Below are 230686 nucleotides of genomic sequence, written 5' to 3' on the forward strand. Positions count from 1 at the left end.
GTTGATATCCACAGTATAAGTACTTGGATCAAGCATGGTTTCATTAGTTCCGTTGGTGTTGGTTAGAAAGTTAACAGGATATACTTTAACAGAACCTAGAACTAATTCCTGCGAGTCATCAAAATAATCTGTTATCTTTCCATCAGCCTGCAAAACTGCTGTTTCATTATAATTATACTTAATCTCCCAATGGGTAATCCCGCTGGCTGAATCTGAGCCGGGAGAAGTTTTTTTAAGGAATCCCCCCCGATCGATCTGAACCGTGGCAGATGAGTTTACCGGATTGATCTCATCACCATCAAAAACAGCTGTGTTAGTAAAGCTCTTTTTTTGTTCATCAATAATATTGGTGGTATACGCTATTCTGTATGCTCCGGTGATAGGAGAATTACTAAATAAAATTTTTAGTACACCGTTCTCCATACTCACCACATACTCACTGCCTGCCACCTCGTTGCCGACGGCTACTGTACCGTTCAGCTTAACTTCAAGCATATATAGCTTAACATTCAATAGATCACTCAATGCCAAACCGCTAGGAATGGAATCCGTGACTACTGCATGGCTGACAGTATCTTGAGTCTTATTTACGTCAACAGTCCAATTGATTTGGTTAGCGTTAAATCCATTTTTATTCAGGCTAATAGGCTCTCCCTTTTTTTCTATAGTTGAAGGAACATCTGGTTTAAATTGAACAGTAAAAGTTTGATTTCCTCCGTTAATGGGAAACAGAATATCTTGGACTATGGTCTCCTCTAATTTTTGTTTATCGAACTTAGTATTAATTGAAAGAGACCCATGCACACTAAAGTGCTCTTTAATCTGATCATTAAAAGTCATAACTACCTTGTTAGGGTTGCCCTGAATAACATCGAAAAACCCCAAAGTATCTCCATCAAAAATGAGTGGTTTACCCTCAATATTACTGGCTAGCACAAACTTATCTGGCAAATCAAAGCTATATGTATCTCCTCCATTATAGGCACCGTCCGGTATGGACCAGTTATAATTCAACTTCACCGCAGCAGTTTGCCCGTATACACTGCTCGTTACTGTATTGCCTGAGTCATCATACACTGCCATAGTTACACTAGTAATTATATTGTCCTGAATTTCCGCAGCATCAGCTTTATTCATGGAGCCAAAACCATAACTCAATTGTGTAATTAGCATTAGAAAAATGATTATCATGTTTATACGTTTTTTATGTATTTGATTTCTGTTCATTCGTTCAACACGTCTCCTCTATATTTTCTATACTCTCTTTCATATCTGATGATAAGTATCATCACTCCTCTCGCTGTGCGATTTATCATAGCATAATATGACATAAAAATATTAACAATAATGAAACTACATAGACATTTTCTGCACAAAAAAAGCCATCCCTCAGCAAAATTCACTGCGGAACGGCTATTCTTGTCTAATATTAATACAAGTTACAGACTCGCATGGTCACGTTTCGTGAACGTCCGCCGTTTTTCCAAAAGTTTATTAAGTGCATTAAGATAGGCTCTGGCACTTGCTTCGAGAATATCCGTGCTTAAACCTCGACCCTGCGCGGCAACATCACCCTGTGTGAGAACAACATGAACTTCACCCTGTGCATCTTTACCCCGGCTTACGGATTTGATGGAATAATCACCCAGGGTGACTTCCTCTCCTGTTGCCCTATCAATAGCATTATATATGGCATCAACGGAGCCGTTGCCCTCTGCTATAGCTGTGATCAGTTGTTCATCAGGACCGCTAATAATAACCTTTGCATTAGGAGTAGCTTCATTGCCGTAAGTAACGTAAATCGTCTTCAGACTAAAAATTTCCGGTGTATCAATCCATTTCTCTTCAATTAACGCCAGGATATCTTCATCAGATACCTCTTTCTTCTTATCCGCTAAATCCTTGAATTTGGCAAAGGTAGCATTTAGCTCTGCTTCCGGTAGATCATATCCCAGATCGTTCAGCTTATCCCTAAAAGCATGGCGGCCCGAATGTTTGCCTAGAACCAGCTTACTCTCCTTAAGACCAATCGTTTCCGGCGTCATGATTTCGTAGGTTGTTTTCTCCTTCAACATCCCATCCTGATGGATACCGGATTCATGGGCAAATGCATTGGCACCAACGATTGCCTTGTTCCCCGGAACTACCATACCCGTCAACTTACTCACGAGACGGCTGGTACGGGAAATTTCCGAGAGCAGCAGGGAGGTCTTCGCACCGAAAAATTCGCTGCGTGTTTCCAGAGCCATCGCTATCTCTTCAATAGCTGTGTTACCGGCTCTTTCACCGATTCCGTTGATGGTTCCTTCGATTTGATCCGCTCCGTTCTGAATCGCGGCGAGCGTATTAGCCGTTGCCATCCCTAGGTCATTATGACAGTGGGCGCTAAGTTGAACTCGTTCAATATCCGGCACATTTTCCTTAAGGTATTTGAAGATCGCTCCGTATTCCGAAGGATTCAAATAGCCTACAGTATCCGGGATATTGACCACATTCGCACCCTCACGAATTGCCATTTCAACGACTTCAGCCATAAAATCAAGCTCCGTACGCCCCGCATCTTCCAATGAAAACTCAAGCTTGGAAAAATGTTTTTTGGCATAGCGTATGGCTGATTGGGCTGTTTCCAGCACCTGAGTCTTACTCATACGCAGCTTATGCAAGCGATGAATGGGTGAGGTGGCCAGAAAAATATGAATGCAAGGGTCTTGAGCTCCCTGCAGAGCCTCCTTAACCGCATCAATGTCAGTCTCGCGTGAACGAGAGAGGCCAATGACTGTCACGTTCTTGACGGCTCTGGCTACCGCATTCACAGCAGCCAGGTCACCTGGTGAAGCTGCAGGGAATCCTGCCTCCATGCGGTCAATCCCCAGTTTCTCCAACTGGTAGGCAATCTCTACTTTCTCACGCGTATTCAAGTTCACACCCGGCGACTGCTCTCCGTCACGAAGCGTCGTATCGAAAACATATATTTTCCGCATGCTAGGCACCCCCTAAATAGAAATGGTATCAGAAAACCTTCAAATGCGGCTCGCAAAGTGTACGGCCGCATCGAAGTATTACATTATATGTCCTTACAGTCTCTTAAGTATAAAGATTATTTCTTGATCCAATGCATCATTTCACGAAGTTGAGCTCCAACAACCTCTACAGGGTGATTTGCTTCGTTGCGACGGGTAGCCGTCAGGAATGCACGGCCTGATTGGTTCTCCAAGATGAAATCGCGAGCAAATTTACCTTGTTGAATATCGGTAAGTACAGCTTTCATTGCTTTTTTCGTATCTGCAGTTACGATACGCGGTCCTGTTACATAGTCACCGTATTCAGCTGTGTTACTGATGGAATCGCGCATAGATGCCAATCCGCCTTCGTAAATCATGTCAACGATCAGTTTCAACTCATGCAGACATTCAAAGTAGGCCATTTCAGGAGCATATCCAGCTTCTGTCAATGTTTCAAAACCTGCTTTGATCAGTTCAGATACACCGCCGCACAATACAGCTTGCTCACCGAACAGGTCTGTTTCTGTTTCTTCACGGAAAGAAGTTTCGATGACTCCGGCACGAGTACATCCGATTCCTTTTGCATAGGCTAGGCCTACTTCTTTTGCTTTGCCAGTTGCATCTTGTTCAATAGCAATGAGTCCAGGAACGCCAAAGCCTTCTACATAAGTACGACGAACCATGTGGCCTGGTGATTTTGGTGCTACAAGCAATACATCCGCATCTTTAGGAGCAACAATTTGTCCAAAGTGTACGTTAAACCCGTGGGAGAACATCAGAGCCGCACCTTTTTTAAGATTCGGTTCGATATCATTCTTATATACAGATGCCTGTGTTTCATCCGGCAAGAGAATTTGTACTACATCTGCACGAGATACCGCTTCTGCTACTGGAAGTACTTCAAATCCGTCATTTTGAGCGGTTTCAAAAGACTTACCTTCACGCAAACCGATAACTACCTGCAAACCGCTGTCACGTAGATTTTGAGCTTGGGCATGGCCTTGGCTTCCGTAACCGATTACCGCAATTGTCTTGCCTTTCAATACGCTAAGTTCTGCATCCTGTTCATAGTACGTTGTCACTGCCATTGTCAAAATCCTCCTTTTAATTGGGACCCATCTAAAGAGCGGGTACTTCAAGAGAGCTGGCTGCTGATTGTAAATAAAAGCTCCTCTTCAAGCTCCCGCTCTTTAGCGGGAAAGCCGTTCATGATCACCTATTAATGCCTAAAAGCATCAATTCGTTAAAGCCTTAAAATATACTCTTTTTTATGCATTGCCACGAATCATCGCTGTAACACCCGTACGTGACAGTTCCTTAATACCGTAAGGCTTCAAGAGCTCAATCATAGCATCAATCTTTTGTGTATCTCCTACTACCTGAACCAGCATGCTGGTGCTTCCAATATCGACAACCGAGGCGCGGAAGGTTTCAACAACACCCATAATTTCTGGACGCTCTGCAGGTTCGGATTTCACTTTAATAAGTGCTAATTCGCGGGCAACCATTGGCTTGGAGCCTAAATCAACTACCTTAATGACATCGATCAGCTTATAGAGCTGTTTCTCTATTTGTTCTAAGGTATTTTGGTCTCCAAGAGTCACAATGACCATCCTGGACAGTCCAACCTCTTCAGACTGCCCTACTGTGATACTCTCAATATTAAACCCTCGGCGTCCAAACAGTCCAGACACCCTTTGCAATACACCTGGCTGGTCATTTACCAGAACGGCAATCGTATGTTTCATCACTATTCTTCATCCCCCATCAGCATTTGATCGATGGTTGCGCCTTGTACGACCATCGGGTAGACGTTCTCGTTTTTAGGAACAAGGAACTCTACCAATACTGGACCCGGTGTTTCCAAAGCTTCCTTCCAAGCCGCACTTGCTTCTTCTTTGTTCGTTGCACGTAAGCCTTTTACCCCGTATGCTTCGGCGAGCTTTACAAAATCCGGGCTTCCTGCCAAATCTGTATAGCTGTACCGTTTGTTATAAATCAAAGTTTGCCACTGACGAACCATACCGAGCACTTCATTGTTAATAACTACGATCTTAACCGGTATGTTGTTAATGGCGCAAATAGCTAACTCTTGGGAACACATTTGCATTCCGCCATCACCATTAATGGATACTACCAACCGTTCAGGATAGGCCATTTGTGCTCCGATCGCTGCCGGGAATCCAAAACCCATCGTTCCCAGTCCGCCAGAGGTAATCCATGAACGCGGGTGATTAAATTTGTAATATTGTGCCGCCCACATTTGATGCTGCCCTACATCCGTAGTAACAATGGCCTCACCTTTTGTCGTCTCATTGATCATTTCAATAACCCATTGCGGCTTAAGCTCTGACTCCGAATCATTATAACGAAGAGGTTTGTCCATCTTCCACTGAGCAATTTGAGTTCTCCATGCATCGGCCTTAGCTGTACGGCTAACATCAGGGTTCAGCATCTCAAGTACGGTCTTTACATCTCCAACAATCGGAATGTCGGGTTTTACGTTCTTGCCGATCTCCGCCGGGTCTATGTCGATATGAACAATCTTAGCCTTTGGTGCGAAACCATTAAGTTTGCCGGTAACACGGTCATCAAACCGAGCACCGATATTAATGAGCAAATCACACTCTTGAATAGCATTATTGGCTGTATATGTGCCGTGCATGCCCGGCATACCCATCCACAGATCATCGGCACTTGGAACGGCTCCCAGACCCAACAAAGTTGTTGTAATCGGAATCTGTGTCCGCTTCACGAATTCGTACATAGCTTCATGGGCACCAGAGTAGATAACTCCGCCTCCTGCAATGATAACAGGGCGTTCCGCAACCGCGATAGCGCGAACCAGCTTCTCAAGCTGAAGTTTATTAGGAACCAACCGAGGATTATATCCACGAAGATTAACAGTATTCACAGGTGCGAACAAAGTCTTCGCTGCCGATACATCCTTTGGAATATCGATAAGCACCGGACCCTTGCGCCCTGTATTCGCAATATGGAACGCTTCATGGATCACACGAGGCAGATCCTCTACATCTCGAACAAGATAGCTATGCTTAGTGATCGGCATCGTTATTCCCGTAATATCCGCTTCCTGAAAAGCATCGGTTCCAATCAAGCTGGAGAATACATTTCCTGTAATCACTACAAGAGGTACAGAGTCCATAAATGCTGTAGCAATTCCTGTTACCAAGTTCGTTGCCCCAGGACCTGAGGTCGCTATACAGACACCCGCTTTACCGCTTGCTCTCGCGTAACCATCAGCCGCATGAATAGCACCTTGCTCATGGCGTGTAAGGATGTGCTTGAATTCCTTAAAGTTGTGCAAAGCATCATAGATATAGAGTACAGCTCCGCCCGGATAACCGAATACAGTATCCACGCCTTCCAGTACAAGACTGCGAAGTAAAATCTCCGACCCGGTTATGACTTCAGGCTGCTTCCATTTCTCAAGCAGTTCTTCTACCGACTGTACTTCTGGTATTTGTGCGCTCATCAGTATTCCTCCTCCGATATTTAACATTCATTATGCAAATGACGGACCGTCTACGTAACAACAATTAGGTAAGAAACAGCTTACTCTTCCTTCTTGGCAACAAAAAAACCTTCCGCCTCTCACGCACAGTAATAGCGCGTGAGGGACGAAAGGTTGAGCTTCCGTGGTACCACCCATGTTTGCATTACATCTCACGATGCAACGCCTTATCAGGTATACAAAAATCCATCGATGTAGGCAGGGCCCAAATCTCTGTAACCTGAAGTCCGTAACGCGGACCAAACGATTTTCCCTAATAATTCCACCCTCGTATCCAGTGGACCTTTCAGGAAAACAGCTCCGAGGTGAGCTCGTATATAAGGGATTTTGGTGGAGGTTGCAGCAGATCCTCTCACTCTCTGAACAAAAGAGCCCTTAAAACTTCGTCCTCATCATTGCCGATGCATGTATACTCGATAAAATGTTTAGACACATTATATGATTCCTCACACGGTTAGTCAATACCCATCTTTTCGTTAGTGATTTATTGTCCTTCTTATTTCATGGATGGAACGCTGATACCCCCTGCCGTCATATGATGTACAACAACGCGTGTGAGGGGGCGCTTTATGATTCGTTACCGTAGACCCAAGCAGGATGATACCGTGATTATTGGGTTAATTGAAACCCAGCTTGTACCCTTATCTCATATGCCTGAAAGCGTACTAAATCAGATAAAAAAAGAAATGCCACGACGTCTGGCACACGGAGTAACCCTGGTGGCTTGTCCTGATTATGATAGCGATCCCCTGGGATTCGTTCATTACATGCTGCACGGGGATTTACTGTACATCGATATGCTGGCCATAGCACCCAACGCCCAGCGCAAACGTTGGGGAAATATGCTGATGGACCGTGCAGAGCGGTTTGCACTTTCTCGTGGGTGCAAGAGGGCCAAGGTAGCCGTGGACGCCGGTAATGCCGTGGGTCTTTCCTTTTATCAAAAGATGGATTACAGCATAGCACGCTATCTGACACAAAGCTTTTGCTATGAACTAGAAAAACGGCTCTCGTAATAGGTTATCCTCTTAGAAAAATCCAATAGGCGGCACCCCACCATATCCTCCGCTATACCCGTATCCAGAGCCTCCTACTCCGTAGCCGCCTCCACCACCATAACCATATCCGTATCCACTGCCATAAGGAGCCCCGCCGTATCCATAGCCACCGTAATTGTATGGAGCTGTACCTACAGCCAACAGATCAAACAAGACCAAAGGAATAAGCGCCTTTGTTTGTACTTTTTTGCCGGATACTCGCTGTACAATAAGACGGTTCCCGGAGATTCGGAGCAGCTTACCCGAAATCTTGGTACCATCTTTTTTTAAGGCTACAATATTTTTCCCTATAAGCTTCATGACCTGCTTCTTCGTTACCGGTTGTGTCATAATATCCCTCCTCAAAAGTTTGCACAAAGGATTATTTAGTTAACCCCTTGTAATAAAATGAACTAATCTGGCTATCACCGTCTTCGAAACAATGTATTCAGCAAATCTGTTGTTCGCCTGTACCTCAGCCCGTCCGAACTCATAAAGGCTCATTGTAGAGCGCTAAATAAAAAAAACGCATCCCCGGATAACCGGAAATACGTCTAAATTTAAGAAATATTGAATCCTATCGTTTGCTTGGATCGTAAGGCTGACCCAAAGCTTTAGGTGCAGAGGATCGGCCCACTGCGCTTACCAATACAATAATGGTCAACACATACGGAATCATGAAAATAAATTCCTGAGGAATATTCTTCGACCACTCAAACAATTGAACATAGTTACGAATGGCTTGCGAGAATCCAAAGAATACGGCTGCGCCAAAGGCACCTACAGGATTCCATTTACCAAAAATCATCGCTGCTATAGCAATAAAGCCTTGGCCGGAGATGGTGTTGTGAGCAAAGGTACTTGTAGTCGTAAGTGTAATCGTCGCTCCGCCAATACCAGCCAGCATACCACTCAGAATTACACCGATATATCTCATTTTGTTCACATTAACACCAAGCGTATCCGCTGCACTCGGGTGTTCACCCACAGCACGAAGTCGCAGACCAAACGGAGTCTTGAACAGAACATAATAAATGACGATTACCAGCACAATAGCCAGGTAAGTTGTGGGATAGGAGCTGAATATTCCCTCCCCGATAATTGGAATATCCGAAAGCAACGGCACTTTATATTTACTGAAGCCTGCCAGAAGCGGGGTTTCACCCGAACCTTCAAACAGCAGTTTTACCATATAAAGGGTACTACCGGCGGCTAAAAAGTTAATAACCGTCCCACTTATCGTCTGATCGGCCTTAAATGTAATAGAGGCTACAGCATGTATAAGTGATCCTAGAGCGCCTACAACAATAGCACATATAACACCTACCCAAGGAGCCCAAGCTCCAAACCCTGCATCCTGTGCGTAGTAACCGCCTACTGCAGCAGCAAATGCACCAAACATCATTAAGCCCTCAAGTCCAATATTCACTACACCGGAGCGTTCTGAGAAGATGCCGCCAAGTGCGGCAAAAATGAGCGCTGTGGAAAATACAAGTGTCGTATTTAGCAATTGACCTAGCATCGTCAGCACATCCATCTATAACACCTTCTCTTTCTTACGCTTGAAGTAAAAGGGTTTAAGAACCCATCGCACAATTCCCTGTGCAGCAATAAAGAATATAATCGATCCAATAACGATCCGGATCAGTTCAGGGGGAACATCCGCCCCGAAGCTCATACCCGCAGAGCCATAAGTCAAGGTACCGTAAAGGATGGCCGCTAGAATAACACCAAGCGGATGTGTTAATCCAAGCAATGCGACCGCTATACCATCAAAGCCATATCCTGGTGATGAGGCGAAAATAGATTGGTAGTGAAATACACCCAGCACTTCTCCTGCACCCGCTAAGCCGGCAAATACACCACTGATAAACATAGCCTTCACAACATTCCGTCCTACGTTCATCCCGGCATACTCAGCAGCATGTGGATTCAGACCGACAGCACGCATTTCGTAACCTTGTTTCGTCTTCCATAAGAAAATATAGAAGAAAGTGGCTGCCCCAAGAGCAATGAAGGTTCCCCAGTGCAAGCGGGCATTATCAAATAAAGAATTTAGAAAAGTCATAGACAACGAGGCTGGAATATCCTCTGAGCGATTCTGACCCGGAAGCAGCAAAAATGTTCTAACAATATAATTGGACAAGAACAAGGCAATCCAATTCAACATGATCGTTGTAATAACTTCATTTATTCCCCGCTTGGCCTTCAAATAGCCTGCTATTCCAGCATAAAGCCCGCCAAACAGCCCTGCAGCTATAACCGCAAGCGGAACAAGGATGAACATTGGCAGACCAGCGAACTTGATTCCTATCACACTAGCCGCCGTCATACCTATAATTACTTGGCCGTCAGCACCAATATTAAATAAACCTGACCGGAACGCAAAGGCAACTGCCAGACCTGTTAGCATCAACGGAGTCATTTCACGAATGGCTTCACCGAAATCGTATGGACTACCGAAGACCCGTCTGAACAATGCAGAATACGCTTCAATGGGGTTATAGCCGCCGACGATCATAACTATAGCTCCAACTAGAAAGCCCAGCAAAATGGCAACAAGAGGTACAATATAGATGTCAGTCGCAAATATTTTTTTAAACCTTTGCATTTGCGTTACCTCCCCGCTTCAAGCTGCCTGCCATCATTAGCCCAAGCTCCTGATCATTCGTATCCTGAGGGTATACCTCGCCAACAATTTGTCCTTCGTAAATAACAGCTATTCTATCCGATACATTCATTATTTCATCCAATTCGAACGAAATCAGAAGCACGGCCTTGCCTTGGTCACGCTGAGCAATCAATTGCTTCTGAACGAATTCAATCGCTCCTACATCAAGTCCTCGTGTAGGCTGTGCAGCGATCAGCAAGGTTGGATTTTTGTCTATTTCCCGAGCAATAATCGCCTTTTGCTGATTACCGCCGGACAACGAACGTGCCATGTTCTCAATAGATGGTGTACGCACATCGAACTCTTTAACCAGATCTTCGGCATGCTTATTAATAATTTCCTTATTCAAGAAGCCATTCTTATTGTAAGGGCTCTTATAATAAGTTTCCAACACCATGTTCTCACTTACAGTAAAATCAAGTACAAGACCATGTTTATGGCGGTCTTCAGGAATATGAGAGACGTTCATCTCAATAATTTCACGCGGGGAGAGATTTGCAATTTCCTTGCCGGTCATGGTTATGGAACCGGAATCAATTTTGCGCAGACCTGTAATCGCTTGAAGCAACTCACTCTGTCCGTTCCCATCTACGCCGGCAATCCCTAGTATCTCTCCAGCTTTCACTTCGAAGCTGAGTCCGTTCAGCACTGAAATGCCGTCTTTATTCTTACTGCTGACATCATTCAGCTTGAGGACAGTTTGTCCAACATGCGGATCCGCTTTTTCCACTTTGAACGTCACACCGCGTCCAACCATCTTTTCAGCCAGTTCATTCGGATTTGTATTGGATGTTTGCACAGTATCAATCACTTTACCTCGACGAATAATGGTAACCCGATCGGATATTTGCATGATTTCTTTAAGTTTATGCGTAATCAAAATAATGGATTTACCCTCTGCAACCAGCCGCTTCATAATGGCCATTAGCTCAATAATTTCTTGCGGTGTAAGCACGGCGGTGGGTTCGTCGAATATGAGAATATCCGCTCCTCGATACAGTGTCTTCATAATTTCTACACGTTGCTGCATGCCTACAGAGATATCATGGATTTTGGCATTCGGATCCACTTTAAGGCCATACTGCTCGGATAGCTTGCGAACCTGTTCTGAAGCGGATTTGTAGTCGATTTTAAGACCTTTCTTCGGTTCCATCCCAAGGACGATATTTTCAGTAACCGTAAACGGCTCTACAAGCTTGAAATGCTGGTGAACCATACCTATACCAAGTTCAATGGCCTTATTTGGGTTATCAATTATTACTGGTTTCCCATCGATTTCGATGCTACCTTCGTCGGGCTGATAGAGACCGAATACAATATTCATCAAGGTCGATTTGCCTGCTCCGTTTTCACCAAGCAGCGCATGAATCTCGCCCTTCTGCAAGGTCAGACTTATGGAGTCGTTGGCAATAATACCGGGAAAGCGCTTTGTGATTTGCTTCAACTCTACGACTGGAGCCGCAGCACTCATGGAATCACCCTCATCACAGAATAAAATACTGGTAATACTGCTCCGGAAGTTGTCTCCTAAAGTCAGGAGCTTACTTCGCAAAGTGTGTTTATAGCTCTAAGATACACTAATAAACGTTAACAAGGAACAAGGCCAGCTTAGTATCCGGCCTTGTTCCTTGTTCAAATACAAAGAGTTATGGCATTATTACTCGGCTGGAACAGTAACCGTTCCGTCGATAATTTGTTTTTTGAAGTCTTCAACTTTAGCCAGAATTTCTGCACTAACATTAGCCTTAGATGTTTCAGGAAGACCTACTCCGTTCTCTTTCAATCCAAGAACAGTTACTTTGCCGCCTTCGAACTTACCATCGATTACTTGTTGGGAAACCATTTTAACAGCTTCGTCAACACGTTTAACCATGGAAGTCAAAGTGACTTCGTCGCCAAACTCAAGAGATTGGTCTTTATCAACGCCGATAACCCATACTTTTTCACCACCGGCTTTGTTACGGGAAGTAGCTTCATTAAACACACCGTTGCCAGTTGCGCCAGCAGCAGGGAAAATGATGTCATTACCAGCATCATACAAAGTAGTAGCCATGGATTTACCGATATCCGGTTTGTCATAAGCGCCTGCATAAGTATTGGTTACTTTAGCGTCAGGATTAACAGCTTTGACTCCGGCTGTGAAGCCCACTTCAAAACGTTTAATAACTGGGCTTTCCATACCACCAATAAAGGCTACTTTGTTAGTTTTAGTTGTAAGACCTGCAACAACACCAACCAAGAAGGATCCTTCGTTCTCGGAGAACGTAACGGACTGAACGTTAGCTTTATCCACTACACTGTCAATGATTGCTAAGTTAGCATCCGGGTTCTGTTCAGCCACTTTACCAAGTGCATCCCCAAGGTCAAAACCGATAGCCCAAGTTAGATTGTAGCCATCTTTAATGAATTGGTTAAGGTTAGGCTGATAATCAGCGTTGGACTTACTTTGCAAATATTTAACTTCAATACCCGCCTCTTTCTTAAGAGCTTCCAGTGCTTCCCAAGCAGATTGGTTAAAGGATTTGTCGTTTACTCCGCCTACGTCTGTTACCATACCGACTTTAACATCGGATTTAGCACCAGAATTGTTGTCGTTCTTGCCGCAACCAGCCAAAATGACTGTCATTGCAAGCAACATAACGAGCGATAGTTTGAAAGCTTTTTTCATCGAATGTGTTCCCCCTTAAGAAATTGGATGTCTTCTGTCTTTGCATGGACATTCCATTGTACAAATTATAACTGCAAAAAACCCTAAAATCCAGTTAATTAATGACCTCCGGTCAATAATAATTTACGGATTGGTGTAAGAAAACGCTTTCTATGACATCATATGTCACAATAGTTTTCGGATCATGTTATGAAACCTCTAAATAACTAACTTCTTAAACCATTCATTACAATTAGTATTGCACAAGGATGTATTTTCTATTAGTATGAATCTTTATAGTTGCACCCGAAAGGAAGTTTGACCATTATGAAGGAAGATAAAGATCTATCAGAGACTCCCGCATTTAAATATTGCCGTGAATCACGCGTGTTCAAAACCGGCCGTGTATTCCCGAATGATGTCAATAACCATAAGACTCTCTTTGGCGGAAAACTTATGAGTGGCATAGATGAAGTAGCCTCCATATCAGCCATGCGCCATTGTCGGGCTAATGTAGTTACAGCATCTGCGGACTCCGTCGACTTCCTGTTGCCGATCAGACCTACAGATTCAGTCTGCTTCGAATCCTTCGTAACCTGGACTGGACGCACCAGTATAGAGGTGTTTGTAAAAGTCATATCAGAACATTTATACACAGGGGAACGCGCTGTAGCAGCCACATCCTTCCTCACCTTTGTTGCAGTTGGTGAAGATGGAGTTCCACTGCCAGTTCCTAACATCATCCCGGAAACTGTGGAAGAAAAGCTTATGAATCAGTCAGCCGAAGAACGCGCAGAACTGCGGAAAGTAAGACGGGCCATGAGTAAAAAACTCGCCTCACAGTTGAATACTTCGAAATACTGGGAACAGAATAGTCCGATACAGTAATTAAATTTCAATAATGACTAAATTATTCGACACAAAAAAAGCACCGCTTGCGGGTTACCCGTATAGCGGTGCTTTTCGATTATATCATTGTACTTACGCGTTGATTTTCTCTTTGGCTACTACAGCCAGGGAGTTGAATGCGTTAAGATCATTTACAGCCAGATCAGCCAACATTTTACGGTTAACTTCTACTCCAGCCAATTTCAGGCCGTATACAAGTTTGCTGTAAGACAAGCCATTCAAACGTGCTGCTGCATTGATACGAACGATCCAAAGTCTACGGAAGTTACGTTTTGTTTGACGACGGTCACGGTAAGCATAAACCATCGATTTCATTACTTGCTCTTTAGCTGTTTTAAAAATGCGGTGCTTTGAACCGAAATAACCCTTTGCCAACTTCAATACTTTTTTATGTCTACGACGAACTACAAATCCGCCTTTAACTCTTGCCATATTAATAAACCTCCCAAAAATGTGTGTTTAACTATTTCAAGTTAGCTAGACCTTGTCTCAAACGTCTTACATCCCCAGGGGCCATTACTGGATTACCATTCAGAACACGCTTAGCGCGTTTAGATTTGTGGGACAGCAAGTGGTTCTTGTGAGCTTTGTAACGTGTTACTTTGCCAGTTCCGGTAATCTTGAAGCGGCCTTTCAGGCTGCTATGTGTTTTCATTTTAGGCATGGTGTTTGTTTCCTCCTTGAATATTATGCGGCGTCATTTTGCATCGCAAGTGACTCCAATTATTGTTGTTTAGGAGCCAAAATCATAATCATGCTGCGACCTTCCAGCTTAGGCTGGCGCTCAACAACAGTTATATCGGCAACTTCATTCTTAACACGCTCCAAAATCTTCTGGCCGATACTCGCATGTGTAATCTCACGTCCGCGGAAACGTACGGAGCATTTCACTTTATCGCCTTCACCCAGAAACTTGAGAACATTGCGGAATTTAGTCTGATAATCATGTTCCTCAATGTTAGCACGGAACCAAACTTCCTTAATGTCAACGATCTTCTGGTTCTTACGAGCTTCCTTTTCTTTCTTCTGCGTTTCATAACGGAACTTGCCGTAATCCATGATGCGGCATACCGGCGGTTTCGCCTGTGGTGCTACGTTGACTAAATCAAGATTAAGATCAATCGCCATCTGCAACGCCTCGCGGATCGGTGTGATTCCGATTTGTTCCCCTTCTGCACCAACCAACCGAACCTCTTTGGACCGAATTTCATCATTGATCATATGTTCCTTACTGATAACTCTCCACCTCCGGAATCTACTTAACCATTTACTCATTGTACATTTTGATTGCGGTGACCCCAAATAACTAAAAAGGGATGCCGGCTAACGCCCGACATCCCTGTTTGATCAACGTTCATGAATTATAACATCCATAAATCATTGAGATCAAAACCAGCCGGCAAAAGTGCCAGTCAGGTGAGAAGCCGGTGCTTCTTCTTGCAATCTCTATGCTTTTCATACTTGAATAATATACAACATTCCCTAAGGGGATGTCAACAATTATTAAATACCTTTTTTGAAAATAGTATCTATTAGCCTTAAACCTGCTTGCTCTGCACTTCTTCTAATCGAACCACGCGAGTATGCTTGGTATGGCTCCATTGTTTGTTGTTCTGAGTGAAGAAAGCGTAGAACGTAATGGGATACCAAGAGATTAGGTAAATCGGGAAGAGCAGCAAATACACATAGACCTTCTTGAACTTGACCTTCTCAAGAATCATAGCAATGAAGAAGGTGAACAAGTTAGCAACAACAGCTGCATAGCTGAGCCACAATGGCAAATGACCATAAATATTTGCAATATTAGGTCCATCAAAGAACGAAATATCAACGAACATTACCGCGGTCATCAGGAAGGTCAGCAGCACAATGTAGACATTAGCACCATAGAGAGCCAAATCAAACTTCGTGAGGCTGCGCTCTTTAATACTCTGCCACAACAAAGGGAAGAAATAACGGCGCGCCACCGTAAAATGCCCCTGCATCCAGCGAAGCCGCTGTCTGGAAGACGCCTTGAACGTTAACGGCTTTTCGTCAAATACCTTTGCATCATAATTGAATTTCGGATAGACACCCTTCGATGCACTGCGCATCGTGAATTCTAAGTCCTCTACAAGGCTCGTTGCGCCCCAGCCAATTTCCTTCAAGAGATTGGTCTCGAAGCACATTCCGGTACCACCCAGGAAGTTCGCCATATTCAAATTATGACGGGAAAGCTGCCACAAACGGTTGATATACCAGTACGAAACTCCGTAAGCTGCAGTAATCCAGGAATCCTCCGGATTCTTGGTATCAATGTATCCTTGAATAACCCGTGCACCTGAACAGAGATCATTATTCATCTCCATAAGAAATTCGGTATGTGCAAGATTGTCGGCGTCAAACATTACAATCGCATCATAGTCACGAGGCATGCTCCATAATTCTTTAAGCATCCACTCGATGGCAAATCCTTTACCTCTTTGATTCGGATTGGTACGGACACAAGCATTCATGCCATGATCTTTTACAATTTGGGCTGTACCATCTGTACAATTATCACAAATCACAAATACATCGTACAATTCTTTGGGATAATTAAGTTGCTTCATGTTCTCCATCAATGCTCCAACAACTTGTTCTTCGTTGTGCGCTGCTACGAGCACCGCAAACGACTTCTCGGGCGCGAATCTCACCTTATTCTTCTTCTTGTGCAATCCGAATATCGAGAATGTAAATTGGTAAAGCGCAATTGCCGCCAAGATCACTTGGAGCGATACAAACAATGCATCTGTCATGACCTCTTGATGCCCCCTTTTTTACTCTATTGTTTCTTTTTTCTCTCTGTCTGTTTGAACGTAACTTCTGACCCTTTTGTTGCATCCTTTGAAAAGCAGATCCATGAACCTTCTGTTAACCTTAGCGTTTTCCCGTATTTATATTTATATCGCGCATCTGTTCTTCTCTCGATTCAGCCTTCCGAAAGTTCCCAGTTTTCTCTGTTACCTTATAAACGCGTTCGGGCCGCTTGAATCATTGTAATGCGTAAAGGTGTTCGAAGTCAAAACTGTCAATTTTCGTGCAAAGCTGAGCTTTTTCTTGAAATAGGCTATCTGAAAAAAGTATGATAAAGTCAGCTTCATGCAAAGAACGGATAGCCACATTAACGCCTAATACTGGCGGCCGGACTAGCGGAGGGATCAGCTATGAGACATTTATTCATGAAATTACACTCCTGGGAGCGACATCTTTTCCAATGGATAAACGGGCGTTTACACAACCGTTATCTAAACTTCTGGCTTTTTTATTTAACTCATTTGGCCGGTGCAACTAGTACGATCTTAATCAACATTATGGTCTGGGCCTTTGCCCCCGAGCCTTGGAAGACAACCGCTATCCAAGCTTTTACCGCGCTCGCTGTTAGTCACATACCTGTGCAGATTGTAAAGAGGATGTATCCGCGTATCCGTCCTTACCTTGCGCTTCCCGGTACTAATACTTTCCATAATCCACTTAAGGATCATTCATTTCCTTCAGGGCATACTACCGCCATATTTGCTTTTCTAGTTCCTTATATGGTGTTAATGCCGGTTCTTACAATCATTCTGCTGCCGCTATCTTGCATCATTGGCTTTTCCCGTATATATCTAGGGCTTCATTACCCCTCGGATGTCGTTGTGGGTGCGGCTATTGGTACTACAATTGCCTTTAGTACCATTGCTTTATGGGTCTAAAGAAATAATTTTAACATCTTAACACGCTTGCCTTACTTAAGCTGTTTTATACGTCAAAACTGATTAACGATATTTAACAAAAAGCAAGGGCCCTTATTTGCTAAGGAGCCCCTTGCTTTTTTGTATCTAAAGTCTGTATTTATCCATGCGTGTTGCTTGGTATAGTTCCAACGCTTCCGCTCCAACAATCGCTTCACAACGGTGAATGTTAACGCCCCGTCCTGTGAATTTAGTCTCATATTCAGTCATTACATGCTCCTCATTAATACCATCTGCATGCAGGTCTAATGAGATGTTTTTCATCTGAAGTCCGAAATCAGCAAAAGCATTTAAAGAAAATTCAAAAAGACTGCGTGAATCCGTCTTTAGGTGAATCTCACCAAGCGGCCCGAGCAATCCGCGGTATTTGTCGAGAAACCGCGGATGTGTCAAACGACGTCGAGCGTGTTTGCCCTTTGGCCATGGATCGCTAAAATTAAGGTATATTCGCTCCAGTTCTCCCGGCTCAAATACTTCTTCCGCATAATTAATGTTAGCAAGCGCCAACTTAAGATTCGGGGGTGTCTCATGTCCCGCCGGTTCCCATACCGTTCTTGCCTTCTCACCAGCACGACGTACCAATTCGTCATACATATCCACACCGATAAAGTTAATGTTGGGATATTTGAAGCTCATCTGACTAATAAACTGACCCTTGCCCATTCCAAACTCTACATGAATCGGATGATCATTACCGAATAAAGCCGCCCATTGTCCCTTATGACTACGAGGGTCTAGAATGACCAGATCGGTCTGTCCTTCCAGACTTTCGCGTATTCCTTTTCTTCCGCGTAAACGCATGCTTACTCCTCCGCTATCTCTTAGGCTATAACTATCACTTGCAATATTGTGCCGAACTTACTCCCAAAAGTAAAGCAATAACGTAAAAAAAGAAAAAGGAATTCTCTGGCCCACTCAAAGTGAGGAGTCAGAAAATCCCTTACGTTGTTGTATTTGGAATTAGGGTCCGTTTCATTTCAGGCCGTCAGTCCACTATTTTGCGTCCGAGTTAAAGTCGAATGTCTTTTCGAACGCACTGCGAATTTTACGCTGTGCTTCTGACTTGATCTTAGGGTTGCCGTTAAATTCTACACCTGTAAGCGCAAGGGCTTCATCTGGGGTTAACCGTACATCAACAGAACCTTCTGCATATACTGTTTGAGAATTCATCGTTATCACCTCACGGTTATTATTATGGACCGGACGACACGTAAATATGAATCCTATAATGAATTTGAAGAGGCAGCGTCAACTGTTTTTACAAGATAAATATAACATACTATGTAAGCATTTACAAGAAAACAATACATATTTTGGGGCCTATTTTCGGTGTATTTTAGGGTGGAAATGTTACGTTCAGCGCTTATTTTTGATACAATAGATTGGATTATCTAAAACTAAAGGAGCAACCCATGTCTAACCTTCAACAAACTAACGTATCCCCGCTGTGGGGAGATAAACGATTTCATACCTGGAATTACGAAATGCATGAACAATTTAACAACAAAGTATTTAAGGTAATGCTCGATGCCGGCTTTACCTGTCCGAATCGTGATGGCTCTGTAGCCAAGGGCGGATGTACCTTTTGCAGTGCGCGCGGTTCCGGAGATTTCGCCGGAAGTCGTCGGGATGACCTCGTAACCCAGTTCAACAATGTGCGTGACAGACAGCATATTAAATGGCCCAATGCACAATACATTGGATATTTCCAAGCATATACCAACACCTATGCTCCCGTAGAGGAACTAAGGGAATATTTCGAAATTATTTTGCAGCAGCCCGGAGTAGTCGGTCTATCTATCGCCACACGCCCGGATTGCCTTCCTGATGATGTCGTAGAATACTTGGCAGAATTAAATCAGCGCACCTATCTATGGATAGAAATGGGTCTTCAAACGATCCATAACTCCACTTCCGAGCTCATCAACCGTGCTCATGATACAGCCTGTTATGAGGAAGCCGTTCAGAAGCTTCGACGCCATAACATTCGGGTATGTACTCATATCATTCATGGTTTGCCGCAGGAAACACACGAAATGATGCTCGAGACCATATCCGCTGTAGCCGGTATGGGTGTCCAAGGCATCAAGATTCACCTCCTTCATCTAATGCGTAAAACACCGATGGTGAAGCAGTACGAAGCCGGACTCCTACGCTTTCTGGAAAAGGACGAGTATGTGAAGTTAATCGTAGATTCTCTGGAACTGCTTCCCCCCGAAATGATTGTGCATCGTCTCACCGGGGATGCTCCGAGAGATTTGCTTATTGGACCTATGTGGAGCCTGAAGAAATGGGAAGTCCTGAATGCGATCGATGACGAATTGAAAGCACGGGACAGTTGGCAGGGTAAGTATTGGAGGAAAAACTGATGGGCTTTATGTCCGTTCTCAGTTTTGCCCATAAATTAATCACTGAACGGTTGGTACCGGGTGATCGGGCTATAGATGCTACAGTGGGAACAGGTGCTGATACGCTTTTTTTGGCCAAGGCTCTGGGTCCACGCGGTGAGGTGTATGGCTTCGATATCCAATCTGCCGCTTTAGACCTTGCTAGGGAGCGGCTGCAGCAAGCAGGTAAAGAATTAAACGGAGCTATCGCTCCAATAACACTGCTGCTGGAGAGTCACGCTGCTATGGTCGAGAGTGTTCCACCATCCTGGCCCGGAACTGTTGGAGCTGTTATGTTCAATCTGGGCTATCTTCCCTCTGGAGATGCCGATAAAAGCATTATCACCCAGACTGACAGTTCCATTGCAGCGCTTGAAGCCTCCCTCCAGCTGCTGCGTCCGGGCGGGATTGTTACCGCAGTGCTCTACCCCGGCCATCAAGGCGGTGATCTTGAAGCGGCTGCCGTAGAGTCTTGGGCAGCCGGAGTTCCAACGCATGTGGCGCAAAGTATTATTTATCGTCAGCTACAGCGCTCCACCTCTCCCTATGTTATTGCATTAGAGAAAAAAAGGAGCTGAGTATCATAACTTAGCTGATTTTACTTCTTTAATGATTGGATAGGGAAAGCTAGAATATCTTTGAATCTTACATTCGAAAGGAAGATGTAATTATGACACAACCTTATCCATTAAAGTTTCAACCGGAGTTTAAAGAACGCGTTTGGGGAGGTCGTGCGTTGGAAAGGTTCGGCTTTGATCTGCCAGAAGGGCATATTGGAGAAGGCTGGTCCATTGCTGATCATCCGAACGGTGTCTCTTCCGTAGTCAATGGAGATTTGGCGGGCCTTGGACTCGATGAAATCCGCGAGCAATATGGACCGGAATGGTTCGGAAGTAAAGGGAGTTCAGAAACCGGCGCAAGATTCCCGCTGCTGATTAAGCTGTTGGACTGCAATGATAACCTCTCCATCCAAGTACACCCTACAGATGAATATGAAGGATTGCCTAAGGGTGAACTGGGTAAAACTGAAATGTGGTATGTACTTGATGCCAAACCGGATGCCAAAATTATTTACGGCCTGAAGGAAGGTGTAGACCGCAAGACACTGCGAGACGCGCTGGAAAACGGCACTGTAATGGATACCCTTCAAGAGGTATCTGTATCCGCTGGAGACTCCTTCTACATTCCGGCTGGTACCGTTCACGCCCTTTGTGCCGGTGTCGTTGTAGCAGAAATTCAACAGAACTCGGATACTACATACCGTATTTACGATTATGACCGGCCGGGTCTTGACGGCAAACCGCGCGAACTCCATGTAGAGGATTCACTTAACGTCACAGCTTACGAAGGTGCTGGCGCTACATCCATGAAGACAGACAACGCAGTGGCTGGTGAATGGCTGCAGCTTGCGGCTTCTCCTTATTTCATCGTGGAAAAGGGACTGGTGAACGGTGAATGGAATTTATCTTCTGCTCCTGACAGCTTCACCATTATAGTGATATGTGAAGGCAGCGGGTTCTTGAATTGGGATGGCGGTTCTCAGCCTTACGCGGCAGGCGAATGTTATCTCATGCCTGCTAATCTAGGGGAATACGCTCTCGAAGGTCAATCTACGGTACTTCGCTCATACTTACCGTAAGCTTCCCTTTATTGTCGATATGCTATCTTAGCTGTCTTGCCTTACTATGACCTTAAGGAGGATAGGTATGCTTGAGAATAGCTTTATAATGACCGATCCTATCGGTGTCAACATATATGTGTATGAATGGTTGCCCAAGCCCGGCTCTCCAATCAGAGGAATTCTACAAATTTCTCATGGTATGTGTGAAACCGCGGCCCGGTATGCCAATTTTGCAGAAGTGCTGACAAGAGCCGGTTATGCCGTTTATGCCAATGACCACCGGGGTCATGGTAAAACAGCAGGAAAGGTCGATGTATTAGGTGACGCTGGCGACAATGGATTCTACTGGATGAGGCGAAATCTAATTCAGTTAGCCGGAGTGGCGCTTTCCAAGCATAAGGGTGTACCCATCTTTTTATTTGCTCACAGTATGGGTTCTTTCTTGGCCCAAAAACTGATGTGTGAAGATGATAGCGATATATACGCAGGTTATATCCTCAGTGGCACGAATGGACCACGCAAGATGCTGAGTTTGGGTGAAAACCTAGCAAAGGTCCTCATGAAGCTTCAGGGAGAGCGTCATCGCAGCGTACTGCTCAACAGTGTAGTGTTCAGCAGCTACAATCACACTTTCTCGCCGGTAAGAACCGCTTTTGATTGGTTAAGCAGCAACCCCGATGAGGTAGATCAGTACATTTCTGATCCTTTTTGCGGAGCTATATGTACTACACGCTTTTTCCGTGACTTCTTTGGGCTCCTTCGTGAAATCCATAGACCTGATTCTCTATGCAAGCTGTCTAAGGATAAACCCATTTATCTTTTTTCCGGTGAGCAAGATCCCGTCGGCATGAGCGGAAAAGGCGTATTACGCCTGGTGGAAATCTACCGCAAGCAGGGTGTAAAGAATTTGGAGTATCATCTATACCCAGACGGACGACATGAAATGCTGCACGAGGTCAATCGAGATCAAGTAACTTCTGACATCTTGGACTGGTTAATCCGTCATCTTCCTTCAGGTGCTATGCTGTTGCAATCCAATACGAAATAAATCGTTATAACAAAAAACTAGACAGGACTTCTCCGTTTTTTTCCGGAAGGCCTGTCTTTTCTTTTTTCCGCTACAAATCTACTATTCATCCATTTTTTAACATTGAAAGTATGCTATGATTTTAATGTACAACACTGCATATAGGATGCAGTCAGTCCCTTTTCTAAAGGGAGGTGATAGAAATGGAGGTGAAGGATGCCATTACTTTGATGCTTATGTTCGGTATGTTTATATTGACGCTTCTGGCCTATATGAAAAAAAAATAGACCGCCCCGGCAAGGTAACGGTCTATCCTAACCACTAATCACAAGCGGCTGACTGCTCTGAGAGCAGCTGTTGTACGGAAGGAGTCGGCTTATCCGCGGCTCCTGATTCATATTTATTAAAGTATACTTGATTTTATTACATAAAATCAGTTTAAGGCAAATCATAGGTGAGTACGAATGGAGGTTAATGGAAATGGAAACTGAAAAGGATAGGGATCAAATACTAGAATACTACAACTCAGGAAAAGAAATAGATCGGCTGCTCCGTGGAATTGGCGTTATAGAATGGGAGCGAAGCCGAGAAATCATCTCCAGATATCTCTCGGAAGAAAAAATGGTCATTTATGATATCGGCGGCGGAACAGGTGTTTACTCCAGATGGCTTGCCGAATTAGATCATGAAGTCCATATGTTCGAGCTCTCCCCTTCAAACGTCCAATACGCCCGGGAACTGCAGGCATCAGGTCAAATCTCCCCTATACATCGTATCGAAATAGCGGATGCGCGCAGCATAGCAAGGGTGGATGACAGCGCAGACCTAATATTACTTATGGGGCCCCTCTATCATTTACCGGAGAAGGACGAGCGGATAGCAGTATTACAAGAAGCTTTAAGGGTATTGAAACCCGGTGGAACCGTAATTATTGCCGCCATTTCTCGATTCAGCTCTACCCTGTGGGGTTTGTCCGTATTCGGCCAACAAAATAACTTGATTGATGATCATGTGTTTATGGAGATGCTGGAGGGTGAACTGAATGAAGGCCAGCATATCCGACCCGATAAATTCCCGAATTTCATCTCGCGTGCATTTTTCCATCTTCCAGCGGAGTTAAAGAGTGAAATCGTAGCCGCAGGTTTGACCCATATACAAACTGTCGCTGTCGAGGGGCCTGTCTGGATTGTACCCGCTTTTGCAGAAAAGTGGGAAGATACTAAAAGTAGGGAAACGTTACTAAAAATAAGCTCCCTTGTAGAAAACCAAGAGAGCTTACTGGGGATGAGTCCGCATATGTTGGCTATCGCTACTAAGAACACGAACACATAGAGAAACTTAATAACTGCCAAGTAGTACTGCGAGAAACTCACAGGGCAACTAAAGGCCTACTTATAGGCAACTCACACTGCCTTCTAACATACCAACTCACTGGGTGACTAACACTACTGCCTTCTAAGAGGGCAACTAACAAGACAACTCACAGGGCGACTAACAAGACAACTCACAGGGCGACTAACAAGACAACTCACAGGGCGACTAACACTACTAACACTGCCTTCTAACATACCAGCTCACTCTACTCTCCCCGTCCACCACCCAGTGTTGAACTCAGAGAGTCTTATATGCAGTTTAAATGTACTTTGTACAACTAAAAGCGCCTATTTGGACTAGAATGACATCTTAACTGTACTTTCTGCAACTATTTTTGTTAAATATAGCGATAAAGTACTAACAGTTGCTTTTTAGTTGCACAAAATGCAATTAAAGTTCAGCCTACGCCAATCAGAATGTAAATAAGTGTATAAAGTACAGTTATATTATCCATGTACGTATCGTTCGCAGAATTAATAATTTCAACTACTTTTACCAGGAAGCAATGTGCAGCTCCGGCCACTTCCTACTCCATTTATGAGTTTTGCTGTAATAGATGCCCTCGTCAATTAGCGCCTTATTTGGCCTGACAATCAGCCCGAATAAATCTTCCAGACCATAAGGTGCGTAAATCTGCCAACGATGATCTGAATTCAGTCTTGCTCCGAGACAGGTTGCTGTAGTAGGCCATGAGTTAATGGCATCCTCTAACGAAGAATATGGCCGAAGCTCAATCCCGAATTTGTCTTGATACCATAGATGAACACGAGCCTGATTCTTGATATCTACGGGGAAAGGAAGATGCGAAAAAAGGGTTTTTGCCCGTTCAACTACTTTATTCTCTGCAGCGTAACTCAAATCATTGTCATTGAAATAAATAATATCGATGTCGGATATTCCATAATTCAAAGGACGACCCGTAAGCTCGTTCCATACCGTCTGTACGAGACAGCCTGCCCCAATGTAATAGGGAAGCGGCTCCAGTGATTGCGCGGCAGTGAATAAAGCGTTCAGTATCGGACTCTGAGACAACGTATGAATCAGTCTTAGCTGTAACTCACCATCTTGAGATGCCATAGCAGTTTGGTTCCCAAGCAAAGAATATTGAAGTATCTTTTGTACACTCTTTTTCCCCATTCGGCGTAACCCGTTATCACAAAACCCAGCACGGGAGTAGAGTCTGTCAGCTGCAGTATTCTTCTCATTCACGGCTAATACCACCTCATGAACCGCTGGAAAATGCGACCGCATAAATTCAGGAAGTTGGAGAATTGCTGCCTTGGCATATCCTTTTCCCTGGCTGGCATAATTAATTAAGAACGCACGGAGAAGCATGGCATGGGAGTAAGGACCGTAAAAATCAGCTATGCCTTCTCCGGTATGAAGGATAAAGAAACCTACCGCCATGTCACCGTGCACAATAACAACTGCATACTTGTTAATGTCATGCATAGCGGATTCCAATGTATCTGAAGGTAATCCTGTAAATTCAGCCTGCTCTGCGGGAAGCTGAAAGGCCAGCAAACTTTCTAAATATTTCTCTTCATACAGAAATAACGAAACCCCTTGCTGCTGCCCCACATTTAAGCCCCTTTCCCGCTAGCGTTCTAACTACACCGGCAGTGTATAATAATGGGCCCGCTGGCTCTCATCCTGCTGATACATCACGATGAGCAAGGTACTCCCTCCATCTGCGGGTGGTGCTTCAGAAACAGCGGTAGTTACAGTGTCAGTCGTCACAGCTGAACTTGCTATATTTCCATCCGATGCGTTGCCTGTACTCAAGGAACTAGTGTCTAAGCTATTTAGTGCGCCAACACTCTCCTGCTCTCCAGATGCAAGCACATCTACATGCGGGGCATCGGCGCGCAAGCCGCTGATAGAGTCCAATACCTTGGATAACTGGAAGGGCAGCACTTCAAGTACGGTATGCTTATGGAGATCCCGTTCATTAAGTCCAGCTTCAGCCAATCGACTGGATATACGGCCCGGATTACTGGCAATGTCCTTCATATAGGAAGCGTACTCCGACTTGTTAAGAGTGAAGTCCCACCATACTTTTCGCGGCTTGTACTTGTGTCCAAGGAAATAATCCAGCTTCATTAGCCCTGTGATCACATCCATCGATTCCGTAGTGCGATCCACCAGAAAGGACTGCAAGCGGATGAAAAGATCCTCCAATTGATGTCCAATCTTCTGCCAGCCGCGTTGCTCCCAGTAATCACCGAACTCTTGGAAGAAGTCAAACGGTGATACAAAGACATGTCGGATTAAATACTTAACCGTATGATCCAACCGGTGGCTGTTCCAGTATTTCTCCAGCACATCCTCCAGTCTTTTCAAGCGGATAATATCCGAGAACGGCATCACATGACTGCTAAGAATTTCGTAAGGCGCGTGCTCCATATACGTATAATCATACTTTGCCGCCTGAGCACGAAGCCCGGTGCCGCGAAGCATTTTGAGGAATCCCAACTGTAATTCTTCCGGCTCCATGACAAATACATCATTGAACGTTTTACGGAAGGTGCTGTAATCTTCCATTGGCAGTCCGGCAATCAAATCTAGATGCTGATCAATATTGCCGCTCGCCTTAATCTTCATGACTGTCCGGGACAGCTTGGTGAAGTTCTGCCGGCGTTTGACCAGCTCATTCGTCTCATCATTGGTGGATTGCACACCAATTTCGAATCTGAACACCCCGGGTGGGGCATTCTCAGACAGGAAGTCCAATACCTCTGGCCTCATAATATCTGCTGTAATTTCAAATTGAAATACGCAGCCCTGATGGTTATCAATTAGAAATTGGAACATTTCCATCGCATAGCTGCGGTTAATATTGAAGGTACGGTCCAGAAATTTAATGACTTTGGCACCATTTTCAATCAAGTACAGTAGATCGGATTTCACCCGCTCAATATCATAATAGCGTACGCCGACCTCAATACTGGATAAACAGAACTGACAGTTGAACGGACAACCCCGGCTGGTCTCAAAATAAACAATACGTTTACTGAGATCAGGCAGATCGTCAGCAAAGCGATGCGGTGTAGGCAGAGTGTTAAGGTCTGTCTTGGGCCGCGGCGGGTTGACAATCAGTTCCTCTCCCTTTCGGTATGCGGCTCCATATACAAAGTGAAATTTACCGTCGTCCCGTAGTTCCTGCAGCAGATGATGGAAAGTCTCTTCTCCATCTCCGTTTACCACAAAATCAATACCCACTTCCCGTTCCATCCAATATAGCGGTTCATAGGAAACTTCAGGCCCGCCCAGAACAATCTTAACTTCGGGCATAACCTGCTTAAGGATGCCGACCAGCTTGACCGTCTCCTCGATATTCCATATATAACAGGAAAAACCGATTACATCCGGCTGTTTCTGGAACAAATCAGACACGATATTCATCAAGGGATCTTTGATAGTGTACTCTGCCAAAAGAATATCGCTAAATTCATGCTCGCTGTAAGCTTTTAGCAGGCGAATCGCCAGCGAGGTGTGGATATATTTGGCGTTTAATGTAGCCAGGATGATTCTCATGCTTTATAACCTTCTTTACATTTCATTTTGAAAAAAATCCAGGAATGCCTTGCCGTACTTCCGGTATTTCACTTCCCCAACGCCCTTTACTCTCAGCATTTCCGCTTCGGTCTGCGGGCAAACCACACTCATCTCACGCAGGGTTGCATCATTAAAAATAATATAGGACGGCACATGCTCGCGGCCTGCAAGCTCGCGCCGAATTAGGCGAAGCTGCTCGAATACCGTCTCATTGACGGCTGACGGAGATAGATCTCGAGATCCGCGGCTACGCTCACGGGTGGTTCCACCACTAGTACGCGAAGGACGGGCCACACGCTGCAGTACCTGACGCTGGCCACGCAGCACCTCAGCAGCAGGAAGCTGTAATCTTACGACCGGATATTGTCCTTCAGACAACGCTAAGTATCCTTCCGAAATCAGGACGTTTATACTCTCGGTAATTTCCTTTTCGGTTCTTCCGGACATTGCACCATGAGTCGGCAGTGTCTCGAAGCCATACTGTACAACCTTCTGATTTCTAGAACCCTTCAACACGGATGACACTAGGGCTACACCGAACCGCTCCCTCATGCGGTGGATACAGGAGAATATTTTTTGCGCATCAAGGGTCATATCAATCAATTCACGCTCATCTGTACAAGAACTGCAAATGGTGCAGGGCTTGTCCATATGTTCTTCCCCAAAGTAATCCAAATGCGCACTGCGCAAACAGCGGGTAGTATAGCAATAATCAATCATTTGCTGGAGCTTACGGTATTCATTGTGCTTACGGTCCGCGTCCTGTGGATTCTGCTCAATCAAGAATTTTTGAGTCATAATATCCTGGGCACTGAACAGCAGAATACATTGACTCGGCTCTCCGTCCCGACCGGCCCGGCCCGCTTCCTGAACATAAGCCTCCATGTTCTTTGGCATATTATAGTGAATGACGTAACGAACATTAGATTTATCAATTCCCATACCGAAGGCATTGGTCGCCACCATAACACGGATATCATCATACAAGAAGCCCTCTTGACTGTCCGCCCGCTCCTGATCACTCATGCCCGCATGATAACGCCCCGCCGCAATCCCTGTATTCTGCAGCCTTTGGTACAAATCATCTACTTCTTTACGAGTAGCCGCATATACAATTCCGGGTTGGTGCGAATGAGTTGCTGTGTAATCCAGAACGAACTCACGTTTGTTCTCACCACGCAAGACCGACATCGCCAGATTATCCCGGCCAAGTCCGGTCATGAAGACCCCTGGATCACGTAAACGCAGCAGCCGAACCATATCCTCCATAACCTCTGGAGTAGCTGTTGCAGTAAACGCCGCCAAAATTGGACGGACCGGTAATTGTTCTACGAACGGAGACACGGACAGATAACTGGTACGGAAGTCATGACCCCACTGGGAGACGCAATGGGCTTCATCCACGGCTACGCATGAAATAGACAATCCAGCCATCTCCAGGCGAAACCAATCCAGTTCCAGCCGCTCGGGTGCAACATACAGCAGCTTCAGATCACCTCGATGGGCCGCTCGAATCCGCTCATTCACTACTTTACCGCTGAGCGTACTGTTAATGAAAGCAGCAGGAATTCCTGCTGTTGTAAGTGCGTCCACCTGATCCTTCATGAGAGAAATCAGCGGTGATATGACCAGCGTCAAACCCGGCAGCAATAGCGCGGGAACTTGATAGCATATGGACTTTCCGCCCCCCGTGGGCATAATACCCAGCGTATCGCGGCCCTCTAGCAAATTCTCGACAATCTTTTTCTGACCTTCCCGAAAGTCGGGATAGCCATAATATTTCTGCAGCTCAGCCTGCGCTTGTTCTATTGTAGGTGCTTGAATCTTCATAACGATCCTTTTCTCCTAAAAGTTTTGTTGACATATGCTTCGTTAGGAAACGCTTCGCAACAAAACTAGATTCGGAAGCATACACATGTTTCTATCTTTAGTTTACTGGGCAACGAGGTAATGAGCAACAGCCGGACGCTTGATTCCTATTCCTCCACTTCAATAATTTACATAATATCTGCTAATCTGAGCCACACTTTATAGTGATCTACCTATCTGTAATTTGAAGGGAAGATGTGCCCATGCCGGAATGGAAAGAAAAGTATAACTCCTATTTGAAAAAGGCAGACCACCCTCCTTCATCGCATTTCACTGACAATCGCAGCTTGAGTAACAAACTCCAGAACAATTTGGATACGCTTTTCAGAACTCTTGGAGATAATGGTGATTTGGTCATACGAGACTTCACACTCTTTGGGCTACACAGAGCCGCATTGGTATTCTTTTCAACTTTAGTTAACCTAGAGACGATTCAAGAGCATATTCTCAAGCCTTTAATGGCTAAACCGGCGGATCCTTCAGATATTCCTGATAAAATTGAGGAGATGAATTCTTTTATCTGGTCGAAGGTAGTCCATGTCACTAAAGGAAAAGTAACCGGTACATTCGCTTCTTTGTCCTCCGATATAGTTAAAGGTCAGCTGATCCTACTTATAGATGGGTTGAATCAAGCCTTAACTTTTGATATGCGCAAGATCGATCAACGTGGCGTGGAGCCGCCAATGACGGAACAGGTGATACGGGGATCACGGGAAGGGTATGTAGAAAAGCTGGAGAATAACCTTTCTCTGCTACGATACCGGCTCCAGACACCCGATTTCAAAATTGAAATCAGCCCTATTGGAACCCGTACGAAGTCCCGAGTCGCAGTATGCTATATCGAGGGTATTGCTGATGAAAACCTAGTTGCTGAAGCTATGCGAAGAATATCGATTATCGATACCGACAACATCATTGACTCAGGGTATATAGAGCAGTTCATTGAAGATCAGCCGCTGTCTCCCTTCCCGCAAGTACAAAGTACGGAACGTCCGGACAAGACGGTCTCCTCTTTACTGGAAGGACGCGTTGCCATACTTGTTGACGGCTCACCTTTCTCATTGCTGGTACCTGCCTTGTTTAATCAGTTCCTCCAGACCATGGATGATTATACAGAGCGCTTCATGATAGGCTCAATACTCCGCGTTATCCGTTTAATTGCCCTATTATTCTCATTGGTCTTCCCTGCTCTGTATGTGTCCATCATTTCCTTCAATCCTGAATTGCTGCCCACTGAATTTGCCGTAGCAATTTCCGGTTCAAGAGCGGGCGTTCCGTTTCCGGCTGTTCTTGAGGTACTTATTATGGAAGTGTCTATGGAAATACTGCGAGAAGCTACGATCCGCCTGCCCCAAATGATCGGTGGAGCACTCTCGATTGTGGGTGTTCTTGTCATTGGACAAGCTGCAGTAGAAGCCGGATTAGCCAGCCCCATCACTGTTGTTATCATTGCACTCACCACAATCGGGTCATTTGCAAGTCCATCCTATAACGCTGCCATTGCACTGCGGATGCTAAGATTTCCAATCATTATATCGGCCGGTTTATTGGGTTTATTCGGTGTCATGATCGGAATGATCTTTATAATCAACCACCTGCTATTTCTTGAATCTTTTGGTGTCCCTTACATGTCGCCTTATATCCCCGGTAAATGGCGTGATATGAAGGATACACTTGTACGGGCACCGTTATGGTGGATGCATAAACGCCCGAATTTTCTGCATACCAAGGATACGAACAGGACTCCTGAGTCCGTCCATACAAGCTATATCGACCAGATTTTTCAGCAGGAAGGAGAATTCAATGAATAACTTGCGTCAGATCACCACAATCCGCGCGGCGGCAGTAATAAGTAGCACTATCCTTGGTGTATTAACATTAAGCTTTCCACGGTTCATGGCAGAAGCCGCAGGAAGCGGTGCTCCATTAGTAATGTTCGTCGGGATCTGCATAGCATTAATAAATTACTGGATTGTAGCTAAACTATGTCAGAGGTTCCCCAATGAAACGTTTTTCTTTTTCAGTTCTAGATTGGTCGGACGTCCTGTGTCTACATTATTTTCAGTTATGCTCCTGCTTTTTTTTAGTTTTTTCACGGCTATTACCTCTCGCCAATTCGGAGAAGTAACTTCTATGGTTTTGTTTGAGAGTACTCCTATTGAAGCCATTGTCATTATTATGCTTGTGCTTACAATGCTCTCCACAAGACGGAATATCGTTAAATTCTCATATGTTCACTTCTTTTATCTGCCTTTTACTATAGGGTCCATCTTTGCATTCGTTTATATTACGAAGGGTGAAGTTGACCTGCTTAATTTACAGCCGATACTAACTACACCTTCGCTCCCCTTTTGGAAAGGAACTATAACGGCCAGCACCATGTTCCAGGGTTCATTTATCATTACACTACTAGTCCCCTTTATGAAAAATCCAAAAAAGGCTCTACGGGCGGGCTCAGCAGCTATTGTACTGATTGGGGCCATCTATATTCTGATATTAGTAGCCACTGTCGGTACCTTCGGCGCCGAAGAGACCAAGTTGTTGTTGCTCCCAACTTTGGAAATTGCCCGTACGGCAGCCGTAGGTCAAGGTGTGTTTGAACGTCTGGATGCTCTCTTCCTCATCATCTGGGTAATCTCTGTTTACACTACGATTTACAGCTCCTATTATCTAGCCTCCTATTTCTTGCAAAACCTATTTTCCTTCCTGGATAACCGACTGACCTCAACTATGCTGCTGCCTTATATATTCGGAGTGGCAATGATTCCGGATGATACCTTTCAAGTGTTCTATACTTCTAATCTTATCAATATTGCGGGCATCTTCCTCTTAACAGGATATCCGCTGCTTTTATGGCTTGTATCCTTGATCAGACGATGCAAAGGGGAGGCGGCTTCTTGAATACTATTGTCCGTAAAATAATAAGCTTGATCTTTATCGTTTGTACGCTGTCCCTAATGCTGACAGGGTGTTGGGATCAGGTTGAAATTGATGACCGCGCACTTGTTCTCGGCCTTGCTATAGATGAAGCGCCGCCAGGGAGCCCGGTTAAGGATGACGAATCCACTCACTCAGAAACCAATTCCCTTCCTAAATTGATAAAGGTTACCGCCCAAATTGCCATACCGGGGCGTGTCCCGCTAGGTCCAAGCACCGGTGGAAGCAGCAATGAAAATCCAGTGTGGGTGGTTACGGTCGTGGGGCATTCATTGGACGATGCAATGAACAACTTGCAACAGCAGGTAGCCGATCCACGCTACCTTACCCATTTAAGAGTTATCATTATTAGCAAAGCTATCGCACGGGGAAGCATAAACGACTTAAATGACTATTTGAGACGGAATCCAGAGGTTCGGCGGAGAACATGGCTGCTTGTATCTGAAGGCAATGCCTCCAAATTCATGGATGTAAAACCTCCGCTTCAACGCGTACCTACACTGTATATATTAGCCATGATGGATAAGGCAGTCGATATCGGGAAGCTGCCCCCTGATTACATCGGTACGTTCTGGTCAGCCAGTTCCAAGTGGGGTCAAAGCGGCTACTTACCCTATATTGCACTTCGAGAAAAGGAAAATATTCTAATCAAAGGATTGGCCTATTTTAGCGGAGACAAAATGGCGGGTACAACCAAACCTCTGGAGATTGGAGTCTTTGAGGCTGTACAAGGGATGAATCCGGGAGGATATTCAGAGCTCTTCCAAGTACCTGATTTGGGGTTTGTTATTACCAAAATCAATGAACGTCACAGTAGGAATAAAAGCTTCATCACTAAGGGGATGCCTCATTTGAAATACCGCATTTCCCTGGAAGGTACACTAGATGAACACTTTTACAGTGAAAATCTAATTAACTCCTCAGCCAGTCTGCATACCATTGAATTGACCTTCAATAAGAAGGCTAAAGAGCTTATCTTAAAAACGATTCATCAGACCCAGAAGGATCATTCTGATATTTTTGGGATGGGTGAGATTATTAGAGCGCACCATCCTTCATTCTGGAAGGACCATATTCACAGCAAAAAAAACTGGGAAGAGATGTACGCTGATATAGCAGTGGATGTGGAGGTTAATATGGAGATTCGTACTTTGGGGCTTAAGGCACGCTAATGGTTTCGTGAAGATATCGAGGTTGATCGGAGGTAGATTTATGTTCCACAGCTTTAAATATTCAGCTATCGCTTTCTTTGCATCCGCGATCCTGCTGCTTATAATTGATAGTAAAATATACAACGTCAGTGGATTTTTACGTGAGAAGAAAGCCTCATATATTATGGGTTGGGTTCATGTGGGCCTCTGTCTATTGAGCATGATCTTTCTACATTTCTTCATAAAATAAAGACCAGAGGGTATACGCCTGATCCATAGTATTTCTTCACAGCGCATGGTATATTGAGGAGTACACTATCAGAGGACGGAGAATGCAGTCATGAATACCAGAAGAAACCCTAAAGAAACATCCAAAAGAGCTTCTAAGCCCGCTTCCACTTCTAAATCACAGCCTAAATTGAATACAAGAAACACTAATAAACCCAACAAATTTAACGACAAAGCTAAAGCGCCAGCCACAGTTAAAAGCTACCCGGTAACAGAACCCGCTGAGCTTCTGCCTTTTTTACTCACCCATATTGCTAACCGTGGGCGTAATTCCATTAAATCGCTACTGTCCCGGGGGCAAATTGCTGTGAACGGCAAGTCCGTGACACAGCATAATTACCAACTGCATCCTGGTCAGACTGTCACTTTGGATATGGAAAAAACGGTACAAGCCGAAGAAATGATTGGCCTTCAAATTGTGCACGAAGATGAGGATCTAATTGTCATTCAAAAAGATGCTGGGCTTCTGTCTATTGCTACATCTGAAGAAAATGATTTAACCGCTTATCGTCAGCTTATGGATCATGTACGCCTCAGCAATCCCAAGAACCGGATCTTTGTTGTTCATCGGTTGGACCGGGATACATCGGGTATCATGATGTTTGCCAAAAGCGAGCGAATTCAGCAGACACTTCAAAACACATGGAAAGATACAGTAAAGGCTCGTTCCTACGTAGCCCTTGTGGAAGGCGCTGTTAAAAAACCGGAAGGCACAGTCACCTCCTGGTTGAAAGAAACCTCTACGCTTAAAATGTATTCCAGCCCGCATGAAGGGGATGGGCTTCACGCTGTAACTCATTACAAGTTAATTCAGTCCAATCGTCATTTCTCCCTGCTGGAGGTTCAACTGGAAACCGGACGCAAGAATCAGATTCGCGTGCATATGGCTGATATTGGACATCCGATTGCAGGAGATAAGAAATACGGAGCAGAGACCAAGACTGTAGGACGCCTAGGGCTGCACGCCCGCGTGCTCTCCTTTATTCATCCAACATCCGGTGAGCTGTTGACCTTTGAAAGTCCGATTCCGAAGACATTTTTGAAATATACGGCACCTGCTCCAACGAACTAACCTATAAAGTCTATACTTCAAGAAAGGAGTACTCCCCTGTAGAAAACTTCAGGGTGAGCACTCCTTTTGTTGTTTAGTGGTTCTATAGCTGTGACTCCCAAATGCGGTATATAACAACTGCCGCTTCAGTCCGCGTCCTTGATTCCCTAATATCCTCCGTCTCTACCGTCAATCTCTTTCTCTATCCTGCATGATAAATCGGAACAATAAATCGACATCTTCTGGCTCATGGGCAATCAGCTCAATATTCTCGATATCTGCTTCTTTGAACATTTTACTAAGGGCAAGATATTGAGACAGTTTAGATTTTAAATTCAGACGATCTCCTTCAGTAGTGATTAATTCCACCACCCCTTTGCATTTATCCAACACCGAGAAGAAACCTTCTACATCTTGAATCTTATAAATTTTCATATATAATTCGCTCCCTTAGTTTGTTAATCGATTACGTAATCGATTGTATGATAATAAAATAAAAAAGCGATATCACAACAAGTGTACATCGCTTTTCGATTCTTTGTTTCTAGGGCATCCTTGATATTAAAAAGAACCCCGAACTATTAACTCTGCAGGCAATCGGTAATCTTCAAACGGCTTATCCGGATGCTGTATCCTGCTCATCATTACTTCCGCTGACTTTCTTCCCAACTCAAAAGATTGCTGTTTGATAACAGAGATAGGGGGGTCCATAACTTCTGTCCATTCATAGTCATCATACACAATCAATCCGAGTTGATCTGGAACCCTCAGACCTGCGTCACGGATATAAGTGATAACTCCTTTTCCCATGATGTTATTGGCTACAAAGAGTGCATCAACATCCTGTTCAGTAGTCAATTTACGGGTGTATTCATAGCCGTTCTCCTGAGTTCCTTCGCCTATCCATACGAGAGATTCATCGAACTTAATTCCACTATCCATTAAAGCCGTTTTGTAACCTTCCATCCGTTCGTCCACGGAAGTTAACCCTAGTTCGCTAGTGATATAGCCTATCTTCTTATAGCCTTTGTCTACCAGTGCCTTAATGCCCTGGTACGTTCCCTCTGAACTATCTGAGACGATACAATCGCCAAGCCTAATTTCACTTTTAGGTTTACGGTCTACGAATACAATAGGATAATCGCCGCTGACACCCTCTTTCTTATATAAGGGAGTCCCGTCCGTCGGTGCAATAATTAACCCGTCGATATTTTGGGTGTTAAACATTTTTATGCAACGCATTTCTTCTTCATGATTTTCTTGAGAATTGCTGAGCAATAAATGATAACCTGCAGATTTGAGAATGCTTTCAATCCCATTCGCAATGGACATAAAAAAATGGTTTGAGTTATCATTATTTCGGATCGGTACAATTAGCCCTATAATGCCGGATTTTTTGTTCCGTAAGGAACGAGCCACGGGGTTAGGGATATAATTCAGTTCATCCATCGCCTGTTTAACCTTTAGCACCACTTCCGGAGACACATATCGCGTTTGATTAATTACATGAGATACAGTCGCAGTGGAAACACCGGCATGTTGAGCAACATCTTTAATTCGAGCAGCCATATTAAGAACCTCATCTTAGAGTGTTTTTTATTAACATACTTCTTGATATCAGAACTGTCAATAAAACGCACTATAACCTGAATATTTCGACCGTTCTCCTTAATTCCCCGGCTAGGTCGGTTAGCATTGCCGCACTTGAGCTAATCTCCTGCATGGATGCCATTTGTTCTTCGGTTGCGGCCGATACGGAAGTTGAGCGATCAGCGGAATCTACTGAAATCTCTGTAATCTTCTCAATCATTTCTATCAGATTTTCCATATCTGAATGGATGAAGCCGATATCATCTCCAACTGCACCGGTATCCTCCGTAATCTCCGTAACAGCCGACACAATGACGTCAAAGGATAATCCGGCAGACTCCGTTTTTTCTTTACAGGAATGAACAGCTTTCGTGCTACTCTCCATGATGAATACAGCATTCTTCATTTCGCTTTGAACCTCACGAATCAAATTCTGGATTTCCAGGCCTGCTTCCGAAGAATTTTCAGCCAAGCCGCGGATTTCCTGTGCCACTACAGCAAAAGCTTTGCCATTTGTACCTGATTGGGAGGCGATAATTCCGGCATTTAACGCCAGTATTGTAGTTCGCTGCGAAATTTGGGAGACAAGATTTACAATCTTGTTAATTTCCGAAGATTTGGCGCTTAGCAATTCGATAATTCGTACAGATTCTTCAGTTTTACTGTGAACATCCTGAATAAGATGTACGGCCTCCTGAATTTCTTCATTCCCTGACTGTGCTTGCTTCAATGTATGCCGTATTAATGATGAAGCAGAGAACATCTTATCCGACATCACTTTCAGCCTTTCGTGGGTGCCATGTATCTTTACGTTTGCTTCATTCATCTGATTGACCTGAACATCACTGCCAACGGATACCTCCTGAATTTGGCAAGAGATCTCTTCAGCCGCTTTTGCCGTTTGTTCTGTACTCAGCATTAACTGAACGGATGTATCCGCTACCTGATCGGAGCTGCTATACACTTTTCTTAAGACTCCGTTTAACTGCAGTACCATTCCATTCAACTGCCCAGACATGTTGCCTAGTTCATCCGCTGAACCAATATCGATTGTATTAGTGAAATCCCCATGGGCCATACTCTCGGCAAATCGGTTAACCTTTTTAATTTGGCCCGTAAGATAACTGGAGAACCCATAGATAAGGATAACTACAAAGAGCATAGCCCCCGCAATAATCAGGATAGATTTCACCAGCAGGTCATTTAGAGGAGCAAACAGTTCGGACTCCGGAATAACCATAGCCAACTTCCATGAGGTTTCTGGTACTTCCTGAAAATAAACACGGTAATTCTGTCCATTGTCCTCATAAAAGGTAGACCCCGATGGCTTGGCGAGCATCCTCTTTCCCGCCTGTGAAAGGCTCTCATTGGAATCATTAGCAACATTTGCTGTTAGCACCTTCTTCTTGTCTTTATCAAACAGATAAGTACCCTTTTTATCCACTAGAAGTGCCCGGCCTGTTGTGCCTGCTTTTATATTTGAAACAATACTTTGTAAATGATCAAAGTTGATATTTGCGGTAATAACCCCTCTGAGTTCTCCATCAAAATGATAAAAGGGTGCGGCCGTTGTTAATATGGTCGATTTAGAATTCCCATCATAATAGGGATCAGTCCACACTATTGTATCCGCTGTATCCATGGCGATTTTGTACCATGACTGGTTGGGATAATTGTAGGATTCTGTATTATAATCTTCTGAATATAAAATTTGGCCGTTAAACCGATAAGCGTAGGAACCAAAAAATTTCAAATAGTCTTTATACTGATAAGGTTCATACCATACCCCGATGCCAAACGTTTCTTCATTAGTAGTTAAATACTTCCCAATAAGCGAATACATCTTATCTTTAGACATAACATCTCCGGCGGATTCAACCGTACGCGCCAAAGTCTGGGGCAGCTTCATATGGGAAACCAGCTTCGTCTGCATCTCCTGAATAGTAGAATTCAAGAGATACTGCATTTTGGTCTCGATCTCTTTGTTTATTAACTGTTTGGAGTTCTGGTAAGTAAACCAAGAGAGGACGGTCATGGTTAAAAGCAGCATGGGTAAAGTAAACATCAGAATTTTTAGCCGGAGTGATTTAATCTGGAATATCTTCATATGGATTACTCCTTGAAATCTACTTATAAGGCATGACATAATATTAAATGTATAATGTGACCATTATGCGCAATCAACCAAGGGTGAATCTGAACGACATCTATTTAGCCGTAGGTCGTCCGGATTCGCTTCTTTATCGATCAAAAAGAACCTCGTACAATTAATTCCGCCTCCAATAAATGTCCCTGGCATATGGAATCAGACCGTTTTATACGTTTAAGCATAATTTCTGCCGCTCTTCTTCCCACTTCGCAGGAAGGCTGACGGATAACTGATAGGGGTGGATTAACTATTCCTGTCCATTCATAATCATCAAATCCAATTAACGCTATGTCGCCAGGAATATCATAATGGTTGTCCTTTAAATATTTTACGGCTCCAAGACTCATGGCGTTATTAGCTACGAAGACTGCCGTTATGACTTCTTGACTGATTAGTTCCTTGGTCATTTCATATCCCGAGGCCCCGTTCAAGTCGCCTATTCGAATATAATCCTCATTGAACCCAATGCCATAATCCTCTAAAGCCTTACGGTATCCATTAAACCTGTCGTTACTTGTAGGAATATCCATCCTCCCTGCGATGAATCCTATCTTACGGTGTCCCTTTTCAATTAAGGCAGAAACTCCACGGTACGCACTTTTCATCCCATCGACCAAAACCCAGTCTCCTGGTACCCCCTCAGGTCTTCGGTCAAAAAATACAATAGGGTAATGACCAAATAGACCACAACTTTCACGGGTGATTCCAGAGGTAGGGGCGATTATCAGTCCGTCGATGCGCTGCGTATTAAACATTTTTATCCGCTCAATTTCCTCGATTGGATCTTCATGCGAATTGCTTACTAATAAATGATAGCCATTTTTACTCAGAACCTCTTCAATTCCATTAGCTACTGAAAGAAAAAAGTTGTTAGAATTGTCGTTAGTCTTAATCGGCACAATTAATCCGATCGTATTTGACTTCCGACTTCGGAGAGACCTCGCCACCATATTGGGGATATATTGAAGCCGTTTCATGGCTTCCTCAACTTTCAGTTTGACTTCATCCGACACAAATTTGGTATCGTTAATTACATGTGAAACTGTAGCTGTTGAAACCCCTGCTTCCTTAGCAACGTCTTTAATTCTGGTTGTCATCCTTCTCCCAGCCCCCTTAATTCACCTATGAGTCCTTCCTAGTTAGATAAGACATCCCTGCCATGTCAAACTTAAGATGAACAGGCAGGGATACACCTAAAACGGATGGACTAGTTGCGAAGCTTATCCAAGAGTACGGCAATTACAATGACAAGACCCTTTACAATCATTTGCCAATAAAAGTCAACATTCAGTAGCGTTAGACCGTTACTTAAAACAGCCATAATCAATACGCCGATAATCGTTCCTTGAATTCGGCCTACCCCACCTACAAAGCTCGTTCCTCCCAAAATAACAGCCGCAATGGCATCCAGCTCAAAGCTCACGCCAGCATTCGGTTGACCAGAGATGACGCGACCGGCCATTACCACCCCAGCGATACCGGCCATCAGACCGCTAATGGAATATACGTTAATCAATGTCTTCTCCACTTTAATTCCCGTTAAGCGGGCGGCTTCTTCATTACCGCCAATGGCGTAAACGTGGCGACCAAACATCGTATATTTTAAAACAAAGAACATAATGACATATACGACCATCATAATGTAGATGGGTGTCGGAATACCAAGAATGGAACCCGCACCGAAAAAAATGAAAAACTTATTCTTAAGCACCAAAGGCAAACCACCGCTAATAACAAAAGCGACGCCCCGGAGGTATGTCATACTACCAAGAGTAACAACAAAAGCAGGCAGCTTCGTAACCGCTGTAAAATACCCGTTAATTACACCGGCAAAGTATCCTGTTCCAATTCCAGCAAGCATCGCTATTAGAGGAGGGAAGCCCGCATTAGACAGCATTACGGAAATAACGCCAGATAATGCAAGGGTAGAGCCAACCGATAGATCAATCCCTCCGGTAAGGATAACTACGGTCATCCCCGCAGCCAGTATCGCCGTAATGGAGGACTGTTTTAGGATATTCAGGACATTATTAACCTCTGTAAAATAAGGAGCGAATAAAGCCATGATGATACAGAGTAATATCAGGATAATCAGCATGCCGAGCTGATTCCAGACCGGCAGAACCTTCTGCTTCAACGATACGGAATTACCCGATGAGAGTTGTGTATTTGGATTCATTTTTTTATCTCCCCTGTTGCAAAATACATTATTTTTTCCTGGGTTGCTTCTTCTTTGGACAGTTCTGCCTTCAGCTTCCCTTCATGCATTACGAGAATTCGATCGCTTACTCCAAGGATCTCAGGGAGCTCCGAAGAAACCATCAGCACCGCTAGTCCTTTTTCCGCTAACTCGCATATGATTTTATGAATCTCAGTTTTCGCCCCTACATCTACTCCACGTGTAGGCTCATCCAGCAGCAATACTTTCGGTCCGATGGATAACCAACGGGCAATAACGATCTTCTGCTGATTTCCTCCGCTAAGGCCCATTACATTCTGCTCAATGGAGGCTGCCCGGACACCCAGATCCTTCATATACTTGTTGATCTCTGCGTTCATGCTCGCATATTGAAGAACTCCACCTTTGCGGTAAAGATGCATCTGGTTCATAATCATGTTCTCTTTGACCGAAAGATTGGGGAATAAACCTTGTTCCTTTCTGCTCTCCGGTACGTGTGCAATGCCATGCTTCATCGCTTCAATGGGCGACTTTATGTTCACCGGCTTGCCGTTCAGCTTGATTACTCCGCTTGTCATTTTACTGATACCGAATATGGCTCTAATTAGCTCCGTCCGTCCTGCACCAACTAAACCTGCCAATCCAACAATCTCTCCGGGATAGATTTTCAGGGAGATGTTCTTGACAATCCCCTTATCGCATACGTCGATGAGTTCTAGAACAGGTTCTCCCTGTGGAGTGACCAGCGGGGAGAACTTTTTCTGGAAAAGGTCGTTTAAATCTCTACCGACCATTTGCTTAACAAGCTGTTCAGGATTGGTTTCTGCAATCGGGTGACTGGAAATCCATTGACCGTCGCGGAGAATCGTACACCGGTCTGAAATCTTGAAAATTTCATCCATCCGGTGAGAGATATAGACGATAGCTACACCTTTTTCCCTTAGATCGTTAATGATGACAAATAACTTGTCGATCTCTTTATCAGTCAATGAAGCTGTAGGCTCATCCATAATCAATACTTCAGAATTAAATGACAGTGCCCTGGCAATCTCTACAATTTGCTGTTGGGCAACACTCAGTTCGGATACTCTGAGCTTTGGATTTAAATCAGAACCAATCGATTCCAGGACTATTTTCGTTTTTTTGAAAATCTCATCCCATTGCACAAGGCCCAGTTTATTCTTGGGAAACTTGGTCCCCATAAGTATGTTTTCGCCGATCGTCAGATTCGGAGACAAGCTTATCTCTTGATGAATGACGCTGATCCCTTTCCCTCTTGCTTCAAGCGGGCTGTGCCAAGCCATTTCTTCACCTTTATAAATAATCCTGCCGGAATCCGGGCGATAAATGCCTGCCATAATCTTCATCAGCGTTGATTTTCCAGCACCGTTCTCACCCATTAAGGCATGGACTTCGCCTTTGCGCAGCTCCAGATTAATATTGCGGAGTACTTGTACACCTGAAAAGGATTTATGAATAGCTTCCATGCTTAGGATGATATCTTTCGAACAGTCTTCTTTGGACGTCCGGTATAATTGTGAATCTACTGCAGAAGACACAGTCAATTCCTCCTTCACTCCCATATTGCCTCATTTTGAATTTGGATCTATTCTGGTAAAGCAGGTGGTGCCCTAAGGAAGGACACCACCTGAGCTACCTTTTACCAGCCTCTGTAAGAATCCACGTTGTCTTGAGTAATCAGTTCTACCGGAATCAGAATTTGCTGTTCTACTTTTTCACCATCAAGAATTTTAATGCCGATTTCAACCGCTTTCAGAACCATTTCATTAGGGAACTGGGCAGAAGTTGCTGCGAAGGCTTTCTTTTCTTTGAGTGCATCAACAGCTTCGGGTGCACCGTCAACCCCTACGATAAAGAACTCGTCGCCTCGTCCTGCTTGCTCTGCAGCAATTTTTACGCCCACACCTTCAGGGTCATTGATAGCGAATACTGCATTGATATCCTTATTGGCTTGAAGGATATTCTCCATAACGCTCAGAGCCTTCTCACGGTTTCCTTCTCCGTTTTGCTTGGAAATTACTTTAATATCAGGGAACGCTTTAATACCTTCTTCAAAGCCTTTAATTCGGTCTGTTACAGCGGATACCGGGGGACCGTCAATAATAACAATATTGCCTTTTCCTCCAAGACGATCAGCAAGATACTGTGCTGCCAGTGTTCCGGCCATCACGTTATCAGACATAACTACAGAATCAATTCCACCATCAGCAGAACCATCCACACAGATTACCGGGATGCCGGCAGTTTTGGCTTGCTGAACGGCTGCCGCGATGCCTTTGGAATCAAAAGGGCTCAGAAGGATAAGGTCTACTTTTTTGGTAATAAAGTCTTCGATTTGTGCCGTTTGCTTAGCGAGATCCTGATCTGCACTTACAGTGATAACTTCGGCATTATATTTGGTCGCTACTTCTTGAGCGCCTTTGGACATTGCCACAAAGAACGGATTGCTAAGTGATGGCACAGTCAAACCTATTTTGAGCTTCTTTGCTTCCTTAGCCGGTTCCGTAGTTGCAGCTGTATCCGTTGTATTCGCCGCTTTATTCTCTCCTTTATTGTTCGTAGCTGTATTATTATTTGAGGAACAAGCGGACAGCACGACTAGAAGAAACAAAGAAATTAGGATCATTAAAGACTTAGTATTTTTCAAATGGAATACCTCCAATAGTTTTTATAAAAGCGTTTTCATTAAGTATAATTATGTGACCTATGCAGTCGAAATCAACCATGAGTGAATCAGGACGATATCTATTTAGCCGTAGACCGTCGAATTCGCTCCTTATAAGACACCTCCCCTTTTTATAACTTCCGATGCCCCCTGAATCTCCTATCACTTTAATCTTCCTGACCACCCCCTTAAAGTAATAATTCCAGTAGAAGCGCTTACATTAAGACGTTATAAACGAAAGTTAATATTACCCAGGGAATGCCTGTATTGATCATTTGTGCTCATTTATGATTACTAAGTACTATTTAATCGATTACCTTATTATAATTTGAATTATAATCCGCTTGTTTTGTACTGTCAATTAAAAAATGAGCAAAAACATTCATTCAACTATTAAGAAGTTTTTCTATTTCTGCAAAGTCTGGAATGGAAGGGATTGCTCCTTTTTTTGTAGTCACGAGTGCACCTACTGCATTGGCGAACTGTACTGATTCTAGATAATCCACCTTTGTAAAATGGTTCAATGGAGTATTCCTACTAAGCACCTTATATAGGAAGCCTCCAAAAAAGGCATCACCTGCTCCTGTTGTATCGATGGCCGTGACCTCAAAACCAGGAACAAGAGCGGACTCCCCCCTCAAACCGATAAAACAACCCTGTTCACCTAGAGTAACCAGAAGTACCTGAAGGTCAAATTGATCTAATAGGATTAAAGAACCCTTATCTAAGTCGCTTGTTCCCGTCAATAGTTCTAATTCTTCATGAGAGATCTTCACTATATCCGCTAATAGAAGGCCTCTATGAATTGCCTGTATAGCAGACTCCTCATCTTTCCATAGTGCTGCTCTATAATTGGGATCATAAGAGATTAGTGCTCCATTCTTTTTAGCATGTTTGCAAGCGGTTAAAGTAGCTGTTGCCGAGGGTTCATGAGTCATTGAAAGGGATCCGAAATGGAATATCTTAATACCTTCTAATTGTTCTAAATTAACCTCAGAAGCTTGAAGCATCATATCTGCTCCCGGATTTCGATAAAAGCTGAAGTCTCGATCTCCGTCTTCATCTAGATGAACGAAGGCCAGGGTTGTTCTGACATCCTCAGAGAACACAATACCTTGTGTATCAATGCCACACTCATTCAAGGTAATTTGCAGGTACTTACCGAACTGATCCTGCCCTACTTTTCCAATAAAGGCTGTTGATACTCCAAGTTTAGCCATTACAGCCAGAACATTTGCAGGAGCACCCCCAGGATTTCTCTCAAACCTTATATTTCCGTTCTCGGATAAGCCCGCTGGGGTAAAGTCCACTAATACTTCACCTAAAGCTACAACATCTGCCATTAATAATAGAACCTCCTCATATTGATTATTCAACATCAATAAATCTTGTTAATCGATTACGCAATCGATTAATCACTCGAATTATATGTTCTAACATCAGTTGTGTCAATTGAACTTTACAAAAAAAAGGATATTCCTAGCTCAACGGCTAGATAATATCCTCATTTACTTATAAAAATATTACTTACCTTGTTCGATGGGAGAAATGAATTCCCCAACCTCAAGCAATGGCGGATTGACCTGCACCGATTCAGGGTATTTAATGCCTGCCCCAGTATTAAGCACTACTACTCTTTCCCCTTCTGTGATCCAGCCTGCAAGCGCTAGCTTACGTGCAGCGGCAAAGGCTGCTGCCCCTTCGGGACAAATAAACGCGCCCTCCAGACGAGCGACCTTTTCTTGCTCGACGCTCATCTCTTCGTCAGAAACGGCGACTGCAGCCCCTTCCGTCTCGTAGATAGCCTTCAACACCAGAAAGTCCCCCAGTGCCTTCGGTACGTTAATCCCAAAAGCCGCTGTAGTCGAATTCGGCCAGAACTCAGAGCGTTCCGCCTTCTCCTCCCAAGCTTTAACTATTGGCGCACAGCCCTCTGCTTGCACAGCAACAAGTCTCGGAAGCTTGCCCTCCACCCAGCCGATTTCCTGCAGTTCCTGCAATGCTTTATAAATACCAATAAGCCCAACCCCGCCGCCTGTAGGGTACAGAATTACATCCGGCATTTCCCAGCCCAATTGCTCGGCAATTTCAATTCCCATCGTTTTCTTACCTTCAATACGATACGGCTCTTTTAATGTTGAGGCATCATAAAGTCCGTTTTGCCCAACCTCCTGCGCAACGATCTTCCCGGCATCGCTAATCAACCCGTTCACCAAGTACAACCGGGCCCCGGCCAATGCCACCTCGCTGCGTGTAATCTTGGGAGCATCCAGAGGCATCACTATCGTTGCCTCGATCCCTGCCCGGGCAGCATAAAGTGCCCAAGCTGCTCCGGCATTACCATTAGTAGGCATCGCCAGCTTACGGACGCCGAGCTCTTTTGCCTTGGATACTCCAACCGCCGCCCCGCGTGCCTTGAAGCTGCAACTTGGCACAAGGCTTTCATCTTTCATGAGCAAGGTGGTTATTCCATAGTCCTCCGCTAGCTTTGGCAGCTCCAGCAGAGGTGTCATACCTTCACCTAGGGTCACAACATTCAAAGGATCACTAACCGGTAGCAGCTCATGATACCTCCATAGGTCTGCTTTTCTACTCAGAAGATCCTCACGCTTCAACTCCTGTTTAACCCGATCCAGTTTATAACGAACCAGCAGCGGAGAACCGCAGACACAAAGCTGTTGTATATCATTAGCATCATAGGTCTCGCCGCATTGCGGACAATCTAAATGAGATAAATAACTGAAGTTCATATCAATCCCGCCTTTTCTGATATATTCATACCGTTCCAACCCCTTAACTATGACTAGGCTTTGCAACATTTTCAATGCTTTTTGCGTCATGATACAATATAAAGAAACTAAAGAAGGTGCCCGTCGTGTTCCACCCCACTGTCTTCGATAATGTAAAGTATGCTTTTGAAAATCAGATCTATGATTTGGACAATCTGGATGGGATTATTGAAGTTACAGATCGCGCAGATCTGCTGGATTTGGCCCTGATGTCCAGAGAATTCAGGGTTTCCTTCAAATTGAAGGATAGCGAAAAAGTAACCTCCCAAGTTGTATTACTTTCCTCTATAAAGGATTTGGGTGATGAGATTCTGGAGGTTCCCGGAGCTTCTCCCGGCTGCACGCTGCTGCTCAGATTTTATATGGAAGTCGAAGATGAAAGCGATCAATGCGAGGACATTCAAAATACACTGTTCGCCATTTGGGGCCCGGATCTACAGCCGATTCAGACCTTGAGTTTCATCTACGAACAGGAACAAGAAACCTGTAACAATACCATTGAGCTTAAGTTCAAACGCCAGATTAATGAAGATCAGATGGAGGATATTCCGGAGCTGCTGAAGCATATGATTCAGAGTGCAGAAGAGCTGGAAACCCTCTAAACTGAATTAGACAGAATGATACCTTTGAGATTGGGGTGGGTCAAAAATGAACTTTATGCCTCCTGTAAAAAGCAAACGCTGGTCCATATGGTTTGGAGTTTATGGACTGGTACTGTGGCTGCTGCTGATTCTCTATCGATTTGCTTTTCTGGGTCAGAGCATGGACATCATTATAGTGCTTCGCTTTGCACTCTTTGCCTTTGTAATCTCCGGTATCCTTAACGGTTTCGGATGGCTGGGTGCGCGCTACTTGTGGCTGCTCTCCACTGCTGGCATTATGCTCGGGATGATATTAATGTACGCCTACACTTCAAGGGATTTGTCAGGCTGGGAGGATCTCGCCGGTTTCCTGACCTTTGTCGTGTTTATGGTTGGAGGATTTGCAATCGGTTTGTTGGTCGAAGGGATTAATTTGATTATGAAGCGGCAGCGCAGGAACCCGTAGCTGTGACCTACCATTCTCATTAAAATTCTTCTCGTGAACTACCCTCCACTTAAACCAAAGGTTTTGAAGTGGGGGCTTCGAAAGAAAAAACTCTTTCTCTTTTATTGCTGATTCATCCACAGAGCCAACGCCCCATGTCCTCAGCCTTGAATTTGCGGTGTCCCTACCGCTATATATTTTGTTGTTACTTACGCGGTCAGTTTTTGACCAAGGAGCCCTATGCCGTATTGTTTAAGATTAAGTGCGGCATTGTGGTCTCTGTGCTTTTTTAAGCCGCAATGTGGACACAAAAATACACGGTCTGATAACTTTAAGTGTTTGTTTTTGCCTCCGCACTCGCTGCACAATTTACTTGAAGGAAAGAACTTATCAGCGATGATAAAGTGTTTTCCTTTTTTCAAGGCTTTGTATGTAAGCATATTTCGGTACATCCCAAAGCCATTATCGTGCAGTTTTTTACCGAGCGACAGGCATTGTGCCAAGTTACTCAAATCCAAGTCTTCTACAACGATTGCATCATAATCATTGGTCTTCTGATTACTTGCTTTATGTAGAAAATCTTTTCTTTGATTCTTAGCTTTTTTCATTACATCTTGGTACTCCGATAAGGTCTTTTTATAATTATTTGAATAGATAATCTTCCCCTCGGAGCCCAGTGAAGCAGCATTTTTTTTACGGGCAAGAGACTTGTTCAGCCTACGCTGTCGTTTTTCAATTATTTTATGGTAACGTGGATATTCAGCTGCTTCACCATTGCTGTCCACATACAATTCGGATTGGCTATAATCCAATCCAATGACTTTTTCTGGATTGATTTGTTCGATAGGTTTTTCACTTTTGAACGGAAAATCAACCGACAACGAAACGAGATATTTCGTTCCTTCTCTACGGATAGTTGCTTTTTTTACGACTCCACCAACGGGTAGTTCGCGATGGAGATGAATTGCAATTCCATCTTGAAACTTTGGAATGCGAAGCAAATAACCGTTGTCGTTTTCATTTTTAACGACGCTAATATTGCCGTTTGTTTGATTAGTTGTATAACTTAGCTTACCTTGCTTCTTACTGTGAAATTTAGGTAAGCCTTTAATATCGCGAACATTCGGTATGTAACCCTCATTTTTGATTTTATATCGAATTGATTTTTTAAATTGAATTGGTTTTTTCGCATACTGCTCGTTGTACTTTTTAATAGCTGCCGTAAAACGCATTTTTGCGTCGTTATATACAAAAGAATCATTCGATTTATCAAGAAAATCAAACTTATTCGTAATCGTCGTGTAGTTTGGAACTTTGTACGAAATGCGTCCGCCGGTGTATTCAATAGATTCAAGGTACTCATACAATCCAGCAACATACTCGTTGTACACTTTACGTTCGCAACCGAATGAACGTTCAAGCCTGGGTTGTTGTTCTTTGCTTGGAAACACAGCATAACAAAAGCCATAGGTTACCCAATCTTCTGGCAATTCTTTTTTAGTTCCTTTAATGTAATTTCCATTTTTGTCGTTTGCCATCAGTCAGGACCTCGCTTTCCAACTATTTCAGAACAAATGTTTGTATAACCATTGTACAAAATTTCCTGCAAAAATTTCAATAGGCACGACTTTTTTATTTGTTGCTCTGAAGCAAGAAAAAATTTAGACCGCCCTATCCATCCCCCACCTACCTTTGGTTGAGGAAGAGGAGTTCCGGGCAGTTTGTTAAAGGTGTTGTTACCGTGTCCAATTCCTTCCTTACCAAAAATGCGCTCGCCCATTCGTTAAAAAGCCTTATGGAGCATACACCGCTCAATAAGATTTCCGTCAAGCATCTGGTGGATGATTGCGGATTGAACAGGCAAACCTTCTATTATCATTTTCAGGATATATTCGATCTGCTCGGCTGGATTTATAAGACTGAAGCGGTCGAAAGCATTGCTCAATATCGGAGCTACAATACGTGGACGGATGGATTTTACCGTATCTTCTGTTATATCGAAAGAAATAAAGCCTTCTGCTGCAACACTTTGGATTCCCTGGGTCGAAACCATCTGGACGCTTACCTGTACGAAGTGACGAATGACCTCATTATGGGTGTCATTAATGAACTGGCCACGGGACTTGAGGTCAACGGCGAAGATAAACGGTTTATTGCGAACTTCTATACGCTGGCATTCACCGGCCTCATGATCCAGTGGATGAGAAACGGTATGAAGGATGAACCGAAACTGATCATTACGAAGCTAAGCGGGCTGATTGAAGGAAACTTCCTGAAAGCCTTGCACACATACGAGAAACGACCGTCGTAACCTCTCTGTTCGGCGGTTTTTTTGTAGCTCATTAGTTTGGATATGGCGTGGGTTGGGTTGGGTTGGCCAATTATAGGGAATAAAACCCTCTAATTGAACGTTTGCTTCTCTTAAACATAAATTAGATGGATTTTTTCCGTCTAATTTTGAGATATACAAGGATATATGCCCCATTCGAGGGGAAACGGCAGAATTAGTGGGATAATTTCCCTCTAAAAGCTCAAACGGTGGTCATTACTCAGGATTAGAGGGATTTTTTCCCGCTAAATTAAATGTTCCCGCGCTCAAAGTTTGAGAAGAGGTGTTCCAACAACTCAGATTAGCCGAAGATCGTGGAGTTCTGTTATATCGAGATCGTGGAGTTCTATTATATCGAGATCATGCTCATTGTCCGACATCAGAGTTCAACCAAACTATCGCATATTTTGTCTAAAAGCTAGACACTTTCCCTCAAGTGACCAAAAACCTTACACTCCGGAGGTTTTGATTATACCCCCTGCGTCGGCCTTGTATTACATTAGGGTCATGAAACAGCAATCAGTAACCTTGGAGGCGACAATCGTGAAAAAAGAGTACGGTAATCAACAGGTTTATTTTGTGGGCGGCGGAATTGCATCACTTGCGGGTGCAGCTTACCTCGTCAGAGACTGTGACTTTCCGGGACAGAACATTCACATTATTGAGGAAATGAAAATTCTCGGCGGCAGCAACGACGGTGCAGGCGATGTCGAGGAAGGTTATGTTATTCGAGGCGGACGGATGCTTAATGATGAAGCCTATGAGAATTTATGGGAGCTGCTCCTGACCATTCCTTCAATCGATCATCCGGGGATGTCCGTTAGAGAAGAAATTATAGCCTTTGATACCGCCAACCCGACGCATTCCAACGCCCGGCTCGTAAACAGCAAGGGCGAAGTTGAAGATGTTCTGTCTATGGGCTTCGATATGGCTGACCGGATGGCATTGGGTAAGCTGATCCTTACTCCTGAAGATAAAATGGGCAAAGCGCGGATTAACGACTGGTTCGCACCGCACTTTTTCGAGACCAATTTCTGGTATATGTGGGCAACTACTTTCGCGTTCCAGCCTTGGCACAGCGCAGTTGAATTCAAAAGATATATGATCCGCTTCATTCATGAATTCCCAAGAATACAGACCCTAGAAGGGGTAACTCGCACTCCTTATAACCAATACGATTCCATCATTCTGCCGATGCACAAGTATCTTGAACCCTTCGGCGTAGACTTTACTCTTAAATGCACAGTAACAGACCTCGAGTTTAAAGACGGCGACGGCATTACCGTGACTAAGATGAACGTGCTGCGGGAAGGCGTAGAAGATGTAATCCATGTGAACGAGGGCGATCTCGTAATCGTCACAAACGGTTCCATGACTGAGGGCTCCAGTCTCGGCTCCATGACTTCCGCCCCACAGTTGAACGGTAAGGGAAGCTCATGGAAACTGTGGGAGAACATCGCTGCTAAGAAGCCGGGCCTCGGCAATCCTTCTTCCTTCGATGACCATGTAGACGGATCTAAATGGGAATCTTTTACCGTGACCTTCCAGGATTCCAAGTTCTTCGATCTAATGGAGAAGTTCTCGCGTAACCGTGCCGGGACCGGTGCTTTGGTAACCTTCAAGGATTCCAGCTGGTTCATGTCTATCGTATTGGCCTTCCAGCCGCATTTCCGCAACCAGCCGGAGCATGTGAAAGTATTCTGGGGCTACGGACTGTATCCGGATAAGGTCGGCGATTTTGTGAAGAAAAGAATGTGTGACTGTACCGGGGAAGAAATTATGGAAGAGCTGATCGGGCACCTTCATTTCGAAGAGCATAAGGATGAAATTATGGCTACCGCCAACTGTATCCCTTGCATGATGCCTTATATCACCTCTCAATTCATGCCTAGATTAAACAGTGACAGACCGAAGGTGGTTCCTGAAGGCTCTACAAATCTGGCGTTCGTCGGGCAGTATTGCGAAATTCCGGATGATGTAGTCTTTACTGAAGAGTACTCCGTACGGGCTGCCAGAATTGCAGTTTACACCCTGCTTGGTATCAACCGACCGATTGAACCGATCAACCAGCATCAATTCGATGTGCGAACGTTGTTTACGAGCTTTGTTACTTCTTTTAGATAAAAGGTGCATGTCAAAAAGGCGAAAGCATGAGGAGTCCCTCTGCTTCGCCTTTTTCATTACATTTAAATGCCGCAAGAGCCGTCCGAGCAGCCGTCATCGGAAGAAGCTTTTGAAGAATCAGTCCCTACTAACTGCAAACCTGGAGCCTTCTGCTCCTCCGCCCATACGGTATCCAGAACCTCCGTGAATACAGGCCCGGGTTGTGCACCCGAAATCGCATATTTATTATTAACTACAAAGAACGGCACGCCTGTGACTCCCAGACGCTGTCCCTCCTCAATATCTCCGTTTACTTGATCGGCATAAGCATCCGATTCCAGCATATCGAGCGTTTCTTGCTCATTTAAACCAATCTCACCAGCCAACTGTGTCAGTACAGACCGATCCCCAAGATTCACCGAATCCGTAAAGTATGCACGCAGCAGCCGTTCCGTCATTTCTGCACCTTTCCCCTGCTTAGTTGCATAGTGGGTTAATCGGTGGCTGTCGAAGGTGTTAGTGGGCACAATGCTGTCGAATTGAAAATCCAAACCGACACCTCTAGCCTGCTCCGCCAGTTGTTCATTCATCGCTATGGCTTTATCTCGGGTCATTCCGTACTTAGCCGCAAGCATATCATGGATATTCGGGTTTCCATGCACTTTTGCCGAAGGATCTAATTGAAAGCTGCGAAAAACAACTTCCACCTGATCGCGATGCGGGAACTGGCTTAATGCATTTTCAAGTCTTCTTTTACCTATATAACAGAACGGACAGGCATAATCGGACCAAATATCTATCTTCATGTAGTTAGCCTCCTATTATTCAATTACTAAATATTCGTCACTTACTATTATATAGTTAAATGAGCGAAATTACAAATTTCATTTCCTCTAAATGTTTCAAGTTTTGGACGTTGATCTTTCTCTAGTTATGCTGTAGTTTTATGCGAGTAGCGTATAGATACTATTGCTGTATACAGGGAGAGATATTCATGGAGGTCCAATCACAAGAGAAACATAAAAACTGGCCGATTGTTCTGCTGCTTCTGCTTATGTACGTTATTGTGGCGATGAGCGACAACTTTAAGGGTATTTTTGTTCCGCTGTTTAAAGAGGATTTTGGCGTTAGCAATACGCAGATTGGTTATGTTCTAACGGCCTGCCTGTTTATGTATGCCCTGTTTCAATATATCGGCGGGATTTTAATTGAAAGATTCGGCTATAAAAAAATCATTTCACTCGGCATCATTATTTCTATGGGCGCATTAATTCTTCTGGTGACCTGTAAATCCTTCTTGGTTCTTATCATAGGCCTATCGATATTAAACTCAGGAATCGCCATGTTCAATGTTGGGGTAAATACTTTAGGACCGGTCATGACAGTGGCTTCAACAGCTGTACTTATGAATTTTGTTAATTTCTCCTATGGAACCGCTAACACAACGATGCAGCAGGTCACGGGAAGTCTGTTGAAAAAAGGGGTTCAGTGGCAAACTTTTTACCTTGTTATGCTATTCTGCTGTGCGGCCCTGTTCATTTATTTGCTGCTGCTGCGAATTCCTTATAAGCCGCAAACCGGAGGAGGCAGCTATAAAAAAAGGGAGTTGTTTCGCAACAAGCTGCTGTACTTTTATATCGCGGCCATCGGCTTTTATGTAGCTGCAGAATATGGCATCGGTAACTGGTTCGTTAATTATATGAGTGAAGAATTCTCTCTGGATGCGGAGCGCAGGGCGCTTTATATGACCTTATTTTTTGGCCTAATGACCTTTGGAAGAATCTTCGGTGGCTTTATTGCCGACAAATTGGGCTATTTCCGCAGCATTCTTATTTATGGGTCCATTGCTTCGGTTCTGTGTATCATGGGAATTTCGTTGGGAAAAAGCGGATTGATTCTATTCGCTGCTTCCGGTCTATTCTTCTCCCTGATCTATCCTACTCTGATGAGCACAATCCGCGGAACCTTTAAGGAAGGTGCCTCCTATGTGACCGGGTTAATTCTGATGTGCGGCACACTGATTGCCATGGCGGTGAATCTGCTAATCGGCATCGCCAATGACAGCATTGGTGTATACTACTCCTTCTATATCGTAGCCGGGTGTCTGATACTCAGTACCTTAGCCGTATTGCCAATACGAAAGTGGGCCGTGCTCATTACTTCCGAGTAATTTACTAAATAAAAATCAAACTGCTAAAGACTTACTCGTTGGGAGTGTGGTCGTTACTACAGTGAATGTTTGGACTTCCAGCCGCTGTTGTCTCCAGATTTCTTTATTTTTACCGCTGTCGGCGGATGAAATCCGGAGACAAAGGCGGCCGCTGACGCTCTTCCAGTTCCAAAATTCCCTTTCGTCACTACCACCTCGAGGTTGTTATTTAGTTCAGAGTCTATATAGTTTTCCTTTGGAAAACTTTCGGGCGAACGCTGCCGCTTTTCCACAATCGTTCCGTCCTCTCCGCTGCTTTCAGCAGAAAAGGTTTCTACAATCCTCTTAAAAAGCTTGACCACAACCCACTGAAGCATTCCACTATGGATCAAAAACGAAAACCAGCCCTTCTCCAATACACTCGGAGATCGGCTGGTTTTTTAGCTTTTACAGCTTTGAAGTGCAAAGGTTGCTCATTCGCACATCTACTTTTGAGACAGCCCCTCTAATAAAGGAAGTTTCGGAATTACGCTGCTCTCTGATACGCCGCCTATGGGCCACAACCTCATCGCAGCCTCGCGGCCCACGCTTTCCTTAAACAGTTCAATTAATTTGGCACTCGTAATCTCTTCCGAATAGTTCAAGCGGACAATTTCTTGTGCTTTCTCCCCCATAGCTTCACGGCTCTTATCATCCTCCAGCAGCTTCTGCAGAGAAGCCGCAAGGCCAAGCGGATCAAGGTTTTCCACCAGCAGTCCATTTACTCCGTCTTGGACCAGCCCTCTTACACCCATAACATTAAAAGCCACCGTTGGAAGTCCGCATGCGCTGGCCTCCAGTATAACCAAAGGCAATCCTTCATAACGTGATGGGAGTACGAATAATTCTGAAGCATTGTAATAGTTGGCCAGGGTCTCCTTGTCCCGTATGGAGCCGAGCAAAATGACTCTATCCTCCAACCCCTTTTGTACGATTAACTCTTTTAAGCTCTGCTCGTCCGGTCCACCGCCGGCGATTAATATCTTAAGACGAGGAAACCTCTTCAGATGCTCTGCCGCCTCCACCAACAGGGAATGGCCTTTCTGATGTTCAAACAAACGGCCCACGGTGATGATATACCGGGTCTCCGGATCGAGTCCGAGTGCAGCCCGGGCTTTTTTCTTATCCCTTAAGTAAAAGATTGCTGAATTCACGAAGTTTGGCACAAGCTTTATCCGTTCTGCCATATCCGGGAATTGTGCAACCATATTGCGGTGTTCGTCCTCATTCAGAGTGGTAAGAAATGAAGCTTTATGCAGCGTACGCTTTTTGATCGGCATAATCCATTTATGAATACTGCCCCCGTGATAGGCGGCAATGATTGGTATATTCAGCTGCTTGGCAGTAAGTGCCAGGCGTTCAAATCGGCCGGAAGCATATTCCTGAGCGTAGATCAGGTCAATTCCATCTTCCCTCAAAATATCAACAAGATTATTCTGTATCGTGGACACATACTGCGAGACATACTTCCCGATAGGTGTCCGATGTGAAAAGGGAATGGCGCAATAAGCCTTATAAGGCTTGCTCACCGGTATAAATTTAATCGTACAATCCACCACCCCATGCCGGTAAGTCCGAACCTGATCACCCTTCTGCGTAAAATTGTAAATTGTCGTACGGATTCCACTTTTGTTCAAGAGTCTTGCATAATCGAAGGAAAAATCGTTGTGATAGGAATTTACATACTCCTCTTCACTAAGACCTAATCCTTTAACGAAAAAGTCTTCAAAGTAATTGGTGTGCATAAAAATGCCAATGTGCATACGGACCCTCCTTTACTCAAACGGGATGGATTTTGGATATTTGTTTTCATTATAAACGTTGCATCCTTGATTAAAAGTAAACGAAAGTGGTATATACGTCCTACTTTTGAGGGAGTAAAATTAAGGCAAGAAGAAGTGTGGTTCTTTTACCTTATATTTCAACCATAAACCCGTATTTAAAACAATCAACCGAGTGGGCAGTAGCACCACTTCAAAATATAGAGGGAGGCAGCGGCATGCATGATCTATCCATAGTCATTCCAACGCGAAATCGTATTGACGATCTCACATTATGTATACAATCCATTGGGAAGCAGATCAAGCTTACGAATATATCTATTGAACTACTTATCGTTGATGATGGTGATATTCCTGAAGGCTTACTGAACTATTACCGGGCCATCCTTGCCGGACTGCCGAACGCGGAGTTGCGATACTATAGAAAAACCAAACCCGGCGTGTGGTTGTCCCGTTACGAAGCGCTTGGGCTGATCGACGGAGAAATTCTGCTAACCTTTGATGACGATGCGGAGCTCGATGATCCGGAGTACATTCGGCATATGCTGGAGACCTATGCGATGGATCCTGCCATTGTCGGAGTTGGCGGTATCGCTAAAGGCCTTACCAGCAGTTCTACGGGCAAGCTGCTCGGCAGGTTAACTTGCCAAATGTCCAGCTCTCCAGGCAGGCTATCGGCGAGTACGCTCGCAGGATCCCTGCTTTTATGGGGAGAAACCAAGGACATCTTCGAGACTGACTTTTTCCATGGCTGCAACATGTCGTTCCGACGCTCAGCTCTTCAGGATATGAAACCCTACCCATGGATGACCAGTTATGCCGTTGCTGATGATATTTATATGTGTCATCTGGCGAGCCATTACGGGAAGCTTGTGATTAATCCCAATATGAAAATCACTCACCATGAATCTCCTAGCTCCCGTGATAAAGCTGGACGAGTTGCCCGGGCCACCGCTGTTAATCATTATTATTTACTCAATTTACGCAAGGCTCCTATAAAGAACTACGCCGCACTGCTATGGACATTGACATACTTAACTGTAAAAGAAACATTGAAGCAGAACTTCAATGCCGTAAAGGGGTATATTTCCGGCATTCTATTCGTCCTCAATCCGCGGAAAAATAAATATAACGAGTATATGCTGGACTAGTAAAATCCCTATCCTATTTGTACTTTACAGATCCGCTCCGAACTTCAGGAGCGGATTTTTATTGTCCAAATTTTCATGAATAGGAGTATCCAGCTTATCCTCATCTGGGGTATGATAGTAATGATGTGATCAGAAACTAACTTTATGGATGGTGAAACATGTTTAAGAACAAAAAAACGACGCTTATTCTAGCCGCTATCGTGATCATCATTGCAGTAGCAGTCGGTGCTTGGATGCTTCTTAACAACAAGGAAAATGAGAATACACAAGCCTCGAATGATGGGCAGAATGTTACGCAGGTATCCACAGACGGCGGAACGAGATCGATGTCCCAGACGTTCTACATTTACGATACGGTGGTTAATATTAAAGTTTTTGGTGACACCGTAGCGCAGAAAAATATGGATGATATCCTTCATTTGCTGGAGAGATTGGACATTGCGCTTAGCCGTACCAAAGAAGGTGGCGAGGTGTATGCCGTGAATCAGGCGGCCGGTAAAGAAGCGGTTGTTGTCTCTGACGATACTCTGGATGTGGTTAAGCAATCCCTGAAGTATGCAGAGGAAATGAATGGACTGTTCGATCCGACCATTGGTCCTCTTGTGGATCTTTGGAATATCGGAAGCGGTGGCGAGAAAGTTCCTCCGCAAGCTGACATTGATAAAACCAAAGCTCTCACTAACTATAAAAATGTGATTATTGATGAAGCTGCCAAGACTGTAAAACTGACGCAAGAAGGCATGGTGCTTGATTTAGGCGGGATCGGCAAAGGATATGCAGCTGACCGGGTAGCTGACTATTTGAAGGCTGAAGGCTTGGACAGTGCCATGATTAACCTAGGCGGCAGCAGTATTATTGCCCTCGGTACTAAACCAGACGGCGCCCCGTGGAATATTGGACTCCAAGATCCGGATCAAAGCCGCGGAACCCAGCTGGGAACCATCAAAGTCAGCGATGAGGTTATCGATGCTTCCGGTGTTTATGAACGCTTTTTCATTCAGGATGAGGTTCGTTACCACCATATTCTTGATCCGCGTACAGGCTTCCCGTCACAGAACGGACTGAAAAGTATCACGATTATGAGTCCTAATGCTACGGATGCGGATGCCTTGTCTACGGGTGTTTTCCTAATGGGTCTGGAAGAAGGTATGAAATATCTCGAGTCACTTCCTGAAGCAATCGAGGCTTTCTTCATTACGGATGACAACAAGATTTACGCTACATCGGGAATTAGAGAGAGGTTGCAGCTAACCGATCCTACGTATAGTTTTGGTAATTAATTTATAACAAACCTTGGAATAATAAGATGAACTTAAGATATTAACCTAAGGCTCAGGTGTCACTACCGTGAAGATTTGGACTTTCGGCCGCTGTTGTATCCAGATTTCTTTGAATTAACCCGCTTTTCGCGGTTGAAATCCGGATACAGCTTATGCTTTCGAAGCGAGCTTTCCTACGGAAAGCTTTCGGGCGGTCGCTATCGCTCCTACAGTTCCAAACTTCTCTTTCGTTCCTTTTCGCTTTTTGTTATTTTCTTTTGTTCAGCTTATATAGCAAAAAAGTCTATCCCAAAGCCCTGTAAAGGGTAGGGATAGACTTTTTGATTTGCCCATATATAGTGTGATTATTTAGTTTATAAAATAGGAAGTTCCTTGAACTCATCATAGGTGGTAAAGGTATAACTTGGCACATGGTCTGTAAGCGGCTGTCTGTCTCTAGGGTTGTACCAACACACCTTCCAGCCTGCCTCCAGAGCCCCAACCACATCGTTGCCCCAGGTATCCCCAATATACAGGCAATGCTCAGGCGTAGTTTCTGTCTTCCTGTTAACGTAAGCAAAGATTTCCGGGTCCGGTTTGGCAATCCCAACAGCATCAGAGATAAAGATCCGGTCTTCGGGAATAAGCTTATCTACACCCAAGGCGCGAATTTTCTTCATTTGGTGATCTTCCGGGCCGTTGGTAATAATCCCTACCGTATGACCGCCGGAAATGAATCTCTGTAGCTGTGGAAGTACTCCGTCTATCAGCTTGATTTTATATTGACGGTCGATGTAAGCAGCCTGTACCTCTGCTGCCATCTCCCGATTTAAATCCAATCCAAACTCGGCAAAAGCCAGCTCCATCCGCAGTAGCCGCGTTTCCTCAAGTTCAAGCTCTCCCTGCAAATATTTAGGCCAGAGCAAATCGCTATGATGCCTTACTCTATGAAATAAATCCGCTATGTTCACAGCATTCTCGGTAAGCCCCAGCACTTCCCGCACCCCGTCTCGAAAGGGCACCAAATGATTGTAAAGGGTATCATCCAAATCAAAAAAAATAGCCAGCTTAGTAGTCTTTTGCACGTAGTTGCCCCTTTATCCTTAAAAGTAAAGATTATAACTGTAAAAATCACAATCTCTCACGTATCCGCTTGCTTCATATAGACGCTGTGCACCCGTATTTTCTGTCATGGTTGCCAGAGATAAGCCTTTGGCTCCCGTCGTCACCGCCCATTCGCGGGCAGCTTCCAACAGTAGAGATCCGACACCGTTGCCGCGCGACGAAGTTGTTACAAACAGGTCGTTGAGTATCCATACACGCTGCATAGATACGGAAGAGAATGACGGATAGAGCTGTGTGAAGCCTGCAGCACGTTTACCCTCTGAATTTTCTTCCACTGCTATAAAAATAGTACTTTCGTTCAAATTCAGCCGTGCTGACAGAAAATCTCGCGCAGCCTCAGTATCGGATGGTTGACCATAAAATACCCGGTATTCGTCAAAAAGCGGAACGACCAGCTCTATATTCTCCAGACTTACGCGTTCAATTTGAAATCTCTGCATCGGTTAGGCCTCACTTTATTATTTTTTGGAATCGTAAAAGACATGACGGGCACTGATTTGCCTATTCTCTATATCCATTAATCCAAAAGAATACAGCTTCTCACGCCGTTTATCAGTGGGTGAGCCTGGGTTGAACAATAGGATTCCCTTCTCGTTCCTCATTAAAGGCTGATGAGAGTGTCCAAATAAGATGCAATCCACCTGTTCATCGGAAAAAGCCTTCAAGGCATTCCCATCGGTTCCCTTACCAGAGTACGGGGTATGCCCGTGGACCATTCCTATACGCAGTCCGTCAAGCTGAATGATTTTGCGTTCCCCAAACCGTTGTATGATTTCCTGTCCGTCATTGTTCCCGGCAATCCCTTCTACCGGAGCTAACATTGCCAGCTGTTCATAAATTTCCATGTCCACCCAATCACCTAGATGCAGAATTAGATCAACCTTCCGGAATTCCTCCGTAAGTGCCTGCGGCAGGGCTTTCGACATTCTCGTCATGTGTGTATCCGATACGACTCCTACTCTCAAGACGTCAGCTCCTCACTGCTTATTTGTACTTATGCCAATCCTGACTGCTATTCTTCAATAGATGTTCAAAATCATTCTCCAGCCGCTTCTGCTCTGCTATCCGCTTATCCTCTACGGCTTTGCGAGCGAGCTCTTTGCGGTTGTTCTCCTCTGCCTTCAATTCGTCACTCTGTGCCTTAAGCTTGCCCAGAACTTCGCTGCTCAGCAAATCTTTCAATGTAGCCGGACCCTCAGCAGCAGGGGTTCGAGGTGCACTTGGTGTTTTCTTCTTTTTAGCCACGATTCATTCCTCCTTGGCCTGGTATTGTATTATAATTTACGGCCGATAATGACCAGATCACGCTCGATACCATCCAGTTCGGCTACCCCGGGCAGCACTCCCCATTGGGTAAAACCGAACTTTTGCAGCAGCCGCAAGCTAGGTTCGTTATGTCCGAATACAAAGCCCACAAGATTCTTCAGACCAAGCCGCGGGCTTTCCTCCAGCGCCTTGCTTAACAGGATGCTGCCGGCTCCGCTACCACGGAAATTCTCACTTACATAAATACTGATCTCTGCAGTCCCGTTATAGGCAGGTCTGCCATAGAACGACTGAAAACTAAGCCACGCTGCGATTTCCCCGTCCATCTTCAATACCCATAACGGCCGATGATGGCTATTGTGCTCATGATACCAGTTCTCTCTGTCCTTCACACTAATGGGTTCCAGATCTGCAGTTACTACCCGACCTGCTATGGTAGAGTTATAAATATCTACAATTGCCGTTAAATCTTCCAATGCTGCGTCTTCAATACTACTATGCTGCCACTCCATAACCTCTATTCCTCCATCAGCCGACCGCGATTTAGATAAACATCTGCGGAGCATTATTCTATTGTCCAAGTTAATTCATTGTTGCCGGTCAGTCAAATGCAATCTGCATCACTCTAGTCCAACCTGTTCTTCGCTCCAACTCCACAGCCGTCCTGCCTCCTGCATGTTCTCTGCTCTGGCAGACAGCTCCTTAACTTTACGCCGGTAAAAATACTGACCCGTTACTTCAGCAAGCTCGGGTGCGGTAGCCAGGTAAATCGCCGTATCTGCTCCCTGCGCGGGTGTTAAAAAGAAAAAGGACAGCAACTTCAAGACAGATTGTCCAAAACCCGTTTCTCGATTCACACCGATATTGGTACCCACCGCCCCCGGATGCACGCAATTTACGGTGACACCCGTCCCTTTCAGTCGGACCGCCAGCTCTTTGGTAAACAGAATATTCGCCAACTTGGACCTTGCATAGGCCTTAGCTGGATTATAGCCGCGGGAAAGAGTCGGATCCTTATAATGAAGGGCTCCAATCTTGTACGCGCCGGAGGCCACTACTACAATTCGCCCTTGTTCAGCTCTTGTCAGGGGTTCAAGCAGTAGATTGGTCAGTAGAAAGTGACCCAAATGATTAACACCCAGATCCAACTCGAAGCCGTCTGCTGTAAGCTGGCGTTTGACGGAGACAACCCCGGCATTATTGATAAGGATATCCAGCACACTATAGTTGTCCGTGAATTCCTTCACGAAGCTGCGGATGCTCTCTAAGGACGCCAGATCACAAAGCATCAGTTCGATATCTCCGCTTCCGCTCTGCTGCCTGGCCTGAGCTAGTGCTTCTTCTCCACGCTTACGACTGCGGCAAGCCATTATTACTGTAGCACCCCTGCGTGCCAGATCTACCGTCGTAGCTAGCCCCATCCCGGAGTTGCCTCCGGTTACAATCACGATTTTCCCCTTCATAAGGAAACCCACTCTCTAGACATAATCGGTCCAATTTCTTAGTAGCGCTGGCCTTTTATGATCATATATTCTAAGATCATGTTACAACATTTAGCAGTATGTAGAAAACATTAAGTTAAGTAAACAGCAAAGTAGGGGCTGTCCCATAAGCCATGAAATGGCTGCTTGGGACCGCCCCGCTGTTTTTGAGTCGGATTGACTTGTGTACGTGGTGTGGACGCTCCGCGAACAGACCGTTGCTCCAATCGCTGTGCTCTCCAGATTTTATTTATTTCCCTTAGCGGTAAAAATCCGGAGACCAAGGCGACCGCTATCGCTTTTCCGCAATCAGTCCGTCCTCTCCGCTGCTTTGAGCAGAAAAAGTTTCTACAATCTTCTTTAAAATCACAAAAAGAAATCGCCCTTTTGGTAAAATGGAGGTACCACCCAACCATTCAAAAGGAGCGATTTCTTTGTACATTCAATATACCACTTGAACTCGGGGAGTCTTCTGAGTGGAACAGCGAGAAACTCGAACTAGCAGCGCAGAAGCTTGAAGCCCAGCTATTGGAAAAACCCAAAGACAAGCCCCTGAAAAAAGCCGTTCGGAAGATTCGCAAGGATTTGCTGCCTAGGCTACTGAAGTATGAGCAGTACCAAATACTGCTTGGCGACCGGAACAGCTTTAGCAAGACCGACCCGGACGCGACCTTCATGCGGATGAAGGAAGACCACATGCGGAATGGTCAACTCAAACCGGGTTACAATGTACAGATTGGAACCGAAAACCAATTTATTTTGGCCTACAGCCTACACCCAAGACCTACCGATACCCGTTGTTTACAGCCGCACCTGGAAAAGGCAAGGCAGATCCTAGGAAAACTTCCTGGGACGGTAGTTGCGGATACAGGCTACGGCAGTGAAGAAAACTACGCCTATCTGAAAAAGGAAGAGATTCCGGCGGTAGTGAAATACGGCAGCTACCCTAAAGAAAAGAGCAAAGCATGGAAAGAGAATGTCGGAAAGATTGAGAACTGGACCTATGACAAAGCCAAAGATACGTGGATATGCCCCACCGGACAAACGCTGCATTTCCGCAAGGAAAGTAAGGAGCTCTTGGAGAGTGGATATGAAATTGGAAAACGTCATTACCGCAGCTTAAGTTGCGACGGTTGCCCGCTGAAGGAACGCTGTACTAAGGCAACAGGAAATCGGGAAGTGGTTGTAAGTCTGGAACGACTGCGGTACCAGAAGCAAGCTCGGGCAATCTTGCAAAGCGAGGAAGGCTACGCTTTGGCCGTACGTCGAATGACAGAACCGGAAAGTGTGTTTGGACAACTGAAGAATAACCGGGGCTTCCGGCGGTTTCTGCTTCGCGGCTTGGAAAAAGTGACGCTTGAAGTCGGGTGGCTTTCCCTTGCCCACAATCTATTAAAGCAAGCTGCAAATGACCAAAGACGCAGAGCAGCGATCCTCCAATAACAGGAGAATCGCTGCTCTGTTGACTTTTTGCGATTTTGAAAATGAAGAGGTTCTTTCTCCGCTCGTAAAAATCTACTTATGGGATAGCCTCCTCCGTTTTCAACAAAATCTATTGTCCAAAGCCTACGCGCGGACGTTCCCGTTCTTTCGTATCAAGGGTTATGGCTCGTATAGATGTAATTGGAATGTACAGCACCTGAAAATCGGTACGATACTTAACAAACTTCTCATCCATCTCTTCCAAAATGCCACCCTTAGCGCTAAATCCATCTAGAAAATTAACCGATACCTCTTTTCCCACTAATGCTGACAGCATATCTACCCGCTCCTCTGTCTACAATTTTGTAATAATTTTATCGATAATGCCATATTCCAGCGCTTCCTGAGGGGACATGAAGTAATCCCGATCCATGTCTTTCTGCACCTTTTCCGGAAGCTGACTCGTTCGTTCCGCTGTGATTTGGACCACCTTTTCCCTAACCTGCAAAATACGCTTGGCACTGATGGCAATATCGCTGGCCTGACCCTGTGCACCTCCATGCGGTTGATGGATCATGATCTCACTGTTAGGCAGCGCACTGCGCTTACCGGTCGCTCCTGCCAACAGCAGAAGTGAGGCAAAGGAGGCTGCAAAACCTGTGCAGATGGTATTCACCTGCGGCTTAATAATCTGCATTGTATCATAGATGCCGAAGCCGGCTGTAGTAGAACCTCCCGGGCTGTTGATATACATGTGGATTTCTTTATCAGGGTCCTCTGCGGCAAGGAACAACAACTGGGCAATAATACTGTTCGCCAATACATCATCGATGGCAGCCCCTACGAATACAATCCGGTCCTTCAGCAGTCTGGAATAGATGTCATAAGAACGCTCACCTTGACTCGTCTGTTCAATCACATAGGGAATAAAGCTCATATTTTATAACCTCCTTAAGTGGCCTTGTATTGATAACCTGTAAACGAATACGAAATCAGAAAGGATACGTAAACTGCCACAGGTATTTATTTTACAAAAGAGCGTATCTTTAACCACGCTTTATTCGTTTATATATAAGGTAGCAGCAGAAAACCATTCCAAATATAGAAAGGGATATGCGCTTATGATTATCCTTGACGACAATAGACCCGGCATTAGGTTGGATGATAATAGCTTACGGTCGTTACAGACAGCCTTAAACCGATACTGCCTGTCCCTGACCCACTCCGCTTGGGAGGCTGAAGATTTGGCTCAGGATACTTGGGTAAAGGCGTTGGAGGTCTTGAAGATGCCGGGGAATACAAATCCAGAAGCCATGCTGCTTCGTATTGCCAAAAACACTTGGATCGATGGAACACGGAGAAAAGCTATATTTTACAGAGTTCTAGAGCGTGTAAAGTCCAAGGCGACAGCCGCACCTGACAGCAACTCTTTTGAAACCGAAATCGTTATGCAGGCTTTAATCAAGCATTTGCCTCCGCTGCAAAGAACCGTTTTCCTGATGCGTGATGTACTGGGGTTCTCTGCAATGGAGACGTCTGAGAGGCTAAAAACTACGGAGGGTGCTGTTAAAGCGGCTTTGTTCCGGGCACGTCAGGCGATGCAATCGGTCAGGGAAGAGTTTGTGACGGATGGTCCTTCCCTCTCTGAAGACGAAGGGTTCAGGGCTTACTTAAAGGCACTTGCCCTCTCTTATGAAAAGGGGCAGCTTTCTACGTTGTTGGAGCTTGCTCTTCAGAATGATATCGAAAAAATCCGCATTCGCGCTGAGGTTAGAATGGCAGCTTAGATCAAAAGCCCCGAGAACTCCGATGCACTCTGCTACATTATGATTTATAATGTAACCATTGTGATTTTCAGCGTGAAGGAGAAAGGGGAATATATACCAATGAATGATGCTCTTAAAAGTCTGGAGCAGGGAATGGCGGGCAACGGACTTGACGCTATGCTTGTAACAGATCCTAAGCATGTTTATTATTTAACCGGCTTCGCCAGCAACCCGCATGAACGTTTTCTAGGACTACTGCTCGTACGTGGAGAGGAGCCTGTGCTGATCGTTCCGGCACTGGATGAAGAGGCGGCTCAATCGGCTTCTTCCGTTTCAAAGATTCTGACCCACAGTGATACGGATAATCCCTATGAACTTCTCTCCAAACAACTTAGCCAATCAAAGCTGGGTACGCTAGGCATCGAGAAAGAACATTTCTCCTTAGCCCGTTACGAGCTACTAAATGCAGCCGTACCCGTGGGTACTATCAGCGATATCGGTCCCCTGCTGCGCAGTATGCGAGCCAAAAAGACATCCGAAGAAGTAAACAAAATGAAGCATGCCGCTGAGCTTGTAGAGGAAGTCCTTCGCCGCGGTCTGAAACATGTTGCAACAGGGGTCAGTGAGATTGAGCTTGTAGCTGAGCTGGAATATCTGATGAAAAAGGTTGGCGCTTCCGGTCCTTCCTTTGACACGATGGTCCTCTCGGGTCCAAATACAGCTCTCCCCCACGGTGTGCCGGGCAGCCGTATCATACAGCCGGGTGATTTCATCATGTTCGACCTTGGTGTATATGCCGGAGGTTATGCTTCGGATATTACCCGCACCTTTGCTGTGGAAGAAGCTGACAGCAAGCTGGTCACTATCTATAATACGGTGCTGGCTGCGAATGAAGCAGGTATCGCCGCTTCCAAGACGGGAGCCACGTACGGATCCGTGGACCACGCGGCGCGGGAAGTAATCGAATCGGCAGGCTTCGGTCCCTACTTCATGCATCGTGTCGGTCACGGACTCGGTATGGACACCCACGAATACCCTTCTCTTCATGGTCTGAATGAAGACATAATAGAGAATGGCAATGTATTTACCGTTGAACCGGGTATCTATGTACCGGGACTTGGCGGTGTGCGTATCGAGGACGATGTGCTTGTAACTGAGGACGGCCCGCAGACACTCACCAGCTTCCCGAAAGAACTCACAATACTCCATCTATAATGGAGTCATAGCCCGGAATTTCCCCAAACGTCGGATCAAGGAACACGCCTTGATCCGACGTTTGGTTGTTCATATGAAATGAAATAACCTGATAAAGATTCCACACGCTAACTCGTACCCATAATCCTCTCATTGAATGTAAGATTGATTGAAAAAACAAGAATATATTCCTCATAAACATGATTTTTCTGAAATTTTCAATAAAATGCTACATATCTCCCTATTCAACCGCGGGTTAATTCTATAGAATAGTTATCAATCGTGTCGTCTATTTTGACATAAGATAAATGCGCCGCTACAGAAAAGGAGAGAAAAGTTATGTTTCGGATCAGGCATTCCATAAGTGGAAGGTTCACACGTTTATTGTTTATTGTTCTTTTACTCTCGTCACTGTTGTTAAGTATCAGCTTTTACTTTATATCCATCAGTACGTTTGACAGCTATGTGGTGCCGCAGATCGACAAATTGCTGACATCCTCTGCTCAGGATATCAATAAGAATCTCAACACTACATTTGCTCAGCAAGCCAGCAATAATAGTGAGTCGGCCGTGATGAATATTGAGTTTTATTTTAAGGACAAGAGAAAGCAATACGATCTGGAAACCATTTTCCTCGCAGATTTGAAGGATGGCAAAGCGACCGTTATCACCGCTGACCACGGCTCAAAGCTGAAAGCTAAGGAATCCATTCAAGTCCTGCCGGCCATGGAACAGGCTTCCAAAGGTAAAAACGGTCTAAGTACCATTTATAATGATAGTCATGGCGTACATAAAACATCGTTTACAGGAATACCGGGCAGCACGCTTGTAATGGGTGTTAGTGCGGATGTTAGCTTTATTAAAGAAAAAATGGACAGCATTCTTTGGACAAGCGCCGGCATTACGCTGCTGTCCATGATCATAGGCTTATCCTCCGCCATGTATATGAGCCGACGGATTACCAAACCGTTATCGCAGCTTGCTGCTTACAGTAATCGTCTGGCTGAAGGTGATTTCACAGAAGAACTAACGATTAAAGGAAAAGATGAGGTTGGGCAGCTCTCGGAAAGCTTCCAAGCTATGACTCAGCATCTCAAAGAGATGATCGGGCAGGTTCTGAATACCTCAGAAACTGTAGTTTCCGACTCGAATGATTTGATGGAGCGTGTGGATGTCCTGAACGATATGGCTGACCGTTCTTCATTATCTGTAGAGGAAATTGGTACGGGGAGCCGTGCGATCGCTAACAGCGCACTTGATAATTCCCGTGCGATGGAAGAGATTAATTTAGGTATTCAACATATTGCCTCCGCTGCCGGTGAAGTCACTGAACAAACGAATGAAGCCTCTTCAGAAGCGGAAGGCGGCAATGTGATTGCCCAAAGTGCGGTAGTACAAATGCGTCAAGTCGAGCTGGCTTCTGAACAAGGGGTAGCGCAATTCAGGGTGATGAACGAGCGCTCACAGAAGATCGGCGAGGTTGTACAAGGTATAGCAGAAATTACGAAACAGATTCAAATGCTGTCCTTAAATGCTTCCATTGAAGCAGCCCGCGCCGGGGAACACGGACGCGGCTTTGCCGTTGTAGCGGGTGAGGTTCGTAAGCTGTCTGAACAGTCTCGGAACGCTACCGAGCAAATCAGTGAATTCCTGCTAGGTCTGCAGGAAGATATGAACCGTTCTGCTGCAGAAATGAATCATCTGAACTCTGAGGTTGCTTCAGGTGTAGGTAAAGTAAGAGAAGCTGGTGATGCATTCAATCATCTGCTGGTCCTTATTCACAGTATTAGCAACAGCGTTCAATCTGTATCCGCTGCTACTCAAGAAATCTCCGCAGGTACGGAAGAGGTAAGTGCTTCTGTAGAGGAAACTGCTCAAATTACCTCCAAGTCTCAAGCGAGTGCAGGTACACTAACAGAGAACTATGCCCGTCAGCAAGCCGAGCTGGAGGGTCATGCACAAACCGTTGACCATCTGCATGAACAAGCCGTTAAGCTGCAGGAAGCGGTATTAAAGTTTAAGATCTAGGATACAAGATACAAAATACAAAATACAAAATGCAAAATGCAAAATACAAAAGGGCTATTTCTTAAGGGTCTGATTCAGACTCCTAGGAATAGCCCTTTTTTTGTGGTCTTCCATGTGCTACTGGATATTATGCTGAAGCAGCACGAGCAACAGCAACAGCACAGCTTCCAGCAGCTCGTTCAGCGCGCCATATATGTCGCCGGTGAGCCCGCCGAGCCGGCTGCAGACCCGGCGCGCAGCCAGGGTGCCGCAGATCCATGCGGCACCCGGAAGCAGCAGCACGGCCGCCAGCGGGAGCGGCCAGGCTGCTGTGCCGCCGAGCGCAGGCAGCGCACAGGCGGCAAGCGAGAGAAGCGCGGCGCTGAGCAGCGCGCGCTTCTCGTGCAGGGGCGGCAGGCCGGCGAAGCTGCCGGCCAGGCCTTCCCCGGCGCGGGCGAGCGGCCAGCGGCTCATCGCCCGCACCATGAACCAGCGGCTCCAGATCAACGGGAGCAGCAGCAGCGGCAGCTCGAACCAAGAGCTGCCTTCCAGTAGGGCGGCCAGCAGCGATACCTTCAGCAGGAGCAGTAGCACACAGGCCAGTACGCCCATTGCCCCTACCCGGCTGTCCTTCATAATTTCCAGCATACGCTCCCTCGGACGATAGCTGAGCAGCGCATCAGCACTGTCCATCCAACCGTCAAGGTGCAGACCTCCGGTGAGACCCACCCATAGAATGAGGGTGATCACCGCAGCGGGCAAAGGCGGCAGCAGAAGTGCAGCGGCTGCAGCACCCCCAGCAGTACAAAGACCAATCGCTGCACCCACCAGCGGATAATAAACAACACTGCGTTTCAACAACTCAGGGGAGAATCCGGGCTGGCTTCGTACCGGAAAACGCGATAAAAATTGAAAAGCCGCCGCTGCGGCATCCCTTCGCTCCCTCATATCAAGTACTCCCTGCTCTTTAGTTCTATCGCGATTCCGGCTGTAACCAGAAATACCTGGTCGGATTGACGGGCAATACGCTGGTTCAAACGCCCTGCCAGATCCCGGTAGAGCCGGCCCAGTGCATATTCGGGTACAATCCCGTTCCCTACTTCATTAGTGACCATAATAAGTGGTCCCGTAAAGGACATCACACTATGCTCCAGACGAGTTATTTCCTGCTCAATAACTTCCTGTCTATTCTCATCACTTTCAACAGATAAAAGAACATTGGACAACCAAAGGGTAAGACAGTCCACGAGTACCGCTTTATTCCCTGAAAGCCGATCCAGAAGTCCCGGCAAATCATAAGGCTCCTCAACCGTCTCCCAAGGATATTCCGCATCCGAACGCTGCTGCTGGTGCAGAGCAATCCGTTCCTTCATCTCCTGATCAAAAGCTTGAGCCGTCGCGATATATAGAGCCTTAACCGCTAGTGACATCGTCAACCGCTCGGCAAAACTGCTCTTCCCGCTGCGAGCACCCCCTGTTACTAGGAATCTCATTGATTTCCAATCTCCGCCCCGGATACTCCCGCACTTTCAAAAGTCGCCATTTCGTTCATGATATGGGATACGGCATCTATTAAATGCAGACACAGAGCCCCTCCGGTTCCCTCACCCAACCGCAATCCCAAATCCAGCAACGGTTCAAGTCCTAGTCGCTGCAGCATCAAGCGGTGCCCTTGCTCTCCAGAGACGTGGGATGAGATCATATAACTGATAGATTCAGGTGCTAATGCCCGCGCTACCAGTGCTGCTGCCCCGGAGATGAACCCGTCAAGCACAACCGGCACACGGTTGGCGGCGGCGCCCAGAATGACACCAGCCAATCCTGCAATCTCCAATCCTCCCACCTTGGATAACACATCGAGCGGATCAGCAGCATTGGGCTGATTAATATGTATCGCTTGGTTCACAACTCTGATTTTGTTACGCAGCTGGGCATCATCAATGCCCGTTCCCCTACCGACAGCCAGCTCAGGAGATACATTTTCAAAGGCACATAGAATCGCCGCGCTCGCTGTGGTATTCCCAATCCCCATCTCACCGGTGATGAACAGGTCCGTCCCATTCTGTACCGCTTCCTCGGCTACCTGCACACCGACCAGTAAAGCCTGAAGCGCTTCATCCCGACTCATTGCCGGTCCAACAGCCATATTATCTGTGCCCATTCGAACCTTCCGAGCGATAAGATCAGGGTGACTCAGTTCACCGTTGATGCCGATATCAACAAACTGTACTTCGGCATTGCCCTGACGGGCCAATACGTTCACTGCGGCTCCACCGGTCAGAAAATTAAACGCCATCTGCAACGTTACCTCCTGCGGAAAAGCGCTGACTCCCTCACTGCACACCCCGTGATCGGCAGCCATTACTACCACTGTCCGCTTAGTATAGGATGGTTTTACGGTAGACGAAATACCCGCAAGCTGGACAGCAAGAGCTTCCAGCCGCCCTAGACTTCCCGGCGGTTTCGTAAGGTTATTAAGATGAAGAACCGCTTGAAGTGAGGATTTCTCGTCGGGAGCCGTAATTCGACCCGTTATTTCATGAATAGCTGATTGCATAGCAATTCCTCCTGATTTTTAAGTAGTATTGGGATAATACTGGGGTAATTTATGAGCCACCAGCCAATAGGAAATACCCCACTCTAAGAAGAGGGGGCATACAGGTTATAGTTCACCTTTCCCTTAGCGGAGTCGGAACCAGCACTATGGAAGGTGCCTAATTCCAGTTTCTTCTATTAAGGATTATAGGTGAAATGCATACAGCTTACAATTATATTTATCTTATTAACTCTTACTACTTTTGTTACTCTAACTACTCTAACTAACCTAACTAAACTACTACTCTTACATTTGCATGCTCAAGCGATATGACCAAATTAGCTGGAATTTTTCCCATTATTTTGACGCTTAGACTCACAGGAGAAGATTTAGAGGGATTTTCTCCATCTAATATTGAGTTATTACTCCATTCTGAGCGTTTATAGAGAAGTTTAGTGAATATAGAGGGGATTTTTCCGTCTAAATCTTATTAAAGTGTTTTATTTCTTGAATTAGAGGGAGTTCTTCCCATTAAAGAAGTGAAAGCAGCCGCATAGCACAATTCACATCACCTCATTGGAATCATCCTGTACCCTTCATCCTCATCCTTCATCATACATCCACCCCACCAGCAGGCCCTCACATTATTCTAAATTATAGATTACTTACTGAGGTCATTCTTCTCGCCGGTAGCACCCTCATGAAACGTTCGATTCTATCCAGCGCTTCGGTTAATTTCTGTTGAGAAACGGCATAGCAGCAGCGGATATATCCTTCGCCTCCCGCTCCGAACACATGGCCCGGTACAGCAGCCACTCCCGCTTTATTGAGCAGTTGCAAGCTGAATTCTTCAGAACTCAGGCCGGTTCCAGCGATAGAAGGAAAAGCATAAAAGGCACCCTGAGGTTCATGGCAGGGCAGTCCAATCTCCCTCAACCCATTTATAAAAAAAGCTCTCCGCTGATTATAGCTAGCCTTCATCTCATCCTTCTCCGGGAGGCCGTTCCTTAAGGATTCAATCCCAGCAATTTGACCCAGAATCGGTGCGCACATCGCCGTATATTGATGAATTTTCAGCATCGCTGCCAGCAGCTCCCGATTGCCGCAGGCATAGCCGATTCTCCAGCCGGTCATAGCAAAGGCTTTTGAAAAACCGCTAATAACAATCGTACGCTCCTTCATCCCTGGCAGGGAAGCTATGCTGATATGCGTATGGTTGTAAGTAAGTTCAGCATATACTTCATCCGAGATGACGATCAGATTGTTAGCTTTGACAATCTCCGCAATCGGCAGCCAGTCTTCGTAGGTCATCACCGCACCTGTCGGGTTGTTCGGAAAGTTCATCATCAGAATCTTGGAGCGTGGAGTAATGGCCTTCTGTAAAGCCTTTGCCGTAAGCTTGAATCCCTCCCTCGCACCCGCTTCGACTTCAACAATAACGCCCCCGTTCAAATGGGTGATCGGAGAATAAGCAATGTAACTTGGAGCTGGAATAATTACCTCATCACCGGGAGATATAAAGGCCCGGAGAGCCAAATCCACAGCCTCACTGCTTCCTACCGTAACCATAACCTCATGGGCAGGCTCATAGCGGAGATGAAAGCTATTGTGCAGATATCGGGCGATTTCTTCCCTCAACTCGATTAAGCCTGCGTTCGGGGTATACCCCGTCTCACCGTTGTTCAGCGCACGAATACATGCCGCTCTGACATGTTCCGGCGTTACAAAATCAGGTTCGCCTACCCCTAGTGAAATCACATTTTCATTACCGGAACTGAGTTCAAAAAAAGCCCGGATCCCTGATGAGGGTATCTCCCGCACACGCGGGGAAATCCGATCACTCAGCATGCCCTCGCCCCCTTGATAGACTTCCTCTGTAATTAGACCACTCCGAACGCCTGCTTTCATGATTAGCACCTCTCATCCCATTAATTGCCGTGCAACCCTGCCAATACACGCGATTCCCTTGCGGATATCCTCGTCAGACACTCTGGAGAAGCCAAGCCGCATCGTATGCTGCCCCCCGCCATCTGTGAAGAAGATATCCCCCGCTGTAAAAATAACCCCCTGCTCGCGGCAAGCCTCCAGCAACACCCGTACATTAAAGCCCTGAGCAAAAGTAACAAAAAGATGCAGCCCTCCGTCCCCTGACAAGGTCGTAAAGGGCACATACTCTTTACAGCATTGCAAAGTTAACTCATATTTCCGTTTGTACTCCGAACGGGCTCTTTTGAGGTATTTTTCCAAATTCCCATTGTACAAATATTGATAAAGAATCGATTGATCCAATGTTGAGGTATGAATATTCTGGGCCCGCTTGATGCTTTCCAGATAATAAATTAGTTCCTGATCGGCCAGAATCCACCCTATACGCAGTCCGGGAAAAAGAACCTTGGAGAAGCTGCCAAGATATACGACACTGTTGCCCCCGCCTGCCGTTGCAATTAACGGAGCTACATGCGATCCTGAATAGCGTAACTCCTCGTTGAAGCCGTCCTCTATAACCGGTACTCCGTATTGATTCATCAGCTTCATAAGCCCTTGTCTTTTCTCAGGGGACATTACAATCCCGGTCGGATTATGATAAGAAGGGACAAAGTAGGCGCAATCGTAAGTGTCTTCCGATAACGCTTTTTCTAGCTGCCCTAAATGAATGCCGTCTCGTTCCATGGGGATTCCTGTTATCCCGAAGCCATGAAGCTTAAGATTCTTAATCGCAGTCTGGTGAGTCGGATTCTCGCATATGACCTTGCCGTTCTTCCGGCTTAACGCAGACAATACCAGATTAAAACCCTCCGTAAATCCGTTGGTAATTAAAATATCCTTACCCTTCATATTCACGCCTTTATGCTCCATATATTGCTGCAAGTACTCTATCAGAGGCTTATACCCTTTGGCATAACCGTAGTTAAGCAGAATGTTTCCCTCCACTGACATACGGTCCAGAAAGGCCCTCTTTACATTATCCAAGTCGAAAAGGCTCTCGTCGGGTGCAATGCTGGTGAAGGAAATGGTACCCTTTTCCGCACGGATGCCGCGCTTCATAATATCTAGCTCCTCGGCCAACCGCGCATGCCCGTTCATTCGGGATTTCCAATCGATGTTCCAGGAAGAAGCAGCTTCGCTGCCGGGTGAAGTAGAGACTGCATAACTCCCTTGTCCTTGAACTGTATAGGCGAAGCCGTCATCCTCTAGACCCGCGTAAGCAGAAATGACCGAATTACGACTAACCTTTAACAGTGTGGCGAGCTCTCGTGTTGAGGGGAGCTTCTGATTGTCCTGCAAGGCACCCTTTACTATAAGATTCTTCAAGTAATCCTTCACTTGGATATAGACCGGACGCCCGGCTACGAGCTTGAAATCTTTAAACATTAGAACATCGCCCCCACAGCTATCATGGCACAGACCGTCACGTAAAAAAAGAACCACCGCCTCGGATATTTCATCCGGCTGTGGTTCTTAGGGAGAGTTACCTATTATTGTTAATGGATAAGTGAACACAAGTTCAGTAGAATCCTAGAATTCCCTTTAATATGGTTAGCTTCAAAACACTTCACTCCGAGCATATCCCTCAGCAGCCCACTGTCCGTTACAGCCTGTAAGCTTTATCACCGTTACAGTCCCCGGCTGCGGAGCAGGAGCGTCCCGGAACGTGAGACCGGGTTGGGTTCTCGCCAAAAGTTGGCGGATGACACCACCGTGCGTCACAATAAGGACTCGCCGAAAGCATGGCTGAGTGAATGTTGATGTTACGCTCTCCTCTTCTGCGGCTTGAACAAGCTCCAATAGAAAGTTGTCTACTCGTTCTTCGAACTTCTTCCACGACTCACCGTTTGGCGGCGTAACCGCCTCGGGATCATCCAACCAGCTTCGATATAGGCTACTAATCTTCAACTGATCATAAGTTAGGCCTTCCCAATCCCCGAAGTTCATTTCACGCAGCCGATTGTCGTAGACTGCCACCTCCCTAAGAGCAGGCATTATGCAGGCTAGAGTCTGGCGGCATCTGGTTAAGTCACTGCTATATACGCGCCAAAAGTCTTCCAACCCTTCGGAATTCCCTTCTTGCTGTGCGAATTGCTCCATACTGCTAGGGAGCAACGGAAGATCTGTATGACCCAAATAACGTCGCTCTACATTCCATTGGGTGCTTCCATGACGGAGAAGTACCAGTTCAAGCATGTTAGGTTTCATAATATTTGTAATCAACCTCCGAATCCTATCCACGCTATGGCTGCGCACAAACCAACAAATACTGAGGAGCAGAGCAGCATCATGCGTGAGGTACGGATAATATCCTCCGGCTCTAGGGGGCGTGTCGGATCACCCATGTAGGCTCGGAAGGAACTTACACCGTGATACACATTCTCGCCTCCAAGACGGATACCAAGAGCTCCTGCTACGGCAGACTCTGGATAACCACTGTTAGGGCTGGGATGAAGACGGGCATCCCTCCTTATCGTTCGGAGGGATCTAACCCAATCGTACCGCAGAAGCCGGGAACATAATACGAGCAGCAGCGCCGTAATTCGTGCTGGAATCAGGTTAGCAACATCATCCAGGCGGGCGGATGCCCAACCTAAATCACGATACTTATCATTCTTGTAGCCAACCATCGAATCAAGCGTATTCACCGCTCGGTAGGCCATCGCTAGCGGTGCCCCGCCAAAGAGAGCGTAGAACAACGGCGAAGTGACAGCATCCACAATATTTTCCGCTACCGTCTCCACCGTACCTCGAACAATCTCCGGGCTGTCCAACTGCGTAGTATCGCGGCCTACAATCATCCCCACAGCTCGGCGGGCAGCTGGTAAATCTCCCTTACTCAGCTCCGTATAGACTGCCATCCCGGCATCCTTTAAGCCTTTGGAGGCAATCGTTGTAGAGATCAACCAGGCCTCGGCTGCCCACATGAGCCAAGGTGAAACCAAAGACAGCAGCCATAGCAGTATCGATGTTAGTACCCAAGCACCGCCCGCGACCGTTAGCGGAAGCAGGATTCCCGCTGTCCGTAGACTTCGCGGCCGGGAGACGAAGCGGCGAATGATCCGCTCAACAACCGTAATAGCTTTGCCCATCCCTATGACCGGATGGGGTAGGTTACGCGGGTCGCCTATCATTCGGTCAATTCCATAGGCCGCCAGCAAAATCAAGGCGAATATCACAGCTTCTCACCTCGAGATAATTCCTGCTTAAACGTTGTACTCATGAATTGTAGTTCCTTGACTTAACCGATTGAAGGCTTGCCGTCACCGCAGAGTAGACAAGCCGCCCAATAGCGCCCCCTAGATCCGTGGCTGTTCCAGCGTATACATGCTCTGCACGGTACCGATTGTTCTGACTCACTCCAAGTACAATCGCATCCGTAGTTGTGCCCGTGGCTACTAGCCCATTCTCAGGGTCAGTAATGCCCAGATCAGCTAATGCCGCAGCCTTAGCTTCGACAGCTGTCATCACAGCATTAACCATCGCTGACGGTGTCAGGCGTCCGTCAATGCCCAGCATGATATTAATCGTGCCTGGGCGGTAAACCGCCAGTACATTACGTTTCACTCCGGCGCGCGCCGCATTTCCGGCGGCCGCGGTTACGCAGCAGAAGATACCGGCGGAGCCTGTGTCTTCTTCGGCTACCGCCGCATGCTCAAGGGGCACAGCGGTCATCAGTCCTGCGCAGCCGGATAACGGATAACCCCATTCTCCCAGCTTATTTTCCATATCCCGAACAGGATCGCTGCATTCATAATCCCGGTTGACAAATAAATTGACGGCCCGTTTGAGGCTGATCATACCTCCGCCATACACAGCACTGGATAGACCATCCGCCTCTTCCGGAAATTCCAGCTCCAGATGATCTCCCTTCAGCGTAAGCGTAAGTCCTGACCACACCTTAGAGTGATAGGAAGATAACGTTTCTTTTTCCTTAGGTTCAAACGGCAATATGATTTCACTCATTCCGTACCCCGCCCTCTCTCATTCCTATTCTATCTCCTGTTTCCTCCGCCATAATCTCCCCCATATGCTGGAGCAGACGAGAACAATCAGCAGCGTTTTTGACAGCCACGCGGATATGCCCTTTCCCAAGCCCCGGGTACATGGCACAGCTGCGCACTAGAATACCGCTTCGGCCAAGCAGGGTCTGCATCTTCTCAGCACTCCAGGGCGAGGGCAAACCGCATAGTAAGAAGTTAGCTTCCCCCGGCGGCACCTCGCACCCCAGCTTCAATAATCCCTGCCTCAGCTTGGCACGTTCCGAAATAATCAGGGCGCGTGTGCGCTGCTCATAATCTTCTCCACTCGTAAGGCAGGCTTCTCCTGCCAGCAGCGCCAAGCCGTTCACACTCCAAGTGACCTGTTTGCCCGTCATGGCAGCCGCAAGATCCGGGTGGGCAATTGTGAATCCAAGTCGCAGCCCGGGAATCGCGTAAAACTTTGTCATCGACCTTATCAGAATCGTATGCCGGTATTGCTCCAGCTCCGGCAGCAAGGAATTCCGCTCCGCTTCAGGAATGAAATCGATAAAGGCTTCGTCCACCGCCAGATAGGTTCCACAGCTCTCGGCCTTTTGTGCCAGCAGTCTAAGCTCTGCTAACGAATATTGGATGCCATTTGGATTGTTCGGCTGTCCTAAAAACAGCAGCTCTACCTTCTCTAACAGCCCAGAAATCTTATCTACATCGGCCCTATAGCCTTGCTCATTTGTGCCGTACACAGACAGCACCTCGGCACCGAACTGCTCTGAGAGCTGACGATACTCCGAGAAGCAGGGTTCCACAATACCTACGATCCGGGGAGTGAGAGCCAACAGCAGCAAAGCCATAGATTCTGCAGCCCCGTTACCCACCGTTAACCAACTGCTATCCGTTCCAAGACTGTCAGCCAGTAGACGCTTTAACCGACGGTGCCCCGGATCTGGGTAGGCAATAATAGAGGAAAGCGAATTCTGCAACAGGCTCATCACTTCAGGCGGCGGACCCAGCGGGTTAATATTGGCGCTAAAATCGAGAAATCCGCTATCTTCGTTCCCATAAAGCTCCGCCGCAGTCAATAAATCTCCGCCGTGGCCGTATTTTTCAAGCATAACCGCACTCCCTTATCTCCGTACTCATTCATCCTATGTAAAACCATTGCCCTCATTATTGCTTCATTCCCGGAAGTACGTCAATGATTTAGCGCTTCTCTTTTTGTGAATTCAACTCTTTTAGTTTACAATAAATGCTGTATTCAAACATGCTGCAACGGAGGAACTCACTATGATTTTCATTGATAACACAGGGATTACAGACGCATCTATCAATCTGGCGATTGAAGAATACGCGCTTAAGCATTTGCCTATGGACGAAAGCTACTTGCTCTTCTATATCAACAGTCCGTCTATCATCATTGGCAAACATCAAAATACAATTGAAGAAATCAATCAGGAATATGTAAAAGATAATAATATCCAGGTCGTTCGGCGCTTATCCGGCGGCGGTGCTGTCTATCATGATCTTGGCAATCTTAACTTCAGCTTCATCACTAAAGACGACGGACAATCGTTCCATAACTTTCTGAAATTCACACAACCGGTAATCGACTACTTGCAGAGCATGGGAGTAAATGCTGAGCTTAGCGGTCGTAATGATCTGCAGGTCGGTGAGCAAAAGATTTCCGGGAACGCCCAATTCTCCACTCGCGGACGGATGTTCAGTCACGGCACACTCATGTTCAATCTGAACCTGGATGATGTACAAGCCTCGCTGAATGTAAATCCGGAGAAATTTAAATCCAAAAGTACCAAATCCGTGCGCAGCCGCGTAGCCAACATCAAAGAATTGCTAGGAACCGATATGACGATTGAAGCATTCCGCGAGGGTCTGCTGCGTTCGATCTTTGGCATGGAACCTTCCGAGGTGCCTCAGTACAAGCTGGAAGAGAAGGACTGGGTGAAGATCCACGAGATCTCCGAAGAGCATTATAAGAACTGGGATTGGAACTACGGTCAATCGCCGAAGAGCAATGTGAAGCATATGCGTAAATTCCCGGCTGGGTTAATTGATATTCGGATGGATATTGAGGATGCTAGAATTCAGGATATCAAAATCTATGGCGACTTCTTCGGTGTAGGTGATGTTGCCGATGTAGAAAATGCACTTCGCGGCAAACGCTATGAGCAGCTGGAGGTTAGAGAGGCGTTAGCCGGTCTGGATTTGAAGCATTACTTTGGCCGCATTGAGCCTGAGGATTTCATGGGCTTGGTATTTCTAGAAGAATAGTGCGTTAGCTGTACGAAAAGAGGACTCCTGCGAACCACGGCAGGAGTCCTCTGTTATGTAACTCAGGGTTAGTTAAATTAACGAGATAGAATAAATACGTAGATGAACAGCGTCAGTGTGAGCATAATGCATACCTTCTCCACTGCACTGCCTTTCTTAGTCCCGGTACTCATAAGCTTCAGGCGAAGTTTAAAGGGAAGCGGGGGCAGCGGCGTAATGCCGTGCTGGGTCAATGAATCGGCGAGCAGATGAAGGGCATAGGACATTCCGCCTGCTATCCATATGCTACTACCATCCACCCTGCCCAAGGAGGCGAAATACAAGAGCGCTCCCCAACCGGCAACAGCGTAGAGCGTATGCGTCAATCCCCGGTGCGGAACCAGTGCCGAGAGAGCAAGCGCACAAGCTGCGATATAGTGCCACGGATCATAAGCTTCTCCGAACGCGAACAAGCCTAAGGCTATCAACAGCATGACCAGATGCCTCAGCCTTCTGCCAGGTAAGAAAGAGACACTGCCGACAAGCAGGGCGAGTATGATATTCCACGGTGGAGCTGCAATACCAGCAAAATAAAGGTAGACGGCTCCCCCTAACAAAGCAATTTGCAGCCCTCTCAGCAAAAATTCCGGTATAGCCTTGCGTACCAGTAGAGAATTGGGTTCATCGATGTCAGGCAGTAGTGAACTTAGCGCTGCTACGGCAATAACAGGGATAGAGATCTCATATCCCAGCAGACTCATAGCCGATAGGGTAACCCCAGTGCTGATTATGAAATGGGATTTGCCCATCATAGTGAAACCGCCCCTTTCTTAGATGTTAAAAAACAGGAACAAGTGTGCGGTTATCGAAGTATATCAAGGCCTTCCTTTTTTGTCCAGCCTTATGGTAAAATCCCTTTCAAATCATGGCTTTCCCCAAAGCTTTGGCTTGTCCTGCCTCTAAATTTAGGATACAATTTGGACAACTTGACCTTCCCTTCCTTAAAGGAGGGATGTGCAGAGAAAGGATGACCTGCTGTGAATCGCTCCCGTATGGCCGATTTCAGCCTGCTGCTGGTAGCGATGATGTGGGGATGTACGTTTCTGATTGTGCAGACTGCAGTCAGAGTCTTGCCTCCGCTCGCTTTTAACAGTATTCGTTTTACGGGTGCTGCCGTACTGCTGGCCTTAATTACTCTAGTTTTCTATCGAAGTGAATGGAAGAAGGTAAGCTGGGGGATGGTACGTCACTCTCTGCTGCTGGGGCTGTTTCTGTTCATGGGTTATGGCTTCCAGACGGTTGGATTGCTGTACACCACCACCTCCAATACCGGATTTATTACCGGACTATCGGTGGTACTGGTTCCATTCCTGTCTCTAGCCTTATTGAAGCACTCGATCTCGCGTTATACCTGGGTAAGCGCAGTGCTGGCAGCGGTCGGACTATACCTGCTCACGTTCACCGGAACAGCGATGTCCTTGAATAAAGGCGATGGGTTTATCCTGCTCTGTGCCATTGCTTTTGCTCTGCAGATCGCCTATACAGGAGTCTATGCCCCACGCTATCCCGCCCTCCCGCTGGCTTCCCTGCAATTGGCTGTTGTGGGTCTATTCAGCACTATGGGCTCCCTCCTATTTGAGGGGCCGGGTAGCCTGGCTCATGCAGGTCAGCTTATTGGGAAGCCGGATGTACTGTTGGCACTGCTCATATCTATCGGTCCGACCAGTGCTTTTGCCTTCTGGATCCAAACGGCCTGCCAGAAGTACACTACACCTTCACGTGTAGCTATTATTTATGCCATGGAGCCGGTGTTCGCCGCATTCACCGGGTTAGCCTTTGGCGGGGAGACCCTTGGTGTTTCTGCATTGCTGGGCTGCGTTTTCATACTAGCCGGTATGCTTATGGCGGAGCTTACACCGGATCTGAGCCGTTTGAAGAGTAATGATTGGTTCCGCTATCGTCTATTTAGAAAGAAATAAGGAGAGAAACCACACATGTACAAATTGATTGCGATCGACATTGACGACACCTTGATTAATGATGACAAGGAAGTAACCCCTGCCACACAAACTGCTCTTGAGCAAGCTGTTGCCGCAGGTGTTGTTGTAACACTCGCTACAGGCCGCGCGTATGCATCGGCACAAGCCATCGCCCGTCAGACCGGACTTAACGTACCGATTATCACCTACCAAGGTGCGCTTATTAAGAATCTGCTGGACGAAGAAGTTTTGTACGAACGTTATGTACCTGAGGACGCTGTACGCAAGCTTTTTACTTACTGTGTAGAGCATGATTTGCACCTGCAAACCTACATTGACGACAAGCTGTATGCCCGCGAAGAGAACCAAAAGCTGATCGACTACACCACCTTGAACAAAACCCAATATTATGTGGAGCCGGACTGGGAAAAGCTCGTTCCTCAGAAAACACCTAAAATGCTAATTATCGATGACCCTGATTTCTTGGATGAATTAACACCTATCCTCCGCGAACTTCTGGGAGACTCTGTGCACATTACGAAATCCAAGCCCTACTTCTTGGAAATTATGCACCATGAGGGCACCAAAGGTATAGCGTTAGAATTTCTAGCCAATCATTTCGGCTGTGACCTGTCCGAGACCATCGCTGTCGGTGATTCTTGGAACGATCATGAAATGCTTGAAGCTGCCGGCCTTGGCGTAGCGATGGAGAATGCCATTCCTGCTCTGAAGAAAATCGCCGATTTCATCACCTACAGCAACAATGAAGATGGTGTGAAGCATGTAATCGAGAAGTTTATTTTGCAAAATGCTTAGCAGCAAACGTAACAAGAAGAAACGGCTTTGCCGTCCTTAATGGGAGTCTATGCTTCCGAAGCAGCGATACTCCGTATCGCTTTCAGGTATCCATTTCTCGTAGAAATATAAGCAATGTATACTGAAAACTTATACTTCCTTATATTTAAAAAAGGCTCAACACAAGATCAGTGCTTTACATGTGAAAAGTAGGACAGAAATTTGTTACGCCTCATAGAGGGAGTTTCTCCCTCTATTTCTGCACCCGACACCCCGTTTGGGCAATTAGAGGGGATTCGCCCGTTATTTTTGAGGATATGCCTAGGAGCTGAAGACCACTTACACCGCGCAGGACCACGATCTGCCGCTGGCTGCTTTATAACACAGATTAGAGTAAAATGAACGTTTGGGTGAACGGGTGATTCGAGCAGGAAGGCAGGTAGGAAGAAACAACCTAATTCCCTTGTACCACACCTACAAACAACATCCGAGATACTACTTCCTACTCTCTTACACAAACTTCTTGATGCTACCAAAACTCGGAGATAATCAGTGAGATAGATGTATTTTAAACACTTATTTCTAGCTTTTGGCGCTGTGATGTATGGATAGATGTACTTTGTGCAACTAAAAACACGAAAATGCCGGTTAAACCCCGGAATACCCAAAAATAAGTGTATAAAGTGCAATTAAACCCCCTAAAGTGTGCTCAAGGAGAACTATAAGTGTACATTATGCAACTATATATATTGAAATCTATGTAGGTAGACGATTTGCCGTATTTGTCGCGGATACCTGGGGAGATACTTCTACTCTCATACACAAGTATATTGACGTTATTTCATTGGGACGGTATGCGTAGGATTTAGGGATATTACCCTTTTAATTTTAAAAAAACCAGTTCAACACTCTAAAAGTGTCGGACTGGTTTTTTACTATCTATCACACCTTCTGTTTTACTTAGCATAAATACGTTTCCGTTGTTCCTCCACAAGTGCTGACAGCTCAGGTGTGGCATATCCGGCAGGTCGGAACGCAGCATGTTTGAAATTATAAATCACTTCCAAAGAAGAACCGTCGATAAGTTCAATTTGAATCCAGTAATCCCCACCCGCCAAACCTTTTGACTCCTTGTACATCTTATTGTATGGGACATAAGGCAGTTTAGGGTATTCTTCGGCAAACGTTGCCGCGGCCTCCGGTGTAAAGTCCTTCAGATGCGTTATGCCGTCATTTCCGTTCACAAACCGAACCGTTTTTATTTTCCCGGCGATGTCTAGTAGATCATTTATTGTTTTAGCTTTGGGATTATCGGTGGCTTCATACAGGAAATCACCCGCCCACAGCCTTGCTGACGTTGCATATCCCTTTACCTCATACAGCTCTGTACCTTCCCTAAGAAGCGTAGCATCTCCGTCCTGCATAATATAGCCAAGACAAGCATTGCCCGACATGCGGTATTGGATTTTGCCGACATTGCTTCCTTTTTCTAAATTGTTAATGTCACTCCTGTAATTCTGGTTATAGGTGATGCCGTTAAATTTAAGTACGGAAGCATAATCAATATCTGCTATTTTGTTACAGTTCTTCCCCTCCTGCTTAGGGACCGGTGAATTTATTGCATTGGAATCTACGGTTGGGTTGCCTTTATCATTAGTCGCTTCATTACAGCCAGATAAGAGTAAAATAGCCATAACAGCGGCCATAATATGAAGCATGCAAAATCTGTCCCTCCTCATTCCACACTCCTCTTGCTCGTTTTATAGATCAGTATTTTTCCAAGAATGTACAAAGCATTTATCATAATAATTAAAAAAGATAAGATGGAGAACACTCTACTGATCGAGGAAAATGTCAACATTAGCAATGAAAATACTAGTATGAAGGGACTAGCCTTTAAAAAATTTCTGTGAAAGATATCATCTATAGATTTCATAAAATTCATGAAGAACCCCATTCCTCCTATAATTAAAACTCCGCCCCGCGTACCTTCGCATACACTTTGCTGTCATGCAGTTCCCCATCGAACCCCCGGCAATTACTGCGCAGAATTCCATCCAGTGTAAAGCCCGCACGTTCGGCTACCGCAGCACTTTTGATATTCCTTGCGCTACAGCGGATTTCGATCTGGTTGGCTTCAAGTGTATGTATTGCGAAATCCGTAATTCCGTTAACAGCTTCAGTCATATAACCATAACCCGAGCAAGAGCTTCTAATCCAGTATCCGATTTCAAAATTGCGGGTATCCCAATTGATCTGATGCAGGCCGCTATTGCCGATGAATGAACCGGTGCTTTTGTTAAAAATCCGCATGTGCAGTTTATCACGTTTCAAAAACGCCAACCGTGCCTCACGCGTAAATATCTCCGATTCTTCAAGGGTAGGCATAGTTTTGGCAAAAAGCATCCACGGCCTCAGCTCATTGAGACTCTCACCTATTGCTTCATTCAAAATTGCACCGTCTCCCCAGAGTGCTGCACGGATAAGAAGACGTTCGGTTTCAAAGCTTTCAGGAAAAGAAATAAGGATCGGATCTATAGAATTAGTCACAATATAACCCTCCGTCTCAAAATAATATTGAAATATATGTAAGTCATCTTGCTTTCCCTTTATAACATGAATAGGTATTTTTTGTAAACAAGAAGAAACGGCTTTGCCGTCCTAAAAAAAAAGAGACATTCCCAAGCTACTAAGTAACACTTAGCCGGGATTGCCTCTTAAAATAACCTTGTTTTAGCTCAATTTCAACTTCATTCCTGTTCGCGCTAATGTGACATTCTCAGGCAATGTATAGTCCTTGAGAAAATTTACATCATGAGACATATGGGTATAGACTGCCCGACGAGGCTTCACTATCTTCAGCAGCTCAGCAGCTTCCGTCATATCGTAGACCGACCGTGTCGAGAGCTCAGCAGCCTCATAATAAAAGCTCGTCCCCAGCACAAGCAAATCAGCTCCATGCATCCGTTTGGTTTCGTCTGGCCCCAGTGAAATGGAGTCCGGGCAGTAAACCCATGAATAGCCTTCTTTCTCCAACCTATAGGCGTAGGAGTAGCCATTCTTGCCATGACAGACCTTCCAAGTATCTATTTGCCAGCCATCAAGCGTAATACCGTCATCGCAAGGAATCATGTCTATATGACTGCCAAGCCACGGATATTGACGTTCAATAATCGGAATGACTTCAGCCGGGGCGTACATTTCACCTCTATATCCCATCCAGCGGCAAGCATCCGCCCACTCCGGCAAGCCGCCAATATGGTCAAAATGGGCATGGGTAATCAACAGCCTGCGCATATTGCGTATCCCCTGCGCTTCCATTTGCCGCCGCCAATCCGGACCGCAATCGATCACCAATACGTCACTGCCGTTATCTATAAGCACCGAGGAGCGTAACCGGACGTTGACTCCGCCCGCTCTCGCTTCGGTGCAGGTATCGCAGCTGCAATACACCCGGGGAACGCCCATGGCATCCCCTGTACCCAAAAAAACCAATGTATCCATACGTTTCTCTCCTCTATATTTCCACTCACGGAAGTCTTTAACCTATTATAGAATAAGAGGCTGTGGCATTGCACGTAGAGGAAAGAAGTGGAGAGAGAATCTAACATCAGGAGTTGAGTCGATAGATTATACTCATCATAAGAAGCTTACTGAATAGGAGGGTTTTAAATGAAGGTATGGGAGCTTGGAACCTCTAGAGAAGATTCTATCTATTATGAGGAGGAAGATAAATTTTATTCATTAGCGCCTTTGGGTTCTTTTAATGGTGAAATTATAAAAAAATGGGAAATCACAAAGTTCTCACTTAATAAAGGACTGAATTTAGATACAGTTTCTTTTCTTAATAAGGTGCCGGTATTTAGTCGAAAAGCAATTAATTCGACAGGAGATTTGTTAGACAATGATGTTCAGATATTGCCCATACAGATTAATCTTCAAGAGTACTACTTACTGAATGTTACTTGCGTTATTGACTGTTTCAATTATGAAAAATCTTTGTATAGAACTAGAAGTAACGGAACGATTAGAGATATTTCAAAATATGTATTTCATACCAATCGATTAGATGGACAATTCATATATAAAACGCCGGAAGAAGTCTTATCAAAAGTGTTCGTAACGGATAAATTTCGTGATCGGGTAATTGAGCAAGGCTTAACAGGATTCAGCTTCCGAGAGTTATTTGATTCTGAAGAAGATCCAAGCATAAGAGAAAACAAGCGTCGTATATATCACGAGATGTTGGAACAAATCGAACAGAGGGAAGCAAGAACATTTGATATGCGAGAAGCCTCCAAACTCGTTGAAGAAAAAGGTATAGCGGTAGCTAGCGGAAAATGGAAGTGGCAAAAAAACCGTGATGGAATCATTGTACTAGGAGAGCTGACAGAAGAGTTTAGCGATTATACCTGGATGAAACCCACCTTTATCCCACCAATTTTGATTGATCTAAAATGGAAGGAAGTCGAGAAATCCGATATTTGAACCCCAAACGTAAAAACCGTGTAGAACTAACTTCTACACGGTTTTTTTAGCTATTCCATATTCTATTTATCCAATCAAACATCATAATAACCTTAGATGCCAGCAAGCACTTGATACCAAATTCCCCGGTTGGAATATAATGTGCTTCGCACTTCGTCCCAACCGCCCAGATAATTAATGTCGAACAGCCCGGCTGGAACCGGATAACGGCTCTCATTCTCTGCATAGACCTGCTTATCTACCGGACGGAAGCCATGTTTGGCAAATACCTTTTGTGCTTCGGGTGTCACCAAATAATTTACCAATGCTTCAGATGCCTCACGTGTTCCGCGGGCATCAACATATTTGTCTACAACCGCGGCTGGATTTTCGATAAGGATGGTATTCTTAGGTATAATGACCTCGTATTTGACGCCTTTGGCAATGCGTGCGAGCAGTTCATTCTCATAGGTAACGATGACATCGCCTACTCCATACTCGAAGGCAGCCATAGATGCGCGTCCGCTTTTGTCCAGAGACTCTACATTCGCGTGTACGCTCTCCAAGAACGCTTTTGCTATCGCAGGGTCTTTGGCTCCCTTTAGTTCCTCAGACCGCTTCAGGCCCGCTCCATAGATGGCATTAATATCCCACTGCGCTCCACCGGAGGTCTTCGGATTAGGATACAGCACCTTAACCCCTGGCTTTGCCAGATCATCGAAATCATGAATTCCCTTTGGATTGCCTTCACGGGTACCCAGTGCAACCACCGAGCGTGTCACCATACCGCCCTCACCGCGTTCCTTCCAATTCGGCAGAACCAGACCGGCTTTGACCAGCTTCTCGATATCTCCCTCCATCGCCAGCAGTGTTACATCGGCTTCAAATCCTCCAGCAATAGCTCTAGCCTGAGTTCCAGAAGCTTCATAAGACTGCTGAAAAACTAGGGTCTGTCCGGTGTCAGCCTTCCATTTCGCTGCAAACAACGGCAATATTTCCTCCACGGCATCCTTCGCCACACTGTAGGCACCAACGACCAGCGTTAGATCACCTTGCTTAGGAGCGAAAACCTCCGTACTATTACTCTCCTTCTCACTGGTGCAACCCATAACTGACAGAGCAGAAAGGGTAAGCATCAGGGTGACAAGCCATACGTGCAGTTGTCTGCTCCCTTTAAAAAGCCTCATTACGGCCCACATCCTTCGAGGTATGAAGTTTAAAAGTCCGGTGTCTCGATCGTGCCTGCGTGGAATGTTTGGGCTTCCGATCGCTGTTATGCTCTAATTTCTTGAATTTGAACCGCATTGCGGTTGAAATTAGACCATAGCGTATGCTTTCGAAGCTAGCTTTCCTACGGAAAGCTTTCGGGCGAACGCTAACGCTTCTCCAGCTCCAAACTTCCCCTTCGTCACTCCGACACCATACTGTTAAACTTTAGTTTTTTATTAAATAAACACAGGCATTGGATCTTCTTTGAGGCGGTTTTCCTGAATCCAGCTACGATTGTCATTGAATAGATAAGCCCGGTGTACCAACACGGAGATGTCCTGACCCACTTGCAGGGTTTCTTTCTCCAAGGATCGGTAGGTAACCAGCTTATTGCCGTTCACTTCTACCTCTACTAGCCATTCGCTGCCGCGGAAATGCAGATGTTTTACAATACCTTGCTCGGTAGCCGAGGCCATTTTGAATTCATGCAGACTGCCTACTTCTATATACTCCGGACGTATGAGTGCTTTGGTGGGCTTGCCCCCGCCAGCGCCTTCGAAGCCTTTTAGCTCAGAGGCACTCTCAATCAAGGTAGATTCGCCAATGAAGGTCGCCACAAACGGCGTCTTCGGCTCTTTATAAATATCCCAAGGTGTACCCTTTTGCTCCAGACGACCTTGGTTAATGATCATAATTTCGTCCGCCACTTCAATCGCTTCGTCTTGGTCATGAGTTACAAAGATTGAGGTTATTCCCACACGTTCAATCAGCTCACGCAGCCAGGAACGCAGCTCCTGCCGGATCTTGGCATCAATAGCAGCGAACGGCTCATCCAGAAGCAGCAATTGGGGCTCAGGGGCAAGCGCTCGTGCGAACGCAACCCGCTGACGCTGTCCGCCCGACAATTGATGGGGATAGCGACTTTCGAAACCTTTTAACCCCGTTAGCTCCACCAGTTCCGTTACCCGGTCACGAATGGCTGTCTTGCTCGCTTTTTTAACCTTCAAGCCGAATGCGATGTTCTCATAAGCAGTCATATGTTTGAATAGGGCATAGTTCTGGAATACGAAGCCGATCCCGCGCTCCTGAGGAGGGAGGCTGTTTACCGTCTGACCATGAAATATAATATCTCCGCTATCTGGTGTCTCAAGCCCAGCCAGCATACGCAGGATAGAGGTTTTGCCTCCGCCGCTGGGGCCAAGCAAACCGATTAGATGACCTTTGGTGATCCCGAAGTTAACGTCCTTGACCGCATGAAAATCTCCAAAATGCTTATTCAACCCACGGACTTCAACATGCATATCAGTGCACTCCCTTTCGTCTCTTCGTCCACTCCATTAACAGAAGCAGTCCCACTGAGAAAGCAGCCAGTACAAGCGCTACACCACCCGCAGCGGCTACATTAAAATTCTCCACATCTTGATATACCAGCGTAGTTGCCGTTTGGGTTTTGTTCATAATATTACCTGAGACCACGAGCACAGCACCGAACTCTCCCAAGGAACGGGCGACGGTTAAAATCACACCGTACATCACAGCCCAGCGGATCGATGGCCAAGTTACTCTCCAAAATGTAGTCCAGCCATACGCACCCAGCGTTGAAGCCGCCTCCTCCTGTTGAGAGCCGATCTCCTGAAGTACCGGCATCACCTCACGCACCATCAGGGGAAAAGTAACGAACAGGGTAGCAATCACCATACCGGGAAAGGCATAGACGATCTTTACTCCGATTTCCTCAAACAGGGCTCCGAGCGGGCTATCTGGACCAAGCAACAGAACAATCATCAACCCCCCAATTACAGGAGATACCGCATAAGGGAGATCGACAATACTATTTAGCAGCCCCTTTAGGCGGCGTCCTATCCAAGTGGCCCGAACGAGATACAGAGCCATCATAATTCCAAATAACGTATTCAGCAGGGTAACAACTATAACAACAAGCCCGGTCATCAATAACGCATGCAGCGCCTCCGGACGGGTTAAGGCATTCCAGAATCCTTCAAAACCATTACTGAAAGCTCCAGTAGTCATCTTGCTGAGCGGTGCAATAATAAGTAGAAAAAAGACAAGGTAAGTAAGGGCGATCCACAATCTCCTCATGATCTTCTCCCCCGCATCTGCACCATATTAATGAGCCATAGGATGAGAAAGGACAAGGTCAACAGGATGACAGAGACAGCAGCAGCTCCAACCGGGTTATCACTCTCTACCTCTCCAAATATAAATACGGAGGATACAAGCGTCCGGCCCGGGATATTCCCGGCTACGAGGACGACAGCACCGAACTCAGCCAGTGCCCGCGAGAAGGCCAGCATTCCCCCGCTAATCATACCGGGCAGCATGGAGGGCAGTATGACCTTTCGGAAGACCCGGCTGCCTTTAGCGCCCATAGTATAAGCCGCTTCCTCTTCAGAGGGATCGAGCTCCTCCAGCAGCGGTTGTACCGCTCGTATAACAAACGGAAAAGTTACAAAGATCATGGCGATTACAATAGCAGGTTGGTGAAAAACAATCTCGAAACCCAGTGCCTCCGCCGCTTTCCCAATGAAGCTTCCGGGCCCAAGCAGCAGCAATATCATTAGTCCGCCTACCGCCGTGGGCAAAGCGAACGGCAAATCAACCAAGCTGTTCAGAATGGACTTTCCGGGGAATTTGTACCGAATAAGAACCCAGGCGATCATCGTCCCCACAACCACATTAATAACAGTAGCAACAATAGCCAGCTTCAGTGTCAACAATACCGATTTCCAAGCAATTGGGTCAGTAACACTCTCGAAGAAGCTGCGGAACCCGAGTGAAAAAGAGTTGTAGTAAACACCGAGAATTGGCAATACGATTAATACTACAAAATATAACAAGATTGTAGTACGGAATCCCCAGGTCCATCCTTTGTGTCTGAGTAGTGAATTCAACGATTATGACCCCCCACCTCCGGCAAACCGGTCGGTATTCTTTTCAAAACCCTTCATAGATTATTCCTATTAATATACTTGGTTTAATATAATCACTACTTTACCAAAAGTAGCTTGCCACCGTCAATTACTTTCGAGTTGTTTTTGGGTAAAATATATTATACGTAGTAATCTATGCGCCTAACTTATCCTTAGTCCATCATTCATTATCAGAAAAGAGGAGAAAAATATGCTGCACACCATTGAGATTTCCACCAGTAAAAGAGATGAAATGCGTGATATCACCCGGGAAGTTGTCTCCTATGTAAAAAAAAGCGGAATTCAGAACGGAATTGCCGTTGTGTATTGTCCACATACCACCGCAGGGATTGCCATTAATGAGAATGCGGACCCCGATGTGAAGCATGATGTGCTTATGAGACTAGATGAAGTCTATCCTTGGGAGCATCCAAAGTATCGTCATGCTGAAGGCAATACAGCCTCCCATTTGAAATCCATTACCAGCGGTCCTTCCCAAAGCTTGATCATCCATGAAGGTGAGCTGCTGCTAGGACGCTGGCAAGGAATTTACTTTTGCGAATTCGATGGTCCCCGACGGCGCCAGTGTTATATCAAAGTTGTAGAAGGTTAAAACAATACTTAGGGCCGCTCTAGATATCACTTAGAGCGGCCCTCTATACAAATTATAGCAACTTTAACTTTCACTATGCGAAGTTATACCAATGCAACGCTCTAAAGCGTAATAGGATAAAAAAATACCCAGCTACAGACTGCGGCAAAGTACTTTGATATGAGATACAGCAGCTTGTTTTACATCCTCAAAGGAGACTTTATCCTGAATGTAATAGGATATAAATCCGTGGGCAGATAAAAACAACGTCAGCGGTACACTCTGCCAATCCTCGGCTACATATCCTTCTTCCTTCATATGACGGCGTACTATACTTGAAAATAGTTCAAAACATCGACCCTGTTCAGCCCGACAATAAGCAAGCAGCTCTTCATCGCGAATCATGAACATGATCTCATATTGATACGGATGATCAATTCCAAATTTAATAAACTCCATGAGCAACTGCTCGACCCGAGTCATACCTTCTTCGGGAGGTTTGTTCATAGCTTGGGATAACAGGTTAGCTACATGATTGAAATCCTCGACAACAATAGCGTAGAATAATTCTGCTTTTTCCTTGAAATGATAGTACAAGGAGCCGTGGCTGTATCCCAAATGCTGTCCGATACTGCGCATTGAAATGGCCCGGTACCCTTTGGTAATGAACAGATGCCTAGCCGACTCCAATATCCTTTCCCTCGACAACTCCTGTTCCACTGCTCTTCTTGCCATTATCTTATTCCCCTTCGCTGTAGTAAAGCCGCTGGCCCTCCGTTACACGAGCCTGCCCCTGGGTCAAGTCAGTTATCCATGCCATAAACGGGTCACCTTCATCATTGCGCGGCAGACATGTTAGCGTAACTTTATCGGTAAATAAAGTCTCGCCGGTCTTAATTCCCCGTCCCCTAAGCTCGTTCTCCACTTTGCCCAGCCAAGTGTAGTCGATTTCTACGAACACCTCTCGCCGCAGTACACGGGTGATTACTTCACCGGCTTCCAACGCCAATACAGCGCCATCCGTATAAGCCCGGATCAGTCCTCCTGCTCCCAGCATGATGCCTCCGAAATAGCGGGTGACTACAATGACAACATTTTTAACTCCCTGGTTGCGGATTACTTCCAAAATCGGTTTACCGGCCGTTCCACTCGGTTCACCGTCGTCTGACTGTCTCTGAATCTCGTCTCTTTCACCGATCGTATAAGCAGAGCAGTTATGTGTGGCGTTCCAATGCTTCTTCTTGATGTCCTCAATAAATGACACTGCTTCATCTTCGTTCTCCACCGGCATAACATGACCAATGAAGCGTGATTTACGGATTACGACTTCCAAGGAGCCGGAAGAACGTACCGTCCGATATTGTTCCAGCATTTCATTCCATTCCTTATATGTGCATGATGGCTTGAACTCTTGATATATATTAGGAGCAGCCCAGGGTATGAATTACCTATGGACTGCTCCTCTGTTAAATTGGAATGCTATGATAAATCTCTAGGTGAGTACTATTCTGTAAGTCTGGCTTCCAATTCGGCTTTTTCTTTCTCGTAGCCTGGTTTGCCCAGCAATGCGAACATGTTCTTCTTATAGGCTTCTACACCCGGTTGATCGAACGGATTCACGCCAAGCAAGTATCCGCTGATTCCGCAAGCTATTTCAAAGAAGTATACCATGTATCCGAAAGTATATGGCGTTTGATCCGGGATGGTTACAATCAGGTTCGGCACTTGTCCGTCTGTATGTGCAAGCATCGTTCCTTGGAAAGCCTTTTTATTTACAAAATCCATAGTCTTACCAGTCAGGAAGTTCAGACCGTCAAGATCATCCGGATCACTCTCAATCGTTACATGATGCTCTACATTTGCCACTTGGATAACCGTCTCGAAAATGTTACGGCTGCCTTCTTGGATATATTGACCCATGGAATGCAGGTCCGTAGAGAAATCAACGGAAGAAGGATAGATTCCTTTGAAGTCCTTGCCTTCGCTTTCGCCGAAAAGTTGTTTCCACCACTCGGATACGAAGTGAAGGGATGGCTCGTAGTTAACCAGAATTTCAATGGCCTTACCTTTACGGTATAGAGCATTACGAACTGCAGCATATTGATAGGCTTGGTTAGTCGCAACATCCGGGTTGTTGAATTCATCAGCGGCTGCGGCTGCACCTTGCATCATTTCTTCAATATTAATACCTGCCGTAGCAATCGGCAGTAATCCTACCGGTGTCAGCACGGAATAACGTCCGCCTACATCATCAGGGATAATGAATGACTCGTAGCCTTCTTCAGTAGCTAGCTTCTTGAGCGCACCTTTTTCCTTATCTGTAGTAGCATAAATGCGTTTGCGAGCTTCCTCTTTACCATATTTCTTCTCCAGCTCAGCGCGGAAGATACGGAAAGCGATAGCGGGTTCGGTAGTTGTTCCGGATTTGGAGATAACATTCACGGAGAAGTCTTTACCTTTTACAAGGTCAAGCAAATGCGTGATGTACGTTGAGCTGATGTTGTTACCGGCGAAATAAACTTCCGGTGTCTTGCGGCTGTCCTTGGACAGATTATTGTAGAAGGAGTGTGAGAGTGCTTCAATAGCCGCACGTGCTCCCAAGTAGGAACCGCCGATACCGATAACGATCAATACATCAGAATCACTTTGAATCTTCTTAGCGGCAGCCTGAATACGTGCGAACTCGTCTTTGTTATAGGCATGTGGCAGATCGATCCAACCTAGGTAGTCTGATCCCGCTCCGGTAGCGTTATGTAGTTGCTCATGGGCTAGTTTAACCGGCGCTGCAAGAAAGTCAATCTCCTGCTGGTTGATGAAATCAAGGGCTTTACTGTAGTCAAAATTAATCTTTTTGGACACGGTAATGGTAACCTCCTGTATATCTCTTTAGTGTGACACGGTTTGTAACAACTTTATAATAGGATACTTTAATTTCGCGGGACTGGCAAGGTCTTAGGGCACATCAAGGACTCCAGCCTTATGTTTTTGAAGCTTTTGTGGAAGTGTCCGGAAACCATATGGATTCAGCGCTGTGGAACATGCTATAAGCCCGTGTTAAAATGATAGGAACGTATGACTTTAGAAGCTGTTACAGTTCTAATGCGACCCTAAGGTGAAGGTGGAAATGAAATGAAACAAATCGGCTTTATCGGACTCGGAACCATGGGAGCGCCTATGGCCTCCAACATCCTGCGCGCAGGATATCAAGTAACCGTGTACAACCGCACGGCCTCCAAGTGTGAACCTCTTATCAGTGAAGGCGCAAAAACAGCCTCTACACCACATGCAGCTGCAGAAGGCAAGGACGTTATTATTACCATGATCAGCAACGACGATTCTATCCGTGAAGTATTTTACGGCAAGGACGGAATTCTGGAAGCCTTGAAACCTGGAGCTGTAGTTATTGATTCAAGCACCATCTCTACGGGGTTGGTCCGTGAGATTGCTGCAGCAGTGGCAGATCACGGAGGCCAATTCCTTGATGCCCCTGTAACCGGCAGCAAACCCGCTGCCATCGAAGGCACATTAGTATTTATGGTTGGCGGCAATGCAGACGTTATTGAATCTACCCGGGATATCTTCGACACCTTGGGCAAGAAGCTTCTGCACATGGGTGAGAATGGAAGCGGTGCAGCAGCAAAATTGGCGCACAATGCCATGGTTGGTATCCACAACGTTGCTCTTGCGGAAGGCTTCGCGATTGCTGTTAAATCCGGTGTGCCGGCGGACAAGTTCCTGGAGTTAGTGATGAACGGTTCCGCAGGAAGCAAACAGGCTGAACTCAAGGGCCGCAAAATCATCGAGAACGACTTCACCAACCAGTTCTCCTTGGCTCTTATGCTTAAGGATCTGAAGCTGGCTTCCGCGCTTAGCGATTCTACAAGTGTTCCATCCCCAATGCTGGGTCTGGCTAAGAGCATGTTCCAAGCCGGGTTTAACCAAGGCTACGGTGATGAGGATCTCTCCGCTGTGGTTAAATGCTATGAGCAATGGATCGGCCAGAAGATGGGCGGGAAACCCTCTGATCAGTAGTTTTTTCTCCTAATCAAATATATAGAGCCGGCTTCTCATCCCTAAGGATATAGAAGCCGGCTCTATTGCTATTTACGGAGTATTTGCATTATCTTACTTTATTTGCTCGGATAGCTCAACATCTGTTGCCGCGTTTTGCACAGTTTCTTCTATTGGCCACTTAAGTTCTGCCTTTCGTCCGTCGATCCACCAATTACCACTTGGGGTGGAGGCCAGCAACCAGGTTCCCCATCTTCCGGATACCTGGACAGTCTGCGGAGCGAGAAGCGTTACCTTAGGCGAGAAGGTATCTGGATATTTATAGGCGGGTATACTCACTTTCATCTCAGCAGTTGCCTTGATATCCTCGATGATTGCCAGCTTTCCCGGTGAGGGATGGATCCACCCCACTCCTATATCTCCTTTAACCTGATACCAGTCACCCTTACGTGCACTAACTTGAATCCTTTGCGGTTGTAGATTGGTGACACCGACTACCGCTCCAATTTTAGTATAAAATTCCGTTCCCGCCAGCAGGCTCATGGTTTGCTGAAGATACTGCAGCTTCTGCTTCTCCAACCATAAGGAATAGGATTGCTTGGCGGAATAAAGTCCAACCTCCTTGTTCTCAGACCAGATCCTGCTGAACTGACTTAACGGAACACTGCTCTCTCCGGCATATTTTGCGATTTCAAGAGTGAATCCGGGACGGCCATACTCTTGAATGAACCAGTCCTTATAACCGCCGCCCGAAGGGTTTTTCTCCGGATTCACTAGAGAGTAGCCTGTTAGGTAGCTGAGTGCTCGGGCCATCGCTTTATCACGGGTAAGATTGCTTTTCAAAGTATTGAAGTTCCAAAAAATAATTTCGCCGGAGCTATGGTAGGAAATTGTAACTTCAGGATCAATTTTATGCGTAAAATCCATCATCATCTGTACTTCAGGAGCTTCCCCCGGCTGCTTCCCTTTATAATTCTGATACCAAGGGTACGAAGTGGTAGCCTTAATCGTATTCCAACTCGCAGGATATTGGCGGTTAAGGTCAATTCCCTGCATATTTGCTTTCCAGCGGGTAAAATTAGTGCTGTTTCTATTATATTGACGCAGTGTTTTGGCTAGATTCACCGGCAAACCCACCGTACCTTGTTGGGACAAGGTTACACCATCCGGATTTACCATCGGAACAATCCACATACTGACTTCATCCAGTAAACTACGTACGTTATAGTTAGCAATTTCCCCATTACTGTTATAGGATTGGGCATAAGTGTCAATCATTTTCATCAACAGTGAAGTGGTCATCCATTCTCTGGCATGATGAGAACCGTTAAGAAACAGCACGGATTCTCCCCTGCCTAACTTCACCGCCCAGAGATGCCGCCCATAAGCGGTCTGTCCCAGAGGTTCATAAGATACCAGGTCGGGGTATTGCTTCACCAATCTCTCAATATCCCTTTGCATTATGGTGTAGGAATATACTTGATTGGGGTTCACAATATTTGCCGATGCATCTGCAGATCCCGTAGTTACGAACAAAGATACAAGGAACATAAAATTTAAGAAGAATAGTGTGTACTTATGTATTTTCTTGCAAAAAGGTGACTCTATCATATTCCAATCTCCTATTCTATCTGCCTGAGGTGTGCTAACCTCTCTAGTAGCTAGTGGAAGTATATGACAATGTACCTATGTCGTCAACCGTTAAAATTAGTAGAAATAAAGAGCTTTATGTAGCTTCGGCTCCATCCTACAAAAACATAAAAAAACGTCCCATCAGCCGAAGCAGATGGGACATCACTTTATTCATATCGTTAGAATTACATTGCAGGGTATGAACAACAATAATCAGTTACACCGAACACTTCTAGCGAAAATTTGGAGTTACCGGGAACGTTAAAGGTTTCTGCACCTTTAATTTCCTGCCAGATCTCTGATCCAGGAAGCAGCACTTTAAGATCGCCAGACAGAATCTCCATGATCTCAGGGCCTTCTGTGCCGAAATCATACACACCCGGCAGCATAATTCCTAATGTCACTTTGGTACCGTCCTGCAAAATGACTGTACGGCTAGTCACTTTTCCTCCATAGTATACGTTCGCTGCTTTTTCAACCGTTGCGTTGTTAAACTGACTCATTATAGTTCTCCCCCTTGTGATTATTCAGTCGATTATAACAGAGCCTTCACACGACTGACAACATTCTCAACGGTAAAGCCATATTCTTTGATAACGGTATCGCCAGGCGCAGAAGCACCGAAGGTTGTGATACCCAGAATATCGCCTTGATCGCCTGTGTAACGTTCCCAACCAAAGGTTTGAGCCATTTCCACAGCAAGACGGGCTTTAACTTCAGGAAGGATTACAGAATCACGGTATGCCTTGTCCTGTTTTTCGAACAAATCCCAGCTCGGCAAACTGATTACACGCACTTCAATGCCTTCTTCAGCCAAAGCAGCTTGTGCTTTTACAGCAAGCTGTACTTCGGAACCTGTGGCAATGATTTGTGCCTGTGGTTTACCGTTCTTCGCATCAGAGACAACATAACCGCCGCGTTTGATGTTATCGCGCACGCCTTCAACGGTTCCTGGCAGAATCGGCAAGTTTTGACGAGTCAATACCAGTGCAACCGGGTTAGCTTTGTTTTCCAGAGCGTAAGCCCATGCCGCAGAAGTTTCATTAGCATCAGCCGGACGAATAACCGTAAGACCCGGGATGATACGAAGCGAAGCCAGTTGTTCAATCGGCTCATGCGTAGGACCGTCCTCACCAACAGCAATACTGTCATGAGTCAGTACATACGTTACAGGAAGCTTCATAATGGCTGCCAGACGAACTGCAGGACGCAGGTAATCCGTAAATACGAAGAACGTACCGCCGAAGACTTTCAATCCGCTATGCAGGGCAATACCGTTCATCGCTGCAGCCATACCGAATTCACGAACGCCGAAGTAGATATTACGACCGTCATAGGACTCGGAAGTAAACGAAGTCAGGCCGTTCAGGTGAGTCATTGTGGAGCTTTCAAGGTCAGCGGATCCGCCTACAAGCTGAGGAACTCCCGCTGCCAGACCGTTCAGTGCATTACCGGAAGCAATACGTGTAGATACGGCTTTATCTTCTGTGGTATACATAGGAAGCTTTGCATCCCAGCCTTCTGGAAGATCGCCATTCGTTACGGTTTCAAATTGGGCAGCAAGCTCTGGGTAAGCTTTTTTGTAAGCTGCAAATTTCTCGTCCCATTCTTTATTCGCCGCAATGCCGCTTTCTTTGACTTGAGCAAAACGGGTACGAACATCATCAGGTACATAGAAATCTTCTTCATATACCCATTTGTAGAAGTCCTTGGTCAGCTTAGCTTCATCAGCACCCAGTGGGGAACCGTGAGTACCGCCGTGGCCGCCTTTACCTTGCTTGTTCGGGCTTCCGTAACCAATAACAGTTTTAACTTCAATCAGTGTTGGCTTGTTGCTATCTGCTTGCGCTTCAGCAATAGCCTTCTCAATTGCAGGAAGATCGTTACCGTCTTCTACGCGCAGCACTTGCCAACCGTATGCTTCAAAACGTTTAGCTACATTCTCGGAGAAAGACAGGTTCAGCTTGCCGTCCAATGAAATATCATTGGAATCGTACAGAACTACCAACTTGCCCAGTTTCAAGTGTCCAGCCAGTGAAGCCGCTTCAGAAGAGATTCCTTCCATAAGGTCTCCATCGCCGCAGATTGCATAAGTATAATGATCAACTACACGATGCTGATCTTTGTTATAAGTAGCCCCCAATTGAGCTTCTGCCATTGCCATACCCACAGCCATAGCGATACCTTGTCCAAGTGGACCCGTAGTAGCATCAACACCTGCAGTATGCCCAACTTCTGGATGACCTGGTGTAAGGCTGCCCCATTGACGGAATTTTTTCAACTCTTCCATTGGAAGATCATAGCCGCTTAGGTGCAGCAAGCTGTATAGTAGCATAGAGCCGTGTCCTGCAGACAATACAAAACGGTCACGGTTTACCCATGTTGGATGATTCGGATTATGTTTCATTGTTTTGGCGAAAAGCTGGTATCCCATGGGTGCGGAACCCATCGGCATGCCCGGATGTCCCGAGTTTGCTTTCTCGATGGCATCAATCGCCAGCGTACGGATTGTCGTAATTGCTAGGTTATCAATTGTAGAGTTTTCTTCCTTTTGGATCGCTTGACTTTGTTCACTCATTCAAATATCCTCCTCTAAAATATCAAGAATGTCATTTTGATACTCTTATTGTATCACTAGTATGGAAGCAATTCCAATTGTTTTTGAAAACTCCGTATTCCAACACTCTATGTTTAGATTTTTAATACAAATATATACGTCAATGTATATGGGCAAAAGGCGGGTTTGGACTTAGCCTTAAGTCTAGTTCTCATTTGCGACTAAAGTTTGTTTTATAAAACTGGAATATACAGTAAGATAGAATTATTAATAAATATATTTATCGGTATCTTACCTTGCTTAGGAGAAAGGAATTCGTTCATGACACCAAAAAAGGATATCTTTATCGTGCTCACCGGAACGGGTACCGCCTTCAGCGGTGTAATCAGATGGTTCACAAAAGCCGATCTGAATCATGCTTCGATTGCCTTTGACAGCGAATTGCGGGAAGTGTATAGCTTTGGTCGCAAAAAGATGCATAATCCGTTCATTGCAGGATTGATTCAAGAGAATTTTGTTGACCCCTTCTATAATGGAGCGGACTGTGCCATCTATCGTCTGCGGGTAAGCCGCGAGGAATATGATACGATGCACAACCATGTTACAGGGATGATGCAGAATCAGGAACGGTACAAGTATCATCTATTAGGTTTAGTAGGCGTTCTGCTTAATGTTAAAATCGATCGGGAAGACGCTTATTTCTGCTCTCATTTTGTAGCGTCCCTATTTGAAGATACGGAGTTTCACCCGGTCAATAAGCCCTCCTGCTTCGTGACTCCTGAAGACTTCGCCCTTTCGTTATGCCCTCATAAAATTTACAGCGGCAAGCTATCCTATTATTTACGCGGAGTACCTAGTATTTCAGCCCGTCCCTCTGCCGTACATAACTCCGCTCCAGTCTCGGGAGCGACAGCTACAGCACGGATTATAAGAGGTTCAGAGGAAATGGTTGAGGGGGTTGTGTAATCCATCGTTGACCGTAAACTGTGAGCAAAAGGATCATATTTTACTAAAAAAGACGACTTTTACATTCGAAAGCATAATGTAAAGTCGTCTTTTTAATTGCCAATCTATTAAAGATTACACCTATTTCGTTCTGTGACTTCTAGAAAACTCCGACCACTCTTCAGAAATAGTGACAGTTACAGTATCTACTTTGGTACTGAATGCATTTTGAGCTGTAAAGGTAAAACTAATCGGGCCATTCGGCAGATTCTCGAAAGAGGGATCATAAAGTTCACCCGTCCATAGTGTCTTGGCACCACTAGTAGCGCTAAGTTGCGTATGGTAACCGCCCGGCATCGTTACCTCTACGGTGTCTGGTAATCCAGTTGTATCGGCCTGCAGGATAAACCGCTCTCCTGCCCAAAACACATTGTACCCTCTTGGGTTGTCTGGATTGCCGCTCTTTTTCAAGTTGTAACCGATACGGTTATCATTCCATTCCGTAGTATGTTTGACACCACCCTGGATGGTCAGTAGATTCACCATGAAATATTTACGAGGTGATATGCTGCTCCATTCATAGCCGTCAAATACCTCAACTTCCACCGCATATTTTTTGTTCTCTACTATCGTCCCACCTGTAATAGTCCATTGCTTGGCTGAAGATGCGGTTTCACCTGACTGTGCAACGATATTGTTTGTCGCCAAATCAATAACCCTCACCTTGAAGCGCTGCTGCAAATCGCCGTCACCATCCTGGTAGTTCCATTGGAGAATAGGTGTAAGTGTACTGGCTACCGTAGGGCTTGCAGAGTTACTGCTACCCGGATAAGTGATGTCCACTGTTGGAATCTGATTACTTATGGTGATACTCCGTGAGGTTTCACTAAAAATCCCTAGAGAATCGGTTACTACCTGTCTAATTGTGAAGGATCCATGGGTCGTAAACTGCTTAACAAAATCACTCGATGCGCTGATAAGTGCTTCCGATCCCCCAAAGGGCTTCAGGTAATATTTGTAGGTAATACTATCCCCTTTTAAGATATCTGCATCAGTAGCCGTGCCGGTGATGAGAAAGTCCTCATTTCGATGCCCCGAACTCTGATTTAGAGTAAATCCAGGAACGGGAGGCGTATCGATGATAAAAGCCTTCTCGTTTGACACCTCGGACCACTGGCCCCGTGAGGCAGCACGACCGTTAACCGTATAATACACAAACCGCTCAAAGGTTAGATTTGGAGTTTGATATTGCCGACTTGTCCCAACTGTGTCGATGTTCTCAATCGTCTGGGCTAACAAGCTATCCATCGTGAAAAACTCGAAACGGTACTTCTCCTGAGCATCGTTTTCCTGATCGGAATATGACCATTTCATTAGTGGATCCGAGAGTAACACCGTTGGGCTGTCAATGGTTCCTGCAGGGGAGGTGATCGTCATCGAAGGCCTCAGGTTCTCCGCTGCTGTTACATTCAATACCGCTATGTTCGATTTATCGCCAATCTGGTCTACCACCCAGTGCTGAAGGGTATACTTCCCCGGTTCGTCAAAGGTCACTGTGATGTTAGGATTGGAGTAGGTCTTGATCCCCCCGTTGCTGTCCGTTACATTCCAGTAATACCGTAGACTGCTCTGATCCGCAGAGTCGTCATCCGTATCGGTCGAAGTATAGGTCTTGCTATCGTACTGATATACACTGACCGGCCCCGTAATTTGAGCTGTCGGAACGTGGTTGATTACCGAAAATGACTTTGTAGCGAAAGAGTTATACGTCCCGTCCCAAGCTTCTAAACGCATTTCCCAACCATTTGAGATCGCCTGCTGCTGTGATATCCCGTATTTGCTTAGTAGATCCCTAACCGTTAAGCTCTGGTTTTCGTTGCCACCCACATATCGATAAGTCCCTCCGTCAATACGTGCGTTCCATCCAAACGTTAATGCATCCCCATCCTCATCCGGATTCCGTGTTTTATTCTGCAGTGTAATCAAGGTATCTCGGTAAACTTCAGTAGGCATTTCAAAGGCCGCAATCGGTGGATGATTGACTACATTAACATTTTGAGTATAAGGCTCAGACCATAATCCCAGATTATCATGTACCCTTAGAGTAATTTCATAACTCCCAACGCCATAACCGGTAATGCTCGGCGGTAAAGTCGGTGTGCCTGAATAACTCCAAATGATCGCTCCACTCTTTCGGATGATCCACTCATAAATATCCAAGTAGTCATTATTGGGATCAAAGGACTTGTCCGTGATTAATGTGGTCTTTTTATAGGAGACGATGTTGGGATCGGCGGTGAATAAGGCAACCGGTGGAAGATTCGCGGCAGATTTGCCCACGGTACGCAGGCACCAGTCACTCCAAACCCCATTACCATTTTCACCGTCTATATCCCTTACCCGCAGTCGTATATCATAGTTTTCGACTTTAGGTAGCTGCGCAGGGGGTTGGCCCTCGGTCCAAAACTCATCCTCTGTAAGTTTATACTGCCATTGCCAAACACTAAGCCCCTTATCATTTCTACTAATATGATCCAAGTCGTATGAGCTATCCGTGAGCTGCAGCGTACCGTTTACGATTTTAGCTGCGAAGATTGCAATGGGCTTACGGTGAACCTGAAAAGCTAAAGCGGATAAATTGTCTCTACTCCACAAGCGGTAATTATCAAACTGGTCATTGGTTTTGGGGTTATCCTTGAACTGTACCGTAGCCACATATTGGCCCGTGTAAGGGAAAGAAGCATAGGTTGCACTTCTCCACTGCCCCGAGTCTGAAATGAGTCCCATGCTGTTATCAAAAAAGGCGGGATCATGCTCATATTTGTACCGTTCAGCATATTTGGGATCGCCCTCTGAATCCGTGTAAACCGTTGGGCTTATGATCGGTGAATTAATAAGGACAAAGGCATTTCTTTTCAATCGATTCTGGACCGTAAAGTTTAGTGGAGGTGCCTCTGCCCTATATTTATAAGGGTCTACAACCTTCACTTTGACCTGATAGCTCCCTGGAGGGATCGAATCACTGATTACATCTATAGGCACTGAAAAGTACTTAGGTGATTTCGTGCCGGTGACTTTAATTTTGCGATAAAACACATTCGGCACTTCTACAATTACCTCTAAATCATCATTATCAGGATCTTGTGCGTAGCCCTCTACATCCATCGTGCTAAGACCAGGTTCGTTAATTAGTGTCATATTATTCTGGGAGATTACAGACACCTGCGGCGGACTATTGACAATTAGAGGAAACCTATAAAATTCCTTGACGAGAGTAGTCGCATTGGAATCATTTTTTGTTACATAAGATCCCCATGTGTTCTCAAATACAAGAAACTTGGGTTCTTCAATATCATATTCCTGGATCCATCCATTATTTACCGAGTAACTATAGCTTCTAGCAGGAATGGTTCTTGTTGCGTAGGAGTGCGGAAAGCTGCCAAAGTAATAAATATCAATATCGTAAAAATTATGAGTAAAATCCCTTGAATGCATGACCCCACTTGCGCTAAGTCCTTCAATACGGACACCCGTTGTTAAATACGAATCCCAATCAAAGTACTGCTCAATCCATAGCGGACCATTACTCGTTAAATCGCTCCCTCTATAGGAATCTTGCTTCGTTTGATATTGACTGACATCATAACTAATCATTTTAGTGTACTTGTTATATTTAATGTTCGTTATGGAAACCGCATCACGGTGAGTCCAAGTCTTCCCCCAGTAGGTTGTGTCACTTAAATGTCTCCACGGTTCCATTGGATTAGGGACATACTCCGCGTATCCATCGTAGGCTGGGAGTTCAACACCGGCATATTCAATAATATTAGGATCTGTGCTGGCCTCTACTTTCTGCAAACCTCCATACATCAAAATCGGTATGAGCATTGAAAAACAGATCGTAAGTTTGATGAAGCTTAATACTTTCCTTTTCATTCTGTCCCCTTTCTCTACCATGACCAATCAGCTTGTGGCGCTCGATTTTTGACATCCACTATTTTTTCGATGGTGTTCTGGCCGCTAGAATCCGCAAACTTTCGATCCGCTGAAGTGATAAAGGCATCAATCGTAGGCTGACCAAAGGTTTCATAAGCAGTATGGCGAATCTCATATTTACCTACCTCGGTTACTGTAAGATTTAGCCGGTCTTTATTCTCATTGCTGAAAATAACCCATGCTTCTTCATTAAAGTTTCCATCATTATCAGAGTCGTACCGATATTCCCATAACCGTTGATCTATGATGTCCCCGTCTGGAGAATACGACATATCATCTATCGATATGACTGCTTGGTTCCCATTTAAAGGATCACGGAATGCCCTACCTGGCATTGAAAAATAAACAACGGGTGGTTCGTCCGGAACAATCTCAAAATTCACTACATCTGTTGCGCTGTATCCTAGCGTGTTCTCCACATAAATGCTTGCTCTATAAATACCCGGCTTTTTAAAAAGTACAGGGTTAGCCGTTATCCCACTTAACGTTCCGGCATATTTGATATCTGCATTCGTTCCTCCGGACATGGCCTCAATGGTGATTTTCGTTTTGCTTTGATCCAGAGGATAGTAAAACGGGCTTGTACTTTTACTGGTTAGGATTACTTTCCGATTTTGCTTTTTTGTCCCGGTGATTTCAATCTGGGCATCCGGAATAGGTTGAATCACCTTTATAAATCCTCCCGTGCTGCCGGTCATTCCATCATTATCTACTACGGTTAGTCCGACCGTATTCTCACCAATGCTCTCGATAGGATACCAGAACGTTGATGTTGATTCCGTAGGTGTCGGTAGACTAATAGATCCTGGTGCTTGAAAGAAATAGTTCTTGATTTCCCCATCCGGATCATACGAACCTCCACCTCTGGCAAAAACATCCTCCCCTGCTTTGACAACAGGAGGAACCATTAAAACTGCTACCGGTGGTTGTCCCTTTGGTGCCGGCGCTGGCGGGGTGCTTGGGTAGATAACGGAGGATTGATTTTTATAGACCTCTACCATTGCCGATAAGGGTTGCTGCAAGTATGTAATGGTACCGCTTTGGGTCGTTACCGGATTGCTAAATCTAACGATGACAGTCAGTTCATACTCTAGTCTAAAGTTATCTGATGTAACCCTTGATTTAGGAATGATAAAATCGAATACCTTATTCGAATTTAATGTCTTGCTATAGTCCTTCTTAGTTTGAAGCGTATTATCCTTACCCTTTTCCTTCGCATAAAACACCCATTCGGAGATATTCGATGTGTTGGTATATCTTAATAATTCGCCTCGCAGCGAGAGCTGTACTGGTACATCCTTATTTTCATATTTAGTAGGGTTTGGATTTGGAGTTAGGACGGTTACCATTCCGTTGAGTTCTGCGTCGGTAGGGAGATTATAGTCGAAGGTGATGTTGCCTGCGTAGTTGTAGGTTGTTAGTTTGGCGTCTGCTACATAATAGTAGTATTCCGTTATTTGATATCGACGACCTTCTGCATGTCCAGACAAATCGTGCTTTCCATCATCGGGTTCTACTTGCCATTTTGTTGGGTAACTATTTTTATCATTGCTAACTCTTGGAATCATATAATCTACAATAATTCGATTATCTTTAAACTGAACAGTTTCTATATTTGGAGTTCTATTATATAGATCATTAGAAAATTCCAATGGTTTCACTGTAGATTGAATGATTGAATCTGGATCTATGATCACTTTTGAAGAGTTGTTATACCATATAAGTCCTTCTGCTGAGAGATTAGATTTGGTAGTAATTAGCCTTAATGGTGGGTTAGCGGATGGAGTTATGTTGTCATCTGCATTTAAGTCATAGGAGTCCATGGTGTCCATTAATGCCTTGTAATCATTAATCTGCCAGCGACGTCCATTTGAATACAGCCAGATAGAGTTGCCCGGTGTGGTCTTAAAAGGTTTTTTAAACTCTCCGCTAAATCCCTGAACATTACTCATCGTTTGAGTATTCCCGTTGCCTTTGAGAGTAACCTTTATTTTGCCGTTATCAAGCGTGATATTATCAATGAGAGTATTCGCTCCCGAATATTTAATTGACCCTATTTTAATTGCAGAGCTACTTACCCCATTAGGCAATTCAAGATAATAGGTTTTTGCGCTATTAGCTACCCCGATTAAACCGATAGAGGTAGGTATTCCTACGGTTGCCGATGTTGTATCGGTTGCATGTGTGGCAGAGTAAGTGAAAAACGGAGCTATGAGCGACAAACTAAGAACGAGTAGATTGAGCTTTCTTTTCATTTATCTATCTACTCTTCCCGATTTACAATATATTTTTGTCCTGATTTACCTTTGACATCTAACCAAATTACTAAATAATCAAATGTTGAACCTAGGTTAAAAAGTCCTTGATAAGTACTTAATTTTTGTCCTGGTTTTAGGCTGTAGCTCCATAGAGCCTCTTTACTATTTTTTTCACGAACCTTTATGCTAGGCATACCCTGATCAAGTATCCCTCCATCGCCTACGCCGATCATCCATTTTGGGTCAGGGTCATTTGCGCTAACTTCAATAGTTTTATTCCCTTTATTTTCAATAGTGATTTTGGTCCAAACTAAGAACTTTCCATAGCTACCATACCCATATTTCTTAATCAACTCTTGAGCCGTTGCAGACTTAATATCATAAATCATAATCTTCTCCAGCGTATAACTAAGCCCACCAGCCGTGACCGTCACCGGAAGCTCAACATCCTTTTTCAATCCATACTTGAACAAATTATCCGTCATTACCGGAGCTTTCGTAGTTGCTGAAGTAGCTGCTACTGCTACAGCAGTTCCCTCTCCTTGCCCTAAAACCATACTGAACAACATGGATGCTGCCATCACTGTTTTTACAATTGTTTTTTTCATTTGAATCTCTCCCTTTAGTATTATCATTTTACTTATCGTACTTATATTCCTGAATGGCTGGTACACGAATAGCTTCTTGGGTTTTGGACCTGCTAATAAGAACGGGATGTTTCGTTTCTATTACGGAGATAACGGACGGTCCCTGTATGTATTTTGTAATTCCGTATTGTGCATCTTCATATAAAAATGGAAAGGATACACCCGAAGACTCGTCTATAATGACGAATTTCACAATTGATACCTTATCGTGAAGTCGACTGCCGGCTTTAGGGGTTAAGTTATCATCCAATCCCAGGTTAAGTTGGAGGGTGTCTTGAAATGTCTCATACGCAATGATGGGTTCTATAATCAAGCGGCCTTGTGAGCGTTCGATTTCATTTATTTCTTGAACAGCATCGTGAACGGCCATGTTATTGGCATCTTTAAGCAGCCCCCTTTCTATATCCCATTCTTGATTTTGTACCTGAAAAAACCATGTATAGATGAAGATCAACAGAACAAATGCAAGTTTTACTATATAGTCCATTAAGCTTCACACTCCTACAAACCTAACTTCCTTCTCCGTTAACTCCCTCAGGCTTTTTAATCGAGATATTCACTCATAATGGAGCCATGTCCATAGTAGTTAACGGGCTCTGATACGGTTGAAAAGTTATACGGAAAAAGATGAACACGCGGCGCTTTGATATATACATCCAGTCTTTTCTTTCGTTCCTGTATAATCTCGGTACTGCTGGTGATTTCGATAGTGTCTTCGGAAAACCCGATAGCCTTCAGATTTGAGGTGACTTCATTCCTCATGGCAGCGGTGACCATCCCCTCTGTAGCTGCTTTTTGGGTAATGTAGGACGTGTTGGCTTTGATCTGCAAATCTAGCAGATAATCTATGTAGGTGAAGATGGGCTGCAGAATGATAAAAAGAACAAGCCACATGAACAAAGCCCGGAGGACGGTCGCCTTCAATGAATATGCCCCTCTCCTAATACTGCTCTATTTGCTTGGTATGCGTGATTACATCATCTTGACTGCTGCCGATAATATTCGTTGCTGCCGAGATGAAGATCCCGGCGATGACAAAACCAATGGCTAAGAACATAGCGATGGAGATAGAGTCTTTTTTCATAGCGATGACTCTACAGTCTCCACCATACTTACTGCCGGGATCACCGGTTTATTATCATCCGCATCACCCACCACATCACGAACTACCGGAATCAAAATGGCAATTACAATGGCAACACACAGAAACCCGATAGCGATAAACAAACCTGTAGAAATAGCGTCCTTTTTCATTGTTAAAATCTCCCTTTTATTTTATATTTTTATAAGATGTTTGAATATGACATAATTTTATTGGAATAGAGCAATTCCGTTAAAATTCCCCTTGATCAACATAATGTACTGCATCGCCAATGAAACGATCATCAAAAAAGTAGCAATCGACGGGATCACAGTGATAATGGAAGAGATATCCCCAATAAAGGACCATTTTTTCAAATACTGATCACTTGATATTTTAGATATAATCTTGCCTTGTTCACGCAAATACCGTGCCGCCTCCGCATCATCATCCATCCCTTCAGTTGCAAGTAAGATAGACCTAATATCATTGATAAAAGCGTGATTTTCCGGGAACTTAGCACAAAACTCTTCAATCGCCCGTTCCACCCCTTCATCTATTGCCCGCTCCGACAGCTCATACAAATCCTGACGAATATATTGAAAATGCGCGGCGGTTCCTGCACAGAATGCACCAAATTGCATATACCCGTGCCTGCGAAGACGATTATTCTCATATAGACGGATAAAGGAGATCAGCTCACCGTCTTTTTGAATTTTCGTTTTTTGATGGAGCCAAGCTAGCAGCCAGCCAAACGGAAGAAACCGCGAAGGACTGGTAATGAAGAGAATTAGACAACTGACGAGGACATCATATCCTGAAAATACATCATGGCGAATATAGTCGCCCAAGACTTGCATAGTTAAGTAAAAAAATGCGGCGGCGTAACGGAACATCGTAACTTTTCGCGCAGAAATCGATAACCCGCCATTATGCAGCAATTGCTGAAGACGTTCATTACCCTTGCGGTTGCCGAAGTTGTTCCACCTAAGCTCCAACCGTTGCAGGTACCGTTCTTGCTTAGTGCTGCTGCTGACGAACACAAGTATTGCTAAGTACACGACACCGAATACAGCGATTAATACTAACAATCTATCCATAGTTCATCACCTTAATGGTAGTCCAATTTGGGTTTGGCAAGAATTGTACTGATGATAAAAGAAACAAATAAACCGGCAACAATCACTGCAAGGAACGTCAGACCTACCGAAGTCTGAAACTGCAGCCGGAAATACACATCAGGCTTAAGCATGTAGATAAAGGTTCCGACCGAAGATACCAGTACCACAAGATTGCCGTATAACCCGAGACTGATGGCATCTCTGCTTCCCGCTTTTACTGTTAGAATAGTCTCTCGCTGCTGTTCCATTGAACGGTTCAACATCATTAGCGAGTTTTTCAAATAAACCGTCCCCTCCTTTTCTGAATAGAGCAAGTCTGACAAGAATTCAACGGCAAAGGTTGTCCCAATGGTTCTAGAGAATCGTCCCGCCTCCTCATAAAGCTCTCTTTCATTGCTGTAATTAGCAAAGGCGTTCCCTAGTAATTTCAACGGTATTTTCAGGACATTATCTGCAGTCAAAAAATCAGCTGTTTTTGTAAGAAGAGCATCCACCGGCAGATGCGTAAACTTGGTAGAGATTTTAACGACATCCAGTAGATCATAGCTGCCCCGCACCTTCCTCTGCGCGTAGATGTATCTCATTCGAAAATAGGGAAGTGTTGCTGCAATAACAGCTATAAAAAATGGAAAACGCCACGCCCTCTCGGTTGAAACTCCTTCATTAAAATTCATCCCCTCCAGAAAAGGATTTTGAAAGCTCAAATGTCCCGGCAGTTCGCTGAGCGTTAGCAGACCCGATATAAAGACAGCGGCAAACAAAATCCCAGTTCGTAAAAGGAAGCGGATTACGCTGATTCCCGGCTCATACCTTCGGTCTGCAAAATACAATAGGTTATCAAAATGACGGTAGATCCATAAACTCTTATTGCTCTTGCTGACTTTTTTGCCAAAACCACGTATCCCCAGGCTGATCCTGAAATCAACCTTATGACCCATATGCCTTAAATTTCGTTCTACCAGAGGCTTCACCAGCAGCCATAATCCGCAAACTATCAATAAATGAAGCATAAAACGCAGCATATAAAATAAAAGGTCCAAAGTTTCACCGCCTATTCGTTAAGAACAATCCGAGATTTCAAGCTTTCCTTCATAGGAAACTTCATGGGTTTAGCCTTTGCAAGTTTTCCAAGTTCCCGTTGTAGCACTCTGGCAGTAGTGGCATCCTTTTTGTTCATTTTTGTTAAAAGCCCTTGGGTCAGCTTGTCATTATAAGTCCAGCCCGATTGATCAGCCTCCCAGCGCATCAGGTCGTTCGCAAACACTGAATTGCGTTCCTCATCATAGAACACCTCGGAAATCCGTGTAAGCCGCTTCTTTCCCTCCTGGACACTCTCCAAAATAAAGACCAGCTCACAGGCTTTCAATGCAGAGATGAGATGCCCTTTCAGACTTCCGCCAATCCGGGTAGAAACCGCAAACGCGCCTTGATAAGGAATGTCCTCTGAATCTACTGTATGAAAAGTTCCAGTAATGCCGTCATAACCTTTTTCTCCGCTCCATAAATAAAACTCCCATTCGTTATAGCGCATCTCGGTCATATAAAGAATATTCGGATCATGCCGCAGCGACTCCACACCCACCTCCATCAACTCTTCGTTGCTCGCTTGAATGGGGATAATGCGGTGCCCTTTAATCTGATAGGGCAGAATTGACTCGGGATGCTTTTCGATCATGACGACACCCATGCAGGATGTAGATCCGAGCAGTTGCTCGCCAACAATGGTATTAGCAAAGGTTGTTTTACCCGATCCGACAGCACCCGCTATGATCGTATTGCGAAAGGTACCTGATAGCGCCCTGATTAATTCCACCGCCTCTGCCGGTATACATTCGGTCCCTGCCTGATCTTCCAGATCCAGAAATTCTACCACCTGCCTCCGCAGCGAAATCGTCGTAAACCCCTCCCAGACCCGCGGGGATACCCATATTGCCAGTCTAATGAACCTGCCGGACCAAAGGGGATCATCCATTTTGAACTCTACCGAAGGATTATCTTTATTCAGCTTTTTGTTTTGATCGCTCTTGAGCAAGGATCTTTTTAATTGTTCAACCCGATCCAGTGAGGGCATTTCATAAGGGTAAACAACAAATTTTCCTCTATGGTTATAAAAGATTTGCCGTCCAATCATCTGCAGCCCCGTAGATTCACTGTATGCGCGGTCAGTAAACCAACGGTAAGCCGGGCCAAAGCCCTTCCACTCATGAAAAAGCGCCTCTGCCGCTGTTTGATAAGCTTCTGGAATTCTCCCGGTAAACGGTGTTTTTCGTAAGTACTTCTCAATTTCATTCATAAAAAAACTGACGGCCTGAGGATCTCCTATCAGCGCCTTGGCATTAAGCTCGAAATAGTATTCATCCTCGCGTTCAAGATTAACGTTCATGTCTCTTTTCATTTGCTGCAGGAAGATATTAAAATCCTCTTTACCGGGTTTTCGGTTTCGCTGCATGCTTTGTTTAAGAGAGAATGGCGAATGCTGAGGTGCTGAATCCACTGGCATTATCGGCCTTCCATGCATGTTCATAGAAAAACCGCCTTCTTTCTGGCTTCCGGTACCATTCCCAAGGCTACGAGAAGGGATTGAACCTTTCCATCGACAAGCTGAAGTTCTTTTTTGCCCAAAGGAAGACTGTCCTGAAAGGGTGGATAATACGGGATTTCCAGTAAAATCTCACTGCCGAAACGGAGCGCCATATTTTTGGGGGAGAGCATTTCCTCCACATTGCAGCGATTGATTATAATGTTAAAATCATGCGCATGCAGATCCAGCTGACCTGCCAGCTCGAGAAGCGGCTCCAATCTGTATTGGTGCTTCGGATGGGTAACCATCATACGCAAAGCTGAACTTTGCATACCTACGTACCAAGCGGCACTTTCGGGTATAGAACCAAAATCAGCAACAACCACATCGGCATTCTCACCCGCTTTAGCCAACAAATACTGTATTTCATCCTCCTGATAATCCTGAGCGCTTAGAAAGTCATAATTGCCCGGCAGATACAAATATCCCTCCTGTTTAATGAAGGCCTCAAAATCATCGTCATTCAGCATCTTTCCTGTAATCCTCGGTCGGAGCCTATCGAGACTAATAACAGCTTTTCGGTCATAACCGGGGTCATAAAGGTCGAGCCCCAGTAAAATCACCCTCTGACCCGTTGCCGCAATCCGCCGTGCGAACAGCTTGGCAGCAGTCGTACAGCCAATGCCTGGACCCGAACCGAAAAAACCGATCCAATTGCTGCTTGAATCTCCCTCCTCCTCTACAATAAATTGAATTTTCTCAATCATTCCTGCTGCTGTAATGCGCGGAGGCAGAAAGTAGATGCCCTGGCTTTCGCAAAGCATATGTACTGCCTTATATCCCTTCACTCCCTTATGCAAATACATATAGATTAGGGTGGTGTTGGTATATCTGGTGCGGAATTCACCTAGCTCTGAAACCGGAGTTATATCACTTGAAACGATTAATATGTGCCCCTCTGTCTGCAGCGGCTCAGGGAACACAGTTTGGGTTACAACGGTATATCCGGCATTTTTAATATCGTTTATAGAAAGCTGATCCATGCCCAAACAGAATATTTTCATTTGCTGCCCTCCTCCTTCCTATTCCACACGTACAATCCAGAGCTTAAATCCCTGTTCCAAATAGCCTTTCAGCCGCTGACCATCACTTTTCTTCAGCTTAAGCTCGGGCGAGGCAACTTTCCCGGTAGAGGTCAGCCGATTATTGTTATTCCCGTGCTCCGTGTCCAAGACATCGTTGTTATCCTCCGTACGGACGTAATTGACGGTTACACCGGTGAGAAAAGCCTCTTGCCCAGGCAGATTAAGTGGCGCGGAATCCCCTGAAATTGGAGGATCGGTTTCACCTTGAGTGTTGTTCTTAAGCTTTTCTTCTTTAACCAGATAAATATCTACCTGATCCCTGCTTCGTAAAGATCCATTGATGCCATAGATAGCCTCTTTCGGAATAGGAAAAACCCCCTCATCCCGGGTAGGCTCCAACTCATTAATATCAATTAAGGCTTCTGTTAAGATACTGCCATTGGTGAGATTTACATTCGTAACCTTATGTTCAACCTGCGAGATTTCTGTAATTACTGCATTGGGAATATCCTTTGTCTGCACTGTATCCAAATAGAGATCGGATCCCTGTAGTTCATAGTTTTTGGGCAGGATCTTCCCCTCCTCCACCTTGACCTTAACCACTGTTTGTGAGAGCACATATGGTTTGAAGTAGAGATCATAGCCCAGAAGACCGCCGAAGCCGACAAGTAGAATAAGAAAAGCAAATAAATAATTACGTTTTAACAGGTGACCCCGCTGATATGACAACCCGCCGCCTCCTTTAAATTTGATCCTATTCGAAAATTTGCGCACGACAAAATGCACTTTGGCGTAGATATCCAAAATGCTGGTAAAATGCTTTTTTACCTGTTATGCGTAAGGGGTTATTAGATTAGTGGGGAGTTGAGGAGTATATAAGATGACTTAAGATATTAACTTAAGGCTCTGGCGTCACTACCGTGAAGATTTGGACTTCCGGCCGCTGTTGTATCCAGATTTCTTTGATTTAACCCGCTTTTTAGTGGTTGAAATCCGGATACAAAGGCGGTCGCTGTCGCTCCTACAGTTCCAAATTTCCCTCGTTCCTTTTCGCTTTTTGTTATTTTCTTTTGTTAAGCTTATATATGAAGATTAATTAAAAACAACCGTCTTGTTGTGATGAACGAGAATGCGATCCTCGATATGCCATTTAACAGCACGAGCTAATACTACACGCTCAATGGTTCGTCCAATTCGTTTCAGTTCGGTTACATCATCGCTATGACTTACACGCTGAACGTCCTGCTCGATGATCGGGCCTCCGTCCAACTCCTCTGTAACATAGTGAGCGGTTGCGCCGATAATTTTCACACCACGCTGGTAAGCTTGCGCGTAAGGCTTGCCGCCAACAAAAGCCGGGAGGAAGGAATGATGAATATTGATAATCTGGTGACGATAATGTTCGATAAACGACGGGGAAATGATCTGCATATAACGGGCCAATATAATGACATCGATATGATCACCGATCACTTCAAGCTGCCGCTTCTCTGCTTCTGCCTTAGTATCTGCAGTAACCGGAATATGGTGAAAAGGAATGCCAAAAGATTCTACGTAGGCCTTCATGTCAGTGTGATTGCTGACTACCAAGGAAATTTCAGCATCCAGATCCCCTGCTTGCCACTGCCACAGCAGCTCAACCAGACAATGATCTTCTTTAGAAACAAAGATAGCCAGCTTCTTCTTGTGGCTCACATTGAAAATTTGCCAATCCATGCTGAAACGTTCAGCTATTGTACCGAACAAATTACGCAGCTCTTCTAGACGCTCTTCCAACTCAGGCAGGTCAAACTCAACTCTCATAAAGAACATTCCGCCTTCGGGGTCCATTGTATATTGGTCCGACTGTACAATGTTAGCACCATGCTGATACAGGAAGTGTGATACCGCTGCAACAATACCAGGCCCATCCGGGCAGGAGATGAGCATACGTGCTCGGTTTGCTTTCAGGGTATCGCCTGAGGAACGCTCTCTCTTAACATGTAATTCCATGATCTCTATCCATCCTCTCATCTACTTACGCTATCTATTGTTAAACGAACTGCTTGATCTATTAACTTCCTGCCAGCCAAGCAATCAAGCGATGATTGATTGCTTCCTCACTTAAGTCAGGGAACAGCTCGGCAGCAGTTACATAATCGTAAAGACGCTCAAGCGGTTCGCGCGGATCTTCTTTTTTAGCTTTGGCATCGTTTTTCAGCACGGTCCATATATCAAGAACATATTGACGGTGATCCAGCTCAAGCTCCGCAAAGAAGCTCCGAAGCTTTTGAACATCCTCGACGAATTCCGGGCCAAAGCGCTCTTCCACATTCCCACGCAGCAGAGCAATTTCCACCTCGTACATTGGGCGTTGAGTTTTCGCATCTTTACCGATCCAAGGCGTCTCCAGTATGAATGGCCGACCTGCTAATGCCGGATGATGAACCACCTTGTTAAGGGATTCAAAACCAATCCACCCAGACCCCACAGGCGTATGACGGTCTTTGCCCGCTCCGCAAGGGTTTTTGCTGTCGTTAACATGGATAACACCGATACGATCCAAGCCGATCGTTTGGTCAAAATGCTCCAGCACTCCATCTAGATTATTCACGATATCATACCCGGCATCATGAATATGGCAGGTATCGAGACAAATGGATATTCGATCCTTATGCTCCACTTTCTCGATCATAGAGGCGATTTCCTCGAAGCTGCGGCCCATTTCTGTGCCCTTTCCAGCCATAGTCTCCAGAGCTATATGAACCTCAGTTTCATTCGTGCCGCCTAAGACCTCATTAAGTCCGTCAGCGATTCGTTGAATGCCGTATTCCGCATCCATATCGGTAAATGCTCCGGGATGAAGCACAATGTGTTTCACTCCAAACGCATGCGTACGACGGATCTCCTCTTTAAGGAAATCAACGGCCAGCTTATATGTACTTTCCTTATAAGAGCCTAGATTAATAATATATGGAGCATGAACGATGGTATCTTCGATGCCGCTACTCTCCATAGCCAATTTTCCTTCTATAGGATACAAGTCATCAATTGGCTTACGGCGTGTATTTTGCGGCGCTCCGGTATAGAACATAAATGTGCTGGAGCCGTACTCGTTTGCCTCATTGACCGCACTCAGCAATCCCTTAGGTGAGCAGGACACATGAGAACCTATTTTCAGCATGCGACTTCCCTCTTTCTTTCACGAATTAAACCTTATTCTAACGTGATTAAGAAAATAAATCTAGGCAAGCCGGGGTATCCCCTTTTCCGCTACGCAAAACTATAGATATACGTTATAATTTAGGTCATAGAGAATTTGTGACAATAATCATTGTCGAGGTGAATAATACATGTCCAATAATTTTGAACTGAGTCTATTATCCGTATCACCGAGCAACTGGTTTATGAACTCCATCGCATTTTGGACGTTTTTACTGCTGGGCACCATGTGCATAGGCGGTTTCTTTATGTTCCGTAAATTTCTGAAGGTGCTCCCTAAAGCTGACGGAAAATCCAAATTGGATTGGCAAAATTACTGGGTAGAACGCAGCAGACCTCTATGGAGCGATGAATCCAAAGCCTTTCTGGATCTGCTGGTTCAGCCTGTACCCTCACCGTTCCGCGATATCGCCAAGCACTCGATTGCTGCCGAAATCGGCAAGATTGCAGTGGAGACCCATGCGCCGGAAGTAACACGCGATCACTGTATTAAGGGCTATATTGTTGCCACGCCGAGACGTGATAACCGTTTTCTGGTCAGCTTCTTGGAAAAGAACGGAATCGATTATTCTCCATACCGCCATTTAATGAAGTAAGTATAGTCCAAAGGAGGACTCCAGGTTGAAATATGCAATATGCGGAGGAACCGGATTTATCGGCAGTGCTCTTACTAAATATTGGCTTCAGGCTGGACACGAGGTTGTGATTATCGGAAGAAAAATACCAGACACAACCTCGAGTAACCCGCTGCTTCATTACATGACCTGGGATCATCTATCCTCAAATCCCAATCCCGTTGAAGGCTGCGATGCCTTGGTTAACCTCGCCGGAGCTTCACTCAGCCAGCGTTGGAGCTCGAAAGGAAAACAAGCAATTAGACAATCACGACTTGAAACCGTTACCGCAGCTGCTACACTCATCGAATCTATTGAGCATAAACCATCTGTTGTTATACAATCCTCTGCGGTTGCCATTTATGGCACTTCCGAGAAGGACACCTTTGATGAATCCTCTCCAGCCCGTATGATGGATTTCCCTTCGGAAGTGGTTAGAGATTGGGAAGAAGCAGCAGACCGTTCCTACAAGGATGTTCGCCTAGTTATACTTCGTACCGGAGTCGTTCTTGGCAACAAGAGCGGAGCTTTCCCCCAAATGAAGCTGCCCTACCTACTTGGTTTTGGAGGTAAAATCGGCAGTGGCCGCCAGTGGGTGCCATGGATTCATCTCACTGATATCATTGCCCTAATTGACTTTTGTATTGCTAACCGTGAGATATCAGGTCCTGTGAATGCAACTGCCCCGGAGCCTGTCACTAATGATGAATTTGGAAAAACAATCGCCAAAGTATACCATCGTCCGCATTGGTTTCCTCTGCCTTCTTTCTTACTAAAGACAGCACTTGGCGAGCTTTCTGAGATTTTGTTAAAAGGTCAACGTGTTCTTCCGCAAAAGGCATTAAGTCATGGGTTCACCTATGCTTTCCCTAAGATTCAAGGTGCCATGGAGCAGTTAAAGTCCGAATGAAATTGTAATGGATCAGAATGCAATATCATGCAGTCCGGAACATGTAATTGCCCTTCACAATTGTAAATACATCCCCTTCTGCAAGCTGATATTCCTTATACGGAATCATAGACTCTCCTTGAAAAAAGGTGCCGTTTCGTGAATCAAGATCCTTAAGTATGTACCCGCCTGTACTTCGGGAGATTTCCGCATGTACGCGTGAAGCTCCTTCTGACCTTTCAATATATTGTGCTACTTCTGTAGACCGACCGATAATGAAGCTGGGCCGATTCAGCTCAATTCTTTCCCTAAGACCGTCTCCCTCATCGTCGTACCTCTCCAAATATGGCACTTGGTGCTGCACTTTCCCTTGTTCTTTCACCGTAGGCTTCTCTCTGGATAACAGAGCGGTTGGTGGAATTGGCATTGGGATGGATGCAGCCACTTGCGATGGTGCTTCGGCTAGAAAATTAGCGGGACTTGGGCCGCTGCGAGAGGCTATTCTAGGTTCAGGATCATGTCGGGGTATTGCACTTGGCCCACTGCTACTAAGCGAAGGTCTGCTAAATCTTTGCTCTCCATCCCCTGACTTAACCCCAGTCATAGCCCTCCTTATCTCTGCTTCCTCATCTTCGTCTGCTTCACCGCTGCTCCCTCCCAGATGCAATTTCCCTAACCAAGCCAGGCCGCTAATAACAGCTAGCACAACGCTGATCACTCCACAGATCAATAAAGCCAGTGAATTCGGATGATTGAGATATAAGAATTTCCATAACAACGCGCCTCCCAATAGACAACCCAATACAATGTATATTTTCGAGCTGGATGTATTAGTTGACTCGGAGTTTAGGCTATCGGACTTGTTGATAACATGATCTTCCTCCATGCTTTGAAAACTGGGGTACCCGCCTGTCCATCCGACTAAGCGATTGGGGACAGTCTGTTCCTCCACCGCTACAGCAGCTATGGTTGCTCTACGTTCAACTGTGGAGATAGGGTTTGCTTTTATAGAGTCCCCGCCTTCCGTCAGCAGTTCGGCAAGCAGTGCCTTCAGTCCTCCCGATGAGAAGCCTTCCTCTCCGCAATACTGTAGAAGCCTCTGCACTCCGGTTCCCCTTAGCTCAGTGATTGAGGCCATTAGCACCATAATTAAAGATCGCATGCTCTCCCCGGGTTTATGAGTTGCAGCAGGATTATCCCATGGAATATAGGCCAAGTACACCTTGCCGTTTTGCAGCGATCCTTCTATAAAAATATAATCCTCGTGTAAGGCGTACATCACCGGGTCCAGCATATACAGCCTCCCTTCCTCCATACCCTGAGCCACTTGCAGAAGAAGTCCGAAGAAGGCATTCATAGATAACCTTTCACTTTTCAAAAGATGGGAGAGCATCTTCTTGCCGGTGACCGCGTATTCCAGCGTAACTCTTAAATCAATTTCCTTGAGATATAACTTCAAGTGATTGGGAATTTTCGTATTTATCATCATCCGGGTCTGCACTTTATTGAGCTTGCCCACTGACAATCCATCGGGCTCATCAAGCACCATACATATACCATCCCGTTGTATAAAATCACAGGTCAATCCAAACAACAGCAATCACCCCATTTTAAAAATATAGATACGCACACACCGAACCGGGGATGACAGCCAGCATAAAGGGAAAGCGCAGCTGTTCTTTTCCCCGTCCTTTTAGAACGCTCAGATCATGCAATACAAAAAAAACAGCAAGTTTGCTAAAGGTATTGCGTAAACGAGTTCCTGTTTCGTGTCGCCATAGCACAATGATCCAACCAATCAATGCCCCGATAAAAACCGAGTACATAATAACCTGAGCAGTGAACAACATCCCCGTCCAGGCTCCAATACCCGCAAACAGCTTGACATCCCCTGCCCCAACCGCACCCATGAAATGCATAATAAGTAATAGAGCAAACCCCGCCGCGGCACCGCAAATTGCAAATAAGAATCCTTGCCAACCCTGCACAAGCGCTTGAAGCACCAGTCCCGTAAAGAATGCGGGTACTGTAATCCAGTTCGGTATTCTCATTGAACGTATATCTGTAAACAACGCTGCTGCCAAAAAAGGTGTACAGCCCCAAAATGCCCACTCCGTCATAGATTTACTCCTTCTTCGCCCTCTCTTCTATTTCACAACAACAAAGGTCACTTCAATAGATTGGCCGTCATCAGTCTGAATGGTAAAAGGCCATGACCCTGGCGTCGTATTCACCCCGATCTTCCACTCCCACTCGATATACCCTTCACTGTCCGCTTGCTTCCAGCCCAAATATTTAGCACTGCTTTTGCCACTCTTATAAAAAATCGTTAGATTTGCTGATGCATTGGGTTTGATTTTCGCACGGATTTTACCTTGTTTATTAGCCACCCCGGGATTGGGCTTCTCCAGAATAATAATTGCATCCTTTTCACCCTGATCGTCTGCCGCTCCTCCATTACCGTATTCCCCCGTATCCCCAATCCATAGTCTTTCAACCGCACTGGCCTCCAGCACAATTCTTTGGTTCAGAAAGGGCACCCTCATCGGCAGCTCGTAGCTAACCTGGAGCCCGAAATAAGGACGTGTATTATCTTTTATCTCTGGAACGATCACGTTGGTTACATGGATTCTTTGGTATTCGAGAATATTTGCAGCCAGATAAGGCTTAAGCAAGGGCTTTACGGCCAAATCCAAAACGCTCTGTGAAGCCTTCGCCTGCAGTTCCTGCAAAGGGCCCTCCCCCTTCTGAACCGCACCTCTCACCCAATCGTCTAATGGTGCGGGCAATGAGGTAGCATACTTCTCGCTCCAATCCGTAAGTGACAACCGGGGAATACTCCAATTAGCGGCTGGCCGAGAAGCAGTCTCTCCTTCAGATTTTGGAGAACCGGGAGTTTCTGCCTTTTGGACAGCCAAGGCAGCGGGATACATATGTGTAGACACTACCTTGACAGTATCGGATACGGTGCTTTGCAGAGCCGTGGAATACAAGGTCATCTGAATTATAAAAATCAGAAATAGAACAAAGAGCAGAAAGATGGGCATTACCATTGCCGCTTCAACAACCATACTACCCTCGTTCTTCACCGCCATCCCTTTACGGCATCTGTACCTCATCGTCCCACTACCCTTCTACTAATAAGAAAAATCCGCCCGTATTGCCTTGTAATAGGTATTCTTCTGCACATCACCTGCAAGACCGGCAGTGTAATCCAGTGCTTTGATTACACCGGGCAAGAACCATAATCGCGTTCCCAGCTTGATCTCTGATGAAACATACGTGAATTTCTTCGCAGGATTGATTCCTGTATTCAAGCGGATAAGAGCCAGCATGCGGGACAGCTGTGCTTCTCCACCACCGTGTAGCAACAGGAACAGCCGGAGATAATCACGGTAGGTAAGCTCAGCCGGTACATATTTGGATAGCGGAATTGAACCCTTGTTGCACAGAACAACCATATCTTCAATAGCTTTACTAAGTCCGTATAACAGTGCCGCAGCCGTAATTGCCAATGGGTTGCCTAGAGTCGCCTTCTCAATAAATCCTTCCATAGTCCGCACCGCAAGCCTCATTGCAAATATTTCACTATATGCCGCTGCTACATTGCCAGCCGGATTATGGAATCCATATAAAATGTATTCCAGCTCTTGCTGATGGGGATCCATCTGATCTGACAGCTGTTGAATCCCGTTCCCTTGTCCGTCTCCCGATAGAGATGTGAGTCCGGAAACATCAAAATGCGGAAAATAAAGGGCGGAATATTCATTTTGAAAAAGTCGATCCCTTGCCCCGCCTAAGACACTGCCCATTGCTTCATATATTCCATCCATATCATCCATAGCCGCACTTCCAGCGGAGTAAGGATCGGAAGATGCCTTTCCTTCTTCAGGCAAGCTCTGATTCAACCCTATATTAAAGCTGATATTCTCGTCATAATATAGCCGGAGTGTATCATAACGCTTTAGGGAGTCTCCCGCTTGTTGGCCCATATTGCGAATCTTAGTTATAACATCCATGGCCTCGCGCAATTTGACCTTACTCTGTTTCTCAGTCTCCTTACGCGCCTTATCCGAGGTGCGGTGACTTTCAATAGCTGCTTTATCACGGGAAATTTGGACACCCTCATTCCCATACTCCTGGACATAAGAGTAAGTCACTTTCGAGGCCCCTAGCACAGAAGCTGTTAGCCACGAAAGATCCGCGTTCAGGCCTGAGGCGCTCCCAAGAGCTGACGGTAACCCAGATACCTCTTGCAAAATCGATTGGTAAGCGTGATCCTGCGCGGATATCCCTGTTTCCAAGCTACTAAGTTCAGATGCGGAGAGGAGCAAGCTCTCCCCTTGTTCGCGGAGATTGGGTACTGCAGTGTCGCTGGTTCCCTCTAAGCTCCCGGGAATATCCCAGGATTCAGCAGAAGTATAACCAGGGCGGTTATTAGTATTTCTTGACTGCTCTATTACAGCTTTCATACTGTCATTTAGTCTCAATGCCTCATTGAGTGCATTTCTTGACTCCTCCATTAACCTCGAATGAGTCTCTTGAAGAGTAATTAGTGCAGCCTGGAGTCGGGATGTAACCTCAGAGGATTGCGATAAATAATTAGAGATTTTGTCCCTATATCTGGGTTCCTCATCCTCCTCCAGATCCATGTCGGCATAAGCTTTATAAACGAAATCACGATATTGTCCAACAATATCCGCTGCATTAGAGACACCACCAACGCCTTGATAAGGGATTGAGGTCGACCCTGGTGGACTTATGATTAACTCAAGCATTACTTTTACGCTTTCGGCAGCTTGACTGCGACGCTCCAGCATTAGATCCAACTCATCCTCACGTTTGTCATATAAAGGCTGAAGTTTGCTGAATAGATCTATCGAACGTGAGGCCTCCCCCATAGCAGCAGATACCGGCTTGAACTTTCCAGCCAATTCCAGAGTGAAATCAATCGGAGCCTTATACTTCATTTCTTCATTAATTTGGCGCCGGAAAATAGCATATTCACCTAAAGGCCGGCCCCACTCCAAGGAGGATGATTCCAGAGCCAGAGACAGGAGATTGAACTCATCCCCTCGTCCACTCTTGCGCAAATTATCACTTAATACTCTGGCTAATAACTGCTTTCCATCGCTATCCCCAAAAGCAAACAACCCATAATCTTCTTTGAGCTTGATATCATACGATGACATTACAGATCGAATAGCGGCCCGGGCCAGCCGTTCTCCTTGCGTGTTGGCGGCAGCAATCCGTGCATAATCAATCAGTACTGCTGCAAACAGGAATACAAACGCCAGAACCATAATTAGAAATACAGAGACTGAGCCCTCAGTGTGTCTTCCCCGCCGCCAACGCCGCCGGGAACATGTATGATGAATATATGGACGGGGTGTTAATGTCTTCATACCAGCCTCCCTCTTGTCCATAAATTACTTATGGCGATATTCATCCGAAACTTCATTTCATTTCTTGAGTTTGCCTACCATTTCAGAGGCATCCTTTGGTTTCATTGCTGCTCCTGAGTCTTCATTTCCGGATCGTCCCTGAAACTTAGCACCGTAGTAGCGCATCAGATCAACTGAACGGATGAACTCAACAGGCTCAGCTATCAATGATTGAGCTTCAACTGCCGGAACACCTCCATCTGTTAATATTTCATCCAGCACAGGGAGATCCAGCAGGTGTTGAAGCTTTAGGCTTACTTTTCGGCCGGTAAGGCCAAATGTATACTTTATTTCTCCCGGCATATTAACCGGAACCTTCACAGCCGATTGCCCTAGCTTCACTTTCGGTAGATCTTCTGCAGAGCCTTCAGTCTTGTCAGGCAGCAATACCGTCACACTCCCGCTTCCCGCTCCTGCTCCAAATAGTGAACCCAGCAGGTTATCTTCACCAATACGCCAGTAAAGAGAATCATATTGACCTGCTGCAAAGGAGCCCGTAGTCTCTTTGTGACTATTGTCCCAAGTATAGGCTCCACGTTCAGCAGTGGCAGAGGCCACCTGAAGTAGCACCGATTTCTGATAGCTGTAGAGGCAGAAGAATAGCAGCAGCATCGTTATAAACATAATAATAGGCAGCAGGAGTGAGGCTTCAATCGTAAAGCTGCCGTCTTCTTTCCACAAATTACTCAAATACTTCCTGGCTTTTCTCTCCAGCAGTGGAGATCAGACTTTTGACTACCTTTACAATCTCTTCTCTAAACACCAAGACGACAGCTATTAATACAGCGATGATTAAGATCATTTCCAAGGTACCCAACCCTTCTTCATCTCTCCAAAATCCCATTGCATTTCCCCGTAACGTTGATATCATAGTCTCATCCTCCTACATATTTAACATCATGAATGCCGGTGTTCCCACCAATACAATTACAATCAGAAAGATAACCACCATCGGAAAAACCAACTTTGCGGAAGCCTGCTCACCGCGTGTCCGGCTAATCGCCTTTCGTCTCTCCCATAACATTCGGGACAAGTCACGAAGAGATAAAGCAAAATCTCCCCCGCCCCTGCGATAATTAAGCAATACCGTTGTAGTGAAAAGAGCCACCTCCTGCACCGCACACCGCTTGCTGAAATTTTCAAAAGCCTGCTGGAAGGAATAACCGCTCTCCCATTCACTGATCATAGTCGCCAGTTCACGGTATAACGGGTGGCTTATATCCCCTTTTCGGCTAGCTGAACATCGAACCAGAGCTCTCTGCACCGTCTCACCTGCACCTACCAGCAGTACAATACTATTCAGTAGTTCTGGTAGCTCCAGCGTTATCAGCTGCTCTCGCAGCTTTACCTTTTTATGCAGATCACTCACCAGTGCAATGGGAAGCGCCCCTGCCAGAAACGTACCCAATACTATTCCAATACGCTCTCCGGTAATCAATGACAGTGTGCAACCAGCTATTAGTAGCAACCAACTGTAACTCAGCATCTCGCCCAAGAAGAGCAAAGTACGCTCTGCACCCTGCCGTGCGCCTTGGCTTTTTTGAATGGAGCGCTGGATTTTAAATATCACTGAAGGGAAATAGCTTGTGATCCGACTCGCTTCAACCAGCAAGAGCAGCGGTTCCCCCACCTTCCGAAGTCGAATTCCCTCCATAGGTAAGCCCCTCAAATTAACGTACCTTCTGCCACTTTTCAAACGAAGTATAAACCAAGCAGCCGCCAAAATCAGGATGACTGCACCACAGATCCCGCGCATCGTTTCACCCCCCTTCAGAGCGGAATATCCATGATCTTCGATATCCAGAGATAGCATAGAAACAGCGCCGCCAATGCCAACGTTGAAATTGCAAACCCAGCCCCTGTATACATGGGCTCCATATAATCGCCGGCTGTTAGGCTCATGAACATTACCATGGCTAGTGGAGAAACCAGTAGTGCCTTAGCCTCAAATTTCTTCTGTGCAACAGTTACGGCTATTTCCTGCTGAATATCCAGCTTCTCGCTTATAACGGTTGAGGTACGGCGCACTACTTCAACTAAATCTCCCCCGGTCCGTTTGCAGACGGTGAATACATCAGCGAATCGGTCAATGTCCTCCATTCCTGCTCTTCTGCTGAAGTCGTGCAGCGCTTCCTCAACAGGCTGCGCATATTCTAGCCGGGCACAAATAATATTCAGCTCAGCTATCATATCGCTACCGCCTTCGGGGTCGAGCATAAGCAGATCCTGCACAGCCTCCCGAAAGGCATTCTCCACGGATCGCCCAGCGGACAACGAGGAGGACAAGGAAAACAGTGTCTGCTTGAAATGCAGATTCAACGCCGCACGCCGCCTTATCATCAAATAATTCCTTAATAGCCGGGGAGCATAACCCGCAAAGGGAACCAGCGCAAGCGATAAGATCCAATGATGATAAAAGAGATAGCCAACCCCAAACAGCAGCATTCCTCCCATACCTAAGGCTGTGACTTTTTGCAGCAAGGTTAGTTCATAGACAGTATAGTTCGGCAGTAATTGTGCAAGTTCCATCTTAGTCAACCGCCACCTCATTCCTATCCAGAGCTCTTAAGTGAGATAAAGGATGTGCATGAATACCGGACATTCGAAGCTTATCCGTATGCAGCAAAGGGTTTCCGGTAGGCATCAGCCCTCCCTGTACCCGTCCGCTCTGCTCCCCCGTCTCCTGAAATTCGTACAGGGGGTTTAGCAGCACTTCTCCGTCCTTCAAACCGGCGACCTCACTGATTTCCAACACCCGACGCGTTCGATCTCTTAACCTAGATAAATGAACAAAGATATCAATGGCTGACCCAATCTGCTGCCGCACTACTGCGATAGGTAGATCTGCTCCACTGAGGACCATTGTCTCCAACCGGCTGACCATATCCCTCGAACTGTTCGAATGGCCCGTTGACAATGACCCATCATGTCCCGTATTCATCGCCTGCAGCATATCGAGGCATTCCGCGCCACGAACCTCTCCAACTACAATCCGGTTGGGTCTCATCCGCAGGGAAGAACGAATCAGGTCCCGGATGGTGATCTCCCCCTTTCCCTCAGTGTTAACGTTCCGTGTCTCCAGAGAGACCAGATTGGGCACCGTTACAATTTGCAGCTCCGCAGAATCTTCTATAGTAATGACACGTTCCTGAGGAGGTATGAATTGGGACAATGCGTTCAGAAAAGTGGTTTTGCCAGAGCCCGTACCCCCGCTTATAAAAATGTTATATTTAGCAGCAACCAAAATTTGCAGAAGCTCTGCTGCCTCTGGACTGAGTGCATCACGGCGTACCAGATCATCCATGGTCATCGGTGACTCCGGAAATTTCCGGATGGTCATCGCGGGACCTTTTAGCGCAACGGGAGGCAAAACGATATTAACGCGGGAACCGTCCTTCAGCCTTGCATCCACTATAGGGGAAGATTCATTCACCACTCTGTTGACACCGGACACTACACTCTGGATAATATCCTCCAGTCTGCTTGCCGATTCAAAAGCCAAAGGAAGCCGGCGAATCTGCCCTTCCTCCTCTATGAAAATATCGCGATGACTGTTAATCATAATTTCAGTGATGGCCGGATTATCAACCAGCGGCTGCAATATATCTAATCCCCGGAAAGAATCGAATAATCTTTTGACAAGTTCAAGCTTCTCCTGAGCCGTGAGATAACGAAGATTCTCCCGTTCAAAGGTTGTCCTTTCGATGTAAGTGAGTAGTTCACGGTTATCCACTGTAGAGGTAACATTAAGCCCTTCCCGAATATCATTTCGAAGCTTTCTGAACATTTCCTCATTCATAGCGGCTCTCCATAGCAAAAGTGTGCGGCAGCATAGGCCCCAACATTCTCCTGCATAGCTGAAGAATTTCCTGATGGAACAGGGGGGAATTCAGATACAACTCGCTGCGGTACGGCTGATTCCAAGAAGATATATACGGTAGGATGCTGTCTAGCGGTATGCCATCGAGGGGTGGTCTTTCACCAGACACCTCCGAAAAGCAATTCATAACAAACCTGCTCCTGTCGATCAGACCCGGCGGCTCCCCCCCATGTGGGGCGGCGTAATGGGACAACCACTTCCCAGCCTTATGTATACTTACATCATCATCTCTAAGCACCCACAGCAGGACACCGCATTTTTCCATCACAGCCTCCGTACGCTCTTCCCCGATACTTCCCGTATCGATGATTACAACGTCATACCGTCTCCCGGACGCTACAAGCTCCATTAGATCCAAGGTGTCCCTCTTGTTCATTTGAAGCATTTCCTTTACATTGCTTACCGGTTTAAAAGCGTCACACCGCGGGTTCTCATGGCGTATGGCATAACTCTGTATTTCTCCTTGAATCCCTGCCTCCGAGTCTCTGTTGGCCTGGATTTCGTAGAGCAATCTCTCTAACCCCGGCATATTGTCCCTAATCGAACGGAGATATAGGCTGCTGCTGTCCACACTCTCCAGATTGAGGTAGAAGACTGACAAACCAAGATCACTTAGCTGCTTCACTATATTTAAGGCGATTACTGTTTTTCCGCTGCTCCCGCTGCCGGATACTACCCCAAGCAGAAGGGTCTCCCCCTCAACCGCAGAGCATGCCCGTGTCCGCTCCACTTCACATAGCTGCAGCATAGAGGTTAGCAGCGAAGGGAGTGCTTGATACTTGGCTATAACTTGTCCGGCGGATAAGCTCTTGCTAATTTTCCCGATCATCCCTCCTTCCTCGCTAAGTACGGCCCATGGAACTGCAACTCTGCCCTCTACCAACCAAGCTTCAATAAAAGCTGGATCTCCTACTACGGCGTCCGGCACCTCCTCTTCCTTCATATATTCCACAAAAGTATCCATCCGGCTAAAAGCTGTAATATGCAACCTGTCCCCGTACTCGCTGTGACGAACATAATGCAGCAAGGGTTCAATATACTGACTTTCCCGCACAGCAAGTACAATTCTTGCGGCCATGGAACTCCTCCTTCCCCTAAAAAAAGACAGCAAAAAAGCACCGCCAATAACCGCGTGAAACGGTTATAGAACGGTGCTTCCGTTACTATCCTTTAATTTACAGCTATAGTAGCATATATACAGAAAGCTATCAATGATTATTTTTTCACATATAGATTGGACTTAAGTTTTTTGAGGCTCTTTCTCGAAATCAGTGCTTGAATTCCGTTTAGGTCACTGTACCGGGAACGATTTCGTTCTAACTTCGCCTATGTTTCACAGGGATCGGGGCAACAAATCCCTATAGGTAGCCAAATCCGGGTTACGTTCGGTGAATTACAGGGGAAAATGCCCGCTAATACCGACCGAAACGCTATGTAATTGAGATTAGAGGAAAAATACCCCTATAATCTTACCCATACCGTCCCAAGGAGGTATATTCTCAAAATTAGCGTGCGAAATTCCCTCTGTTTGCCCAAACGGGGTGCCAGGTGCAGAAATAGAGGGAGAAAAACCCTCTATTGTGCGAAACAGACTTCTGTCCTTCTCGTCACCTATCAAGCACTGATTTTAGTGCAGCATTCAGGCTATAATCTACGATGAGGAGTGTGAACATCATGAACCATCAATTCACCTTAAAAGCTATGCTACTGCTCATTTTACTTTTAATGCTAGTTGGATGTCAGCTAACCCCGCAAGAAACCGACCCCAATAGGACCCAAGTTCAGCTCATACGTACTATTGATGGAGATACCTTGACTGTTACCTATAACGGGAAGCAGGAGAAAGTGAGACTGCTGCTGATAGATACGCCTGAAATGTCCGATTCTATTTACGGGAAGGAGCCTTATGCACAGGAAGCCAAAAGCTATACAGCGAAGCTGATACAAAATGCCGAGAGGCTGGAGCTAGAATTCGATGACGGGCCGGAGCGGGATAAATATTCGCGATTACTCGCATATGTATACGTTGATGGTATTATGCTGCAGGAGGCTTTACTGAAACAGGGATTGGCACGAGTCGCTTATATCTATCCGCCTAATGTGCGACACGTAGATATGTTCAAAGAAATTGAAGATAAAAGCCAAGATATGGCCTTAGGCATTTGGAGTGTAGAGGATTACGTGCAAAAAGATGGTTTTCATCCAGAGGTAATGATTGAACCCTAAAAAAAAGACCCGGCTACAGGAATCTCCGCCGGATATCTGGTGTGGGAAGAAGACACTGTTCGTCAAGCCCGAACCAGCGGTAACGATTCCTAGCTACATAACGGTACAATACGTTACGCAGTGGGGGCGGCAAGAATATGAACCCATATGCAACAGGCCACGGATAACGCAGCCTACGAGCTATGCGAAGCACTGCCGCCGACTCGGTATAATAGACTCCGTTCTCCAGCAGTACAACCGTACTTAATTGTCCGCGCTCCAAGACTATGCCATTCATATGAATCAGTTCTTGAGCAATTTCACTCTGTAGGGAGGCGAACATGAACCTGCCCTTAGGGTCTCGTGGAATAATAAACCGAACCAACCCTTGGCATAGATGGCATACACCGTCGATCAGCACAATGGATTTCCCTGCTGTAGGATCTACCGTATCTACCTGCAACCCTTCATGCCCCCGTTCTTCGCTCATTAGTCCCACGCCCTTTCGTAATACGCTTAGTATATCCGAATAAATAGGCAAAACAAAAACGCGGGAAAACTCCCGCGCTTCATGTTCCGTTCATTCTGTTACTCGGCAATTGCCTTTTCAATCCATTTATCCCCGATCATTTGTCCTTCGAAGTCAGGAGTGAATGCATCCATGCATTTGCAGATGAAATCTTTGCGGCAAATGGGGCATGGTGTTTTAAGCAGGCGGCTGATGTTTGTCATTTTCCATTCCGGAAACCGATTATAAAACACACGGCACTCCGTTCCATCAGCAAGCTTGATAATGAACTCGAACAACCCATCCTTATCATTGCTGCTCGCTTTGGTAACATTCGTAATATTCGGTCTGTAAGACATCTTCATCACCCATTATTTAAATTTTTTGTTTGTTAAATAGAACACACTGACATATACAGATACCTAGACATATTAAAGAATTTTAAGGGGGATGTCAACCAACGCAGTCTTAGTAGCCCTCTATTTGCAGTACTTTTTAATGATCTTGTCTCTTTTTAGCCATTATTGCCATGAAAGTCCTTGTCTACCCGTTCCTGGAGGTTTGACTATTCTCATTAATAGTGTACAATTAAATTGTAATAAATATATGTTCGGGAGGTATTATTTATGAGTATCTATGAGTTCGAAGCCAACACCCTTCGCGGGGAAGAGGAATCGTTATCCAAGTATAAAGACAAAGTACTTTTAGTCGTAAATACAGCCAGCAAATGCGGATTTACCCCTCAATATAAAGGTCTTCAAGAGGTGTACGAGAAATTTAAAGACCGCGGATTTGAAGTACTAGGCTTCCCCAGCAATCAGTTCGCCGGACAAGAGCCGGGTGAAGGTGAAGATATCGCCGAGTTCTGTGAGATTAATTACGGAGTAACCTTCCCTATGTATGAAAAGATTGATGTAAAAGGTGACGAAGCTCATCCTTTATTCAAGTACCTGTCTAAGGAAGCCCCTGGCATTCTGGGATCCAAAAGCATCAAGTGGAACTTCACTAAATTTCTGGTCGATCGCGAAGGACGCGTATTAAAGCGTTATTCACCACAAACAACTCCGGATCAGATTGAAGCCGACATTGCTAAATTACTGGATTAGATCATATTTTAAAAAGGATACTCTACCCCAACAGCTTTTAAATTGGTGGGTGAGTATCCTTTTTTTACGGACATATCTTAGATTAACTTACCACTTGGAATAAGACGGCGATTATAGCAAGAAAAGCAGGTAAGGCTTGAATATAAATGATGGATTTCTTGGCAGTCAAGCTCCCTACAATACCCGCGATTACTACACATCCCAGGAAAAATAATTGAATGTGCTGACCCACAGTTTCATTTGGATATACCAAACCCCAGATTAATCCGGCAGCAAGAAATCCATTATATAAGCCTTGATTAAAAGCCAGCGATTTGGTATCTTTAGCAACTTGTTCTGTCATCCCAAATGCCTTCATCCCTTTGGGTGTAGCCCACAGGAACATTTCTAAATAAACAATATAAATATGTATAGCTGCAACTAATCCAACCAGTATCATACTAAGTAACATTGAGCGTCCTCTCCCGGGTTTATATTTACTGTGATTATAGCACACGCCTTTTACATTCACCTCGAAGTGTGTTGGAGAAACATATCTAAAAAGGCTGTTCCTGGATCTTTTTCAAGATTCATAGAACAGCCCGTTAATAAATTAGATAAATTATTAGTGCATTACTTGTCCACCGGTTACATTAATGGCCTGGCCCGTCATATAAGCAGCCTTATCGGAGGCGTAAAAGATTACCGCGTTGGCGATATCATCATAAGTACAGCCACGCTTCAAAGGTACTTTGTCTGTATAGTATTGTTCTACCTCATTCTCAGCAATACCTAATTTCTTAGCATATTGAGGTAGGAGGCTCTGGAACATGGGCGAGCTCAGTAAATTCCCAGGCATGATTGCATTCACACGGATATTATGTTCGGCTAGATCAAGGGCAAGACTTTGGGTAAGACCTACCCCTCCGAATTTCGAAGCAGAGTAGCCCGAGTTATGTTTACTCCCAACCTTCCCGGATTTGGAGTTAATTTGAATAATATTGCCGCCGCCTTGTTCAATCATGATCTTGGATACTTCACGTGAGCACAGGAAATAACCGGTCAAGTTAACATCAATAGATGTGGTCCAATCTTTAAGACCGAAATCGGTGATTTTTATACTTTTGGCAAAACCCGCCACATAGACCAGCAGGTCGATCCTCCCAAAGGCTTCCACCGTTTGCCGTACCATTTCGGCCACTTCATCCTCCTGAGTTAAATCAACCCCAACCGCTAGCGCCTTTACGTTATGCTGTCCGCGAATGTCCGAGGCTACGCGTTCCGCATTCTCACAGATCAAATCAGCTACAATAATATCGTAACCCTCTACGGCTAAGCTGTGACTAAGCGCCTCCCCAAGACTTTGTCCTCCGCCAGCTATGATTGCTACTTTGTTTCCGCTCATATCCAAATCCCCTTTATAGTCTATTGTTTAAATATTTTAATTTCAGCGCCTTCTTCAGGCTTATGAAAATCTGTGTTCTCCAAATACAACGTTCCCGGTAATCCATCGCTTTCTCTACCGTCAAACTGCAGCGTAATATGTCCCAGTTGCTCCAGATTTTTGGCCACCTTGCTGCCGACAGACGTTATTTTATACTGGTGATTACCAAGCAGGAGGAAGTCCCCTTTGTTAATCTCGCCTTTTATTTCATTAATCGTAATCAGCAGACAATAATCCGCTACATCTGCTGGAGCGTTATCACCAAACAGCACAAATATTTTATCTTCAACAAAATCGTATACAGACTTCCCGATCTTCGTAATTTTGGTTTCATATATGGTTTGCATAGTATAGTCTCCTCCACTCTGCTCTCTGTTAAGTTATTGATATAATCCGAAACTGGCCAGCCAGGCAATAAATACCGTTGGAGCTCCAGTTAAAAAACGGGAATAAAGAACGGAGGGTACTCCTACTTCAACCGTCTCAACTTCAGCTTCCGCCAGCCCCAGTCCTACCGGTACAAAGTCCGCAGCAGCTTGAGAGTTAATTGCAAAGAGTGCTGGTAATGCCAAATGCGGCGGAATATTTCCCTTACCGATTTCGACCCCGATTAAGGTTCCGATAACCTGTGAAATAACTGCGCCCGGTCCCAAAAACGGTGAGAGCAATGGAAAGGAACAAATAAGTGAGATTAAGAGCAAGCCCGGCAGCGAACCTGCAAACGGGGATAGAACTTTTGCGATTACATCACCGATCCCGGAAGCGTTAATGACACCGATCAGCATAGCTACAAAAGCCATGAACGGGAGAATGGTTTTGATGACCGTCTCGATCGCATCCCGGCCCGCTTGATAAAACACACTGACAATGGATCCCATAAACATGCCGACCCGAGCCAGCAGTCCCTGCGGTTTTTGCTGTTCACTTATTTTTTTATTTGAGCTATACTTAGGTTGTATTTTTTGTTCTACATTGCTTTCTTGGACTTGGGCGGTATGGGGTGTTACAGCACCTTCATATCGTTCAATGTCCGATACTTTGACTCCGGATACATAGATATCTTCCGTAATATGTTTTGCTAACGGCCCGCTTTTGCCTGTAGGCAGAATATTAATGGTCAATATACCCTTCTGCGGGTATATCCCGCACCGTAGAGTCCCCCCGCAATCAATGATGACACATGCGATTTCGTTCTCAGGTACGCTCGTCTTGAATCCATCTACCAGCTCGGCTCCCGTAAGTTCCGCGATAGTATCCGCTATCTCCGGTCTTGTTCCTCCGGTAATGTAGACCACTTTATTCTTCTGCGCTGTAGGCGCAATGATTAAAGGACCGCCAAACCCGCCTGCCCCTGCTTTAATAACAACCGCACTATATGTTGCCATACCTTATCACACCTCCCTAAAAGTTTACTGTATCCTTAAGCTTTACTCCCTGTTGCTTCGATACATATGCAGTTGTAAAGTCAGTGACCCAGCCTCTAAAGAAATTGGTTACGATCCCTACTAGGAAGTAACGAAGTGCTAGCTCTGTGGTATCAAGTCCAAGTGTCGTGATGCCGGCTGCAATTCCAAGAAATACGAACAATTCTCCGGGATTAACATGCGGAAATAACCCGTTATGCGTATGGCAGGAATAGGAAGCCGCTGCATAGTAGCTCGGTTTATACTTCTCGGGCAGAAATCGTCCCAGGGAAAGAGTCATCGGGTTAGCCAAAATAAAGGTTCCGACAACTGGAAGAATAAAATATCGCGTTACGGGGTTCTTTCCTGATTTTTTCGCTACTCTCTCCACACGCTTTTCACCGACCAGATGAATCAGTGCATTCATGGCCACAAGCAGCATGATGAGAAGTGGAATGATTCCGTTCACCAGGCTCATGAACGTTTCTCCACCTTGGCGAAATAAGTTCATAAATCCAGATGCCAAGTTAACAAAGATATCCATATTGTTCACCTCAACTTTTTATTTTTTGGCGGGTATAAGCTTCTCCAGCCAGGTTTTCTTGATCTGTAACTCACCTCCTTTAGTGATAATGTCAAAGTTGCTTAAGGCATCCTTGATTGCGATTCTCGTTAGAGCATTGACCTGGGTTAGATCGCTTTCAGAAAGCTCGGGCAGAATCTTGCCTTCAAACCCCTTCATGTCTCTCACTCTTGAGAAAACGGTCACACCCTGCATCTTAACCGCTTTCAAAATCACATTGTCACGGTTTATAACAAACATCACGAGCGTTCCCGCTCTGAATTTGCCCGTTCTTTTCCCAATGGCCACACGACCCATGCTTCTAAGCTCGGCGTATCGCCTGTTGAAATTCCTGACCTGACCTAAGCCCAGCATACTTTGCAGAAGCCAGGACAATCCAACGAAAACTATTAAATAGATAGTCATCTGTCCCCCCCTTTCTAACGTACTGCTTGACCTTCAGCGAGTCGGATGATTTCCTCAGCAGTTTCCTCGGTAGTTACCAATGTGTTGATGTACTGACCTTTGATTGCAGCAAGGATTGCAGCAGCCTTCTCCTCAGATTCAGCGAGTGCAATAGTGTAACGTGTATTTTTCAGCCGCTCTAACGGTATTGCTATGGTTCGGTCCGTCAGTTCTGACTGGATGATTCTACCCTCGGAATCGTAAAAGCGGGAGCAAATATCGCCAATCGCACCATGTTGGTTCAGATCGTCTATTACTGTATCATCATAGAATCCAGTCCAAATCATATTGGAGTTGCTGATCTCGGCTCCGATACCAACGATGGCTACGGTCAACTGATCCCACAGTTCAGCTATCTTGCGGAAATAATTAGACTGCACGATATCGTCCCTTGTCTCCTTGCGCTCAACCACGGCCGCGGCGTCAATTAAATACGCATCTCCTCCAAAATCATTGGCGATACTGTAGACGATAGCGTTTACATGATACTTTGTATCCATCGTTCCGGGACCTCCGACAAGAGGAACAAAATGTGCCTGTCGCTGCGGACAGTCCGAAAATTCACCAATCAGGCTGCCCATCGTACTCCCCCAGGCAAAACCCACTATATCTCCGTCGATAATAATTTCTTTCATTAATGCAGCTCCGGCTTTGGCCACGGCTTTCTTTTTGGCCTCGGGTGTCAATTCCGCTTCGGATGCCGCGATAATGACCTTTTTCAACCCGAACATCTTCTCCATCCGACTCTCCAGTTCAACATTCCCCCCACCCTCGTCAATAATCTTGATCTGAACCACACCTTCATCCCTTGCTTTCTTCAGCAGTCGGCTTATGGAAGTTCTATAGATTCCCAGGCTCTTAGAGATTTCACTTTGTGTCATATCATTGAGGTAATACATATGGGCAATTTTAACTAGCAATCTTTTTTCTTCATCATTATTCATAGCCGTCTGGACTCCCTTCAAAAACTCTTTGCACATTTGTGCTTTTAATATATCTTTTGTGCATTTGATGGCTTTAGTATAAGCTTTACCGCTAACCTAGTCAATATAAAAAAACCTGTTGTTTAATTATTTTTTCAAGCTGTAGGTAAACAAAAAAAGAGATGATCCATCAAGCATAACCGTTCTGCTCAATGAATAATCTCTTTAATTGTTTGATGCGGTAGAGAGGACTCGAACCTCCACGTGATGAATTTCGGTTAGCTTGCATTCCCCGTAGGTGATAGGACGATAGGTTTAAATAATGCCAGTCTAGTCTCAGTCTATTAACAATCCATTTTATACTGTATTGGATATATGAGAGATCCTTCACTCTTTGTTATATTGGTCATTGAAACCGCTTACTAAATTTAGGGAAGGAGCTGTTTAACTGCTAACAACCGGAGATACCAGTCTTTTACAAGTGGGAGATGATCGAGTTTGAAATTGCGAAAAATACTATTGTTGGGGATCGTGACGTTGCTTTTATTCCCTGCGCAGACTTTTGCTTTCAGCAATCCTTTGAGCATAAGTAATTCATGGAAATGGGTCAACAGTGATCTTTATGGCGAAGGCGATCCCTATATCCTTAAATTCAACGGTACTTATTACCTGTATGTCAGTACCGTTGACGATCAGACAGGGATTAAGGTCTGGTCATCGGCCGATCTTGTCAATTGGACTTACCAGGGACTCTGCGCCACTGATCCCATTACAAAGGCAGCCTATGCGCCGGAAGTATTCTACCATGTCGATGGAAATTTCTATATGTACACATCTCCGGCGGGCGGGGGCCACTATGTATTAAAAAGCTCCAGTCCTCTGGGGCCTTTTATTCCGGTGACAGGAAATGTGGGCATGGGGATTGACGGCTCCGTATTTGTTGACGATAACGGCCAATGGTACTTCTATTCGACGGGAACTGACCAGATCACAATCCGGCCTATGAGCAGCCCAACCAGTTTTGGTGCGGCTGTTTCAAGCGGGCTGTCAATGACCGGATGGACGGAGGGACCTACAGTAATAAAACGGGGCGGCAAATATTTCATAACCTACACCGGCAACCATGTCTGGAGCACGGCTTACCGGGTAGATTATGCCGTCAGCTCCTCACCTGCGGCAAATTATATTCCCGCTGCTGGTCAGAATCCTGTATTAATTGATACGGAAGGGTCCAATGTCGGGCTGGGCCATAATAGTATCGTGCGCGGTCCGGACCTTGATTCCGATTATATGGTGTACCACAGCCATGCGCATCAGGGGAATATCAGCTATCCCGGGCGCAAAATCAATTTTGAGCGGATCGTCTGGAATGGTGACCGGATGACGGTGCTTGGACCAACGACTGCCTCCCAGCCTAATCCCGATTTACCCGACTTTTCCGACCGGTTCAACCGCACTGGAATCAGCACCTCATGGAGCAATATAGGCGGCGGAACCTGGGGCATTTACAATCAGGAGCTCATGTGGCAGGATACAATCGGCAGCACGGCATGGTACCGGCAGATAACTGCAGCCTCGACAGGCTCCGATTACACAGCAGAATTTAACACCAAGCAAATGAAACAAGGAACGAGCGCCAATCCGCTGTATGGAGCCGTGTTCTCTTATACCAACGAGTCCAACTATGGTCTTGCCGTGTTAAACCGTAATTTGAACCGGCTGGAAACGCAATATGTCGTAGGCGGAGTAAGCCAAGGCTGGCAGTATGCCTCATTGCCGGGCGGATTTGACTATACGAAATGGCATCAGATCCGGATAGAAAAATCTGGTGCTGGCTTTACTGTCTATGTCGACGGCATGAAGAAACAGACACGGTCAGTCCAAGGACTTGGCGGCGGCAAGGTTGGCTACACCACTTCCGATGTCCATGCTGATTTCGGTTATGTCGCCTTCAGCAATAAAGTAGGCGGTAGCAGCGCTTGGAACGCCTACAAGCCCGCGCCCGGAACCATAGAAGCCGTACATTATATTAATGGGGCTGAAGGAATGGCCTATCATGATCTCAGTACCGGAAATATAGGCGGGACCTATCGTGCCGGCGAAGTGGATATCAGGCTATCAACGGCTGAGGGCAAGCATGTGGTCGGTTGGAATCAGCCCGGTGAATGGATGAAATACAGAATCAACGTAGCCGAGTCCGGAATGTACGATCTGGATGTCCGGGCGGCAACCACGTTCTCAAACGCCAAGTTCCGTATCTGGGACGGGACACAAGACCTTACCGGGGTGGTGAGCTTGAAGAATACGGGAGATTGGGAGAATTGGCAGACAACAAGTAAGAAGGGCATTTTTCTAACCGCCGGCAATCACGAATTGCGGTTTGAAATTGCGGAGGGCGAGTTTGATTTCAGCAGCATGGCCTTTTCGCGCAGTGAGACCGTCAGTCCTCTTCTTGATGATTTCAACGACGGCAATGATAACGGCTGGACGCGGTTTGAAGGCAATTGGTCGGTAACGGGAGGCCAATACGCAGCAACCGCTGCCGCTTCTTTCGCCAAAACAACCATTGGCAATGACCGCTGGTCTGATTACACTGTCGAAACGGATATTAGGCAGCTAACAACCTCGGGAGATTCGGGTATCCTTGTACGGGTCAATAATCCGTCAAACGGGAAGGTACTGGCCAACAACTCCGATTATTTGCAGGGTTATTACGCATTTATTAAACCGGATGGCGTATCTCTCGGCAAAATGAATTACGGCTACACAGCTTTGGCCAATACAACTGCCACGCTGCCGGTGAACACGGCGCATCATATGAAGGTTGTCGTAAACGGAACGAATATCAAAGTCTTTGTCGGAGATATGACGGTGCCTAAAATCGACTACAACGATAACAGTGCCAATCCGTTTACCCATGGCAAAGCAGGGCTACGCATCATGGACAACAACACCCAGTTTGATAATTTCCAGGTTTATCCCTGAGCAATAACAAGAGGATCTGTCCTAATGCCAAATTTTAAAGCAGCAATTCTCCTATTAACAGGACAATTGCTGCTTTGCCGTTTCTGCCGGAAAGTCGGACATTTAGAGCTTTCACAAAAAACAAATGACCCACTAAAAGATCACTTTCTTCGAAGTGTCTTTCTTGTGAGTCAAAATTTGATCATAGCTGCCTAAGCACGCCCCTCCTCCTTTCTTTCCCGCAATCCCTTTCCTCAAAAGTTCTTGGCATAGGTCCCTATTTCACATTTGCTCCACCGGTCAAAAACCGCATAAGCGATTCACCGGCGACAAATGTCCCTTTGCCCTGGATACGGATCAGAGTTCCATCATCGGCCAAACCCGCCAAAGCATTCTTGACGGTAATCAGGCTGACATAAAACCTCTCAGCCAGTTCCTTCTCTGATGGAATCCTGTCTCCGGGCCTCAAGTTCCCAAGTTCGATCTGCCGCTTGATTTGATACTGTATCTCGCGATATAGCGGAAGCCCCTTCTTCATCCATCATCACCATTTTCTGATTATGTCATGAAGCGATATGCCCCACAGGTTGCGGCGGCTGATTACTCCTAGTGCAGAACTCGGCCTCCGCCGCCGTAAACCCGATAGGAATACGGATGCGAAGACCGCTGGATTCGATACCTTTTTTGACTGGCAGCACTGCCTACTTCAGATTAATTTCCCTGATGACTTCAATCGGAACCTTCGGCTTGCGGTCTTCGGTCAACAACCCGTTAACCTCTTGCTGCACATCGGTAACCTGTGTATAGCAGTAACCAGCAATGTAAGGAGTCGCTTTAATCGCTTGAGTGATACTCCGGAAGCGTTCAATGAATGCGTCCTCAGACTTCACCTGGTCTCCGTACCCCCAGCCGCTTTCGGTCTGAAAGGCAATACCGCCGAACTCACTTACTATAATCGGTTGCCCCGTGTAGCTGTATCCTTCCGCAAAGGCGTATTTCGAGTTGTTAAATGCGATCCTGTTGTTTACAATCGCATCTTTGTCTTGGTAACGCTTGAGAAATTCTTCCCCGCTCTCCACATAGTCATGCAGTGTCAAAATATCCGAAATGGTATGCTCCCAACCGTCATTGGTCACAACCGGACGGTATGGGTCCATCGCTTTGGTCAGATGATAGATCGATTCCGTGAAGCGCTGCTGATGGACATCATGAGCGATCGTGGAGATTCCCCATGATTCATTGAATGGAACCCAAGTAATAATGCATGGGTGGTTATATTGCTGGGGCACCACTTCCATCCACTCCCTCGTAAAGCGGACAACCGCCTGGTCATTGAACTCGAATGCGGCAGCCATTTCCGACCAGACCAGCATTCCCTTCACATCGCACCAATACAAAAAGCGGGAATCTTCCACCTTCATGTGCTTACGCACACCGTTATAGCCCATGGCGAAGATTTTATCGATATCTTCGATCAGAGCCTCTTCGGACGGAGGGGTCAGATGGCTTTCAGGCCAATACCCCTGATCCAGAATCAGCTTTTGATAGAGGGGGGCGTTATTGAGTAATATCTGCCCATTTTCGATTGATATTTTCCGCATACCAAAATAAGAATGCACCTTGTCAACCTGCTTCCCGTCCTGGCACAGCACAAACTCCACATCGAATAAATTCGGGTTCTGCGGTGACCACAGGCACTGCTTCCATGGACCGCCCGCTTCGTGAAACAAATTTACTTCAACCGTAATCCAGGACCTGTCGGCGGACAAGCCGAGCTGTTTTATCTTCTGTCCTTTCAGCGTAATCAGGGTTTCCAGCTTTAAGCCGTCCCTTCCCTCTACACCGGTCAGCTGAAAGTCAAAACGGATCATATGACGGTCAATATCCGGTGTCATTTTCACTGCATCAATCCGAACTTCATTAACATATTCAATCCACACACTTTTCCAGATTCCGGTAGTTTGCACATAAAAACACTCGAAATTATCATGAACCCATCGTTGCTTACCCCGGGGCTGCGTACAGCTCTGGCTGTCCTCGACTTCCAGGACCAGACTGTTCTCCCCGCCGTAAGTAAGATAAGGGGTAATGTCAAATGAAAATGCTGCATATCCGCCCTCATGCTCACCGACAAAGGTTCCGTTCACCCAGCATTTCGCTTTGTAGTCGACGCCCTGAAAATGTAGAATAGCCCGTTTGCCGGCTGCTTCCTGTGGAATAGCTAAACTTTTGCGGTACCATACTCGGGGATGAAACTCCTGAACCCCGATACCGCTTGCCTTGGTTTCATATGTGAAAGGAACTCTAATTTTTTGTCCTGCAGGAAAATGCATATGCCACCGTTCTGCTTCTCCAGCATTTTCATCATCGAAGCTGAAGTCCCACTCTCCGTTTAAATCAAGCCATTCCTCGCGAACAAATTGTGGACGCGGATAATCTTTTCTGTAAGCTTGTGTTACCATTTAGTATGCACCTGTCCTCTCTCAATCTCTATTTTTACATGGTCATTTTGTTCCGGCAGACCTCACTGTGGGCCTAAGGACTTTATTTCAACCCGATCGAACCGTGATGCGGTTTCTCCCGTTTTCAATCCGGCTTTCCCTTGCAGCCAAGGCTCTTCACCCCGATCATCAAAAGTCAGGACCGGTTCATCTCCGCCTTCCATATAGACTGCAATATGAGTACCTTCGGCCACCACCTTCATATGCACCCATTCGCCCTCCGGCGGCACTGCATAAGGTACATCCGCAAGCGGTTCCGTATTGTAATTGTGTTTGACCAGATGGATGCGCTGCCCTTTGAGATAAATAGAATAGCCCCGCAGAAAATCATCCCTGTTCTGATTTAGCTCCAATCCGTTTGCCGGTTCGGTTGCTCTAACAACAATGCCAGCTTGGCCGCCTTCCTCCGGGACGGTCAGATCGGCTTCTACCGAATAATCTGTCCACCCGTAGTCGCCGTACAATATTTTTCCGGGTTGCAGCGACGAGGCAGAGAGTTGTCCGTTTTTAACCGACCAATCTCCCTCATAACGGGACCAGCCAAACACATTCCCGTCTTCAAAATCATCCGAGGCCGGTTCTAGCGGTGTATACAACCCCGCCTTGATCCAGTCCAAATCCATCGAGCCTTCTTCAATCTCCAGCTTCCATTTGCGGAGACCGCTCTCTAAATCCACTCCGTGGACCGATACCGTCCTCCACGCTCCATTCTGTCCGGTGGAGGTGGAAGCCTCCTCTTCAAAAGAGACGATCTCTTTGCCGCCGTCCAGCAGTCTCCCCATAACTCCGTCCTCACCTGGGGCAAGGCGCAGGCGAAGACTGTAACCGCCGCTATCCGCCAGATTGACCCGATAGCCAAGCGTAGTTCCCGCGCCAAGGCCCGCGAGCGTATAACCCCCCCCGCCGTCCGGCTTCAGAGTTATCGCTTCCGTATCCGTCTGTACATCCATTGGTGCATAATGAACGGCGTCGATCACGCCGGGCAGTGGAGCATAAGCTTTCTGTACGCCGCTGCCGTCCACTTCATTGCTAAACGCCATATATCCGTAGCGAGCTTTGGCCTCCACAGCGGCATAACCAATCCGGCCACCGCCTGCGGGCATTGGAAGCTTCAGTTGGAGGAGCTGCATCTCCTGGACATAGATTCGAACATTGTCTCCCTGAACTTCGAGCCGTAGATTCTGCATCTGTCCGATATTTAAATTCCCCGGCAGCACCGCCGATTCTGTTGTCTCAATCTTGCCGTCACGGTGAATCACTGCCCGGATTTCTCCTGCCGCCCGATCTAGCAGAACGGTTCCATAGTTAGCTTTGTCCTTATAAGAAAATACAGCGCCCGCCGATTCACCATCGTTGACTTGAACATGGAATTCAGCCGTGTAATTTCCTTGCGTTTGCGGCTTGGCCAGTAGGAATGCGCCTTCATGTTTCCCACCTTCCGCCTCTGCCAGCAACCCTTCACCTGGATTTACAGACCATTTTCCGCTTCCTGTAGACTCCCAATCCCTCAGGGCTCCATCGCTTCCAAATCGTTCGGCGAAAGCCGGCATGGCTGGCACAGGCTGAGGGCCTGTTAATGGTCCCCAAACGCTAAAGCGTTCCCCGTTCCAGACGATCCGGTCTATGTTCATGTGTCTCAGCGGTCCGACTACACCATGACCCTCCAGGTTGTGGTAGATCATATATTGCGCATCCAAATCAGGACCACGTACAACAGAATTGTGGCCGACGCCTACAGAAGCTCCCTCGGTACCCAGCAGCAGTGGATTATTGGCGAACCCGGCAAAGTTCCCAAGCGGGGAATCGCTCATGGCGGCGTCCACCCGGTAGCCATTGCTGAACACATGATTGCCGGTATAGGTCATATAATATTTGCCTCCGCGTTTAAACACCGTCGGTCCCTCGGTCCAGCCGCCCATATAGGCCTGGCTTTGGTACTCTTCTTCCCCCAGGGTCAATGGATCGGTCATAGCTGCAGCCTGAATCCCCAGCGTTCCTGCATAATAAAAGTACCACTTGCCGTCATCATCCACGAAAGTGGAGCCGTCAATTGTCCGACCGAAGTTGCCGGTCACAACCTTAAACGGACCGGTTGGGCTATCGCTTTCCAGAGCATAATGCCCCTGTCCGGCGGGCGAGGTATACATGTAGAACTTGCCATTCCAATACCTTACTTCAGGAGCATAGGCCCCAGTGGTTACCGGATCTTCCGTACATAATCCTTCATAGGACCAATCCACCAGATTCTGCGATCGCCATACCTTTACGCCTGCATCCGTATCCCGTGTGCTGACATACAGATAATATTCTCCGTTATAGGCGAACACGAAGGGATCGCCAAGCCCGTAATCACCCCATTCGTCTGCCAAAGCTATGGGATTCGTATACATTTTCTGTTGGGGTTCGGGCGCTTCCGGAATATCCGGGCTGCAGCCGCTCCCTCCAAGCACAAACAAAAACAACAAAATACCAGTCCGCCATTGTTTACCCACTTTATTTCACTCCCCGTAAGAAGAACATCCGTTTTGCTTCGTTTCTCACGTCACCTTGCAGCCTGTTCCTTGACCGGCCTCTCTTCTTCTTGCACGCTGGCAGCAGTCTGCCCCTCTGCAGCAGAGTCCGCCCGGAACTTGGGCGTTACAGTGATAATCCATATACCGAAACCGGTCACTGCCAGAATAGCCGCTGTCATCCCCAATGCGCCAAGCGCTCCTACCCTAAAGTTATAAGGCTGCTGGTTGCCTTTCAGAGCAAAAATAAGCATGTTGCTCATCACCAGAAACCAAAGCACATTGCTGCCCATCATCTCCACGGGTTTGAGCAGACGCGGATAGCGCTGTAGTAAACGGGACAGCAGATACATTCCATAGAGCAGTAAGGCAGGTCCCATGATCCACCCGATGGAAGGCGGGAACCTCTCTGGCAGCCGTTCGCTTCCAAGCAGCCATTTGAGCACGAACATGCCAGAAGCCGTAGCTGCTCCCGTAAATACACGACCATCCCAGACGATCCGGTGCCGGGCGAAAAGCATGCCTGTTAAGTAATAAGGAAAATATTGAACAATCGGAAACGATGCGAAATCACGCGTACCGATCAACGGCCCCAGCTTAATGTTATGGATGGAGGCGTAGGGAATAAACGTCGTCGCAAGCAGCAGGCCCGCCACCGCAAACCCCAGCCGTTTGCGCTCCACAAGCCATTTGAGAGGAACGAACAACACAAGCCCGGCCAACATCAAATAGGTGAAGGAGAGCAGAAATTCGGACCAGCCCGGCATCTCCTCAATCCACAGAATCGGACGGATGCTCTCCCAGGCCAGCAGCCTGCCGTCGATAAACAGGCGGTACGCGATTCCTGACAGATAAAAGGCAGCCAGCGTTTTGGATGCAGCCAGCAGCATACGTGTTGTCGCCTGCCGAAAGGACTTGGTATAGTAGGCCAATTGAGAAACATAACCGAAACTAAAGACAATACCCGAGAATGTAATCAAATTAATTAGGTCGATCCAGCGCTGTCCGACAGGGTACACCTGCTGGTCGCTGAAGAATTGCAGACTGTGGCAATAGACCATGCCGATAACCAGCAACCCTTTGAACAGGTCGATGGCCCGTTCACGTTTTTTATATCCTACAACACTCATCCTTTAATTCCCGACATGCTGATCCCTTTGACGATTTGCCGTTCAAAGGTAACAAACAAAATGATGATTGGAATCGAAGCAATAGCGTTGATAACCATCGGTTTCACGTAATCTTCCGAATATTGGCTCATTAGTGTAGGAATCCCCATCGGCAGCGTGAATAAATTATCATCGGTTATCGAAAGGAACGGCCACAAAAAGTTATTCCACGAACCGATAAAAGTAAGGATTGCCATAGAGGCCAGGGCCGGACGGGTGAGCGGCAGTACAATGCGGAAAAAAATCCGCCATGTTCCCCCGCCGTCAATCTGAACACTTTCCAGCAAATCGTTCGGAATACCGTCGAAGAAACTTTTGAGTACGATTACCGCCACTGGTGAAGCAAGTGCAGGAATAATCAGACCCTGGTATGAATTCAGTAGATCCATATCCTTTGCCACTTGATACAAGGGAATAATTGTAGCTTCTCCGGGAATAAGCAGACCGGCAAGCACAACAAAAAACATAAAAGTGCGGTAACGGAACGGGATTTTTGACAAAGCGAAGCCGGCCAGAGCCGCTACGCTCACTGTCAGAACCATAACCAGCACGGCCACCAGCAAACTATTGCCTATCCAGGCTGTGAGCTTCGTACCGGTGAGTATCTCCTTATAGACATCCAATGAATACGGGGGCTTAAACCAGTCCAGAACGGTGATGATTTTCATACCTTCTTCTTTGATGGATACAACCAGCATCCATACCAGCGGTGCCGCGAACAAAAAAGCCATACATGCCGATATTAAACGATATAGCCATTTCATCGATCTTCCGCCCCTTTCCGGTTATTGACCCAGTACTGCAGCGCTGAAAGCACTAGCAGAATAACGAACAGCAGATAGGACATCGTCGCCGCATAGCCAAGATTGTTCTTTCTGAAGCCCGTCTGGTAGATCAGTTGAATGATCGGCCGAGTTTGATCCAGCGGTCCGCCCCCGGTAATAATATAAATTTGCATAAATACCTTGAAGGAAGCGATAATTTGCAGCATCATAATTGTTTTGGTAATTGGAGTTAAATACGGAAGTGTGATTCTCCAGAATATTTGGTTGTCATTCGCACCATCCAACTTAGCCGCTTCATAAATTTCATCCGGAATTTCTTGAATAGCTGACAAATGCAAAATAAAATTAAAGCCAACCGTCCACCATAACGTGATTAACGTGATTACAATCCAAGCCAGACTTCTTTCGGTTAGCCAAAATATTTCCTTGTCCCCGGGCAGCATTTGAATCAGATGCAAGATGGAATTCACCAATCCAGTGTACGGTTGGAACACGAACAGCCCCAGATAAGAAGCAACCGCCACAGAAAGAACACTGGGTATAAAAAAGATACTACGATAGAACTTCTGCAGCACCGATTGGCGGTTGGCAATCAAAGCCAATGAAATCGAAAGCACAATCATGGTTGGTGTCGTAAGAACAACGAAAATGGCTGAATGCCATAATGCCTCCCATACCTCTCGATCCTGCAAAACCTGCCGGTAATTATCCAAGCCGATAAAATCCATCTTTTTGATAAGCGTCCATTTGTAAAAGGTCATTTCGACGCCCTTGATCATGGGCCATATGGTAAATAAAACATATACCACCAGAAACGGAAGCAGGAACATCAGCGCCTGTACGTCCGCTCTCATTTTTTTCATTCTCATTCATCTTCCACCCTCTTTATAATCTGCGCACAAGCCTGCGGTACCACTCGCAGGCTTGCTACAGACCGTTTAGAATCTATTCGTCCAACGTTTTTTGAACATCCTTCTGCATTTTATCCATTGCTTCAGCCGGAGTCATCTTATTGGCCCAGACCTCATTCAAAAACTTAAAGGAGACGTTGTCACGAATTTGCGCCGTTTTGACGGATGGTTTGTTAAACTTAACCGTACTTGCTACGGAAGCATAGTCGCTGCGGTAAGGCATATCCTTAAATTCCTGTTTCTCTAAAACCGATGGCTTGGATGGAATATGGCCTGCTTTGGCCCAAATTTGTCCATTGTCGGCAACCCAGTTCGCAAAAGTAATCGCTGCTTTACGCTTAGCAGAATCTTCTTTCTTCGGAGTTGGCAATATAATAGTATGAGAATCGCCCCATGTGGCTTCCTGATCGTAGATTTTAGGGATTGGCATTGCACCAAATTCAAAGTCCTTGGTAGATTCCCAGGTTCCCGTTGCCCATACGCCGGTCATCATGATGGCTGCAGTTCCACTTTGGAAATTTTTATAAAAGTCCGGATCGTTTTTCTTGATATACCCCTCGGTAAACAGCTTTTGGATATAATCCGCAGCTTGTATGCCTTTCTCCATGTCGATATCCGCGGTGGTTAAATCATCGGAAATCAGATCGTTGCCCCCAAGCTGCGAATACAAGGCCCACCAGAGACGATAAGGGTCGTCATTGGCATTGGCTAGCGCAAATGGGGTAACCTTGGCCGGGAGCTTCTCTTTCAGGGTTTTGAGGAAATTAAGGAAGCCATCGGCCGATTGCTCCATAACCGGTTTGCCGTCATCACCAAGCAGACCAGCCTCTTTCAACAATTTAACATTGTAGTACATAATAAAAGGATGCGTATCAATCGGCACCGCATAATGCTTGCCATCTACGACCGTAGCATCTAAAAGGTTCTGGTTAAATGTATTCCAGTCCACGCCCGCATCGGTAGCCACAGTATCAAGGTCTGTCACCACGCCCTGATTAATCAAATCCGGCAGGCGGGAGCTATGAGAAATACCGATGTCTGGTCCATTACCGTTTCCGACAGCCGTGATCAGTTTAGTGTAATACTCTCCCCAAGCCAGCTTTGTATTCTTCACTTGAATATCGGAATGTGTTTTATTGAATTCATCAACCAGCGATTGCATATTGGCTCCGTCTCCGCCGTCAAACATGGTCCAGAAAGACAAACTCACCTTTTCGCCGCTGCTGTCTCCGGAAGCGCTTTCTTCACTGCCCACGCCTGCAGCATTATTGTTGCCATTAGCTTTATTCCCGCTGTTACCGTTGCCTCCACAAGCGCTCAACACCATCGAGAATGAAAGCAGTAATGTCATGGCCGTAACTCCGATACTTCTCTTTTTCATGCATTTCTCCCCTTTTAAATTGAATTAAAAGATACAAAACAGTAATTTCACTTTGTTTCACAATTTATGTATCTTTAAATTGATTATAATTTCGCAAAAGCATAATGTCAACGTTTTCAAACGTTATTATTGTAATTAAAATAAAATAAAGCCGTTTGTTACACTTTTTATGTAACAAACGGCTTTATTTTTCGTCTTCAACGGGAATAAAGTTCACTTTCATTATGATATTCTGCTCATGATCTCCAAACTGCCGGCCGAACAAATTAACCCCGCCCTGGTGGACAGCTCCCGGTTTAATACCGATCCTCAACCGGACTTTGTGGCTTTGCATCAGATTCAGAAGGCCCAGATTGACCTCCGACACTTTTACCATGTCCAGCGTTGTCTTTTCATTATCCACCCGCCAGGTTTTCAGCAGGCCATACTGGGTTGACCAATCGTACCACCACTCCGGATTCAACTTGCCTCTTCGGTCCCCGAAATCCCCCGGACTAGTCCACATCCCAATCTCCACACCGTTAATCCACACTGAAATATCGGAAGGCCAATTATTATCGTAGTTCGGAGCCTCGGAACACATCTCCATCGACAATTCAAGCGACTCAATCCGCGATCCGGCAGGAACCTCGAGCGGCAGCAAATATTCCATATACCCTTTGCGGAACCATATAATCTGCGCACTGATATGCTTAGGATGATAAAAACTGGCGGGTTCATCCTCACGAATAAGCATCCCCTCGGAATTGGCCATTCCGCAGGTCGGTGAGACATCGCAATCGCTGTAATGACCGATCGGCATCTCCACTTCATAGACGCGAAACTCCTCCTTGAGCACCGCCTTTTCAATATTCAATGCAAAGTGGATGTCGTCATAATTACGGCTGCACACCTTCATCGCACCACGCGACGCGGGAAGCAGCTCTGTATTGATCAGCTTCGCCGCTTCCAGTACCTTAATATTGTTGGCAACCGTCGATACGGGAAGCTTGAGCAATGCCGCAATTTCAATTACGTTCAGTTGTTTGGTTATTAATAACTGAAGAATATCAACTCGTGACCGTGTGGATAAAGCATGTGCCACCACAACCAATTTCTCGGGATCATTAAAACTAAGCTCCAGCACAGATTTGCACTCCTCTTAAAAAGTAATTAATCATTAATATTACAATAATCTTACTTTTAATAGACAAAAAAATCAATATCCTTGTATTAAATTATATTCATTGAAATTTATCGACTTGAATCCTCAAAACCTCGGAACTCGTAATTCGTCAACTAGGTTATATAGAAAAACAAAGGTAGCCATTCGATGAAAATAAAGAAAGCAAAAAACCCTTGAATCATCAAGGGTTTTTTGCTTTTAAAAATGTTATGCGGTAGAGAGGACTCGAACCTCCACGGGTATACACCCACTACCCCCTCAAGATAGCGTGTCTGCCATTCCACCACTACCGCGCGGTGAGTAAAGACGTAAAAATTGTTTGAGGCCAACATTCATAATTATAAAACTACTGCGACTAAAAGTAAAGATGCAGATTTAGGAATTGTCATCCGCCGATTTAAGCTTACGGTACTCGGTAAAGGCAATGTATTCCTTAATAAATTCCTTCTCACTCGGGAGAAGTTCATCCGTTTGGCAATCCAGTTGCCGTATTTGCTCAAAAAAATAATCCTCTGCACTTTCGCGAACGATTTCGGGGGCATTTTTGCCCAGGATGAGCCAATCCAGACTAACATGAAAAAAAGCTCCAATCTCAATCAGCTTATGGGTTCCCGGGGTAGACTTTCCTCTTTTCCAATCCCCCATGTTGCCTGTACTGATATTTAACTGCTCACAAAATGACTTCTTGGTAAGTCCCTTTTGCTTGATCAAATACTCTATACGTTCGTATATGGACTGCATTCACAAAACCGCCTTCCAAACTCATAAAAATACTTATTTAAGGTATATTTTATTGAAATATGACGCAAAAAAGTATATAATTAACTAATACTATGTCTTACTTCATTATATCATAGGGCTGGAAAGTCGATAAGAGGTGAGTTCGTTGAATAGTAAAAGTCCCATAACCCCCTATGGCTGGGCCATTAAACAACGCCTTACAGAAATGTGTGTGAACCAGAAGGATTTCTGTCAGATCCACGGAATCCCGCCCTATCGTCTCTCTAATCTGATTCACGGAACACGCAAAGCCGAACGGTTTCGGCGGCAGATCGAGAAACTGCTTAACCTGCCACTGTCCTAAGCCTTCCATCCTGAAGATCTCAAGGAGCGATAACCTTTGTCAGAAAGCGTATTATCTTCTATCACGCATTCACTTGAAGCTCTACCACACTATACATGGGTTATCGACAGATATGGAGTGATTCAGTTTGTAAGCAGCAGTTGGATTGCGTACAGTAAGGAACACGGTTTATTCCCGCGCAAGGAATGTGTCGGGGCAAATTGCCATGAGCTATTTAGGGAATTCATCACCGACCCTATTCACAGGTTAACGTTGCTAGATTCCTTACAGAGCATTTTTCAAGGTGAACGCCTGGTATTCAGCACTAAATTCACTGTAAGTACCTTTAAGAAGGGCGGTAGATCGTTAGAGTTGGAAGCCTTTCCTCTCATGACAGACCTGACTTCGGCAAACTGCAACCTTATCATCTCATTGAAGGATCTAGGCCCCGTTATAAAAGAACGTAATATACAGCCATCCAGAATCTTTCGCTCCATACACAAGCCTCCGTACAAGCTTCGACTCATCCCCATCTGTGCCTCTTGTAAATCGATTCGCAACGATAAAGAGGAGTGGCTCAGGATTGAGCAGTATTTGCAGCAGAAGCTGTCTTTGCAGTTCACACACGATATCTGCCCGGATTGTATACGGCAGCTCTATCCCCAATATGCTGGGGCTTTGAAGAACATTAATGAGAATTAAAAAAAGGTAAGGTACCCTCTGCTAAGCAAAGGATTCCTTACCTCTTCGTGTAATGCGGTAGAGAGGACTCGAACCTCCACGAGCATACGCTCACTACCCCCTCAAGATAGCGTGTCTGCCATTCCACCACTACCGCATATGGTGACCCGTATGGGATTCGAACCCATGTTACCTCCGTGAAAGGGAGGTGTCTTAACCCCTTGACCAACGGGCCATACACTATGAAAATATGTTCTTTTCACAACAAAAATGAGTATATCAAACCTTGTATAAACTTGCAAGCATAATTTTTTAATTAGCTTTTCAGCACATCCATCCCATCAGCGAATTCATAGCCAAGGCTCTCTGCAACCGCCAGATTCGTAACGTGTCCAGCAGCTACATTTATCCCCCGGAACAGCGAAGCATTCTGTACGGATGCTTTTACAATACCAAGATTAGCAATTAGCAGCGCATATGGCATAGTTACATTGGTGAGTGCAAGGGCCGAAGTACGGGCTACCGCTCCTGGCATATTAGCAACAGCATAGTGTATAACACCATGCTTCACATAAGTAGGATTCGCATGAGTTGTAATTCTATCAATCGTCTCAATCGAACCTCCTTGGTCAATAGCTACGTCGACAATAACAGACCCTTCTGCCATCTGCTGAACCATGTACTCTTTCACTAACTTAGGCGCACGAGCTCCCGGAATCAGTACTGCACCTATAAGCAGATCTGCCTTCCGCACCGCTTGTTCAATGTGGTAGGAGTCCGACATAATTGTGATTACGCGTCCGCCGAAAATATCATCCAATTCACGCAAGCGGCTTGCCTTCGAATCCAATACGGTAACCTGCGCGCCCATACCAAGGGCAATTTTGGCTGCATTTGTCCCTACAATTCCTCCGCCAACGATTACCACCTCAGCCGGTCTTACACCGGGGACTCCGCCTAGTAAAATACCTTTGCCGCCATGCGGCTTCTCAAGCAACTGGGCTCCAATCTGTACAGCCATACGCCCTGCAACTTCACTCATTGGGATAAGGAGCGGCAAAGAGCCGTCTTCCAGCTGAATCGTTTCGTATCCAACCGCTGTAACTCCACTGTCTACTAATGCCTTCGTAAGTCCGGCTTCGGGAGCCAGATGTAAATAAGTAAACAAAATCAGACCTTGGCGGAAATACCCATACTCCTCAGGCAGCGGCTCCTTCACCTTCATGATCATCTCTGATTGTGCCCACACTTCAGAAGCTGAAAAACTAAGATCTGCACCCTTCTCAAGGTACTCTATATCTTCAAAGCCAGCTCCTGCACCCGCGGATGGTTCGACTAGCACTATATGACCTGCTTTTTTCAACGCTTCTACTCCGGCTGGTGTAATCGCAACACGATTTTCGTTGTTTTTGATTTCTTTGGGTACGCCAACAATCATCTTAACCCCTCCTCCAAAGTTTACACACAACATCCTTCATTAGAAGTATTTCCAATTCCAGCATAAGACAAAATGACCCCGGAAGCACTAGGCTCCCGGAGCTACAATACACAGTATGTCAGAAAGTTTATTTTAAGGATTTACTTTAGCTTCAAAGGTTTGCTTACCTTCAACAAATTTCAGAACGACTGCCGCTTTAACAGGGTCATGAGTTTCGTTCATTGTAATTTTACCTGTTGCCAACTGAAGATCCTTAGTCGCTGCCAACGCATCTTTCAACTTGGTTGCATCTGTGGAGCCTGCACGAGTGATTGCATCAGCTACCAGCTTCACAGCATCATAACCCAGTGCAGCCATTCCGTCCGGTACAAGATCGCCATTCGCTGCCTTAAAGGCATCTACGAACGATTTAACTTCAGGAGCGCTGTCTTCTGGTGAATAGTGATTGGACATGAACGTGTTATCGAGAGCTGCTGCACCGGCAATTTCAGCCAGCTGCGGAGAATCCCAGCCATCGCCACCCATGAATGGAACGGTAATACCCATTTCACGAGCCTGTTTCAAGATTTTACCTACTTCTTCATAATATCCAGGAAGATAAATAACGTCCGGTTTAGCTTCTTTAATGCGAGTCAATACAGCTTTGAAGTCGGAGTCTTTTTGTTGGTAGGACTCTTCACTCAAGATCGTACCGCCGCTTTTAGTGAAAGTCTCTTTGAAGAATTTTTGCAATCCTTTAGAGTAGTCACTGGAAGTATCGGTATAGATAACTGCTGTTTTTGCTTTCAGTGTTTCAGTAGCAAAATTAGCCATTACCTGACCTTGGAAGGGATCGATAAAGGAAGCGCGGAATACCCATTCATTCAGATCTCCCGAACGCTCATCAACAGTCACCTTAGGGTTTGTAGCGGAAGAACTGACAAGCGGGATTTTTTTGTCCTGTGCTACAGGTACAATTCCCAGCGTGTTTGTTGAAGTTGTAGCACCGATAATAGCAACAACCTTCTCGGTTGTAATCAGTTTTTGCGCTGCACGGGTTGCTTCTTCAGACTTGGAGGCATTATCGGCTTCGACAAGTTCCAGCTGTTGACCAAGCACTCCACCTGCATCATTAATTTCCTTCACAGCCAATTTAGCACCTTTCAGTGCGGAGTCGCCGAAGGAAGCCTGACCGCCCGTAAGCTCGAGGTTCGCTCCAATCTTGATGGTTCCTGCCGCAGCATCCCCACCGTTAGCAGCAGCATTACTTTCATTGTTTTTGTTGTTTCCGCAGCCAGTTGCCAATGCCGCAGTTAATACTGTCGTTAAAATAATGGCCCCGATTTTCTTCATCCTCTTCCAGCCTCCTAAGTATTATATTTATATGTTGGTTCTGTGATGCAACTAAGAAATAATGATGTGTTAATGACCCAGATAAGCCATCTTGATCTCTTCCGAATCCGCCAATTCCTTAGCATCTCCTTCAAGGACCACTCTGCCTGTCTCGAGCACATAGGCACGATGGGCGATCTTAAGTGCTTGGTGGGCATTCTGTTCAACAAGCAGCACGGTCGTACCTGAGGCATTAACCTCCTGAATGATCCGGAAAATATCCTGAACCAATAGCGGAGCAAGACCCATAGAGGGTTCATCAAGCAGCAGCAGCTTAGGATGGCCCATCATAGCACGACCCATAGCGAGCATTTGCTGCTCACCGCCGGACAATGTTCCTGCCAGCTGTTTCTTTCTTTCCAGAAGACGAGGGAAGGTTGTGTACACCTTTTCGAAGTCGGCCGGCAGACTGCTGGAGTCCTGAAGATAGCCGCCGAGCTCCAAATTCTCTTCTACAGACATGTTCGCAAATACACGTCTACCCTCAGGACAATGGATAAGCCCTTGCTTCACAATCGACTGTATGCTTTGGTTCGTGATGGATTTATCTAAAAATTCAACACTGCCGGTCTTCGGTTTAAGCAACCCTGAAAGCGTCTTGAGCAAAGTTGATTTTCCGGCGCCGTTAGCTCCGATCAACGTTACGATCTCGCCTTCATTTACGGTAATACTTAAATCCTTGAGGGCATGGATAGCTCCATAATAAACATTAATTCCTTGTACTTTAAGCATCGCTGTCTACGCCTCCTGTCCCAAATAGGCTTCGATAACCTTAGGGTTATTCCGAATTTCTACAGGCGAACCATCGGCGATCAATATGCCGCGGTCGAGCACGTAGATTCGGTCGCAAACCCCCATGACCAGCGACATATCATGCTCGATAAGCAGAATGGTCAGGTCAAATTCTTTACGAATCCAAGCAATCAGATTCATAAGATCACGAGTCTCATTTGGATTCATACCCGCCGCCGGTTCATCCAGAAGCAACAGCTTCGGACCTGCCGCAAGAGCACGGGCAATTTCCAGGCGCCGCTGATTACCATAGCTGAGATTACCTGCGGTTTCCTCGCTCTGATCGGCAAGATTGAATATTTTTAGAATATCAAGCGCCTTTTGTGTAATCTCTGCTTCTTCCTTGAAATGCTTAGGCAAGCGGAGCATCGAAGTAAATATCGAATGCTTAGCGTGCTGATGATAGGCGATTTTTACGTTATCAAGCACCGTCATTGCCGTGAACAATCGGATATTCTGGAATGTCCGTGCGGCTCCCTTCCGGTTAATTCGGAATGGCTTCATCCCGCCGACAGATTGATTATTCAGAACAATGGTTCCACTGGAAGGTGGATACACACCCGTCAATAGATTGAACAGAGTTGTTTTGCCCGCACCGTTGGGCCCGATCAACCCAATCAATTCCCCCTTGTCAATATGAAGGGAAACTTCACTCAGTGCCTTCAGCCCTCCGAAGGAGCGACTGGCCTCTTTGACATCAAGAAGAACTACTTTCGCTGATGACGTCATCCGGCTTCGCCTCCTTTTTGCCAAATTTCATGAATGACAGGCCTGTGCTGCCAAGCAACCCTTTTGGACGGAAAATCATCATAAGGATAAGGATAACGGAGTAAATAATCATACGCAGCTCAGGTGTATTCTGCAGGGCCGTGAACAGAAGTGTCAGTACAATTGCACCCAGAATTGAGCCCGCTGTACTTCCTAGACCCCCGAGTACGACCATTACCAGAATCTCGAATGATTTCAGGAAATTGAAGCTGCCCGGATTAATAACATAAAACTTATGAGCAGATAGTCCACCCGCGATCCCGGCAAAGAGTGCACCGAGCGAAAAGGCAATTACTTTGTATAGAGTTGTGTTAATCCCCATAGCTTCAGCAGCAATTTCATTCTCGCGGATCGCGATACAAGCCCGGCCATGAGAAGAACGGATAAAGTTATTGATGACTACAATGGTTAATAGTGTGAAAAAGAACATAATCGTCGTCCATGTTGTCTCTGCCGGAATACCGCTTAGCCCTGAAGCACCACCCACATATTCGGTATTCAGCAGCACGATACGTATGATCTCACCGAAGCCGAGTGTTGCGATAGCCAGATAGTCTCCGTTGAGCCGCAGTGTCGGAATACCAATCAATACCCCGAACAATGCCGCCACAAAGCCAGCGATAAGAAGTGCAAATACTAAAGGAACATCAAAGTTTAAGGTAAGGATCGCCGAAACATAGGCCCCGATGGACATAAATCCGGCATGGCCGATAGAAAACTGACCGGTAATCCCGTTAATCAAATTCAGCGATACCGCTAGCATCACGTTAATACAGACTAGAATCAACGTGGATTCCGCAACATCATCAAGAACGCCTGTAGTCAAAAGAATGCGGATGATTCCGTAGAGAATCAAGGAAAAGACGATCCCAAACCAGAAGGATTTATTGAATTTTATCATGATGATCCCCCCTACACTTTCTCCCGGACATTTTTACCAAAAAGCCCGGACGGTTTAAAGATAAGGATAAGGATCAGCACAGCAAATGCTACACCGTCACGCCAAGAGGAGTAACCCAGAGAAGAAATCTCCGTCTCTACTGTTCCTAACAGCAGTCCGCCGACAAGTGCACCCGGAACACTGCCTATTCCTCCAAGTACAGCAGCCACGAAAGCTTTAAGCCCCGGAAGGACACCCATCATAGGATCCACGGAGTTGTAAGTCATACCGAAAATTACACCAGCCGCAGCAGCAAGTGCGGAGCCGATAGCGAAAGTAGCCGAAATCGTCCGGTCTACATTAATTCCCATCAGCCGCGCTGCTTCCATATCATAGGAAACGGCTCGCATAGCTTTACCAATCTTCGTACGGTGCACGATATACTGCAGAATGATCATCAGTATTACTGTAGTAGCCAATATCATAATTTGATTGGAATCCACTTGAACAGAAGATCCGAACAGCTGATATTGCTTCTTATTAAGAATTTCCGGAAAACCTTTGGCTTGAGGCCCAAGAACAAATACCCCGCTGTATTCCAGAAAAAATGATACCCCAATAGCTGTAATGAGAACGGCGATACGCGATGCCTTACGCAACGGCTTATAAGCCAGTCGTTCAATCGAAATGCCAAGCAGTGCGCTAACCGTCATAGAGATGATTAGTGATATGATCAGGACGATTACGGGAGGGAGACCTACCGAAGCCAAATACCTGGCACTGAACAATCCGATAAACGAACCCACCATAAACACATCACCATGTGCAAAATTTATCAGCTTGATAATTCCGTAAACCATGGTGTAACCAAGTGCGATCAGAGCATAAATACTGCCTACGGATATTCCGTTAATTAGTTGTTGAATGAAGTACTCCATCGCCATCCCCTTTTCCCCATAATAATCAAAAATCCCCTTTCTCTGTCTTACATTTCATCTTTATTTCTTTATGATGTTATTTATATTAACATAGAAGGTTTTTTACGTCACTAGAATTTATACTTTTTTACTACAATGTTCGAAATTAAGGTTAGGTTTCATCACACGAATATGTAATGTATTAGGAAGGTATTTTTCATTTTCGTAGTAATACGGAGTAAATGGAGGTAAACAGAAGATAATTGGAGTTTTTAAATAACGGAATTTTAATCCTTTTATAATAGAATACTTTATTTTGTTGTAAAGAATATAACATTTGTCTCTTTAAAGCTTCTATCCATCAACTAATTAAAGAGTTGATGCATCACATCAACTTATGAACGCAAAAAAAGAGCTCACTGGGAGCTCTTGTCTGTAAATCGTTTGTTATTTCAACGGAGAGAGAGGGATACTCTTGCTTGGCAAGAGATTGCAAAGTTTCCCTAACGAAGCTTATGCTCCAACGAACCACTGAGGGTTCTCATCCCTTACAGAGATGCTAATCAACGGAGAGAGAGGGATTCGAACCCTCGCACCGCTTACGCAGTCTAACCCCTTAGCAGAGGGTCCCCTTATAGCCACTTGGGTATCTCTCCAAATATATGGCTCCCCGAACAGGGCTCGAACCTGTGACAACTCGATTAACAGTCGAGTGCTCTACCAACTGAGCTATCAGGGAATATTTCTATACTTGAATAAGAAATAATTTATCATGATTTCCAGGCCTAGTCAAGCGGAGACAACTTTTTTGTTATCGTTTTCATATGGGATAAAGGGAATACATTGACAATCTTACATAACCTGTGTTTGAAACCACTCTCCGTCTACAGGAATCGACACTTTGTCTAATAATAGTTCCTGATTTAGTCTATGATGCAGCATTTCCCTCGTGACCAGACAATGATTTATAGCATCCATATGTACTGCAATCACTTCAGTAGTCGGTGCGTAGGCGCATAAGTCGATAACATCCTGCTCATTCATCGTAATATGACCGCCTTTCAAAAAACGTGCTCCGCCCGCATTTACAATCGTAATCTCTGGGCGGCACTTATCAAGAATTTGCTTTACCTCATTACACCAAATGGTATCTCCCGCTATATATAGCGTAGGCTCCCCCTCCGCTTGGAAAACAAAACCGGATACAGTTCCCATTAATCGACCGATCACACCACTGCCATGCCGTCCTCTGGTTCGGGTTAGACTTACTTTGCCTAAAGATAGTTCATCTTGAATCACCGTGACATTGTTAAAACCCTGCGAGGCTATTTTCTCTTGGTCACCCGTTTGGCATATGAGTTGAATATCAGGGGACAGTGAAGACACCGCGGCAGCATCCCAGTGATCTTGATGAAGATGTGTTACCAGTACAACATCAGGCTTCAACCATGTATCTACAGGACCCGGCAAAGGAACAAGGGGATTACGCCGGTCATTAGCACTTTTCTTGATCGGCGGATTCTCCCCTTGCTCACTTAGCATCGGATCGATTAAAAAAGTAATACCGCCATATTCCAGCCATAATGCTGCGTGCCGAATGAGTTGGAGCTTCATATAACTGCACCCCTTCTTTTAATTATCTACTACAGCAATTATAATATGGCATGATTACTGCGTACATTTTGTTCTGAAAGAGATTATGCCTTTATACTTTCATATAGAAAGGAATGATAGCCATATGGATCAATGGGCAATCGACGATACGGATTTCCGCATCCTGCAAATTCTCATAAGTGACTCTACGCTCACTCATAAAGCAATTGGGCAGCAGGTTCACATGACAGGCCAAGCCGTTGGCGCTCGTATACGCAAAATGCAGGAAACACAAGTCATCGAGGGCTTTTCGGTACGTTGGAACCCGGAAAGGATTGGACTACACATTCAAGCCTTCGTGACTGTATTTCTCAGTTCAAGTGCCGCCCATCCAACTTTTCAGAAGTTCGCTAAAACTAGCTCCCAGATTTATGAATTACACCGGGTAAGCGGTGAGGGTTGCTACTGGATGCGTATTCGTGTAGAGAATCATGAACAGTTAAATGCCTTTTTGGACAACCTATTAATGTATGGGAACTATAAGGTGGCTCTTTCTACCGAACGGGTGAAGTGATTTCTCTTCGAGTACACCAATATAACGAAAATAAGCCGTGATAAAGGAATTGAGCTTCCTTTATCACGGCTTTTTTATCCTAAGGGCCTTATTTATTCAGCAACTTGACTTCAGTTAGCAGCCGCTCGAGTATAACCGCTGCTTCTGCGCGGCTTGTAGCTTTACCAGGAGCAAACGCTCCGCTCGGCTGGCCTTTCATAATTCCGGAAGATACAAGTACATCTATGGCACCCTTCGCCCAATTCGAAATATCCTCAGCGTCATTAAAATGAATAGTTGTGGCATTTCCGGCATCCTTGGTTACAGCCGTCTGAAGCAGTTGGATAGCTCTTCCTGCCATCACCGCCATCTGCTCCCTAGTGACTGAAGCATTTGGACGGAAGGAGCCATCTTCATAGCCCTGGACCAATCCGAGCTTCGCGGCTAATCCGGCATCCGTTGCATACCAAGCGCTGCTCGGTACATCCTTGAATGGAGGCATTGAGGCGGACGTTCCATCGGGTTGCAGACCTAGCGAACGAATCAGCATCGCTGCGAACTCTGCTCGACTAACGGACTTCCCAGGTGCGAAACCACTAGTTGATTGTCCATTTACAATCAGTCTGCTTGCAAGAAGCTCAATTTCTGCCTTCGCCCAGTGTCCGGACGATACATCTTTGAAGGTGATCGGGTTCACTGCAATGGCAACTACACCACTGGCCAGCGTGCTCTTAACAGTTACCTTGGTAACTCCTTTGCTGACCTCGAACAGAGCAGGCACATAATGGAAGGCTCCTGTCTTCGAGTCAAAGATAAGAGCTACCGCAGATTTAATATTCACTTCTTCACTAATCGTGAAGGTTCGCTCCACATAAGTGGTTCCGAATCCGGTAACAGGAATGGTAGTCATTCCATCCGTTACCTTTAGCGAGAATTCAACCGGAGTGCCTTTTATAAGGAACCCTTGCTCTTTTGCGGCAGAAGCCAGCACTTTATCATTATCACTCTTCAGGGCAAGATGGAACTCCAGAACTCCCCCTGGCAGGTTGGCCTGCTTCAATACAGATTCCACTAGCTTTAATGGGAATTGGTAGGTTCCCACTGCACTCTGGATAAGGAGTACTGAATCAGGACTTGCGGCTGCGGCACTACGTAAAGATTCTGCACCAAAACGAGCAGTTCCATCGGTAGTGGCATTTACTTCAATAATGAGTTGCTTAGAAGCTGCCTTATCCTTGAGCAATGCGTCATTGATTGCTATATCCTTTGCAGGAAGTGAAGGATTACCGCTCGGCGGTATCGGGTCCGTTCCTCCCCCAGTTACAGACTTAGATACAACTACAACCTCATAATTCCTCACATTGTCGCCTACAGATACTTTAAAGGTTGTAACGCCTTCTTTAAGCGCCTGAAGATTACCACTTATAAATGAAGCAACGTTATCGACTCCAAAATCTACTTTGGCTTGGTCTGTAATGTCCGCTCCCGCTCTGTCCAGCACCTTCAGTTTTGCAGATTCACCCTGTTTTAATACAACGGGTCCGATCTGACCATCGTCAAGCACAATAGAGAACGGTTTCACCGAGGTGGACAAACCTTGGTTCATTTCAATAATTTTAAACACAGGTGACTGGTTCGAAATCTGATTCATTTTTTCTCCACGTACAATGACGTTATCAGCTATGATTTGACCTTTCAGATCCTTTGTAATCTCGATCCCGCTTGTCCCTGCCCCATCAATCACATTGTTCAACAGCGTCACATTGCTTACTGTCATATGACCGTGTGCTATGAATCCGGAGTAGGTGCTGTCTAGAGCTGTATTGTTCATAATCCGAATCGTACCTCCCATGTCGCTCTCCCCGGCATATAACCAAAGCGCTCCAAGGTTCAGGCCGTAACCGGAATCATAGCTACCCGTACGAATCATAGTATTTCGCTCAACGATTGTCGTCCCTTGGAAGGGCTCTGCCGAGAAGCGTGTCGATACCGCTATACCTGCACCGTTAGTGACTGTATCCTTCACTATGTTATCTTGAATTTTATTATCCTTGCCGCCGAATACAACGATATTGTCAGCCAGCCATGGTAGTGACACTGTATTAAAACGAGCTGTATTGTTCACACTCGGCGTTCGTTCCGTACCGTTCACGTCGACCAGTGAGGCATCCGTGAATGACCACATGGCAATTCCATCATCACCAGGGTAGCGGATATCACTTTGCTCCATCATACTGTTCGAAGTACCGACTGCAAAGTTAATCCCATCCGCCATCAAATTGCGAATGCGCAGTCCGACCATATGCAGTCCATTTGTACGCGCCTTTTCACCTCTAGGCTGCGTGAGCCAAAGACCAGCTTTGGTATGCTCGATCCAGACATTCTGAATGACTGATCCTTGACCGAAGGCACCGTGGAATGCGTTGGTAACGGCTTCATCATCCCGGACATTAATGACTCCATCGATCTGTAAATCGTAGACTCCCACCTTGCCTCCATGACCAAAGAACTTGGCACCATATAAAGTCGTATACCACATACCCGCTCCGCGGATTTCAGCAGAATCAAGATCGAGCAATCCGTCTTCGAAATGGAATTCTCCTGCCGGGAACCAGACACCTTTATGGTGTGCCTTTCCTTCAGCAAGGGTTGCCTTAAAGGCTGCAGTATCATCCTTGCCGTCATTGGCAACGGCGCCAAAGTCTGCAACAGATATGAAGCCATCAGGTTTACTCAACTGAGGGGCAACCTGCTCCATATCCATTAGATCGATGACATACGAGGTGGCTTGATTCTCCGCCTCTTTCACCAGACGAATCGTTGCACCGGCCGGAGCATCACCTATCAAAGCATGAATCTCGTCAAAAAATCGATGACCGTTCCCTTGACTAGGATCATTGGACCATGGATAGCTCCCATATTCCCAAGCATATTTTGAAGTCAATTTCAGTTGTTGTTTGGCACCATTTACATATAGGGAGAGCGTCTCTTCGGCTCCCTTGCCATCCGGACTATCAGGGATGGAATAGCGGAGTACGATAGAGTTCGCCGGCTTCGCCAGCTTGAATTCCACATATTCTCCTGTATTCTTCAGACTTACCGCTTTACGTCCTGAGGCCTCCGAAGATAAGCTCAGTGGCTTGCGTGAAGGACCAATAAGCGAACCGTTAGTCACTGCATCTTCAGCTTCATAGCTGATATAAGGGACTGTTGCCCCGCGGTAGGACTTGTTCACGCTGTCTTTTATAGTCAGACTATCGATTTCAATAGGACTCCACGGCATCCCATCACCGCTGAATGAAACAGTATTCAATCCCGAACGAAGGTTCAGTTGAAGTTCTGCCGTTTCTGGGGTGTTCTGGGCTGTTCTATCCAGACTGAGACCGTCCTGCTTCAGGCCGTTTACTTCCACCTTCGTCAGTACCGATACGGCTCCTGCGTTCTTATAACGGACATTAGCCTTGTATTCTCCTGCATGATCAGCATTAACTGTAAAACGTATGACTTCCTCACCCTTGAAAGCAATCTCCCCAGCGTAATCTACATCTGTCACGGTAGGGATAAAGCTCCAGAGCGTGTCATCGTCTGACGTATTGGCCCCAAGGTCAACTTCTGAATTTTGATGGATAAGCACCTCATCAGCATCAGCACTCTCAAGTAAATAGTAGCCCATTTTTTCAGTGGTCGTCCATTGCGACTGCGTAGTAGTTCCCGATGATAATAGAACAGGCTTACCTTGATCATCTAGAGATAAAAAATGCTTCGTGTCGATGTTCAAGAGCCGCTTCCGTCCGTTGTAATCCTGTAAACGCCAATTAGACTTGGCATTCTTATCCAAAGTACCAGCGAGAATAATTTGCCCCTCCTTCTCAGCCAGAACATAACCATTCAACCCTTTAGGCACTATAGTTACAATGTTCGTATCATCCTGCGCAGGAGTAGAGGTATTTGAATTTCTCGGTTCTCCGGCAGGGGTCATATAGTCTTGTTCTGCCCTTTCCAAATTCCAGCGTGCAGAAGGTGAAGTTTCCAGAAGCAGAGCGCGCTCGGCATATCCGGTCTGATTCTCTACGTTGACAAACTCATCGCTGTATTCTCCGTACATACTACGAATCGTATAGTTTTGACCATCCGAACCTACATCAACGGACCAATTGGAAGATCCATCGGTTGCAGGTTGTGTACCTGTACTCTCCAAAAAGGAATAGTCACCGTTCAGGGTCAGGTAATGTCCCGTTGCCCTATTTACAACAAATTGCTTGCCATTCTCTAATAAAATGCTCCAGTGCGAATATCCGTTATCACTCGACGGCTGTCCGTAGAGAATAACACCGTGCTCATTCTCGTAGAGATATTCTCCATTTTGGATATTTTTGAAACGGATCGGATAATCCGGTACTGGGGGTGCAGGAATGAATGCTGGCTCCGCCATGAACTGTGCACTGTCCATCTCAACTGCACCTGCAGCCTTACTTATCCGAATGACTGGATTGCCATCCTCATCCGGAGCTCCATACATATAATGGCCTCCCCACCCACTCTTGAAGGTGGTAATTCCCGAGGATTTCATATCCACATACCACTTAATACTTCCCCATACATCATAAATCGTTTGCAGGGTTTGAACCGATGTAGCCGGGTTATCCTCTTCTACAGCCCCACCCAAATGCTCCAGCGATAGATAACGTCCGGTTCCTCTGTTCTGAATTTTCACAGCACCGTTAGCCCCGTCAATTTCTTTCAATTGCCACAGAAATGAATTGTCGGCAAGATCAAGGGGACCATAGGTTGCTTGCCCGACTGTCAGGTCACTAACAGCAGCAGCCATTGGCTTATAGGTCGCATCGGTTACTGTATCCGTAAGCTCCTGTGTGGCTTCAGCCAGCATCGGGCCATCCTTCAGATATTGTTCTTCACCGTTAACCTCATTCATTCTGAAGCGGAACAAGTCCTGCTTCTTCTCCGTAACTTGAACAAACCGCCATTTGGGGCTTCCCCAATCCGGATTAATCACACTATATTCAGCGTATTTAGTAAGGTTTTGCAACGAGATATACTTATCAGGACGTTTATTAGGCTCCTTATCCAAAACGTTGCTGATGACATACTGGTTGTCGCCTGTATTTTTCCCTGTCCAGATATACCCCGGATTGACATCTATCTTGCTGGTCAATGTTGTAACCTGAATATGTCCGCTCGGCATTTCCACCATATTAATGTAGTGGCCCGTCTTACGGTTCTTGAACAGCTTACGACCGTTATATTTCTCAACCAGCCACTGATCTGATTGATCTGTTTGGAGGTTTCCATATTTCAGCAGACCGTCACTGCTCTCATACCAGTAAAAAGATTTCCAGCCATTCTGGATGCGGATATAATGCTCCGAGCCATCCATGGGTGCATTTGGATCTATGAATTGCCACTGTACGTTTAAAGAGGCTGCATCTGAAGAAGCCCCTACGATCCCGCCTTGTTCCTGTGACAAGTAAATTCCATTCGTCCCTATGTTCCCTATGGTCTGGTAATCATCATAATCATCAGACTCCTTAAATCTCCATTGATCCGAGGGACTGCTCTCGATTGATGCCTTTCCCGTCAACTGCCCCTCACTGTACGTAAGATAATGATTCGTTGCCGCATTTCGAATACGCTTATTGCCATCGTAATCCTCGACGTACCACAAATCATTCATCTCATTCAGTGAATGGTCAGTGATAGTTCCATGTTTCAACTCACCGTTCTCTGTTTCATATAGAAAATCTGAAACCACCTGTGCATCGGTATAGGTTGTTATACGAGTGGCCTGCAGGTCGGAGACCAGAACTATTTTCCAATGAGCTGTAACATTCCCTGACCACCCCGGCCATCCATTGGAGCGAACATGGTTATCATTCGGGAACTGTGGATTCATCCACTGCGGGCCACCTGCTGTTAATCCTGCATTTTCAAAGGTGACGTAGCCTGCATCGGATGTATTCGAATCATGGTCATCAGCACTTTGTTGAATCCATTCGCTTAAACTGACCTTATCTAGATCGATTTCCGTTGAAAAAATGCCATACCCCGTATCTTCATTCTGCTTGATATAATGTCCTGTAGCCCGGTTGCGGAACTTGATGTTTCCGTCCGTGCTGCCCGGCTCGATATACCATTGTGAGGTTGTATCATTCGACGGTTTCTGTCCATGCTTGAGATTCCCATTAGGGTTGTCTGGTGCTTGTACATATCCTGTATCCTCATAGATTACGGCTCCGGGATGCATCCGACTTTCCAGACGGACCGGTGTTCCGTTCAAGTCTACAAAAGCCCACTGCGGACTCTCAAAAGTGACGTTAATGTCTGAACTTACTTGGGCATAACCCAGCTGATTCTCCTCGTGAATGACAAGGTTGCTGGTAGGAGCCGTTGCACTTCGAATCACCATATACCCGGCCCGATTTGAAGTATCAATCAGCCATTCCGCCGAAGCTCCCCCCTCTGTTGCTGTCTTTAGTGAGTCTTCTTTTCCAGTGTTGCCGGCCAATGTAATGTAATGACCTGTCTTCACATTCTTAATCCGTGACAGACCATTCGTTGTCACTACGATCCACTGGGCAGAAGCATCCGCTGGATTGGTCATTCCATAACGGACGATTCCTTGGGATGTCTCGTACAAAAAGTTGCTTTTCCACTTATTCTGGATAAGTACCGTGCCTGTAGACACTTGCCCTGCACCTGTTCCTCCGGTTCCAGCGGAATTTCCGCCTTCCCCATATACAGGCAAGCTTGAGAAAATCAGCAGCATAACTAGTAGACCCGCCACCGCGGACCTAAATCTCTTCATAAGTGTGCCCCCTCTAAGTGATATGGACTTCCCTTCCATATTAGATTGGCAGCGCTTACGAAACGATGTGCAATTGTATTCAGACAGGGTGTGTTTGTACGAATCTACAAAGAGAGGGACTAAGATAAGGCTCGTCCCCCTCTGTACTACTCTATAGATAACAGTTTCAACTTTCCCGCACACTTTCCGCACCGATAGCGTTTGGGGTCTACCTTACGCTTACGCAAATATTCCTCTGTGCAAGCTGTACATACGAGTTTATACCGGTAAGGCAAGGGCTTCCGGGCTTTCGCTCCCGGCAGCGTCTGACAATAACGGCTGCCTCCTACCTGCGCCAGCAGGTTTTTAAAATCAGCATCCCGGTGCTTATAACCCCTCCTCGCTATATGCAAATGGTAGTGACATAGCTCATGCTTAATAATCCGCTCTGTCTCCTCGCGCCCATAGGTTATCAGCTGTTGGGGATTAATCTCTATGTTATGGCTCTTCATAAAATAACGCCCGCCCGTTGTAGATAATCGACTGTTAAAGGACGCCTTATGGCGAAACGGCACCCCGAAGTTCTCCCGGGACACCTGCTCGATCCACTGCTGCAATTCTTCGTTGCTCATACTTTCCATAGTGTGTTCTCACAAGTCCTTTCGGAAGAGATTTAAGATCTTACTTGAATTGTAACTTGCGCATACGCTAAACTGTCAAGAAGGAAGACTAGTACGGAGGGAGAATATTTATGCCGAAAATGCGATATGTAATATTACAGCAACATCAGGAGCTTCTTTTCGTAGAAATGCCGGAGGAATATGCCTACCAGCTCAGCGCACTTAATCTTCGTCTTAACAAAGAAATTGATAAGCTGACCGCCGAGAATGTGCCTGATCTGCCGCTCGCCGTGGCGGAATGTGATTCTTTGGAGCTGCTCCGTGAACAGTACGTGCTGCAATCCGGTCTGGAATATATCAATGTTCTAGAACAGGCTTTTGCCGGTATTAAGGAACAGAATTATCCCCTTATTTCCCTGCTGACTGAGATTAGAGCGCTTCAGGCTCAACTGGAACAATGGTATGAAGAAGATGAAGAAGCTGCTATTCATTAATTCGAACCTTTAAGGCCTCTCCTCCATATGCTATCTCTATATAAGCATGCCGGAGGAGGGATATCCTTGCCGCAATGGCTCTGCCAACAGCTAATGAAAGCTTACTACAAGAAGGACCGTCGGCAGATTAAGCTTCTGAATGAGTGCTGGTACTTTTATCGGAACTCCAGCGAAACACATAGTAAGGCTTAATCATTAGAATCATCCAAATAGTTGAATGAATAAGGGCAAAACAAAACACTAGCCAGTCCCATATATGGAGACTGGCTAGTGTTTTCAACTTTGACTCTTAACATTTAGTATTGCAATCAAATTACACTATCCCGTATCCGGATGCACAAGGTGAGGCTTTCTGGTCGGCGGAACAATTGTGTTGAGCTCACGGACACCCACCTGACTAAACTTGCCAAAAGTGATGCACTAGTTAAGGGATCATTATTCTGGCGTCAAGAAGTTTGTGTATGAGAGTAGACGCATTTCCCAAGGTATCCGAGATAACTACGGCAAATCGTCTACCTACATGGGTTTCAATATATATAGTTGCACAACGTACACTTATATTTCTCCCTCAGCACACTTTAGGGTGTTTAATTGCACTTTATACACTTATTTTTTGGTATTCCGGGGTTTAACCGGCATATTTGTGTTTTTAGTTGCACAAAGTACATCTATCCATACATCTGAGTGCCAAAAGCTGGAAATAAGTGTATAAAATACATCTATTTCACTGCCTACGTCCGAGTTTCCCTCTAAATCAGCGAAGCCGCGAAACACCCGTCCGCCAAAACGTTCATTGTACTCTATTACCTTACGTGAACCCTAACGACATTTATCGAGGCAGAAAAAATCCATAAAATAAAGGCGAATTCTCATTCATAATTGAATGGAAATTCGCCTTTATCTATTTTGGGATTGTCCAGTCTCAGTTGGAAAACATCGGGAATACATATTTCACCAGGAAGAACAACAGTCCGAAAAATAAAATAATATATGCAGCATATTTAATAAAGGTGGATGCGACTACGCTGGAATCCGACTTCTTCTGCACCTCTGTATGTTCTACCTCTACACTTCTGTCTCTGGAGCTTGGATCCATCATTAATCTCTCCTCTCAAATTCAGGTGATATAAATCGAACTAAACATTATTTATATAGTCTTAATTACCCTCCTGCTTTCCTCCTTGAAACAAAAAGCCGCAGCCCGCAAGCTCAACGTAAGCAGAGCTGCAGACATGCGGCGTTAGTTTTAGAGTGCTTTTCGGACACTGAGAATGTATTTCGCTTGATCGAGGGGGTTCACTCCCCTGCGGGTACGTTCCGCGATTACATCCGGCGGACAGGCTTCATAACCAGCAAAAAAAGAAGTAAAAGTGCTGCGGCCTTTCGTGTAGGAACTGAGCGTCACCGGATAATCCAAGGATGTTGCCAAAGGCAAACGGCCTTCGATGACCATCCGCTCACCTTGCAACACCGGCGGTTCAAAGGTTCCCCTCATCTGCACCAAATCGTTCATAACGCGCCCACCGTTTTCCTCAGGCACTACAATACGCACCTGAAGAATCGGCTCCAATAGTCGGGTGCCCACATTCGATAACCCGTCCATAAGGGCCATCGGTGTTGCTACTGCAAAATCCAGCGGATGCGTATGCCAGACATGATGCTGCCCCTCTATAAGTGTTACTTTGACGTCAGTAACCTCCCAGCCGTAAAGCCCCTGCTGAAGAGCCTCCGGCACACGCCGGGCGGTCTCATTTTGATATTGCGGCAGCAGATCTGAGCTTCTGACCACTGAATCATATACGATACCACTTCCGGGAAGTCCCGGCTCAATAAGAAAACGAAGGATGGCCCAGCAAGGTTTGGGCATGGTATACGCAATAAAACCTTCCCCCATACGGCTCGGCGTTTCTTTATAAATAACAGACGGCTGCCCAAAGGTAACCTCAAGTCCATACCGGTGCTCCAATACACTGCTCAGAATTTCCAACTGGATAGGTCCCATCACCTTGATATGAAGCTCGCGCTCATCCTGCAGCCATTGAGCATCCAGAAGCGGGTCCTCATCGGCAAGCTCCTGAAGGGCTCCAATGACTTTGTGATCCTCCATATCCTGCGCCCAGTGCACACGGACAGTGAGGAGCGGCACCGCCAGCTTAGCTTCCTGAGGTATCGCGTCTGGACTGCCCAGAACATCCCCGATTCTTACACTGGATAACCCATATACGACAGCAATATCCCCGGCTTCCAGTATTCCTACATCCTCCGTACGTCCACCCTCTACCTTACGGATTTGGGTGATTTTCTCCTGAATGTTCTGAGTATAATTCAACACCGTTTCCCGATTTCGTACCGTCCCTTCATATAATCGAACAAAGGCCATACGACCCATCGTTTTATCACGCTGGATACTATAGACAATGCCGGATACCGGCTGCTCTACATCCCCGCCCGCTCTTGGAAAGTACTGAAGCATAGCATCCAAAAGTTCAGTAATTCCGATACTCTTTGCCGCCGCACCATACACAAGCGGAAAGATCTGGGCAGAGGATGCCGCCGCCGTAAGATGGTCTTTCCAAGCTTCTAAGTGAATAGCCTCTCCTGACATATATGTTTCCAGAAGCTCCTCATCCCGTTCAGCCAATGCCTCCAACAGCGCTGTCTGCAGAGCGGGTTCTGCCCCGTCCATCCACAAATCTGCAGCCCCAATGAAGTCTTGCTCCGTACCAAGCGGGTGCTGCACTGGAATAATATTCTCCGACAAATAAGTACGGGCCTGTGCTAGAACAGCTTCGTGATCGGCCCCCATCCTGTCCATTTTGTTCATAAAAATAAGGGTAGGAATGTTCAGCTTTCGCAGCGCTCCCCATATCATTTCAGTCTGCGCCTGAACACCTTCTACTGCTGATAAAATAAGCACCGCACAATCCATCACCCGAAGGGAACGCTCCACCTCTGACAAGAAATCGACGTGGCCCGGGGTGTCCACCAGATTTACCTGAACCCCTCTCCACGAAAAAGAGGCTAACGCCGCCCGAACAGATATCCCCCGCTGTCGTTCTACATCCATCGAATCCGTTAAGGCTGTCCCACTGTCTACGCTGCCTAATGAACGAATACGACCGCTCTCAAATAATATATGTTCCGTCGTTGTAGTCTTCCCGGCATCGACATGTGCAAAAATACCGATATTCATACGCTCAATTTTCTGATGAATCATCTATGGTTCTCCCGTCATTTTCTCAGTTAAGGCTTTTCAGTTTCCTTTGGGTATACTACCTTATAAAGCGTTCTCAATTAATACTACAGCTTCCCGCTTCTATGTTCCATCTTAATAATTTCTTTTAGGGATCTGCAACCTTTTAGAACAATTTGTCATCTAGAGTATAAGAGGTGAGGCAAAATGAAGAAACAATCTTTTAGCAGCCACGCTAAAAAAATGACTATAGCGTGCAGTATACTGGCAGCATCCGTGTCCTTTGGAGCATCGGCGTTCGCGTTCTCCGATCTGAAGGGCAACCCTGCCGAAGCCAAAATCAATGCATTGCATGAAAAGGGAATCATTAACGGAATGAGCAATGGGAAGTTCGCTCCAAAATTCAAGATGACATACGGGCAAGCGATACAAGTAATCGTGAGCGGCTTGGAACTGAAAGCACAGCCTTCGGATTCTAAAGCAAGCGACTTTTTTGACAATGTGAAAGACAAATCATGGTTTGCTTCAGCCTTCCTGACAGCTAAGCAACACGGGCTTTCTTTGGATCGCAATGTAAATCCGAACGGTTCGATTACACGGGCACAATTCGCGCATTTATTAACCCAAGGGCTGCTAAGTAAAGGGACGTTCCCGGTAACCAAGATGTATTTTGAAATTTCGGATGACGACAAGCTATCCGCAGAGGTTAATAACAGTCTGCAGATTTTGCTGAATACACATATCATTTCCTTGGAGGCAGGCAGTAAATTCCGTCCTAACGATGCTATTACCCGAGCAGAAGCTGCAGTATGGATCCATGATGCAGCCGAATTTGCCAAAAAAGTGATAACGCCAGCCAATCAGACTCCAGCTCCTGTCTATGAGAAAGTCGAGGTAGCTATTGTCAAAGCTGCCGATGGCGTCAACAAGGTGTCGTTAACCGTGAACAATTTGCCGAACCCAGGCTACGGCTTGCTGATCCAAAAAATTGAATTCAACAAAGATAAAACAGCTGTTATTTACTATACGGTTACCACACCGGATCCTGATAAAATGTACCCTCAGGTCATCTCCAAGGCTACAGTGGTAACCTATCTGCCTGACGATTATAAGCCGGTTGCTAAGTTTGTCCCAACTGCTCCTGCGAAATAAGATTATTAAAAAAACCAAGTTACGTCCCTCCTTTTGACCGAATGCGGTCAGCAGGGACTGGCTTGGTTTTTTTTGTGTGCCTTAATTTTAAGCTTGTAGGTAACGTAACGTCACCTGTTATACTTTGTTCATGAGATCAATATTCCAGCTTAAAGAAGGTGAAAGCTTGAAACAAAAGGGCCTCACTACCGGACAAATTGCGAAACGTACAGGGATGTTCGTACGAACATTACGCTATTACGACCGAATTGGATTACTTAAGCCATCTAATTATCATGGGGATACCCGATTATATAGCGAGATGGATATCTTCAAGCTTCAGAAGCTTTCCGTTCTTAAATTCATTGGATTTTCGCTGGAAGAGATGAAAGCAATCCTTGAGAGCGAGGGCACGAAGACAGATTTACGGAGCTCCCTGTTCCTGCAAAAAAAACTCATCCGACAAAAAATTAAGCATATGGATAGTGTCGTACAGGCCATCGAGGCCTCTATAGAATCCATGGATCGGCAAGAGCAAGAACCGAATTGGGAAGAGATGACCGATATCATCCATACGGTCCGTACCGATAGAGATTGGAGCGAGCAGTATCACAATGCGCTCAGGCTTCAGTCCCGAATTCATCTTTACGATCGCTTCAGTACAAACTCGATGGGCTGGCATCGATGGTTTTTTGAACACGTACTTCGGCAAGCCTCACAACTCTCTCTACCTGCACCTATCAAGATTCTTGATATCGGCTGTGGTGATGCTGCTTTGTGGCTAAGGAATATCGACCGGATTCCCCCGCATTGGGAGATTACACTCGCCGATGCCTCTGCCGGTATGCTCGAGGATGCCCGGACCTCTCTCGGTAAATCAGCAGCAAGGTTTGTGTTCCGTCAGGCCGATGTGCAGGCGCTGCCTTTCTTGGATGGCGAGTTCCAAATCATAATCGCCAACCACATGCTGTATCATGTGGAAGATCTGCCGCTGGCATCCACCGAAATGAATAGGGTGCTCTACGGGAATGGTACACTCTTCGCTTCTACAATGAGCAGCCGTCATTTAAAAGAGATGGAGGAGCTAGCCAGGGAATTTGATCCAAGCCTTCTAGTACTGGACGATACCCTTGAACGGTTCAACCTGTATAATGGCGCTGAGCTGTTAGTCCACTGGTTTCCTTCCGCCAAGCTAATCCACTACCCAGATTCTTTGGTCGTGACTAAGGCGGGTCCTTTAATCAGTTATATGACCTCAACGCCCATGAATGCCGGAAAGAGGTTAACGGGAGAAGCTCTGGAGCCGTTTACTGCCTTTGTGGAGCAAAGAATGGCGGAGAAAGGAAGTCTTGCTTTTACTAAGGATATGGGATTTTTCTGTTATGAAAAAAAGGAGGCTAATGCTATATGAATCCGAAGGTGCAAATTAGGAAGATTGAGCTTTTATCCGACAATTGGTACACGCTGAGAAAATACACACTGGATTACCAGCGCAGTGACGGCACTTGGGAAGAGCAGCAACGTGAAGCCTACGACCGGGGAAACGGTGCGGCCATTTTACTATATAACAAAATCAAGAAGACGGTCGTTCTTACGAGGCAATTCCGCCTTCCCTCATACGTAAACGGCAACGAAACAGGAATGCTTATCGAAGCTTGCGCAGGATTGCTTGATGAAGACAGTCCAGAGTCTTGCATTCAACGTGAAGCCGAGGAAGAAACCGGCTATCGCTTATCCAAAGTGCATAGCATCGGTCAAGCTTATATGTCACCGGGTTCAGTCACGGAAATTTTGCATTTATTCGTGGCAGAATATTCAGACGATATGAAGATCGGACAGGGGGGCGGGCTTGACGAGGAACATGAGAATATTGAGGTGCTGGAAATCCCTTTTGCCGAAGCCATGGAAATGGTGGAGAACGGCGAGATCCAAGATGCCAAAACCATTCTTTTGCTACAGCATGCCAAGCTTTATGATCTTGTGGAACTGAGCTCCGCTGCATCTATGCACATCCTTATCGCGGGTCCTTATCGCTCGGGAACAGGTGATGATCCCAACAAAATAGCCGCCAACCTTCAAGCTATGAATGAGGCTGCTCTTCAAGTATACAGACTGGGCCATTTGCCAGTGCTCGGTGAGTGGTACGCCCTCCCTCTGATGGAAACAGCCGGCTCGAAAGAGATGGGTGATGAGATCTTTAATGATATTTTTCATCCCTCCTGTGTCCGGCTGTTGGCTCATTGTGATGCCGTCTTACGGATTGGCGGTGCTTCCCAAGGAGCTGATGAGATGGTGCGGGTGGCTGCAGAAGGCCGGAAGAAGATTTATTATTGGATCGAAGAGTTGTATTGTGTAATCTAAAAAAAGCCATCTACTCATTGCGAAGTAGATGGCTTTCTTTTTATAAAAATACTGCTACCGGCTTATTCGCGCGGCGCCCGCATAGTCAGGCTGACCCGACCTTTCTTAAGGTCGACACTCATAACCCAGACAGTTACATTATCACCAACGGACACGACGTCCATCGGATGCTTCACAAAGCTGCCGCTAAGCTGAGAAATGTGCACCAGTCCGTCGTTCTTAATCCCGATATCGACGAATGCCCCGAAATCGATAACGTTGCGGACCGTTCCCTGCATTTCCATGCCGGGAACCAGATCTTCGATCTTGAGCACATCCGTGCGGAAGATCGGTAAAGGCAGCTCCTCACGCGGATCGCGACCTGGACGCTGTAAGCTCTCCAAGATGTCGCGCAAAGTCGGCACGCCGACATCCAGCTTCACAGCGAGCTCCTCCGCATTCTGCGCTTCCAGCTCCGAAGCGATTTCCTTGCTTCCCAGCAAGTTCACATCCAGCCCTAGCTCACGGAACAAACGGTCTACCACCGGGTAGGACTCAGGGTGAATCGGTGTCCGATCCAGAGTGTTATCCCCTCCGGGAATCCGCATAAAGCCAATGCACTGCTCATAGGATTTGGCCCCAAGGCGCGGAACCTTTTGCAGCTGCTTGCGGGTCGTAAATTTACCGTTCTCTTCACGGAACTTCACGATATTCTTAGCGATGGTTGCATTGACACCAGCCACATAGGAGAGCAAAGATGGAGATGCCGTATTCACATCAACGCCGACATGGTTTACGGCAGATTCTACAACGGCCTTAAGGCTCTCTTCCAGATGCTTCTGGGATACGTCATGCTGGTATTGCCCAACACCGATTGCTTTCGGGTCAATCTTCACCAGCTCCGCTAACGGATCCTGCACACGGCGGGCGATGGAAGCGGCACTACGCTCCGCAACATCCAGATCCGGGAATTCCTCCTGCGCCAGCTTGGAGGCCGAATAGACACTGGCTCCCGCTTCATTCACGATAAGGTAAGCCAGCTCTGGATTGCCAATATCGGCTATAACCTCAGCCGTGAATTGCTCTGTCTCCCGCGAACCTGTACCGTTACCGATTACGATAAGTTGGATACCATACTTAGCAATCAGCTCCTTGAACTTCGCAGCAGCTTCCAGCTTCTTGTTATTCGGCGGTGTCGGGTAGGTCACCGCGACCTCCAGCAGCTTGCCGGTATCATCAACAACCGCAAGCTTGCAGCCTGTGCGGTAAGCTGGATCGACGCCGAGAACGCAACGTCCTTTGACTGGCGGTTGCAGCAGTAGGCTGCGTAAATTACCGGAGAAAATGGATATGGCCTGATTTTCTCCTCTGTCTGTCATTTCCCCACGCACCTCGCGTTCTACCGAAGGCGCAATCAAACGCTTGTAGGAATCCTCTGTTACTGCCTCCAGCAAGGACGTTACAGGCGACGGAGCTTTGAGAATCTTCCGGGAGATGAAGGCGTGAATCTTATCCGATACCACCTCAATCCCTACTTTCAGGATATTTTCCCGTTCTCCGCGATTAATGGCCAGAATACGGTGCGGCGGCATTTTATGTACCGGTTCACGATAACTATAATAGTTCTCATATACGGATTCTTGTGAGGCATCCTTTGCCTCAGATACAAGTATCCCTTGGCTGGCTGTGTATGAACGAACCCAGGAACGAATAGTAGGGTCATCTGCAATATTCTCGGCAATGATATCCATGGCACCTTGCAGCGCCAGCTCCGGCGTTTCTACACCCTTGTCTATATCCACATATTTAGCCGCTTCTTCGGTCGGATTCCCCTGTCTGCGTTGCTCCATGATCCAGTCAGCCAGCGGTTCCAGTCCTTTTTCCTTAGCTACACTGGCACGCGTCTTGCGCTTCTGACGGAAAGGTCGATACAAATCCTCGACTTCCTGAAGCTTAACTGCCTTGGAAATTTGCTCGTGAAGTTCCTTGGTCAGCTTACCTTGTTCATCAATATTGCGGATAACATCCTTCTTGCGCTCACCCAAATTCCGTAAATAGGCCAAACGTTCTTCAATATCGCGCAACTGATTTTCGTCCAGCTCACCCGTCATTTCCTTACGATATCTCGCAATGAATGGGATGGTATTGCCTTCATCCAGCAGGCCTACAGTCGTTCGAACTTGCTTCACATTAATGTTCAGTTCCTTGGCGATCGCTAAAGTAATCAATTCCTGCTCCTGCTTAACTGCTGCCTCATCCATTACCGCTTCTTTGTTATTCATTTCAGTAGTCAATCTATCCCTCTTTCCTTACCTAAAATCTGTTCTCGTTGTTTTGCCCATATCTAAAATAGTATCACAGATTCTCTCTGTCCCAAAGTTCCGCCGGAAATAATCAGAACCGACTGAAGTGTATAAAGTGCAACTATTTGGAGTCAGCACCGTTATTGTTGAGTTTTAGTTGCACTTTCTACACCTATATTTCTGGAAACCTCTGTTTTCAACCCTCTGCCGGCTAAATAGCTGTAGAGAATACAACTAAGCGGCTATTTTAAGCGATACAGCCCCTTTTAGTTGCACAAAGTACATCTAAATTAATTATCCCAGCCCAGCGTTAAGGTTCATTGTCGGCATAAAAATAAAAAGACACACCAGCCTCTAAGCTGATGTGCCTTCATAAAACTCAATGTCAGAATCTATGGCCTTGCCTGGATTAAAAGTCAATCAAGCCTAGACTGATTTGCAGTGAGTCATCCACCTTTTTCATCGTATCGTCATCGAGGTGGGTGATCTTATCAGTCAAACGTTGCTTGTCAATGGTCCGGACCTGCTCCAGCAAAATGACGGAATCCCGGTCAAAGCCGTGAGCATCCGCATCAATTTCCACATGAGTAGGCAGTTTGGCCTTTTGGATCTGGGCCGTTATTGCGGCCACAATCACCGTTGGGCTGAAACGATTACCAATATCATTCTGGATCACCAGAACAGGCCTTACTCCGCCCTGTTCAGACCCCACTACTGGGGAAAGGTCGGCAAAAAAAACGTCGCCGCGTTTAACGATCAATGTTTACACCCCGCTTACTAAGCGGCCAAGAGTGCTGTCTGCATCTTCCTCAGCAAGGAAAGCCTCGCATGCCATGGTTAAGTTGATCTTAGCCATCTCCATGTAGCCGCGCTGCATGGACTCCCGGATGAAACGTTTCCTCCGTTCGCTCAAATACAGCTTCATGGCCTGCCTAATCAATTCACTTCGGTTGGAATTCTCCAGTTGAACGATTCCATCCACTTCCTGCAAGAGATGATCGGGCAAGCTGATCATGATTCTTTTGGTGTTTTGCAAATTGGCCACCTTCTCTTCCACCCCCACAAACCTTCTGCCCTTGTCTTTCAGTGTAGCAATATACAAGGAATTTTATACAAAGAATATATGCCGCCAGTATATCAAGTATGCTGCATCCCATTATAAACTAGAAATGGCGGTTCGTATAGACTATAGATCACATAGTTGTATACGACTATATCCTTCTAAATTTTCCCTGTACTCTGATAACTTAGGACTTTAAGGCTGTAAAAGGGCGTTAACCAGGTTAGGAGCTGCGCCTTCGCGTACATAAACACGGGGCACTCGGTGGGCCAGCATGCAAATGACCTCGTAGTGAATCGTTCCTAGATGGAGCGCCAACTCGTCTGCCGTGATGGACACGTCAGCTTGGCGGCCGATGAGTACAACCTCTTCGCCAGCTTGGATTTGTTCCGCTTCTTCAGCGAAAGATTTGAGCGATACCATACACTGGTCCATGCAGATAGTTCCGACGACCGGAACGCGGCGTCCGCGTATTAGCACCTCAGCTTTGCCGCTTAACATGCGGGAATATCCATCAGCGTAACCTACAGGGAGCGTTGCAATAATCTCTTCACTCTCCGTAACGTAACGCGTACCATAACTGATGCCCCAATGGGGCGGCAGACTTTTGATAAACACTGCCTGCGTCTTCAGCGTCAATACCGGGCGTATAGCTATCAAGTGGCGGTTCACCTCGGCGGACGGGTAGAAACCGTATATACTGATACCTATACGAACCATATTGATGGACAAATGAGGTGTATCAATGGCTGTAGCGCTGTTGCCCGTATGTATAATCGGGATGACGAATTCTTTCTCCCGAAGCGCTTCTGCCACGCCCGTGAACCGTCGGTGCTGGTCCAATGTATAGCTTTTGTCTTCTTCATCTGCTTTGGCAAAATGGGTAAACATTCCCTCCAGCTCCGCCTGCGCTGTCTTATGCACTTCCTCGATAAATGCAGGTGCTTCCTCTGGCAAAAGTCCCAGCCGCCCCATCCCGCTATCTATCTTGACGTGCACCTTCAACCTATGGTCCGGATTCAAGGGAAGACGTTTAATCGCCTCCAATACCTCCGGAGTGAAAATAGTTACGGTTACATTATTTTCCCAGGCAACGGCTATTCCTTCTGGAGAAGTGTAGCCCAGTACCAGGATAGGAAGTAGTATTCCCGCCTGACGCAGCTCCAATGCTTCATCCAAAAAAGCCACACTCACATAGTCCGCACCCAGGGCTTCAAGTTCCCGTGTCACTTCCACTGCTCCATGGCCATACGCGTTTCCTTTGACACATGCCATAAACTTCGTCTCCGCCGGCAAAAACTTGCGAAAGGCTTCGTAATTGGCACGTAAATCATCCAGATTAATCTCGGCTACTGTCGGTCGATAGCTTGCTTGCACTTCAAAGTCACCTTCTTACGTAAAATAAACGTCATCTGCAGTATCACATAGACCACTGCCCTTAATGGTAATGGTAATGCTACAGAAGGGGGCTGTCAATGAAAGCAGCGCTATCTAGTGAATAGGAATAATTACCCTTTCCGGCCAAAAAAGAAAAAGGCGGATTCAACGCTGTAGAGGAAGTGCTCCCACATTGCGCAGAATCCGCCTACTATTTATTATTTACCCGATTGTCCCTGCATAGAAGCGGCAATTTGAATCATTTCCGTAACTGGCAGGTTCGAGCTTGTAATCCGGTACTCCAGACCTTCTGTCATCCAGGTTAAAGTCTGCTGTTCGTCACCGCTAAGTAAGCCGACAGTAAAGCCTAAATCAATTCCCTCGCCGGGCACCAGTGACACCGCACGATCTAGAGGCCGGGCTTCCATAATAGTATATTGATAAACCCCGTCATAGCGAATAAGAACGGCGTGGTCTTTACTACCCTCTATTTTATGGGAATCTTTGAAAGTAACCCCGACCGGAATATATTGCGGTTCAATAATTCCGAAATCCCCAAGCTCAGCAGAGACCGGTTGTTCCGATACTCCATCATCCGCAGGTACCACCGGGTTCCCATTCTCATCGACCTGGGCTACGGTGCTCTCCGAAGTCGTTTGTGAGGTCATATTCTTCTTCATATCAAAAGAATCCTCAGCAAACTTCGGATTAAAGTCAAAGCTGTCGAATTTCACGTCGACCACAACTTTGGCTTCCGAATCAGACACCTGTACTTGCTTGGGTGCATAAGACTTTTTGTCCAACCAAATCTTCTGGCGCACAAGCGCAGGACTTTGATAATTAGCCGCCACCTCAAATATGTAGCTATCCTTATCATCTACAAACTGGCGGTTGTTATCGGAGGTAATGCCCCGTACCAATGTCTGGTAGAGATAGACCTGACCTTGATTATCCGGCCAATCACTTTGGAAGCGGAAGCTTTTGTTGAGGCTTGGTGTCAGCACGAACACCCCGTCATCATTACGAAGCACAATTTGCGTGATATCCTTCTGAACATTGGATAAGCTGATCCGGTAATACGATGGATTCTTGTACCAGACCTCTACTTTATACTCCTGCGGCTGTTCGCCGGTATACAGAGTCATCGTGCCCGAGCCTTGATATGCTCCCTGCTTACTCTCCAACTTGTCGGCCACATCGTTCAAATCTTTGACTATGGAAGCAGAATCCTTACTCCCGCAACCTGTCAACACTAGGGTAACGCTCATTATGATTGCGAGTACCCATGTTATCCGGCGCATGACATCATCCCCTTAACCTGTTTTGAATGCCTTGATTAGTACATGTCTATGAGGGACTTGGCCGCAATATGCAGACGGGCATGACAAGCGTTAGGGAAGACATCCGTATTTAAGCAACTTTCGCCTTCGTGCATTCCGGTATAACAAGATTTATATTTTATATTATCAGCCGGTATTGTTGTATACTGAATCACAAAGCATTACAACTATATTATTCTCAATTCTATTACGAATGATTTAATGGAGGTTATTTACTACTATGTTTGTTTTGATTGGAATTGTATTTCTGCTGCTATATGGTGTTCTAGTATTCTATATCGGCTGGAGCGGCTGGAGCTGGATAAAACCGTTGGTATCAAAAAGGTTCAAACTTGTATATATTCTGTCTCTAATCTTTTTGGCCACTTCTTTCATACTGGGTCGGATATTTAGTGATTTTTCTGTTCTAAGTATGATTGGATCCTATTGGATGGCTGTCTTTTCTATGCTAATTCTGCTACTGCCAGTTATTCATATAAGTCTCTGGCTAATTCGGCTAACCCCGCTTCCACGTCACCATGCTCAGAAATGGGCGGGGGTAGTCACACTGGTAGTGTTGGTTTCCCTGCTAAGTTATGGATCCTTCAATGCTTACAGCCCAATTGTGCGTGAATACGACCTGCAGATTAATAAAAAGGTTGAGGGTCTCAGCAATTTGAAGATAGTTATGGCCGCAGACATGCACTATGGAATACTCTCCGGGACTTCACATGCTAAACGGATGGTAGAGGAAATCAATGCCCTGATGCCTGATATTGTGTTGTACCCCGGGGATCTTATTGATGATGATCTTGATGCCTATTTGGACAGAGGGATCGACAAGATTCTGCGTAATATTGAAGCACCTTACGGCGTTTACGCATCGCTAGGTAATCACGATAAATTGGACGGTCCAACCGAGAAGTTGGTAGAAGCATTAGAACGCAGCAACATGCAGGTTCTGTACGATGAGACCCTTACGCTAGAAGGAAGGCTGACACTCATTGGCCGCAAAGACCGGACAGAAACCGACCGCGCAGAATTGGCTCAGTTGATGGAAGATACAGACCCTAGCCTTCCTCTAATTTTGTTGGATCACCAGCCTTATGAACTGGATATTGCCGAGCAGAATGGGATTGATCTAATGCTTTCCGGACATACCCACCGGGGCCAGATTGCCCCTGCACATTTGATTACCAACGCCTTATTTGAGAATGATTGGGGACATTTGCAAAAAGGCTCCTTCCACTCTATCGTTACCTCTGGATATGGCTTCTGGGGACCTCCAATCCGTCTTGGGAGTCGTTCTGAAATCGTCCAGATTAATGTTAGCTTTACAGGGACAGATCCATCCTGATCGGATATGCCAGGTCTTAACAAATTGGTGCTGAGGAATCCATAGTGGAAAATATTGGTATATACGCCACTTCCCGAAAATAGTTGCAGGACAGTTCAGGCCTAGTTTCTAGAGCTTTTTCAAGCGAATCTAGAAAAGAGGGTGTCCCATAAGTGAACTGCACCCCTTGTTTTTGGATGGAGTCGAATAGACGGTTGTGCTTGTGAGAACGCTCCGCGAACGGATCGTTGCTCCAATCGCTGTGCTCTCCAGATTTTATTTATTTTCTTTAGCGGTAAAAATCCGGAGAGCAAGGCGACCGCTACCGCTTTTCCGCAATCGTTCCGTCCTCTCCGCTACTTTCAGCGGAAACCGTTCCAAAACCTTCTCAAAACAGCAAAAAGAAACCTCTCTTTGGTAAAATGGAGTTCCTACACAACCATTTCAAAGGAGAGGTTTTTTTGTCCATTTAATATACCATGGACCAACTTTGCCTGCCAATGAATTTAGAGGACGACATTCCAGAACATCACCTCGTTCGTGTCTTTAACGCAGCCGTAAATCGGCTCGACGACGCCATCTTTGACGCTGCCTATCCCGGCGGTGGTCGCGACAGTTACCATCCCAAAATGCTCACCAAAGTAATTATCTACGCCTACACCCAACGCATCTATTCCTCTCTTCAAATCGCCAAGGCTGTGCGAGAATATATTCCCTTCATGTGGCTAGCTGGAAGGCAGCGCCCGGACTTTCGCACCCTCAATCGCTTCCGTTCCCAGCGGATGAAAGATGTCCTCGAAACCGTGTTTACCGCCGTGTTACAGTTCATGGCCGAGGAAAAGTACGTCTCCTTAGATCATTATTTTGTAGACGGAACCAAGATTGAAGCGAATGCCAATAGCTACACTTCTACATCCGTATTTTACTGAATTCTCTCTTATACAAAAGGGTATATCAATGCTGTGCGCTCTTGCATTTTTAAGAATCGAGTTTATATATTATAGTCTCATAGCTGCCTATCCATAGTGAAGATGAATGCTCTCCCTGGCAGTAATCGTCTTTCCCCGTACGATAGACTTCGGTTGCTCTATCAATGATATACGTTTCATATTGTTCAAAACCTACAAACAAGCCATCCACTGATAAATTCACGACTATTAGATATGTACTATCTTCATGTTTCCTCGTATATGATAAAACCTTTTCCTCTGAATTCGGAATAAATTCTAATTCTCCCAACCAGAAAGCCGGATGATTTGTACGTAAATGGATGAGATACTTATAGTGCTCAAACATCTCTGCATCAAAAGAGTTCCAATTGAGCTTATATTCATCGAATAGTGAGGCCCAAGTTTCCAAAGTGTTTTCATTAAATTCTTGGCCCATCATCAGGCATGGCACCCCCTCAAGCGTTAAAAGGATCGAAGCTGCAGGTCCGGCACCTTTTTCACCAAAAAAGTCTATCGCTCTTGAACGTTCCTTCTCCTCCAGCCAGCTCATACGGAGCGCATGTTTAGGAAAGCTGTACTTATATGAATTATATATTGCTATAAAATCACTCTGCGTAAGGGTTCCGTCCATCATCTCCCGCACCAAAATCCGCGGATTGCCATGATATTCATCGTAGGCTTGTGAGATCAGGATTAGATCCTCTTTTACTGCTTGTAGTGCATGCTTGATCTCTACGAGAAAATCATAAGGAGTAATGTCCGAGTCGTCCAACCGAATGCCATCAAAATCAAACTCTACGACCCAATATTTCATAGCCCCGAGTATATACTCTCTCATCTCGCGGCTTCGGAATTCTATCCCGGCAAAATAATCTCGACCCGGCACATCATAATAAATTCCGTCCTGATCATTCCGTGTAAAATACTCCGGGTGGCTTCTTGTCAGGATGTGATCCACGCTGGTTCGGTTTAGTACCCAGTCCATAATAACCTTGATTCCGTTCGCATGTGCTTTAGTAATAAAGTCTGACAAGTCCTCTTGGGTTCCAAAAGTGGGGTCTATGGAATAGAAATCTTTAACCGCATACGGGTCGCCGTACTCACCGATCCTGCCTTGAACACCAACTTCGTGGAACGGCATAAGCCACAGGGTGTTGATGCCCATATCTTTGAAATAATCTATTTTTTCAGAGAGTCCTCTAAAACCCTTGTCGGTAAATGCCCTCGTATGAAGCTGATAAATCACTGCTTTTTGAATCCATTCGGGGCTCTCTATTGCTGTAAAATGGTCATACATGTATCCGGGATGTTCCTTAGAGATTTCATTAGTTCTAATCAGAACCTCACCATGCTCGGTTACGGTAAAGGACGAGTTATTTTGTCCATCCTCCGACACATTTGGGTTCAATGGATCTATAATCCAAGCTTCACCGTTCACTACTAATTTATATAGGTGTCTGCCCCTGGCTATCGGTATCTCGATCTCCCAGCCTCTTGCAACTTCCATAGGGGTCATGTAATGTCTATCGCCATTCCAATGATTGAAGGTCCCTGCTACCGCGACACTATCCACTTGAATATCCGGATAATACACAAATCGTACACCGTTTGATCCTTTGATTGGAAAAGCAGACATGTGGAAGCCTCCATTAAATGTATTTCAGCAAATATAGCATATTTAAAGTAGTATTTGGGTATTAACTCCTGAGGTATTTACCCGAAAAAATAGCCCCCTGACGCTTGGGGTCAGAGGGCTGCTGATATCATAAATCCACATTCATTTAGGTGGCATTATCACAGTGCCTAGTTTATCCGTATAAGGCTTTATCTGATCATAAAGTTGCTGGTGATTGATTTTATCTGTCTCAGACAGCCGGTCCATATGAACGCTGCCATCCGAGTCCATTGTTATGTCGTTATAATTTTTCATCTCATTAAGAATTCTTTTAAAATCAGCCAATTCAACTTCACTGAAAGTCTGCTCTGCTTGTTTCATTCTCTTAGACCAGGAAGTGTCATTACTCGGTGCCGTCTCTTTATTTAGTTTTGCAAAATATGGCTCAAGCTCTGCAGTAAGCTTCGTATACGCCACTTGTTCATTAGCACTTAGTTGCTCAGGGTGGAGCACGCCCTTAGAATCGGCTATTTTTAGATTATAGTTACCGAGTTCTTTTAGAAGGGACATTAACTTGGCGAACTCTTCTTCACTAAAGTTTTGCTCAGCCCCTTGGAGTTTCGCCTCCAGTTGATCATACTGCTGTTGTGTTACCCCGAATTGTGCTACGTTCTCTTGTGAACCATAAATGGTATCCGCCAAGTAATTGTATCCCGCATATGCTCCTGTAGGGATTAATAACGCAGCAGCTACTATGCCTGCCACTAGCCACTTTTTCATCTTTTTTCCCCCTTGTGTCGATGCAACCTGCTTAAGTACTCTTTCCTTGAGTTCCGGTGGAGCCACCCATCCTTTGGTTTCATCTTGGAGGGCTGCTCGCAGCTGTTCATCGAGATTCATACAAATCCTCCACCTTTCCCACAGCTCGACTGTTAGGGTTCCGTTTCGCACGGAGCTTCTGTAGAGCCGCATGGATACGCGATTTTACCGTCCCTAGAGGAATGTCCAAAATAGCAGCAATCTCTTCCTGAGAGTTTTCATTGAGGTAATGGAGAATTACAACTTGCTTAAGCTTGTAAGGGAGACTGTTCACGCTCGCCAGTAAAGGACGATTGGCTATTTTGTCTACAACCTCACTGGTAAAATCACTGTCCATCGCTTGACCATACCGCTCAGCTTTGTGGATCAACCGGAGATGCGTCCATCTCTTTCGTCGATAAGCCTGAACCTGCCGCATAACCACACCCATCATCCATGGCTTAAAGGGTCGGCTGACATCAAATTGCCCAAGTGAACGATGTACCTGCATATAAATCTCTTGGATTACATCGTCTGCATCAGAACGATTGGCAACGAGGAAATGAACGGTTTTGTAGACATCCCCAATCGTTGTTTCGTAAATCTCACTATAAGCTTCACAGCTGCCGGCTAGCGTAAGCGCAATGAGACTGTTGTATTCAGCTGGATCGTTCATCCGCCATTCCCCCTTCGGTCTTACACTGTATATTGGCGAGTAGTGAATATTTCGTTCGAATTATTTTTGGGTAAGCTGTGCACAAGTAACTATAGTAATATGTAGAGGAAAAAAAGACGGACGAACTTCGACGTAAAACTAACCTATTGTAAAGGAGATATACCCCATGATAGACGCACATATCCACCTGGAACAATACGATTGGGAAGCTATAGACCCTATGCTTAAAGAGCTCCCGGTAATGGGTATTGAAGCACTGTTAGCCGTATCGATGAATCTAGAGTCATGCATCCGTACAGAGAAGCTGGCCGCAAAGTACCCCGGTATCGTCAGACCCGCCTATGGATTTCATCCCGAGCAACCGCTGCCGAAAGTGGATGAACTGACAGCACTGCTGGAGTGGATAGAAGCCCGCGCCGGGGATTTTACTGCTGTGGGCGAGATCGGCTTACCGTATTATTCTCGGGCGGAAGCTTTGGAGCGCGGTGAGGAATTTAATACCGAACCCTATATCAATCTACTGGATACTATGCTCGGTCTAGCCTCACACCTTGCCAAACCCGTCGTGCTTCATGCCGTATACGAGGATGCCCTTATTGTCTGTGATCTGTTGGAAAAACACGAGATTCAGCGTGCCCATTTCCATTGGTTCAAAGGACCGGAAGAGGCCATCCGTCGGATGATTGCCAGCGGATATTATATCTCCTTTACACCTGACATACTGTATGAAGCAGAGATTCAGGAGTTGGCGAGGCGCTACCCGCCGGAGCTGGTTATGGCTGAAACGGATGGCCCTTGGCCCTTCGAGGGGCCTTTTGCCGGACGCTCTACTCATCCTTCTATGATCCGAGAGGTTGCTGCCGTATGGGGCGCTTTGAATGGTTACTCTCCCAGCCAAGCCGAAGAGATTCTCACTGCAAATACAGTAAATTTCTATGATCTATAGGAAATAGATAGACACTATTGGCGATATGTGGGAGGTACTATTGGCGATATGTGAGAGATAATATTGGCGATATGTGAGAGATACTATGGCGATTGTGAGAGATACTATGGGCGATATTGAGAGATACTATGGAATACATGAGAGAGGACTGTCTTCTACCGCGAAGAACATTATCCCTTTGGCCTTTTTTAGATTAGTCTAAAAACAACTACGCACAGTGAATAATTAGAGGGAATTTCTCCAGTTAATTGTAAGTAAATCACCTTTCTAGATGATTTAGCGGGAAATCTTTCTCTAATTTGCTGTAACTACCTCGAAAATAGCTAGAATCGTGGAATTATAGGGATATATTCAGACTGTTGAGAAAGTCCGAATTTCAACACGACACCGCGTTAATTTGGTATAATATAGATAACTTTGCTAGAAAGCGCGGTGTCTTATGTTAAACGAAAAAGATCAAGGGGATAGCGGAAAATATCAAATGGAGATGGTTTGTTTAGACCAGTTGGTTCCCTCCGATCACCTCCTTCGTTTGGTCGAAAAACATGTGGATTTTTCGTTCATTACCGAAAAGGTACGCCCTTATTATAGTGCAACCCAAGGAAGACCTTCGATTCCACCCATCCGTTTATTCAAAATGATGCTGATTGGCTACCTGTTTAACATTCGTTCCGAACGCATCCTTGAGCAGGACATTAACGTTAACCTTGCCTACCGGTGGTTTTTAGGCCTGGGCCTTAGTGAACCAGTTCCGGACCATTCCACGATTAGTTATAACCGGAATGGACGATTTCAGGGAACCGATGTCTTCCAGGAAATCTTCGACGAAGTGGTGCGGCTTGCCATTTCCCACCGCATGATTGCGGGGCGGCTCTTAATTACAGATTCGACGCACATCGAGGCGAATGCCAATAAAAATCGTTATACGCAGCAAATGACGAGTGAGTCCCCGCACGCCTATCTGCAAGAGTTGGAGACCGCAGTCCATGAAAGCCGCCGTGCTCACGGGAAAAAGCCATTAGCTCCTCCACGCGGGAAACGGGAGGAGGAGCCCAAAAAACTGAAAGTGAGCCTGACTGATCCAGAGAGCGGCTACATGAATCGTAAGAACAAACCGGAAGGATTCTTTTACTTAGACCACCGGACGGTTGACCACAAATACAATATGATTACCGATGTGTATGTGACGCCAGGCAATGTCAATGATTCAACCGTGTATATGGAGCGCTTAACCCGGCAACTGGAGACCTTTGGTTTTCGAGACACCCTCGAAGCCATAGCCTTGGATTCCGGATACATGGTGCCCCATATTTGCAAACAAACGACGCCATGGATGACTGTAATTGCCGAGCGGAAACCACCCAGCAAACCCGGCTTTCTCACGAAAGAAGACTTTACCTATGATGCGAAAAAGGATGTATACGTATGTCCATTAGGACAACCACTCACGTACCGAACGACGAACCGACAAGGCTACAACGAGTATATATCATCCAAGGGGCACTGCGCGGCTTGCCCGAAAGTCACTCAATGTACTGAAAACTCCAAGCACCAGCGTACGATTCAGCGGCATGTATGGGAAGACTTCAAAGAGAAAGTACACCAAAACCGGAAAAGTCCCGAAGGCGAGAAAATCTACAAATACCGCGCTCAAACCATTGAGCGTAGCTTTGCTGATGCCAAAAATCTCCACGGGTACCGTCGATGCCGAATGCGGGGCAAAGCCAAGATGCAGGAACAGGCATTGATGACGGCCATTGCACAGAATCTGAAGAAAATGGCCCGTCACTTAGCAAAGATGGAGGCCTATGCTTTTCATTTGTGTATGAAAAAGAGTAACCTTCACTACTTTAACCGTCATTTGGGTTTCCGCATGATATTTGCAGCTTGAAAGTTTGCTTTCTCAACAGTCTGATATATTCCTTCTAATTTATATAAAAGGGATTGATTCCAATAGTTAGAGGGATATTTTCCCGCTAAAATTTTCTGAGGCACCTTCCGAGGGTGATTCTATTGCACTTTTACATCTCATTCGCTCATTTGATGCTACCGTAGGTGATTCTATTTCACTTTTACATCTCATTCGCTCATTTGATGCTACCGTAGGTGATTCTATTGCACTTTTACATCTCATTCGCTCATATGGTGCTCCCGAGGGTGATTTAATTGCACTTTTACATCTCATTTGCTCATTTGGTGCTCCCGGGGGTGATCCTATTGCACTTTTACATCTCATTCGCTCATTTGGTGCTCCCGGGGCGGTAGATACTAGCTCTCAACTTAACGCTTGATCGCCAGACGGTACCCGAGGTTCATTACAAAATTATAGAATAAATGTGTTCTGGATACGCGCATCCGTTTGATAAACGAGGGTAAGGAGTAGAATTGACGCCGAAAATCGTTATATCCATTAAGTAGCTGCTCCTCCGTCATATGTATTGGGTTGAAAACTACATCCGTTTTGCCGTTGTAAAGACTCCAATCTTCATTTAAAAGGCGCTGCTCACCTTTCATTTGGGCATGTACAGGTGTTTGGGGCAGAGGTGTCAAAATACTGACGGTTACTCCGTCAATTCCCAGTGACTCACAGGCTTCCAAGGTGTGCTGAAAGGTTGCCGGGGTATCCTCATCAAAGCCGAATACGATGCCGGCCTGTATCATGATTTTATGTTTATGCAGCTTATGGATAATATCCTGATAGGACCCTACGCGATTCATTTGTTTGTTCACACCCCGTAGTGCAGATGGAGAAAATGATTCAAGACCTACAAACAAATACAAACAACCCGCTTCCCTCGCCTTCTGCAGGAGCTCATCATTGTTGCAATCCGCCAGTGTCACCTGTGCCGCCCATTTTTTACGGAGGGGCTTAAGGCTCTCCATCAACTCTAAAGCATGCGCTTTATCCGCAAAAAAATTATCATCCCAAAACACAAAAAACTTCGATTTCATCAAGGAAATCTCATGAATAACCTCGCTTGTGGGACGGGAGCGGAAGGTGTCATGATAGATTTGCTTCAAGTTGCAGTAAGCACAGCGGTAAGGACAACCTCTGGTTGAGAATACCGCCCCTTTCATCAGCGAGCTTCTTTTTAGCAGATCCCAACGGGGTAGGGGCACATCTTTTAAATCCGGGATAGCGTCAGATCGATAGATTTGCTGGAAATTGCCCTGATAGAAATCCCCCAAAAATTTAGGCCAGATCTCTTCCGCTTCACCTACTATTAGACTGTCACAATGTTCGGAAGCCTCCTCCGGAAGAAGGGTAGCATGGGGCCCTCCAAATATGACCTTAGCTCCTTTTGCCCGGAATTTCTCAGCAATGGTGTAGCAATGATATGCATTAGGTGTGTTCACAGTGATAGCCACCAGATCAAAATTGCGCTGATACGGGATTTTTTGCTGATACTCATCCACTAGAGTAATCTTGTATTTGGTCTCATCAATAAAACCAGCTAAATACGGCATCGTGATCTGTACAAAATTATTGAACTGCTTCCGGCGGAACCGATTAATTTTCTCGTTCTCCGGCTGAATAAGCAGAATGCTTTTTCTCATAGTTCACCTGCTTGCTTGGAATTAATATTTACTTGGCTTACCTCATCCCAAAGAAAGTTCGCGAGATACCACCCAATTCCCTCTATAAAAAGGAAAGTTATTCCTGAGGATATATATTCCTGTGAACCCCTATCTCGCCCGTTGATCCGATGGTTGTAGTATTTTTAAGTGTACTCTGTGCAACTAAAATCACTGGTTTTGGTGGAATCCGTACTTTAATTGCACTTAGTACAGTTATATCGCCAACCTTGGGCCTTGATGCGTTAATCGCTGCTATATAGTTGTAGAAAGTACACTTAAAGTCCGGGGAACAGCCATTTCATTGCTAAATAGATGTAAAGAGTGCACTTAACTCTATATAGATTGAACTTGATAAACGGACAAAAAGGATTGAAGTAACGGAGGGGAATTTTGGAACTGGAAGAGCGGTAGCGTCCGCCCGAAAGCTTTCCGTAGGAAAGCTCGCTTCGAAAGCATAAGCTGTCTCCGGATTTCATCCGCTAATAGCGATAAAAATCCAGAAATCCGGAGACAACAGCAGCTGGAAGTCCAACATTCACCGTAGTTACGATCAAACCCAATGTAGCAAAATCTTAAGTTCATCTTATATAGTAAGTTAAGTTCCTTAACTATCCTGCCATACCCAATTAAGAGCAGCAGTTATGGAGCAACAATCAGCTTATATTAGATCCGATTTCTGTAAAAGTCTTTGGATTTGAACTTGGTTCTTTAGCTTCAGGTAAAATATTCCTAAATAACGCAACCTAAAGCCACTCAGACGCATCTTTATAGTAAAGGAAGGGGAGCTTCACCTGGATATTATAGAGAGGATCAAAGCAAAAGATGAATCAGCTCTCCGCCTGCTCATGGATGATTACGGGGATATGCTCCTTCGGACAGCCTGCTTGTTGCTCAAGGATCTACAAAGTGCAGAGGAAGCTGTACAGGATACGTTCATTCAGGCCTATAACAAAATAGAACAACTGCAGGAGCCTGAAAATTTAAAAGCTTGGATGGTCCGTATTGTTGTGAATCGCTGTCGGATGAGGCAACGGACCTGGAGCTGGCGAAATATATTCCCCTCGGCAGAAACGGAGCAGCTTCACTTGGCCGAATCAAACCTCATGTCCGGTGCGGAAGAGCTTTTCATGCTGCAATGGCATAATGTCAGACTTGTAGAGGCTGTCAGAACTCTCGATTACATATACCGCGAATGTCTCGCTCTATATTATTTCCATGAGATGACAATCCGTGAAATATCAGAGCAGTTGGAGATCCCTGAGAATACAATAAAATCCCGACTTGCCAGAGGAAGGATTCTACTTAAAAAGCTATTGGAGAAGGAGGGTCAATTCAAATGAATACGGAACGGAAAGCCATAAAACAGCAGCTTGACGAAAAATTAGAACTGATCAGATTCACCGGGCACGAGCGGGTTATCCGACGGACGCACCCTCCTACTCTTCGAAATCGCCTGCTGATGTTCTGGAACAAGGAAATTGTGCTTCCGCTTAAGCCTATCGCTGCTTTGAGTGCCATTATTCTAGTAACCATAGTAGCAGTCCACTCCACACAAATTGAAGAACCCCAGCTATCGGTTACACAACAACCAGAAACCCGTGAATTAATTGAAGCCGGTGGCAACATTTACTGGAAGGATGTCTATAAGCAGGTGGTGAAGCAGCATGACAATTAAGATCAAAATCAAGCATCTAGTTCTATGGGTGTTGGGCCCTGCCATTCTACTGATTGTCATTCTTAATTCGGTGCCTTCTCTAGCTAAACTGGGTCAATCTACTCCTACAGAATCCTCACCAGAAAATGCCCGTATACAGCTGCTGCAACAGTTGAATTCATCGACTGGCAACCCCCATTTGGAGCTGATTCGTAAAAAAATCATAGATACCGGCAGCAGGCATAGTTCCTACCTATTCGATGTATATATTGGACCTACATCGAGTCATTGGAGTGTAGACGAGGTCAATTCAATTAATCTTTTACCGGCGGACAGAATTACTTTCTTGGATGAATACATTCGCGAGGGACCAGTCGATGATTATTACATACGAGCATCTAAACAATTAGTGTATGAATATGACTCACTCAGCCGGGAAGATGATGCTGAACAGGCACTGATAACTGCGGAATCCAGAATAAGCAGCAACACCTCAACAGCAAGAGAATTAGCACTCCTACGGGGAGAAAGGGCTTTGGACCGGGGGGACGTGGCAGCAGCGGAAACAATCCTAGAAAAGTCAACGTCCCCTTCATATGTGCATGAAACTGAGCTGGACGGAAGAATGAACTGGCTTAAAGCTCGGCTATTATTTACAAAAGGTAATTTTAAACAGGCCCATTTATTAGTGAAGAGCAGCTTGAAGACTTACCGGAATAACAAGGACAGCTTAAAGCTTGTTACGGATACGGAAAGACAGCTAGTAGACCTTCAAGCGGAGATCGAATCCGCAATGAATATAGCTCATACAGACTCTGCTAACCTTTCGGGGACTTTAGCACGAAGTGATGGAACCCCCATCCCTTTCGCAGGTATTTTTCTACGGGATGAGAGCCATGTCAATCACAGCGTGACAGATAGTGAACCGTACCGAATTCTTACCGATTCAGAAGGTCATTTTCAATTTCACGGGGTGATTCCAGGTTACTATCAACTCGAATTGGGGCTCCACTTTAATCAAATTGACGGTTGGACCTGGCCTATACAGTTTGGGGACTGGATTGAAATCAAACAAGGGGAGAACAAGCTAGCAAATGTTACCCTGCAGCCCCTGCTTGAGCTTCATTCGCCCGTTAATCAGCAAATTATTACCGATAAGAATATTAATTTTAGCTGGGAAGCTGTAACCGGAGCCGCTTACTATAATCTTAATGGCAGTGTTTGGTCCGAAAACAGCTCGTACACTAATCAAATCAAAGGACATGTAACAGATAATCACGTTACCATCCCGATAAATGAGTTGTATTACACTAGCGGGGGATTTTCTTTTGGCAGCCAAGGCGATTGGCAATCGATTAAGCCGAATTCTCTTCTCGGATTCACGAATCCAGATAACCGTTACTCATGGAGTATTGAGGCTTTTGATACGAGTGGAAAATTGATCACACGTAGCAATGGCTACAGGTTAGATGAGAACCGAGTCGGGAATCTCCCCTTTTTCTATTTAAAGGAACGAACACTCAGTAATGCTGATCGAATTTTGCTGGATAAGAAGCCCGATCAGGCGATAGTTGCTTACCAACAGGATTACGCTGCTAATCCTCAGGATCTGCATGCCCTTCATATGTTAGTTCACCTGTTGCGGGCAAAGGATACTTTTATGGAGAGTAAACCGAAGGTTGATTCTACCATCCCATTGATTAAAAAACTTTTACAGATGTATCCCTCAGAGGGCTATGCTTCAACCTTGACACAATATTTCTATGAGCAGGCAGACTGGAAACAGTATAACGAATATTATTCCTTGTACCTGAGTGTAGCCGATCAGAAGCCTAATTCTTACATGAGAGCCATCAACGCCCTTGCTCTTTGGCATCAGGGAGAGGTAGATAGAGCCCGAAAGGAGTTGGCAATTTCTCTGGAGGAGGATAACAATCATCGATTTATCGGAGGTTATCTGGCGTTGGAGTTATATGCAGGTGAAGCCCTTTCCTCTGTTTCGGAGATTGCTGCCCGCTACCCTGATCACAGCGGCGAACCTAATGGCAATCGATGGACCTCGCTCCTTAGTCAACTTACCGTTCAAAGAGCACAACACCCAGAGGTCTTCGACAAGCAGTTGAAGGAAAAACTTGATTGGTATATGCTCGGCAAGTCGGAGCTTTTGAAGCAATGGATGGATCAAACAGATGCATCTGCATTGAAGAAATTTATGGGTGCTCTTCTCGAGGTTAGATGATGTTGCAAGCCGAAGATTTGCAAAAGCTCCAGACTAGATCATTTGATCTTAGACTGGAGCTTTTTTTTAGAAGAGAGACGTTCCTCCACTCAAATATCATCTGATACAGTTCTTAATTGTCTATAAAGTGATTCGATGGGATACATTTCTGTTGAATGCATATTAACACTAAAACTCCTATCGCTGAGAATCCTGTAGTAAATACATCAATTTCACAAGAAACTCTTGCTTCGGGTGCAAATCCTGTATAAAATGCAAGAATTCCGCTATTTTTGAGCCGTCCACTGCTGAAATGCTGCATTTAATACAACAATCGGAAGTTATACAATAGTTTGGACGATTATTGTTGTACATCATACAACATTCTGCAGAGCTTGATCTACAGAATACTGCACAGGAAGGAGAAACTTCAAATGCATAGTCATCCCTTGAATGAAATCTACGCGATCATGGAAGCGTCATTCCCTGATTCCGAATTCCGTACCCTAGATGGTCAAAAGGCACTGCTTGCGGATTCGAGGTACCGCTTGATCACAGACTATGACAACCAAGGCCGGGTTACCGCTTTTATTGCTGCATGGGAATTTCCGGTATTCCGTTTTGTAGAGCATATTGCAGTTCATCCTGCTGTAAGAGGACAAGGGTTGGGAGATAGGATGATGCGGGATTATATTTCTGAATCAATAACTCCCGTTCTGCTGGAAGTAGAGCCTCCACTCAACGAATGGTCACGCCGAAGAGTCGGTTTCTATGAAAGACTGGGCTTCTTTCTAAATCCTTTTGAATATAGGCAGCCACCGCTTAGAGAAGGGCAATCGGAATTGCCTTTAAAGATTATGAGCTATGCTCAACCACTCCCCGAGGAAGCGTTCTCTCTTTTTAAAGAAACGGTATATCGCCATGTGTATAAGGTATCCGACTCTCACCATGAATAATACAACCTCCCTAAGGGATAATAATCTAGTCTCACTAAATGACCATTCCAAGGAGGATAACTATCTTGAATTCAAACCTGAGCAATCAAATTAATCAGTGTGAACAAATCGTTCAACAACTTGTTAGCCAAACACAACAGTCTAATCAAATGTACCAACAAATGCTGCAACAAGAACAACAAAATGCAATCCGTTTAGAAGAACTGGCGCAACGTGAGCATAAAGCTGTTCAAATGATTCAATCTGCGCTTCATGGACACCAAACAGCTCTGCAACAACTTCAACAAGTATCCCAAATTTGCAGACAGCTGGAACAAAGCTCGCAAGCAGGCAACTACAGCACTTCTGCTACCGGCTTTAATCCATCCTTTAATCAATCACCGGTTTCCTCACAGTATTCTTCAAACTATGGTGGCAGTTCGGTTGGTTCCGGCATGGGTTCTAACATCGGTTCAGGTATGAGTTCAAACATCGGTTCAGGTATGGGATCAAACTTTAGTTCCGGTATGACTTCCAGTTCCGGTATGGGCTCAGGCATGGGAATGAACTCACCAATGAGCCAAGGTTCAAATCCATCCTCCATTAATTCATCCTCAAACCAAAATAGAAACTTCCAATAAGAGCAAATCGTCTGTTGGAGCTTAAGTTTCCATGACATAAAAGGGTTGGGTGGATGATTACCCGCCCAACCCTTTATTCTTGTGAATGGATTTCCTCGTATATTATTCCGAAATACTCACCGTCTTGAGCTCCGAATTCCACTTCACCTGAAGTCCGAACATTTCGGGAATGTTTTTCAACGGAATCATTACACTGTTATTTTGATTAAGGGATGGCAAAATGGCGATTTCTTTTCCATTCACAGTAGCCTTATTCGTCAACGGCTTATAGCTAATCGTCCTTCCACCCCTTGTAAGGGTTAGAATCTCCTCTTGATTATTCCATTTCACCTCTCCACCCAGTAATTTAATGAGTTCCCTCAGCGGCAGATAAACCCGGGAATTCTCCAAAACTAGAGGCTGATTTAACTTCGTGGACACATCGTTGAAGATCAACGTTCCGGCAAACAATGATCTCCCTAGTGTGTATCCATGCTTGGCTGCGATCTTTTCCATCCCCGAACTACTTGTGGTAATTACGACCCTGGTGTTTTTTTCGACTTTTGGAAAAAGCCAGTGAATATCCTCGTTATGCATACGTATGCATCCTGAGCTGACATATTTCCCAATCGAATTTTCATTACTGTTCCCGTGAATGGCATATGTGGTTCCATAAGTTCCATTAACCTCAAGTCCCATCCAACGATCACCCAACGGGTTACGCGGATCTCCTCCGGGAATTTTTTCTTTGTAATAGGGTCTGTTCTTGATTTTTACCACGATTTTGAAGCTTCCTTCTGGAGTTAGACTGTGTGTTCTGCCCGTAGCAACTGGAAAAGTCCGTACCAGCTTTCCATCACTAAAGAACGCCAATTGATTCACTTTCTTGTTGATGATGATCAGATCATTGCCTGCAGCGCTTGCTTTTCCGGTGTAGAAAACGCAGCAGAGTAAACCTAGTACGAGCAATAACTTGATGATCCGCTGAACATAAGAACTCAGTTGGAAATCCCTCCTCTATCTCTTGGGTCTCCAACTAATATATCGATGCCAAGGGGTGTCCTATGATACCAATTTTCAGAACAACAAATAAACAATCATTTTTTTCCTAAAGTGTAACTTCCCTCCATGAAGCAACGTCTAGATATTCAGGGGGCGATACCATGAAAAGAAAAATCATTACCATTCTAAGTGCAATTATTCTTATTACCAGTGCTTATTACACCGGGTATCAGAGGGGAAGTCATTCTAACAGTTCTGAAGCTGAACCTATCCCTGTAACTTCGTTATATTCTAAGTGGGTCGTCTCAGAGAAGCCGCCTTTGCCGGTCATCCTGATTGATGGGCAAGACATAAGGGTTTACCGGGGAACCTACAGCTGGAGCCAATTATCCGGAAATGGGGGTAGTATTAATGCTGTAAGTGTCGATGCAGCCTCCGCGCCCCCTATGATGAAATCAACCGTTGTAGCAGCCGGGTCAAAGATTGAAAACCACGCTCCCCCAAGAGTTAAGGAATTTAACATGAGCAATATCACCGAGGGCTTTGAAGGTGACCTCAACAGCTACTCTGCTCCTGCTTCTAAGGGTGTTTACACCTATAGAATTCACTGTGAATGGTTCCTGGACCAAGGGCATGCGGACTACTTTTTCTCTATTCAGGTGAAGTGATCCGTTGTTATACCTTTTTAACTTTTTTATTGCGATATGCACTTGGACATATGCCCCAGTGTTTTTTGAACATCTTCGAAAAGAAAAGAGGATCTTTATATCCTACAGCATGGGCAATCTCTGAAATGGAGAGTGCTCTATTTTGCATTAGCTCAATGGATTTATCCATTCGGAACTGGTGAAGATAATGCTGCGGTGAGGTGTTAAGTATTTCTTTGAACAGGCTTGTTAGATACATTCTATCAATACCCACTATATGTGCGATTTCAGCAATGAATATCTTGTGCTGGTAGTTGTCATGGATAAATTCGATCGCTTTCTGGACATATCTTTCTTTGGGCTTGAAGGTAGAAACAGAGGAAGTAGATAGTTCTAGTAACTCACTAAAAAAACGGTAAAGAATACTGCAACTGGCAAGTTCCATACTATTCTCTTTTGCAAGCGTCTGGTCAAATTGGGCAGCAAACGTATTGAACCAGGAATTTACGGGTGCAAAAAAAATCGGATGTTCTTTACTTAAATATGCTCTGGTTAATAAATCATCTGCATCATTACCTTCGAATACGATCCAGGAATAAGTCCAGGGAATAGATTCGTCAGCTTTATAAGTTGCCTCTTGATGTGGATAAATAAGAAATCCATGCCCCGGCCCTAAGGCATAGCTGTTCCCTGAGGAATGGAGAGAGCCCTGCCCATGATGTATGTAGTAAATCTTATATTGCTCGTTGATATCTGGCCCACATTGATGATTGGGAGAACATGCTTCCTGACCGTGATTAATAAAACGAAGGTCTAAATTCACAGATGATACTCCTCCTTCCTGCCATACAAAACGGATCATGTCATGTAAGATAACTAATTGTAAGCGATTGCAAATATTGTTAGGTTATTATAAGTTAATTAGGCTAAAATTTAGTATCGCCTTTTATATCTTATATTGAAAAGTTGAAAAAATCAAAGGAATGAAAAATATAACAAGATGACATATTTACACATCATCACTACATTTATTTTCATGAAGATCTTTTCTATACTTGGTATTATTAATTTCATAGGAGGAAGATAAATGTTAAAACGCAGCACAAAGCTCGCACTCGTATTCACGATAATGATCGCATTAATTTTACCTTTTGTAGGGGGAACGAAAGCCGAAGCGGCTAATGGTTTTTATGTAAGCGGTTCCACTTTGAAGGATGCCAATGGTAATGATTTTGTCATGCGGGGAGTTAACAATGCTCATGCTTGGTACGATACGCAAGCCTATAATGCACTACCAACCATCAACAATAACAAGGCGAACACGGTTCGAATTGTCTGGACGTTGGGTGGAACCGCATCTCGTTTACAGCAAATCATCGATCGTTGTAAAGAACTTGGCCTAGTTGCGATGATCGAGCTTCATGATGGTACAGGTTCAGATGATGCTGTACTTCTGAACCAAATGGCACAGTACTTCACCCGTAGTGATATTAAACCGATTATGACCAGTAATGAAAAGTACGTCCTTGTGAATATTGCGAACGAATGGGGAGGCAGCAGCCTCTCGGATACCGCTTGGCGTGATGCTTACAAAACAGCTATTTCAACCCTTCGTAACGGGGGAATACACAATACGCTAGTAGTTGACGCATCAGGCTGGGGACAAAACTCATCCCCAATCAAGACTTACGGAAATACCCTTCTGACTCATGATCCGGATCATAACACGATGTTCTCCATTCATATGTACGGCTCTTGGAACGATTCTTCCCGCATTGGCACCGAACTTCAGGCTATCAAAAATTTAGGGCTTGCTGTAATGATTGGTGAATTCGGTTACAACTATAATAACGGGAATAACAACCTGGTTTGCACAGTAAACGCTCAAGAGGTTATGAACCAAGCACAGTCCAAAGGTATCGGGTATTTAGCTTGGTCCTGGACGGGAAATGATACTGCCAATGCATGGCTTGATTTAGTATCCGGTAGTGATTGGCAGACATTTACATCCTGGGGCAACTTAGTTTTCAATGGTACCAACGGAATAAAGGCTACCTCGGTGAAAGCTTCTATTTTTAATACTGGAGGCACGGGTACCACTCTCTATGATTTTGAAGGAGGTAGTGCTCTAGGTTGGACGGGTTCTAATGTTGGGGGTGGACCATGGTCTGTAACGGATTGGGCTACTAGTGGATCAAGCTCGTTAAAAGCAGATGTGAAACTAGGCGGTGGCCAATTCATATTAAACCGCATAACTGCTCATAACTTCAGCGGCAAACAATCACTGAAGGCTAAGGTAAAACACGCGAACTGGGGAACTATTGGTAATGGACTTCAAGCTAAACTCTATATCAAAACAGGTTCAGATTATACCTGGTATGACTCGGGAGCTGTACAAATCAATTCATCGAGTGCAACGACATTAACCTTGAATCTATCCGGCGTTGCCAATTTAGGAGATGTAAAAGAAGTGGGTATACAGTTCATATCACCTACCAATTCAAGCGGTTCCACTTCTATTTATGTAGATAGTGTTGTTGTACAGTAACGCTAAGTAACAATCATTTTATCAAAAAGGGGCTGTCTGTCTCAAAATCAGATATTTTTGACGAATGAGATAGCCTTTTGTACTTCAAAGCGAATAAATAAAGTCTGGACTGGGCAGCGATTATAGCAACGGTCCGTTCGCAGAGCTTCCTTATAAGCACAACCATCTATCCGACTCCAAAAACGAGGGGTGTCCTAAGTAGCCATTTCATGGCTTATGGGACACCCCTCGTGGCGGTCGCTGCCACTCTTCCAACTCCAAAATTCTTACGTCTACTGCCGTCCTATTCTGGTGCATGCATAAAGCTATGTTCACAAACATTTAGATGTACTTTGTACAATTAAAATAGGGTGGTTTGAGCGAGAAAGCGGTTTAGTTGCACTTTCTGCAGTTATATATCTACAATATGGTCATATAGGTCTTTAAGATAGTTTTTAGTTGCAGAAAGTGCAATTAAAGTTCATCCTAAGCGGATTTCAAGGTAAATAAGTGTACAAAGTACACTTAAACTAACATCTCAAACTAATTAATTAGTCTTATTCACAAAAATGAGGCATCTTTTGGAGGCCAATGAAGACTCCATTCCTATTAGTAGGACACTTCTTAGGGACACTTTTTAGCCGCTCACATTTACTTGCTTGAATTCAAAATAGCTCGGATGGCCTTCAGCCGTTCCATATCTATAAGCATTAACGGATCACCATTTACTCTTACAGCTGAACCGAAATGCACTCTCCTTACACCTGATTGCTGAAGAAAGGCTTCGAGATTGTGTTCTGTGAGACCTGCCCCCGCCAAAATCGCCAGAGATTGTCCTGCGGCCAGGCTATTCAGCTTCGCTAATTGGTCTGCGCCTTCCGGTGCAGTTGCAGCACCTCCAGAGGTAAGGATATCGGTGATCTCTGGATATTGAGACAATACTTTCAGCGCCTCAGGTTGGTTTCGCACCTCGTCAAAGGCCCGATGGAAGGTAACCTCCATTCCGTCTGCGGCATGCAAGAGAGTCCTTAGATTCTCCTCGTCTACAGTCCTGTCATGCTGTAGCATCCCTATAACAATCCCAAGACCTCCCACCGAACCTATATGAGTGATATCCCGCCGCATCACTTCAATATCCTCTTCGTCATATCGGAAAGACCGTGCATGAGGACGAACCATGACCCTTACCGGAATGGTTACCGATTCTCGGACTCTCTCAATAAGTGCAAGACTAGGAGTTAAGCCGCCTTCTCGAACCGCAGTAATCAGCTCGATCCGATCGGCACCTCCACGCTCAGCCATAACGGCATCTTTTACAGTTGTAGCAATAATCTCTAGTAACATCCGTCTTTTCCCCCCTTTATCTAGTACCCATATTGTAAACGTAACCCGTATCTATATAATAAATACAAGTACTACAAATGGGTAGCGAAAGGATAGATTCTTTGATGAACACTAATATTAGACTGACTTTAGTAGAATCGTTAGATACGGAACTGGAACTGAGCTTAAGCCGTTTACTGATTAGTGTGGTTGAGGACGGGGCATCCATCGGTTTCTTGCCACCGGTGAAACACGAAGAGGCTCATCTGTATTGGCAGAACGTAATCCAACCCGGAACTATGCTCTGGATAGCCAAAGAGAAAGATATAATCGTAGGTACTATACAACTGCAGTTGGCCTCCAAAGCTAACGCCAGGCACCGTGCTGAAATGGCAAAGTTAATGGTACATCCTGAACACCGCAGAAAGGGAATTGCCGGTCTGCTGTTGAGCACAGCCGAGGCTGCTGCGGTTTCTGAAGCAAGAGAACTTATTGTGCTCGATACCCGGGAAGGCGATCCTTCCAATATTCTATATCAATCCCGGGGATATATTGAAGGTGGCCGAATTCCATACTATGTACGGTCTGCGAACGGTGAACTTCATGCGACTGTTATATATTATAAGAAGCTGTGAACGTCAAAAAAAGGGAGCCCATTGGCTCCCACTGGCTCCCTTTTTCCTCAACTCCCCCTTATTCAGGGGTCCAAATTCTATAATTACCGCTCAACGCCAGCAGCGTAAATAAATAGAGGCAGTTATCGTAATACCTTCTAGGCCCTGTCCGAAGAGGTGTATTCCAGAATAATTCTACGCTTGCCCGGGCATTATCTCCCGTTGCCGCCAGAGAAGCCATCGCATTCGTAGATAATAGCCCCACAGGATGTAGAGCTTTCTCTTCAAAAGCCTCTCCGTTTATCGCATATCTTCTGTAATCTTCGGGCTGTTTGTCTGCAAAAAAGGCTTGAATCCGGTTGGCTTCCTCACATGCCCAATGGTCTTCACGAAACCACTCCCAATCCAAACCAATATTCGCAGCTACGCGATAAGAATCGCTATAGAAATGACCATAGCCTCTCTCGTTATTGGGTGTGCCGTCATAATAAGCGTACTCCGGTGACAATCCCGTTACAGGATGGCAGGCACTTCTCAAATAATCCCGGCTGGCTTCAGCAGCCTTCTTCCAGAAGTGGCGATCCTCAGGATAGGCCCAAAGCGCGAACAACTCATAGAAATGAGGCAGGTGATAGGATGGATCTGAATATTCACAGTTAGGTACGAATTTGATCAGCTTATTTTGCGGATTCCACATCGGATGGCCAATTCCGTCTTCCCCTTTATGAATACAAGTACGGAGTAGATCACGAGCTTGTGTACCGTAATTTAAAGGGGCTTCGCCATCTCCCCATCGGTGAGAAGCGAACAACAGGGCCATCGCAAAAAACTCCTCCCCATCCGGTGCCGGTCCATCTGACAGACGCGAACCATCCGGGTTGCAGGACCAGGCAAAGTATCCCGAGTTTTCACCGGTTTCCATATACATATAACGTTTGGTCCATCGCCATAGCCTGTCGAACACCTCTTTATGACCCAGTTGAACGGCCATCATCATGCCGTAAGACATGCCTTCACTTCTTGCATCAAGGTTGCCTGTATCCAGCATATAGCCAAGATCTTCCCCTTGATTATGAAAGATCCGCGCATCTTCGTCTCCTTCAAACAGCACCCGCCATGTATCAGCCAAACGTTCCTGAATTAGCAGAGGATCGTATCCGTATTCCTCCAGTACATTCCGATATTCTCCGGTATGAAAAGCGCCTTTGTAATCTATCATGTATTACCAGCCTCTCTTATAAATGATCCTTTAATAGATCGTTCTGCCATTTACATCTGGAATACCGGATTTGCGATAAAAGTACGTATTGATAACATCTCGCCAATATTGGGCATGTTCAACCTGTTCAGCCAGTCGGCCTGCAACCTGTTCGTAACGAGCCGTGTCGACTAGACCTGAAAGGGCCGCCCAGTTCTGTTGTAATTGTTCCGCCTGTTCCACTCCGAGAAAATGGGTATCGTAGATATGCTGAATGACCGTTTTTCCCGATTGCAGACGATGGACATAGGGAACATGGTGAAAGAACAGAAGCAGTTCATCCGGACATCGTTCCAATGACTCATACATTTCAGCATGGGGCGGAAAATACTGAGCGGCGTAGCCTGTACCCGTCGCCTTTGTACGATCGACCCCCACACCGTTCCGGTCTGCAAAATGATAAGTGCCCCACCGTGAATATTCGTAACCGTCTACATCCGGGCCATAATGATAGTGAGGGGTTACCATCCAGCCCACACCAAGTGGTGACGTGTAATTTTCATATATTGGCCAAGACTGTATTAACATTTGGAGGACAGTACTCACGACTGTTATGTCATTTCCAAAAGTCATCCGCGTCCACTCTTCCGCAATTTCTTCAGAGGTTAAATCGGAATTCCACGTAAGACGTCCGTAGCCGTATAGGTTAGCCTGCGCCAAGGGATGTCCTGTCCAATTCTCATCATCACCGATATTCGATACTGCTGCTATACCGCTGTATTTCATTCCAAATAGCGAGCCGGACACCACCCTTTTCACATCGCTGCCAGCACCTGTAGCCTGAGTATCGAAATCAAGCACCCGTTTCCACTGCGGGATTAAATAGCAAAGATGGCGCTGCTGTCCGGTATATTCCTGCGTAATTTGATATTCAATGATTTGATTGGTGTCCTTCATGGCTCCAAACAGCGGAGAAACGGGTTCACGAACCTGAAAATCCATGGGTCCATTTTTAATCTGCAAAATAACATTGTCGCAGAACCTGCCATCCAATGGTTTGAAATGCTCATAAGCCGCCCGTGCTCGGTCCGTGGTACGATCCCGCCAATCCTGCATGCAGTCATAAACGAAGCATCGCCATATCACTATTCCACCATAGGTCTCCAATGCCTCTGCCAGCATATTCGCGCCATCGGCGTGATCCCGTCCATATGCATAAGGTCCTGGACGGTGCTCCGAATCTGCCTTAACCAGAAAACCGCCGAAATCAGGAATATACTCATATATCCGACTCACTGCGTTTCCCCACCAAGCCCGAACCGTATCATCCAACGGATCGGCGGTATCCAGTCCACCAATCGTAATCGGTGCCGCAAAATTAATACTTAGAAATAGGGTGATCCCATAGGCTCTGAAGAGGTCAGCAAGACGAGCAACATCCGGCAAAAATTCGTCTGTTATAAATGAAGTCTCAATATCGTGAACATTGACATTATTAATGGATATTCCGTTAATTCCTACAGAGGACAATAGTCGGGCATAGTCTCTGACCCTACTTACATCCTTTACGATTCTTCCACTTTCATAAAAAATGGAGTTCCCAGCATAACCGCGTTCTATTGTAGCATCGGCGTTATCCCATTGATTCATCATGCGAAGCCGGTTGGAAGGACATTCCTCTATCACCAGACCCTCGGGACTTATCCCTAAAGAAATAAAGCGTAACAGCTCAAAAACACCGTACAACACTCCTGCTGCTGAGCCTCCGATCAATTGTAGCCGATCCTCCTCAAGCGTTTGAACCTGCCTTAAAGTAAAAGCATCTCGTTCCAGCTTCCAGCGCTGTCCTTCATTACGTCTATACCCCGCATCCTCAATTAGGCGGATATGGAGATAGGAGCCCTTAGGAATTTCGGTCATTATTGCGGGTTCCACATCCAACATAGAACGGGCACCCCGCAGCAGTTCCTCGACCGCTGCTGCCACAACACCTGTCAACTCTGCGTCCACAACTATTCGGCTAAGAAGTCTGCCGTATTGATTCCGAATGATCTGGTTTTCTACAGGAGAATATTGCAGCCAAGCTTTATATAAAGGACTATCCGCATATTCCTTAACCGCCCCTTGTTTACTCACCATATTTACCTAGATTAGCGATCCGATCGAAGGCAGGCTTCGGCCGGTGCTGCTCATCGAACAGAAAGGGCCAATTTTTCCGACCACGTACAGGGAAATCATCCAACCACGTATAATCGTCAGCCGCTCCCCAGAAAGTGACCGAGCTGATCACGTTACGGTATTCCTTCAGCAGTCGAAATAAAGCTTCGTACCGCTCTGCCTGCCATTGAAGAAGGTCAGCACCGGGCGCAGTCAAATCTGTTCTTTTATCCTCGAACCGGAACATAGATACATCCAACTCCGTAAGCTGCAGTTGCAGACCTAACGCAGCATATTTCTCGATAGCAGCACGAATGTCATCTAGAGTTGGATCGTATAAATTCCAATGTGCCTGCAAGCCAACGCCGTGGATAGGTACTCCCTGTTCAAGCAACGACTTCACAAGCGTGTAAATTTTATCTCTTTTGTTTGGGTCGGATTCGTTATAGTCGTTATAGAACAGCAAGGCTTTCGGATCTGCTTCGTGGGCGTACTCAAACGCTTTAGCGATGAAATCGGTTCCGGCTATCTCAATCCACTTGGACGGACGGAGAAGCTGATCTCCCTCATCCGCAATAGCCTCGTTCACTACATCCCAGGCATAAATATCCTCCTTATAACGTCCAACCACTGTATGGATATGAGATTTAAGTCGGTCAAGCAAAAGTTCTTTGCTTGCAGGTCCGCCATTCCTGTCCTCAAACAGCCAATCACTCGTCTGATTGTGCCAGAGCAGTGTATGTCCGCGCATAGCCATGTTATGCTTTCGGGCAAAAGCCACTAGCCGATCTGCATCACCAAAGGAGTAAACAATTTCCACAGGATGCAGGCTAGCGAACTTCATTTCATTCTCAGCTGTAATACTATTGAAGTGATAGGCTAATAGCTCTTCCTGCGACTGTATGGTCAATGGGTTCACGGCTGCACCGATCTTAAAATCTTCAGCAAATACGGATTTCAGTGCAGGCTCTGTGTAACTGTTCAAATCTCTCATGTATTAAGGACCTCCTAACGAAACTTACAAGATATGATAATCAAACCAATCAAAGCAGGCCGGCTCCGATGAAATCGTTCCGTTGCCTGTTGCATACAACCCGATGACAACACCCGTGAAACCATTTCCATCAACAGCTTGAGGAGATAGGGAATAAGCCGCTCCGGCAGCCAACTTGACCCACCCTTGACCATCCAAGGAATACAACAATGAATAATCTGTAAGTTCGGCCTTAATCTTCAGATATACGCGCTCTGCTGTAGTTGGAACTTCAGCTACGACCTGCGTTCTTCCTCCCACTGTCAATACCGCTGAAATGACTTTTTGACCCTCTTGTTGCCTCATAATAATTTCATAATGGGCATTCTCATCCAATCTGGCGCATATTCCAGCCTCTTCACCAAGTGCAGGGTTTATAAATTCCAGCAAAGTACTCCATTCCGCCCGAACATGCTGCTGTCTTCTGCCTACGAATGAAACCTGACCCGCTTCATTCAAATTCCCCGCTTGTCCCCGAAGGGTTAACCAACCCCGCCGTTCACTTAGAGACCAGCTCCCTTGAGCCGGATTCCGTAGAAATGTCCATGTAAAAGCCAAGACTTCAGCCTCAAAGTCATCTCTTCCGTAAAGGGTGGGTTCTGGTGTGAATCCCGGAAGCCGCGGTACGCTCATTCCAAGCTTGACCGTCCCTTCGTTGTTATCAATCAGGGGCCAGCCTTCTTCGTTCCAACTTACCGGGGCAAGAAAGGTCTCTCTCCCAAGCACAGTGTAGGATGAATCAATAAGTCGAACTCCCAGAAACACGGCCCACCAATCTCCGTAGCGGTCTTCAATCAAGTCAGCATGCCCTAAGAACTGAATGGGACTATCCATTTCACTGTGGGTCAGAATAGGATGCGGCAATCTTTCAAAGGGTCCAAAGGGCTGCGAACTGCGGCCGATAATTTCACGATGCTCCTTCGCAGTCCCTCCAGAAGCGCTCATAATATAGTACAACCCATTTATTTTGTATAAGTGTGGTCCTTCTGTCCAAGGTCCGCCGTCACCGTTCCAAATGATAACCGGCTCAGTCAAAGCTTCTCCTGTCGCAATATCAATCTCATATTGAATAACATGGGAGTCGTAATCGGCTCCCTGCTGCGCGGTGACATAGACTTTGCTGTCCTCATCGAACATGAGGGAAGGATCAATACCTCCATAGGGAATCACCACCGGATCAGACCAAGGGCCTGACGGATCCGTTGCGGTTACGTAAAAGTTCCCTATCCCCCGTACGTCAGTTGTTATCATGTAGAAGGTTCCCTCATGATAGCGGATAGTGGGTGCATATATCCCATCGGAGCTGTTACTACTCCGTGTATCCAACTGACTAATTCTGTCCAGCACATGACCTATTGGTGTCCAGTGAACCAAGTCGCGGCTATGAAATATAGGTACACCCGGAAAATACTCGAAGGAACTGCAAACCAAATAATAGTCATCACCAGCCCGCGTGATACTCGGGTCGGGATAGAATCCAGGAAGAATCGGATTCGAATAAGTAATTGAAGATGAATTCATCATTACTCTTTAACACTCCCCACATTTAAGCCCACCACAAAATACTTCTGCAAGAACGGATAGACACATAAAATGGGTACGGATGCTACAATCGTCACCGCAGCGCGGATCGATATCGGAGTCACCATCGACAGTGCAGAATTCTCCTTCATCCCTATTCCTGCTGCAACATTCGGGTTACTATTGGAATTCATGGTCGAGGAGAGCAGCTTCATCAGTTCATACTGCAAAGTACTCAGCTCTTGTCTTGAAGACGTATACAGGAAGGCATCAAACCAAGAATTCCATGCCCCGACAGCGACAAAAAGAGCAATCGTTGCCAGCACCGGCTTACATAAAGGGAAAATAATTCTCATGAAAATTTTAAAGTCTCCTGCGCCATCAATTTTTGCTGATTCTATGAGGCTTTCAGGGAGCGTCCCAATATATGTTCTTATTACAATCATGTTAAAGGCACTAATCATAGACGGTATAACATATACCCAAAAGGTATTGAGCAAATGCAACTGTTTAATCAGGAAATATCCCGGGATTAAGCCTGCACTGAAATACATCGTGAGCACAAATATAACCGTGATCGACTTGCGAAACACGTATTCCTTTCGACTTAAGGTGTAGGCAAGCATGGTGGTGAGAAAAATGTTTAACAGCGTAGAGATAACTGTCCGCGCTACCGAAATCCAAAACGCATTATAAATCGTTCCTGAAGCAAAAACCGCCTTATAATTCTGCGTCGTCCATTGCCGTGGCCACAAGTAAATCCCGCCGCGAATCGTATCGTTCCCCGCATTTAACGAGACAGCAATTGTATTAAGGAATGGATATAACGTCACCGTTACCAGAATGATCATGAAAATAGTGTTAAATGTATTAAACAGAACAGGCTCGATACCATTTGATCCTATTCGTTTCTTCATTGCAATGCCTGCAGTTTTCTGAGGACTAATCTGTTGATTTCCCATGTCTATAACAGCCTCTCTTCCCCAAGCCGTTTAGCAGTCCAGTTCGCCAACAGCAGCAAAGTTATACTAACGACCGTTTTGAAAATACCACCTGCAGTGGCTAATGAATAATTTCCTTGGGCGATCCCGTATTTCAATACGAAAATATCAATGGTTTCCGACCAATCGACAACGAGACCGTTGCCCAGCAAATACTGCACTTCAAATCCAGCTTCTAGTACATGTCCTACGGACATTATTAATAAAATCACTATTGTTGCTTTAATGCCTGGTAAGGTAACAAACGCCATTTTCTTATAACGATTCGCTCCGTCAATTTCAGCAGCTTCATATAAAGCAGGATCGATAGAGGCAATAGCAGCCAAATAAATGATCGTGTTCCATCCAACTTCTTTCCAGACATGTGAAGCCCCGACAATTCCCCAGAAATATTTCCCTTCACTGAGCCATAGAATCGGTTCACGAATAAGATGCAGCTTCATTAGCACAATGTTGATAATACCGTCATTGATTGACAACGAAGTCGCCACAATCCCGGTAACTATGATCCATGAAAGAAAGTGAGGCAAATAGGAAATGGTCTGTACGGTTCTCTTCCAGAATACCTTCCGAATTTCATTCAATAATAATGCCAGTACGATTGCAGTCACAAAGCCGAGGATCATATTAATCAAACCCATAGCAAGTGTATTCCGAAATACTCTTAGGAAGTTATCATCGGTAAGAAGAAACTTAAATTGATCGAAGCCCACCCACTTTTGTTCACTAAAAGGGCGCCCCGGTCTGTAATTCTGAAAGGCCATAGTCCATCCCCATACAGGAACGTATGCAAAAAGAATAATATAGAACAATAACGGCACAGACATCCATATCAATTGGTTTTGGCTTTTTATAATCGACCAAGTGATCGGTTGCTTCTTTGGTTTTTTAGGATGCCGGACGACTTTTTTTCTCGCTAAGGTCTCATCCATATATAGTTGATCTCCCCACCAAATGCTTATATTTCAGAAGGTGGAAGGCACTGCCCTCCACCTTCTGATTTGTTTAAAGAATCTTTTGCTTATTTACTCCACTTATCAATTCTCCATTTAATTTGCTCATTGATTTTATCTTCATAGGCCTTCACGTTAACTTTACCAATCTGTGCTACATACTCGCTCCAAGCTGAATCAAATTTGGCAGTCTCAGCCAGTATTGCTTTTGGCAGGAACTTTGTAGACAAATCATTCAGTTTCGTATTCACAACTTTAGCCTCTGAACCTTCCACCAGATCGATAGACCAGGCAGGATAATACACAGGGTTCGCTGGCGGCTCACTGAAGAAATCAACGTAACTATTGTATCCGTAAGCATCCAGGATTTCCTTGTCATAAGGCTTCAGTCCGGCTTGATATTCTTCAATCTGAGAATCCGCACCTGTGGAGTTCCCATCACTATAGCTGCCCTCAATCTTCGGTGCAAAGTCAACAATCGTCTTGGCCTTATTAGCTAATATCCATGTTGAATCCACTGCGTTATCCCGTTGTTCCTGAGTTCTGATAAATCTGCCTTTCTCATTGACTTCATAATCTTCTCCTTGAATACCCCAGGAGAGTGTCTTCTGCCAATCCTCGGCCATAAGCGCATCCAGCAGTTTGATGATCTTTACCGAATCTTTGGCATTCACGCTAATTCCAAAGCCATTATTTAAATTAAGAACCGGAAGATCTCGATAGTAGTCCTTTGTATTGGTATCGAACACAAGAGGAAGGCCTACATATGTTCTTTCATCCTTCTTTTGAGTCTTTAAGGAATCCTCTGCAGCACCAAAGTTCCAATGTTGGTCAAACATACCCAGAACCGTACCACTGGACAATTTAGCCATGTATTGGTCATAGTTTTGTACGAAGGTTTCCTTGTCAAGCAGACCCAGCTGATTAACCTCGTTAAGCTTCTGGTAGTATTGCTTAGCGTAATCTTTATCGGCAAAAATTTCCGCTACGCCATCATTAACTACAACTCCGCCATCATTAGGATGACCAATTAAATGTTGAGGCGCATTGAATAATCCCCAGTTTCTCCAGTCATTGTTCAAGATTTCAAACCCAATGGTAGGGCTACCGTCAATCGTTGGATATTTCTCTTTATATTTAGCAATGAGATCAAAATACTCATCCAGTGTTTTAACCTTCGGATAGCCGAATTCTTTCAGGATCGCTTTTTGGATCCAGAAGGCTGGCCCGCTATAATAAGTACTGTTTACTTTGCCGTTGTAGACACCATAGTTCGGGAGGATATAAATGTGTCCATCATTCGGGTCCTTCATCATGTTCCAATAATCCGCATAATGCGCTTTCAAATTTGGAGCATGTTTTTCAATAAGTTCCTCGAGCGGGATATAGGCGCCGGCTGCCGTAAGCTTGGTATTTCCGGTCATTACATCTGGATAATCTTGACCGGCAATCATAACCCCAAGCTTCTGGTTGAGATCACCAGCTAAATATTCGTAATTAAAAGTAGCTCCCAGTTCATCTTTGATCTTCTTGTAAATTTTATTATCTGGTGTAGGTTGCTGGCCGGCTTCGCCGATAAAGACACTAATTTCAAACGGCTCTACCTTGCCATCCGCATTCGCTGCAGCTGTTTGTGTTGCTGTGTTCTCTTTACCTTCAGATGTATTTTTGTTGTTGTTCCCACCACATCCTGACAGGGTAAAACTTAATGCTAACAATGCGATCAAACTAAGCTTGAACCTTGCTTTTGAATTGCCCCCCATAAAGCACCTCCAATATTTTTGGTGTTGCACAATGATGTAAGCCCTTACAACCCTAATTATAGGAGTGATGGTATGACGAAAATACGACCTAATTAAAGGAGTAACCCCAAAAAGTTTAGGTCTTGATATTCTTATATTCATTTGGGCACATTTGCATCTTCTTTTCGAATTGCTTCAGAAACTGACCATAATTGGAATAGCCGACTTCCTCTGCAATTTCACTGTTCTTTAATTTATTTAGCTGAAGCAGACGCTCTGCTTCCTGAATTCGAAGGTTGTGAAGCTGCTCATTAAAATGAATACCGTTTTTCTTCATCAATAATTGGCCCAAATAGACCGGATGCATGAAAAAAACCTCAGCCAGCTTCTTTATCGTAAGTCCCTCACGATAGTGCTCTTCTATATAATCATTAATTTGTTGCACAATCCCCTGCGATCTTTTCGTTTGTTCGAGCAATAAGGTATGAATACACTCCTCACCACAAGCTAATAAATTAATCATTAAAGCATCCAATGTAATCATTGAATCAAATATTTCAGGAATTCTAAATTTCGTCAGTAAAGACGCTACCTGAACATCACCGGCTTCGCGTGTGTACTCTATGATTTTGTATACAAGGTGGATCACGATCTTCTTCACAATCTCCGGAGCTATACGCATCTCTCGAAAACTGGCGGCTGCCGAATCCACGGCTTGAATAAAGCCTGTTCTGTCCAGCAGATTAATAGGTCTAATCATGTCGTCCATCAGCAGCATTTGATCGTAGTGGTAACTGAAAGGCTTATGATGTATATCCTGATAGGATAGAATGCCGGAAGTACCCGGGTTGTAAAAATAGTGCATTAACGCTTCTTTAGCGGTACGGTAACTGTTTAAGATATTGCTCAAGGATTTCACAGAGGCACCCCTTGCAATAGACAACTGGTCTTTTGGATACATCTGCTGCAGTTGGTTCAAGGCATAGTTAAGATTGGTATTCTCGCTAGAATCCGAAGAGGAACGTCCATAGACAATTCCGAAACTACTGAGCTCCAGATCCATGAGAAACATGGAACTTTTATCAGCTACAATGGACGCCGTTCTCCCTCTTAGCTCAGCGTATATTCCGGGCACCGTCTGAATCAGACAGAAGTTCCAATCCAATCTGCCTGCCGATAATTCGGTAAGTACTGTTAGGTCTGTCTCAACCTCCGGTTTCTCATTCAACAGTCCCTTTATAAGGGTAACCACCTGTTCTGATGTGGCCCTTTGATTCAGATTCTGTTTCTGCAGATCTTGTTCCAGCTCCAGGTATATTTCTTTTAACTCTTCTTCTGCTTCTTCAGCGATGATCGGTTTCAACAGATAATGGTTAATTCCGTAGCGTATCGCTGTCTGTGCATATTCAAATTCACTATAACCACTTAATATAGCAAATTTAATGTCCTTTACCTTCTCTTGCTTCCAGGCCGCAATCATATCCAGCCCGTTCATCAGCGGCATATTCACATCCGTAATGACCAGATCCGGTTCAAGCTGGTGTATCAGCTTCAATCCTTCAACACCATTACTGCTGGTTCCACATATCTCGAAGCCAAGTTCTTCCCAATCAATCCATAATTGCAGCCCCTCAAGGGCACTTGGCTCATCATCAATCAATAAAACTTTAAATTTCATGGTCTTTCTCCTTTCCGATGTTAATTTATCCGTTCCAGCAGTCTTAGCGGGATGTCAAAGGAGACCACAGTACCTTGGTTGGGACTGCTGCTGATATCGAAACGGACTTGATCCTCATAATAAAGCTCCAGTCTTCGGTATACATTCCGAATACCGATATTCGTCTCGGAGGGGCCCTCATTCCGAACAGAGAACATAATTTCCTTCAGCAGGCTTTCTTCCATCCCTTTCCCATTGTCTGAAATCGTGATATGCAATCGGGCATCCCGAACGGAAGTTTTCACTTTAATAATCCCAAGTCCCTCCACCGTCTGCAGGCCATGCTTGCAGGAGTTCTCCACCAAAGGCTGCATGCTGAGCTTCGGAATTTTATATTGAAGCGACTGCTCATCAAGTTCGAACTGATATTCAAACTTGTCTCTGAAGCGAAACTTCTCAATTTTCAAATACATTTCAATAAACGTCATTTCTTCTTGAAGGGAAACGAGATCTTCCTTCCAGCTAAGCAGTCTCCGGAGCAATCGGGATAGACTTTTTATAATATCTGTAACGTCGGAGTAATTGTTCTTGGTACATACCACAAGTATCGCATTTAACGTATTGAACAAGAAATGGGGATTCATCTGACTCTGTAAAAAGTTCAGCTCGGCCCGCACCCTTTCCATCTCCAAATTCTTCTTCTGGATCTCCAACTTATAGACATCATTAATTAGAGAATTCATACGGGAGGTCATCATGTTGAAATTCTGAATTAATCCGCCAATCTCATCGCGTCCTTCGTCGATCTGAATTAAATCGAACTTCTCGTTCGTCACTTTGTGCATATGTCTCGACAGCCGCTTCACCCGATAATTATAAGATCTCAACATGATGTATATAAAAATAGAGGTGAGCAAGGTTACAGTGGAGGCCAGAATTCCCGCATATACTCTCATTTCCAGAATGGCTTGAGAAATACGCTCTCCCTCTGTAACTCCAACAATGCGCCAACCTTTAATATATTTTGCTGAGCCTATGGGTACTACATGGACATCCTCTTGGTTCTTATCATCGGGCAGCTCAAATACAGGATAGGGTATCTTCCCCCTCTGGTAACCGCTATCTGCTGACATAATAATCTGGTTCTGCTCGTTGATCAGGGACAATCTTAAATAATCCTTCTCTCTAACGATGTAGTCATAGATTTTGCTCAGATCCAAATCGATTCTAAGCAGCTTTTCATAGGTACTAAACGATTCATAGTTGTCCATTTTTTCAATTACACTCAGATAGGGTGCCGTGGAGGATTCATTGGTGGTCTCGGCTAAACGGTAAGCGGTCACAAAAAGACGGCTTTTATCAGCCAGGGTCTGCTTATACCAGTCACTTTCCAACTGCTTCGGATTGAGAATATGATAATTGCCTCCGGATACAATGGAGTGATTACTCGTAAATACACTAATCTGCTGAATTTGATTATTTACCGGCATATAGCTGCTCATACGGTCCCTAAGCTGTTCGTTAAAGGTATCGTAGAAATCCAGCGGATCCTTATACGTCCGGTCAAGCATCTCATATAGGTTCTTATCGGTAGACAGAGCGTAACTGACCGCCACCCCTCCCTCAATAAAATCCTGGATATCTTTTCTAGCTCTCTCCAGAGAGATCTCTAGGTTCTGCTGCTCTCTTGACTTAATCAAATCGGTTATCCGATCTAAGAAGACTAGGTTGATGATCATAATCGGAAGAAGTACACCTACGAAATAAATGAGGAAAAACTTATAATTCAGCGGAATGTTATTAACGATGTTCCCAAATTTAAATTTTCTGATCTTCATAGAGCACCTTTCTTCCCCTATAGCTGCTTGGTTTGGCTTGTATTTTTATATACAGAGGGTACTACCCCAACGATCTTCTTAAATTTGTCTATAAAATAGTCTGTATTCGGGTACCCCACTTGTACGGCAATATCAGATATTTTCAGCTGTGTTCTTTTCAGCAGGCTTTTGGCCTCCTCAATCCGTTTCTCGTTCAGATATTCGCTGAAGCTTTGACCGGCATGTTTTCGGAATAACTGGCCCAAGTACGTGGAGTTCATATGAAACTGTCTGGCTAAATCTTGAAGCTGCAGCTTTGTGCGGAATTCGCGGTCCACATACTGAATCACATTAAAAATCGTATTCCCTTCATTTTGCTGCTTCAATTCAAATAAATAGCCAGCCGCCAGTGTACACAATCTACTCACATACCGGCTTAGTCTTATATAGTCATTCTGATCCCCCAAATTCCCAACCTCTACCTGCAAGGTATTCATAATGCGATTCGGCTCACCATTGATCTCAGCAATCAGCCTGCAAAGGGTTAATTCCAGATGGGCCACATCAATCTGTACAACCTCATTCGTAAGCAGGTTATCAGCAAAGGACGCAAAGACCTCTTTCACACAAGAATCTATTCTCTCCGTGTCATGAGCAATTACCTTATCCAACAGCTGCTTAAACTTCTCCTCATGAAGGTCATCATTCTTTTTGGTTTTGGGTATCTCACTATAATAAAAAATCCCGCTTTTCTGTTGATTGCATTTCTGTTTCCATACCTCCAATGACTGTAGGTAGATTCCGCGAATGCCCTGGACACCGATCCTTCTCTCACTGATTGCAAGGAGTGCTGGCTCCCGCGAACATTCCATTATAGCTCTGCGAAGCTCCGTTACCATAAGCTCAAGACTGTCTTGGGTAACCGAAGCGGATTGGACTAGAATGCCGGTTTTCCCGGTTCCATCCTGAAAGCAACAAGCTAACCCTCTAGGAAAATAATCTTCTAGCTGCTGATCCAGTGGATTTGCACCCATAACTATACACAGCAGTTCGGCTTCGCCCTGAAGGTTCATTAATCTTTGGGCTTGATGTTCCAAATTCTCATCAAATTCCCCTTGAATGAAACGGTTGATTAGGCTGTTCACTACCAAAGACTGCCTCCTGTTAACCATCTTTTGCAAGGCTATTTCATCTTGAATAACGGTACTGAGCCGGCCCAATAAGGCCTCTATTTCCTCATCATCAATCGGTTTTAGTAAATACTCATTAACCTTCTGACGGAGCGCAATTCTGGCATATTTAAAATCATCATATCCACTGAGGATAACAAACTTGGGAGGGCTGGCCATCAGCTCATTGATTCTTGTAATCAGCTCAAGGCCGTTGATTACCGGCATATGAATATCCGTAAGGACCAAATCAGGTTTAAGCTCCTGTATCAGTCTCAATGCATCCGGGCCGCTTAACGCCTCTCCACAAACTTCAAAGCCGTACTTCCCCCAGTCAATCATTGTGGTTAATCCTTCAAGAACCCAAGGTTCATCATCCACAAGCATCACTCTCATCATTTCCATTCCCTCCCTTAACATTAGATTGACATCGAACCACATCTATGTATCCGCTTACAATAGGAGTTAGGTTGCCTTGCGCGTCTAGCCGAAAATAAGATATGACTCATGCTACCATACTTGATTAGAGGTGTGAAATCGAAATTTGCATGTACTTTACTACTTACGATCCGAAGACTTTTCCTAAAAAACAAAAATCGCCTCGAAATAGAGGGTTTAACCCACCATTTCAAAGGCGATTCTATTGTTACATTCCAACAAAATTAGATCTTAATCTTCAAAACAACCTTACGAACGGCTTCTTTCTCGCCCGCCATAATAGCCGTCATATGCCCATCCTGCGGGTAACAGATCATAAGATCTCCGGAGCTTACAGCTACGGTGGATTCTAGAGTTCCAGTGAAAAATACCGCATCCTTCTCATCGCTGTACTCTTCTTTTACATCAAGACGTTCAATGGCTGCATAACCAATTTTTTCTTTGCCTTCCAGAATGAAATGAAGGTCCAGATTCTTTCGGTGCGCTTCCCAGAAACATTCCTCGGCAGCCTTGGTCTCGTACTCATTGATGAAATAAAAGAGCTCCTCGTCTACTTCATGACGTCCCGCTGCTTTCCCGGTAAAATCCGTGTCGCGTAAAAATTGCAGCCCTCTTTGAATCTTTGGTCCAAAAGCAGCCTTGTCTTCTAATAGATGTGTTAAAGAATCAACGATCATTATGGAAGTCCCCCTAAAATGTGATTATCAGCTATTATGCCCTCCCGGGTACGAATAGGTGTATATCGGTTTATAAATGTTTATATAACTCATAATAAGGGTTTAATAGGGTTTGGTCTATGTCATTTTTCACGTAATGTGTAATTTGAAGGAGTACTATTCCAATCAAAGACCCTAGTTTTCACAGATAGTTGCACAAAGTACATCTATCCATACAATCGAGCACCAAAAGCCAGAAATAAGTGTATAAAATACATCTATATCATCACCTGAGCATCCGCTTGGCTCTTAAGCTTTCAACTAACCATAATCAGCCTGAATAACACTTTCATGTACTGTAATTGATTTAATTTTGAACTATGCTACAATCATCAGTACAGTTCCAAAATAAGAGAATCATTTTCAGGAAGGTGATAATATGTCCATTAAACAACTTCATACACCAGAAGACTTACAGCAGTTTCTAGACCAACCCGGGAAACAGCTGCTGCTGAAACATAGTACGACTTGTCCGATCAGCGCCAAGGCTCATGATGAGTTCCAGGCATTCCTGAAGGATGCGGATACGTCTGCGGCTATCGTTCATGTTATTGAAGATCGCCCTTTGTCCCTTCAAATCGCTGACGATTTTGGAATCAAGCATGAGTCCCCGCAAATTTTCCTTGTGGAGAATGGTGAAGTCCGTTGGAATACCTCCCACTGGAAAATCACAAAGTCAGCCATTAAAGAGGCTGTTAACGTATGAGTGAACAAGTAATTGTATACTCCACAGCCGGTTGCAGCGAATGTAATATGGTGAAAAAGATGCTTACGGAGCAAGGTGTCCCTTTTGAAGTAAGAGATGTAATGACCAGCACACAGTATCAAGATGAGGTAGAAAAGCTAGGGTTTATGGGAGTTCCTGTAACCGTGGCCGGTAATGTGGTCGTCAAAGGCTTTAATGCCGATGAGATCCAGGTTTTAATTCAAGCCGCTGTATAAATTGTAACTGTATAAGCTGAACAAAATAAAAAACAAAAAGCAAAAGGAACGGGAGGGAAATTTGGAACTGTAGGAGCGATAGCGTCCGCCTTTGTATCCGGATTTCAACCGCTAAAAAGCGGATTAAATCAAAGAAATCTGGATACAACAGCGGCCGGAAGTCCAAATCTTCACTTTAGTGACGCCTGAGCCTTAAGTTAATATCTTAAGTTCATCTAAATATAGCAAAAAAAAGAGCGGAGCTCCTGCAGAATAATCTGCAAGGGCTTCGCTCTTTTCATACAAACCCATGAATCAACTCAGCTTCTTAATAACCGATAACAGAAAGGTCTCGGCCAAGCTGTTCTTTTTAATGGCAGCAGCAGCTTCCTCCAGGTTGAACCAAACGGCTTTATCCACTTCTGAACTGACATTACTTAAATCCTCAGAATCCACCACGCATATATAATTAAGCATAAGGGTATTTGAAGGCTCGAAGTATAGGGTGCGCATATATTCACTGCTTACAACCTCCAGCCCAACTTCCTCTTTGACCTCGCGGATAAGAGTCTCCTCCGCATTCTCCCCTTTATCAATATAACCCGCCACCAGAATATAGTCCGGGCGGTTGTATTGTTGAATAAGAAGAACCCTGTTCTTGTCTCTATTCAAAACAACTGTACTGATCGCAGTACTAAAAATCGGAAATCTAAAGGTATCGCAATGCTCGCAATAGGGGATTAAGCCCTCCCCGTTACATTCTTTATCGACCAGTTTTGCTCCACACTCATGACAATGTCTCAAGTTGCCTTCCCCTCCAGTATTATAAATAAGTCCAGCTATAATTTTAACCAATATTAGAGGCCGGTACAATTTCTAGTTCTTTAAAGTTTTTCGGACAGGGTTTCTCTGCCGGATGTGGAATTAGAAGGGTAGCCTGAACCTGAGGCAACGATAAACGATGAGTTGGAGGGACAAGAAATCAATGAACAGAATTGTGAATTTTGCGCACCGGGGTGCGTCCGCAGTATGTCCGGAGAATACGATGGTAGCCTTTCGCAGAGGCCTTGAACTAGGAGCCACAGGGATAGAGACGGATGTTCAAATGACCAATGACGGGAAGCTTGTCCTCATCCATGATGAAAAGTTGGAACGTACGACTACCGGCACGGGTTATGTGAAGGATCACACACTGGAAGAGCTTCAAAAGCTCGATGCCGGATCTTGGTTTGGAAGAGACTTCGGCGGCGAAACCCTGCCAACTCTGGAGGATTTGCTGCAACTGCTGCAAGGACAGGACATCATCCTCAATATTGAGCTGAAGAATGGCGTCTTTCTATACCCGGGCATGGAGGAAAAGGTGATCGAAGCCGTCAAAGCTTTTAACATGTCTGAGCAAGTCCTATTGTCGAGCTTCAACCATTATTCACTAGCTTATTGCAAAAGGTTGGCCCCGGAAATCCGTACAGGAATTTTATATATGGAAGGGTTGTATCGTCCATGGGACTATGCAGCTACGATTGGAGCAACAGCTCTGCACGCCTACCATTATGCAGTTATACCCGAATTTGTGTCTGAGGCGGCAGAACACGGTGTGGACTATCATCCTTTTACAGTTAATGATCCAGAGCGGATGAAAGTTCTACTAGAGGCAGGTGTATCCGGAATCATCACGGACTATCCCGATGTGTTGGCCAAACTTCTGGCTGCTAAAGGAGTGTGACAGCGTGAAAAAAGTCTGGCTGCTCGGCTTTGGCTTTTTCAGCATTAGCATTACTTGGAGCTTGTACAACGCCTTTGTACCTTTCTTCTTGGAACAATACGTGCATAGCGTTGCGCTGATCAGCTTCCTGATGACCATTGATAATTATTTCGCATTATTCCTGCAGCCCTGGATCGGCAACCGGAGTGACCGAACTTCCACCCGACTGGGGCGGAGAATGCCTTATCTGATGATCGGCATGCCCTTGGCCGCTGTCTTAACCATGCTGATCCCCTTCCATACCGGACTTTTTACGCTACTGCTGTATATGATGCTGATGAATCTGGCTATGAGTCTGTACCGCTCTCCAACCGTTGCGCTGATGCCCGATATCACACCCAATGCTCACTGAACAAAAGCGAACGGGCTTGTCAATTTTATGGGCGGCATCGGCGCCATTTTGGCATTTGGTGTGGGTTCAATCCTCTACGAAGCTAATACTGCTCTGCCTTTTATCGTGGCTGGTGTGATCACATTATTGTGCTTGTTTATCGTCTCGCGGTACATTAAGGAGCATCGGGACGGTGTGAACCAAGGGCAGGAAACGGCGCACACAGAGGCAAACGTACAACCCAACCGTATTTCATTCAGGGGACAGCTCGACCGTACAACCGGATGGCTGCTGGCGGCTATTTTCTTCTGGTTCGTGGCTTATCAAGGTGTAGAAACCCTGTTCACTCTTTACGGCAAACATCATCTGGGTCTGAGCGAGCAAGCTGCATCCTTCTCCCTCACCTTCTTCTCTTTAGCTTTCGTATTGTTTGCTATTCCGAGCGGCTGGCTTGGGGCACGCTTTGGGAAAAAGAAAATGATTATCCTCGGAGTATGCGGCCTAATCGCCGTCTATTCACTCGTAGGCTTTGCCAAGGATCTGCTCGTATTGCGGAGTTTGCTTCTGCTGGGAGGGCTATTCTGGGCATGTATTAATATCAATTCCTACCCTTATGTTGTGGCTACAGGTACAGAAGAAAGCATAGGGACTCGCACGGGAATGTACTATCTGGTGTCTTCACTCGCGGCGATTACCTCACCCCCTTTGCTCGGTTTATTGATAGATCAATTTGATTACTCTATATTATTCTACGTGGCGTCCGTTAGTATGGTTGTAGCACTCTTCTGCCTCATTATGATGACGGGACGGAGGAAGTCTGCGAGTCGTTTCCATACCCCAGGCGCATAAAAAAACACCCCAACCTGTGGAATATAGATATTCCGTCGGGCTGGGGTATTTTAATTTACAGACTTAGTGTTAACTGCTGCTATTCAGAGGCTCAGATATCCAAATGCTCCACGCAGTTGTACAGTTCACAGTTCCAAGCTCCTTCGTGTTGATTAATCCGGGTAATCGATGTGTTTTTCAACACTTCATCCACGCTGAGGTTAGGTACCAGCCCTCTTAGGCTATGACGAAGAATGGCTCCATGGCTCACAATCAGTATATTTTTTCCCGGGTGCTTGGCGGCAATGTCCCTAATAGCCTGACTGCCTCTAATTCTAGCCGCTTCGGGAGTTTCCATCCCCAGATCTAGAGTCTTCCAATCGCTCCCCCACCGTTTAAACCGCTCCGCTTCCGTAGTTCCCTCTATCAAACCGCCATTCATCTCACGGATGCCTGGCACAGTCCCGGCAAGTTCAATGCCCATTCGTTCTGCAATGATCTCTGCGGTTTGTCTCGCTCTAAGTAAATCACTGGAGTAAATGAAGTCCCACTGTTCGCCGCTTAAACGTTCAGCAATAGCAGCCGCTTGCTGCTTGCCTTCCTCGTCCAATGCATTATCTGTATGTCCTTGTGCACGGCCCTCCTTGTTCCAAAAGGTGCTTCCATGCCGAATCAAGCCTATCTTAGTCAAGTTTACAACCGCCTTTTTTTCCAGTTATAGGATATTATTTTCCTCTTATTATAACGAAGCGTGAAGTAAATAGGAATCCCAGCGCACCGTCATATGATAATATAAAAAAGCATGAATATTATCCCGTAGACTTTTGATGCCAAAGGAGCTCTCATTTATTATGAAAAAACATGTAACACAATCACAACTGGTTCTGGTTATTTCTGTTCTTATTATGATGATTAGCACGGGTTTTTCTCCGGGCTCTCCCGTTTACGCAGCCACACCCATGGTTAAAAATGCCGTGTTTGTGGACAAGAACAACCATTCCTTCATCCCCTTCCGCTTCTTGAACGGTTATTCAGGTATAACTACGACATGGAACCCAGCTGAGAAACGAATGGATATTGTAAAAAAAGACATCAAGCTCACCCTCTATTTGGGCCAAGCTACCGCCTATATCAATGACAAACCTGTTTCACTCACAGAGCTAGCCTTTAGCGATAACGGTATTACTTATGTTCCGCTTTCTTTTGTTAGCAAGGCGCTGGGTATGCAGCTGGAATGGAACGCGATGGCTTCATCCATCAGTCTTAAGAGTGAAGATATATCTGCGACTCTACCTGTCCTTACTGGGGCGCTTAACCAACAAGAATCACAGGCGATTGTCAGTGGTAAAAAAAACTATAAAGTCGGTAGTCGCTCCTTCAGTGTGCAAACGGTAACCATTACCTTGCTGCATCCGAAGGTTAAACTCGATGTTGTACTAGCAGGAGATACGGTAGGCAAGGTTGAGGAACTTAGCAGTCTGGCAAAACGAAATAATGCGATTGTCGCCATCAACGGCACATTCTTTGATGCCTATACCAAAGGGGATTATAAAGCACCCTACGGTTATATTGTCAGTGGCGGAAAAATGCTGAAGAACAGCTCAGGAGATCGTCGGGCGATATTTACATATGACAAGAATCATCTGGCCGCACTTATTCCCGGCTTGGACTTCAAGGATCGATTCGCAGCGAAGGCGATTGAAGGCGGACTGCAGGCGGGTCCCCGTCTGCTCACTGACGGTAAGATATCGCTTGATGTGAAGGGTGAAGGCTTCAAAGACCCCAAAATTCTGACAGGCGGCGGCGCACGCAGTGCACTGGGTCTGACACGGGACCACAAACTGATTCTGCTAACCTCAAGCGGCGCTACTATCCCGCAATTGGCAGAAATCATGAAGCAAGCCGGGGCTTATCAGGCCATGAATCTCGATGGCGGTGCCTCTAGCGGATTGTATTATAACGGGAAGTACCTGACGACACCCGGTCGTCAAATCAGCAACGCCATCGTGATAAAATATCAATAGGAAGTCTGAAATGTGCCTGAAGAGATAAGCATTAGTGTGTAAGAGCGGATTTGTGTGGGAGTGGATGCTCGTGCGAGTGGAAGTGTCTACTCATGTGTGTGCGAGTGCGTACTCGTGCGTGTGGGAGTGTGCATATGTGTGAGGCACACTATCAAGTAGGAGTAACCAATGTAGGGGTTTGCAGATTTAAGTGTACTTTATGCAATTAAAATCGCTTTGCCCACTGAATTTAACCGTTTAATTGCACTTTCTACATCTATATTTCCATTGTATGGCCGAGTTTTCGATATAACCTCGATTTAAGTGCATATTGTGCAATTAAACGTCCCATGATGGTTGTTTCACTTTAATAAGTGCATATTGTGCAACTATATGTAAATTCAAAGAGCCTTTTTACATGCCTTCCCCTTAGTTTTGCATGCTTTCCCCTGCCCGTGATACTGTAGCTATATGGAGAGGAGTGATAACGTGGAGACCATTCTGATCGTTGAGGATGACGCCAAGCTTGCGGGTTTGCTTAGTGCTTACCTGTCTAAATATGAATATCATACGGTAATTGTTAAGGATTTCAGCGCTGTGCTGGATAGCTTTCAAGAAAGCTCTGCCGAGCTGGTATTGCTGGATGTTAATCTGCCAAAATATGACGGTTTCTATTGGTGTCGGCAAATTCGCAGCCTGTCCCTCTGTCCCATATTATTTATCTCTGCAAGAGACAGTGGAATGGATCAGGTCATGGCTTTGGAAAACGGTGGGGACGATTATATCACTAAGCCTTTTCACTATGAGGTTGTGCTTGCCAAAATCCGCAGCCACTTGCGCAGAGCCTATGGTTCCTATGCCCAGAATCAGGAGGAACGTAAGTTGCAATCCGGCAACCTAACCCTGTATCCCGAGCGATTAGTCATTCAATATCATGGAGAAACCGCCGAGCTTACCCAGAAGGAAGTCCTCCTGCTTGAGGCATTGCTGCAAAAGGAAGGCCGTGTCGTTAGCCGTGAGCGTCTGCTTGACCTGATGTGGGAGGACCAGCATTTTATTGATGATAATACATTGAACGTATATATAACCCGGGTTCGCAAGAAACTTAAGGATCTTGGACTTGAAGAGGCTGTAGAGACCATAAGAGGCGCCGGCTACCGCCTAAGTCTAAGCGGCATCAACGAATGATGAGGCTGTTCTGGAAGGATCAGCTGCCTCTGCTGTTAATTTATGCGGCCCAAACCGTACTCGTCCCTCTGCTGTATTGGTTGTCAGGGGAGAACAGACCTATCCGAATTATTTTATACGGAATGTCACTTAATCTTGTTATTCTTGCTTTATACCTTGGCTTCCGCTACCTTCAACATTATAGACTGTACCAAAGACTGAGCCACCCTGAATCTGCACGGCTCGATTATCGGTCTTCACTTGGAACTGCCCCGCTGCCTGAAGCCATGGATGAACTCATCCGCAGATACGACCAACACAATCAAGAACAGCTGAACACACAGGTACGGCGTATGGATCAGCATATCGAATTCATTAATCGCTGGGTGCACCAGATGAAGACACCTCTTTCTGTCATTCAGCTTACCTTGCAGGATGTAGAGGGTGCCGCTGCCGACAGCATTCAGGAAGAATTGGAACGGCTGCGCAAAGGACTGGAGATGGTCATTTACACCGCACGATTAGACCGGTTTGAGGATGACTTCCACGTTGAGCCTACATTTTTGCGCCAGGCGGTGAGTGAGGCGGTTAGCGAGAATCGCAGACTGTTTATCCGTCGGGGGATACGCCCGGTAATTCAAATTAGTGAGGAACTCTCTGTGTACACCGACGCCAAATGGCTGCGGTTCATGCTGACCCAAATCTTAACCAATGCAGTGAATTATACGCAGGGAACAGATAAATCCGTTACGATCACTTCCTATTCTCAAGGGATGGATAACATCCTCCAAATTACGGATCAGGGAATCGGTATTTCTCCCGAAGATCTTAAAAGGGTTTTTAATCCTTATTTCACCGGGGAGCGCGGACGACAGTATCATGAATCAACCGGCATGGGTTTGTATCTGGTTCGTGAGATTTGCACTAGGCTCGGTCATAAGGTAGAGCTGGAGTCCCGGCCCGGGGAAGGAACTGTTCTGCGACTGATATTCAGTGGCACCCGAAGCTTGCAATAAGGATAGCTACCCAAAGTAAATAAAGGGTACTTCATGTCTGGTTCAGATAAGGAGTATCCTTTATCAATTATACGAACATAACCTTACTCACGGTGTAAGATAACGTTAAGGTAAATCCATAGTACATAAGCGCGGTATCCTGTACATTTGAAGCATACCAAGAAGCATCAACATATGCTTCTACAGGAAAGGATTGACCTACATGAACGTACTGGAAGTTAAAGCCTTAAATAAGGTGTACCCGGGTAAAGTGACCACACAAGCGCTAACCGATATTCATCTCAGCATAGAAAGCGGAGAATTTGTCGGAATTATGGGACCTTCAGGCAGCGGAAAAACCACTTTGCTTAACATGGTATCTACCATCGACCAGCCCTCTTCAGGGGAGATAAACATCAACGGCAGCAATCCCTACCTATTGAATAAAAAAGAGCTGGCCTATTTTCGGCGTCGACAGCTCGGGTTTGTTTTCCAGGATTTTAACCTGCTCGACACATTAACAGTAGCCGAGAATATTGTGCTGCCGCTAACACTTGATAATCGCAAGTTAAGTGAAATGGAGTCATTGTTGGACAAGGTGGCTGGACGGCTGAATATCAAGGATATTCTGAATAAAAGAACCTTCGAGATCTCAGGTGGACAGCGGCAGCGGACAGCGATTGCCCGGGCGATTATAACCTCTCCTGCTATGATTTTGGCCGATGAGCCGACAGGTGCGCTGGATTCCAACTCCTCACGGATCGTGATGGAATCGCTAGAGGATATCAATCGTAAAGAAGGAACCACCATCATGCTCGTGACACATGATCCACTGGCAGCGAGCTATTGCAACCGAATTGTCTTCATCAAGGACGGCAAGCTCGCTGCCGAAATACACCGTGGAGACAACCGCCAAGCCTTCTTCCAAAAGATTATCGACACACTCTCGTTCTGGGGAGGGAATAGTCATGAACTTTCCTCAATTCGCGTTTAATAATGTTCGCCGCAACTCGCGCGCATACATTGCTTATTTTCTAAGCAGCTCCTTTATGGTCATGGTGTTTTTTGCCTATAGCGTGTTCATCTATCACCCGGGAATTACAAACAGTGATATGGGCCCGAGAGCAGCAACGAGCATGCAGGTAGCGGCTTACATTGTGTACGTCTTTGCTTTTTTCTTCGTGCTGTATTCTATCAGCTCTTTTCTCAAGTCGCGCAATTTGGAATTTGGCCTTTTGTCCATACTGGGAGCGCGGCCGGGTCAGATTAACAGGCTGATTTTCCTAGAAAATATGATCATTGGTCTATCCGCGATTGTAACCGGCTTAGCCGGCGGCATGGTGCTCTCCAAATTTTTTCTGCTGCTCAGCACCAAAACGATTGGAATTAAGGAGCTTCCCTTTTACTGGCCGATGAAGGCTATAGTAATTACCTCCGCCTCTTTTCTCTCGTTATTTCTGGTCATATCGATCTTCACTTTACTGTTTATTCGCAAAAACAAGGTCCTGGAGCTGCTTCAAGGAAATGCAAAGCCAAAAAAACAACCCAAAGCCTCAATACTTCTGTCTCTATTCGGGGCTGCATTGTTGGCCGTTGGATACTACGCTCTACGCTGGGAGTTAAGTCCTGTGGCGATTGTTCTCGCAGCAGTAACAGGCATTACCGGAACTTATTTCTTCTACTCACAGTTATCCGTATTATTCATTCGTATACTGCAGCGCAGCAGGAGATCCACTTGGCGCGGCACACGGCTGCTCTGGATCTCAGAGATGAGCTATAAGCTACGGGATAATTCCCGAATGCTGTTCCTGATCACCGTTGTCACTGCCATAGCAAGCATGGGCGCAGGGGTAGTCCTTTCGATTAATCAGGCTGGACGTGAGATTTATTTCGCCAATCCTTTTGCCATCACAAAAACCTATTACAACAAAAAACCTGTCACTGAGCCTAATCGAAGTGAAATTATTGAACAACTGAAGGCAGCAGGGGTAGATTATACGGAGGTTAGAGCCGATATCCTAGACGGGTTTACCAAGGGAAGCCAGCGTGGATTATTACAGCTTCTTGGCCTATCACAATATAAGCAGTTAGGTCCCTTAATCGACCTTCCTGCGGAAAGCTCGCTTGGGCTAAATGAGGCTATTCTCATTACTCCAAAGGATAGGAAAGCCTCTGACTATGTTCATAATGGAATGCTTACTTTAGAAGAACAGCCGACTACTGAACTTTACATTAAGGATATTCTTGTTAGTGACTCTCTAGGTTTTTCACCTGCTGAAGCCCCTCTGCTCATTGTCCCGGATAAGTGGATAGAGACTTTGTCGGTGGCTAAGTCTGCTCAATCAGGAAGAAACATCACATCTACAATCATGTTTTTATATAAGGTCCCGGCGTGGGATACAGGATCATTGCCTACAGTGAACAGTCAAGAAGCTAAGGTTGGAAACTATTTAACGGAGTGGAATGAATCGGCAAATAAAAATAACAGCGATTTAAGCTTCTACTTAAGAATGCGCGCCAGTAACTATTTGTTCCTTAAACAAAGTACAGCCATGCTCAGCTTCATCAGTATCTTTGTCGCACTGATTTTTTCCGTCTCATCAGCCAGTTTCTTATACTTTAAGCTCCATAGCGAGCTGGCGGCTGACATTCGTATGTATCGCGCACTGTCCAAGATCGGACTAAGTACTCGTGAAATGTCTGCTGCGGCAACGAAACAGATTGCCATCTTATTCTATATCCCTATCGTTGTGTCAGCGATTCAAAGTCTGGTGGTGATCAGCCCTATTCTTACTGAAATGGGTATTACGAATGCAGTAGAGCCTGTTCTAACTACCTTTGCCGCTTATCTGATCCTACAAACCGTATTCTTCCTCATCGTTAAGTCACGTTATATTCACAGCCTTAAGAAGATGATGGTATAGGGTAGAACTTCGGGTTTGGCGGATCGGGACTTTCACGGTACACTAGTTGTGCTTGATTCGCCGTACGGGAGGAACCCTATAATGTCAAAAGCCGATCACATGTTGTCCATTCTCTGGATGCTGAAGGAACGAAAAAGAACGGCCGGGGAACTGGCTGAAGCGCTTGAATTAAGCGTCCGCTCAGTGTACAGGTATATTGATTCGTTGTGCGCCAGCGGCGTACCGATTATCGCCGATGCCGGGCCTGGTGGAGGTTACAGCCTCCCGGAGCATTTTAAAGAAGCCCCCTTATTCTTCAATTCCGAAGAGCAGCAGGCTCTCGTACAAGCCTCTGCCTTCGCCCGGGGAACCGGCTATCCCTATGTTGAAGCTTTAGATCGAGCGATAAATAAGCTTAAAAGGTACAGTAATTCCGGACAATTAGAGCACATGGAGCGCCACGAGAGCGGTATTGAAACCTTGCACTCCCCAACCGCACCACTGGAGCATCTACTGAAGGAGCTGGAATTTTGTACGGCCAACGGCCACACACTGCACATGGATTATCGCAAGGGAAACACCGAAGCACCCACCTCAAGAGCTATCGACCCTTATGGGCTTGTTCTCTGGAAAGGGCAATGGTATGCGGTGGCCTATTGCCATCAACGACAGGAAATTCGTAGTTTTCGGGTGGATCGGATGATCGAATTGCTAAGAACGGGTGCGAGCTTTGAACGTCCTATCGATTTCTCCGCACGTGAGTTTTTGCTGAAAGGTCTTTTTCCCGGCTCTAAGGACGAGGAGAAGTTGGTTACGGTACTCATCCAATCCGGAGAAGAAATCTTGAATGACTTATGCAGTCACTGGTTGTTCGGACATACACTTCAGGAGCGAACTGAGGGGCAAGCACGCTTCCAACTGGATGAATCCTCTTTATTCACCTATGTTCCCTACTTCCTTCTACCCTATGGTACAACCTTAACCATCCTTGAACCCGTAGCCCTGAAGCAAAAACTGGCTCTTGTTGCCTCCGGGGTGGCACGCCATTATGAAACTTAAACAAAAACTTTTAAGATCACTGACCGTAATTGTCAGTGGTTTTTATGTATAGTAAAGCTATGTCTTAGGAATAAATGACAATATCCCTAAAGGAGGAAGATTAATGAAGGAACTAAAATACGAATTTTATATTGGAGCAACCCCCGAAAAGGTGTGGGAACACTTAATCTCCCCCGACAGTACGAAGCAAATCTACTACGGAAGCGTGATTCGTTCCAGCTTCAAGGAAGGTGAACTTCTGGAGTATATTGGGCCGGGTGCTGAAGGTGACGAAACCCTGCATGTATACGGTAAAATATTGGAGTTCTCACCACACAAGGCTCTCCGCTTCAATCATAAGGTTGGGCCTTCCTATCTTAAGGGCGGCGAAAATTATGAGTCCCGGATATCCTATCTGCTTGACCCGGTCGGGGGCTGTACCAAACTGACCCTAATTCACGATGAGTGGCATCCTGACGATCCTTCCTATGCGGGCAGCGAAAGCGCTTGGTGGCAGATTATGAGCAATACAAAAACGCTGATTGAAACCGGAAGAACCCTTGATTTCGGGAGCTGGGAATAGCAGTCACAAGTCGCTGACAGCGCACATTAAGCATATAAATTAGAGCTTCATATCTATACCCCTACTGAGAAGCATTGCTTTTCGGGCAGGGGTATATTTTTTGCCCTTGGGAAACATTTTTGTTGCAGGGACAAAGTTATTTACGTATACTACTATTGTGGCTTACTACAAAATAACTATCGATGATAATCCAACTTATATATAGCTCATTAACCAAACCATAATGAAAGAGGGAGATCTTATGATGACCGGAACAAGTATTCCTTTGTCAGAAGCCGTCAACGGAAGTATGCTGCGCATTAGCGGTATAGAGGTTCAAGGTGTGTTAAGAAGAAGATTGCTTGACCTCGGATTTGTGGTCGGCAATGTTGTGGAGGTTCTACGGCGCAGCCCGCTTGGAGACCCTACTGCCTTTCGGATAAGCAACACAACGATTGCCTTGCGCAGAGAAGAAAGCTCACTGATTTACGGAGAATGCATCGGAGGTGGAGATTCATGAGTCATTATACTGTCGCTTTTGCGGGCAACCCCAACACGGGTAAGAGCACTCTCTTCAACCTGTTGACTGGTATGCGCCAACATACAGGCAACTGGGCTGGCAAAACGGTCATCACTGCCGAGGGAGAATTCAGTCACAATGGTCATAAATACCAAGCAGTCGATCTTCCGGGTACGTATTCACTGTATTCCAATTCGGCTGACGAAGAGGCTGCCAGAGATTATATTATCTTCGAGCAGCCGGATGTGACACTCGTGGTTCTTGACGCTACGTCGCTTGAGCGCAATCTAAATCTTGCTCTGCAAGTTCTGGAGATTACCGGACGGGCGGTTGTCTGCATTAACCTCATTGATGAAGCCCGCAGACTTGGTATTGAAATTAATCTAAAGGCTATCTCGAAAAGACTCGGCGTCCCTGTCGTTGCCATATCAGCGCGTAATAAAATCGGTATTTCAGCATTGCTTGATCAGGTGGAACGTGTCGCTACAGGTGCTTTTACAGCCAAACCTCTCCATATCACTTACAACGATGAAATTGAAAAAGGGATTGCTCAGCTTCTACCGATGGTAGAGCAAACGATCGGTTCCAAATACCCGGCACGCTGGATAGCACTTCGCCTGCTGGACGGTGACGACAGCCTGCTTACTTCACTTAAAGGCAACATCGGCCGAAAAACAATGTCTGGAACAAAGGAGGTTATTAGCCATGGAGTCACCGCATACGACTAAGGGTTCTGAAGCTATCGATTCTTTGCTGCTCGCGGCCAAGAAACTAGCTGATGGCGGAGCCATTCGAGATGAGATTGTCAGTGGAATTTATGGTGTATCTGCAGGGATCTGCAGCGATGCTGTAACCTATCACGATAAGAAAAAACTGAAAAGCACTTATAAGCTTGATAATATTGTTACCTCCAAAATATGGGGTTTTCCGATTATGCTCGGAATCCTGGGAGTCGTGTTCTGGATCACCATTGCCGGAGCCAATTACCCCTCAGGATGGCTCGCTTCCTTCTTCGGCTTCCTGGAAGGCTATCTCACCGCTGGTTTTCAGGCCGTTAATGCTCCAGATTGGCTGCATGGCGTGCTTGTTCTTGGATTGTATCGGGGAACTTCTTGGGTAATCAGCGTCATGCTGCCGCCGATGTTAATTTTCTTCCCTGTCTTCGCTCTTTTAGAAAATTTCGGCTATCTGCCCCGTGTGGCCTTCAACA

At 45.6% G+C, this 230686-nt stretch carries 210 protein-coding genes, 5 tRNA genes and 3 pseudogenes (2 of these 218 running past the window's edge); 71 read left to right on the plus strand and 147 right to left on the minus strand.

Features of this window, described 5'->3' with window-relative positions:
• The 5 genes from PWYN_RS05695 to ilvB all read right to left on the minus strand — a co-directional run.
• A protein-coding gene (locus tag PWYN_RS05695; RefSeq protein WP_052087783.1) for a collagen binding domain-containing protein crosses the window boundary here: on the minus strand, positions 1 to 1227 show its 5' portion. The gene continues 2415 nt to the left of window position 1, outside the view; 1227 of the gene's 3642 nt are visible here — the first part of the coding sequence; the start codon lies at positions 1225 to 1227; its stop codon lies off the left edge, out of view.
• Positions 1228 to 1439: 212 nt separating this feature from the next.
• Positions 1440 to 2981 carry a 2-isopropylmalate synthase gene (locus PWYN_RS05700; protein WP_036649354.1) on the minus strand — a complete coding sequence of 514 codons (1542 nt, stop codon included), beginning with the start codon at positions 2979 to 2981 and terminating at the stop codon, positions 1440 to 1442.
• Between the two features lie 116 nt (positions 2982 to 3097).
• Entirely contained in the window at positions 3098 to 4090 is a 993-nt protein-coding gene (ilvC, locus tag PWYN_RS05705) for a ketol-acid reductoisomerase (RefSeq protein WP_036649356.1), read from the minus strand.
• A gap of 180 nt (positions 4091 to 4270) precedes the next feature.
• Positions 4271 to 4756, minus strand: coding sequence for an acetolactate synthase small subunit (gene ilvN / locus PWYN_RS05710; protein WP_157261091.1), 486 nt, complete (start codon positions 4754 to 4756; stop codon positions 4271 to 4273).
• The gene (gene ilvB, locus PWYN_RS05715; protein WP_036649360.1) at positions 4753 to 6498 is read right to left on the minus strand and encodes a biosynthetic-type acetolactate synthase large subunit; all 1746 of its coding nucleotides are present in this window, start codon (positions 6496 to 6498) and stop codon (positions 4753 to 4755) included. The genes ilvN and ilvB overlap by 4 nt, the downstream gene beginning before the upstream one ends.
• Before the next feature lie 608 nt (positions 6499 to 7106).
• Here ilvB and PWYN_RS05720 point away from each other — a divergent pair.
• On the plus strand, positions 7107 to 7553 hold the full coding sequence (locus tag PWYN_RS05720) for a GNAT family N-acetyltransferase (RefSeq protein ID WP_036649363.1): 447 nt from the start codon (positions 7107 to 7109) through the stop codon (positions 7551 to 7553).
• Between the two features lie 12 nt (positions 7554 to 7565).
• On the opposite strand, the gene PWYN_RS05725 is transcribed toward PWYN_RS05720, so the two are convergent.
• The 5 genes from PWYN_RS05725 to PWYN_RS05745 form a co-directional block, all read right to left on the minus strand.
• Positions 7566 to 7925: a hypothetical protein gene (locus PWYN_RS05725; protein WP_036649366.1), complete on the minus strand. Its 360-nt coding sequence runs from the start codon at positions 7923 to 7925 to the stop codon at positions 7566 to 7568.
• A gap of 226 nt (positions 7926 to 8151) precedes the next feature.
• A complete protein-coding gene (locus PWYN_RS05730; protein WP_036649369.1) occupies positions 8152 to 9111 on the minus strand; it encodes an ABC transporter permease in 960 nt (319 codons plus the stop codon).
• Entirely contained in the window at positions 9112 to 10185 is a 1074-nt protein-coding gene (locus tag PWYN_RS05735; RefSeq protein ID WP_036649370.1) for an ABC transporter permease, read from the minus strand.
• Entirely contained in the window at positions 10172 to 11716 is a 1545-nt protein-coding gene (locus PWYN_RS05740) for an ABC transporter ATP-binding protein (protein WP_036649372.1), read from the minus strand. The genes PWYN_RS05735 and PWYN_RS05740 overlap by 14 nt, the downstream gene beginning before the upstream one ends.
• A 186-nt stretch (positions 11717 to 11902) precedes the next feature.
• A complete protein-coding gene (locus PWYN_RS05745) occupies positions 11903 to 12913 on the minus strand; it encodes a BMP family lipoprotein (RefSeq protein ID WP_036649374.1) in 1011 nt (336 codons plus the stop codon).
• Between the two features lie 306 nt (positions 12914 to 13219).
• Here PWYN_RS05745 and PWYN_RS05750 point away from each other — a divergent pair, with 306 nt between their 5' ends.
• The gene (locus PWYN_RS05750; protein ID WP_036649376.1) at positions 13220 to 13780 is read left to right on the plus strand and encodes an acyl-CoA thioesterase; all 561 of its coding nucleotides are present in this window, start codon (positions 13220 to 13222) and stop codon (positions 13778 to 13780) included.
• Between the two features lie 93 nt (positions 13781 to 13873).
• Here PWYN_RS05750 and rplT read toward each other — a convergent pair whose 3' ends face one another.
• From rplT to PWYN_RS05770, 4 genes are all read right to left on the minus strand, one after another.
• Positions 13874 to 14233 carry a 50S ribosomal protein L20 gene (gene rplT / locus PWYN_RS05755; RefSeq protein ID WP_036649386.1) on the minus strand — a complete coding sequence of 120 codons (360 nt, stop codon included), beginning with the start codon at positions 14231 to 14233 and terminating at the stop codon, positions 13874 to 13876.
• A gap of 31 nt (positions 14234 to 14264) precedes the next feature.
• Positions 14265 to 14465, minus strand: a complete 201-nt coding sequence (gene rpmI, locus PWYN_RS05760; protein ID WP_036649388.1) for a 50S ribosomal protein L35 — start codon at positions 14463 to 14465, stop codon at positions 14265 to 14267.
• A gap of 59 nt (positions 14466 to 14524) precedes the next feature.
• Complete coding sequence (infC, locus tag PWYN_RS05765; protein ID WP_036649392.1) at positions 14525 to 15022, minus strand: translation initiation factor IF-3; 498 nt, start codon at positions 15020 to 15022, stop codon at positions 14525 to 14527.
• A gap of 317 nt (positions 15023 to 15339) precedes the next feature.
• Positions 15340 to 16578, minus strand: coding sequence for a glycosyltransferase family 2 protein (locus PWYN_RS05770; protein ID WP_036649395.1), 1239 nt, complete (start codon positions 16576 to 16578; stop codon positions 15340 to 15342).
• Between the two features lie 408 nt (positions 16579 to 16986).
• Here PWYN_RS05770 and PWYN_RS05775 point away from each other — a divergent pair, with 408 nt between their 5' ends.
• Complete coding sequence (locus PWYN_RS05775) at positions 16987 to 17514, plus strand: phosphatase PAP2 family protein (protein WP_036649398.1); 528 nt, start codon at positions 16987 to 16989, stop codon at positions 17512 to 17514.
• A gap of 126 nt (positions 17515 to 17640) precedes the next feature.
• On the opposite strand, the gene trmB is transcribed toward PWYN_RS05775, so the two are convergent.
• Both trmB and PWYN_RS29565 read right to left on the minus strand, forming a co-directional pair.
• On the minus strand, positions 17641 to 18354 hold the full coding sequence (gene trmB / locus PWYN_RS05780; RefSeq protein ID WP_036649401.1) for a tRNA (guanosine(46)-N7)-methyltransferase TrmB: 714 nt from the start codon (positions 18352 to 18354) through the stop codon (positions 17641 to 17643).
• A gap of 192 nt (positions 18355 to 18546) precedes the next feature.
• The gene (locus PWYN_RS29565; RefSeq protein ID WP_169744093.1) at positions 18547 to 18723 is read right to left on the minus strand and encodes a hypothetical protein; all 177 of its coding nucleotides are present in this window, start codon (positions 18721 to 18723) and stop codon (positions 18547 to 18549) included.
• Between the two features lie 242 nt (positions 18724 to 18965).
• Here PWYN_RS29565 and mnmL point away from each other — a divergent pair, with 242 nt between their 5' ends.
• The 6 genes from mnmL (at position 18966) to PWYN_RS05805 (ending at position 23920) form a co-directional block, all read left to right on the plus strand.
• Positions 18966 to 19922: a tRNA modification radical SAM protein MnmL/YtqA gene (gene mnmL, locus PWYN_RS05785; protein ID WP_036649404.1), complete on the plus strand. Its 957-nt coding sequence runs from the start codon at positions 18966 to 18968 to the stop codon at positions 19920 to 19922.
• The gene (mnmM, locus tag PWYN_RS05790) at positions 19922 to 20518 is read left to right on the plus strand and encodes a tRNA 5-(aminomethyl)-2-thiouridylate-methyltransferase MnmM (RefSeq protein ID WP_036649407.1); all 597 of its coding nucleotides are present in this window, start codon (positions 19922 to 19924) and stop codon (positions 20516 to 20518) included. Before mnmL ends, mnmM begins: the two co-directional genes overlap by 1 nt.
• A 92-nt stretch (positions 20519 to 20610) precedes the next feature.
• Positions 20611 to 21579 carry a type I phosphomannose isomerase catalytic subunit gene (locus PWYN_RS05795; protein ID WP_036649409.1) on the plus strand — a complete coding sequence of 323 codons (969 nt, stop codon included), beginning with the start codon at positions 20611 to 20613 and terminating at the stop codon, positions 21577 to 21579.
• Positions 21580 to 21646: 67 nt separating this feature from the next.
• On the plus strand, positions 21647 to 22609 hold the full coding sequence (locus PWYN_RS05800; protein ID WP_036649411.1) for an alpha/beta fold hydrolase: 963 nt from the start codon (positions 21647 to 21649) through the stop codon (positions 22607 to 22609).
• Between the two features lie 182 nt (positions 22610 to 22791).
• Positions 22792 to 22875 (plus strand): putative holin-like toxin, encoded by an 84-nt coding sequence (locus PWYN_RS30280; protein WP_276203419.1) that lies wholly within the window; start codon positions 22792 to 22794, stop codon positions 22873 to 22875.
• Between the two features lie 193 nt (positions 22876 to 23068).
• A complete protein-coding gene (locus PWYN_RS05805; protein WP_157261092.1) occupies positions 23069 to 23920 on the plus strand; it encodes a class I SAM-dependent methyltransferase in 852 nt (283 codons plus the stop codon).
• Between the two features lie 534 nt (positions 23921 to 24454).
• On the opposite strand, the gene PWYN_RS28590 is transcribed toward PWYN_RS05805, so the two are convergent.
• The 3 genes from PWYN_RS28590 to recQ are packed head-to-tail and all read right to left on the minus strand — an operon-like array spanning position 24455 to position 29350.
• Positions 24455 to 25543, minus strand: coding sequence for a nucleotidyltransferase family protein (locus PWYN_RS28590; RefSeq protein ID WP_084146620.1), 1089 nt, complete (start codon positions 25541 to 25543; stop codon positions 24455 to 24457).
• A gap of 30 nt (positions 25544 to 25573) precedes the next feature.
• Entirely contained in the window at positions 25574 to 27499 is a 1926-nt protein-coding gene (locus PWYN_RS05815) for a B12-binding domain-containing radical SAM protein (protein WP_036649414.1), read from the minus strand.
• 15 nt (positions 27500 to 27514) lie between these two features.
• Positions 27515 to 29350, minus strand: a complete 1836-nt coding sequence (gene recQ, locus PWYN_RS05820; protein ID WP_036649415.1) for a DNA helicase RecQ — start codon at positions 29348 to 29350, stop codon at positions 27515 to 27517.
• A 242-nt stretch (positions 29351 to 29592) separates the two neighbouring features.
• On the opposite strand from recQ, the gene PWYN_RS05825 reads away from it, so the two are divergent.
• The 5 genes from PWYN_RS05825 (at position 29593) to PWYN_RS05845 (ending at position 34837) form a co-directional block, all read left to right on the plus strand.
• Positions 29593 to 31200, plus strand: coding sequence for a spore germination protein (locus PWYN_RS05825; RefSeq protein WP_052087784.1), 1608 nt, complete (start codon positions 29593 to 29595; stop codon positions 31198 to 31200).
• Positions 31193 to 32290, plus strand: coding sequence for a GerAB/ArcD/ProY family transporter (locus PWYN_RS05830; protein WP_036649418.1), 1098 nt, complete (start codon positions 31193 to 31195; stop codon positions 32288 to 32290). Before PWYN_RS05825 ends, PWYN_RS05830 begins: the two co-directional genes overlap by 8 nt.
• Positions 32287 to 33498, plus strand: coding sequence for a Ger(x)C family spore germination protein (locus PWYN_RS05835; protein ID WP_036649420.1), 1212 nt, complete (start codon positions 32287 to 32289; stop codon positions 33496 to 33498). The genes PWYN_RS05830 and PWYN_RS05835 overlap by 4 nt, the downstream gene beginning before the upstream one ends.
• 40 nt (positions 33499 to 33538) lie before the next feature.
• Positions 33539 to 33727 carry a CLC_0170 family protein gene (locus PWYN_RS30635; RefSeq protein ID WP_036649423.1) on the plus strand — a complete coding sequence of 63 codons (189 nt, stop codon included), beginning with the start codon at positions 33539 to 33541 and terminating at the stop codon, positions 33725 to 33727.
• A gap of 90 nt (positions 33728 to 33817) precedes the next feature.
• Positions 33818 to 34837, plus strand: a complete 1020-nt coding sequence (locus tag PWYN_RS05845) for an RluA family pseudouridine synthase (protein WP_036649427.1) — start codon at positions 33818 to 33820, stop codon at positions 34835 to 34837.
• 168 nt (positions 34838 to 35005) lie between these two features.
• On the opposite strand, the gene PWYN_RS05850 is transcribed toward PWYN_RS05845, so the two are convergent.
• From PWYN_RS05850 to PWYN_RS05895, 9 genes are all read right to left on the minus strand, one after another.
• Entirely contained in the window at positions 35006 to 35251 is a 246-nt protein-coding gene (locus PWYN_RS05850; protein ID WP_036649429.1) for a hypothetical protein, read from the minus strand.
• A 126-nt stretch (positions 35252 to 35377) separates the two neighbouring features.
• Entirely contained in the window at positions 35378 to 36385 is a 1008-nt protein-coding gene (locus PWYN_RS05855) for a LacI family DNA-binding transcriptional regulator (protein WP_036649431.1), read from the minus strand.
• Between the two features lie 70 nt (positions 36386 to 36455).
• Positions 36456 to 38513 carry a methyl-accepting chemotaxis protein gene (locus tag PWYN_RS05860; RefSeq protein WP_036649433.1) on the minus strand — a complete coding sequence of 686 codons (2058 nt, stop codon included), beginning with the start codon at positions 38511 to 38513 and terminating at the stop codon, positions 36456 to 36458.
• Positions 38514 to 38653: 140 nt separating this feature from the next.
• The gene (locus PWYN_RS05865) at positions 38654 to 39652 is read right to left on the minus strand and encodes a LacI family DNA-binding transcriptional regulator (RefSeq protein WP_036649435.1); all 999 of its coding nucleotides are present in this window, start codon (positions 39650 to 39652) and stop codon (positions 38654 to 38656) included.
• A 110-nt stretch (positions 39653 to 39762) separates the two neighbouring features.
• Positions 39763 to 40734, minus strand: coding sequence for an ABC transporter permease subunit (locus PWYN_RS05870; protein ID WP_036649437.1), 972 nt, complete (start codon positions 40732 to 40734; stop codon positions 39763 to 39765).
• Complete coding sequence (locus PWYN_RS05875; protein ID WP_338049178.1) at positions 40731 to 42293, minus strand: sugar ABC transporter ATP-binding protein; 1563 nt, start codon at positions 42291 to 42293, stop codon at positions 40731 to 40733. Before PWYN_RS05875 ends, PWYN_RS05870 begins: the two co-directional genes overlap by 4 nt.
• A 101-nt stretch (positions 42294 to 42394) precedes the next feature.
• Positions 42395 to 43402 carry an ABC transporter substrate-binding protein gene (locus PWYN_RS05880; RefSeq protein WP_036649438.1) on the minus strand — a complete coding sequence of 336 codons (1008 nt, stop codon included), beginning with the start codon at positions 43400 to 43402 and terminating at the stop codon, positions 42395 to 42397.
• Between the two features lie 404 nt (positions 43403 to 43806).
• Positions 43807 to 44763, minus strand: coding sequence for a carbohydrate kinase family protein (locus tag PWYN_RS05890; protein WP_036649442.1), 957 nt, complete (start codon positions 44761 to 44763; stop codon positions 43807 to 43809).
• 180 nt (positions 44764 to 44943) lie between these two features.
• A complete protein-coding gene (locus tag PWYN_RS05895) occupies positions 44944 to 46170 on the minus strand; it encodes a threonine synthase (RefSeq protein WP_036653368.1) in 1227 nt (408 codons plus the stop codon).
• Positions 46171 to 46295: 125 nt separating this feature from the next.
• Between PWYN_RS05895 and PWYN_RS05900 the strand changes: the two genes are divergently transcribed.
• Together PWYN_RS05900 and PWYN_RS05905 are read left to right on the plus strand one after the other, a co-directional pair.
• Positions 46296 to 46811, plus strand: a complete 516-nt coding sequence (locus PWYN_RS05900) for a hypothetical protein (protein ID WP_036649444.1) — start codon at positions 46296 to 46298, stop codon at positions 46809 to 46811.
• A 46-nt stretch (positions 46812 to 46857) separates the two neighbouring features.
• Positions 46858 to 47256 (plus strand): hypothetical protein, encoded by a 399-nt coding sequence (locus PWYN_RS05905; protein WP_036649446.1) that lies wholly within the window; start codon positions 46858 to 46860, stop codon positions 47254 to 47256.
• Positions 47257 to 47444: 188 nt separating this feature from the next.
• On the opposite strand, the gene PWYN_RS05910 is transcribed toward PWYN_RS05905, so the two are convergent.
• Positions 47445 to 48773, minus strand: coding sequence for an RNA-guided endonuclease InsQ/TnpB family protein (locus PWYN_RS05910; protein WP_052087785.1), 1329 nt, complete (start codon positions 48771 to 48773; stop codon positions 47445 to 47447).
• Positions 48774 to 48976: 203 nt separating this feature from the next.
• On the opposite strand from PWYN_RS05910, the gene dhaS reads away from it, so the two are divergent.
• Both dhaS and PWYN_RS05920 read left to right on the plus strand, forming a co-directional pair.
• Complete coding sequence (gene dhaS / locus PWYN_RS05915) at positions 48977 to 49546, plus strand: dihydroxyacetone kinase transcriptional activator DhaS (RefSeq protein ID WP_036649447.1); 570 nt, start codon at positions 48977 to 48979, stop codon at positions 49544 to 49546.
• A 561-nt stretch (positions 49547 to 50107) separates the two neighbouring features.
• Positions 50108 to 51688 carry an oleate hydratase gene (locus PWYN_RS05920; protein WP_036649448.1) on the plus strand — a complete coding sequence of 527 codons (1581 nt, stop codon included), beginning with the start codon at positions 50108 to 50110 and terminating at the stop codon, positions 51686 to 51688.
• 62 nt (positions 51689 to 51750) lie between these two features.
• Here the strand turns inward: PWYN_RS05920 and PWYN_RS05925 are convergent, their stop codons facing one another.
• Positions 51751 to 52473 (minus strand): DsbA family oxidoreductase, encoded by a 723-nt coding sequence (locus PWYN_RS05925; RefSeq protein ID WP_036649450.1) that lies wholly within the window; start codon positions 52471 to 52473, stop codon positions 51751 to 51753.
• A gap of 188 nt (positions 52474 to 52661) precedes the next feature.
• Here PWYN_RS05925 and PWYN_RS05930 point away from each other — a divergent pair, with 188 nt between their 5' ends.
• Entirely contained in the window at positions 52662 to 53837 is a 1176-nt protein-coding gene (locus PWYN_RS05930; RefSeq protein ID WP_036649452.1) for an MFS transporter, read from the plus strand.
• A 56-nt stretch (positions 53838 to 53893) separates the two neighbouring features.
• On the opposite strand, the gene PWYN_RS05935 is transcribed toward PWYN_RS05930, so the two are convergent.
• Positions 53894 to 54208 (minus strand): hypothetical protein, encoded by a 315-nt coding sequence (locus tag PWYN_RS05935; RefSeq protein WP_157261093.1) that lies wholly within the window; start codon positions 54206 to 54208, stop codon positions 53894 to 53896.
• 93 nt (positions 54209 to 54301) lie between these two features.
• A complete protein-coding gene (locus PWYN_RS05940) occupies positions 54302 to 55618 on the minus strand; it encodes a glycosyltransferase family 4 protein (RefSeq protein ID WP_036649458.1) in 1317 nt (438 codons plus the stop codon).
• A gap of 236 nt (positions 55619 to 55854) precedes the next feature.
• Here PWYN_RS05940 and PWYN_RS05945 point away from each other — a divergent pair, with 236 nt between their 5' ends.
• Positions 55855 to 56787 carry a glycosyltransferase family 2 protein gene (locus PWYN_RS05945; RefSeq protein ID WP_036649460.1) on the plus strand — a complete coding sequence of 311 codons (933 nt, stop codon included), beginning with the start codon at positions 55855 to 55857 and terminating at the stop codon, positions 56785 to 56787.
• 158 nt (positions 56788 to 56945) lie between these two features.
• A complete protein-coding gene (locus tag PWYN_RS05950) occupies positions 56946 to 58067 on the plus strand; it encodes an FAD:protein FMN transferase (RefSeq protein WP_036649461.1) in 1122 nt (373 codons plus the stop codon).
• A 353-nt stretch (positions 58068 to 58420) separates the two neighbouring features.
• Here PWYN_RS05950 and PWYN_RS05955 read toward each other — a convergent pair whose 3' ends face one another.
• The 7 genes from PWYN_RS05955 to PWYN_RS29570 all read right to left on the minus strand — a co-directional run bounded on the left by PWYN_RS05955 (position 58421) and on the right by PWYN_RS29570 (position 62360).
• On the minus strand, positions 58421 to 59131 hold the full coding sequence (locus tag PWYN_RS05955) for an HAD family hydrolase (protein WP_036649464.1): 711 nt from the start codon (positions 59129 to 59131) through the stop codon (positions 58421 to 58423).
• Positions 59132 to 59149: 18 nt separating this feature from the next.
• Positions 59150 to 59611, minus strand: coding sequence for a GNAT family N-acetyltransferase (locus PWYN_RS05960; protein WP_036649466.1), 462 nt, complete (start codon positions 59609 to 59611; stop codon positions 59150 to 59152).
• Positions 59612 to 59629: 18 nt separating this feature from the next.
• Positions 59630 to 60136 carry a metallophosphoesterase family protein gene (locus PWYN_RS05965; protein ID WP_036649469.1) on the minus strand — a complete coding sequence of 169 codons (507 nt, stop codon included), beginning with the start codon at positions 60134 to 60136 and terminating at the stop codon, positions 59630 to 59632.
• Between the two features lie 19 nt (positions 60137 to 60155).
• A complete protein-coding gene (locus PWYN_RS05970) occupies positions 60156 to 60416 on the minus strand; it encodes a YqkE family protein (protein ID WP_036649472.1) in 261 nt (86 codons plus the stop codon).
• A gap of 29 nt (positions 60417 to 60445) precedes the next feature.
• Positions 60446 to 60949: a GNAT family N-acetyltransferase gene (locus tag PWYN_RS05975; RefSeq protein WP_036649473.1), complete on the minus strand. Its 504-nt coding sequence runs from the start codon at positions 60947 to 60949 to the stop codon at positions 60446 to 60448.
• A 108-nt stretch (positions 60950 to 61057) separates the two neighbouring features.
• Positions 61058 to 61900, minus strand: a complete 843-nt coding sequence (locus PWYN_RS05980; protein WP_036649476.1) for an SDR family oxidoreductase — start codon at positions 61898 to 61900, stop codon at positions 61058 to 61060.
• 310 nt (positions 61901 to 62210) lie between these two features.
• The gene (locus PWYN_RS29570) at positions 62211 to 62360 is read right to left on the minus strand and encodes a hypothetical protein (RefSeq protein ID WP_169744084.1); all 150 of its coding nucleotides are present in this window, start codon (positions 62358 to 62360) and stop codon (positions 62211 to 62213) included.
• Between the two features lie 14 nt (positions 62361 to 62374).
• Between PWYN_RS29570 and PWYN_RS05985 the strand changes: the two are divergent.
• Positions 62375 to 63361 (plus strand): annotated as a pseudogene (locus tag PWYN_RS05985) (transposase); the annotation flags it as partial.
• A 109-nt stretch (positions 63362 to 63470) separates the two neighbouring features.
• On the opposite strand, the gene PWYN_RS05990 reads toward PWYN_RS05985, so the two are convergent.
• The gene (locus PWYN_RS05990; protein WP_036649478.1) at positions 63471 to 63677 is read right to left on the minus strand and encodes a hypothetical protein; all 207 of its coding nucleotides are present in this window, start codon (positions 63675 to 63677) and stop codon (positions 63471 to 63473) included.
• 18 nt (positions 63678 to 63695) lie between these two features.
• The gene (locus tag PWYN_RS05995) at positions 63696 to 64277 is read right to left on the minus strand and encodes an ATP-dependent Clp protease proteolytic subunit (RefSeq protein ID WP_036649480.1); all 582 of its coding nucleotides are present in this window, start codon (positions 64275 to 64277) and stop codon (positions 63696 to 63698) included.
• A 184-nt stretch (positions 64278 to 64461) separates the two neighbouring features.
• Between PWYN_RS05995 and PWYN_RS06000 the strand changes: the two genes are divergently transcribed.
• From PWYN_RS06000 to PWYN_RS06010, 3 genes are all read left to right on the plus strand, one after another.
• The gene (locus tag PWYN_RS06000) at positions 64462 to 65127 is read left to right on the plus strand and encodes an RNA polymerase sigma factor (protein ID WP_052087786.1); all 666 of its coding nucleotides are present in this window, start codon (positions 64462 to 64464) and stop codon (positions 65125 to 65127) included.
• Between the two features lie 99 nt (positions 65128 to 65226).
• The gene (locus PWYN_RS06005; protein ID WP_036649482.1) at positions 65227 to 66321 is read left to right on the plus strand and encodes a M24 family metallopeptidase; all 1095 of its coding nucleotides are present in this window, start codon (positions 65227 to 65229) and stop codon (positions 66319 to 66321) included.
• 318 nt (positions 66322 to 66639) lie between these two features.
• The gene (locus PWYN_RS06010; RefSeq protein WP_036649484.1) at positions 66640 to 68328 is read left to right on the plus strand and encodes a methyl-accepting chemotaxis protein; all 1689 of its coding nucleotides are present in this window, start codon (positions 66640 to 66642) and stop codon (positions 68326 to 68328) included.
• Positions 68329 to 68445: 117 nt separating this feature from the next.
• Here PWYN_RS06010 and cobS read toward each other — a convergent pair whose 3' ends face one another.
• The 9 genes from cobS to PWYN_RS06055 all read right to left on the minus strand — a co-directional run bounded on the left by cobS (position 68446) and on the right by PWYN_RS06055 (position 77921).
• Positions 68446 to 69255: an adenosylcobinamide-GDP ribazoletransferase gene (gene cobS / locus PWYN_RS06015; protein WP_036649487.1), complete on the minus strand. Its 810-nt coding sequence runs from the start codon at positions 69253 to 69255 to the stop codon at positions 68446 to 68448.
• Complete coding sequence (cobU, locus tag PWYN_RS06020) at positions 69252 to 69800, minus strand: bifunctional adenosylcobinamide kinase/adenosylcobinamide-phosphate guanylyltransferase (RefSeq protein WP_036649490.1); 549 nt, start codon at positions 69798 to 69800, stop codon at positions 69252 to 69254. The genes cobS and cobU overlap by 4 nt, the downstream gene beginning before the upstream one ends.
• Entirely contained in the window at positions 69797 to 70864 is a 1068-nt protein-coding gene (gene cobT, locus PWYN_RS06025) for a nicotinate-nucleotide--dimethylbenzimidazole phosphoribosyltransferase (RefSeq protein ID WP_036649491.1), read from the minus strand. Before cobT ends, cobU begins: the two co-directional genes overlap by 4 nt.
• Before the next feature lie 633 nt (positions 70865 to 71497).
• Positions 71498 to 72691: an aminotransferase class I/II-fold pyridoxal phosphate-dependent enzyme gene (locus PWYN_RS06030; RefSeq protein WP_036653383.1), complete on the minus strand. Its 1194-nt coding sequence runs from the start codon at positions 72689 to 72691 to the stop codon at positions 71498 to 71500.
• Between the two features lie 72 nt (positions 72692 to 72763).
• Positions 72764 to 74215 (minus strand): aminotransferase-like domain-containing protein, encoded by a 1452-nt coding sequence (locus PWYN_RS06035; RefSeq protein ID WP_036649494.1) that lies wholly within the window; start codon positions 74213 to 74215, stop codon positions 72764 to 72766.
• 171 nt (positions 74216 to 74386) lie between these two features.
• Positions 74387 to 75037 carry a histidine phosphatase family protein gene (locus tag PWYN_RS06040; protein WP_052087787.1) on the minus strand — a complete coding sequence of 217 codons (651 nt, stop codon included), beginning with the start codon at positions 75035 to 75037 and terminating at the stop codon, positions 74387 to 74389.
• Positions 75038 to 75048: 11 nt separating this feature from the next.
• Positions 75049 to 76008, minus strand: a complete 960-nt coding sequence (gene cbiB, locus PWYN_RS06045; RefSeq protein WP_036649496.1) for an adenosylcobinamide-phosphate synthase CbiB — start codon at positions 76006 to 76008, stop codon at positions 75049 to 75051.
• 40 nt (positions 76009 to 76048) lie between these two features.
• A complete protein-coding gene (locus tag PWYN_RS06050) occupies positions 76049 to 76795 on the minus strand; it encodes an adenosylcobinamide amidohydrolase (protein ID WP_036649498.1) in 747 nt (248 codons plus the stop codon).
• Positions 76788 to 77921, minus strand: a complete 1134-nt coding sequence (locus PWYN_RS06055) for a pyridoxal phosphate-dependent aminotransferase (RefSeq protein ID WP_052087788.1) — start codon at positions 77919 to 77921, stop codon at positions 76788 to 76790. Before PWYN_RS06055 ends, PWYN_RS06050 begins: the two co-directional genes overlap by 8 nt.
• 172 nt (positions 77922 to 78093) lie before the next feature.
• On the opposite strand from PWYN_RS06055, the gene PWYN_RS06060 reads away from it, so the two are divergent.
• A complete protein-coding gene (locus tag PWYN_RS06060) occupies positions 78094 to 79095 on the plus strand; it encodes a lipoate--protein ligase (RefSeq protein ID WP_036649500.1) in 1002 nt (333 codons plus the stop codon).
• A gap of 77 nt (positions 79096 to 79172) precedes the next feature.
• Here the strand turns inward: PWYN_RS06060 and PWYN_RS06065 are convergent, their stop codons facing one another.
• Complete coding sequence (locus PWYN_RS06065) at positions 79173 to 79886, minus strand: metal-dependent hydrolase (RefSeq protein ID WP_036649501.1); 714 nt, start codon at positions 79884 to 79886, stop codon at positions 79173 to 79175.
• Positions 79887 to 80111: 225 nt separating this feature from the next.
• Between PWYN_RS06065 and PWYN_RS06070 the strand changes: the two genes are divergently transcribed.
• The gene (locus PWYN_RS06070; RefSeq protein WP_036649503.1) at positions 80112 to 81053 is read left to right on the plus strand and encodes a DMT family transporter; all 942 of its coding nucleotides are present in this window, start codon (positions 80112 to 80114) and stop codon (positions 81051 to 81053) included.
• 15 nt (positions 81054 to 81068) lie between these two features.
• On the plus strand, positions 81069 to 81869 hold the full coding sequence (locus tag PWYN_RS06075) for a Cof-type HAD-IIB family hydrolase (protein ID WP_036649505.1): 801 nt from the start codon (positions 81069 to 81071) through the stop codon (positions 81867 to 81869).
• A 935-nt stretch (positions 81870 to 82804) separates the two neighbouring features.
• Here the strand turns inward: PWYN_RS06075 and PWYN_RS27880 are convergent.
• From PWYN_RS27880 to PWYN_RS06095, 3 genes are all read right to left on the minus strand, one after another.
• The gene (locus PWYN_RS27880; RefSeq protein ID WP_052087789.1) at positions 82805 to 83566 is read right to left on the minus strand and encodes a hypothetical protein; all 762 of its coding nucleotides are present in this window, start codon (positions 83564 to 83566) and stop codon (positions 82805 to 82807) included.
• 250 nt (positions 83567 to 83816) lie between these two features.
• A complete protein-coding gene (locus PWYN_RS06090; protein WP_420805722.1) occupies positions 83817 to 84398 on the minus strand; it encodes a GNAT family N-acetyltransferase in 582 nt (193 codons plus the stop codon).
• 183 nt (positions 84399 to 84581) lie between these two features.
• Positions 84582 to 85352, minus strand: coding sequence for an MBL fold metallo-hydrolase (locus PWYN_RS06095; protein WP_036649511.1), 771 nt, complete (start codon positions 85350 to 85352; stop codon positions 84582 to 84584).
• 168 nt (positions 85353 to 85520) lie between these two features.
• Here PWYN_RS06095 and PWYN_RS06100 point away from each other — a divergent pair, with 168 nt between their 5' ends.
• Complete coding sequence (locus tag PWYN_RS06100; RefSeq protein WP_036649514.1) at positions 85521 to 86336, plus strand: imm11 family protein; 816 nt, start codon at positions 85521 to 85523, stop codon at positions 86334 to 86336.
• Positions 86337 to 86428: 92 nt separating this feature from the next.
• Here PWYN_RS06100 and PWYN_RS06105 read toward each other — a convergent pair whose 3' ends face one another.
• The 4 genes from PWYN_RS06105 to cysT form a co-directional block, all read right to left on the minus strand.
• Positions 86429 to 87502 carry a sulfate ABC transporter substrate-binding protein gene (locus tag PWYN_RS06105; protein ID WP_036649516.1) on the minus strand — a complete coding sequence of 358 codons (1074 nt, stop codon included), beginning with the start codon at positions 87500 to 87502 and terminating at the stop codon, positions 86429 to 86431.
• A gap of 258 nt (positions 87503 to 87760) precedes the next feature.
• Positions 87761 to 88825 carry a sulfate/molybdate ABC transporter ATP-binding protein gene (locus PWYN_RS06110; RefSeq protein ID WP_036649518.1) on the minus strand — a complete coding sequence of 355 codons (1065 nt, stop codon included), beginning with the start codon at positions 88823 to 88825 and terminating at the stop codon, positions 87761 to 87763.
• Position 88826: 1 nt separating this feature from the next.
• Positions 88827 to 89624, minus strand: coding sequence for a sulfate ABC transporter permease (locus PWYN_RS06115; protein ID WP_036649521.1), 798 nt, complete (start codon positions 89622 to 89624; stop codon positions 88827 to 88829).
• Positions 89621 to 90436: a sulfate ABC transporter permease subunit CysT gene (cysT, locus tag PWYN_RS06120; protein ID WP_036649524.1), complete on the minus strand. Its 816-nt coding sequence runs from the start codon at positions 90434 to 90436 to the stop codon at positions 89621 to 89623. The genes PWYN_RS06115 and cysT overlap by 4 nt, the downstream gene beginning before the upstream one ends.
• 229 nt (positions 90437 to 90665) lie before the next feature.
• Between cysT and PWYN_RS06125 the strand changes: the two genes are divergently transcribed.
• The gene (locus tag PWYN_RS06125) at positions 90666 to 91067 is read left to right on the plus strand and encodes a secondary thiamine-phosphate synthase enzyme YjbQ (RefSeq protein WP_036649526.1); all 402 of its coding nucleotides are present in this window, start codon (positions 90666 to 90668) and stop codon (positions 91065 to 91067) included.
• Positions 91068 to 91199: 132 nt separating this feature from the next.
• Here PWYN_RS06125 and PWYN_RS06130 read toward each other — a convergent pair whose 3' ends face one another.
• The 3 genes from PWYN_RS06130 to PWYN_RS06140 form a co-directional block, all read right to left on the minus strand.
• Positions 91200 to 91781: a TetR/AcrR family transcriptional regulator gene (locus PWYN_RS06130; protein ID WP_036649528.1), complete on the minus strand. Its 582-nt coding sequence runs from the start codon at positions 91779 to 91781 to the stop codon at positions 91200 to 91202.
• 4 nt (positions 91782 to 91785) lie between these two features.
• Complete coding sequence (locus PWYN_RS06135; RefSeq protein ID WP_036649529.1) at positions 91786 to 92418, minus strand: YigZ family protein; 633 nt, start codon at positions 92416 to 92418, stop codon at positions 91786 to 91788.
• Between the two features lie 131 nt (positions 92419 to 92549).
• Positions 92550 to 93905 carry a glucose-6-phosphate isomerase gene (locus tag PWYN_RS06140; RefSeq protein ID WP_036649531.1) on the minus strand — a complete coding sequence of 452 codons (1356 nt, stop codon included), beginning with the start codon at positions 93903 to 93905 and terminating at the stop codon, positions 92550 to 92552.
• Between the two features lie 270 nt (positions 93906 to 94175).
• Here PWYN_RS06140 and PWYN_RS06145 point away from each other — a divergent pair, with 270 nt between their 5' ends.
• Complete coding sequence (locus PWYN_RS06145; RefSeq protein ID WP_036649533.1) at positions 94176 to 95078, plus strand: NAD(P)-dependent oxidoreductase; 903 nt, start codon at positions 94176 to 94178, stop codon at positions 95076 to 95078.
• A gap of 93 nt (positions 95079 to 95171) precedes the next feature.
• Here PWYN_RS06145 and PWYN_RS06150 read toward each other — a convergent pair whose 3' ends face one another.
• The 3 genes from PWYN_RS06150 to tkt all read right to left on the minus strand — a co-directional run bounded on the left by PWYN_RS06150 (position 95172) and on the right by tkt (position 99267).
• Positions 95172 to 96668 (minus strand): M14 family metallopeptidase, encoded by a 1497-nt coding sequence (locus PWYN_RS06150; RefSeq protein ID WP_052087790.1) that lies wholly within the window; start codon positions 96666 to 96668, stop codon positions 95172 to 95174.
• Between the two features lie 206 nt (positions 96669 to 96874).
• Positions 96875 to 97192 carry a pyrimidine/purine nucleoside phosphorylase gene (gene ppnP / locus PWYN_RS06155; protein WP_036649535.1) on the minus strand — a complete coding sequence of 106 codons (318 nt, stop codon included), beginning with the start codon at positions 97190 to 97192 and terminating at the stop codon, positions 96875 to 96877.
• Between the two features lie 32 nt (positions 97193 to 97224).
• On the minus strand, positions 97225 to 99267 hold the full coding sequence (tkt, locus tag PWYN_RS06160) for a transketolase (protein WP_036649537.1): 2043 nt from the start codon (positions 99265 to 99267) through the stop codon (positions 97225 to 97227).
• A gap of 300 nt (positions 99268 to 99567) precedes the next feature.
• Between tkt and PWYN_RS06165 the strand changes: the two genes are divergently transcribed.
• Entirely contained in the window at positions 99568 to 100212 is a 645-nt protein-coding gene (locus PWYN_RS06165; RefSeq protein WP_205622737.1) for a hypothetical protein, read from the plus strand.
• A gap of 120 nt (positions 100213 to 100332) precedes the next feature.
• On the opposite strand, the gene PWYN_RS06170 is transcribed toward PWYN_RS06165, so the two are convergent.
• From PWYN_RS06170 to PWYN_RS06225, 14 genes are all read right to left on the minus strand, one after another.
• Positions 100333 to 104127, minus strand: coding sequence for a hypothetical protein (locus PWYN_RS06170; protein ID WP_036649539.1), 3795 nt, complete (start codon positions 104125 to 104127; stop codon positions 100333 to 100335).
• A 14-nt stretch (positions 104128 to 104141) separates the two neighbouring features.
• Entirely contained in the window at positions 104142 to 106442 is a 2301-nt protein-coding gene (locus PWYN_RS06175) for a hypothetical protein (protein WP_036649541.1), read from the minus strand.
• Between the two features lie 8 nt (positions 106443 to 106450).
• Positions 106451 to 107053, minus strand: a complete 603-nt coding sequence (locus PWYN_RS06180) for a hypothetical protein (RefSeq protein ID WP_036649543.1) — start codon at positions 107051 to 107053, stop codon at positions 106451 to 106453.
• Between the two features lie 28 nt (positions 107054 to 107081).
• The gene (locus PWYN_RS06185; protein ID WP_036649545.1) at positions 107082 to 107579 is read right to left on the minus strand and encodes a hypothetical protein; all 498 of its coding nucleotides are present in this window, start codon (positions 107577 to 107579) and stop codon (positions 107082 to 107084) included.
• A 56-nt stretch (positions 107580 to 107635) separates the two neighbouring features.
• A complete protein-coding gene (locus PWYN_RS06190) occupies positions 107636 to 108016 on the minus strand; it encodes a hypothetical protein (RefSeq protein WP_036649548.1) in 381 nt (126 codons plus the stop codon).
• A 16-nt stretch (positions 108017 to 108032) separates the two neighbouring features.
• Positions 108033 to 108176, minus strand: coding sequence for a hypothetical protein (locus tag PWYN_RS29135; protein WP_157261095.1), 144 nt, complete (start codon positions 108174 to 108176; stop codon positions 108033 to 108035).
• The gene (locus PWYN_RS29140; protein ID WP_157261096.1) at positions 108173 to 108346 is read right to left on the minus strand and encodes a hypothetical protein; all 174 of its coding nucleotides are present in this window, start codon (positions 108344 to 108346) and stop codon (positions 108173 to 108175) included. The genes PWYN_RS29135 and PWYN_RS29140 overlap by 4 nt, the downstream gene beginning before the upstream one ends.
• Positions 108347 to 108403: 57 nt before the next feature.
• Complete coding sequence (locus PWYN_RS06195) at positions 108404 to 109273, minus strand: hypothetical protein (RefSeq protein WP_036649550.1); 870 nt, start codon at positions 109271 to 109273, stop codon at positions 108404 to 108406.
• 11 nt (positions 109274 to 109284) lie between these two features.
• Complete coding sequence (locus PWYN_RS06200; RefSeq protein WP_036649552.1) at positions 109285 to 110334, minus strand: hypothetical protein; 1050 nt, start codon at positions 110332 to 110334, stop codon at positions 109285 to 109287.
• Between the two features lie 11 nt (positions 110335 to 110345).
• The gene (locus PWYN_RS06205; protein ID WP_036649554.1) at positions 110346 to 111818 is read right to left on the minus strand and encodes a P-loop NTPase family protein; all 1473 of its coding nucleotides are present in this window, start codon (positions 111816 to 111818) and stop codon (positions 110346 to 110348) included.
• The gene (locus PWYN_RS06210) at positions 111815 to 112879 is read right to left on the minus strand and encodes a CpaE/TadZ family protein (RefSeq protein ID WP_036649557.1); all 1065 of its coding nucleotides are present in this window, start codon (positions 112877 to 112879) and stop codon (positions 111815 to 111817) included. Before PWYN_RS06210 ends, PWYN_RS06205 begins: the two co-directional genes overlap by 4 nt.
• Before the next feature lie 18 nt (positions 112880 to 112897).
• Entirely contained in the window at positions 112898 to 113629 is a 732-nt protein-coding gene (locus tag PWYN_RS06215; RefSeq protein WP_036649559.1) for a hypothetical protein, read from the minus strand.
• A 363-nt stretch (positions 113630 to 113992) separates the two neighbouring features.
• The gene (gene purU, locus PWYN_RS06220; protein ID WP_036649561.1) at positions 113993 to 114892 is read right to left on the minus strand and encodes a formyltetrahydrofolate deformylase; all 900 of its coding nucleotides are present in this window, start codon (positions 114890 to 114892) and stop codon (positions 113993 to 113995) included.
• A 61-nt stretch (positions 114893 to 114953) separates the two neighbouring features.
• Positions 114954 to 116063, minus strand: coding sequence for a deoxyribonuclease IV (locus PWYN_RS06225; RefSeq protein WP_036649563.1), 1110 nt, complete (start codon positions 116061 to 116063; stop codon positions 114954 to 114956).
• Between the two features lie 169 nt (positions 116064 to 116232).
• On the opposite strand from PWYN_RS06225, the gene PWYN_RS06230 reads away from it, so the two are divergent.
• Both PWYN_RS06230 and PWYN_RS06235 read left to right on the plus strand, forming a co-directional pair.
• Complete coding sequence (locus PWYN_RS06230) at positions 116233 to 116697, plus strand: DUF2621 domain-containing protein (protein WP_036649566.1); 465 nt, start codon at positions 116233 to 116235, stop codon at positions 116695 to 116697.
• A 25-nt stretch (positions 116698 to 116722) separates the two neighbouring features.
• Positions 116723 to 117625, plus strand: a complete 903-nt coding sequence (locus tag PWYN_RS06235; protein ID WP_036649567.1) for a TIGR01777 family oxidoreductase — start codon at positions 116723 to 116725, stop codon at positions 117623 to 117625.
• A 25-nt stretch (positions 117626 to 117650) separates the two neighbouring features.
• Here PWYN_RS06235 and PWYN_RS06240 read toward each other — a convergent pair whose 3' ends face one another.
• The 10 genes from PWYN_RS06240 to PWYN_RS06285 form a co-directional block, all read right to left on the minus strand.
• Positions 117651 to 119153, minus strand: a complete 1503-nt coding sequence (locus tag PWYN_RS06240; protein WP_036649570.1) for a DUF6382 domain-containing protein — start codon at positions 119151 to 119153, stop codon at positions 117651 to 117653.
• A gap of 61 nt (positions 119154 to 119214) precedes the next feature.
• On the minus strand, positions 119215 to 119724 hold the full coding sequence (locus PWYN_RS06245; protein ID WP_036649572.1) for an A24 family peptidase: 510 nt from the start codon (positions 119722 to 119724) through the stop codon (positions 119215 to 119217).
• A gap of 27 nt (positions 119725 to 119751) precedes the next feature.
• A complete protein-coding gene (locus PWYN_RS06250) occupies positions 119752 to 120723 on the minus strand; it encodes a TadE/TadG family type IV pilus assembly protein (RefSeq protein WP_036649575.1) in 972 nt (323 codons plus the stop codon).
• An 18-nt stretch (positions 120724 to 120741) separates the two neighbouring features.
• The gene (locus tag PWYN_RS06255) at positions 120742 to 123009 is read right to left on the minus strand and encodes a hypothetical protein (protein WP_052087791.1); all 2268 of its coding nucleotides are present in this window, start codon (positions 123007 to 123009) and stop codon (positions 120742 to 120744) included.
• A gap of 57 nt (positions 123010 to 123066) precedes the next feature.
• Entirely contained in the window at positions 123067 to 123738 is a 672-nt protein-coding gene (locus PWYN_RS06260; protein WP_036649577.1) for a TadE/TadG family type IV pilus assembly protein, read from the minus strand.
• Positions 123731 to 123919 (minus strand): Flp1 family type IVb pilin, encoded by a 189-nt coding sequence (locus PWYN_RS06265; RefSeq protein ID WP_036649579.1) that lies wholly within the window; start codon positions 123917 to 123919, stop codon positions 123731 to 123733. The genes PWYN_RS06260 and PWYN_RS06265 overlap by 8 nt, the downstream gene beginning before the upstream one ends.
• A gap of 12 nt (positions 123920 to 123931) precedes the next feature.
• Positions 123932 to 124804, minus strand: a complete 873-nt coding sequence (locus tag PWYN_RS06270; RefSeq protein WP_036649581.1) for a type II secretion system F family protein — start codon at positions 124802 to 124804, stop codon at positions 123932 to 123934.
• Positions 124805 to 124818: 14 nt separating this feature from the next.
• Positions 124819 to 125577: a type II secretion system F family protein gene (locus PWYN_RS06275; RefSeq protein ID WP_240479693.1), complete on the minus strand. Its 759-nt coding sequence runs from the start codon at positions 125575 to 125577 to the stop codon at positions 124819 to 124821.
• Position 125578: 1 nt separating this feature from the next.
• Positions 125579 to 126847, minus strand: a complete 1269-nt coding sequence (locus PWYN_RS06280) for a TadA family conjugal transfer-associated ATPase (protein ID WP_052087793.1) — start codon at positions 126845 to 126847, stop codon at positions 125579 to 125581.
• The gene (locus tag PWYN_RS06285) at positions 126840 to 128006 is read right to left on the minus strand and encodes a P-loop NTPase family protein (RefSeq protein ID WP_052087794.1); all 1167 of its coding nucleotides are present in this window, start codon (positions 128004 to 128006) and stop codon (positions 126840 to 126842) included. The genes PWYN_RS06280 and PWYN_RS06285 overlap by 8 nt, the downstream gene beginning before the upstream one ends.
• Before the next feature lie 596 nt (positions 128007 to 128602).
• On the opposite strand from PWYN_RS06285, the gene PWYN_RS06290 reads away from it, so the two are divergent.
• Positions 128603 to 129154 (plus strand): thermonuclease family protein, encoded by a 552-nt coding sequence (locus PWYN_RS06290; RefSeq protein ID WP_052087795.1) that lies wholly within the window; start codon positions 128603 to 128605, stop codon positions 129152 to 129154.
• Positions 129155 to 129167: 13 nt separating this feature from the next.
• On the opposite strand, the gene PWYN_RS06295 is transcribed toward PWYN_RS06290, so the two are convergent.
• Together PWYN_RS06295 and PWYN_RS06300 are read right to left on the minus strand one after the other, a co-directional pair.
• Positions 129168 to 129623 (minus strand): thiol-disulfide oxidoreductase DCC family protein, encoded by a 456-nt coding sequence (locus tag PWYN_RS06295; protein ID WP_084146623.1) that lies wholly within the window; start codon positions 129621 to 129623, stop codon positions 129168 to 129170.
• A 98-nt stretch (positions 129624 to 129721) separates the two neighbouring features.
• A complete protein-coding gene (locus tag PWYN_RS06300) occupies positions 129722 to 130000 on the minus strand; it encodes a hypothetical protein (RefSeq protein WP_036649586.1) in 279 nt (92 codons plus the stop codon).
• 267 nt (positions 130001 to 130267) lie between these two features.
• Here PWYN_RS06300 and PWYN_RS06305 point away from each other — a divergent pair, with 267 nt between their 5' ends.
• A complete protein-coding gene (locus PWYN_RS06305; RefSeq protein ID WP_036649589.1) occupies positions 130268 to 130747 on the plus strand; it encodes a glutathione peroxidase in 480 nt (159 codons plus the stop codon).
• 82 nt (positions 130748 to 130829) lie between these two features.
• Here the strand turns inward: PWYN_RS06305 and PWYN_RS06310 are convergent, their stop codons facing one another.
• From PWYN_RS06310 to PWYN_RS06340, 7 genes are all read right to left on the minus strand, one after another.
• The gene (locus tag PWYN_RS06310) at positions 130830 to 131198 is read right to left on the minus strand and encodes a DUF1304 domain-containing protein (RefSeq protein WP_036649592.1); all 369 of its coding nucleotides are present in this window, start codon (positions 131196 to 131198) and stop codon (positions 130830 to 130832) included.
• A 153-nt stretch (positions 131199 to 131351) separates the two neighbouring features.
• A complete protein-coding gene (srlD, locus tag PWYN_RS06315) occupies positions 131352 to 132131 on the minus strand; it encodes a sorbitol-6-phosphate dehydrogenase (RefSeq protein WP_036649594.1) in 780 nt (259 codons plus the stop codon).
• A gap of 20 nt (positions 132132 to 132151) precedes the next feature.
• Positions 132152 to 132517 carry a PTS glucitol/sorbitol transporter subunit IIA gene (locus PWYN_RS06320; RefSeq protein ID WP_036649597.1) on the minus strand — a complete coding sequence of 122 codons (366 nt, stop codon included), beginning with the start codon at positions 132515 to 132517 and terminating at the stop codon, positions 132152 to 132154.
• 33 nt (positions 132518 to 132550) lie between these two features.
• Positions 132551 to 133555, minus strand: a complete 1005-nt coding sequence (gene srlE, locus PWYN_RS06325; RefSeq protein WP_036649599.1) for a PTS glucitol/sorbitol transporter subunit IIB — start codon at positions 133553 to 133555, stop codon at positions 132551 to 132553.
• 16 nt (positions 133556 to 133571) lie between these two features.
• On the minus strand, positions 133572 to 134117 hold the full coding sequence (gene srlA, locus PWYN_RS06330; RefSeq protein WP_036649601.1) for a PTS glucitol/sorbitol transporter subunit IIC: 546 nt from the start codon (positions 134115 to 134117) through the stop codon (positions 133572 to 133574).
• Between the two features lie 18 nt (positions 134118 to 134135).
• Complete coding sequence (locus tag PWYN_RS06335) at positions 134136 to 134561, minus strand: transcriptional regulator GutM (protein WP_036649603.1); 426 nt, start codon at positions 134559 to 134561, stop codon at positions 134136 to 134138.
• A 14-nt stretch (positions 134562 to 134575) separates the two neighbouring features.
• Complete coding sequence (locus PWYN_RS06340) at positions 134576 to 135544, minus strand: sugar-binding transcriptional regulator (RefSeq protein ID WP_036649606.1); 969 nt, start codon at positions 135542 to 135544, stop codon at positions 134576 to 134578.
• 477 nt (positions 135545 to 136021) lie between these two features.
• On the opposite strand from PWYN_RS06340, the gene PWYN_RS06345 reads away from it, so the two are divergent.
• Complete coding sequence (locus PWYN_RS06345) at positions 136022 to 138508, plus strand: family 43 glycosylhydrolase (protein WP_036649608.1); 2487 nt, start codon at positions 136022 to 136024, stop codon at positions 138506 to 138508.
• Between the two features lie 256 nt (positions 138509 to 138764).
• Here PWYN_RS06345 and PWYN_RS06350 read toward each other — a convergent pair whose 3' ends face one another.
• The 10 genes from PWYN_RS06350 to PWYN_RS06395 all read right to left on the minus strand — a co-directional run bounded on the left by PWYN_RS06350 (position 138765) and on the right by PWYN_RS06395 (position 149650).
• Entirely contained in the window at positions 138765 to 139025 is a 261-nt protein-coding gene (locus PWYN_RS06350) for a GntR family transcriptional regulator (protein ID WP_036649610.1), read from the minus strand.
• Positions 139026 to 139188: 163 nt separating this feature from the next.
• On the minus strand, positions 139189 to 140949 hold the full coding sequence (locus PWYN_RS06355; protein WP_036649612.1) for a glycoside hydrolase family 2 protein: 1761 nt from the start codon (positions 140947 to 140949) through the stop codon (positions 139189 to 139191).
• A 62-nt stretch (positions 140950 to 141011) separates the two neighbouring features.
• On the minus strand, positions 141012 to 143480 hold the full coding sequence (locus tag PWYN_RS27885; protein ID WP_052087796.1) for a family 43 glycosylhydrolase: 2469 nt from the start codon (positions 143478 to 143480) through the stop codon (positions 141012 to 141014).
• A gap of 50 nt (positions 143481 to 143530) precedes the next feature.
• Positions 143531 to 144628, minus strand: a complete 1098-nt coding sequence (locus PWYN_RS06365) for an acyltransferase family protein (protein WP_036649615.1) — start codon at positions 144626 to 144628, stop codon at positions 143531 to 143533.
• Complete coding sequence (locus PWYN_RS06370; RefSeq protein WP_036649617.1) at positions 144625 to 145431, minus strand: carbohydrate ABC transporter permease; 807 nt, start codon at positions 145429 to 145431, stop codon at positions 144625 to 144627. The genes PWYN_RS06365 and PWYN_RS06370 overlap by 4 nt, the downstream gene beginning before the upstream one ends.
• Entirely contained in the window at positions 145428 to 146321 is an 894-nt protein-coding gene (locus PWYN_RS06375) for a carbohydrate ABC transporter permease (RefSeq protein ID WP_036649620.1), read from the minus strand. Before PWYN_RS06375 ends, PWYN_RS06370 begins: the two co-directional genes overlap by 4 nt.
• A 76-nt stretch (positions 146322 to 146397) precedes the next feature.
• Positions 146398 to 147744, minus strand: coding sequence for an ABC transporter substrate-binding protein (locus PWYN_RS06380; protein WP_036649623.1), 1347 nt, complete (start codon positions 147742 to 147744; stop codon positions 146398 to 146400).
• Positions 147745 to 147928: 184 nt separating this feature from the next.
• Positions 147929 to 148870, minus strand: coding sequence for an ArsR/SmtB family transcription factor (locus tag PWYN_RS06385; protein ID WP_036649625.1), 942 nt, complete (start codon positions 148868 to 148870; stop codon positions 147929 to 147931).
• A 249-nt stretch (positions 148871 to 149119) separates the two neighbouring features.
• Positions 149120 to 149202: transfer RNA gene (locus PWYN_RS06390), tRNA-Leu, on the minus strand.
• A gap of 82 nt (positions 149203 to 149284) precedes the next feature.
• A complete protein-coding gene (locus PWYN_RS06395; RefSeq protein ID WP_036649627.1) occupies positions 149285 to 149650 on the minus strand; it encodes a helix-turn-helix domain-containing protein in 366 nt (121 codons plus the stop codon).
• A 145-nt stretch (positions 149651 to 149795) separates the two neighbouring features.
• Here PWYN_RS06395 and PWYN_RS28595 point away from each other — a divergent pair, with 145 nt between their 5' ends.
• Both PWYN_RS28595 and PWYN_RS06405 read left to right on the plus strand, forming a co-directional pair.
• On the plus strand, positions 149796 to 149993 hold the full coding sequence (locus PWYN_RS28595; RefSeq protein WP_084146624.1) for a Rha family transcriptional regulator: 198 nt from the start codon (positions 149796 to 149798) through the stop codon (positions 149991 to 149993).
• 36 nt (positions 149994 to 150029) lie between these two features.
• Positions 150030 to 150674 carry a PAS domain-containing protein gene (locus PWYN_RS06405; protein WP_036649633.1) on the plus strand — a complete coding sequence of 215 codons (645 nt, stop codon included), beginning with the start codon at positions 150030 to 150032 and terminating at the stop codon, positions 150672 to 150674.
• A 53-nt stretch (positions 150675 to 150727) separates the two neighbouring features.
• Here PWYN_RS06405 and PWYN_RS06410 read toward each other — a convergent pair.
• The 11 genes from PWYN_RS06410 to PWYN_RS06460 all read right to left on the minus strand — a co-directional run bounded on the left by PWYN_RS06410 (position 150728) and on the right by PWYN_RS06460 (position 158433).
• Positions 150728 to 150810, minus strand: a tRNA-Leu gene (locus PWYN_RS06410).
• Between the two features lie 3 nt (positions 150811 to 150813).
• Positions 150814 to 150888: transfer RNA gene (locus tag PWYN_RS06415), tRNA-Glu, on the minus strand.
• A gap of 81 nt (positions 150889 to 150969) precedes the next feature.
• Positions 150970 to 152091 carry an alanine dehydrogenase gene (gene ald, locus PWYN_RS06420; protein WP_036649636.1) on the minus strand — a complete coding sequence of 374 codons (1122 nt, stop codon included), beginning with the start codon at positions 152089 to 152091 and terminating at the stop codon, positions 150970 to 150972.
• 132 nt (positions 152092 to 152223) lie between these two features.
• Positions 152224 to 153423, minus strand: a complete 1200-nt coding sequence (locus tag PWYN_RS06425) for an ABC transporter substrate-binding protein (protein WP_036649638.1) — start codon at positions 153421 to 153423, stop codon at positions 152224 to 152226.
• 69 nt (positions 153424 to 153492) lie between these two features.
• Positions 153493 to 154194 carry an ABC transporter ATP-binding protein gene (locus tag PWYN_RS06430; protein ID WP_036649640.1) on the minus strand — a complete coding sequence of 234 codons (702 nt, stop codon included), beginning with the start codon at positions 154192 to 154194 and terminating at the stop codon, positions 153493 to 153495.
• A gap of 6 nt (positions 154195 to 154200) precedes the next feature.
• Positions 154201 to 154983, minus strand: a complete 783-nt coding sequence (locus PWYN_RS06435; RefSeq protein ID WP_036649642.1) for an ABC transporter ATP-binding protein — start codon at positions 154981 to 154983, stop codon at positions 154201 to 154203.
• Positions 154952 to 155923, minus strand: a complete 972-nt coding sequence (locus PWYN_RS06440; protein WP_052087797.1) for a branched-chain amino acid ABC transporter permease — start codon at positions 155921 to 155923, stop codon at positions 154952 to 154954. The genes PWYN_RS06435 and PWYN_RS06440 overlap by 32 nt, the downstream gene beginning before the upstream one ends.
• Positions 155924 to 155934: 11 nt before the next feature.
• Positions 155935 to 156840 carry a branched-chain amino acid ABC transporter permease gene (locus tag PWYN_RS06445; protein ID WP_036653419.1) on the minus strand — a complete coding sequence of 302 codons (906 nt, stop codon included), beginning with the start codon at positions 156838 to 156840 and terminating at the stop codon, positions 155935 to 155937.
• A 546-nt stretch (positions 156841 to 157386) separates the two neighbouring features.
• Positions 157387 to 157475: transfer RNA gene (locus PWYN_RS06450), tRNA-Ser, on the minus strand.
• A gap of 7 nt (positions 157476 to 157482) precedes the next feature.
• A tRNA-Asn gene (locus PWYN_RS06455) sits at positions 157483 to 157558 on the minus strand.
• 113 nt (positions 157559 to 157671) lie between these two features.
• On the minus strand, positions 157672 to 158433 hold the full coding sequence (locus tag PWYN_RS06460) for an MBL fold metallo-hydrolase (RefSeq protein WP_036649644.1): 762 nt from the start codon (positions 158431 to 158433) through the stop codon (positions 157672 to 157674).
• A gap of 124 nt (positions 158434 to 158557) precedes the next feature.
• On the opposite strand from PWYN_RS06460, the gene PWYN_RS06465 reads away from it, so the two are divergent.
• Positions 158558 to 158986: an Lrp/AsnC family transcriptional regulator gene (locus PWYN_RS06465; protein WP_036649646.1), complete on the plus strand. Its 429-nt coding sequence runs from the start codon at positions 158558 to 158560 to the stop codon at positions 158984 to 158986.
• Between the two features lie 88 nt (positions 158987 to 159074).
• Here PWYN_RS06465 and PWYN_RS27890 read toward each other — a convergent pair whose 3' ends face one another.
• Both PWYN_RS27890 and PWYN_RS06475 read right to left on the minus strand, forming a co-directional pair.
• Positions 159075 to 165788, minus strand: coding sequence for an S-layer homology domain-containing protein (locus PWYN_RS27890; protein ID WP_052087798.1), 6714 nt, complete (start codon positions 165786 to 165788; stop codon positions 159075 to 159077).
• A gap of 146 nt (positions 165789 to 165934) precedes the next feature.
• Positions 165935 to 166399 (minus strand): SprT family protein, encoded by a 465-nt coding sequence (locus tag PWYN_RS06475; RefSeq protein WP_084146734.1) that lies wholly within the window; start codon positions 166397 to 166399, stop codon positions 165935 to 165937.
• 119 nt (positions 166400 to 166518) lie between these two features.
• On the opposite strand from PWYN_RS06475, the gene PWYN_RS06480 reads away from it, so the two are divergent.
• Together PWYN_RS06480 and cmpA are read left to right on the plus strand one after the other, a co-directional pair.
• Positions 166519 to 166881: a hypothetical protein gene (locus PWYN_RS06480; protein ID WP_036649652.1), complete on the plus strand. Its 363-nt coding sequence runs from the start codon at positions 166519 to 166521 to the stop codon at positions 166879 to 166881.
• A 66-nt stretch (positions 166882 to 166947) separates the two neighbouring features.
• A complete protein-coding gene (gene cmpA / locus PWYN_RS29145; RefSeq protein ID WP_157261098.1) occupies positions 166948 to 167073 on the plus strand; it encodes a cortex morphogenetic protein CmpA in 126 nt (41 codons plus the stop codon).
• 730 nt (positions 167074 to 167803) lie between these two features.
• Here the strand turns inward: cmpA and PWYN_RS29575 are convergent.
• Together PWYN_RS29575 and PWYN_RS06485 are read right to left on the minus strand one after the other, a co-directional pair.
• The gene (locus PWYN_RS29575) at positions 167804 to 167980 is read right to left on the minus strand and encodes a hypothetical protein (protein WP_169744094.1); all 177 of its coding nucleotides are present in this window, start codon (positions 167978 to 167980) and stop codon (positions 167804 to 167806) included.
• A gap of 147 nt (positions 167981 to 168127) precedes the next feature.
• The gene (locus PWYN_RS06485; protein WP_036649654.1) at positions 168128 to 170098 is read right to left on the minus strand and encodes a GTP-binding protein; all 1971 of its coding nucleotides are present in this window, start codon (positions 170096 to 170098) and stop codon (positions 168128 to 168130) included.
• A gap of 183 nt (positions 170099 to 170281) precedes the next feature.
• On the opposite strand from PWYN_RS06485, the gene PWYN_RS06490 reads away from it, so the two are divergent.
• From PWYN_RS06490 to nudK, 3 genes are all read left to right on the plus strand, one after another.
• Positions 170282 to 171226 carry an S-layer homology domain-containing protein gene (locus PWYN_RS06490; protein WP_036649655.1) on the plus strand — a complete coding sequence of 315 codons (945 nt, stop codon included), beginning with the start codon at positions 170282 to 170284 and terminating at the stop codon, positions 171224 to 171226.
• 166 nt (positions 171227 to 171392) lie between these two features.
• Positions 171393 to 172616, plus strand: a complete 1224-nt coding sequence (locus tag PWYN_RS06495) for a MerR family transcriptional regulator (protein WP_036649657.1) — start codon at positions 171393 to 171395, stop codon at positions 172614 to 172616.
• Positions 172613 to 173566, plus strand: a complete 954-nt coding sequence (gene nudK, locus PWYN_RS06500; RefSeq protein WP_036649659.1) for a GDP-mannose pyrophosphatase NudK — start codon at positions 172613 to 172615, stop codon at positions 173564 to 173566. Before PWYN_RS06495 ends, nudK begins: the two co-directional genes overlap by 4 nt.
• A 62-nt stretch (positions 173567 to 173628) precedes the next feature.
• Here nudK and PWYN_RS06505 read toward each other — a convergent pair whose 3' ends face one another.
• From PWYN_RS06505 to PWYN_RS06525, 5 genes are all read right to left on the minus strand, one after another.
• Positions 173629 to 175827 (minus strand): Tex family protein, encoded by a 2199-nt coding sequence (locus PWYN_RS06505; RefSeq protein WP_036653425.1) that lies wholly within the window; start codon positions 175825 to 175827, stop codon positions 173629 to 173631.
• Positions 175828 to 176257: 430 nt separating this feature from the next.
• Positions 176258 to 176608 (minus strand): type II toxin-antitoxin system PemK/MazF family toxin, encoded by a 351-nt coding sequence (locus PWYN_RS06510; RefSeq protein WP_036649661.1) that lies wholly within the window; start codon positions 176606 to 176608, stop codon positions 176258 to 176260.
• Positions 176609 to 176611: 3 nt separating this feature from the next.
• A complete protein-coding gene (locus PWYN_RS06515; protein WP_036653428.1) occupies positions 176612 to 176893 on the minus strand; it encodes a CopG family ribbon-helix-helix protein in 282 nt (93 codons plus the stop codon).
• A 210-nt stretch (positions 176894 to 177103) separates the two neighbouring features.
• Complete coding sequence (gene alr, locus PWYN_RS06520; RefSeq protein ID WP_036649663.1) at positions 177104 to 178285, minus strand: alanine racemase; 1182 nt, start codon at positions 178283 to 178285, stop codon at positions 177104 to 177106.
• Positions 178286 to 178503: 218 nt separating this feature from the next.
• Positions 178504 to 179586, minus strand: a complete 1083-nt coding sequence (locus tag PWYN_RS06525; RefSeq protein ID WP_036649666.1) for a LolA family protein — start codon at positions 179584 to 179586, stop codon at positions 178504 to 178506.
• A 259-nt stretch (positions 179587 to 179845) separates the two neighbouring features.
• Here PWYN_RS06525 and PWYN_RS06530 point away from each other — a divergent pair, with 259 nt between their 5' ends.
• Positions 179846 to 180961 (plus strand): metallophosphoesterase, encoded by a 1116-nt coding sequence (locus tag PWYN_RS06530; RefSeq protein WP_036649668.1) that lies wholly within the window; start codon positions 179846 to 179848, stop codon positions 180959 to 180961.
• A gap of 458 nt (positions 180962 to 181419) precedes the next feature.
• A pseudogene (locus PWYN_RS06535) lies at positions 181420 to 181848 on the plus strand (transposase); the annotation flags it as partial.
• 70 nt (positions 181849 to 181918) lie between these two features.
• Here the strand turns inward: PWYN_RS06535 and PWYN_RS06540 are convergent.
• From PWYN_RS06540 to PWYN_RS06550, 3 genes are all read right to left on the minus strand, one after another.
• Positions 181919 to 183526, minus strand: a complete 1608-nt coding sequence (locus PWYN_RS06540; RefSeq protein WP_036649670.1) for an alpha-amylase family glycosyl hydrolase — start codon at positions 183524 to 183526, stop codon at positions 181919 to 181921.
• Between the two features lie 141 nt (positions 183527 to 183667).
• The gene (locus PWYN_RS06545; RefSeq protein WP_036649672.1) at positions 183668 to 184405 is read right to left on the minus strand and encodes a DUF3600 domain-containing protein; all 738 of its coding nucleotides are present in this window, start codon (positions 184403 to 184405) and stop codon (positions 183668 to 183670) included.
• Complete coding sequence (locus PWYN_RS06550) at positions 184392 to 184979, minus strand: sigma-70 family RNA polymerase sigma factor (protein ID WP_036649675.1); 588 nt, start codon at positions 184977 to 184979, stop codon at positions 184392 to 184394. The genes PWYN_RS06545 and PWYN_RS06550 overlap by 14 nt, the downstream gene beginning before the upstream one ends.
• 166 nt (positions 184980 to 185145) lie before the next feature.
• Here PWYN_RS06550 and PWYN_RS06555 point away from each other — a divergent pair, with 166 nt between their 5' ends.
• Both PWYN_RS06555 and PWYN_RS06560 read left to right on the plus strand, forming a co-directional pair.
• The gene (locus PWYN_RS06555) at positions 185146 to 185925 is read left to right on the plus strand and encodes a TatD family hydrolase (protein WP_036649677.1); all 780 of its coding nucleotides are present in this window, start codon (positions 185146 to 185148) and stop codon (positions 185923 to 185925) included.
• A 439-nt stretch (positions 185926 to 186364) separates the two neighbouring features.
• Positions 186365 to 187816, plus strand: a complete 1452-nt coding sequence (locus PWYN_RS06560) for an IS1182 family transposase (RefSeq protein WP_052087777.1) — start codon at positions 186365 to 186367, stop codon at positions 187814 to 187816.
• Positions 187817 to 188205: 389 nt separating this feature from the next.
• Here the strand turns inward: PWYN_RS06560 and PWYN_RS06565 are convergent, their stop codons facing one another.
• On the minus strand, positions 188206 to 189483 hold the full coding sequence (locus PWYN_RS06565) for a B12-binding domain-containing radical SAM protein (protein WP_036649679.1): 1278 nt from the start codon (positions 189481 to 189483) through the stop codon (positions 188206 to 188208).
• An 860-nt stretch (positions 189484 to 190343) separates the two neighbouring features.
• Between PWYN_RS06565 and PWYN_RS06570 the strand changes: the two genes are divergently transcribed.
• The 5 genes from PWYN_RS06570 (at position 190344) to PWYN_RS30425 (ending at position 194952) form a co-directional block, all read left to right on the plus strand.
• On the plus strand, positions 190344 to 190844 hold the full coding sequence (locus PWYN_RS06570) for a sigma-70 family RNA polymerase sigma factor (RefSeq protein WP_276203420.1): 501 nt from the start codon (positions 190344 to 190346) through the stop codon (positions 190842 to 190844).
• Positions 190841 to 191179, plus strand: coding sequence for a hypothetical protein (locus tag PWYN_RS06575; RefSeq protein ID WP_036649684.1), 339 nt, complete (start codon positions 190841 to 190843; stop codon positions 191177 to 191179). Before PWYN_RS06570 ends, PWYN_RS06575 begins: the two co-directional genes overlap by 4 nt.
• On the plus strand, positions 191169 to 193397 hold the full coding sequence (locus PWYN_RS06580) for a carboxypeptidase-like regulatory domain-containing protein (RefSeq protein ID WP_036649686.1): 2229 nt from the start codon (positions 191169 to 191171) through the stop codon (positions 193395 to 193397). The genes PWYN_RS06575 and PWYN_RS06580 overlap by 11 nt, the downstream gene beginning before the upstream one ends.
• Before the next feature lie 413 nt (positions 193398 to 193810).
• Positions 193811 to 194332 (plus strand): GNAT family N-acetyltransferase, encoded by a 522-nt coding sequence (locus PWYN_RS06585; protein ID WP_036649689.1) that lies wholly within the window; start codon positions 193811 to 193813, stop codon positions 194330 to 194332.
• A gap of 65 nt (positions 194333 to 194397) precedes the next feature.
• A complete protein-coding gene (locus PWYN_RS30425) occupies positions 194398 to 194952 on the plus strand; it encodes a hypothetical protein (RefSeq protein WP_205622738.1) in 555 nt (184 codons plus the stop codon).
• Positions 194953 to 195054: 102 nt separating this feature from the next.
• Here the strand turns inward: PWYN_RS30425 and PWYN_RS06595 are convergent, their stop codons facing one another.
• Entirely contained in the window at positions 195055 to 195900 is an 846-nt protein-coding gene (locus tag PWYN_RS06595; protein WP_240479696.1) for a L,D-transpeptidase family protein, read from the minus strand.
• A 194-nt stretch (positions 195901 to 196094) separates the two neighbouring features.
• Here PWYN_RS06595 and PWYN_RS06600 point away from each other — a divergent pair, with 194 nt between their 5' ends.
• Positions 196095 to 196601 carry a hypothetical protein gene (locus PWYN_RS06600; RefSeq protein ID WP_036649693.1) on the plus strand — a complete coding sequence of 169 codons (507 nt, stop codon included), beginning with the start codon at positions 196095 to 196097 and terminating at the stop codon, positions 196599 to 196601.
• A gap of 7 nt (positions 196602 to 196608) precedes the next feature.
• On the opposite strand, the gene PWYN_RS06605 is transcribed toward PWYN_RS06600, so the two are convergent.
• Positions 196609 to 197403 carry an AraC family transcriptional regulator gene (locus PWYN_RS06605; RefSeq protein WP_036649695.1) on the minus strand — a complete coding sequence of 265 codons (795 nt, stop codon included), beginning with the start codon at positions 197401 to 197403 and terminating at the stop codon, positions 196609 to 196611.
• Positions 197404 to 197667: 264 nt separating this feature from the next.
• Between PWYN_RS06605 and PWYN_RS06610 the strand changes: the two genes are divergently transcribed.
• Positions 197668 to 199128, plus strand: coding sequence for a cellulase family glycosylhydrolase (locus PWYN_RS06610; RefSeq protein ID WP_036649697.1), 1461 nt, complete (start codon positions 197668 to 197670; stop codon positions 199126 to 199128).
• A 630-nt stretch (positions 199129 to 199758) separates the two neighbouring features.
• On the opposite strand, the gene PWYN_RS06615 is transcribed toward PWYN_RS06610, so the two are convergent.
• Positions 199759 to 200451 carry a copper homeostasis protein CutC gene (locus PWYN_RS06615; RefSeq protein WP_036649700.1) on the minus strand — a complete coding sequence of 231 codons (693 nt, stop codon included), beginning with the start codon at positions 200449 to 200451 and terminating at the stop codon, positions 199759 to 199761.
• A 104-nt stretch (positions 200452 to 200555) separates the two neighbouring features.
• On the opposite strand from PWYN_RS06615, the gene PWYN_RS06620 reads away from it, so the two are divergent.
• Entirely contained in the window at positions 200556 to 201065 is a 510-nt protein-coding gene (locus tag PWYN_RS06620) for a GNAT family N-acetyltransferase (protein ID WP_036649702.1), read from the plus strand.
• A 58-nt stretch (positions 201066 to 201123) separates the two neighbouring features.
• Here the strand turns inward: PWYN_RS06620 and PWYN_RS06625 are convergent, their stop codons facing one another.
• From PWYN_RS06625 to PWYN_RS06675, 11 genes are all read right to left on the minus strand, one after another.
• The gene (locus tag PWYN_RS06625) at positions 201124 to 202263 is read right to left on the minus strand and encodes a family 8 glycosyl hydrolase (RefSeq protein ID WP_036649705.1); all 1140 of its coding nucleotides are present in this window, start codon (positions 202261 to 202263) and stop codon (positions 201124 to 201126) included.
• A gap of 30 nt (positions 202264 to 202293) precedes the next feature.
• Positions 202294 to 204378 carry an alpha-glucuronidase family glycosyl hydrolase gene (locus PWYN_RS06630; RefSeq protein WP_240479697.1) on the minus strand — a complete coding sequence of 695 codons (2085 nt, stop codon included), beginning with the start codon at positions 204376 to 204378 and terminating at the stop codon, positions 202294 to 202296.
• A complete protein-coding gene (locus PWYN_RS06635; RefSeq protein WP_036649707.1) occupies positions 204371 to 205393 on the minus strand; it encodes an endo-1,4-beta-xylanase in 1023 nt (340 codons plus the stop codon). The genes PWYN_RS06630 and PWYN_RS06635 overlap by 8 nt, the downstream gene beginning before the upstream one ends.
• A 24-nt stretch (positions 205394 to 205417) precedes the next feature.
• Complete coding sequence (locus PWYN_RS06640) at positions 205418 to 206956, minus strand: glycoside hydrolase family 43 protein (RefSeq protein WP_420805725.1); 1539 nt, start codon at positions 206954 to 206956, stop codon at positions 205418 to 205420.
• Complete coding sequence (locus tag PWYN_RS06645; protein WP_084146628.1) at positions 206956 to 207915, minus strand: carbohydrate ABC transporter permease; 960 nt, start codon at positions 207913 to 207915, stop codon at positions 206956 to 206958. The genes PWYN_RS06640 and PWYN_RS06645 overlap by 1 nt, the downstream gene beginning before the upstream one ends.
• A gap of 2 nt (positions 207916 to 207917) precedes the next feature.
• Entirely contained in the window at positions 207918 to 208886 is a 969-nt protein-coding gene (locus PWYN_RS06650; RefSeq protein ID WP_036649710.1) for an ABC transporter permease, read from the minus strand.
• Positions 208887 to 208975: 89 nt separating this feature from the next.
• Positions 208976 to 210670 (minus strand): type 2 periplasmic-binding domain-containing protein, encoded by a 1695-nt coding sequence (locus tag PWYN_RS06655; RefSeq protein ID WP_036649712.1) that lies wholly within the window; start codon positions 210668 to 210670, stop codon positions 208976 to 208978.
• A 115-nt stretch (positions 210671 to 210785) separates the two neighbouring features.
• The gene (locus tag PWYN_RS06660) at positions 210786 to 212327 is read right to left on the minus strand and encodes a response regulator transcription factor (protein ID WP_036649714.1); all 1542 of its coding nucleotides are present in this window, start codon (positions 212325 to 212327) and stop codon (positions 210786 to 210788) included.
• Between the two features lie 20 nt (positions 212328 to 212347).
• Complete coding sequence (locus PWYN_RS06665) at positions 212348 to 214144, minus strand: sensor histidine kinase (protein ID WP_036649717.1); 1797 nt, start codon at positions 214142 to 214144, stop codon at positions 212348 to 212350.
• Between the two features lie 17 nt (positions 214145 to 214161).
• Positions 214162 to 215691: a response regulator gene (locus tag PWYN_RS06670; protein WP_036649720.1), complete on the minus strand. Its 1530-nt coding sequence runs from the start codon at positions 215689 to 215691 to the stop codon at positions 214162 to 214164.
• Between the two features lie 263 nt (positions 215692 to 215954).
• On the minus strand, positions 215955 to 216407 hold the full coding sequence (locus PWYN_RS06675) for a NanQ anomerase/TabA/YiaL family protein (protein ID WP_036649723.1): 453 nt from the start codon (positions 216405 to 216407) through the stop codon (positions 215955 to 215957).
• Between the two features lie 418 nt (positions 216408 to 216825).
• Between PWYN_RS06675 and ytxJ the strand changes: the two genes are divergently transcribed.
• Both ytxJ and PWYN_RS06685 read left to right on the plus strand, forming a co-directional pair.
• On the plus strand, positions 216826 to 217152 hold the full coding sequence (ytxJ, locus tag PWYN_RS06680) for a bacillithiol system redox-active protein YtxJ (protein WP_036649727.1): 327 nt from the start codon (positions 216826 to 216828) through the stop codon (positions 217150 to 217152).
• Positions 217149 to 217388 (plus strand): glutaredoxin family protein, encoded by a 240-nt coding sequence (locus PWYN_RS06685; RefSeq protein WP_036649730.1) that lies wholly within the window; start codon positions 217149 to 217151, stop codon positions 217386 to 217388. The genes ytxJ and PWYN_RS06685 overlap by 4 nt, the downstream gene beginning before the upstream one ends.
• Before the next feature lie 294 nt (positions 217389 to 217682).
• Here the strand turns inward: PWYN_RS06685 and PWYN_RS06690 are convergent, their stop codons facing one another.
• On the minus strand, positions 217683 to 218171 hold the full coding sequence (locus PWYN_RS06690; RefSeq protein WP_036649733.1) for an NAD(+) diphosphatase: 489 nt from the start codon (positions 218169 to 218171) through the stop codon (positions 217683 to 217685).
• A gap of 181 nt (positions 218172 to 218352) precedes the next feature.
• Between PWYN_RS06690 and PWYN_RS06695 the strand changes: the two genes are divergently transcribed.
• Together PWYN_RS06695 and PWYN_RS06700 are read left to right on the plus strand one after the other, a co-directional pair.
• A complete protein-coding gene (locus PWYN_RS06695; protein ID WP_036649736.1) occupies positions 218353 to 219090 on the plus strand; it encodes a glycerophosphodiester phosphodiesterase in 738 nt (245 codons plus the stop codon).
• Positions 219091 to 219094: 4 nt separating this feature from the next.
• Positions 219095 to 220309: pseudogene (locus PWYN_RS06700) on the plus strand (SLC45 family MFS transporter).
• Positions 220310 to 220400: 91 nt separating this feature from the next.
• On the opposite strand, the gene PWYN_RS06705 reads toward PWYN_RS06700, so the two are convergent.
• Positions 220401 to 220979, minus strand: coding sequence for a histidine phosphatase family protein (locus tag PWYN_RS06705; protein ID WP_036649738.1), 579 nt, complete (start codon positions 220977 to 220979; stop codon positions 220401 to 220403).
• Between the two features lie 160 nt (positions 220980 to 221139).
• Here PWYN_RS06705 and PWYN_RS06710 point away from each other — a divergent pair, with 160 nt between their 5' ends.
• From PWYN_RS06710 to PWYN_RS06755, 10 genes are all read left to right on the plus strand, one after another.
• Positions 221140 to 222312 carry a phosphodiester glycosidase family protein gene (locus PWYN_RS06710; protein ID WP_052087803.1) on the plus strand — a complete coding sequence of 391 codons (1173 nt, stop codon included), beginning with the start codon at positions 221140 to 221142 and terminating at the stop codon, positions 222310 to 222312.
• A 468-nt stretch (positions 222313 to 222780) separates the two neighbouring features.
• Positions 222781 to 223479 carry a response regulator transcription factor gene (locus PWYN_RS06715; RefSeq protein ID WP_157261099.1) on the plus strand — a complete coding sequence of 233 codons (699 nt, stop codon included), beginning with the start codon at positions 222781 to 222783 and terminating at the stop codon, positions 223477 to 223479.
• Positions 223476 to 224474 (plus strand): sensor histidine kinase, encoded by a 999-nt coding sequence (locus PWYN_RS06720; protein WP_420805726.1) that lies wholly within the window; start codon positions 223476 to 223478, stop codon positions 224472 to 224474. Before PWYN_RS06715 ends, PWYN_RS06720 begins: the two co-directional genes overlap by 4 nt.
• Positions 224475 to 224676: 202 nt before the next feature.
• A complete protein-coding gene (locus tag PWYN_RS06725; protein WP_036649744.1) occupies positions 224677 to 225447 on the plus strand; it encodes an ABC transporter ATP-binding protein in 771 nt (256 codons plus the stop codon).
• Complete coding sequence (locus tag PWYN_RS06730; RefSeq protein ID WP_036649746.1) at positions 225422 to 227377, plus strand: FtsX-like permease family protein; 1956 nt, start codon at positions 225422 to 225424, stop codon at positions 227375 to 227377. The genes PWYN_RS06725 and PWYN_RS06730 overlap by 26 nt, the downstream gene beginning before the upstream one ends.
• A gap of 81 nt (positions 227378 to 227458) precedes the next feature.
• Complete coding sequence (locus PWYN_RS06735; protein WP_036649748.1) at positions 227459 to 228415, plus strand: helix-turn-helix transcriptional regulator; 957 nt, start codon at positions 227459 to 227461, stop codon at positions 228413 to 228415.
• Between the two features lie 103 nt (positions 228416 to 228518).
• Positions 228519 to 228977, plus strand: a complete 459-nt coding sequence (locus PWYN_RS06740) for an SRPBCC domain-containing protein (protein WP_036649750.1) — start codon at positions 228519 to 228521, stop codon at positions 228975 to 228977.
• 244 nt (positions 228978 to 229221) lie between these two features.
• On the plus strand, positions 229222 to 229476 hold the full coding sequence (locus PWYN_RS06745) for a FeoA family protein (protein ID WP_036653448.1): 255 nt from the start codon (positions 229222 to 229224) through the stop codon (positions 229474 to 229476).
• The gene (locus tag PWYN_RS06750; RefSeq protein ID WP_036649752.1) at positions 229473 to 230204 is read left to right on the plus strand and encodes a FeoB small GTPase domain-containing protein; all 732 of its coding nucleotides are present in this window, start codon (positions 229473 to 229475) and stop codon (positions 230202 to 230204) included. Before PWYN_RS06745 ends, PWYN_RS06750 begins: the two co-directional genes overlap by 4 nt.
• Positions 230182 to 230686 carry the 5' end (the start) of a nucleoside recognition domain-containing protein gene (locus PWYN_RS06755; protein WP_036649754.1) on the plus strand. It continues 905 nt past the right edge of the window, so the window shows 505 of its 1410 coding nt (coding positions 1–505); its start codon is at positions 230182 to 230184; the stop codon falls past the right edge of the window. The genes PWYN_RS06750 and PWYN_RS06755 overlap by 23 nt, the downstream gene beginning before the upstream one ends.

This window comes from Paenibacillus wynnii, assembly GCF_000757885.1.
GTDB lineage: Bacteria > Bacillota > Bacilli > Paenibacillales > Paenibacillaceae > Paenibacillus_AQ > Paenibacillus_AQ wynnii.

Coding starts and splice junctions, on each gene's coding strand:
- srlD (WP_036649594.1), bottom strand. CDS start 132,131: ATGAGCGGAAACAAAGTAGCAATCATAGCTGGCGGAGGACAAAGTCTT.
- PWYN_RS05995 (WP_036649480.1), bottom strand. CDS start 64,277: ATGAGCTTTATTCCCTATGTGATTGAACAGACGAGTCAAGGTGAGCGT.
- PWYN_RS06275 (WP_240479693.1), bottom strand. CDS start 125,577: ATGGAACTTGCACAATTACTGCCGAACTATACTGTCTATGAACTAACC.
- PWYN_RS06000 (WP_052087786.1), top strand. CDS start 64,462: ATGATTATCCTTGACGACAATAGACCCGGCATTAGGTTGGATGATAAT.
- cobT (WP_036649491.1), bottom strand. CDS start 70,864: ATGCAATCAGCTATTCATGAAATAACGGGTCGAATTACGGCTCCCGAC.
- ilvC (WP_036649356.1), bottom strand. CDS start 4,090: ATGGCAGTGACAACGTACTATGAACAGGATGCAGAACTTAGCGTATTG.
- PWYN_RS06170 (WP_036649539.1), bottom strand. CDS start 104,127: ATGAAAAGGAAAGTATTAAGCTTCATCAAACTTACGATCTGTTTTTCA.
- mnmL (WP_036649404.1), top strand. CDS start 18,966: ATGTCTAACCTTCAACAAACTAACGTATCCCCGCTGTGGGGAGATAAA.
- PWYN_RS06650 (WP_036649710.1), bottom strand. CDS start 208,886: ATGGATGAGACCTTAGCGAGAAAAAAAGTCGTCCGGCATCCTAAAAAA.
- PWYN_RS06010 (WP_036649484.1), top strand. CDS start 66,640: ATGTTTCGGATCAGGCATTCCATAAGTGGAAGGTTCACACGTTTATTG.
- PWYN_RS29570 (WP_169744084.1), bottom strand. CDS start 62,360: ATGTACAAAGAAATCGCTCCTTTTGAATGGTTGGGTGGTACCTCCATT.
- PWYN_RS05960 (WP_036649466.1), bottom strand. CDS start 59,611: ATGCAGAGATTTCAAATTGAACGCGTAAGTCTGGAGAATATAGAGCTG.
- PWYN_RS06175 (WP_036649541.1), bottom strand. CDS start 106,442: ATGAAAAGAAAGCTCAATCTACTCGTTCTTAGTTTGTCGCTCATAGCT.
- PWYN_RS05925 (WP_036649450.1), bottom strand. CDS start 52,473: ATGAAGATAGATATTTGGTCCGATTATGCCTGTCCGTTCTGTTATATA.
- PWYN_RS06225 (WP_036649563.1), bottom strand. CDS start 116,063: ATGCTGAAAATAGGTTCTCATGTGTCCTGCTCACCTAAGGGATTGCTG.
- PWYN_RS29140 (WP_157261096.1), bottom strand. CDS start 108,346: ATGAAAAAGGACGCTATTTCTACAGGTTTGTTTATCGCTATCGGGTTT.
- PWYN_RS06230 (WP_036649566.1), top strand. CDS start 116,233: ATGTCCAATAATTTTGAACTGAGTCTATTATCCGTATCACCGAGCAAC.
- PWYN_RS06320 (WP_036649597.1), bottom strand. CDS start 132,517: ATGCAAACCATATATGAAACCAAAATTACGAAGATCGGGAAGTCTGTA.
- PWYN_RS06305 (WP_036649589.1), top strand. CDS start 130,268: ATGAGTATCTATGAGTTCGAAGCCAACACCCTTCGCGGGGAAGAGGAA.
- PWYN_RS06270 (WP_036649581.1), bottom strand. CDS start 124,804: ATGCGCGGGATCTGTGGTGCAGTCATCCTGATTTTGGCGGCTGCTTGG.
- trmB (WP_036649401.1), bottom strand. CDS start 18,354: ATGCGTTTACGCGGAAGAAAAGGAATACGCGAAAGTCTGGAAGGACAG.
- PWYN_RS06720 (WP_420805726.1), top strand. CDS start 223,476: ATGATGAGGCTGTTCTGGAAGGATCAGCTGCCTCTGCTGTTAATTTAT.
- PWYN_RS06395 (WP_036649627.1), bottom strand. CDS start 149,650: ATGCAGTCCATATACGAACGTATAGAGTATTTGATCAAGCAAAAGGGA.
- PWYN_RS06280 (WP_052087793.1), bottom strand. CDS start 126,847: ATGAATGAGGAAATGTTCAGAAAGCTTCGAAATGATATTCGGGAAGGG.
- PWYN_RS06480 (WP_036649652.1), top strand. CDS start 166,519: ATGCCGAAAATGCGATATGTAATATTACAGCAACATCAGGAGCTTCTT.
- ilvB (WP_036649360.1), bottom strand. CDS start 6,498: ATGAGCGCACAAATACCAGAAGTACAGTCGGTAGAAGAACTGCTTGAG.
- PWYN_RS06525 (WP_036649666.1), bottom strand. CDS start 179,586: ATGCGCCGGATAACATGGGTACTCGCAATCATAATGAGCGTTACCCTA.
- PWYN_RS05750 (WP_036649376.1), top strand. CDS start 13,220: ATGAAGGAAGATAAAGATCTATCAGAGACTCCCGCATTTAAATATTGC.
- PWYN_RS06250 (WP_036649575.1), bottom strand. CDS start 120,723: ATGAGGTACAGATGCCGTAAAGGGATGGCGGTGAAGAACGAGGGTAGT.
- PWYN_RS05850 (WP_036649429.1), bottom strand. CDS start 35,251: ATGAAAATTTATAAGATTCAAGATGTAGAAGGTTTCTTCTCGGTGTTG.
- PWYN_RS06005 (WP_036649482.1), top strand. CDS start 65,227: ATGAATGATGCTCTTAAAAGTCTGGAGCAGGGAATGGCGGGCAACGGA.
- PWYN_RS06165 (WP_205622737.1), top strand. CDS start 99,568: ATGACACCAAAAAAGGATATCTTTATCGTGCTCACCGGAACGGGTACC.
- PWYN_RS05815 (WP_036649414.1), bottom strand. CDS start 27,499: ATGAGAATCATCCTGGCTACATTAAACGCCAAATATATCCACACCTCG.
- PWYN_RS06430 (WP_036649640.1), bottom strand. CDS start 154,194: ATGCTTAAAGTACAAGGAATTAATGTTTATTATGGAGCTATCCATGCC.
- PWYN_RS06035 (WP_036649494.1), bottom strand. CDS start 74,215: ATGTTTAAAGATTTCAAGCTCGTAGCCGGGCGTCCGGTCTATATCCAA.
- PWYN_RS05870 (WP_036649437.1), bottom strand. CDS start 40,734: ATGAATCCAAATACACAACTCTCATCGGGTAATTCCGTATCGTTGAAG.
- PWYN_RS29575 (WP_169744094.1), bottom strand. CDS start 167,980: ATGATGGATCCAAGCTCCAGAGACAGAAGTGTAGAGGTAGAACATACA.
- PWYN_RS06555 (WP_036649677.1), top strand. CDS start 185,146: ATGATAGACGCACATATCCACCTGGAACAATACGATTGGGAAGCTATA.
- PWYN_RS06030 (WP_036653383.1), bottom strand. CDS start 72,691: ATGCTGAGTGATCGGATTTCCCCGCGTGTGCGGGAGATACCCTCATCA.
- PWYN_RS30635 (WP_036649423.1), top strand. CDS start 33,539: ATGTTCCACAGCTTTAAATATTCAGCTATCGCTTTCTTTGCATCCGCG.
- PWYN_RS06615 (WP_036649700.1), bottom strand. CDS start 200,451: ATGTTACTAGAGATTATTGCTACAACTGTAAAAGATGCCGTTATGGCT.
- PWYN_RS05910 (WP_052087785.1), bottom strand. CDS start 48,773: ATGGCAAACGACAAAAATGGAAATTACATTAAAGGAACTAAAAAAGAA.
- PWYN_RS06075 (WP_036649505.1), top strand. CDS start 81,069: ATGTACAAATTGATTGCGATCGACATTGACGACACCTTGATTAATGAT.
- PWYN_RS06485 (WP_036649654.1), bottom strand. CDS start 170,098: ATGATTCATCAGAAAATTGAGCGTATGAATATCGGTATTTTTGCACAT.
- infC (WP_036649392.1), bottom strand. CDS start 15,022: ATGATCAATGATGAAATTCGGTCCAAAGAGGTTCGGTTGGTTGGTGCA.
- rplT (WP_036649386.1), bottom strand. CDS start 14,233: ATGGCAAGAGTTAAAGGCGGATTTGTAGTTCGTCGTAGACATAAAAAA.
- ppnP (WP_036649535.1), bottom strand. CDS start 97,192: ATGAGTCAGTTTAACAACGCAACGGTTGAAAAAGCAGCGAACGTATAC.
- PWYN_RS05980 (WP_036649476.1), bottom strand. CDS start 61,900: ATGAAGGGGAAAATCGTGATTGTAACCGGAGGCAACTCCGGGATGGGG.
- PWYN_RS06105 (WP_036649516.1), bottom strand. CDS start 87,502: ATGAGGCTTTTTAAAGGGAGCAGACAACTGCACGTATGGCTTGTCACC.
- PWYN_RS06655 (WP_036649712.1), bottom strand. CDS start 210,670: ATGGGGGGCAATTCAAAAGCAAGGTTCAAGCTTAGTTTGATCGCATTG.
- PWYN_RS06645 (WP_084146628.1), bottom strand. CDS start 207,915: ATGGGAAATCAACAGATTAGTCCTCAGAAAACTGCAGGCATTGCAATG.
- PWYN_RS06355 (WP_036649612.1), bottom strand. CDS start 140,949: ATGGTAACACAAGCTTACAGAAAAGATTATCCGCGTCCACAATTTGTT.
- PWYN_RS27890 (WP_052087798.1), bottom strand. CDS start 165,788: ATGAAGAGATTTAGGTCCGCGGTGGCGGGTCTACTAGTTATGCTGCTG.
- PWYN_RS06745 (WP_036653448.1), top strand. CDS start 229,222: ATGACCGGAACAAGTATTCCTTTGTCAGAAGCCGTCAACGGAAGTATG.
- PWYN_RS05890 (WP_036649442.1), bottom strand. CDS start 44,763: ATGGCAGATGTTGTAGCTTTAGGTGAAGTATTAGTGGACTTTACCCCA.
- PWYN_RS06575 (WP_036649684.1), top strand. CDS start 190,841: ATGAATACGGAACGGAAAGCCATAAAACAGCAGCTTGACGAAAAATTA.
- PWYN_RS06115 (WP_036649521.1), bottom strand. CDS start 89,624: ATGAGGAGATTGTGGATCGCCCTTACTTACCTTGTCTTTTTTCTACTT.
- PWYN_RS06740 (WP_036649750.1), top strand. CDS start 228,519: ATGAAGGAACTAAAATACGAATTTTATATTGGAGCAACCCCCGAAAAG.
- PWYN_RS29135 (WP_157261095.1), bottom strand. CDS start 108,176: ATGAAAAAAGACTCTATCTCCATCGCTATGTTCTTAGCCATTGGTTTT.
- PWYN_RS06340 (WP_036649606.1), bottom strand. CDS start 135,544: ATGAATAATGATGAAGAAAAAAGATTGCTAGTTAAAATTGCCCATATG.
- rpmI (WP_036649388.1), bottom strand. CDS start 14,465: ATGCCTAAAATGAAAACACATAGCAGCCTGAAAGGCCGCTTCAAGATT.
- PWYN_RS05740 (WP_036649372.1), bottom strand. CDS start 11,716: ATGAGTGCTGCGGCTCCAGTCGTAGAGTTGAAGCAAATCACAAAGCGC.
- PWYN_RS06050 (WP_036649498.1), bottom strand. CDS start 76,795: ATGAGTGAAATCATATTGCCGTTTGAACCTAAGGAAAAAGAAACGTTA.
- PWYN_RS05745 (WP_036649374.1), bottom strand. CDS start 12,913: ATGAAAAAAGCTTTCAAACTATCGCTCGTTATGTTGCTTGCAATGACA.
- PWYN_RS06335 (WP_036649603.1), bottom strand. CDS start 134,561: ATGACTATCTATTTAATAGTTTTCGTTGGATTGTCCTGGCTTCTGCAA.
- PWYN_RS06750 (WP_036649752.1), top strand. CDS start 229,473: ATGAGTCATTATACTGTCGCTTTTGCGGGCAACCCCAACACGGGTAAG.
- PWYN_RS06610 (WP_036649697.1), top strand. CDS start 197,668: ATGTTAAAACGCAGCACAAAGCTCGCACTCGTATTCACGATAATGATC.
- PWYN_RS06445 (WP_036653419.1), bottom strand. CDS start 156,840: ATGGAGTACTTCATTCAACAACTAATTAACGGAATATCCGTAGGCAGT.
- PWYN_RS06180 (WP_036649543.1), bottom strand. CDS start 107,053: ATGAAAAAAACAATTGTAAAAACAGTGATGGCAGCATCCATGTTGTTC.
- PWYN_RS06545 (WP_036649672.1), bottom strand. CDS start 184,405: ATGAATCTCGATGAACAGCTGCGAGCAGCCCTCCAAGATGAAACCAAA.
- PWYN_RS05735 (WP_036649370.1), bottom strand. CDS start 10,185: ATGCAAAGGTTTAAAAAAATATTTGCGACTGACATCTATATTGTACCT.
- PWYN_RS06375 (WP_036649620.1), bottom strand. CDS start 146,321: ATGAGAATGAAAAAAATGAGAGCGGACGTACAGGCGCTGATGTTCCTG.
- PWYN_RS06145 (WP_036649533.1), top strand. CDS start 94,176: ATGAAACAAATCGGCTTTATCGGACTCGGAACCATGGGAGCGCCTATG.
- PWYN_RS06380 (WP_036649623.1), bottom strand. CDS start 147,744: ATGAAAAAGAGAAGTATCGGAGTTACGGCCATGACATTACTGCTTTCA.
- srlE (WP_036649599.1), bottom strand. CDS start 133,555: ATGGCAACATATAGTGCGGTTGTTATTAAAGCAGGGGCAGGCGGGTTT.
- PWYN_RS06465 (WP_036649646.1), top strand. CDS start 158,558: ATGGATCAATGGGCAATCGACGATACGGATTTCCGCATCCTGCAAATT.
- PWYN_RS05775 (WP_036649398.1), top strand. CDS start 16,987: ATGAGACATTTATTCATGAAATTACACTCCTGGGAGCGACATCTTTTC.
- PWYN_RS06295 (WP_084146623.1), bottom strand. CDS start 129,623: ATGAGCGAAGAACGGGGGCATGAAGGGTTGCAGGTAGATACGGTAGAT.
- PWYN_RS05975 (WP_036649473.1), bottom strand. CDS start 60,949: ATGGAGTGGCAGCATAGTAGTATTGAAGACGCAGCATTGGAAGATTTA.
- srlA (WP_036649601.1), bottom strand. CDS start 134,117: ATGGATATCTTTGTTAACTTGGCATCTGGATTTATGAACTTATTTCGC.
- PWYN_RS06600 (WP_036649693.1), top strand. CDS start 196,095: ATGAAAAGAAAAATCATTACCATTCTAAGTGCAATTATTCTTATTACC.
- PWYN_RS05945 (WP_036649460.1), top strand. CDS start 55,855: ATGCATGATCTATCCATAGTCATTCCAACGCGAAATCGTATTGACGAT.
- tkt (WP_036649537.1), bottom strand. CDS start 99,267: ATGAGTGAACAAAGTCAAGCGATCCAAAAGGAAGAAAACTCTACAATT.
- PWYN_RS06540 (WP_036649670.1), bottom strand. CDS start 183,526: ATGTCTGCTTTTCCAATCAAAGGATCAAACGGTGTACGATTTGTGTAT.
- PWYN_RS06530 (WP_036649668.1), top strand. CDS start 179,846: ATGTTTGTTTTGATTGGAATTGTATTTCTGCTGCTATATGGTGTTCTA.
- PWYN_RS06665 (WP_036649717.1), bottom strand. CDS start 214,144: ATGAAGATCAGAAAATTTAAATTTGGGAACATCGTTAATAACATTCCG.
- PWYN_RS06440 (WP_052087797.1), bottom strand. CDS start 155,923: ATGATAAAATTCAATAAATCCTTCTGGTTTGGGATCGTCTTTTCCTTG.
- PWYN_RS06245 (WP_036649572.1), bottom strand. CDS start 119,724: ATGACGGAGTGGGCATTTTGGGGCTGTACACCTTTTTTGGCAGCAGCG.
- PWYN_RS06585 (WP_036649689.1), top strand. CDS start 193,811: ATGCATAGTCATCCCTTGAATGAAATCTACGCGATCATGGAAGCGTCA.
- PWYN_RS06660 (WP_036649714.1), bottom strand. CDS start 212,327: ATGAAATTTAAAGTTTTATTGATTGATGATGAGCCAAGTGCCCTTGAG.
- PWYN_RS06040 (WP_052087787.1), bottom strand. CDS start 75,037: ATGAAACCTAACATGCTTGAACTGGTACTTCTCCGTCATGGAAGCACC.
- PWYN_RS05905 (WP_036649446.1), top strand. CDS start 46,858: ATGAACTTTATGCCTCCTGTAAAAAGCAAACGCTGGTCCATATGGTTT.
- PWYN_RS06185 (WP_036649545.1), bottom strand. CDS start 107,579: ATGGACTATATAGTAAAACTTGCATTTGTTCTGTTGATCTTCATCTAT.
- ytxJ (WP_036649727.1), top strand. CDS start 216,826: ATGTCCATTAAACAACTTCATACACCAGAAGACTTACAGCAGTTTCTA.
- PWYN_RS06560 (WP_052087777.1), top strand. CDS start 186,365: ATGTTAAACGAAAAAGATCAAGGGGATAGCGGAAAATATCAAATGGAG.
- PWYN_RS06265 (WP_036649579.1), bottom strand. CDS start 123,919: ATGATATCAACGTTACGGGGAAATGCAATGGGATTTTGGAGAGATGAA.
- PWYN_RS06580 (WP_036649686.1), top strand. CDS start 191,169: ATGACAATTAAGATCAAAATCAAGCATCTAGTTCTATGGGTGTTGGGC.
- PWYN_RS27880 (WP_052087789.1), bottom strand. CDS start 83,566: ATGCTTCATATTATGGCCGCTGTTATGGCTATTTTACTCTTATCTGGC.
- PWYN_RS06425 (WP_036649638.1), bottom strand. CDS start 153,423: ATGAAGAAAATCGGGGCCATTATTTTAACGACAGTATTAACTGCGGCA.
- PWYN_RS05930 (WP_036649452.1), top strand. CDS start 52,662: ATGGAGGTCCAATCACAAGAGAAACATAAAAACTGGCCGATTGTTCTG.
- PWYN_RS05895 (WP_036653368.1), bottom strand. CDS start 46,170: ATGAACTTCAGTTATTTATCTCATTTAGATTGTCCGCAATGCGGCGAG.
- PWYN_RS05770 (WP_036649395.1), bottom strand. CDS start 16,578: ATGACAGATGCATTGTTTGTATCGCTCCAAGTGATCTTGGCGGCAATT.
- PWYN_RS06065 (WP_036649501.1), bottom strand. CDS start 79,886: ATGATGGGCAAATCCCATTTCATAATCAGCACTGGGGTTACCCTATCG.
- PWYN_RS05730 (WP_036649369.1), bottom strand. CDS start 9,111: ATGGATGTGCTGACGATGCTAGGTCAATTGCTAAATACGACACTTGTA.
- PWYN_RS06460 (WP_036649644.1), bottom strand. CDS start 158,433: ATGAAGCTCCAACTCATTCGGCACGCAGCATTATGGCTGGAATATGGC.
- PWYN_RS06060 (WP_036649500.1), top strand. CDS start 78,094: ATGATTTTCATTGATAACACAGGGATTACAGACGCATCTATCAATCTG.
- PWYN_RS06505 (WP_036653425.1), bottom strand. CDS start 175,827: ATGAATAACAAAGAAGCGGTAATGGATGAGGCAGCAGTTAAGCAGGAG.
- PWYN_RS06350 (WP_036649610.1), bottom strand. CDS start 139,025: ATGAAGAAGGGGCTTCCGCTATATCGCGAGATACAGTATCAAATCAAG.
- PWYN_RS06565 (WP_036649679.1), bottom strand. CDS start 189,483: ATGAGAAAAAGCATTCTGCTTATTCAGCCGGAGAACGAGAAAATTAAT.
- PWYN_RS05860 (WP_036649433.1), bottom strand. CDS start 38,513: ATGAAGATATTCCAGATTAAATCACTCCGGCTAAAAATTCTGATGTTT.
- PWYN_RS06685 (WP_036649730.1), top strand. CDS start 217,149: ATGAGTGAACAAGTAATTGTATACTCCACAGCCGGTTGCAGCGAATGT.
- PWYN_RS06210 (WP_036649557.1), bottom strand. CDS start 112,879: ATGAAAATATTCTGTTTGGGCATGGATCAGCTTTCTATAAACGATATT.
- PWYN_RS06255 (WP_052087791.1), bottom strand. CDS start 123,009: ATGAAGACATTAACACCCCGTCCATATATTCATCATACATGTTCCCGG.
- PWYN_RS06640 (WP_420805725.1), bottom strand. CDS start 206,956: ATGATGAATTCATCTTCAATTACTTATTCGAATCCGATTCTTCCTGGA.
- PWYN_RS06675 (WP_036649723.1), bottom strand. CDS start 216,407: ATGATCGTTGATTCTTTAACACATCTATTAGAAGACAAGGCTGCTTTT.
- PWYN_RS05830 (WP_036649418.1), top strand. CDS start 31,193: ATGAATAACTTGCGTCAGATCACCACAATCCGCGCGGCGGCAGTAATA.
- PWYN_RS06695 (WP_036649736.1), top strand. CDS start 218,353: ATGAACAGAATTGTGAATTTTGCGCACCGGGGTGCGTCCGCAGTATGT.
- PWYN_RS06735 (WP_036649748.1), top strand. CDS start 227,459: ATGTCAAAAGCCGATCACATGTTGTCCATTCTCTGGATGCTGAAGGAA.
- PWYN_RS06710 (WP_052087803.1), top strand. CDS start 221,140: ATGAAAAAACATGTAACACAATCACAACTGGTTCTGGTTATTTCTGTT.
- PWYN_RS05940 (WP_036649458.1), bottom strand. CDS start 55,618: ATGCACATTGGCATTTTTATGCACACCAATTACTTTGAAGACTTTTTC.
- PWYN_RS06490 (WP_036649655.1), top strand. CDS start 170,282: ATGAAGAAACAATCTTTTAGCAGCCACGCTAAAAAAATGACTATAGCG.
- purU (WP_036649561.1), bottom strand. CDS start 114,892: ATGGAATTACATGTTAAGAGAGAGCGTTCCTCAGGCGATACCCTGAAA.
- PWYN_RS06635 (WP_036649707.1), bottom strand. CDS start 205,393: ATGAGAGATTTGAACAGTTACACAGAGCCTGCACTGAAATCCGTATTT.
- PWYN_RS06125 (WP_036649526.1), top strand. CDS start 90,666: ATGCTGCACACCATTGAGATTTCCACCAGTAAAAGAGATGAAATGCGT.
- PWYN_RS06150 (WP_052087790.1), bottom strand. CDS start 96,668: ATGATAGAGTCACCTTTTTGCAAGAAAATACATAAGTACACACTATTC.
- PWYN_RS05825 (WP_052087784.1), top strand. CDS start 29,593: ATGCCGGAATGGAAAGAAAAGTATAACTCCTATTTGAAAAAGGCAGAC.
- PWYN_RS05800 (WP_036649411.1), top strand. CDS start 21,647: ATGCTTGAGAATAGCTTTATAATGACCGATCCTATCGGTGTCAACATA.
- PWYN_RS06055 (WP_052087788.1), bottom strand. CDS start 77,921: ATGCTTGAAAAATACGGCCACGGCGGAGATTTATTGACTGCGGCGGAG.
- PWYN_RS06370 (WP_036649617.1), bottom strand. CDS start 145,431: ATGAAATGGCTATATCGTTTAATATCGGCATGTATGGCTTTTTTGTTC.
- PWYN_RS05795 (WP_036649409.1), top strand. CDS start 20,611: ATGACACAACCTTATCCATTAAAGTTTCAACCGGAGTTTAAAGAACGC.
- PWYN_RS05720 (WP_036649363.1), top strand. CDS start 7,107: ATGATTCGTTACCGTAGACCCAAGCAGGATGATACCGTGATTATTGGG.
- PWYN_RS06310 (WP_036649592.1), bottom strand. CDS start 131,198: ATGTTACTTAGTATGATACTGGTTGGATTAGTTGCAGCTATACATATT.
- PWYN_RS06130 (WP_036649528.1), bottom strand. CDS start 91,781: ATGGCAAGAAGAGCAGTGGAACAGGAGTTGTCGAGGGAAAGGATATTG.
- PWYN_RS06625 (WP_036649705.1), bottom strand. CDS start 202,263: ATGATAGATTACAAAGGCGCTTTTCATACCGGAGAATATCGGAATGTA.
- PWYN_RS06195 (WP_036649550.1), bottom strand. CDS start 109,273: ATGGATAGATTGTTAGTATTAATCGCTGTATTCGGTGTCGTGTACTTA.
- PWYN_RS30280 (WP_276203419.1), top strand. CDS start 22,792: ATGGAGGTGAAGGATGCCATTACTTTGATGCTTATGTTCGGTATGTTT.
- PWYN_RS06240 (WP_036649570.1), bottom strand. CDS start 119,153: ATGGTGCTTGATGAGCCCGATGGATTGTCAGTGGGCAAGCTCAATAAA.
- PWYN_RS06135 (WP_036649529.1), bottom strand. CDS start 92,418: ATGCTGGAACAATATCGGACGGTACGTTCTTCCGGCTCCTTGGAAGTC.
- PWYN_RS06620 (WP_036649702.1), top strand. CDS start 200,556: ATGAACACTAATATTAGACTGACTTTAGTAGAATCGTTAGATACGGAA.
- PWYN_RS06670 (WP_036649720.1), bottom strand. CDS start 215,691: ATGATGAGAGTGATGCTTGTGGATGATGAACCTTGGGTTCTTGAAGGA.
- PWYN_RS06435 (WP_036649642.1), bottom strand. CDS start 154,983: ATGACGTCATCAGCGAAAGTAGTTCTTCTTGATGTCAAAGAGGCCAGT.
- PWYN_RS05805 (WP_157261092.1), top strand. CDS start 23,069: ATGGAAACTGAAAAGGATAGGGATCAAATACTAGAATACTACAACTCA.
- PWYN_RS06365 (WP_036649615.1), bottom strand. CDS start 144,628: ATGAGTGTTGTAGGATATAAAAAACGTGAACGGGCCATCGACCTGTTC.
- PWYN_RS06205 (WP_036649554.1), bottom strand. CDS start 111,818: ATGAACATGCATGGAAGGCCGATAATGCCAGTGGATTCAGCACCTCAG.
- recQ (WP_036649415.1), bottom strand. CDS start 29,350: ATGAAGATTCAAGCACCTACAATAGAACAAGCGCAGGCTGAGCTGCAG.
- PWYN_RS05950 (WP_036649461.1), top strand. CDS start 56,946: ATGTTTAAGAACAAAAAAACGACGCTTATTCTAGCCGCTATCGTGATC.
- PWYN_RS06730 (WP_036649746.1), top strand. CDS start 225,422: ATGAACTTTCCTCAATTCGCGTTTAATAATGTTCGCCGCAACTCGCGC.
- cobS (WP_036649487.1), bottom strand. CDS start 69,255: ATGAGGGAGCGAAGGGATGCCGCAGCGGCGGCTTTTCAATTTTTATCG.
- ald (WP_036649636.1), bottom strand. CDS start 152,091: ATGATTGTTGGCGTACCCAAAGAAATCAAAAACAACGAAAATCGTGTT.
- PWYN_RS05990 (WP_036649478.1), bottom strand. CDS start 63,677: ATGCTGTCAGCATTAGTGGGAAAAGAGGTATCGGTTAATTTTCTAGAT.
- PWYN_RS06290 (WP_052087795.1), top strand. CDS start 128,603: ATGAACCATCAATTCACCTTAAAAGCTATGCTACTGCTCATTTTACTT.
- PWYN_RS06475 (WP_084146734.1), bottom strand. CDS start 166,399: ATGAGCAACGAAGAATTGCAGCAGTGGATCGAGCAGGTGTCCCGGGAG.
- PWYN_RS05845 (WP_036649427.1), top strand. CDS start 33,818: ATGAATACCAGAAGAAACCCTAAAGAAACATCCAAAAGAGCTTCTAAG.
- PWYN_RS29565 (WP_169744093.1), bottom strand. CDS start 18,723: ATGAATTCTCAAACAGTATATGCAGAAGGTTCTGTTGATGTACGGTTA.
- PWYN_RS06300 (WP_036649586.1), bottom strand. CDS start 130,000: ATGTCTTACAGACCGAATATTACGAATGTTACCAAAGCGAGCAGCAAT.
- PWYN_RS05700 (WP_036649354.1), bottom strand. CDS start 2,981: ATGCGGAAAATATATGTTTTCGATACGACGCTTCGTGACGGAGAGCAG.
- PWYN_RS05725 (WP_036649366.1), bottom strand. CDS start 7,925: ATGACACAACCGGTAACGAAGAAGCAGGTCATGAAGCTTATAGGGAAA.
- PWYN_RS05865 (WP_036649435.1), bottom strand. CDS start 39,652: ATGACAACCAGAATTAAAGACGTTGCTAAGGAAGCAGGGGTTTCAACA.
- PWYN_RS06285 (WP_052087794.1), bottom strand. CDS start 128,006: ATGGCCGCAAGAATTGTACTTGCTGTGCGGGAAAGTCAGTATATTGAA.
- PWYN_RS06110 (WP_036649518.1), bottom strand. CDS start 88,825: ATGCATGTTGAAGTCCGTGGGTTGAATAAGCATTTTGGAGATTTTCAT.
- cobU (WP_036649490.1), bottom strand. CDS start 69,800: ATGAGATTCCTAGTAACAGGGGGTGCTCGCAGCGGGAAGAGCAGTTTT.
- nudK (WP_036649659.1), top strand. CDS start 172,613: ATGAATCCGAAGGTGCAAATTAGGAAGATTGAGCTTTTATCCGACAAT.
- PWYN_RS06725 (WP_036649744.1), top strand. CDS start 224,677: ATGAACGTACTGGAAGTTAAAGCCTTAAATAAGGTGTACCCGGGTAAA.
- PWYN_RS05855 (WP_036649431.1), bottom strand. CDS start 36,385: ATGGCTGCTCGAATTAAAGATGTTGCTCAACATGCCGGTGTTTCCACT.
- PWYN_RS06095 (WP_036649511.1), bottom strand. CDS start 85,352: ATGGATACATTGGTTTTTTTGGGTACAGGGGATGCCATGGGCGTTCCC.
- mnmM (WP_036649407.1), top strand. CDS start 19,922: ATGGGCTTTATGTCCGTTCTCAGTTTTGCCCATAAATTAATCACTGAA.
- PWYN_RS06550 (WP_036649675.1), bottom strand. CDS start 184,979: ATGAACGATCCAGCTGAATACAACAGTCTCATTGCGCTTACGCTAGCC.
- PWYN_RS06100 (WP_036649514.1), top strand. CDS start 85,521: ATGAAGGTATGGGAGCTTGGAACCTCTAGAGAAGATTCTATCTATTAT.